This is a genomic window from Sinomonas atrocyanea (assembly GCF_001577305.1).
GTDB lineage: Bacteria > Actinomycetota > Actinomycetes > Actinomycetales > Micrococcaceae > Sinomonas > Sinomonas atrocyanea.
Genome location: NZ_CP014518.1, coordinates 2548935 through 2776543 on the forward strand (window position 1 = coordinate 2548935; position 227609 = coordinate 2776543).

The 227609-nt window shown below is 72.3% G+C and carries 207 protein-coding genes, 7 tRNA genes, 1 other RNA gene, 4 pseudogenes and 1 riboswitch (1 of these 220 only partly in view); of the genes and pseudogenes, 71 read left to right on the top strand and 148 right to left on the bottom strand.

Annotated features, from left to right (window positions below):
• Window positions 1-42: 42 nt before the first annotated feature.
• From SA2016_RS11710 to rnpB, 3 genes are all read right to left on the bottom strand, one after another.
• Window positions 43-243, bottom strand: coding sequence for a hypothetical protein (locus tag SA2016_RS11710; RefSeq protein WP_066498219.1), 201 nt, complete (start codon window positions 241-243; stop codon window positions 43-45).
• A gap of 51 nt (window positions 244-294) precedes the next feature.
• The gene (locus SA2016_RS11715) at window positions 295-1776 is read right to left on the bottom strand and encodes a glyceraldehyde-3-phosphate dehydrogenase (RefSeq protein WP_066498222.1); all 1482 of its coding nucleotides are present in this window, start codon (window positions 1774-1776) and stop codon (window positions 295-297) included.
• Window positions 1777-2001: 225 nt separating this feature from the next.
• An RNA gene (gene rnpB, locus SA2016_RS11720) (RNase P RNA component class A) lies at window positions 2002-2400 on the bottom strand.
• Window positions 2401-2473: 73 nt separating this feature from the next.
• Between rnpB and SA2016_RS11725 the strand changes: the two genes are divergently transcribed.
• Complete coding sequence (locus SA2016_RS11725) at window positions 2474-3238, top strand: YaaA family protein (protein ID WP_066502411.1); 765 nt, start codon at window positions 2474-2476, stop codon at window positions 3236-3238.
• Window positions 3239-3254: 16 nt separating this feature from the next.
• On the opposite strand, the gene SA2016_RS11730 is transcribed toward SA2016_RS11725, so the two are convergent.
• Together SA2016_RS11730 and SA2016_RS11735 are read right to left on the bottom strand one after the other, a co-directional pair.
• The gene (locus SA2016_RS11730; protein WP_066498224.1) at window positions 3255-3989 is read right to left on the bottom strand and encodes a zinc ribbon domain-containing protein; all 735 of its coding nucleotides are present in this window, start codon (window positions 3987-3989) and stop codon (window positions 3255-3257) included.
• A gap of 61 nt (window positions 3990-4050) precedes the next feature.
• Window positions 4051-4968 (bottom strand): Nif3-like dinuclear metal center hexameric protein, encoded by a 918-nt coding sequence (locus SA2016_RS11735; RefSeq protein WP_066502412.1) that lies wholly within the window; start codon window positions 4966-4968, stop codon window positions 4051-4053.
• An 81-nt stretch (window positions 4969-5049) separates the two neighbouring features.
• Between SA2016_RS11735 and msrA the strand changes: the two genes are divergently transcribed.
• From msrA to SA2016_RS11755, 4 genes are all read left to right on the top strand, one after another.
• Window positions 5050-5574, top strand: a complete 525-nt coding sequence (msrA, locus tag SA2016_RS11740) for a peptide-methionine (S)-S-oxide reductase MsrA (RefSeq protein ID WP_066498225.1) — start codon at window positions 5050-5052, stop codon at window positions 5572-5574.
• 86 nt (window positions 5575-5660) lie between these two features.
• Window positions 5661-6596, top strand: coding sequence for a cysteine synthase A (gene cysK / locus SA2016_RS11745; protein ID WP_066498226.1), 936 nt, complete (start codon window positions 5661-5663; stop codon window positions 6594-6596).
• 43 nt (window positions 6597-6639) lie between these two features.
• Window positions 6640-7218, top strand: coding sequence for a serine O-acetyltransferase EpsC (epsC, locus tag SA2016_RS11750; protein ID WP_229710818.1), 579 nt, complete (start codon window positions 6640-6642; stop codon window positions 7216-7218).
• Window positions 7219-7358: 140 nt separating this feature from the next.
• Window positions 7359-8981, top strand: a complete 1623-nt coding sequence (locus SA2016_RS11755) for a purple acid phosphatase family protein (protein WP_066498228.1) — start codon at window positions 7359-7361, stop codon at window positions 8979-8981.
• A 182-nt stretch (window positions 8982-9163) separates the two neighbouring features.
• Here SA2016_RS11755 and gnd read toward each other — a convergent pair whose 3' ends face one another.
• The 4 genes from gnd to SA2016_RS11775 all read right to left on the bottom strand — a co-directional run bounded on the left by gnd (window position 9164) and on the right by SA2016_RS11775 (window position 12065).
• Entirely contained in the window at window positions 9164-10603 is a 1440-nt protein-coding gene (gnd, locus tag SA2016_RS11760; protein WP_066498229.1) for an NADP-dependent phosphogluconate dehydrogenase, read from the bottom strand.
• A 405-nt stretch (window positions 10604-11008) separates the two neighbouring features.
• A tRNA-Val gene (locus tag SA2016_RS11765) sits at window positions 11009-11081 on the bottom strand.
• A 79-nt stretch (window positions 11082-11160) separates the two neighbouring features.
• Window positions 11161-11652, bottom strand: a complete 492-nt coding sequence (locus SA2016_RS11770; protein WP_229710814.1) for a peroxiredoxin — start codon at window positions 11650-11652, stop codon at window positions 11161-11163.
• On the bottom strand, window positions 11649-12065 hold the full coding sequence (locus tag SA2016_RS11775) for a DUF3052 domain-containing protein (protein WP_066498237.1): 417 nt from the start codon (window positions 12063-12065) through the stop codon (window positions 11649-11651). The genes SA2016_RS11770 and SA2016_RS11775 overlap by 4 nt, the downstream gene beginning before the upstream one ends.
• Before the next feature lie 508 nt (window positions 12066-12573).
• On the opposite strand from SA2016_RS11775, the gene aceE reads away from it, so the two are divergent.
• From aceE to fabF, 6 genes are all read left to right on the top strand, one after another.
• Window positions 12574-15315 (top strand): pyruvate dehydrogenase (acetyl-transferring), homodimeric type, encoded by a 2742-nt coding sequence (gene aceE, locus SA2016_RS11780; RefSeq protein WP_066498239.1) that lies wholly within the window; start codon window positions 12574-12576, stop codon window positions 15313-15315.
• Between the two features lie 215 nt (window positions 15316-15530).
• A complete protein-coding gene (locus SA2016_RS11785) occupies window positions 15531-16769 on the top strand; it encodes a PucR family transcriptional regulator (RefSeq protein WP_066498241.1) in 1239 nt (412 codons plus the stop codon).
• 109 nt (window positions 16770-16878) lie between these two features.
• A complete protein-coding gene (locus tag SA2016_RS11790) occupies window positions 16879-17823 on the top strand; it encodes an ACP S-malonyltransferase (RefSeq protein WP_066498242.1) in 945 nt (314 codons plus the stop codon).
• Window positions 17820-18881 carry a beta-ketoacyl-ACP synthase III gene (locus SA2016_RS11795; RefSeq protein ID WP_066498243.1) on the top strand — a complete coding sequence of 354 codons (1062 nt, stop codon included), beginning with the start codon at window positions 17820-17822 and terminating at the stop codon, window positions 18879-18881. Before SA2016_RS11790 ends, SA2016_RS11795 begins: the two co-directional genes overlap by 4 nt.
• 99 nt (window positions 18882-18980) lie before the next feature.
• Complete coding sequence (locus SA2016_RS11800) at window positions 18981-19226, top strand: acyl carrier protein (RefSeq protein WP_066498244.1); 246 nt, start codon at window positions 18981-18983, stop codon at window positions 19224-19226.
• Between the two features lie 100 nt (window positions 19227-19326).
• Entirely contained in the window at window positions 19327-20562 is a 1236-nt protein-coding gene (gene fabF / locus SA2016_RS11805) for a beta-ketoacyl-ACP synthase II (RefSeq protein ID WP_066498245.1), read from the top strand.
• A 114-nt stretch (window positions 20563-20676) separates the two neighbouring features.
• On the opposite strand, the gene SA2016_RS11810 is transcribed toward fabF, so the two are convergent.
• The 17 genes from SA2016_RS11810 to SA2016_RS11890 form a co-directional block, all read right to left on the bottom strand.
• Window positions 20677-21180: a DUF3145 domain-containing protein gene (locus SA2016_RS11810; protein ID WP_066498250.1), complete on the bottom strand. Its 504-nt coding sequence runs from the start codon at window positions 21178-21180 to the stop codon at window positions 20677-20679.
• Between the two features lie 201 nt (window positions 21181-21381).
• A complete protein-coding gene (locus tag SA2016_RS11815) occupies window positions 21382-22305 on the bottom strand; it encodes a tyrosine recombinase XerC (RefSeq protein ID WP_066498251.1) in 924 nt (307 codons plus the stop codon).
• A 108-nt stretch (window positions 22306-22413) separates the two neighbouring features.
• Entirely contained in the window at window positions 22414-23676 is a 1263-nt protein-coding gene (dprA, locus tag SA2016_RS11820) for a DNA-processing protein DprA (RefSeq protein ID WP_066498252.1), read from the bottom strand.
• Window positions 23673-25223 carry a YifB family Mg chelatase-like AAA ATPase gene (locus tag SA2016_RS11825; RefSeq protein WP_066498253.1) on the bottom strand — a complete coding sequence of 517 codons (1551 nt, stop codon included), beginning with the start codon at window positions 25221-25223 and terminating at the stop codon, window positions 23673-23675. Before SA2016_RS11825 ends, dprA begins: the two co-directional genes overlap by 4 nt.
• The gene (locus tag SA2016_RS11830; RefSeq protein ID WP_066498255.1) at window positions 25223-25579 is read right to left on the bottom strand and encodes a YraN family protein; all 357 of its coding nucleotides are present in this window, start codon (window positions 25577-25579) and stop codon (window positions 25223-25225) included. The genes SA2016_RS11825 and SA2016_RS11830 overlap by 1 nt, the downstream gene beginning before the upstream one ends.
• 101 nt (window positions 25580-25680) lie before the next feature.
• Entirely contained in the window at window positions 25681-26004 is a 324-nt protein-coding gene (locus SA2016_RS11835) for a DUF2469 domain-containing protein (RefSeq protein WP_066498256.1), read from the bottom strand.
• Window positions 26001-26798 (bottom strand): ribonuclease HII, encoded by a 798-nt coding sequence (rnhB, locus tag SA2016_RS11840; RefSeq protein WP_066498257.1) that lies wholly within the window; start codon window positions 26796-26798, stop codon window positions 26001-26003. Before rnhB ends, SA2016_RS11835 begins: the two co-directional genes overlap by 4 nt.
• Complete coding sequence (lepB, locus tag SA2016_RS11845; protein WP_084249475.1) at window positions 26795-27544, bottom strand: signal peptidase I; 750 nt, start codon at window positions 27542-27544, stop codon at window positions 26795-26797. The genes rnhB and lepB (SA2016_RS11845) overlap by 4 nt, the downstream gene beginning before the upstream one ends.
• Window positions 27544-28212 (bottom strand): signal peptidase I, encoded by a 669-nt coding sequence (gene lepB, locus SA2016_RS11850; RefSeq protein WP_066502413.1) that lies wholly within the window; start codon window positions 28210-28212, stop codon window positions 27544-27546. Before lepB (SA2016_RS11850) ends, lepB (SA2016_RS11845) begins: the two co-directional genes overlap by 1 nt.
• Before the next feature lie 36 nt (window positions 28213-28248).
• Window positions 28249-28608 (bottom strand): 50S ribosomal protein L19, encoded by a 360-nt coding sequence (gene rplS / locus SA2016_RS11855; RefSeq protein ID WP_066498262.1) that lies wholly within the window; start codon window positions 28606-28608, stop codon window positions 28249-28251.
• Window positions 28609-28830: 222 nt separating this feature from the next.
• On the bottom strand, window positions 28831-29664 hold the full coding sequence (gene trmD, locus SA2016_RS11860; RefSeq protein ID WP_066498264.1) for a tRNA (guanosine(37)-N1)-methyltransferase TrmD: 834 nt from the start codon (window positions 29662-29664) through the stop codon (window positions 28831-28833).
• Entirely contained in the window at window positions 29665-30228 is a 564-nt protein-coding gene (rimM, locus tag SA2016_RS11865; protein ID WP_066498266.1) for a ribosome maturation factor RimM, read from the bottom strand. It lies immediately after the preceding gene.
• Window positions 30229-30366: 138 nt separating this feature from the next.
• Window positions 30367-30609, bottom strand: coding sequence for an RNA-binding protein (locus tag SA2016_RS11870; RefSeq protein WP_066498269.1), 243 nt, complete (start codon window positions 30607-30609; stop codon window positions 30367-30369).
• Between the two features lies 1 nt (window position 30610).
• Window positions 30611-31018 (bottom strand): 30S ribosomal protein S16, encoded by a 408-nt coding sequence (rpsP, locus tag SA2016_RS11875; protein ID WP_066498272.1) that lies wholly within the window; start codon window positions 31016-31018, stop codon window positions 30611-30613.
• Window positions 31019-31204: 186 nt separating this feature from the next.
• The gene (locus SA2016_RS11880) at window positions 31205-31660 is read right to left on the bottom strand and encodes a hypothetical protein (RefSeq protein ID WP_066498274.1); all 456 of its coding nucleotides are present in this window, start codon (window positions 31658-31660) and stop codon (window positions 31205-31207) included.
• 89 nt (window positions 31661-31749) lie between these two features.
• Entirely contained in the window at window positions 31750-32583 is an 834-nt protein-coding gene (locus tag SA2016_RS11885) for a VOC family protein (RefSeq protein WP_066502417.1), read from the bottom strand.
• Window positions 32584-32722: 139 nt separating this feature from the next.
• Window positions 32723-33826 (bottom strand): amidohydrolase family protein, encoded by a 1104-nt coding sequence (locus SA2016_RS11890; RefSeq protein ID WP_066498277.1) that lies wholly within the window; start codon window positions 33824-33826, stop codon window positions 32723-32725.
• 31 nt (window positions 33827-33857) lie between these two features.
• Window positions 33858-33965, top strand: a riboswitch (TPP riboswitch).
• Between SA2016_RS11890 and thiC the strand changes: the two genes are divergently transcribed.
• Window positions 33964-35715, top strand: a complete 1752-nt coding sequence (gene thiC / locus SA2016_RS11895) for a phosphomethylpyrimidine synthase ThiC (RefSeq protein WP_066498278.1) — start codon at window positions 33964-33966, stop codon at window positions 35713-35715. (Overlaps the previous riboswitch by 2 nt.)
• 307 nt (window positions 35716-36022) lie before the next feature.
• Here thiC and ffh read toward each other — a convergent pair whose 3' ends face one another.
• Window positions 36023-37609 (bottom strand): signal recognition particle protein, encoded by a 1587-nt coding sequence (gene ffh / locus SA2016_RS11900; protein ID WP_066498280.1) that lies wholly within the window; start codon window positions 37607-37609, stop codon window positions 36023-36025.
• A gap of 117 nt (window positions 37610-37726) precedes the next feature.
• Between ffh and SA2016_RS11905 the strand changes: the two genes are divergently transcribed.
• Window positions 37727-39172, top strand: a complete 1446-nt coding sequence (locus SA2016_RS11905) for a glucose-6-phosphate dehydrogenase (protein ID WP_066498281.1) — start codon at window positions 37727-37729, stop codon at window positions 39170-39172.
• A gap of 28 nt (window positions 39173-39200) precedes the next feature.
• On the opposite strand, the gene SA2016_RS11910 is transcribed toward SA2016_RS11905, so the two are convergent.
• The 4 genes from SA2016_RS11910 to SA2016_RS11925 all read right to left on the bottom strand — a co-directional run bounded on the left by SA2016_RS11910 (window position 39201) and on the right by SA2016_RS11925 (window position 43000).
• Window positions 39201-39539 (bottom strand): P-II family nitrogen regulator, encoded by a 339-nt coding sequence (locus SA2016_RS11910; RefSeq protein ID WP_066498285.1) that lies wholly within the window; start codon window positions 39537-39539, stop codon window positions 39201-39203.
• Window positions 39536-40963, bottom strand: coding sequence for an ammonium transporter (locus SA2016_RS11915; protein WP_084249477.1), 1428 nt, complete (start codon window positions 40961-40963; stop codon window positions 39536-39538). The genes SA2016_RS11910 and SA2016_RS11915 overlap by 4 nt, the downstream gene beginning before the upstream one ends.
• Window positions 40964-41273: 310 nt before the next feature.
• Window positions 41274-41612: a P-II family nitrogen regulator gene (locus SA2016_RS11920; protein ID WP_066498288.1), complete on the bottom strand. Its 339-nt coding sequence runs from the start codon at window positions 41610-41612 to the stop codon at window positions 41274-41276.
• A complete protein-coding gene (locus tag SA2016_RS11925; RefSeq protein WP_066498289.1) occupies window positions 41609-43000 on the bottom strand; it encodes an ammonium transporter in 1392 nt (463 codons plus the stop codon). The genes SA2016_RS11920 and SA2016_RS11925 overlap by 4 nt, the downstream gene beginning before the upstream one ends.
• Window positions 43001-43247: 247 nt before the next feature.
• Here SA2016_RS11925 and SA2016_RS11930 point away from each other — a divergent pair, with 247 nt between their 5' ends.
• Window positions 43248-44522: an MFS transporter gene (locus SA2016_RS11930; protein ID WP_084249478.1), complete on the top strand. Its 1275-nt coding sequence runs from the start codon at window positions 43248-43250 to the stop codon at window positions 44520-44522.
• 156 nt (window positions 44523-44678) lie between these two features.
• On the opposite strand, the gene ftsY is transcribed toward SA2016_RS11930, so the two are convergent.
• The 7 genes from ftsY to coaD form a co-directional block, all read right to left on the bottom strand.
• A complete protein-coding gene (gene ftsY, locus SA2016_RS11935) occupies window positions 44679-45899 on the bottom strand; it encodes a signal recognition particle-docking protein FtsY (protein WP_066498290.1) in 1221 nt (406 codons plus the stop codon).
• 74 nt (window positions 45900-45973) lie between these two features.
• Window positions 45974-49585, bottom strand: a complete 3612-nt coding sequence (gene smc, locus SA2016_RS11940) for a chromosome segregation protein SMC (protein WP_174835417.1) — start codon at window positions 49583-49585, stop codon at window positions 45974-45976.
• Between the two features lie 83 nt (window positions 49586-49668).
• A complete protein-coding gene (gene mutM, locus SA2016_RS11945) occupies window positions 49669-50607 on the bottom strand; it encodes a bifunctional DNA-formamidopyrimidine glycosylase/DNA-(apurinic or apyrimidinic site) lyase (protein ID WP_066498292.1) in 939 nt (312 codons plus the stop codon).
• 6 nt (window positions 50608-50613) lie between these two features.
• The gene (gene rnc / locus SA2016_RS11950) at window positions 50614-51315 is read right to left on the bottom strand and encodes a ribonuclease III (RefSeq protein ID WP_066498294.1); all 702 of its coding nucleotides are present in this window, start codon (window positions 51313-51315) and stop codon (window positions 50614-50616) included.
• An 18-nt stretch (window positions 51316-51333) separates the two neighbouring features.
• Window positions 51334-51537, bottom strand: coding sequence for a 50S ribosomal protein L32 (gene rpmF / locus SA2016_RS11955; RefSeq protein WP_066498296.1), 204 nt, complete (start codon window positions 51535-51537; stop codon window positions 51334-51336).
• 31 nt (window positions 51538-51568) lie between these two features.
• Window positions 51569-52099, bottom strand: a complete 531-nt coding sequence (locus tag SA2016_RS11960) for a YceD family protein (RefSeq protein ID WP_066498297.1) — start codon at window positions 52097-52099, stop codon at window positions 51569-51571.
• Window positions 52100-52261: 162 nt separating this feature from the next.
• Window positions 52262-52744 carry a pantetheine-phosphate adenylyltransferase gene (coaD, locus tag SA2016_RS11965; RefSeq protein WP_066498299.1) on the bottom strand — a complete coding sequence of 161 codons (483 nt, stop codon included), beginning with the start codon at window positions 52742-52744 and terminating at the stop codon, window positions 52262-52264.
• 81 nt (window positions 52745-52825) lie between these two features.
• On the opposite strand from coaD, the gene SA2016_RS11970 reads away from it, so the two are divergent.
• Together SA2016_RS11970 and SA2016_RS11975 are read left to right on the top strand one after the other, a co-directional pair.
• Entirely contained in the window at window positions 52826-54055 is a 1230-nt protein-coding gene (locus tag SA2016_RS11970; RefSeq protein ID WP_066498301.1) for an aminotransferase class I/II-fold pyridoxal phosphate-dependent enzyme, read from the top strand.
• Complete coding sequence (locus tag SA2016_RS11975; RefSeq protein WP_066498308.1) at window positions 54052-54837, top strand: spermidine synthase; 786 nt, start codon at window positions 54052-54054, stop codon at window positions 54835-54837. The genes SA2016_RS11970 and SA2016_RS11975 overlap by 4 nt, the downstream gene beginning before the upstream one ends.
• Before the next feature lie 3 nt (window positions 54838-54840).
• Here the strand turns inward: SA2016_RS11975 and SA2016_RS11980 are convergent, their stop codons facing one another.
• The 6 genes from SA2016_RS11980 to SA2016_RS12005 all read right to left on the bottom strand — a co-directional run bounded on the left by SA2016_RS11980 (window position 54841) and on the right by SA2016_RS12005 (window position 60545).
• On the bottom strand, window positions 54841-55038 hold the full coding sequence (locus tag SA2016_RS11980; RefSeq protein WP_066498309.1) for a hypothetical protein: 198 nt from the start codon (window positions 55036-55038) through the stop codon (window positions 54841-54843).
• A 178-nt stretch (window positions 55039-55216) separates the two neighbouring features.
• On the bottom strand, window positions 55217-55663 hold the full coding sequence (locus tag SA2016_RS11985) for a hypothetical protein (RefSeq protein ID WP_066498310.1): 447 nt from the start codon (window positions 55661-55663) through the stop codon (window positions 55217-55219).
• Window positions 55660-56277 (bottom strand): 16S rRNA (guanine(966)-N(2))-methyltransferase RsmD, encoded by a 618-nt coding sequence (rsmD, locus tag SA2016_RS11990; RefSeq protein WP_066498311.1) that lies wholly within the window; start codon window positions 56275-56277, stop codon window positions 55660-55662. Before rsmD ends, SA2016_RS11985 begins: the two co-directional genes overlap by 4 nt.
• 18 nt (window positions 56278-56295) lie before the next feature.
• A complete protein-coding gene (locus SA2016_RS11995) occupies window positions 56296-58521 on the bottom strand; it encodes an ATP-dependent DNA helicase RecG (RefSeq protein WP_066498313.1) in 2226 nt (741 codons plus the stop codon).
• A complete protein-coding gene (locus SA2016_RS12000) occupies window positions 58511-59503 on the bottom strand; it encodes a DAK2 domain-containing protein (RefSeq protein ID WP_066502421.1) in 993 nt (330 codons plus the stop codon). The genes SA2016_RS11995 and SA2016_RS12000 overlap by 11 nt, the downstream gene beginning before the upstream one ends.
• A gap of 22 nt (window positions 59504-59525) precedes the next feature.
• The gene (locus SA2016_RS12005; RefSeq protein WP_066498314.1) at window positions 59526-60545 is read right to left on the bottom strand and encodes a thiamine-phosphate kinase; all 1020 of its coding nucleotides are present in this window, start codon (window positions 60543-60545) and stop codon (window positions 59526-59528) included.
• 69 nt (window positions 60546-60614) lie between these two features.
• On the opposite strand from SA2016_RS12005, the gene SA2016_RS12010 reads away from it, so the two are divergent.
• Window positions 60615-61211, top strand: coding sequence for a DUF3515 family protein (locus tag SA2016_RS12010; protein ID WP_084249479.1), 597 nt, complete (start codon window positions 60615-60617; stop codon window positions 61209-61211).
• A gap of 22 nt (window positions 61212-61233) precedes the next feature.
• Here the strand turns inward: SA2016_RS12010 and SA2016_RS12015 are convergent, their stop codons facing one another.
• From SA2016_RS12015 to leuC, 6 genes are all read right to left on the bottom strand, one after another.
• Entirely contained in the window at window positions 61234-62370 is a 1137-nt protein-coding gene (locus SA2016_RS12015; protein ID WP_066502426.1) for a D-alanine--D-alanine ligase family protein, read from the bottom strand.
• Window positions 62355-63353, bottom strand: coding sequence for an NAD(P)H-dependent glycerol-3-phosphate dehydrogenase (locus tag SA2016_RS12020; protein WP_066502432.1), 999 nt, complete (start codon window positions 63351-63353; stop codon window positions 62355-62357). Before SA2016_RS12020 ends, SA2016_RS12015 begins: the two co-directional genes overlap by 16 nt.
• A gap of 50 nt (window positions 63354-63403) precedes the next feature.
• Window positions 63404-64162, bottom strand: coding sequence for a lysophospholipid acyltransferase family protein (locus tag SA2016_RS12025; protein WP_066502435.1), 759 nt, complete (start codon window positions 64160-64162; stop codon window positions 63404-63406).
• A 20-nt stretch (window positions 64163-64182) separates the two neighbouring features.
• Window positions 64183-65508, bottom strand: coding sequence for a UDP-N-acetylglucosamine 1-carboxyvinyltransferase (gene murA / locus SA2016_RS12030; RefSeq protein ID WP_066498315.1), 1326 nt, complete (start codon window positions 65506-65508; stop codon window positions 64183-64185).
• A gap of 129 nt (window positions 65509-65637) precedes the next feature.
• The gene (leuD, locus tag SA2016_RS12035) at window positions 65638-66237 is read right to left on the bottom strand and encodes a 3-isopropylmalate dehydratase small subunit (RefSeq protein ID WP_066498322.1); all 600 of its coding nucleotides are present in this window, start codon (window positions 66235-66237) and stop codon (window positions 65638-65640) included.
• Window positions 66238-66250: 13 nt separating this feature from the next.
• Complete coding sequence (gene leuC / locus SA2016_RS12040; protein ID WP_066498333.1) at window positions 66251-67690, bottom strand: 3-isopropylmalate dehydratase large subunit; 1440 nt, start codon at window positions 67688-67690, stop codon at window positions 66251-66253.
• Window positions 67691-67856: 166 nt separating this feature from the next.
• Between leuC and SA2016_RS12045 the strand changes: the two genes are divergently transcribed.
• Together SA2016_RS12045 and SA2016_RS12050 are read left to right on the top strand one after the other, a co-directional pair.
• Window positions 67857-68576 (top strand): IclR family transcriptional regulator, encoded by a 720-nt coding sequence (locus SA2016_RS12045; RefSeq protein ID WP_066498336.1) that lies wholly within the window; start codon window positions 67857-67859, stop codon window positions 68574-68576.
• Between the two features lie 37 nt (window positions 68577-68613).
• Complete coding sequence (locus SA2016_RS12050) at window positions 68614-69162, top strand: DUF1697 domain-containing protein (protein ID WP_084249480.1); 549 nt, start codon at window positions 68614-68616, stop codon at window positions 69160-69162.
• Window positions 69163-69261: 99 nt separating this feature from the next.
• On the opposite strand, the gene SA2016_RS12055 is transcribed toward SA2016_RS12050, so the two are convergent.
• The 6 genes from SA2016_RS12055 to SA2016_RS12080 all read right to left on the bottom strand — a co-directional run bounded on the left by SA2016_RS12055 (window position 69262) and on the right by SA2016_RS12080 (window position 73116).
• Window positions 69262-69334, bottom strand: a tRNA-Glu gene (locus tag SA2016_RS12055).
• Between the two features lie 86 nt (window positions 69335-69420).
• Window positions 69421-69493, bottom strand: a tRNA-Glu gene (locus SA2016_RS12060).
• Window positions 69494-69556: 63 nt separating this feature from the next.
• A tRNA-Gln gene (locus SA2016_RS12065) sits at window positions 69557-69628 on the bottom strand.
• Window positions 69629-69763: 135 nt separating this feature from the next.
• Entirely contained in the window at window positions 69764-70507 is a 744-nt protein-coding gene (locus SA2016_RS12070) for an HAD family hydrolase (protein WP_066502439.1), read from the bottom strand.
• A 64-nt stretch (window positions 70508-70571) separates the two neighbouring features.
• Window positions 70572-72095, bottom strand: coding sequence for a glutamate--tRNA ligase (gene gltX, locus SA2016_RS12075; RefSeq protein WP_066498340.1), 1524 nt, complete (start codon window positions 72093-72095; stop codon window positions 70572-70574).
• Window positions 72096-72327: 232 nt separating this feature from the next.
• Entirely contained in the window at window positions 72328-73116 is a 789-nt protein-coding gene (locus tag SA2016_RS12080) for a fumarylacetoacetate hydrolase family protein (RefSeq protein WP_066498342.1), read from the bottom strand.
• A 79-nt stretch (window positions 73117-73195) separates the two neighbouring features.
• Here SA2016_RS12080 and SA2016_RS12085 point away from each other — a divergent pair, with 79 nt between their 5' ends.
• Window positions 73196-73444: an ATP-binding cassette domain-containing protein gene (locus tag SA2016_RS12085; protein ID WP_066498344.1), complete on the top strand. Its 249-nt coding sequence runs from the start codon at window positions 73196-73198 to the stop codon at window positions 73442-73444.
• 127 nt (window positions 73445-73571) lie between these two features.
• On the opposite strand, the gene SA2016_RS12090 is transcribed toward SA2016_RS12085, so the two are convergent.
• From SA2016_RS12090 to SA2016_RS12155, 13 genes and pseudogenes are all read right to left on the bottom strand, one after another.
• Window positions 73572-74684, bottom strand: coding sequence for a branched-chain amino acid aminotransferase (locus tag SA2016_RS12090; protein WP_066498345.1), 1113 nt, complete (start codon window positions 74682-74684; stop codon window positions 73572-73574).
• A gap of 174 nt (window positions 74685-74858) precedes the next feature.
• The gene (locus SA2016_RS12095) at window positions 74859-75911 is read right to left on the bottom strand and encodes a 3-isopropylmalate dehydrogenase (protein ID WP_066498347.1); all 1053 of its coding nucleotides are present in this window, start codon (window positions 75909-75911) and stop codon (window positions 74859-74861) included.
• 79 nt (window positions 75912-75990) lie between these two features.
• Complete coding sequence (locus SA2016_RS12100) at window positions 75991-76698, bottom strand: glycosyltransferase family 2 protein (protein WP_066498351.1); 708 nt, start codon at window positions 76696-76698, stop codon at window positions 75991-75993.
• On the bottom strand, window positions 76695-77153 hold the full coding sequence (locus SA2016_RS22495; RefSeq protein ID WP_066498352.1) for a class I SAM-dependent methyltransferase: 459 nt from the start codon (window positions 77151-77153) through the stop codon (window positions 76695-76697). The genes SA2016_RS12100 and SA2016_RS22495 overlap by 4 nt, the downstream gene beginning before the upstream one ends.
• Before the next feature lie 467 nt (window positions 77154-77620).
• A pseudogene (locus SA2016_RS22500) lies at window positions 77621-78076 on the bottom strand (PIG-L family deacetylase); the annotation flags it as partial.
• Window positions 78070-79119 (bottom strand): acyl-CoA dehydrogenase family protein, encoded by a 1050-nt coding sequence (locus SA2016_RS12115; RefSeq protein WP_084249481.1) that lies wholly within the window; start codon window positions 79117-79119, stop codon window positions 78070-78072. The gene SA2016_RS12115 and the pseudogene SA2016_RS22500, both read right to left, overlap by 7 nt.
• Window positions 79120-79177: 58 nt before the next feature.
• Complete coding sequence (gene metG, locus SA2016_RS12120) at window positions 79178-80737, bottom strand: methionine--tRNA ligase (protein WP_066498354.1); 1560 nt, start codon at window positions 80735-80737, stop codon at window positions 79178-79180.
• 130 nt (window positions 80738-80867) lie between these two features.
• Window positions 80868-82460 (bottom strand): phosphoglycerate dehydrogenase, encoded by a 1593-nt coding sequence (serA, locus tag SA2016_RS12125; protein WP_066498357.1) that lies wholly within the window; start codon window positions 82458-82460, stop codon window positions 80868-80870.
• Window positions 82461-82593: 133 nt separating this feature from the next.
• On the bottom strand, window positions 82594-83619 hold the full coding sequence (ilvC, locus tag SA2016_RS12130; RefSeq protein ID WP_066498360.1) for a ketol-acid reductoisomerase: 1026 nt from the start codon (window positions 83617-83619) through the stop codon (window positions 82594-82596).
• Window positions 83620-83684: 65 nt separating this feature from the next.
• The gene (ilvN, locus tag SA2016_RS12135) at window positions 83685-84197 is read right to left on the bottom strand and encodes an acetolactate synthase small subunit (protein ID WP_066498363.1); all 513 of its coding nucleotides are present in this window, start codon (window positions 84195-84197) and stop codon (window positions 83685-83687) included.
• 2 nt (window positions 84198-84199) lie between these two features.
• On the bottom strand, window positions 84200-86074 hold the full coding sequence (locus SA2016_RS12140; protein WP_066498370.1) for an acetolactate synthase large subunit: 1875 nt from the start codon (window positions 86072-86074) through the stop codon (window positions 84200-84202).
• A gap of 293 nt (window positions 86075-86367) precedes the next feature.
• Window positions 86368-88107: a dihydroxy-acid dehydratase gene (gene ilvD / locus SA2016_RS12150; RefSeq protein ID WP_066498377.1), complete on the bottom strand. Its 1740-nt coding sequence runs from the start codon at window positions 88105-88107 to the stop codon at window positions 86368-86370.
• A gap of 33 nt (window positions 88108-88140) precedes the next feature.
• Window positions 88141-89064 (bottom strand): LysR family transcriptional regulator, encoded by a 924-nt coding sequence (locus SA2016_RS12155; protein WP_066498378.1) that lies wholly within the window; start codon window positions 89062-89064, stop codon window positions 88141-88143.
• A gap of 73 nt (window positions 89065-89137) precedes the next feature.
• Here SA2016_RS12155 and SA2016_RS12160 point away from each other — a divergent pair, with 73 nt between their 5' ends.
• The 5 genes from SA2016_RS12160 to SA2016_RS21465 all read left to right on the top strand — a co-directional run bounded on the left by SA2016_RS12160 (window position 89138) and on the right by SA2016_RS21465 (window position 92029).
• Window positions 89138-89599, top strand: coding sequence for a hypothetical protein (locus SA2016_RS12160; RefSeq protein ID WP_066498379.1), 462 nt, complete (start codon window positions 89138-89140; stop codon window positions 89597-89599).
• A gap of 162 nt (window positions 89600-89761) precedes the next feature.
• Window positions 89762-89944: a hypothetical protein gene (locus tag SA2016_RS12165; RefSeq protein WP_066498381.1), complete on the top strand. Its 183-nt coding sequence runs from the start codon at window positions 89762-89764 to the stop codon at window positions 89942-89944.
• 4 nt (window positions 89945-89948) lie between these two features.
• Complete coding sequence (locus SA2016_RS12170; RefSeq protein ID WP_066498383.1) at window positions 89949-90611, top strand: hypothetical protein; 663 nt, start codon at window positions 89949-89951, stop codon at window positions 90609-90611.
• A 212-nt stretch (window positions 90612-90823) separates the two neighbouring features.
• The gene (locus tag SA2016_RS22715; RefSeq protein ID WP_503413204.1) at window positions 90824-91573 is read left to right on the top strand and encodes a hypothetical protein; all 750 of its coding nucleotides are present in this window, start codon (window positions 90824-90826) and stop codon (window positions 91571-91573) included.
• A gap of 252 nt (window positions 91574-91825) precedes the next feature.
• Entirely contained in the window at window positions 91826-92029 is a 204-nt protein-coding gene (locus SA2016_RS21465; protein WP_141305672.1) for a hypothetical protein, read from the top strand.
• 315 nt (window positions 92030-92344) lie between these two features.
• Here the strand turns inward: SA2016_RS21465 and trxA are convergent, their stop codons facing one another.
• A complete protein-coding gene (gene trxA / locus SA2016_RS12180; protein ID WP_066498385.1) occupies window positions 92345-92797 on the bottom strand; it encodes a thioredoxin in 453 nt (150 codons plus the stop codon).
• Window positions 92798-93080: 283 nt separating this feature from the next.
• Window positions 93081-93156, bottom strand: a tRNA-Lys gene (locus tag SA2016_RS12185).
• A gap of 188 nt (window positions 93157-93344) precedes the next feature.
• Here SA2016_RS12185 and bcp point away from each other — a divergent pair.
• From bcp to SA2016_RS12220, 7 genes are all read left to right on the top strand, one after another.
• The gene (gene bcp, locus SA2016_RS12190) at window positions 93345-93839 is read left to right on the top strand and encodes a thioredoxin-dependent thiol peroxidase (protein ID WP_066498388.1); all 495 of its coding nucleotides are present in this window, start codon (window positions 93345-93347) and stop codon (window positions 93837-93839) included.
• A 29-nt stretch (window positions 93840-93868) separates the two neighbouring features.
• Window positions 93869-93950 (top strand) — tRNA-Leu (locus SA2016_RS12195).
• Window positions 93951-94080: 130 nt separating this feature from the next.
• Entirely contained in the window at window positions 94081-95730 is a 1650-nt protein-coding gene (locus SA2016_RS12200) for an ABC transporter substrate-binding protein (protein ID WP_174835440.1), read from the top strand.
• A gap of 112 nt (window positions 95731-95842) precedes the next feature.
• A complete protein-coding gene (locus SA2016_RS12205) occupies window positions 95843-97333 on the top strand; it encodes a malate:quinone oxidoreductase (RefSeq protein ID WP_066498390.1) in 1491 nt (496 codons plus the stop codon).
• 120 nt (window positions 97334-97453) lie between these two features.
• Window positions 97454-100642 (top strand): efflux RND transporter permease subunit, encoded by a 3189-nt coding sequence (locus SA2016_RS12210; protein WP_066498391.1) that lies wholly within the window; start codon window positions 97454-97456, stop codon window positions 100640-100642.
• Window positions 100643-100746: 104 nt separating this feature from the next.
• Window positions 100747-101865, top strand: coding sequence for a CE1758 family FMN-dependent luciferase-like monooxygenase (locus tag SA2016_RS12215; RefSeq protein WP_066498392.1), 1119 nt, complete (start codon window positions 100747-100749; stop codon window positions 101863-101865).
• The gene (locus SA2016_RS12220) at window positions 101862-102344 is read left to right on the top strand and encodes a MarR family winged helix-turn-helix transcriptional regulator (protein ID WP_066498394.1); all 483 of its coding nucleotides are present in this window, start codon (window positions 101862-101864) and stop codon (window positions 102342-102344) included. Before SA2016_RS12215 ends, SA2016_RS12220 begins: the two co-directional genes overlap by 4 nt.
• A 24-nt stretch (window positions 102345-102368) precedes the next feature.
• Here SA2016_RS12220 and SA2016_RS12225 read toward each other — a convergent pair whose 3' ends face one another.
• Both SA2016_RS12225 and SA2016_RS12230 read right to left on the bottom strand, forming a co-directional pair.
• On the bottom strand, window positions 102369-103172 hold the full coding sequence (locus SA2016_RS12225; protein WP_066498396.1) for a transglutaminase-like domain-containing protein: 804 nt from the start codon (window positions 103170-103172) through the stop codon (window positions 102369-102371).
• 15 nt (window positions 103173-103187) lie between these two features.
• Window positions 103188-104048 (bottom strand): hypothetical protein, encoded by an 861-nt coding sequence (locus SA2016_RS12230; protein ID WP_084249482.1) that lies wholly within the window; start codon window positions 104046-104048, stop codon window positions 103188-103190.
• 41 nt (window positions 104049-104089) lie between these two features.
• On the opposite strand from SA2016_RS12230, the gene SA2016_RS12235 reads away from it, so the two are divergent.
• From SA2016_RS12235 to SA2016_RS12265, 7 genes are all read left to right on the top strand, one after another.
• Window positions 104090-104812 carry a DUF1684 domain-containing protein gene (locus tag SA2016_RS12235; RefSeq protein WP_084249483.1) on the top strand — a complete coding sequence of 241 codons (723 nt, stop codon included), beginning with the start codon at window positions 104090-104092 and terminating at the stop codon, window positions 104810-104812.
• A gap of 141 nt (window positions 104813-104953) precedes the next feature.
• A complete protein-coding gene (locus SA2016_RS12240) occupies window positions 104954-105673 on the top strand; it encodes a FadR/GntR family transcriptional regulator (RefSeq protein ID WP_066498399.1) in 720 nt (239 codons plus the stop codon).
• Between the two features lie 75 nt (window positions 105674-105748).
• Window positions 105749-106801 carry an asparaginase gene (locus SA2016_RS12245; RefSeq protein WP_066498400.1) on the top strand — a complete coding sequence of 351 codons (1053 nt, stop codon included), beginning with the start codon at window positions 105749-105751 and terminating at the stop codon, window positions 106799-106801.
• Between the two features lie 70 nt (window positions 106802-106871).
• Window positions 106872-108359, top strand: coding sequence for an aspartate ammonia-lyase (gene aspA, locus SA2016_RS12250; RefSeq protein ID WP_084249484.1), 1488 nt, complete (start codon window positions 106872-106874; stop codon window positions 108357-108359).
• A 93-nt stretch (window positions 108360-108452) separates the two neighbouring features.
• Window positions 108453-109979 carry an amino acid permease gene (locus SA2016_RS12255; protein ID WP_084249485.1) on the top strand — a complete coding sequence of 509 codons (1527 nt, stop codon included), beginning with the start codon at window positions 108453-108455 and terminating at the stop codon, window positions 109977-109979.
• 173 nt (window positions 109980-110152) lie between these two features.
• On the top strand, window positions 110153-110674 hold the full coding sequence (locus SA2016_RS12260; RefSeq protein ID WP_084249486.1) for a GtrA family protein: 522 nt from the start codon (window positions 110153-110155) through the stop codon (window positions 110672-110674).
• Between the two features lie 66 nt (window positions 110675-110740).
• Window positions 110741-112219, top strand: a complete 1479-nt coding sequence (locus SA2016_RS12265) for an HNH endonuclease signature motif containing protein (protein ID WP_066498403.1) — start codon at window positions 110741-110743, stop codon at window positions 112217-112219.
• Here the strand turns inward: SA2016_RS12265 and SA2016_RS12270 are convergent.
• The 6 genes and pseudogenes from SA2016_RS12270 to SA2016_RS12295 all read right to left on the bottom strand — a co-directional run bounded on the left by SA2016_RS12270 (window position 112122) and on the right by SA2016_RS12295 (window position 118694).
• Complete coding sequence (locus SA2016_RS12270; RefSeq protein WP_066498407.1) at window positions 112122-113279, bottom strand: cysteine desulfurase family protein; 1158 nt, start codon at window positions 113277-113279, stop codon at window positions 112122-112124. The two genes, SA2016_RS12265 and SA2016_RS12270, sit on opposite strands and share 98 nt — an antisense overlap.
• A pseudogene (nadC, locus tag SA2016_RS12275) lies at window positions 113276-114207 on the bottom strand (carboxylating nicotinate-nucleotide diphosphorylase). The gene SA2016_RS12270 and the pseudogene nadC overlap by 4 nt, the downstream one beginning before the upstream one ends.
• Before the next feature lies 1 nt (window position 114208).
• Window positions 114209-115906 (bottom strand): L-aspartate oxidase, encoded by a 1698-nt coding sequence (nadB, locus tag SA2016_RS12280; protein ID WP_244932800.1) that lies wholly within the window; start codon window positions 115904-115906, stop codon window positions 114209-114211.
• On the bottom strand, window positions 115903-117195 hold the full coding sequence (gene nadA / locus SA2016_RS12285) for a quinolinate synthase NadA (protein WP_066498409.1): 1293 nt from the start codon (window positions 117193-117195) through the stop codon (window positions 115903-115905). Before nadA ends, nadB begins: the two co-directional genes overlap by 4 nt.
• On the bottom strand, window positions 117192-118055 hold the full coding sequence (locus SA2016_RS12290) for an NUDIX hydrolase (protein ID WP_066502458.1): 864 nt from the start codon (window positions 118053-118055) through the stop codon (window positions 117192-117194). The genes nadA and SA2016_RS12290 overlap by 4 nt, the downstream gene beginning before the upstream one ends.
• A 168-nt stretch (window positions 118056-118223) precedes the next feature.
• Window positions 118224-118694 carry an Lrp/AsnC family transcriptional regulator gene (locus SA2016_RS12295; protein ID WP_066498411.1) on the bottom strand — a complete coding sequence of 157 codons (471 nt, stop codon included), beginning with the start codon at window positions 118692-118694 and terminating at the stop codon, window positions 118224-118226.
• Between the two features lie 249 nt (window positions 118695-118943).
• On the opposite strand from SA2016_RS12295, the gene SA2016_RS12300 reads away from it, so the two are divergent.
• The 11 genes from SA2016_RS12300 (at window position 118944) to SA2016_RS12350 (ending at window position 131080) form a co-directional block, all read left to right on the top strand.
• Entirely contained in the window at window positions 118944-120365 is a 1422-nt protein-coding gene (locus SA2016_RS12300) for an amino acid permease (protein ID WP_066498413.1), read from the top strand.
• 335 nt (window positions 120366-120700) lie between these two features.
• A complete protein-coding gene (locus SA2016_RS12305; protein ID WP_229710950.1) occupies window positions 120701-121693 on the top strand; it encodes a thiamine pyrophosphate-dependent enzyme in 993 nt (330 codons plus the stop codon).
• Window positions 121694-121814: 121 nt separating this feature from the next.
• The gene (locus SA2016_RS12310; RefSeq protein WP_229710949.1) at window positions 121815-122828 is read left to right on the top strand and encodes an alpha-ketoacid dehydrogenase subunit beta; all 1014 of its coding nucleotides are present in this window, start codon (window positions 121815-121817) and stop codon (window positions 122826-122828) included.
• A complete protein-coding gene (locus tag SA2016_RS12315; RefSeq protein ID WP_066498414.1) occupies window positions 122821-123150 on the top strand; it encodes a biotin/lipoyl-containing protein in 330 nt (109 codons plus the stop codon). The genes SA2016_RS12310 and SA2016_RS12315 overlap by 8 nt, the downstream gene beginning before the upstream one ends.
• A gap of 74 nt (window positions 123151-123224) precedes the next feature.
• Window positions 123225-124043, top strand: coding sequence for an alpha/beta fold hydrolase (locus SA2016_RS12320; protein ID WP_066502466.1), 819 nt, complete (start codon window positions 123225-123227; stop codon window positions 124041-124043).
• A 294-nt stretch (window positions 124044-124337) separates the two neighbouring features.
• Window positions 124338-125930 (top strand): fumarylacetoacetate hydrolase family protein, encoded by a 1593-nt coding sequence (locus SA2016_RS12325; RefSeq protein WP_066498415.1) that lies wholly within the window; start codon window positions 124338-124340, stop codon window positions 125928-125930.
• Complete coding sequence (locus SA2016_RS12330; RefSeq protein WP_066498417.1) at window positions 125927-126646, top strand: GntR family transcriptional regulator; 720 nt, start codon at window positions 125927-125929, stop codon at window positions 126644-126646. The genes SA2016_RS12325 and SA2016_RS12330 overlap by 4 nt, the downstream gene beginning before the upstream one ends.
• A 55-nt stretch (window positions 126647-126701) precedes the next feature.
• Complete coding sequence (gene hpaE, locus SA2016_RS12335) at window positions 126702-128252, top strand: 5-carboxymethyl-2-hydroxymuconate semialdehyde dehydrogenase (RefSeq protein WP_066498420.1); 1551 nt, start codon at window positions 126702-126704, stop codon at window positions 128250-128252.
• 51 nt (window positions 128253-128303) lie between these two features.
• Window positions 128304-129470: a 3,4-dihydroxyphenylacetate 2,3-dioxygenase gene (gene hpaD, locus SA2016_RS12340; RefSeq protein ID WP_066498424.1), complete on the top strand. Its 1167-nt coding sequence runs from the start codon at window positions 128304-128306 to the stop codon at window positions 129468-129470.
• Window positions 129471-129473: 3 nt separating this feature from the next.
• Window positions 129474-130259, top strand: coding sequence for a 2-oxo-hept-4-ene-1,7-dioate hydratase (gene hpaH / locus SA2016_RS12345; RefSeq protein WP_066498426.1), 786 nt, complete (start codon window positions 129474-129476; stop codon window positions 130257-130259).
• Window positions 130244-131080 (top strand): HpcH/HpaI aldolase family protein, encoded by an 837-nt coding sequence (locus SA2016_RS12350; RefSeq protein ID WP_084249492.1) that lies wholly within the window; start codon window positions 130244-130246, stop codon window positions 131078-131080. The genes hpaH and SA2016_RS12350 overlap by 16 nt, the downstream gene beginning before the upstream one ends.
• Window positions 131081-131249: 169 nt before the next feature.
• Here the strand turns inward: SA2016_RS12350 and SA2016_RS12355 are convergent, their stop codons facing one another.
• The 3 genes from SA2016_RS12355 to SA2016_RS12365 form a co-directional block, all read right to left on the bottom strand.
• Window positions 131250-131861 (bottom strand): DnaJ family domain-containing protein, encoded by a 612-nt coding sequence (locus tag SA2016_RS12355; protein ID WP_066498431.1) that lies wholly within the window; start codon window positions 131859-131861, stop codon window positions 131250-131252.
• A gap of 115 nt (window positions 131862-131976) precedes the next feature.
• A complete protein-coding gene (locus tag SA2016_RS12360) occupies window positions 131977-133503 on the bottom strand; it encodes an APC family permease (protein WP_066498434.1) in 1527 nt (508 codons plus the stop codon).
• Between the two features lie 142 nt (window positions 133504-133645).
• Complete coding sequence (locus SA2016_RS12365) at window positions 133646-135673, bottom strand: primary-amine oxidase (protein ID WP_084249493.1); 2028 nt, start codon at window positions 135671-135673, stop codon at window positions 133646-133648.
• Between the two features lie 131 nt (window positions 135674-135804).
• Here SA2016_RS12365 and SA2016_RS12370 point away from each other — a divergent pair, with 131 nt between their 5' ends.
• Both SA2016_RS12370 and SA2016_RS12375 read left to right on the top strand, forming a co-directional pair.
• Window positions 135805-136398: a TetR/AcrR family transcriptional regulator gene (locus tag SA2016_RS12370; RefSeq protein WP_066498437.1), complete on the top strand. Its 594-nt coding sequence runs from the start codon at window positions 135805-135807 to the stop codon at window positions 136396-136398.
• A gap of 17 nt (window positions 136399-136415) precedes the next feature.
• Window positions 136416-137378 carry an AraC-like ligand-binding domain-containing protein gene (locus SA2016_RS12375; RefSeq protein WP_066502472.1) on the top strand — a complete coding sequence of 321 codons (963 nt, stop codon included), beginning with the start codon at window positions 136416-136418 and terminating at the stop codon, window positions 137376-137378.
• A gap of 27 nt (window positions 137379-137405) precedes the next feature.
• Here SA2016_RS12375 and SA2016_RS12380 read toward each other — a convergent pair whose 3' ends face one another.
• The 3 genes from SA2016_RS12380 to SA2016_RS12390 form a co-directional block, all read right to left on the bottom strand.
• The gene (locus SA2016_RS12380; RefSeq protein WP_066498441.1) at window positions 137406-138191 is read right to left on the bottom strand and encodes an alpha/beta fold hydrolase; all 786 of its coding nucleotides are present in this window, start codon (window positions 138189-138191) and stop codon (window positions 137406-137408) included.
• Window positions 138192-138244: 53 nt separating this feature from the next.
• The gene (locus SA2016_RS12385; RefSeq protein ID WP_141305475.1) at window positions 138245-138658 is read right to left on the bottom strand and encodes a hypothetical protein; all 414 of its coding nucleotides are present in this window, start codon (window positions 138656-138658) and stop codon (window positions 138245-138247) included.
• A 162-nt stretch (window positions 138659-138820) separates the two neighbouring features.
• Entirely contained in the window at window positions 138821-140146 is a 1326-nt protein-coding gene (locus tag SA2016_RS12390; protein ID WP_066498445.1) for an MFS transporter, read from the bottom strand.
• A gap of 372 nt (window positions 140147-140518) precedes the next feature.
• Here SA2016_RS12390 and SA2016_RS12395 point away from each other — a divergent pair, with 372 nt between their 5' ends.
• Window positions 140519-141229, top strand: coding sequence for an IclR family transcriptional regulator (locus tag SA2016_RS12395; protein ID WP_066498447.1), 711 nt, complete (start codon window positions 140519-140521; stop codon window positions 141227-141229).
• Window positions 141230-141299: 70 nt separating this feature from the next.
• Here SA2016_RS12395 and SA2016_RS22270 read toward each other — a convergent pair whose 3' ends face one another.
• The 5 genes from SA2016_RS22270 to SA2016_RS12415 are packed head-to-tail and all read right to left on the bottom strand — an operon-like array spanning window position 141300 to window position 148145.
• Entirely contained in the window at window positions 141300-141851 is a 552-nt protein-coding gene (locus SA2016_RS22270) for a hypothetical protein (RefSeq protein ID WP_257125756.1), read from the bottom strand.
• Window positions 141788-142582: an MFS transporter gene (locus tag SA2016_RS22275; protein ID WP_257125757.1), complete on the bottom strand. Its 795-nt coding sequence runs from the start codon at window positions 142580-142582 to the stop codon at window positions 141788-141790. Before SA2016_RS22275 ends, SA2016_RS22270 begins: the two co-directional genes overlap by 64 nt.
• Before the next feature lie 49 nt (window positions 142583-142631).
• A complete protein-coding gene (locus SA2016_RS12405; RefSeq protein WP_066498448.1) occupies window positions 142632-145907 on the bottom strand; it encodes an AAA family ATPase in 3276 nt (1091 codons plus the stop codon).
• Window positions 145904-147067, bottom strand: coding sequence for an exonuclease SbcCD subunit D (locus SA2016_RS12410; RefSeq protein WP_066498449.1), 1164 nt, complete (start codon window positions 147065-147067; stop codon window positions 145904-145906). Before SA2016_RS12410 ends, SA2016_RS12405 begins: the two co-directional genes overlap by 4 nt.
• A gap of 55 nt (window positions 147068-147122) precedes the next feature.
• Window positions 147123-148145, bottom strand: coding sequence for an aquaporin (locus tag SA2016_RS12415; protein WP_066498459.1), 1023 nt, complete (start codon window positions 148143-148145; stop codon window positions 147123-147125).
• A 170-nt stretch (window positions 148146-148315) separates the two neighbouring features.
• On the opposite strand from SA2016_RS12415, the gene SA2016_RS12420 reads away from it, so the two are divergent.
• A complete protein-coding gene (locus SA2016_RS12420) occupies window positions 148316-148786 on the top strand; it encodes a MarR family winged helix-turn-helix transcriptional regulator (protein ID WP_066498462.1) in 471 nt (156 codons plus the stop codon).
• An 18-nt stretch (window positions 148787-148804) separates the two neighbouring features.
• Here SA2016_RS12420 and SA2016_RS12425 read toward each other — a convergent pair whose 3' ends face one another.
• Window positions 148805-150058, bottom strand: a complete 1254-nt coding sequence (locus tag SA2016_RS12425; protein ID WP_066498464.1) for a chloride channel protein — start codon at window positions 150056-150058, stop codon at window positions 148805-148807.
• A gap of 125 nt (window positions 150059-150183) precedes the next feature.
• On the opposite strand from SA2016_RS12425, the gene SA2016_RS12430 reads away from it, so the two are divergent.
• The gene (locus tag SA2016_RS12430) at window positions 150184-151185 is read left to right on the top strand and encodes an ADP-ribosylglycohydrolase family protein (RefSeq protein ID WP_066498471.1); all 1002 of its coding nucleotides are present in this window, start codon (window positions 150184-150186) and stop codon (window positions 151183-151185) included.
• Window positions 151186-151224: 39 nt separating this feature from the next.
• On the opposite strand, the gene SA2016_RS12435 is transcribed toward SA2016_RS12430, so the two are convergent.
• Both SA2016_RS12435 and SA2016_RS12440 read right to left on the bottom strand, forming a co-directional pair.
• A complete protein-coding gene (locus SA2016_RS12435; RefSeq protein WP_084249496.1) occupies window positions 151225-151815 on the bottom strand; it encodes a DUF4395 domain-containing protein in 591 nt (196 codons plus the stop codon).
• Between the two features lie 109 nt (window positions 151816-151924).
• A complete protein-coding gene (locus tag SA2016_RS12440) occupies window positions 151925-152953 on the bottom strand; it encodes an exonuclease domain-containing protein (protein WP_066498474.1) in 1029 nt (342 codons plus the stop codon).
• Between the two features lie 121 nt (window positions 152954-153074).
• Here SA2016_RS12440 and SA2016_RS12445 point away from each other — a divergent pair, with 121 nt between their 5' ends.
• The gene (locus SA2016_RS12445; protein WP_371326627.1) at window positions 153075-153854 is read left to right on the top strand and encodes a VTT domain-containing protein; all 780 of its coding nucleotides are present in this window, start codon (window positions 153075-153077) and stop codon (window positions 153852-153854) included.
• A gap of 25 nt (window positions 153855-153879) precedes the next feature.
• Here the strand turns inward: SA2016_RS12445 and rdgB are convergent, their stop codons facing one another.
• Together rdgB and rph are read right to left on the bottom strand one after the other, a co-directional pair.
• Window positions 153880-154566, bottom strand: a complete 687-nt coding sequence (rdgB, locus tag SA2016_RS12450) for an RdgB/HAM1 family non-canonical purine NTP pyrophosphatase (RefSeq protein WP_066498475.1) — start codon at window positions 154564-154566, stop codon at window positions 153880-153882.
• Complete coding sequence (rph, locus tag SA2016_RS12455; protein ID WP_066498477.1) at window positions 154563-155327, bottom strand: ribonuclease PH; 765 nt, start codon at window positions 155325-155327, stop codon at window positions 154563-154565. Before rph ends, rdgB begins: the two co-directional genes overlap by 4 nt.
• A gap of 24 nt (window positions 155328-155351) precedes the next feature.
• Here rph and SA2016_RS12460 point away from each other — a divergent pair, with 24 nt between their 5' ends.
• Complete coding sequence (locus tag SA2016_RS12460; RefSeq protein WP_066498478.1) at window positions 155352-156206, top strand: aldo/keto reductase; 855 nt, start codon at window positions 155352-155354, stop codon at window positions 156204-156206.
• A gap of 79 nt (window positions 156207-156285) precedes the next feature.
• Here the strand turns inward: SA2016_RS12460 and SA2016_RS12465 are convergent, their stop codons facing one another.
• The 4 genes from SA2016_RS12465 to clpS are packed head-to-tail and all read right to left on the bottom strand — an operon-like array spanning window position 156286 to window position 158959.
• Window positions 156286-157083: an MBL fold metallo-hydrolase gene (locus tag SA2016_RS12465; protein ID WP_066498479.1), complete on the bottom strand. Its 798-nt coding sequence runs from the start codon at window positions 157081-157083 to the stop codon at window positions 156286-156288.
• On the bottom strand, window positions 157080-158075 hold the full coding sequence (gene murI / locus SA2016_RS12470) for a glutamate racemase (protein ID WP_066498481.1): 996 nt from the start codon (window positions 158073-158075) through the stop codon (window positions 157080-157082). The genes SA2016_RS12465 and murI overlap by 4 nt, the downstream gene beginning before the upstream one ends.
• Entirely contained in the window at window positions 158068-158649 is a 582-nt protein-coding gene (locus SA2016_RS12475) for a DUF2017 domain-containing protein (RefSeq protein WP_066498483.1), read from the bottom strand. The genes murI and SA2016_RS12475 overlap by 8 nt, the downstream gene beginning before the upstream one ends.
• Window positions 158642-158959 carry an ATP-dependent Clp protease adapter ClpS gene (gene clpS / locus SA2016_RS12480; protein WP_084249497.1) on the bottom strand — a complete coding sequence of 106 codons (318 nt, stop codon included), beginning with the start codon at window positions 158957-158959 and terminating at the stop codon, window positions 158642-158644. Before clpS ends, SA2016_RS12475 begins: the two co-directional genes overlap by 8 nt.
• 124 nt (window positions 158960-159083) lie before the next feature.
• Here clpS and SA2016_RS12485 point away from each other — a divergent pair, with 124 nt between their 5' ends.
• Window positions 159084-160382, top strand: coding sequence for a nicotinate phosphoribosyltransferase (locus tag SA2016_RS12485; protein ID WP_066502483.1), 1299 nt, complete (start codon window positions 159084-159086; stop codon window positions 160380-160382).
• Between the two features lie 143 nt (window positions 160383-160525).
• Here SA2016_RS12485 and SA2016_RS12490 read toward each other — a convergent pair whose 3' ends face one another.
• From SA2016_RS12490 to SA2016_RS22505, 11 genes are all read right to left on the bottom strand, one after another.
• Window positions 160526-161266: an endonuclease domain-containing protein gene (locus SA2016_RS12490; RefSeq protein ID WP_229710988.1), complete on the bottom strand. Its 741-nt coding sequence runs from the start codon at window positions 161264-161266 to the stop codon at window positions 160526-160528.
• Window positions 161267-161564: 298 nt separating this feature from the next.
• A complete protein-coding gene (locus SA2016_RS12495; RefSeq protein WP_371326628.1) occupies window positions 161565-162086 on the bottom strand; it encodes an isochorismatase family protein in 522 nt (173 codons plus the stop codon).
• Window positions 162087-162365: 279 nt separating this feature from the next.
• A complete protein-coding gene (locus SA2016_RS12500) occupies window positions 162366-164291 on the bottom strand; it encodes a DEAD/DEAH box helicase (RefSeq protein WP_229710987.1) in 1926 nt (641 codons plus the stop codon).
• On the bottom strand, window positions 164288-165754 hold the full coding sequence (locus SA2016_RS12505) for an MFS transporter (protein ID WP_141305479.1): 1467 nt from the start codon (window positions 165752-165754) through the stop codon (window positions 164288-164290). Before SA2016_RS12505 ends, SA2016_RS12500 begins: the two co-directional genes overlap by 4 nt.
• Window positions 165755-165758: 4 nt before the next feature.
• Window positions 165759-166070 carry a DUF3039 domain-containing protein gene (locus SA2016_RS12510; RefSeq protein WP_066498494.1) on the bottom strand — a complete coding sequence of 104 codons (312 nt, stop codon included), beginning with the start codon at window positions 166068-166070 and terminating at the stop codon, window positions 165759-165761.
• Window positions 166071-166099: 29 nt separating this feature from the next.
• Window positions 166100-166882: a glucosamine-6-phosphate deaminase gene (gene nagB, locus SA2016_RS12515; RefSeq protein ID WP_066502485.1), complete on the bottom strand. Its 783-nt coding sequence runs from the start codon at window positions 166880-166882 to the stop codon at window positions 166100-166102.
• Between the two features lie 142 nt (window positions 166883-167024).
• A complete protein-coding gene (locus tag SA2016_RS12520) occupies window positions 167025-168623 on the bottom strand; it encodes a transporter (protein ID WP_066498499.1) in 1599 nt (532 codons plus the stop codon).
• On the bottom strand, window positions 168608-169381 hold the full coding sequence (locus SA2016_RS12525; RefSeq protein WP_066498500.1) for an ABC transporter ATP-binding protein: 774 nt from the start codon (window positions 169379-169381) through the stop codon (window positions 168608-168610). Before SA2016_RS12525 ends, SA2016_RS12520 begins: the two co-directional genes overlap by 16 nt.
• A 107-nt stretch (window positions 169382-169488) precedes the next feature.
• A complete protein-coding gene (locus tag SA2016_RS12530; protein ID WP_066498501.1) occupies window positions 169489-170478 on the bottom strand; it encodes a co-chaperone YbbN in 990 nt (329 codons plus the stop codon).
• A gap of 87 nt (window positions 170479-170565) precedes the next feature.
• Entirely contained in the window at window positions 170566-172128 is a 1563-nt protein-coding gene (locus SA2016_RS12535; protein WP_066498502.1) for a hypothetical protein, read from the bottom strand.
• Between the two features lie 23 nt (window positions 172129-172151).
• A complete protein-coding gene (locus SA2016_RS22505; RefSeq protein WP_306505402.1) occupies window positions 172152-172340 on the bottom strand; it encodes a hypothetical protein in 189 nt (62 codons plus the stop codon).
• Between the two features lie 181 nt (window positions 172341-172521).
• Here SA2016_RS22505 and SA2016_RS12545 point away from each other — a divergent pair, with 181 nt between their 5' ends.
• Complete coding sequence (locus tag SA2016_RS12545; RefSeq protein WP_371326629.1) at window positions 172522-173838, top strand: AI-2E family transporter; 1317 nt, start codon at window positions 172522-172524, stop codon at window positions 173836-173838.
• Window positions 173839-173865: 27 nt separating this feature from the next.
• On the opposite strand, the gene SA2016_RS12550 is transcribed toward SA2016_RS12545, so the two are convergent.
• Together SA2016_RS12550 and SA2016_RS12555 are read right to left on the bottom strand one after the other, a co-directional pair.
• Window positions 173866-174654, bottom strand: a complete 789-nt coding sequence (locus tag SA2016_RS12550) for an alpha/beta hydrolase (RefSeq protein ID WP_066498505.1) — start codon at window positions 174652-174654, stop codon at window positions 173866-173868.
• A 23-nt stretch (window positions 174655-174677) separates the two neighbouring features.
• A complete protein-coding gene (locus tag SA2016_RS12555) occupies window positions 174678-175025 on the bottom strand; it encodes an Rv1322 family protein (RefSeq protein WP_066498523.1) in 348 nt (115 codons plus the stop codon).
• A gap of 84 nt (window positions 175026-175109) precedes the next feature.
• On the opposite strand from SA2016_RS12555, the gene nucS reads away from it, so the two are divergent.
• The 3 genes from nucS (at window position 175110) to SA2016_RS12570 (ending at window position 177585) form a co-directional block, all read left to right on the top strand.
• Window positions 175110-175805, top strand: a complete 696-nt coding sequence (gene nucS / locus SA2016_RS12560) for an endonuclease NucS (protein ID WP_066498526.1) — start codon at window positions 175110-175112, stop codon at window positions 175803-175805.
• 29 nt (window positions 175806-175834) lie between these two features.
• Entirely contained in the window at window positions 175835-177079 is a 1245-nt protein-coding gene (locus SA2016_RS12565) for an N-acetylglucosamine-6-phosphate deacetylase (protein WP_066498528.1), read from the top strand.
• 302 nt (window positions 177080-177381) lie between these two features.
• Window positions 177382-177585, top strand: coding sequence for a cold-shock protein (locus SA2016_RS12570; protein ID WP_066498529.1), 204 nt, complete (start codon window positions 177382-177384; stop codon window positions 177583-177585).
• A gap of 112 nt (window positions 177586-177697) precedes the next feature.
• On the opposite strand, the gene SA2016_RS12575 is transcribed toward SA2016_RS12570, so the two are convergent.
• The 14 genes and pseudogenes from SA2016_RS12575 to SA2016_RS22285 form a co-directional block, all read right to left on the bottom strand.
• Window positions 177698-180205 carry a bifunctional lysylphosphatidylglycerol flippase/synthetase MprF gene (locus SA2016_RS12575; protein WP_066498531.1) on the bottom strand — a complete coding sequence of 836 codons (2508 nt, stop codon included), beginning with the start codon at window positions 180203-180205 and terminating at the stop codon, window positions 177698-177700.
• Window positions 180206-180287: 82 nt separating this feature from the next.
• Complete coding sequence (locus tag SA2016_RS12580; RefSeq protein WP_066498535.1) at window positions 180288-180719, bottom strand: DUF2550 domain-containing protein; 432 nt, start codon at window positions 180717-180719, stop codon at window positions 180288-180290.
• A gap of 10 nt (window positions 180720-180729) precedes the next feature.
• Window positions 180730-181011: a F0F1 ATP synthase subunit epsilon gene (locus SA2016_RS12585; protein WP_066498545.1), complete on the bottom strand. Its 282-nt coding sequence runs from the start codon at window positions 181009-181011 to the stop codon at window positions 180730-180732.
• A 1-nt stretch (window position 181012) separates the two neighbouring features.
• Window positions 181013-182464, bottom strand: a complete 1452-nt coding sequence (gene atpD / locus SA2016_RS12590) for a F0F1 ATP synthase subunit beta (RefSeq protein ID WP_066498546.1) — start codon at window positions 182462-182464, stop codon at window positions 181013-181015.
• 65 nt (window positions 182465-182529) lie between these two features.
• The gene (locus tag SA2016_RS12595) at window positions 182530-183420 is read right to left on the bottom strand and encodes a F0F1 ATP synthase subunit gamma (protein ID WP_066498548.1); all 891 of its coding nucleotides are present in this window, start codon (window positions 183418-183420) and stop codon (window positions 182530-182532) included.
• A gap of 77 nt (window positions 183421-183497) precedes the next feature.
• A complete protein-coding gene (atpA, locus tag SA2016_RS12600) occupies window positions 183498-185135 on the bottom strand; it encodes a F0F1 ATP synthase subunit alpha (protein ID WP_066498553.1) in 1638 nt (545 codons plus the stop codon).
• Window positions 185136-185222: 87 nt separating this feature from the next.
• The gene (locus tag SA2016_RS12605; protein WP_066498560.1) at window positions 185223-186056 is read right to left on the bottom strand and encodes a F0F1 ATP synthase subunit delta; all 834 of its coding nucleotides are present in this window, start codon (window positions 186054-186056) and stop codon (window positions 185223-185225) included.
• On the bottom strand, window positions 186056-186607 hold the full coding sequence (locus SA2016_RS12610; RefSeq protein WP_066498562.1) for a F0F1 ATP synthase subunit B: 552 nt from the start codon (window positions 186605-186607) through the stop codon (window positions 186056-186058). The genes SA2016_RS12605 and SA2016_RS12610 overlap by 1 nt, the downstream gene beginning before the upstream one ends.
• A gap of 53 nt (window positions 186608-186660) precedes the next feature.
• Window positions 186661-186864, bottom strand: coding sequence for an ATP synthase F0 subunit C (atpE, locus tag SA2016_RS12615; RefSeq protein ID WP_066498570.1), 204 nt, complete (start codon window positions 186862-186864; stop codon window positions 186661-186663).
• A gap of 68 nt (window positions 186865-186932) precedes the next feature.
• Entirely contained in the window at window positions 186933-187733 is an 801-nt protein-coding gene (atpB, locus tag SA2016_RS12620; protein WP_066498577.1) for a F0F1 ATP synthase subunit A, read from the bottom strand.
• Window positions 187734-187821: 88 nt separating this feature from the next.
• Window positions 187822-188112 carry an AtpZ/AtpI family protein gene (locus tag SA2016_RS12625; protein WP_066498580.1) on the bottom strand — a complete coding sequence of 97 codons (291 nt, stop codon included), beginning with the start codon at window positions 188110-188112 and terminating at the stop codon, window positions 187822-187824.
• Complete coding sequence (locus SA2016_RS12630) at window positions 188105-188617, bottom strand: hypothetical protein (RefSeq protein ID WP_174835359.1); 513 nt, start codon at window positions 188615-188617, stop codon at window positions 188105-188107. Before SA2016_RS12630 ends, SA2016_RS12625 begins: the two co-directional genes overlap by 8 nt.
• 120 nt (window positions 188618-188737) lie before the next feature.
• Entirely contained in the window at window positions 188738-189130 is a 393-nt protein-coding gene (locus tag SA2016_RS22280) for an MraY family glycosyltransferase (RefSeq protein ID WP_257125884.1), read from the bottom strand.
• A gap of 50 nt (window positions 189131-189180) precedes the next feature.
• Window positions 189181-189477 (bottom strand): annotated as a pseudogene (locus SA2016_RS22285) (MraY family glycosyltransferase); the annotation flags it as partial.
• Here SA2016_RS22285 and SA2016_RS22290 point away from each other — a divergent pair.
• The gene (locus tag SA2016_RS22290) at window positions 189377-189760 is read left to right on the top strand and encodes a hypothetical protein (RefSeq protein WP_257125885.1); all 384 of its coding nucleotides are present in this window, start codon (window positions 189377-189379) and stop codon (window positions 189758-189760) included. The pseudogene SA2016_RS22285 and the gene SA2016_RS22290 overlap by 101 nt on opposite strands.
• On the opposite strand, the gene SA2016_RS12640 is transcribed toward SA2016_RS22290, so the two are convergent.
• From SA2016_RS12640 to SA2016_RS12695, 12 genes and pseudogenes are all read right to left on the bottom strand, one after another.
• Window positions 189735-191594, bottom strand: a complete 1860-nt coding sequence (locus SA2016_RS12640) for a polysaccharide biosynthesis protein (protein WP_066498582.1) — start codon at window positions 191592-191594, stop codon at window positions 189735-189737. The two genes, SA2016_RS22290 and SA2016_RS12640, sit on opposite strands and share 26 nt — an antisense overlap.
• A gap of 93 nt (window positions 191595-191687) precedes the next feature.
• A complete protein-coding gene (locus tag SA2016_RS12645) occupies window positions 191688-193532 on the bottom strand; it encodes a glycosyltransferase (RefSeq protein WP_066498584.1) in 1845 nt (614 codons plus the stop codon).
• The gene (locus SA2016_RS12650) at window positions 193529-194362 is read right to left on the bottom strand and encodes an L-threonylcarbamoyladenylate synthase (RefSeq protein WP_306505403.1); all 834 of its coding nucleotides are present in this window, start codon (window positions 194360-194362) and stop codon (window positions 193529-193531) included. Before SA2016_RS12650 ends, SA2016_RS12645 begins: the two co-directional genes overlap by 4 nt.
• Before the next feature lie 43 nt (window positions 194363-194405).
• Window positions 194406-195296: a N5-glutamine methyltransferase family protein gene (locus tag SA2016_RS12655; RefSeq protein WP_371326630.1), complete on the bottom strand. Its 891-nt coding sequence runs from the start codon at window positions 195294-195296 to the stop codon at window positions 194406-194408.
• A gap of 103 nt (window positions 195297-195399) precedes the next feature.
• On the bottom strand, window positions 195400-196473 hold the full coding sequence (gene prfA, locus SA2016_RS12660) for a peptide chain release factor 1 (RefSeq protein WP_066498592.1): 1074 nt from the start codon (window positions 196471-196473) through the stop codon (window positions 195400-195402).
• Between the two features lie 117 nt (window positions 196474-196590).
• Complete coding sequence (rho, locus tag SA2016_RS12665) at window positions 196591-198738, bottom strand: transcription termination factor Rho (protein ID WP_066498594.1); 2148 nt, start codon at window positions 198736-198738, stop codon at window positions 196591-196593.
• A gap of 321 nt (window positions 198739-199059) precedes the next feature.
• The gene (gene thrB / locus SA2016_RS12670; protein WP_066498597.1) at window positions 199060-200058 is read right to left on the bottom strand and encodes a homoserine kinase; all 999 of its coding nucleotides are present in this window, start codon (window positions 200056-200058) and stop codon (window positions 199060-199062) included.
• Window positions 200059-200066: 8 nt separating this feature from the next.
• Window positions 200067-201179, bottom strand: a complete 1113-nt coding sequence (gene thrC / locus SA2016_RS12675; RefSeq protein ID WP_066498600.1) for a threonine synthase — start codon at window positions 201177-201179, stop codon at window positions 200067-200069.
• Window positions 201179-202612 (bottom strand): homoserine dehydrogenase, encoded by a 1434-nt coding sequence (locus tag SA2016_RS12680; RefSeq protein ID WP_084249498.1) that lies wholly within the window; start codon window positions 202610-202612, stop codon window positions 201179-201181. Before SA2016_RS12680 ends, thrC begins: the two co-directional genes overlap by 1 nt.
• Before the next feature lie 59 nt (window positions 202613-202671).
• Window positions 202672-204179 (bottom strand): annotated as a pseudogene (gene lysA / locus SA2016_RS12685) (diaminopimelate decarboxylase).
• Window positions 204180-204192: 13 nt separating this feature from the next.
• Window positions 204193-205851, bottom strand: a complete 1659-nt coding sequence (gene argS / locus SA2016_RS12690) for an arginine--tRNA ligase (RefSeq protein ID WP_066498603.1) — start codon at window positions 205849-205851, stop codon at window positions 204193-204195.
• A 9-nt stretch (window positions 205852-205860) separates the two neighbouring features.
• Window positions 205861-207225, bottom strand: coding sequence for an MFS transporter (locus tag SA2016_RS12695; RefSeq protein WP_066498606.1), 1365 nt, complete (start codon window positions 207223-207225; stop codon window positions 205861-205863).
• 23 nt (window positions 207226-207248) lie between these two features.
• Here SA2016_RS12695 and SA2016_RS12700 point away from each other — a divergent pair, with 23 nt between their 5' ends.
• The 3 genes from SA2016_RS12700 to hrpA all read left to right on the top strand — a co-directional run bounded on the left by SA2016_RS12700 (window position 207249) and on the right by hrpA (window position 212003).
• Window positions 207249-207485 (top strand): DUF2630 family protein, encoded by a 237-nt coding sequence (locus SA2016_RS12700; RefSeq protein ID WP_066502497.1) that lies wholly within the window; start codon window positions 207249-207251, stop codon window positions 207483-207485.
• 77 nt (window positions 207486-207562) lie between these two features.
• A tRNA-Arg gene (locus tag SA2016_RS12705) sits at window positions 207563-207638 on the top strand.
• A 180-nt stretch (window positions 207639-207818) separates the two neighbouring features.
• Window positions 207819-212003, top strand: a complete 4185-nt coding sequence (gene hrpA / locus SA2016_RS12710) for an ATP-dependent RNA helicase HrpA (RefSeq protein WP_066498609.1) — start codon at window positions 207819-207821, stop codon at window positions 212001-212003.
• 2 nt (window positions 212004-212005) lie between these two features.
• Here the strand turns inward: hrpA and SA2016_RS12715 are convergent, their stop codons facing one another.
• From SA2016_RS12715 to SA2016_RS12725, 3 genes are read right to left on the bottom strand one after another with little or no spacing between them, the layout of a single operon-like run.
• Window positions 212006-212434, bottom strand: a complete 429-nt coding sequence (locus SA2016_RS12715; RefSeq protein ID WP_066498612.1) for an HIT family protein — start codon at window positions 212432-212434, stop codon at window positions 212006-212008.
• Window positions 212431-213606: an NAD(P)-dependent alcohol dehydrogenase gene (locus SA2016_RS12720; RefSeq protein ID WP_066498614.1), complete on the bottom strand. Its 1176-nt coding sequence runs from the start codon at window positions 213604-213606 to the stop codon at window positions 212431-212433. Before SA2016_RS12720 ends, SA2016_RS12715 begins: the two co-directional genes overlap by 4 nt.
• Before the next feature lie 28 nt (window positions 213607-213634).
• Window positions 213635-214570 (bottom strand): sulfurtransferase, encoded by a 936-nt coding sequence (locus SA2016_RS12725; RefSeq protein ID WP_066498615.1) that lies wholly within the window; start codon window positions 214568-214570, stop codon window positions 213635-213637.
• A 32-nt stretch (window positions 214571-214602) separates the two neighbouring features.
• Here SA2016_RS12725 and SA2016_RS12730 point away from each other — a divergent pair, with 32 nt between their 5' ends.
• Window positions 214603-215703 (top strand): PLP-dependent cysteine synthase family protein, encoded by a 1101-nt coding sequence (locus SA2016_RS12730; RefSeq protein WP_066498616.1) that lies wholly within the window; start codon window positions 214603-214605, stop codon window positions 215701-215703.
• 4 nt (window positions 215704-215707) lie between these two features.
• On the opposite strand, the gene SA2016_RS12735 is transcribed toward SA2016_RS12730, so the two are convergent.
• Window positions 215708-216382, bottom strand: a complete 675-nt coding sequence (locus tag SA2016_RS12735; RefSeq protein WP_066498617.1) for an MBL fold metallo-hydrolase — start codon at window positions 216380-216382, stop codon at window positions 215708-215710.
• Between the two features lie 64 nt (window positions 216383-216446).
• On the opposite strand from SA2016_RS12735, the gene SA2016_RS12740 reads away from it, so the two are divergent.
• Window positions 216447-216893 carry a Fur family transcriptional regulator gene (locus SA2016_RS12740; protein ID WP_174835433.1) on the top strand — a complete coding sequence of 149 codons (447 nt, stop codon included), beginning with the start codon at window positions 216447-216449 and terminating at the stop codon, window positions 216891-216893.
• 25 nt (window positions 216894-216918) lie between these two features.
• On the opposite strand, the gene SA2016_RS12745 is transcribed toward SA2016_RS12740, so the two are convergent.
• The 5 genes from SA2016_RS12745 to SA2016_RS12765 form a co-directional block, all read right to left on the bottom strand.
• Window positions 216919-217833, bottom strand: coding sequence for a metal ABC transporter permease (locus tag SA2016_RS12745; protein ID WP_066498624.1), 915 nt, complete (start codon window positions 217831-217833; stop codon window positions 216919-216921).
• Window positions 217830-218675 carry a metal ABC transporter ATP-binding protein gene (locus tag SA2016_RS12750; RefSeq protein WP_174835431.1) on the bottom strand — a complete coding sequence of 282 codons (846 nt, stop codon included), beginning with the start codon at window positions 218673-218675 and terminating at the stop codon, window positions 217830-217832. The genes SA2016_RS12745 and SA2016_RS12750 overlap by 4 nt, the downstream gene beginning before the upstream one ends.
• Window positions 218672-219622, bottom strand: a complete 951-nt coding sequence (locus tag SA2016_RS12755; RefSeq protein ID WP_084249499.1) for a metal ABC transporter solute-binding protein, Zn/Mn family — start codon at window positions 219620-219622, stop codon at window positions 218672-218674. The genes SA2016_RS12750 and SA2016_RS12755 overlap by 4 nt, the downstream gene beginning before the upstream one ends.
• Before the next feature lie 133 nt (window positions 219623-219755).
• Window positions 219756-220829 carry a hemolysin family protein gene (locus tag SA2016_RS12760; RefSeq protein ID WP_066498626.1) on the bottom strand — a complete coding sequence of 358 codons (1074 nt, stop codon included), beginning with the start codon at window positions 220827-220829 and terminating at the stop codon, window positions 219756-219758.
• Window positions 220829-222187 carry a hemolysin family protein gene (locus SA2016_RS12765; RefSeq protein ID WP_066498628.1) on the bottom strand — a complete coding sequence of 453 codons (1359 nt, stop codon included), beginning with the start codon at window positions 222185-222187 and terminating at the stop codon, window positions 220829-220831. The genes SA2016_RS12760 and SA2016_RS12765 overlap by 1 nt, the downstream gene beginning before the upstream one ends.
• Before the next feature lie 404 nt (window positions 222188-222591).
• Here SA2016_RS12765 and SA2016_RS12770 point away from each other — a divergent pair, with 404 nt between their 5' ends.
• From SA2016_RS12770 to SA2016_RS22655, 3 genes are all read left to right on the top strand, one after another.
• Window positions 222592-226431: a multifunctional oxoglutarate decarboxylase/oxoglutarate dehydrogenase thiamine pyrophosphate-binding subunit/dihydrolipoyllysine-residue succinyltransferase subunit gene (locus tag SA2016_RS12770; RefSeq protein WP_066498630.1), complete on the top strand. Its 3840-nt coding sequence runs from the start codon at window positions 222592-222594 to the stop codon at window positions 226429-226431.
• Between the two features lie 227 nt (window positions 226432-226658).
• Window positions 226659-227261, top strand: a complete 603-nt coding sequence (locus SA2016_RS12775; RefSeq protein ID WP_174835353.1) for a GDSL-type esterase/lipase family protein — start codon at window positions 226659-226661, stop codon at window positions 227259-227261.
• Between the two features lie 146 nt (window positions 227262-227407).
• Entirely contained in the window at window positions 227408-227482 is a 75-nt protein-coding gene (locus tag SA2016_RS22655) for a 50S ribosomal protein bL37 (protein ID WP_369299106.1), read from the top strand.
• Between the two features lie 117 nt (window positions 227483-227599).
• Here SA2016_RS22655 and rsrA read toward each other — a convergent pair whose 3' ends face one another.
• A protein-coding gene (rsrA, locus tag SA2016_RS12780; RefSeq protein ID WP_066498633.1) for a mycothiol system anti-sigma-R factor crosses the window boundary here: on the bottom strand, window positions 227600-227609 show its end. It continues 248 nt past the right edge of the window; 10 of the gene's 258 nt are visible here — the last part of the coding sequence; the start codon falls outside the window, past its right edge — the gene reads right to left on this strand; its stop codon occupies window positions 227600-227602.

Below are 227609 nucleotides of genomic sequence, written 5' to 3' on the forward strand. Positions count from 1 at the left end.
CCAGATGGTGCGGCGCCCTTCGCGCATCGTGTCGGGACGGTCCTACTGCTCGCGGATGACCCGCTGGAGATCCTCGTCCGCCGCCCGCTGGAGCTCCTCCAGCTGGGCGACGCGCTCGGGACTCACGTCCCCGCGCGCGAGGGCCGCCTTCGCGTGGTCGACGAGCAGCTTTGCCTGCTTGGCGTTGGCCTTGGCGACGTCGAGCGCGTGCTCGAGCGTGCTCTCATGCTCTGTTGCTTCCATAGGTGCATCTTGCCCCTGGGCCATCGCCGAATCCAGCTTCCCCGCCGATTGCTACCGAGATGTCGCCAGCGTGTACTCGTCGGCGGCGGTCTGCACGGGGAACGACGGCGCGTGGTCGCCGGCCATGTCCTCGAGGACACGCACCACCTGCGAGCTGTAGCCGAACTCGTTGTCGTACCAGACGTACAGCACGAGGTTCTTGCCGGTCGAGATCGTCGCGAGGCCGTCGACGATCCCGGCGCGGCGCGAGCCGACGAAGTCGCTCGAGACGACCTCGGGCGAGTCGATGTAGTCGATCTGCTTGCGCAGGTCCGAGTGCAGCGACATCTCGCGCAGGTACGCGTTGACCTCGTCCTTGGTGGTCTCGTTGTCCAGGCTGAGGTTCAGCACGGCCATCGACACATCCGGGGTGGGGACGCGGATCGCGTTGCCGGTGAGCTTGCCGGCCAGCTCGGGCAGGGCCTTGGCCACCGCCTTGGCCGCGCCGGTCTCGGTCAGGACCATGTTGAGCCCGGCAGCGCGGCCGCGGCGGTCGCCCTTGTGGAAGTTGTCGATCAGGTTCTGGTCGTTCGTGAAGGAGTGCACGGTCTCGACGTGGCCGTGGACCACCCCGTACTTGTCGTTGATGGCCTTCAGGACCGGCGTGATCGCGTTGGTCGTGCACGAGGCAGCCGTGACGATCCTGTCGGCGGCCGAGATCGAGGTGTGGTTGATCCCGTGCACGATGTTCGGCAGGTCGCCCTTGCCCGGGGCGGTCAGGAGCACGCGGGCCACGCCCTTGCTCTGAAGGTGCTGGGCCAGGCCCTCCGCGTCGCGCCACTTGCCGGTGTTGTCGACGACGATCGCGTCCTCGATGCCGTACTGCGTGTAGTCGACGGTGGCCGGGCTGTCCGAGTAGATGACCCGGATGAGCGTGCCGTTGGCGAGGATCGTGCTGTTCTCCTCGTCGACCGTGATGGTGCCCTCGAAGGCGCCGTGCACGGAGTCGCGGCGCAGAAGGCTCGCGCGCTTGATGAGGTCCTTCTCGGAGCCCTTGCGGACCACGATGGCGCGCAGGCGCAGGCCCGCGCCGCCGCCGGCGTGCTCGATGAGGATCCGCGCGACGAGGCGGCCGATCCGGCCGAAGCCGTAGAGCACCACGTCGGTGCCCTTGCGCGGGTCGGCGCCGTGCTTGCCTACGACCTCGGCGAGCTCGGCGCGCAGGAAGTCCTCGAGGGAGAGGGTCTGCCCCTCGGCCCGGAACGCCTCGTTCAGGCGCGCGATGTCGATCGAGGCGGCCCCGAGCTCGAGCGTGTCGAGGGCCTTGAGGATCGGGAGGGTCTCCTCGAGCGCGAGCTCCTCGCTGTCGATCTGGCGGGCCCAGCGGTGGGCCTTGAGCAGTCCGACCACGGACTGGTTGATGAGGCTGCGGCCGTGGACCGAGGTGACCACGTTGTTCTGGCGGTAGAGCCGGCCGATGACCGGGATCATCTCCTCCGCGGCGGCCTCGCGTCCGATCCACGTGCCGAGTGCGGTTTCCGTCGTTGTGCTCACACAGGTGCCTTTCTCTGCTTCTCGCACGCCGTCGTGCGTATACCCGCCGTGGGTGTCCAGGGGTTGGTCAGCGGGCATGAAAAGAGCCGGTCCTGCGATCGCAGAGCCCGGCCCGTGGAGAACTTCTACGTTCTCTTCCAGTGTACTGAGGCTGCCGCACGGCCGCCGCCCCAGGCCCTGTGAACCTACTCACAGCGCCCGCTGGGGGCACGCGGCAGGGGTGTGAGGACAGGCCGGCCTGTGAGCCGGGTTCTGTCTCCGCGCCGGGTTGCCCCGGCGCGGGAGGCGACCATCCATCTAGGACCGCCGTTGCCGGCGGCCTCGAGCGGCCTACCCGGGCGCTCGGGCGGGCAGCCCTCGATCGCGCCCTGTCTGGCCTTGCTCCGGGTGGGGTTTACCGAGCCTCCCCGGTCGCCCGGGGAGCTGGTGGTCTCTTACACCGCCGTTTCACCCTTACCGCGGACGCGGCGCCAGGCGCCTGTCCGCGGCGGTCTGTTCTCTGTGGCACTGGCCTGCGGGTTTCCCCGAGTGGGCGTTACCCACCACCCTGCCCTGCGGAGCCCGGACTTTCCTCGCGGCGCCCTGGCTTACGCCAGACCGCCCCGCGGTCGCCCGGCCGACCTGTCCTCTCGTTCCCAGTCTATAGGGCCGCTCTCGGCCTTCAGGTGTCCGGCCGGCTGCCGGGTACGATGCCGTGGTGCTCATCCTGCTTCCGCCCTCTGAGGGCAAGACGCCCGCGCCCTCCGGTCCCGCCGTCGACCTCGGTTCGCTGAGCTTCCCGCAGCTCGAGGTGGCCCGGAAGGAGGCACTGGAGGCCCTCGCCGAGGTGAGCGGGCGCGAGGACGCCCTCGAGGTGCTCGGCGTCGGGCCGTCGCTGGCGCACGACGTCGAGCGGAACCGGCGGCTCGCGACGGAGCCGGCGGCTCCGGCCCACGCCGTCTATTCGGGGGTGCTGTACGAGGCCCTCGGCTACGCGGGCCTGACCCCTGCGCAGCGCCGCAGGGCCGACGACTGGGTCGTCGTGGTCTCGGCGCTGTGGGGCGCGGTGGGGTTCGCGGACAGGGTTCCGGCGTACCGGCTCTCGATGTCGGCGGCCCTGCCCGGGCTCGGGCGGCTCGCCTCGTACTGGAAGCCCCTCCTCGCCGAGGCACTGGCAAAGCGCGCAGCCGGGGAACTCGTCGTCGACTGCCGCTCGAGCACGTACGCCGCTGCCTACGCTCCCCCGCCGGCCGCGACCGTCACCGTCGACGTGTTCAGGGAGCGGAATGGGAAGCGCAGCGTCGTGAGCCACTTCGCCAAGCACCACCGAGGCGACCTCGTCAGGCACCTGCTCACGCGTCGCGGCAAGGCGCCTGCCACGCCGGAGGCCCTGCTCGCCGCCGCGGCAGAGAAGTGGGAGGCGGAGCTCGTCCCTGGCACGGCGCGCCGCCCGCACTCCCTCGCGCTCGTGCTCAGGGACTGAGGGCAGGGACGCCCGCTCAGGCCCACTCGGCCGAGCGGACCAGGATGCACCCGGAGTCCGGGCAGAAGACCACGTCGTCCTCGGCGGCGCCCCGGATCGCTGCCAGGTCCCCGGGGCTCAGCGCCATGCCGGAGCCCTCGGACGTGCCGTGGAAGAGTCGCGCAGCGCCCACTCCCCGCTTGGCCAGCGTCTTCTCGTAGATCCCCACGAGGCCCGGCTCGATGCCCCGGGCATACTCGGCGCGCTCCTCGGCCACCGTGGCCCGCTCAGCGGCGATCGATGCGAGCTGCGCATCGATCTCCGCGCGGAGATCCTCGCTCGCGCCGCGCGCGTCCCCGAGCGCCTCGGCCGCGGACCCCTGTGCCGCCCGCAGGCCGTCGAGCCGCTCGAGGACCTCGAGCTCGGCGTCCTCGAGGTCGCTCTGGCGCGCACGCAGCCCCGCGATGTCCTTCTGGAGGGCCTCGAGGTCCTTCGACAGGCCCCCCGCGTAGAGGCGGTCCTCGTCCCGCGCGATCCGGGTGGAGGCCTCGGAGACCTTCGACTCGATCCCGGCAAGCTCTGCCTCGGTCTCCGCCACCGCCCGGTCGGCCTCGCCCGCCGCCGCCGAGGCCTGCTCGAGGGCGGCCTTCGCCGGGGCGAGCCGGGGGTCCGTCTCGAGGCTCCGGCGGCGCACCTCGAGCGAGCGCAGCCGGGCGTCCAGGGCCTGCAGCCCGAGGAGCTTGAGCTGTTCGGCGGCCGGGGCCTTGGGCATCGTTCCTCCTTAGGGGCCGCTGCCCTGGGTGGCTGGGCGGAGGCGGCCGGTGGCTGCGACTCTATCCCTCGCCCGGGGTGAGGATGAAGTCCCAGGGATCGGTGTTGATCGTCGAGACCCTGATGTCGAGGCTGTGGCCCTGGTCGGTGAGGACGTTGTCGAGCGCGGAGGCTGCGGCGGGGAGCCAGAGCCACTCGCTCGCGAAGTGGCTCACGTCGATGAGGTAGGGGCGCCCGTCCGGGGACGCCTCGCGCGCCTCCGAGGCGGGGTGGTGCCGCAGGTCCGCGGTGATGTAGACGTCCGCCTCGGCCGCGCGGACGGCGTCGAACAGGCTGTCACCCGCGCCACCGCACACGGCGACGCGGCGCACGAGCCCGTCGCGGTCGCCGGAGACGCGGACGCCGCCGGCCACCGCCGGCAGGATGCCGAAGAGCCGCCCGGCGAGATCTCCGAGGCTCGTGATCTCGCCGAGGTCGCCCACGCGCCCGATCCCCTCTTCGGGCAGGCCGGCGGCGGCCTTCGTCAGCGGCGCGACGTCGTCGAGCCCCAGCGCGTCGGCGAGCACATCGGAGACGCCGCCGACGGCGGAGTCCCCGTTCGTGTGGACGCTCACGAGGGCGGTGCCCGACTCGATGAGGCGGTGCACGGCGCGACCCTTGGGGGTGTTCGCGGCGACGCTCGTGACCCCCCGCAGCAGCAGCGGATGGTGGGCCACGATCAGGTCCGCCTCCCATGCCGCGGCCTCCTCGATGACCTCAAGGACCGGGTCGACGCAGAACAGGATCCTGCGCACGGGCTGGGACGGGCGTCCCGTCACAAGGCCGACGGCGTCCCAGCCCTCGGCGAGGGACTCGGGCCACAGCTCCTCGACGGCCAGGAGCACGTCGGCGAGCGTCACGCCCTCTGCGGCGCCGGGGGTGCCCTCCGGGGCTCCCTCCTCGCCGGGCTCGGCGCTGGGGCCGGTGGACTCGTCCTCCAGCGGGGCGGGGCCGTTCTGCTCTGTCACGAGGCGAGGTCCTCTCTCGGGAATCTTCCGCGGGCTGCGGACATTGTAGGCAGCATGAAGACTTTCATTCTGGGCGGCGGCTGCTTCTGGTGCCTCGACGCGGTCTACCAGAAGACCCGCGGCGTCTCCTCGGTGGTCTCGGGCTACACCGGCGGCCACTTCCCTGACCCTGACTACTACAGCGTGTGCTCCGGGATGACGGGGCACGCCGAGGTCGTCGCAGTCACCTTCGACGAGGAGGTCATTCCCCAGGAGACCGTCCTGGACATGTTCTTCGCCCTGCACGATCCGACCACGCCCAACCGGCAGGGCTACGACGTCGGCACCCAGTACCGCTCGTCCATGTTCTACCTGACGGATGAGGAGAAGGAGCTGTTCGAGCGGGCGATCGAGCGCAACCAGTCGCTCTGGAACACCCCGATCGTGACCGAGGTGAGCCGGGCTGGCACCTTCTACCCTGCGGAAGACTTCCATCAGGACTACTACGCGAAGAACCCGGACGCGGGCTACTGCAGCGTGATCATCAACCCCAAGCTCGCCAAGGCCAGAAAATATTACTCTCAGTGGCTGATTTCCTAGCCGCCCTCCGGCGCGCTGGCTAGGCTGAAGCCGCAGCCGGCCCCTACGGTCAGACTGTCACGCCTACTGCAGAAAGCTAAGGACTCATGGCACGCATCTACGACGACGTCACGCAGCTGGTCGGCAACACCCCGCTGGTCCGGCTCAACCGGCTCACGGAAGGCCTGGAGGCCCAGGTCGCGGTCAAGCTCGAGTTCTACAATCCCGCCAACAGCGTCAAGGACCGCATCGGCGTGGCCATCATCGATGCTGCCGAGAAGGCGGGCGCGCTCAAGCCGGGCGGGACGATCGTGGAGGGCACCTCCGGCAACACGGGCATCGCCCTGGCCATGGTGGGCGCCGCCCGCGGCTACAAGGTGATCCTGACGATGCCCGAGACGATGTCGACCGAGCGCCGCGTGCTGCTGCGCGCGTACGGTGCCGAGATCGTCCTCACCCCCGGCTCGGACGGCATGCGTGGCGCCGTGGAGAAGGCCCAGGAGATCGTCGCCAACACCGAGAACTCGATCTGGGCCCAGCAGTTCGCGAACCCGGCCAACCCTGAGGTCCACCGGGCCACCACGGCCGAAGAGGTCTGGAACGACACTGACGGCGGCGTCGACATCTTCGTCAGCGGGATCGGCACCGGCGGCACCATCACCGGTGTCGGCCAGGTCCTGAAGGAGCGCAAGCCGGGCGTGCAGGTCGTGGCCGTCGAGCCGAAGGACTCGCCCATCCTCAACGGCGGCCCCGCCGGCCCCCACAAGATCCAGGGCCTCGGCGCGAACTTCGTGCCCGAGATCCTCGACACGAATGTGTACGATGAGGTGCTCGACGCGACCCTCGAGGACTCCGTCGCAGTGGCGCGGGACCTCGCCGCCCAGGAGGGCATCCTCGGCGGCATCTCCTCCGGCGCCATCGTCTGGGGCGCCCTCGAGCTGGCCAAGCGTCCCGAGAACAAGGGCAAGCTGATCGTCGCCATCGTGTGCGACTTCGGCGAGCGCTACATCTCCACTGTCCTCTACGACGACATCCGCGGCTAGGGGCACGGGCTCCGGCTCGGCGGAAGGAAACCTGTTGTCTCTGATCAAACGCACGGTGGCGCGGCTGAGGGAAGACCTCGAGGCCGCGGCCGCGCACGACCCGGCTGCCCGCGGCAACGTCGAGAACTTCCTCGCTTACTCCGGGCTGCATGCCATCTGGATCCACCGCCTCACCCATGCCATGTGGCAGCGCGAGGAACTCCGCCTCCCGGCCCGGCTGATCTCGCAGGCCGGCCGCTTCCTCACCGGCATCGAGATCCATCCCGGTGCGACGATCGGGCGCAGATTCTTCATCGACCACGGGATGGGCGTGGTGATCGGGGAGACGGCCGAGATCGGCAACGACGTGTTCCTCTACCACGGGGTCACCCTCGGCGGCCGCTCGCTCGCGAAGGTCAAGCGGCACCCCACCATCGGCGACGGCGTGACCATCGGCGCGGGCGCGAAGGTCCTCGGACCCATCACGATCGGGGCGGGCAGCGCTGTGGGCGCCAACGCCGTGGTGGTCAAGGATGCCCCGCCCAACTCGATCGTCACGGGCGTGCCCGCGACCTGGCGCCACCGGGACGCGGCGAAGGAGACGAAGCCGGCCGTCGACCCGGCGGAGTACTACTACATCTAGCCCCGACGGAACCACGCACGACGGCGCCGCTCCCCGCGCGGGGTGCGGCGCCGCCGTCGTCCGCGGATGTCTTCGGAACGTCCACCCTCCGTTAAGGCGCGGTTGGCCTCGGGCGCACCCGCGCGCGGCATGCTCTGCCCATGACGAACCCCCCTGAGAACTCCCCCGTCACCCGCCGGCGCCTCCTCCTGGGCGCCGGCCTCGCCGCAGCCGCCGGGACCGTGGGCTTCGCGGCCCCGGCGCAGGCGTCCCCGGCGGCCGGAGCATCCGGCAAGGACCTGCCCGGCTCGCTCTCGGCGACGGACCCCACGGCCGTCCCGACGGTCGACGGACTCCACCTCCAGTTCGGCTCGGACGCCTCGAGCGAGATGGTGGTCTCGTGGCACACGCTCCAGCCGGTGCGCGGGGCCCGGGTGGTCCTGGGCGATGGCCACGGTACCTTCGACAAGGCGGTCGAGGCGACGACCCGCAGCTACGTGGACGCCAAGTCCGGCCAGAAGGTGTACGCGCACCATGCGGTCCTGTCCGGCCTCGCCGCGGAGACGGGCTACCTGTACGCAGCGGTCCACGCCGGAGCTGCGCCGCAGTTCGGGACCTTCACCACCGCACCGCGCGGCCGCGGCCGCGTGACCTTCACGAGCTTCGGCGACCAGGGCACCCCCACGCTCGGCAAGAAGCTGGGCACCTCGTGGGCCAACGACAACCTCGGCTCCCCCGCCGCCGGCGACACGACAGGCGGCGTCGAGCGGGTGCAGCCCATGTTCCACCTCTTCAACGGGGACCTCTGCTACGCGAACCTCGCGACGGACCGGATCCGCACGTGGTGGGACTTCTGGGCCAACAACTCCCGCAGCGCCCGGAACCGGCCGTGGATGCCCTCGGCCGGGAACCACGAGAACGAGCTCGGCAACGGTCCCATCGGCTACGCGGCGTACCAGACGTACTTCCAGGTCCCCGAGGCCTCCGGACAGACCGACGTGACGCGGGGGCTGTGGTACAGCTTCACCGTGGGCGCGGTGCGGGTCATCTCGCTCGCGAACGACGACGTGTGCTACCAGGACGGCGGCAACTCGTACGTGCGCGGCTACTCGGGCGGTGCGCAGAAGGCCTGGCTCGAGAAGGAGCTCGCCGCGGCCCGCTCGGACCGTGACGTCGACTGGATCGTCGTGTGCATGCACCAGGTGGCGATCAGCACGGCCAACAACTTCAACGGCGCCGACCTCGGCGTCCGGCAGGAGTGGGTGCCGCTGTTCGACAAGTACGGCGTCGACCTCGTGGTGTGCGGGCACGAGCACCACTACGAGCGCTCGCACCCGATCCGCGGGCACGAGGCGAACCAGACGATGACGCCGGTGCCGGCCGGCACCGACACGCGGACCATCGACACGACCAAGGGCACGGTGCACATGGTCCTGGGCGGCGGCGGGACCTCAGCTCCGTCGAACCAGCTCCTGTTCACCCCGCCCGAGTGCCGGGTGATCGTCTCGGTCTCGGACCAGCCGGATCCGACGACGCACCACCGGGTGCCCGTCTACGTGCACGAGCCGGCTCCCTGGTCCGCCGTCCGCGATGCCGCGAACTCCTACGGCTTCGGCGCGTTCGAGGTCGACCCGGGGACACCCGGCGGGGACACCACGATGAAGGTCACCTACTACAACGTCACCGGCGTGGGCGGGGGCCTGGAGGCCTTCGAATCCTTCACGCTGCGACGTCCGCGCTCGGACGCCGGCCGGTCGGCCGGCGCGCCCGGGCAGCAGGGCTGACGCCGCCCGTCGGCACCGGCGACCCACGCACGACGGCGCCGCCCACCTCGCGAGGTGGGCGGCGCCGTCGTGGTTCGGGACGCGGCTCCCGGAGGGCGACCCCCACGAGGTGACCTCCAGAAGGTGACTCCCAGGAGGTGACCTCCAGAAGGTGAGTTCCAGATGCGGCCCCGGGCGTCCCGTCAGTGCGTGTCGACGGCCGAGATCTCGGAGCGGTCCTCGCCCCAGAGCGTGTGGAAGGTGCCCTCGGTGTCGACGCGGCGGTACGTGTGCGCCCCGAAGAGGTCGCGCTGGCCCTGGATCACGGCGGCGGGGAGCCGCTCGGCCCGCAGGGCGTCGTAGTAGGCCAGCGAGGACGAGAACACCGGCACCGGGATGCCGAGCTGGACGGCCGTGGCCACGACGCGGCGCCAGGCCGGGACGGCCTTCCCCACGGACTCGACGAAGGCCGGGGCGAACAGGAGGTTCGCCGGAGCCTGATCGCCCTTGTAGGCCTCCATGATGACCTTGAGCAGGTCGGCGCGGATGATGCACCCGGCGCGCCACAGCGACGCGATCTCGTCGAGCTTGAGGTCCCAGCCGTACTCCTTGGCGGCGCTGGTGAGCATGTCGAGCCCCTGCGCATAGGAGACGAGCTTGGAGGCGTAGAGGGCCTGGCGCACGTCCTCGACGAAGTCCTCCGGCAGGGCCACCTCGGCCTCGTGGCCGGCGAGGGTCCTCTGGGCGATCTCCCTCTGGGCCGCCTGCGAGGAGATCCCGCGGGCGAACACGGACTCGGCGATGCCGGACACGGGGGAACCGAGGTCGAGGGCGGACTGGACGGTCCAGCGGCCCGTCCCCTTCTGGCCGGCGGCGTCCACGACGACGTCGACGAACGGCTTGCCGGTCTTGGCGTCGACGTGCCCGAGCACCTGCGCCGTGATCTCGATGAGGAAGGAGGACAGGTCGCCCTTGTTCCACTCCTCGAAGATGGCCGCCTGCTCGGCGGGCTCGATCCCGGCGGCGCCGCGGAGGAGGCTGTACGCCTCGCCGATGACCTGCATGTCGGCGTACTCGATGCCGTTGTGCACCATCTTCACGAAGTGGCCCGCGCCGTCGGTGCCGATCCACGCGCAGCAGGGGGCGCCGTCGTCGGCCTTCGCGGAGATCTTCTCGAGGAGGGGGCCGAGCGCGTCGTAGGACTCCTTGGAGCCGCCGGGCATGATGGACGGCCCGTTGAGGGCGCCCTCCTCGCCGCCGGAGACGCCGACGCCCACGAAGTGGAGCCCCTTCTCGGCGAGGGCGGCCTCCCGGCGCCTCGTGTCCTGGTAGTGCGAGTTGCCGCCGTCGATGACGATGTCGCCCTCTTCGAGGAGCGGGACGAGCTGGTCGACGACCGCGTCCACGGGCGCGCCGGCCTTGACCATGATGAGCACCCGACGGGGCTTCTCGAGGGCGTCCACGAGTTCCTGGAGCGTCTCGGTGCGCACGAACTCGCCCTCGTCGCCGTGCTTGGCCAGGAGGGTGTCCGTCTTCTCGACCGACCGGTTGTGCAGCGCGACGGTGAAGCCGTTGCGGGCAAGGTTGCGGGCGAGGTTCGCGCCCATCACCGCAAGGCCGGTGACGCCGATCTGTGCAGACATGTACTCTCCGTCTCTTCGGGGGATCTCAAGCACCAAGGCTAGTTGAGGCACGGAACCCTGGCCTCCGTTTGACATCGTATTTCGGCGCGCCTCACTTTTGGCAATCGATTGCCAAAGATGCCATCACGCAGGCTGCGGGCCAGCGGCACGCGGGGTCTCCGGCCGCTCTCCGCGACATACTGCTCATCTGTTTTGAAATGGGCGGCGTTTCGCCTTATATTCATCTGCAGAGCCTCCCGTCGCGGCAACCCCCCCAATGGCCGCGGCGGGAGGCTCGTTCCATGCTCGGTCACCTCCGGGCAGACGCGGGAATCCGCCGGGCACACGGTGGCAGCACGATCACGATCGCGGCGCGAAGCCGGCAGCGGGAGCCGGAGGGCACGGCGGCGTGCGCCGTGCGAACGGTGGGTCCTACCGGGATCGAACCGATGACATCCACGGTGTAAGCGTGGCGCTCTACCAGCTGAGCTAAAGACCCTCGAGGCCGGCCGCAGAGGCGGTCCGACGGGGTTCAACACTACCGCAGACCCCGGGTGGCCGCTAACAGCGCGGCCGCCCTAGGCGACGGGGGTCCCGGTGATCTGGGCGAGGGCCCGGCGGTACTCGGCGATGTCGCGGGCCTGCCCCCGGGGATTGACGACGCGGTAGCGCACCACACCTTCGGCATCGAGGATGAAGGTGCCGCGCAGGGCCATGCCGTCCCGGTCGTCGAAGACGCCGTAGCGCTGCGCCACCTCGCCGTGCGGCCAGAAGTCGGCCAGGAGCGAGAACTCGTAGCCCTCGGACGCCGCGTAGGCCCGCTGGGCGAACTTGCTGTCCACCGAGATCGCGAGGACCTCGCAGTCAACCTTGGCGAAGGCGTCCCAGCCGTCCCGCACCTCGCAGAGCTCGCCCGTGCAGATCCCCGAGAACGCAAAGGGGAAGAAGATCACTACGACGGGCCTGCCGCGGAACGACGAGAGCCGCACGGGCTCGCCGTACTGGTTGGGCAGCTCGAAATCGGGGGCAGTCTCCCCCACCGCGGGCGCGGCGCCCGCCGCGGCGCTCACTGCTTCTTCCGCACGAGGCGCGTCGCGCTCCAGTCCTTCGAGACCCCCACCGAGGAGGTGGAGTGAAGGCCCGCCGTCGGGGCCGACTCCTGGACCTCGACCGGGCGCACGTGCCCGTCACGGCCCTGCTTGGGCGTCAGGAGCCAGACGACGCCCGCCTCGTTGAGGGTGGTCTGCGCGTCCATGAGCATGTCGACGAGGTCGCCGTCGCCCTCGCGCCACCACACGATCACACCGTCGACGACGTCGTGGTCCTCCTCGTCGAGGAGGTCGGAGCCGACCTGCTCCTCGATCGCCTCGCGCAGACCGAAGTCCACGTCCTCGTCGTAGCCGAACTCCTGGATCAGGTCACCGTCCTTGAAACCCAATCGCGCCGCCACATTGCTGCCCGCGGCGGTGTCGGTCTCGCCCACGTCGTCTCCTCCTCGTCTCTGCTGTGCCCTGAGGCACTGTCCCGGCAGGCCGCGAGTGCCGCATCCGCCGGATGCGGCGCAGCACACAGCCTGCCGTAGCTATAAGCCAACTACGTTTGGCCCGCAGCTTCAAGCACGTGCCGCGTGGAGGCGCGCCCCGCCGGGCTCCGTTGCCGCCGTTCAGCGCGGTATTCTCCTCCGATCGCCCTCGCGCGGCCCCCGCGGGAGGAGCGCCCCGGGGCCCTCGCCCCGGTGGAGAGGCGCCGCCGCCGTTGGCCGGGGCACCACGCTGGCGGCGCGAACATGACCGGGTACCGCCGCCTCCGGCTAACAGTCCCTTCCCGCGCGCGGCTAGAGTGGCATCTGAGTGCCCGGCGCCCGGCAGACCCCTCCGGCCGCGCGGCGCTCAGAGTACCAACGGCCCTGCACGCACAGGGCACCGCGACGAGACTGCCCGCATCCGGCTGCCACCAGCTCCGGCCCTACGGGCTCGAAGAGAGGTTTGGACGTGTCTGTAGGAGAGGAAACCTCGCACATCCTCAGCGGCCTGACGAATCAGCTGCCGGACCGCGATCCCGAAGAGACCGCCGAATGGGTTGAGTCCCTCGACTCCCTGATCGAGGAACACGGCACCGAGCGCGCGCAGTACATCATGCGCAGCCTCCTGCAGCGGGCCGGTTCGCGCAGTGTCGGAGTCCCGATGGTCACCACCACGGACTTCGTGAACACCATCCCGGCCGACCAGGAGCCCGAGTACCCGGGCAACGAGGAGTTCGAGCGCCGCTACCGCGCGTACATGCGCTGGAACGCCGCGATCATGGTCCACCGGGCCCAGCGCCCCGGCATCGGCGTCGGCGGCCACATCTCCACCTACGCCGGTGCGGCCACGCTCTACGAGGTGGGCTTCAACCACTTCTTCCGCGGCAAGGACCACCCCGGCGGCGGCGACCAGGTCTTCTTCCAGGGCCACGCCTCCCCGGGCATGTACGCCCGCGCGTTTATGGAGGGCCGCCTCACCGAGGAGGACCTCGACGGGTTCCGCCAGGAGAAGTCGAAGGAGGGCCACGCGCTCTCCTCCTATCCGCACCCGCGCATGATGCCGGAGTTCTGGGAGTTCCCCACGGTCTCCATGGGCATCGGCCCGATGAACGCGATCTACCAGGCGCAGACCAACCGCTACCTCCACAACCGCGGGATCAAGGACACCTCGGACCAGCACGTCTGGGCGTTCCTCGGCGACGGGGAGATGGACGAGCCGGAGTCCCGCGGCCTGCTCCAGCTCGCGGCGAACGAGAACCTGGACAACCTCACGTTCGTGGTCAACTGCAACCTCCAGCGCCTCGACGGGCCGGTGCGCGGTAACGGCAAGATCATCCAGGAGCTCGAGGCGTTCTTCCGCGGCGCCGGCTGGAACGTCATCAAGGTCATCTGGGGCCGCGAGTGGGACTCCCTGCTCGCCCGCGACGACAACAACCAGCTCGTCAAGATCATGAACGAGACGCTCGACGGCGACTACCAGACGTACAAGGCGGAGTCCGGCGGATTCGTCCGGGACCACTTCTTCGGCAAGACCCCGGAGACCAAGGAGCTCGTCGCTGACTACACGGACGAGCAGATCTGGAACCTCAAGCGCGGCGGCCACGACTACTGGAAGGTCTACGCGGCCTACAAGGCGGCCACCGAGTTCAAGGGCAAGCCGACGGTGGTGCTCGCCATGACGGTCAAGGGCTACGGCCTGGGCCCGCACTTCGAGGGCCGCAACGCGACCCACCAGATGAAGAAGATGACGCTGGGCGACCTCAAGGACTTCCGCGACCACCTGCGCATCCCGATCACCGACGAGCAGCTCGAGGCCAACCCCTACGAGCCCCCGTACTACCACCCCGGGCAGGACTCGCCCGAGATCCAGTACATGATGGAGCGGCGCAAGGCGCTCGGCGGCTTCCTGCCCGAGCGGCGCGACCCCCATGAGGGCATCGCGCTGCCGGCCGAGAAGTCGTTCGAGGTCGCCAAGCGCGGCTCGGGCAAGCAGCAGGCCGCCACGACCATGGCGTTCGTGCGCCTGCTCAAGGACCTCATGCGGGACAAGGAGTTCGGCAAGCGGATCGTGCCGATCGTCCCGGACGAGGCGCGCACGTTCGGCATGGACGCGTTCTTCCCCACGGCGAAGATCTACAACCCCAAGGGCCAGAACTACCTCTCGGTGGACCGCGACCTCGTCCTGGCCTACAAGGAGGCGCCCGAGGGCCAGATCCTGCACGCCGGGATCAACGAGGCCGGCTCGATCGCGGCCTTCACCGCCGCGGGCACGTCCTACGCGACGCACGGCGAGACGCTCGTGCCGGTCTACGTCTTCTACTCGATGTTCGGCTTCCAGCGCACCGGCGACGGGATCTGGGCTGCGGCGGACCAGATGGCGCGCGGGTTCATCATCGGCGCCACCGCGGGCCGGACCACGCTCACGGGCGAGGGGACGCAGCACGCCGACGGGCACTCGCCCCTGCTCGCCTCGACCAACCCCGCGGTCGTCACGTACGACCCCGCCTACGGGTATGAGATCGGGCACATCGTCAAGGCCGGGCTCGAGCGCATGTACGGCGGCAAGCACCCGCAGCCGAACGTCATGTACTACCTCACCGTCTACAACGAGCCGATCGTCCAGCCGGCCGAGCCCGACGAGCTCGACGTCGAAGGCCTGCTCAAGGGCATCTACCTGCTGGCCCCGGCCAAGATCGACGGGCCGCGCACGCAGCTGCTGGCCTCGGGCGTCTCCGTGCCGTGGGCCCTCGAGGCCCAGAAGATCCTCGCCGACGAGTGGGGCGTCTCGGCCGACGTGTGGAGCGTGACCTCCTGGAGCGAGCTGCGCCGCGACGGCCTCGCCGCCGAGGAGGAGGCCTTCCTCCACCCGGAGAAGGAGGCTCGCGTGCCGTTCGTCACGCAGCAGCTCGCCGGGGCGACCGGCCCGATCGTGGCCGTCACGGACTACATGAAGGCCGTGCCGGACCAGATCCGCCAGTTCCTCCCGAACGAGTTCGCGACCCTCGGCGCCGATGACTTCGGCTTCGCCGACACGCGCGCCGCCGCACGGCGGTACTTCCACATCGACGCGCACTCCGTGGTGGTGCGGGCGCTGCAGATGCTCGCCCGCCGCGGCGAGGTCGACGCCGACGCGCCCCGCCAGGCCTTCGAGCGGTACCGCCTCCTCGATGTGAACGCCGGCACCACCGGCAACGCGGGCGGCGAGAGCTAGCCCGCGGCGCTCGCGGCGCACATCGGCCGCCTGCAGGCGACCATCCGACGACGGCGGCCCTCCCCACTCCGGGGAGGGCCGCCGTCGTGCGTAGCGGAGGGCGCCCCGGAACCGTGCGGCCGCCCGAGTCCGCAGCCGCGTGTGGCATGGCACACCGGCGCTTGTAGCCTTCACACAAAACTGGTTCCCACCTGAGCGCTCGCTATGCTCTTCCCATGGCCCAGCCGCAGCATTCCCCCGCAACCCCGCCGAACGGGAAGCTGACCATCTCGCCGGCGAAGGCCGAGACGGTCAAGAAGCTGCGGGCCAACGTCGGGCAGCTCTCCACGAGCACCATGCGGGAGCTCGAGCGGTCCCTGCCGTGGTACTCCCGGCTGAGCGCGGACGAGCGCTCCGCCCTCGGGCTCGTGGCCCAGAACGGGATCGCGGCGTTCGTCACCTGGTACGAGCGTCCCACCCTGCCCACCTGGATCCTCTCCGACGTATTCGGCACCGCCCCGACGGAGCTCACGCGCTCCATCAGCCTGCAGAAGGCGCTCCAGCTGATCCGCATCGTGGTCGAGACCGTCGAGGACCAGGTGCCGCACCTCGCCCCCGAAGAGGACCAGCCGGCGCTGCGGGAGGCCGTGCTGCGCTACTCCCGCGAGGTGGCCTTCGCCGCGGCGGACGTCTACGCGCGCGCCGCCGAGACCCGGGGATCGTGGGACACCCGCCTCGAAGCCCTCATCGTCGATGCGATCCTGCGCGGGGAGAACACGGACGCCCTGAGGTCCCGCATCGCGGCGCTCGGATGGAAGGCCCAGGAGCGCTTCACGGTCATGGTGGGCTCCTCCCCGCTCGAGCCCAGCCCGACCTATGTGGGCGAGCTGCGGCGGATCGCGGGCCGGCACGCCCAGGACGCCCTGGTCGGCATCCAGGGCGACCGCCTGATCCTCATCCTCGGCGGCCTGCAGGAGCCGGCGACGGCCATGGCGCGCCTGGCCGAGCTCTTCGCCCCCGGCCCGGTGGTGTACGGGCCGGAGGCCGCGACCCTGACCGAGGCGAGCACCTCCGCCCAGGCGGCCTTCGCGGGCCTGTCCGCCGCCCGGGCCTGGCCCAACGCCCCGCGCCCCGTCGCGGCGGACGACCTGCTTCCGGAGCGGGTGGCGGCCGGCGACGACGCCGCCCGCCGCGCCCTCGTCCAGAAGATCTACCGCCCCCTGGTGGCAGCCTCCAATGGGCTGGTCGAGACCCTTAGTGCCTACTTCGAACTGGGCCACTCGCTCGAGGCGACGGCGCGGGAGCTGTTCGTCCACGCCAACACCGTCCGCTACCGGCTGCGCCGCGTCTGCGACGTCACCGGGTGGGACCCGCTCCTGCCCCGCGAGGCGTTCGTCCTGCAGACCGCGCTCGTCGTGGGACGTCTCGCCGCGGCCCCGAAACCGCCCCCCGAACGGCATCCGCAGCGGTCCTGAGTCGGGGTTGCCGCCGCGAGCACGTTGTAGACTTCCCACAAACCGCATGGAGGAGCTTCGTGCGCGCTCTCCCCACTCAGAGCACCCCCGATTTGGAAAGCTTGGTGACGTGCTAGCAATTGTCTGCCCTGGACAGGGCTCCCAGACGCCCGGATTCCTGGCCCCCTGGCTCGAGCTGCCCTCCGTCGCCGACCGCCTCGGGGCCCTCGGCGAGGTGGTTGGCCTCGATCTCGTGGCGCACGGGACGACCTCGGACGAGGAGACGATCAAGGACACCGCGGTGGCCCAGCCGCTCATCGTGGCCGCTGGCATTGTCGCTGCCGAGGCGATGTTCGACGCCGAGCTCTCCGACCTGCCCGTCGTGCTCGCCGGACACTCGGTCGGTGAGATCACCGCGTCCGCCCTCGCCGGCGTGCTCAGCGCCGAGGACGCCATGCGCTTCGTCGGCGTCCGTGCCCGGGGCATGGCCAAGGCCGCCGCAGTCACCCCCACCGGGATGAGCGCGGTCGTGGGCGGAGACCGCGACGAGGTCCTCGCCGCGATCGCCGCCGCGGGCGCCGAGCCGGCCAATGTCAACGGCGGCGGCCAGATCGTCGCCGCCGGCACGTTCGAGGCCCTCAAGCAGCTCGCGGACAATCCGCCGGCCAAGGCCCGCGTCATCCCCCTCAAGGTGGCCGGTGCCTTCCACACGCAGCACATGGCCTCGGCCGTGGCGGACCTCGAGGCCCTCCGGCCCGAGCTGGCCGTCAGCGATCCGGCCGTTCCCCTGCTCTCGAACTTCGACGGTGCGGAGGTCGCCTCGGGCGAGGCCGCGCTCGAGAGCCTCATCGCCCAGGTCTCCCGCCCGGTGCGCTGGGACCTGTGCATGGAGACGCTCGCTGCGCGCGGCGTCACCGGCGTGATCGAGCTCGCCCCCGCAGGCACGCTCGTCGGCCTCGCGAAGCGGGGCATGCCCGGCATCAAGACCGTGGCGGTCAAGGGACCCTCCGACGTCGACGCGGCCCTCGAGCTCTTCGCCGCCGATGACGCCAGCAGCGACAAGGAGACCGTGTGAGCACCCCGACACTCAAGCAGGCCGAGACGCACGCGTACGCGCGCATCCTCGGCATCGGCGCCTACCGCCCGTCGGTCGTCGTCACCAATGACGACGTCTGCCAGTGGATCGACTCCTCGGACGAATGGATCCGCCAGCGCACCGGCATCGTGACCCGCCGCCGCGCCCCCGAGGACGTGAGCGTCCTCGACATGGCAGAGGGCGCCTCCCGCGATGCCCTCGCCTCGGCAGGCATCGAGGCGAACCAGCTCGGCGCCGTCATCGTCTCGACCGTGTCCCACCCCTACGCGACCCCGTCCGCGGCCGCCGCCCTGGCGGACCGCCTCGGGGCCACGCCGGCACCCGCCTACGACATCTCCGCCGCGTGCGCCGGATACTGCTACGGCATCGCCCAGGGCGACGCGCTGGTCCGCTCCGGCGCGGCCGACTACGTGCTCGTGGTCGGCGCCGAGAAGCTCAGCGACTTCATCGACAACACCGAGCGAAGCATCTCCTTCCTGCTCGGCGACGGCGCGGGCGCCGTCGTGATCGGCCCCTCCGAGACGCCCGGCATCGGTCCCTCGGTGTGGGGCTCGGACGGCAGCAAGTGGAATGTCATCGGCATGACGCACTCGCTCCTGGACGTCCGCGACCTCTCGGACGAGGCCGAGCACAACGGCGCGAGCAACGCGGCCGCGGTGCTGGGCACGGAGGCGAAGATCTGGCCGACCCTGCGCCAGGACGGACAGAGCGTCTTCCGCTGGGCCGTCTGGGAGATGGCCAAGGTGGCCCGGAGGGCGCTCGACGCCGCGGGCATCGAGCCTGAGGACCTCGCCGCGTTCATCCCGCACCAGGCGAACATGCGCATCATCGACGAGATGGTCAAGCAGCTCAAGCTGCCCGAGACGGTCATCGTCGGCCGGGACATCGCCGAGTCGGGGAACACCTCCGCGGCCTCGATCCCCCTCGCGACGGTGCGGCTGCTCGACGAGCACCCCGACCTCCACGGCAAGCTGGCACTGCAGATCGGCTTCGGCGCGGGCCTCGTCTTCGGCGCCCAGGTCGTCGTCCTCCCCTGAGACCGCGGCACGGCCCCCGGGCCGTGCTGAGACCACGCCGCGCACAGCGGCTGGAACCCTGATCCGGCGGACCGCCGGGAACCGAGAAAAGGAGCCGACATGGCAACCAACGAAGAGATCCTCGCCGGTCTGGCCGAGATCGTCAACGAGGAGACGGGGCTCGCCACCGACGCCGTCCAGCTCGACAAGTCGTTCACCGACGACCTCGACATCGACTCGATCTCGATGATGACCATCGTGGTCAACGCCGAGGAGAAGTTCGGCGTCCGCATCCCGGACGAGGAGGTCAAGAACCTCACCACGGTTGGCGACGCCGTCGACTTCATCGCCAAGGCCCAGGCCTAAGGGCCTCGCGCCCCGGCGGCCGGCGCCCCTGCGCCGGCCGCCCCCTGTTGACGAGGCCAGGGCCTTCTGGCCTCATCCCGCACCACGAAAGTAGCGAAGCATGGCGCGCAAAGTTGTTGTGACCGGCCTTGGTGCCACGACGCCCATCGGCGGCGACGTCCCCACCCTGTGGCAGAACGCCCTCAAGGGCGTCTCGGGCGTCCGCAGGCTCACCGATGACTGGGTCGAGCAGTACGAGCTGCCGGTCAAGATTGCCGCCAAGCTCTCCACCCCTGCCGACCAGGTGCTCAGCCGGGTCGAGATGAAGCGCATGGACCCGTCCACCCAGTACGGCGTGATCGCGGCCCGCGAGGCCTGGCGGGACTCCGGCATCGAAGAGATCGACCACGACCGCCTCGCGGTCGCCTTCGCCACCGGGATCGGCGGCGTCTGGACCCTGCTCAACGGGTGGGACACGCTCAAGGAGAAGGGCCCGCGCCGGGTCCTTCCGATGACCGTGCCGATGCTGATGCCCAACGGCGTGGCCGCGGCGGTCAGCCTCGACCTCGGCGCGCGGGCCGGCGCCCACACCCCCGTGTCTGCGTGTGCATCCGGCACCGAGGCCATGGCCGTGGGCCAGGAGCTCATCCGCGCCGGCAAGGCCGACGTCGTGATGGTCGGGGGCGCGGAGGCCGCGATCCACCCGATGCCGCTCGCCTCCTTCGCGGCGATGCAGGCGCTCTCCAAGCGCAACGACGACCCCGAGCACGCCTCCCGCCCCTACGACCTCGACCGCGACGGCTTCGTCATGGGCGAAGGGGCGGGCGCGCTCGTGCTCGAGGCGGAGGAGCACGCCCTCGCGCGCGGCGCCCGCATCTACGCTGAGCTCGCCGGCACGTCGGTCACGGCCGACGCGTACCACATCACCGCGCCGGATCCGGAGGGCCTGGGCGCCACCCGTGCGCTCAAGGCCGCGATGTTCGACGCTCGCGTCCAGCCGGAGGACGTGGTGCACGTCAACGCTCACGCGACCTCGACGCCGGTCGGCGACAAGCCCGAGTACACCGCGCTCAGGGCCGCGCTCGGCACCCACGTGGACAATGTGGCGGTCTCTGCGACGAAGTCGCAGATGGGCCACCTCCTCGGCGCCTCCGGTGCCGTCGAGGCCGTCCTCACCGTCCTCGCCGTGCAGGAGCGACGCGCTCCCGCCACGATCAACCTCGACCACCAGGACCCGGAGATCCCGCTCGATGTGGTCACCACAGCACGGGACCTCCCGCAGGGGGACATCGTCGCCCTCAGCAACTCCTTCGGCTTCGGCGGCCACAACGCGGTCGTGGTGATCCGCAACCACTGACGCGGACACGCCGAGAACGCGCCAACGGGGAGGGGGCCAGTCGGATGACTGGCCCCCTCCCCGTTGGTGTCACACAGACGCAGACAGGTGGGACAGGTGAGGCTGGGGCGGTGGTCAGCCGACCTGGTGGAGCCAGCGGACCGGTGCGCCCTCGGCGGCGTGGCGGAACGGCTCGAGCTCCTCGTCCCAGGCCTCGCCGAGGGCGAGGGAGAGCTCGTGGTAGACGGCCGCCGCGTCCCCGCCTGCAGACTCGTAGGCGTACCGGATGCGGTCTTCGGAGATGACGATGTTGCCGTGGACGTCGGTCATGGCGTGGAAGATGCCGAGCTCGGGGGTGTGCGACCACCGGCCGCCGTCCACGCTGGGGCTCGGCTCCTCCGTGACCTCGTAGCGCAGGTGGGCCCAGCCGCGCAGGGCCGAGGCGAGCTGGGCGCCGGTCCCGGGCTTGCCGATCCACGACAGCTCGGCACGGAACATTCCCGGAGCGGCAGGCTGCGCCGTCCAGTCGAGATCCGTCCGCTTGTCCACCACCGAGCTGATGGCCCACTCGACGTGCGGGCACAGCGCGCTCGGTGCCGAGTGCACGAACAGCAGACCACGGGTCATCACTGCAGACATTCCATCCTCCATCGCTGTCGGTACGTCTTCCCCTACGACCGTCAGCTGGCGGATCCAGCGATGCGTGGCTATTGAGTTGTCCCTCCGGGAGGAGGTGCCCCACGTCCGTAAGGCGCGGGACCCGCTCCGACCGGGGCTTCGCGACCATTCTGCCGGACGAATCTGCCAGATGCCAGTAGGCCCCGCCAGTGTGGCAGCAGGCTATGCGCGCGGATGGGACGCCAAGTAGCTCGCCCGCAGCCGTTCGACGGACACGTGGGTGTACAGCTGGGTGGTGGCCAGGCTGGCGTGCCCGAGGAGCTCCTGGACGCTGCGGAGGTCGGCGCCCCCGTCGAGGAGGTGGGTCGCGGCGGTGTGGCGGAGGGCGTGCGGACCGCTGGCCGAGGTGTCGCCGAGCCCCCTCAGGGCGCGGTCGACGACGGTCCGTGCCTGACGCTGCCCGAGCCGGCCGCCGCGGGCGCCGAGGAAGAGGGCAGCGCCGCTGGCACTGGTCGTGAGCGCCGTCCGCGCGCCGAGCCAGCGGGTGAGGGCGTCCGCGGCAGGGACCCCGAAGGGTACCGTCCTCTCCTTGTTGCCCTTGCCGAGCACCCGGATGGTGCGACGGCCGAAGTCCGCGTCGTCGACGTCGAGGGCCACGAGTTCGCCGATCCGCACCCCCGTCGCGTACAGGAGCTCGACCAGGGCCAGGTCCCTCACGGCCACCGGGTCGCCCTCGGCGGCGGCCGCAGCGGCGCCATCCAGCAACCGTTCGGCCTGATCCCGTTGCAGGACCTCGGGCAGGTGCGCCTGCCGCTTGGGGGCCGCGAGCCGGATCGATGGGTCCGCGTCCAGGTGGCCTTCCCTGGCGGCCCACGCAAGGAACGAGCGCGCAGCGGCCGACCGCCGCGCCAGGGTCGACCTCGCGAGCCCCGCCTCGCTCTGGCGGCCGAGCCAGCGGCGGAGCATGGCCAGGTCGAGTGCCCGCAGGTCCACGGCGCCGTCCTCGGCGGCGGAGGCGAGCATCGAGGTGAGGTCCGACTCGTAGGCGCGCACCGTGTGGGCTGAGCGGCCGCGTTCCAGGGCGAGATGGCGCAGGTACGACCGCAGGGGGCCATCCAGCCCCTCGGGCACTGCACCGGCGTCCATGGAGCCTCCTCGTCGTGGCCTTCGGGCCTCCTCCATCCTTCGCGGCCGCCGCTGCAGCGGCAAGCCCGACACGCACAGCGCGGGACAGGTCCGGCCGGAGCATGGCTCTCACGCCTGCCTGCTGCGCCTCCAGCCGCCCTCGGACCGCTCGCACAGGCCCACGAGGGACAGCCGTCCCAGTCCTGCCCGGATCTCGGCCTCGCTCAGGCCCGCGACCACCGCGAGGCTCTCCACCGCCGCGCCCCGCCGCACGGGCAGCGCCTCGAGCACCATGAGGTCGACGAGCGAGAGCCCGTCATGGGCGCGAGCGGGTGCTGACGGGTCCTCCGCGAGGCCCTCCCCCGACGGTGCCACCAGTTCGTAGGCCTCCTTGGCGTCGGTGACGCAGGCGGCGCCGTCCCGGATGAGCCGGTGGCATCCGGCCGAGTTCGCGCTGTAGACCGAGCCCGGGACAGCGGCGACGTGCCGGCCGAGGTCCACAGCCCTGCGGGCCGTGCTGAGAGCCCCGGAGCGCCATCTCGCCTCCACCACCACGGTCAGGGCGGACATCGCCGCAATGAGGCGGTTCCGTTTGAGGAAACGGTGCTTGGAGGGCGAGGCACCGGGGGGCAGCTCGGAGACGAGATGGCCCCGCCGGGCAACCTCCCGGAGCAGCTCCTCGTTGCCCGTGGGGTAGTAGCGATCCACGCCCCCAGCCATGACGGCGACCGTGGGGACGCCGGCCGCGGAGGAAGACAGTGCGGCCCGGTGCGCCTGTCCGTCGATGCCGTAGGCGCCTCCGCTGACCACCGTCAGCCCGAGGTCCGCCACGCCGCGGGCCAGCTCCCCTGCGACCGAGATCCCATAGCCTGTGGCGTCGCGTGATCCGACGACGGCCACGCTGCGCTCGGCCGCCGGGAGCGGTTCGTCACCGCGGACCCACAGGCACAGCGGGCCCTCGGCGCCGAGTCCGAGGAGCCCGGCCGGCCATTCGGCGTCCTCGGGGATCACGAGCCGGCCGCCGAGCCGTGCCGTCGCCTCCAGGTCCCGTTCGGGAGCGAGGTGCTGCACCCGCGGGGCCCACCGCTCGAGGGCGCCGGCCAGGGCGCCGGGCCGGGCCGCGGCCGCCCGCGGCCCAGACGCTCTCCCGGGATCAGGGCCGGCCGCGTCCTCGAGGGCCGTCCCGAGGGCGGCCAGATCCGCGGCTGGTGCGCGCCCCGAGGCGATCCGGAGGGCTTCCTCGGGGCCGAACGCCGCCACGAGCAGCACGCCCACGGGATCGAGGGGCTCGAAGAGCCGTGACAGGGCTGCCCTGGCGATCCGTACCTGATCCGTCCCGTTCCCCTCCCCGGCCACGGCCCAGCCGCCGCGCCCCTGGTGTCCCGGAGTCATGCCGCCACCGCCTGCCGGAGGAGGAGCGCCTGCCCCACCTCATCGCCCCCTGGCCGGTCGAGCCCTGCCAGGTCCGCGATGGACCAGGCGAGTCGGAGGACCCGGTCGAAGCCCCGGGCGGTGAGGGTGTTCGCCACCATCGCCCGGTCCAGCAGCGCGGTGGCCGCCGGATCGAGGCGGAGCTGGCCGCGCAGAAGGCGTCCGGGCACCTGGGCATTGGTCTCGAGCCCGTACTGCTGGAGCCGCTCAGCCTGCCGGCGACGGGCGGCGAGGATGCGGGGAGCGACGTCCGCCGTGGCCTCGCCCGCCGGCGCCTGCCCGAAGTCGATGGCCGAGACCTTGTTCACGCGCAGCTGGATGTCCACTCTGTCCAGCAGCGGTCCGGAGAGGCGCCCGAAGTAGCGCCGCTTGGCCTGCGCGGTGCAGGTGCACTCGAGTGCCTTGCCCGTCCCCTTCCCGCACGGGCAGGGGTTCGCGGCGACCACGAGCTGGAAGCGCGCAGGGTAGGCCGCGGCGCCCGCGGCGCGGTGGATCACGAGCTCGCCGCTCTCGAGCGGCTGCCGGAGGGAGTCGAGCACCCGACGCTCGTACTCGGGAGCCTCGTCGAGGAAGAGGACGCCACGGTGCGCGCGGGAGGCCGCCCCGGGCCGCGGGATGCCCGTGCCTCCCCCGATGATGGCGGGGGCGCTCGCGGTGTGGTGCGGGCTCTCGAAGGGCGGACGGCGGATGAGGGCACTCGTTCCGGGCTCGCCCGAGAGGGAGTGGATCGCGGTGACCTCCATGGCCGCCTCGTCGTCGAGGTCGGGGAGGATCCCGGGGAGCCGCTCGGCGAGCATCGTCTTGCCGGCCCCGGGCGGTCCCACGAGCATGATGTGGTGGCCGCCGGCCGCCGCCACCTCGACGGCGGCGCGGGCCTCTGACTGGCCCGCGACGTCCCTCAGGTCGGGGACGGCGAGCGGGCGGGGCGCGGGCCGTCCGCTGTCCTCGTCCGGACCCGTACCGCCGTCCTCGCAGGAGGGCACCGCGACCGCCTCGGGATCGGCTCCGAGGTCGAGGGCGAGCTGCCCGAGGGACTCGTAGGCGTGCACCCGGGCCCCGGGGACGAGCGAGGCCTCGCGGGCGTTGGCGCCGGCAACCACGACGTCGGGGCGTCCGCCCCGTACGGCCGCCATGACCGCCGGGAGCACGCCGCGCACGGGCCGGAGCCTGCCGTCGAGGCCCAGCTCGGCGAGGAACACGACGCCGGCTGGCGGCCGCAGGTCTCCCGCGGCCGCGAGCGACGCCACCGCGATCGCCAGGTCGAAGCCCGTGCCACGCTTGGGCAGGGAGGCCGGGATCAGGTTGACGGTGAGCTTGCGCCGGCTCAGGGGCAGGCCGCTGTTCTTGGCGGCGCTGCGGATCCGCTCGCGGGCCTCGCTCAGCGCCGAGTCCGGCAGGCCGAGGAGGACGAAGCTGGGCAGCGTCTGGCCGATGTCTGCCTCGACCTCGACGAGGTAGCCGTTCAGGCCTACGAGGGCCACACCGAGCGCGCGCCCGACGCCCGCCATCAGGCCACGCCCCGCAGGTGCTCGATCCTGGCCGCCTCGCCGTCCCGCCCGGTGACGGCGATGACGTCCACGCGCCTGGCCCTCGCCCGGAGCCCGTGCCCCTCAGCCCACGCCGCGAGCAGACGCACGAGCCGGCCGAGCTTGGCGGCGTCGACGGCCTCGAACGGGTGCCCGTAGTCCCAGGAGCGGCGGGCCTTCACCTCGACCGCGACGAGGGTCCCGCCCTCCGAGGCGACAATGTCCAGCTCGCCGTCCCGGCACCGCCAATTGCGGTCCAGGATGGCGGCGCCGGCCGTCCGCAGGTACTCTTCCGCGAGGCGTTCCCCGCGCTGACCGAGTCTGTCCTTGGCTCTCATGGGACCAGACTCGCGCCGGAGAGGACCGCTCGGCCGGCGGCGGGAGGCCCATGTGGGCAACTCGCCCACGGGGTCGGCTGTGGAGGAGAAGTGGCGCCCCGCTAGGCCCCCAGGCCGCCCTTGGGCAGGCCCAGGTCCTCGACCTTGGGCAGCTCCTCGACGTTGACGTCTTTGAAGGTGATGACGCGGACGCTCTTGACGAAGCGCGCACTGCGGTACACGTCCCAGACCCAGGCGTCCTGGAGGGTCAGGTCGAAGTAGACCTCGCCGTCGGCCGAGCGGGCCTGCAGGTCCACGTGGTTGGCGAGGTAGAACCGCCGCTCCGTCTCCACCACGTAGCTGAACAGCGAGATGACATCCCGGTATTCGCGGTAGAGCTGGAGCTCCATGTCCGTCTCGTAGTTCTCAAGGTCTTCGGCGCTCATAGTCCTATCTTCCTCCCGTCGAGATCCTCCGCCGCCGCAGCGCGCTCCTGCGCGGCGGCCTCGATCTCGTCTTCGGTGTCGGCGTCCGCCGTCCCCAGGCGCCACGAGCGGCGGTGGAGCACGGTGGGGCCGTGCTCCAGGAGCGCCGCCCTGTGCTCGGGCGTGGCGTAGCCCTTGTTGACGGCCCAGCCGAAGCGCGGATCCTCGGTCCCGTACTGGACCATGAGCCCGTCCCGGGCCACCTTGGCGAGGATGCTCGCCGCGGCCACGGCCTGGCAGGCGAGGTCGGCCTTGATCGTAGTCTGGACCGGCAGCAGGGGGCCGGCGTCGGGCTCGTCGAAGAGCGAGCCCTGGCCGCCGCGGGAGAGCCAGTCGTAGTTGCCGTCGAGGTGCACCGCGTCCGGCACGACACCGGCGGCGGCGACCTCGGCCAGCGCACGGTGCCCGGCCCGGCGCAGCGCCTCCATGAGGCCCACCTCGTCGATCTCCTCCGCGCCCGCGTGCCCCACGGCCGCCCCGACCGCCCAGGCCTGGATCATCGGGACCAGCTCCACGCGCCGCTCGGGGGTGAGGAGCTTGCTGTCACGCAGTACCGTGCGCGTCACGACGCGGCGCGCGTCGACGACGACGATCCCTACCGAGACGGGGCCCGCCAGAGCGCCTCGGCCCACCTCGTCGCAGCCGGCGATGAGGGGGCCGTAGGCCTGGGCGAGCCGGTTGACGAACCGCAGGGTGGGCGCCGTGGCGCGGCGCGGACGCGGAGCCCGCGCGCCGGCGGCGATGCGGGTGCTCATTTCGGTGCGGGCACGTCCTTGAACGTGTCCGGGTAGCTGTCGAGGGACCGGATGCGGTTCAGCGGCCAGGCGATGACGGCGGCCTGGCCTTCGACGTCGCTGAGCGAGACAAAGCCCGAGCCCGGCTGGACCGAGTTGTGGTAGCGCGAGTCCGAGGAATGGTTCCTGTTGTCGCCCATCACCCAGATGCTGTTGGCCGGAACCGTCACGTCGAACGGCACGACCCGCGGCGTCTCCGCATGGTTGACGTACGGCTCGTTGAGGGCGGCGCCGTTGACGGTGATGTGCTGCGACGCGTCGCAGCACACGACGTGGTCGCCCGGCAGTCCGATGACGCGCTTGATGAGGTGCTGCTGGGACGTGTCCGGCAGCAGGCCGACGAACTCGAGCACTTCCTGCACGGGGTTGGCCGCCGTCTGGGGCGCCTCCGGAAGCCATCCCTTGGTGTCCCTGAACACGACGACCTCGCCGCGCTGCAGCGGGAAGTTCCGCGGCACGAACAGGTTCACGAAGATCCGGTCGTTCTCCTCGAGCGTGGGCACCATCGACTCGGACGGGATGTAGAACGCCTTGAACAGGAAGGTCTTGATGAGGAAGGACAGCACGATCGCCACCCCGAGGATGATCGCGATCTCGCGGATCCAGGCCATGAGGCCTCCGCGCCGCGGGGCCGCTCCCCCGTCGCCGGCACCCTGCGCTTCCGGCCCCGCTCCTGCGGCGTCGGCCCCGGCATCTCGGCTGCGCATCACTGGGTGTCCTTCTTTGCTGTCGGGGAGGCGGTGAACCCGCCCAATCTATCAAGTGGCCACAGGATCGCCACCGGCCGGCCGATCACCTTGTCCGCCCGGACCAGGCCGCCCCCGGGGGCGCCCAGCAGTGCCCGGGAATCGGAGGACACCGAGCGGTGGTCGCCCAGGAGCCACAGCCGCCCGGCCGGCACGACGACGTCGAACCGCTGTTCGCTGGGCGCATCGCCCGGGAACAGGTACGGCTCATCGAGGGGCTGGCCGTTCACCTCGATCTTCCCACTCGCGGTGCAGCAGCGGACATGGTCGCCGCCCACGCCGATGACCCGCTTGACGTAGACGGTCTCGGTGGGCACGATCCCGAGCCATTCGGCCGCACCCTGGACGAGGTCCCCCGCCCATCCGCGGCCCGAGGTCAGGGGCGCGAAGGAACCCCGGCCGTCGAAGACGACGACGTCTCCGCGGCGGATGGGCGCCGGGTCGACGTCGGCGCGGACGACGCCGATCCGGTCCCCCGGGTCCAGCAGCGGCTGCATCGACTCGGAGGGGATGTAGAAGACGTCGACCACGAACGAGCGGATGACCGCCCAGACGACGACGGCCAGAACGACGGCCAGAACGACCGAACGCCAGCCCCGCAGCCGGGACTGGCGTTCGGATCGTGCCATGGAGGTGGCGTTCAGCACGCTTCGAGCAGCTCGGGGCTACTTGGTGCGGTTGAAGTCGCGCTTCTCCTTGATCTTGGCGGCCTTGCCGCGCAGCTCGCGCATGTAGTAGAGCTTGGCGCGGCGCACATCACCACGGGTCACGACCTCGATCTTGTCGATGATCGGGGAGTGCACGGGGAACGTGCGCTCAACGCCGACACCGAAGGAGACCTTGCGGACCGTGAAGGTCTCGCGCACGCCGTGGCCCTGGCGGCCGACGACGAAGCCCTGGAAGACCTGGACGCGGGAGTTCTTGCCCTCGATGATGTTCACGTGCACCTTGAGGGTGTCACCGGGCGCGAACGCCGGGATGTCGGAGCGCAGCGAGGCGGCATCGACGGAGTCGAGGATGTTCATTCTCATATCTCCTGGCAGATGCCACAGGTCACCTGCTTTGGTGTGCGGCCCGCACCGCGCTGGGGCGATCGAGCCGGAAGCCATGACCGCCCGCCGAAGGGCCCGGCAGGGCGGCGTGTCCATCACCGTTGGCTCAGGCCCCCTGTGGCAGGTCCAATGCCCGGCAGACACAACGCTCCATTGTGCCATATCGCGGACGGAGCCGTCACTTCCGCCCCGGCGTCAGTCCGCCTGCGGAGCCCGGCGCAGCCGTCCTTCCGCCACCTCGTAGCCGAGTTCGCGCAGCACGGCGCGCTCGGCCTTGCCGAAGGGTGCGGCGTCCGCCCCGTCGAGGAGCTCGGGCCGCCGCGCCGCGGTCCGGCGCAGCTGCTGCTCGAGACGCCAGGAGGCGATCTTGCCGTGGTTCCCGGAGAGCAGGACCTCGGGAACGTCGTGCCCGCGCCACGACGAGGGCTTGGTGTAGACGGGGTACTCGAGCAGCCCGTCGGCGTGGGACTCCTCCACGAGGGACTCGGGGTTGCCCACGACGCCGGGGAGGAGACGGCCGATCGCCTCCACCATGGCCATGACGGCCACCTCTCCCCCGTTGAGCACGTAGTCCCCGAGGCTCACGGGTCGCACCTCGAAGCGCTGCTCCGCCCATTCCAGGACGCGCTCGTCGATGCCCTCGTAGCGGCCGCATGCGAAGGCGAGGGTGGGTTCCTCGGCGAGCTCGTAGGCCATGGCCTGGGTGAAGACCGCCCCGGCCGGGGACGGAACGATGAGCACCGGCCGGCGCGCGGCGACCGGGCCGGCGTCGTGCCCGGCATTGCCCGCGACGGCGCCCTGTGCCACGAGGACCTGCTCGAGAGCCAGCGCCCACGGCTCGGCCTTCATGACCATGCCGGCCCCGCCGCCGTAGGGCGTGTCGTCCACCGTGCGGTGGCGGTCGAAGGTGAAGTCGCGGAGGTCGTGGACCGCGAGGTCCAGCAGCCCGTCCTCCTGGGCGCGGCCCAGGAGGGACAGCCGCAGCGGTGCGAGGTAGTCGGGGAAGATGCTGACGACGTCGATGCGCACCTACGCCTCCGACCCCGGCCCGCGCTCCGGCTCGCCGCCGGGGGCACCGGCGTCGCCGGTGTCGCGGTTGAGCTCGAGGAGGCCGGGCGGGGGGACGAGGACGATGAAGCCGCCCTCCACGTCCACCTCCGGCACGATCTCCTCGACGAACGGGACGAGGACCTCCCCCGTCGGCGTGTCGAGGACCAGGAGATCCTGCACGGGCATCGTCTGGAGCGCGGCGACGGTGCCGACGTCGCGGCCGTCCACGCGGACGGCCAGGCCGACGAGCTCGTGCTCGTACCAGCCCTCATCGTCGTCCTCGAGGTCCTCCGACTCGAGGTAGAGCTTGACCCCGCGGAGCTGCTCGGCGCGGGTGCGGTCGGGCACCTCGGCGAAGGAGAGCAGGAGGATGTCCTTGTTCCAGCGCGCGCCCTCGAGCGTCAGGGGACCGCTCGAGGAGGGCTCGACGATGAACTCGGTGCCGGGGACGAAGCGGTCCTCGGGGGCATCGGTGAGGACCTGGACGGTGACCTCGCCGCGGATGCCGTGCGGCTTGCCGATCCGTGCGACCTGGACCTGCATGGGATGGGCCTCCTGCGTGGTGGGGCCGGGGGCCCCGTCGGGGTGCGGTGCGCGGCTGCCGGCCGCGAAGGGTGGAGACAGCTCCGGCCCCTCCACCCTGGTGGGAGGAGGGGCCGGAACGGTGGTGGTGAGGCAGCGTCAGCGACGGCGGTCGGTGTCGACGACGTCGACGCGGACCGGTTCGCCGTCGGCGAGGGCCGCAACCACGGTGCGCAGTGCGCGGGCGGTGCGTCCCTGGCGGCCGATGACGCGTCCGAGGTCGTCCTCGTGGACGCGCACCTCGAGGACGTCGCCGCGGCGGCCGCTCTTGGCCTGGACCGCAACGTCATCCGGGTTGTCCACGATGCCGCGGACCAGGTGCTCGAGTGCCTCGGCCAGCAAGTTACTCAGCCTCGGCCTCGGCGGGGGCCTCGGCGGACTCCTCGGCCTCCTTGGAAGCCTTCGGGGCCTCGGGGAGGATCACGGAACCCTTCTCGGGAGCCACGAACGGCTCCTTGCCCTTCGGGAACTTGAGGGTGCCCTCGGCGCCCGGAAGGCCCTTGAACTTCTGCCAGTCACCGGTGATCTTGAGGAGCACCTCGACCTGCTCGGTCGGCTGGGCGCCGACGCCGAGCCAGTACTGGGCGCGCTCGGAGTTGACCTCGATGAACGAGGGATCCTCGGTGGGGTGGTACTTGCCGATCTCCTCGATCGCACGGCCATCGCGCTTGGTGCGCGAGTCGGCGACGACGATGCGGTAGTACGGGGCGCGCATCTTGCCGAAGCGCTTGAGTCGAATCTTAACGGCCACGGTTGTGGTCACTCCTGTTTCTGCACATGAGGCGAGCCCGGACTTTTCCGCTCCCGTGGGGCGGGCCGTACTTCGCCAGGGCTCCGATGGACACAACCGCGCGCGGAGAGAGGGGGCCGCGCGGATTGGTACCTGATCATTGTGCCAGATCCGGTGGCGTTTCGCATGCCGCCGGACCGCGGCGCGTCAGGAACTCGCCCAGACGAAGAGTTCCTGGCGGTTCGAGTCGTCGACGTCGGCGGCCAGCTTGGCGAGCTGCTCGACGTAGTCGTAGGCCTCGCGCGCGTCGAACGGGAGGTCCTCCTGGTCCACCCAGGCCGCGGCAACCCGCTCCACGGCGTTGCCCTCCCCCTCCTCGGACTCGTAGACGAGGAGGTCGGCGAGGGCCCGGACCATCGTGGAGGGCACCGCGAGGAGGCTATCCGAGGAGACGTCCACCATGGTGAGCTCGTAGTCGGCTCCGGGGGCATGCACGGCGGTTCCGACCAGCGAGCCGAGCTGCTCGATCTCGTAGTCCGAGACGCCGGGGATCCTGAGGCCCCCGGTGTCCTCGGCGTCGCCGCTGTCGAGCTGGGAAGCCCGGCTGAGCGCGTCGGCATGCGTGGAGACGAAGATCTCGGCGAAGGGACTGGGAGCGGTCACGTCTTCCCCCTCTGTGGGCGCTGGACTGCGGTTCGGCCTGCGTGTCGCCCGCGGCGACCGCGGACTGTCCGAGCGTAGCGCAGGGAGCGTCAGGCGTGCACGGACGCCATGCGGATCTGGTTGCGCCACGGATCCTCGAAGCGCAGCTCGGCCCCGGTGTGGCGGGTCGCGATGCCGGCCACCTTGAGACGGTCGGCGGCCGCGAGGACGTCGTCCTCCGAACCGACCGTGATGAGGACCTCGCCGAGGCCGAGCGTGTCCTTGCGCGGGCCGGCGCCGCGGGAGTTCCACACGTTCATGGCCATGTGGTGGTGGTAGCGGCCGGCGGAGACGAACAGGGCCTGGCCGTGCCAGCCCGCAGTCCTGGCGAACCCGAGCGTGTCCACATAGAACTTCTGCGCCGTCTCCACGTCGCCGACCTGCAGGTGGACATGGCCGACGCCGGCCTCCGCCTCCCGCTGCCCCTCGACGGACGCTTCGGTCAGGTTCTGGTTCAGGAACGCCTGCGGTGCCAGCGGAAGCGAGTCCATGACCACCTCGCCGCCATTCCACTGCCAGCTCTCACGCGGCTTGTCGAAGTAGAGCTCCACGCCGTTGCCCTCGGGGTCGGTGAAGTAGAACGCCTCCGAGACGAGGTGGTCGGCGCTGCCGGCGAAGAGCCTGGGGTCATACTGCGCCGCGGTGGCGACGGTGGCGGCTAGGTCGGCGCGGCGCTCGAACAGGATGGCGGTGTGGAAGAGGCCGGCCTCGCCGCGGCCGGGGATCTGCAGCCCGGCGGCCGGGCTCAGGTGAATGACCGGCCGGCCCTGCCGGCCCAGGTACACCCCGCCGAGGGACTCGCTGACCGGCACGAGCCCCAGGGCGCGCTCGTAGTAGTCGAGCATGAGCTTCATGTCCCCGACCTTGAGCATCACGGTGCCCATCGTCAGGTCGGCGGGAAGCAGGTCGCCGCTGGCGGGGCGGGCGGGGGTGGCGGATGTGCTCACGGTGGGCTCCTTGGCTGTCGAGGTCTGCATCAAGCGTACAATTACTTGAAGCTTCAATCAAGCCCGGATATTCCCCCTACACCGCGGCAGGCTCCGCCGCGCCGGCGACCCGCTGCCCGTCCCGCACCACGTGCAGCGGCGCCGCGAGGGTCCGCACGTCGCGCCGGGGATCCGCCCCCACGACCACGAGGTCCGCAGGGTCGCCCTCGGCGAGGCCGGCGGCGCCCAGCCATCCGCGCGCGGCCCAGCACGCGGCGTCGACCGCTTCCGCGGGCCCGATCGCGGCGGCCAGTTCGGCGACCTCGTCCGCGATCCTGCCGTGCGCGATCACGGTTCCGGCGTCGGTACCCGCGAAGATCCGCACCCCGGCGGCGTGGGCAGCGGCGATCCGCTCGTGCCGGCGTTCCCACAGGGCGCGCATGTGCGCGGCGTAGCGAGGGAACTTCGCCTGGCCCTGGGCGGCGATGTCGGGGAAGGTCGCGATGTTGACGAGCGTCGGGACGATCGGGATGCCGGCCTCGGCGAGGCGCGGCAGATGCTGCTCCTGCAGGCCCGTTGCGTGCTCGAGGCAGTCGATCCCCGCATCGATGAGGTGGTCGATGGTCCCTTCGGCGAAGGTGTGCGCGGTGACGCGGGCACCCTCCGCATGCGCGGCGGCGACTGCCTCGCGGATCACGGCCGGCGGGAACGTGGGCGCCAGGTCGCCGGCGCCGCGGTCGATCCAGTCGGCGACGAGCTTGACCCAGCCGTCACCGGCCCGCGCCTGGGCCACGACCGCCTCCACGAGGTCCTCCGGCTCCACCTCGTGCGCGAGGCCGCGGAGGTAGCGGCGGGACCGGGCAAGGTGGCGGCCCGCGCGCACGAGGCGCGGGACGTCGTCGCGCGCCTGCAGCCAGCGGGTGTCGGTGGGGCTGCCGCAGTCGCGGACCAGGAGCACGCCGGCCGCCGCCTCGGCGCGCGCGTGGGCGAGGGCCGCGGCGTCGTCCGGCGCGCCGCCGGGCACCAGCCCCACGTGGCAGTGCGCGTCCACGAGGCCGGGGAGCACCCACCCGCGCAGGCTCGTGGCCGCCGGCGCCTCGGGGCGGCGGTAGGTGATCCGGCCGTCGGCGATCCACGCCTCCGGCCGCTCGTCGGTGGGGCCGGCGAGGACGGGGCCGCTGAGGTGGACAACGTCATGCATGACGCCAGCCTAGCTGCCGTGCTAGGGTCCAACGCGTCCACACGGGTGCCCTCGCAAGGGCTGAGATCAGGCTGACGCGGCCTGCGACCGTCGAACCTGTCCGGGTCATGCCGGCGTAGGAAGTGAGGGCTCAGCATATGAGCACATCTGAAATGGAACAGCACCCCGCCCACTCGCTCGCGTTCCTCACCGACGACGAGCACGGCATCCGTGTGCCCGTCACCGAGATCGCACTCGACGATTCCCCGGGCGGCGAGGCGAACGGGCCGCTGCGGGTCTACCGGACGTCGGGCCCGGGCAGCGACCCCGTCGTGGGCCTTCCGGCGTACCGGGCCGAGTGGGTCGCCGAGCGGGGTGACGTCGAGCCGTACGCAGGCCGCGAGCGGAACCTGCTCGACGACGGCCGCTCCGCGGTGCGGCGCGGCGAGGCCTCGGCCGAGTGGAAGGGCGCCAGGCCCGTGCCGCTGCGGGCCAAGCCCGGCCGGCGCGTCACGCAGATGCACTACGCGCGGGCCGGCGTCGTGACCGAAGAGATGCGCTTCGTGGCGCTGCGGGAGAACTGCGACGTCGAGCTGGTGCGCTCCGAGGTCGCGGCGGGCCGCGCGATCATCCCGAGCAACATCAACCACCCCGAGTCGGAGCCGATGATCATCGGCAAGGCGTTCCTCGTCAAGATCAACGCCAACATCGGCAACTCGGCGGTCACGTCCTCGATCGCCGAGGAGGTCGACAAGCTCCAGTGGGCCACCAAGTGGGGCGCCGACACGGTCATGGACCTCTCCACCGGCGACGACATCCACACCACCCGCGAGTGGATCATCCGCAACTCCCCCGTGCCGATCGGCACGGTGCCGATCTACCAGGCCCTCGAGAAGGTCAACGGCGACGCGTCCAAGCTCACGTGGGAGATCTTCCGCGACACCGTGATCGAGCAGTGCGAGCAGGGCGTGGACTACATGACCATCCACGCCGGCGTGCTCCTGCGCTACGTCCCGCTCACCGCCGAGCGGGTCACGGGCATCGTCTCCCGCGGCGGATCGATCATGGCCGGCTGGTGCCTCGCCCACCACGAGGAGAACTTCCTCTACACGCACTTCGACGAGCTCTGCGAGATCTTCGCGCAGTACGACGTCGCGTTCTCGCTCGGCGACGGCCTGCGCCCGGGCTCGACGGCGGACGCGAACGACGCCGCGCAGTTCGCCGAGCTGGATACGCTCGCCGAGCTGACCAAGCGCGCGTGGGAGTACGACGTGCAGGTCATGGTCGAGGGGCCGGGGCACATCCCGTTCCACCTCGTGCGCGAGAACATCGAGCGGCAGCAGGAGCTGTGCGACGGCGCGCCGTTCTACACGCTCGGCCCGCTCGTGACCGACATCGCGCCGGGCTACGACCACATCACCTCGGCGATCGGCGCCACCGAGATCGCCCGGTACGGCACGGCGATGCTGTGCTACGTGACGCCCAAGGAGCACCTCGGGCTGCCGAACAAGGACGATGTGAAGACCGGCGTGATCACCTACAAGATCGCCGCCCACGCGGCCGACCTCGCGAAGGGCCACCCCGGCGCGCACGAGCGCGACGACGCCCTGTCCAAGGCACGGTTCGAGTTCCGCTGGAAGGACCAGTTCTCGCTCTCGCTCGACCCCGCCACGGCCGAGGCCTTCCACGACGAGACGCTCCCGGCCGAGCCCGCGAAGACCGCGCACTTCTGCTCGATGTGCGGGCCGAAGTTCTGCTCGATGCGCATCTCCCAGGACATCCGCAACGAGTTCGGCTCGAAGGAGGCCCAGGAGGCCATCGCGGGCATGCGGGAGAAGAGCCAGGAGTTCCTCGCCGCTGGCGGAAAGGTCTACCTGCCGGAAACGATCGCGGTGGGCTCGCCGGAGTAGCGCCCACGGCCCGGAGGCCTGCCGCCTGGCGCCTGCCACCGGGCCGTTCCGTTCTCGCCCTGGAGTCCACGAGTCGTGGACTCCAGGGCGAGACGCGAACTGCGGCCCACTCCGATGGCGGGAAGTGCACTTCTCGTCCGAATCCGCAGGCGCCCCTCGGGGCGACCTCGCGCGCCCGCCGGGCGAGCTCACGCACCCACGGGGCGACCTCGGCGGACGACGCCGAAGGGGCGCCTCCCTCGGGAGGCGCCCCTTCGGCGTCGTGCGTCTGCGTGGCCGGACCGGCCCCGGACGTGGGGCCCCCGGACTACTTGCCGAGGTACTTCTCGAAGCCCTTGGGCAGGTTGAGGGCGGACGGGTCGAACTCGTCGCCCTGCTGGGCGCCAAACGCCGAGCCCTGGCCGCTGAACGCCTTCGAGGCGCCGGCGGCCCGGCGGGCCTCCGCCTCGCGGCGCTCCTGCGCGGCCTTGGCCGGGTTGCCCGACTTCGCCTTCTTCTTGCCCTTGGCGGGCCCCTTCTTGGAGCCGCCGAAGCCGCCCGGGCCGGGCATGCCCGGCATCCCGGGGATGCCGCCGCCGGCAGCCATCTTGCGCATCATCTTCTGGGCCTGGCCGAAGCGCTCCAGCAGGCCGTTGACCTCGGAGACGTGCACGCCCGAGCCGCGGGCGATGCGGGCGCGGCGGGAGCCGTTGATGATCTTGGGCGCGAGGCGCTCGTGCGGGGTCATCGAGCGGACGATCGCCTCGACGCGGTCGATCTCGCGCTCGTCGAACTGCTCGAGCTGCTGCCGGAACTGGGCGGCACCCGGCATCATCATGAGCATCTTCTTCATCGAGCCCATCTTGCGGATCTGCTGCATCTGGGCGAGGAAGTCCTCGAGGGTGAAGTCCTCCTGGTCGGCGAACTTCTTCGCCATCCGGGCGGCCTCGTCCTTGTCCCAGCTCTTCTCGGCCTGCTCGATGAGCGTCAGGACGTCGCCCATGTCGAGGATGCGGGAGGCCATGCGGTCCGGGTGGAACAGCTCGAAGTCGTCCAGGCCCTCGCCGGTGGAGGCGAACATGACGGGGCGGCCGGTCACGGACGCGACGGACAGGGCCGCGCCGCCGCGCGCATCGCCGTCGAGCTTCGAGAGCACAACGCCGGTGAAGTCGACGCCCTCCTCGAAGGCCTTGGCGGTGTTGACCGCGTCCTGGCCGATCATCGCGTCGATGACGAACAGGACCTCGTCCGGGTTGACCGCGGCGCGGATGTCCGCGGCCTGGCGCATGAGCTCGGCATCCAGGCCGAGCCGGCCGGCGGTGTCCACGATCACCACGTCGTGCAGCTTGGCGCGGGCCTCGGCCACGCCGTCACGGGCGACGGCGACCGGGTCGCCCGTGGGTGCCTCGAACTCGGACTGGATGCCCGGGTGCGGGGCGTAGACGGCCACACCGGCGCGCTGGGCCACCACCTCGAGCTGGGTGACGGCGTTGGGGCGCTGGAGGTCGGCGGCGACGAGGATCGGCGAGTGGCCCTGGCCCTTGAGCCACTTGCCGAGCTTGCCGGCCAGCGTGGTCTTGCCCGCGCCCTGCAGGCCCGCGAGCATGATCACGGTCGGCGGGTTCTTCGCCAGGCGCAGGCGGCGCGTCTCGCCGCCGAGGATCGCCTGGAGCTCCTCGTTGACGATCTTGACGACCTGCTGGCTCGGGTTGAGGGCACCCGAGACCTCGGCGCCGAGCGCGCGCTCGCGGATCCGCGCCGCGAAGTCGCGCACCACCGGGACGGCGACGTCCGCGTCGAGGAGGGCGCGGCGGATCTCGCGGACGGTGGCGTCGACGTCCGCCTCGCTCAGGCGGCCCTTGCCGCGGAGATTCTTGAACGTCGCAGTGAGACGGTCCGAGAGGGAGTTGAACACGTGCCCGAGTCGCTTTCAGTCGTGGTCCAGGGATCTGACGATGGGTCAGGAGGTCGCGCAGACCCGCCGGAAGCGGATCTGGCCACCCTTAAGGGTACCAACGGACCGGGCAGTGGCATGCTAGGCCTCGTGACGTCGACTCGTGAGACCGCCCCGTCCGTGCGCAGCCTGCTCATCCTCGGCGCCTCCGGGGACCTGACCGGCCGCCTCCTCTTCCCCGGCCTCGCCCGGCTCCTCGCGACCGGGCGGCACGCCGGGCTCACCGTGGTGGGCGCCGGTGCCGAGGACTGGGGCGCCGAGCAGTGGAGCCAGCGCGTGCACGACGCCACCGAGGCGGCCCTGGCGGACGCCACCGACGCCGGCCGCGCCGAGCTCGAACGGATCCGCCGCGACTCCGTCTACGTCCAGCTCGACGTCACGGCGCCCGGGGAGCTCGCGCGCGAGATCGCCGCGCTCCCGGGGCCCGTCGCCGTCTACTTCGCGCTGCCCCCGGCCGTGAGCCAGAAGGCCTGCGGCCTGCTCGGGCCTGCCGACCTGCCCGAGGGCACCCGGCTCGTGCTCGAGAAGCCGTTCGGCTCCTCCGAGGCCTCGGCGGCCGCCCTGAACGAGACCCTGGGCCGGCTGGTCCCGGAGAGCCAGATCCACCGCGTGGACCACTTCCTCGGCAAGGGCACCGTCCTGAACATCCTCGGCCTGCGCTTCGCCAACAACTTCCTCGAGCCCGTGTGGAACCGCGACCACATCGAGAAGGTGGAGATCTTCTTCGACGAGGACCTCGCGCTCGAGGGACGGGCCGGGTACTACGACCGCGCCGGCGCCCTGCGGGACATGATCCAGAGCCATCTCCTGCAGGTCCTGGCCGTGCTCGCGATGGACGCGCCGGCCCGCCTCGACGAGCGCGACGTGCGGGACCGCATCAGCACCGTGCTCCGCTCCGCCCGGGTCCCCGAGCCGTTCACCGAGTCGACGCGCCGGGCCCGGTACACGGCCGGGAGCATCGGGGACCGCCACGTCCCCGACTACACGGCCGAGCCGGGGGTGGACCCGTCCCGCGGCACCGAGACGCTGGCCGAGATCACGGTCATGCTGGCGAGCTGGCGGTGGGCCGGCGTGCCGTTCATCCTCCGCTCCGGCAAGGCCCTCGGCGCCCGGCGCAAGGAAGCCGTGGTGACCTTCCGCCCGGTCCCGCACCTGCCCGAGGGCTTCCGCGGCGTGGACGAGCCGAACCGGCTCCGGATCGGCTTCGGCCCCGATGTGCTCCAGCTCGACGTCGACGTCAACGGTCCCGGGGACGTGCTCACCCTGAACCGCGTGACGCTGGACGCCGACCTCGGCGAGGCGGACCTGCTCCCCTACGGCGAGGTGCTGGAGGGCGTGCTCGACGGCGACCCGCTCCTGTCGGTGCGCGCCGACACGGCCGAGAGCTGCTGGCGGATCGTCGAGCCCGTGCTGGAGGCGTGGGCCGCCGGCGAGGTCCCCCTCCAGACCTACGCCGCGGGCAGCAGGGGCCCGGCGGACTGGGCCACCTCGGCCGCCGGAGAGGACGGCGCCGGGCCGTCCTGAGCCGGCCGGCCGGGGCGTCCGCCCCGGCTCAGATCGCGGAGTCCCCGCGCTCCCCCGTCCGCACCCGCACCGCATCCTGGACCTCGACGACCCAGACCTTGCCGTCGCCCTGGGAGCCCGTCGAGGCGGCGACGACAATCGTCTCGAGGATCTCGTCCGCGTGCTTGTCGGTCGCGAGCACCTCGACGCGGACCTTGGGAATGAGGTCCACGCTGTACTCGGCACCCCGGTACACCTGGACGTAGCCGCGCTGGCGGCCGTAGCCGCTTGCGGCGCTGACGGTCAGGCCCTGGACTCCCTCGGCCTCGAGGTGCTCGCGGATGGAATCGAGCTTCTCGGGCCGGACGATGGCGGTGATGAGCTTCACGAGCCCACAGTACCGGTTGGCGATGCCCCGGCCAGCACCTCCTCGCGCTGGCCGTGCGCGCCGTCCGCAGCGGCCTGGCCGAGGCGCCGCTCGAGGTGCTGCTCGAGCAGGGTCTCGACGGTGTGCCGGACGCCGAGCGGGTGGAACCCGCCGCCCGTGGCGGACGGCGACGAGTAGGCGGTCTCGGCGTGGATGACGAGGTCCACGCCGGTCTCCTCGACGTCCCTCGCAACCCGGAAGCCCATCACGGCCTTGATCGCGAGGCCCAGCCCGAGGGCCACGATGAAGGAGTAGCCCAGTACGGCGCCGGTGCCGAGGGCCTGGGTGCCCAGCAGGGCGAGGCCGCCGCCGTAGAACAGGCCCCGGCCGGGCACAGGGGCGGCCGGGTCGGCGGCGAGGCCGATGAAGAGGGTGCCGATGATGCCGCCGACGAGGTGGACGCCCACCACATCGAGCGAGTCGTCGTAGCCGAAGCGGTACTTCAGGCCCACGGCCAGGGCGCACACGGCGCCGGCGAGGATGCCGAGGACGATCGCCCAGGCCGGGTCGATGGTGGCGCAGGACGGCGTGATGGCCACGAGCCCGGCGACCGCGCCGGAGGCGGCACCGAACGAGGTCGCGTGGCCGTCGCGGACCTTCTCGACCACGAGCCAGGAGAGGATGGCGGCGCACGGGGCGACGAGCGTGTTGATCCAGGCGAAGCCGGCCTCGCCGTTGGCAGCCAGCGCGGAGCCGGCGTTGAAGCCGAACCAGCCGAACCAGAGCAGGCCGCAGCCGAGCATCACGAGCGGGAGGTTGTGGGGGCGGTGCTCGGGGTCCTTGCCGAACCCGACGCGCTTGCCGAGCACGAGGGCGAGGGCCAGGCCCGCGGCGCCGGCGAGGACCTCGACGGCGGTGCCGCCGGCGAAGTCGATGAGGCCGAGGTGGTTGAGCCAGCCGCCGATGAAGGTCCCGTGCGCGTCCTTCTTCGAGTCGAAGACCCAGTGCGCCACGGGGAAGTACACGAGCACGGCGAACGCGCCGGCGAAGACCATCCAGGAGCCGAACTTGGCCCGGTCGGCGATCGCGCCGGAGACGAGGGCCACGGTCACGGTGGCGATGACGCCCTGGAATCCCACGAAGACGATCTCGGGGATCGTGCCGACGAGCGGCATCGAGGAACCGGTGGCGAGCAGGTTGTGGAGGCCGAAGTCCTCGAGGGGGTTGCCGAACAGGCCGTCCCCCGCGTCGGTCCCGAAGGCGATCGAGTAGCCGAACAGCACCCAGAGGACACCGACCAGGGCGAGGGCCCCGAAGCTCATCATCATCATGTTGAGCATGGACTTCACGCGGGTCATGCCCCCGTAGAAGATGGCCAGGCCGGGTGACATGAGGAGGACGAGGGCTGCCGAGACGAGGACCCAGGCGGTGTCGCCAGCGTTCATGGGTGAGGCCTTTCGAGGGACGTTCACGGTTCTCGGCCCCCGTCCGCCGTCCCCGGCGGCGGTCTGCGGGACCACCTGAACAAGAATCCCGTGGCGGTGTTTCCGCTCCGCTCCGTCCGTGTTGCCCTCGTGTTACAGGAATCCCCCCGGCGTTAAGGGTTGGTCACGGCCGTGTTAACGGCATGTTTCGCGCCCGTCCCCGCCCGCCCCGCCTCTGCTCTTTCCGGCGGTGCCGGCCCTCCCGCCGACGTGGGCGGACGACGGCGGGGGGTCCCCGCCGTCGTCCGCCCTCCCGGAGCGACCGGTGCGGCTAGATCGCCGCCGCCCCGCGCTCCCCCGTCCGGACGCGGATCGCCTCGTGCACGTCCACCGTCCACACCTTGCCGTCCCCTGCACGGCCGGTGTTCGAGGTGGTGATCAGCACGTCGAGGATGTCGTCCGTCTGGTCGTCGGTGGCGAGCACCTCGATCCTGACCTTCGGGACCAGGTCCACGCTGTACTCGGCGCCGCGGTACACCTCCGTGTACCCGCGCTGGCGGCCGTAGCCACTGGCCGCGCTGACCGTGAGGCCCTGGACCCCGTAGGCCTCGAGCCCCTCACGGATGGAGTCGAGCTTCTCGGGGCGGACGATCGCGGTGATGAGCTTCACGCCTGGACCTTCTTCCGTGCTGCCTCAGTGAGCAGGTCGTCCGCGTTGAACGCCGCGACCTCTGCCTCGCCCTTGGACCCGAGCGGGTGGAACGCCGAACCCGACGAGCCGCCCATGCTGTTGCCGGAGTACGCCGTCTCGGCGTGCAGGGCGATGTCGACGCCGGCCTCCTCGGCCTCGCTCGAGACCCGGAAGCCCATGGTCTTGCTGATGATCCAGCCGATGGCGAGCGAGAGGGCGAACGAGTACACGAGGACCGTGCCGGCGCCGAGGGCCTGCTTGCCCAGGAGCTCGAAGCCGCCGCCGTAGAAGAGGCCCTGGCCGCCCGAGGGCGCGCCGGGGTTGGCCGCGAGGCCGATGAAGAGGGTGCCGATGATGCCGCCGACGAGGTGGACGCCCACCACGTCGAGCGAGTCGTCGTAGCCGAAGCGGTACTTCAGGCCCACGGCCAGGGCGCAGACCGCACCGGCGAGGACGCCGAGGACGATCGCCCACAGCGGCGAGACCGCGGCACAGGCCGGGGTGATAGCGACGAGCCCGGCCACGGCACCCGAGGCGGCGCCGAGCGAGGTCGCGTGGCCGTCGCGCAGCTTCTCGACCACGAGCCAGCCGAGGACCGCGGCGCACGGGGCGACGAGGGTGTTGATCCAGGCGAACGCGGCCACGCCGTTGGCGCCGAGGGCCGAGCCAGCGTTGAAGCCGAACCAGCCGAACCACAGCAGGCCCGCGCCGAGCATGACGAACGGCAGGTTGTGGGGGCGGTGGTTGGGGTCCTTGCCGAATCCGTTGCGGCGGCCGAGGATGAGCGCGAGGGCCAGGCCCGCGGCGCCGGCGTTGATGTGGACCGCGGTGCCGCCGGCGAAGTCGATCACGCCGAGGCCGTTGAGCCAGCCGCCGATGAAGTTGCCGTTGGCGTCCTTGTTCGCGTCGAAGACCCAGTGGGCGACCGGGAAGTAGACGAGGATCGAGAAGAAGAACGCGAAGACCATCCAGGCGCCGAACTTGGCGCGGTCGGCGATCGAGCCGGAGATGAGCGCGACCGTGATGATCGCGAACACGCCCTGGAAGCCGACGAAGGCGAGCTCGGGGATGGTTCCGGCGAGCTGCATGCCGTTGCCCGTGGCGAGGATGCCGTGGAGGGCGAACTTGTCGAAGTTGCCGACGAGGCCACCGAACCAGTCGGTGCCGAAGGACATCGAGTAGCCGATGAGGGTCCAGAGCACGCCCACGAGGGCGATCGCGCCGAAGCTCATCATCATCATGTTCAGGACCGACTTGGCGCGAGTCATGCCGCCGTAGAAGAACGCGAGCCCGGGCGTCATGAGCAGCACGAGCGCTGCCGAGGCGAGCACCCAGGCGGTGTCTCCCGCGCTGAGGGTGGGGGTCATGGTGTGCCTTTCAGGGATGGAACGGGACCTGCCCGGCCCTGCGCCGTTGCCGGCGCCCGTGGGCCGCTGGAAATAGATTCCTCCCGCGGTGTTTCCACCGGAGGCGGCCCACATTGCACGCCCGTTACATCTTGCTCCTGCGCGTTAAGGCGCCGTCACATGCGCGTTTCCAGCATGTTTCGCCTCCATCCCGGCGGCCGGGCGGCGCCATCGTGCCGCGCTGGTGCACCGTCGCTAAGGTGGTCCCATGCCCCGCACTTCCCCGCGGACGCCGGTGCCCCGCGACGTCTGGGTCCTCGTCGCCGCCGCGTTCGTCATCGCCGTCGGCTTCGGGCTGGTGGCCCCCGTCCTGCCGCAGCTGGCCACGAGCTTCGGCGTCGGGGCGACGGCGGCCTCCGTGATCGTGAGCGCCTTCGCGCTCGCGCGGCTCGTCCTCGCGCCCACCGCGGGCGCCCTCGTCGACAGGCTCGGCGAGCGGCCCGTCTACGTCACGGGCCTGCTCCTCGTCGCGGCCTCGAGCGCGGCGTGCGCGTTCGCCCCCGACTACTGGACCCTGCTGGCCGTGCGCGGGCTGGGCGGCATCGGCTCGACGATGTTCACGATCTCCGCCTCGGGGCTGATCGTGCGCCTCGCGCCGCCCGACGCCCGGGGCAGGGTCTCGGGCCTGTACGCGGCGTCCTTCCTCCTGGGCAACATCGCCGGACCGGTGATTGGCGGACTCCTGGCGTCCTTCGGGCTGCGCGTGCCGTTCCTCGTCTACGCGGGGGCCCTCGTGGTTGCGGCGGCCGTGGTGCACTCGTTCCTCGGGCGCCGCTCTGCCGCGCCCGCGCACACGGGGGCGGCAGCCCGGCCGCAGCTCCTGCTGGCCGACGCGCTCGCGCATGCGCCCTACCGGGCGGCCGTGGGCTCGAACTTCGCCAACGGGTGGGCTGCCCTCGGGATCAGGATGGCCCTCGTGCCCCTCTTCGCCACGGCAGCCCTCGGCGCGGGCCCCCAGGCGGCCGGGCTCGCGCTGGCCCTCTACGCCGGTGGCACCGCGGCGGCGCTCACCTTCTCGGGGCGCCTCGTGGACCGGTGGGGCCGACGTCCCGTGGCCGTGGTCGGACTCGTGGGCACAGCGCTGCCGACGGCGTTCCTCGGCATGAGCGGTTCAGAGCCGGTGTTCCTCGCGCTCTCTGTCGCCGCCGGCTTCGGCGCGGGGTTCCTGGGCCCGTCGCTGCAGGCAACGGTGGCGGACACCATCGGCTCAGGCCGCAGCGGCGGACGCCCGCTGGCCGTGTTCCAGATGGCCTCCGATGTGGGCAGCATCCTCGGCCCGCTGGCCGCCGGCGCGCTGGCGGACGGCATCGGGTACGGGTGGGCGTTCGCCGTCTCGGGTGCGTGCCTGCTCGCCGCGGTGCCGCTGTGGGCCACGCGCACGCCGGCCAGCGCCCCTGCGGCCGGGCCAGTGGAGGGCGGCGTGGAATGTGGTGTGGAAGGCGGCTCCGAGGACGTGGCGGCGGAGCGTCCCGAAGCCCCCTGATGGTGCCCCGGACGCGAGGCGCCCGCCCCCCGGAGAGGAGGCGGGCGCCGTCGTGCCCTGGTGTACCCGGAACGGGAGAAACGCGACGAGATGAGTACCCGGAACGGGAAATACGCGACGAGATGAGTACCCGAAACCGAGGGGGGGGTGGGGCTGTCAGGCGAGGATGGCGTCCACGAAGCCCTCGGCGTCGAACGGCGCGAGGTCGTCCGGGCCCTCGCCGAGGCCCACGAGCTTGACCGGCACGCCGAGCTGCTTCTGGATCGCGACGACGATGCCGCCCTTCGCGGTGCCGTCGAGCTTGGTCAGCACGATGCCCGTGATGTCGACGACCTCGCCGAAGACCTTGGCCTGGTTCAGCCCGTTCTGCCCCGTGGTCGCATCGAGCACGAGGAGGACCTCGTCAACCTCGGCCTGCTTCTCGATGACGCGCTTGACCTTGCCGAGCTCGTCCATGAGCCCGACCTTGTTCTGCAGGCGCCCGGCGGTGTCGACCATCACGACGTCGACCTCCTGCTCGATGCCGGCCTTGACCGCTTCGAAGGCCACCGAGGCAGGGTCGGCGCCGTCGACGTCCGACTTGACGGTCGGCACGCCCACGCGGGCGCCCCACGTGGCCAGCTGTTGGGCCGCGGCGGCGCGGAAGGTGTCCGCGGCGCCGAGCAGGACGTCCTTGTCCTCGGCCACGAGGACGCGGGCGAGCTTGCCCACCGTGGTGGTCTTGCCCACCCCGTTGACGCCGACCACGAGCACCACAGCGGGCTTGCCGTCGGCCCGGGAGACCTTGAGCGAGCGGTCCATGGAGGGATCGACGAGCTTGACGAGCTCCTCCCGGAGCATGGCCTTGACGTCGTCTGGGCTGCGGGTGCCCATGACCTTCACGCGGTCGCGGAGCGTGTCGACGAGTTCGAGGCTGGGCTCCGTGCCGATGTCCGCGAGCAGGAGGGTCTCCTCGACCTCGTCCCACACGTTCTCGTCGATGCTGTCGCTCGAGAGCAGGGCCAGCAGCCCCTTGCCGAAGAGGCTGTTGCTCTTGACGAGCCGCTCGCGCAGGCGCTGGAGCCGGCCCGCGACCGGAGCGGGCGTCTCGGTCGGGACGCGCTCGATGACGGCCTCGTCGAGGACGTCCTCGGTGGGCGCCTCGCCCTCGGGTTCGGCCGGTGGCGGCAGCGTGCCGGTGCCTCCCGGCGGGGCTTCCTCGGTCGTGGAGGCGCCGGGCCGGGTCGGGGCGATGACCTGATCGTTGGCGTCTCGCGGACCGGTGTAGGTGATCTTCTTCCGGCGGCCGCTCACGAGGCCGATGACGACCCCGGCGACGACGAGGATCACGATCGCGACGATGATGATGACGGGCAGCAGGGCGGAAAGGTCTGTCACGGTTCCTAGCTTCTCACAGGGCGGCCGTCCCACCGGGGCGGCCGCCGCACCGCCGCTCCCTGGGCCCCGCGGCCCTAGGCCTGGACGCGGTCGAGCTTCTGGCTGATCACGGTCGAGACGCCGTCGCCGCGCATCGAGACGCCATACAGGGCGTCGGCGACCTCCATGGTGCGCTTCTGGTGCGTGATGACGATGAGCTGGCTCGACTCGCGCAGCTCCTCGAAGATCGTGATGAGGCGGCCGAGGTTCGTGTCGTCGAGCGCGGCCTCGACCTCGTCCATGACGTAGAACGGCGAGGGCCGCGCCTTGAAGATCGCCACGAGGAGGGCCACGGCCGTGAGCGAGCGCTCCCCGCCGGAGAGGAGCGAGAGCCGCTTGATCTTCTTGCCCGCGGGACGTGCCTCGACCTCGATCCCGGTGGTGAGGAGGTCCTCGGGGTCGGTCAGGACCAGCCGGCCCTCACCGCCGGGGAAGAGCCGGCCGAAGACCCGCTCGAACTGGACCGCGGTGTCGGAGAAGGCCTCGGCGAAGACCCGCTGCACGCGCTCGTCCACCTCCGCGATGATCTGCAGGAGGTCCTTGCGGCTCTTCTGCAGGTCATCGAGCTGAGCCGCGAGGAAGCGGTGGCGCTCCTCGAGGGCCGCGAACTCCTCGAGGGCCAGCGGGTTGACCTTGCCGAGGGCGGCGAGGTCCCGCTCGGCCTTCTTCAGCCGCTTCTCCTGCTCGGCCCGGACGAACGGGACGCCGTCCTGGACCGCGTTGCCCTCGTCGTCCACCTCGATGCGGAGCGCGGCCCACTTGTCCCCGCCCTCGTCGCGCGGCACGGGGACGGGGCGGTGCGGGCCGAAGTCGCGCACGAGCTCCTCGGCGGCCATGCCCAGCTCGTCCACGACGCGCTCCTCGAGCGCCTCGAGCCGGAGGCGCTGCTCGGCGCGCGCGAGCTCGTCGCGGTGCGCGGCGTCGTTGAGGTCGGCGAGCTCGCGGGCGAGCTCGTCGTTGCGGCGACGCAGGGCACCGAGGCGCTCGTCCAGCTCAGCGCGGTGCGCCTCGGCCGCGTCACGCTCGGCCGCGGCCGCCTCGACCGCGCGGTCCAGCCGGGACAGGCCCTCCCGTGCGGCGGCGGCGACTGCGCCGGCACGGGCGGCCTCGCGGGCGCGGCGCTCGGCCCGGCGGCGTGCCTCCTCGGCGGCCCGCCGCTCCGACTCCGCGGCGCGCTCGAGCGACTGGGCGCGGGCTTCGAGGGTGCGGTGCTGCTCCTCCGCGGCGCGCAGCGCGAGCCTGGCCTCGAGCTCGCGGGCCCGGGCGGCGGCGGCCTCGGCCTGGAGCCGGTCCCGGTCGGAGGAGTCCGGCTCCTCGGCGTCCGGCGCCTCCTCCGCGAGCTCGAGCCGTTCGGCGGCCGCCTCGAGCGCGACCTGCTCGGACTCGAGCTGGGTGAGCGCGGTCCCGAGGGCGGTGCGCTGGCGCTGTTCCTCGGCCTCTGCGCCGCGCAGCTGGGTCCCCAGGGCGGCGAGCTTCTCGGCCACCGCCGCGAAGCGGGCGTCCGAGTCGTGCAGCGCCGCGAGGGCGGCCTCCGCCTGCTCACGGGCCGCGCGCTCGCGCTCCTGCGCTCCGGCCAGGGCGAAGCCGCACCGCTCGTGCTCCGCCTGGGCGGCAGCGAGACGGTCCCGGGCGGCGTCGAGGAGCCCCTGCAGCTCGATGGTCGAGGGCGCCCCGGCTGAACCGCCGAGCAGGCCCGCGGCGGTGACCAGGTCGCCGTCGTGCGTCGCGGCGGCGAGCCCCGGGTGGTCGGCGATGAGCGCGACCGCGGCCTCGAGGGTCGGGACGGCTGCGGCGTCCCGCAGCAGGCTGGACACCGCGGCGGCCACGGCAGGCTCGGGGTCGACGACGTCCTCCAGCCAGCGGGCACCCGCCGGCAGCGCCGGTGTGCCCCCGGCCGCCTCCCCGGCCGCCCCGACCGCCCCGGGCGAGCCGGCCGCCCCGGGCGAGCCGACCAGCAGGGCCGCCTGCCCGGCGTCGTCCGCCTTGAGCCCTGCCAGGGCCTCGGCTGCCTCAGGGGCGCCCGCCATCGCCAGGCCCTCGGCGAAGGGCCCGAGTACTGCCGCGACGGCGGCCTCGAACCCCGGCTCGACGCGGACCAGGTCTGCGACCCGTCCGAGCACCCCGGCCGCGGACGCGGCGACGGAGGCCGTGGCGTCCCGGTCCTTGAACGCCGTCAGGAGTGCCTCGATGCGGGCCTCCTGCGCCTGCCGGTCCGAGGCGGCGCGCCTGCGGCGCTCGAGGAGGGACTCGCGCTCCGCCTCGGCCGCCTCGAGCTCGGCGGCGGCCTCCTCGTAGGCCGTGTCGAGGTCCTCCTCGCCGGCCTCGACCCCGGCAATCTGCGACTCGAGGGCCGTGTACTCGGCCGCGGCGGCGCGCTGCCGCTCGGCGGCGCCGGCCAGGGTCTCGCGGAGCCGCCCGACCTCGCCCTCAGCCGACTCGACGCGGCTGCGGGCTGCCGCCACTTGGCCCGCGAGGCGGGCGAGGCCCTCGCGCCGATCGGCCTGGGCGCGCAGGAGGGCGGTGTGGCGGCGGTCCTCGGCAGAGGCCGCCTCCTCGGCCGACGCCCGCGCGTCCTCGGCCTCGGCAAGGCCCTCCACCCGGACCTCGACGACGTCCGTCACGGCCTCGAGCTCGGCGCGCAGCTGGCGCGCCTGACGTTCGAGCGCCTCCGGGTCGCGGCCGCGCGCCGGAGGCTCCGAGGATCCGAGCAGGCGCCGGCGCTCGTCGGCGAGCGAGGCAAGGGCCCTGAGCCTCTCCCGGCTCTGCGAGAGCCGGTACCACGCGTCGCGGGCGGCATTGACGCGCGGGGCCGCCGCGGCCGCGGACCGCTCGACCTCCCCCTGGGTGCGGCGGCCGGCGTCGAGCCCGCTCTCCACGGCGGCCCGGCGGGCATCGAGCGCTCCCTGGTCCGCCTCCTCCTGCTCCATGGCCGCGCGCAGGGTGGCGATGTCGTCCGCGAGGAGCCGGGCGCGGGCGTCCCGGACATCGGCCTGGATGGTCTGCGCGCGGCGCGCGACCTGCGCCTGCCGGCCCAGCGGCCCGAGCTGCCGGCGCAGCTCCGCGGTGAGGTCGCCGAGCCGGGAGAGGTTCGCCTGCATCGCCTCGAGCTTGCGGACGGTGCGCTCCTTGCGCCGGCGGTGCTTGAGGATGCCGGCGGCCTCCTCGATGAATCCGCGCCGGTCCTCGGGGGTCGCGTGCAGGACGCGGTCGAGCTGGCCCTGCCCGACGATCACGTGCATCTCGCGCCCGAGCCCCGAGTCGGAGAGGAGCTCCTGGATGTCGAGCAGCCGGCACTGGCTGCCGTTGATCGCGTACTCGGACCCGCCCGAGCGGAAGAGCGTCCGCGAGATCGTGACCTCGGCGTACTCGATGGGGAGCGCGCCGTCGGCGTTGTCGATCGTGAGCGAGACGTGGGCGCGGCCGAGGGGCGGCCGCCCGGCCGTGCCGGCGAAGATGACGTCCTCCATCTTGCCGCCGCGCAGGGTCTTGGCGCCCTGCTCCCCCATGACCCACGCGAGGGCGTCGACGACGTTCGACTTGCCCGAGCCGTTGGGCCCGACCACCGCCGTCACGCCGGGCTCGAACTCGAAGGTCGTGGCCGAGGCGAACGACTTGAAGCCTCGGATCGTCAGGGTCTTGAGGTGCAAGGGACTGCGGGTCTCCTCTGGGCTGGCCGGGGCGGAAGGGGCGGTTGTCCGTCATTGTGCCACCGGACACCGACGGAACCGGCCTACCAGCGGGCGTTGCGCGGAACCGGCTGGCAGCGGGTGCAGCGGTAGGAGGAGCGGTTCATGAACGGCTCCCGGACGATCATGCTGGCCTCGCCCGCCGCCGCGCACCGCCGGCACGCCCGCCCGGCGCGGCCGTAGGCGTCCAGGGAGCGGGAGAAGTACCCGGACGCGCCGTTGACGTTGACGTAGAGCGAGTCGAAGCTCGTGCCGCCGGCCACGAGGGCCCGGCCCATGACGTCCCGCACGGCATGCACGAGCCGGTCCGTCTCGGGGCGGCGGAGCGTGTCGGTCGGCCTCGCGTAGTGCAGGCGCGCGCCCCAGAGCGCCTCGTCGGCGTAGATGTTCCCGATCCCGGACACGAGGCGCTGGTCCAGGAGGGCGCGCTTGATGCCCGTGCGCCGCGCCCGCAGGCGACGGTGGAACGCCTCCGGGTCGAAGAGCGGATCGAGCGGGTCGCGCCCGATGTGGGCCGCCTCCCCCGGGATGAGCGCGAGGGCGGAGTCGCCGCGGCCGCCGGGGCCGCCGTCGTCCGTGGGGACCAGCGGCACGACGGCGAGGCCGCCGAAGATGCGCTGGTCCACGAAGCGCAGCTCGCGGGGCATGCCGGGGGCGTCGCTGAGGGTCAGCCGGACCTTGAGGTGCTTCTCGTCGGGCGCCTCGGGCTCTTCGACGAGGAGCTGGCCGCTCATGCCCAGGTGCGCGAGGAGCGCCGTGTGCGGGCTGGCCCCGGGGTCTGACAGCGGCAGCCAGAGGTACTTGCCGCGGCGCACGGCGTCGAGCACGCGGGCGCCCTTGAGCTGGCCGCGGAAGTCCTCGGGCCCGAGGGTGTGGCGCCGCACGGAGCGGGCGTCCACCACGTCCACCGCCTCGACGGTCCGCCCCGCGACCCAGGAGGCGAGGCCGCGGCGGACCACCTCGACTTCGGGCAGTTCCGGCATCGCCGCTCAGGCCTGCGCGGAAGCGGCGCTGTCGGTCCCGAGGACCTTCCAGGCGTTGGCGGCCGACTGCTGCTCGGCTTCCTTCTTGGAGTTCCCGGTGCCGGTCCCGTACTCGGTGCCGCCGATGAGGAGGGTGGCCGTGTACGTGCGCGCATGGTCCGGGCCGTCCCCGATCACCGCGTAGTGGATCGGGCCGAGCTGCCGGCTCGCGGCGAGCTCCTGGATGTGCGTCTTCCAGTCCGTGCCCGCCCCGAGCACCGCGGCGTCCGCGAGGAGGGGCTCGATGAGGCCGACGACGAACTGGCGCGCCGGCTCGAGCCCGTTGGAGATGTAGGTCGCCCCGATGAGCGCCTCCATCGTGTCCGCGAGGATCGAGGACTTGTTCTTCCCGCCAGTGACCTTCTCGCCCTGGCCGAGGTAGATGAACTCGCCCACGCCGAGGCGCCGGGCAATCGAGGCGAGGGCGCGGGTGCTCACGACGGCGGCACGCCGCTTCGCGAGGTCGCCCTCGCTCAGATCGGGGTACTCCCGGTACAGGTGCTCCGTGACGGAGAAGCCGAGGACCGAGTCGCCGAGGAACTCTAGGCGCTCGTTCGTCGGAATGCCGCCGTTCTCGTAGGCGAAGGAACGGTGGGTGAGGGCAAGACGAAGCGTCTCGGCGTCGATGTCGACGCCGAGACGCTTCAAAAGCTCGTCATGAGGGCTCATGCGCGAGATTCCGCCGGATCAGACGTCGGCGACCTTGCGGCCCTTGTACTCGAGGAACAGCTCGGTCCCGGCCGAGTCGGTGACCACCTTGGCCTGGTGGGGAAGGCTGTACGTCACGCGGCCGTTCTCAACGGTCTTGACCAGCGTGGGAACGGAGGCCTTCCACTGCGAGCGGCGGGCGCGGGTATTCGAGCGAGACATCTTCCGCTTGGGAACAGCCACGGCTAACTCATTTCTCTCTTAGTGCCAACACTTACTCATCGTCGTGCCGGTCTGGCTTCGCCAGATCTGCCAAGGCAGCCCACCGGGGGTCGACGACCTCATGGTGGTGCCCCGGCTCGTCCGCAAGACGCACTCCGCATTCGGAGCACAGGCCCTCGCAGTCTTCCCGGCACACCGGCTGGAACGGCAGCAGCGGTACCACTGCGTCCCGCAACACCGGCTCAAGATCGATGGAATCGTGCTCGACTCGACGTTGCTCTTCATCGTCTTCTCCGTCCGAGAGCCCCGGGCCCTCGAAGAAGAAAAGCTCTTGCACCTCGGCGTCGAGTCCGTACTCGATGGGATCCAGGCAGCGGCCGCACTCGCCCGTTACCGTGACGTGCGCAGTCCCCGAGACCAAGATCCCCTCGTGCACTGACTCGAAGGTCAAGTCCAGGTCCACGGGGGACCCTTCCTTGACGCCGATGAGCGCCACGCCGAGTTCACCCGGCGCGGGTACATGCTCCTCAAGGGTCCGCATACTCCCCGGGCTGCGCCCGAGGTCCTTGACGTCGAACATCAAAGGCGAACGTGCTTCGCGCTTAATGAGAACTCCTGTAGAACATAGACCGACACACTATCCTAGCCGCTGCGGCATCGAGGCCCAAAACGAGCAGTGCCGCGGCGCACCGGGACCGTGTCCAGCGTGCGGTGCCCATTCATTCTAGCGGCTCCGGCGGCGTCCTCAGTGCTGCGGACGGGTTTCGGCGAGCCGCGCGAGGACCGACCGGGGCACATAGTCCGCGACGTCCCCGCCGAGATCGTGGACCTCCTTGACGAGCGTCGAGGAGAGGTGGACGTAGTGGGCCTCAGCGGGGAGGAACACGGTCTCGACCCCGGTGAGCTGCCGGTTCATGATGGCCATCGGCAGCTCGTAATCGAAGTCGGACGACGAACGGAGCCCCTTCACGATCGCGCTCGCGCCCCGTTCCCGGCAGAACTCGGCGAGGAGGCCCTCCCCCATCGGCTCGACGAGGATGCCGCTGATCGCCCCGAGGGTCCGACGGGCCAGGGTGAGCCGCTCCTCGAGGCCGAACCGGTACTTCTTCGCGTAGTTGGTCGACACCGCGACGATGACCTCGTCGAAGAGGTTCGCGGCCCTGGCGATGACCTCGAGATGCCCGTTGTGGATGGGGTCGAAGGAGCCAGGGCACACCGCGCGTCGCATACGGCCAACATACTGCATGGCCCCTCGCCGGCCGCGGGCGCGTGGGGCCACCGGCGTGGCCCGCGCCGATAGCATGGACGGGTGACTTCCGCAGGGCAGGGACCAGCAGGACAGCACGCCTCGGCGTGGCAGCGCACGGCAGCGGGGGCGAACGTCCTCGGCGCCGACGGCAGGCTCGGCGTGACCATCTTCGAGGAGATGACGGGCCTCGCGGTCCGGCACGGCGCGATCAACCTCGGCCAGGGCTTCCCCGACGAGGACGGACCGGCCGAGATGGCAGAGGCCGCCCGGTCCGCGATCCTCTCCGGCGCCAACCAGTACGCCCCCGGGCAGGGCATCCCGCGGCTGCGGGAGGCGGTCGCGGCGCACCAGGAGCGCTTCTACGGGATCGCGCTCGACCCGTGGCGCGAGGTCATCGTCACCACCGGCGCGACGGAGGGCATCGCCGCAGCCATCCTCGCCCTCGCGGGCCCGGGCGACGAGGTCCTCACCTTCGAGCCGTTCTACGACTCCTACGGAGCCATGATCGGCCTCGCCGGCGCCGAGCACGTCACCGTGCCGCTGCGCGCTCCCTCGTTCCAGCCCGACCTGGCCGAGCTCGAGGCAGCGTTCGGCTCGCGCACGCGCGTCGTCGTCGTGAACAACCCCCACAACCCGACGGGGGCCGTGTTCGGCCGCGACGTGCTCGCCCGGATCGTCGCGCTGGCCGCGGAGCACGACGCCGTGATCGTCACCGACGAGGTCTACGAGCACCTCGTGTTCGGCCCCCGCCACGTTCCCGTCGCGTCGCTCCCGGGGGCGGCCGAGCGCACCCTGACGATCTCCTCGGCGGGGAAGACGTTCTCCTTCACCGGCTGGAAGGTCGGCTGGGTCACCGGCCCGGAGGAGCTGGTGGGGCGCGTCCGCACGATCAAGCAGTTCCTCACCTACAGCTCCGGGACCCCGTTCCAGGAGGCGGTCGCGCTCGGCCTGGGCTACCCGGACAGCTTCTTCGAGGGCATCGCCGCGGCGCTGAAGGCCAAGCGGGACATCCTCGCCCAGGGCCTGGAGGCGGCCGGCCTGGACGTCTACCGGCCCGAGGGCACCTACTTCATCACGGCGGACACCGCGGGCCTCGGGTTCGACAGCGCCGTGGACCTCGCCCGGCGCCTGCCCGAGCTCGTGGGCGTCGCCGCCATCCCGGTCTCCGTCTTCTGCCATCCCGAGGGCGCCGGCCGGACGCGGTCGCTCCTGCGCTTCGCCTTCTGCAAGAAGGAGCCGCTCCTGCACGAGGCTGCCACCCGGCTCTCGCGGCTCGCGGAGCTCGTGTGACGCCGGCCGGGGCCGGCCCGGGCCGGTATCTCCGCGGCATCGGCGCGCACGCTTCCGTGGAACCGGACCCGCTCGTCCCCGGTGCGTACGTGCTGTCGATCGGGGGCGCCGAGCAGTCCCACGTGGACCTCGCCCGCCCGGGCCACGTCTTCTACGCCTACCTGCGCCGGATCGCGAACGTCGTCGACGCCATGGCCCCCGCCGGGGCCCCGCTCCGGGCGCTCCACCTCGGTGCCGGCGCGCTCACCCTCGCCAGGTACGTCGCGGCGACCCGGCCGGGGTCGGTCCAGGCGGCGGTCGAGCTCGAGCGCGAGCTGCTCGACTTCGTGCTCGAGCGCCTCCCCCTGGCTCCGGGGACCGATCTGAGCATCCACCTCGGCGATGCCCGGTGGCAGCTTCCGGAGGCCGCCGCGCGGGGGCCGTTCGACGTGATCGTGCTGGACATCTTCTCAGGGCCCGAGGCACCGGCCCACCTCGCGGAGCCTGCCTTCTACGCCGAGGCCGCGGAGCTCCTGGCCCCGGGCGGCGTGCTGCTGGTGAACATCGGCGACGACCCGCCGCTGACGCTCGTTCGGTCCCAGCTGGGCGCCATGCGGACGGTCTTCCGGGAAGTCGCGGCGCTGTCCGAACCGGAGATGTTCACGGCGAGGTTCCCGGGGAACATCGTGGCGATCGGGCTCACGGGCGCATGGCCCGAGTCCTGGAGCGCGGGCCTCCCGGCGGCCGGCCCGCAGCCCACGCGCCTGGTCCGCGGGGTCGATCTCGACCCGCTCGCGGGGTGACTTTCAGCTCGCGAGCTTCTGCTCGGCGAGCCGCTTGACCCACTCGGGGGTCGGGCGGTTGAGCCGTTCATCGAGGACGACGCGCAGCTTCGCCGCGGCGATCTGGACCCGGCGGTCCGAGGCACCCGGACGCCGCTCTCCGGCCTTCTCGCCGGTGTGCCGCCCCGTATCCTCGCCGGGGAGCGCCTCGTGCTTGCTCACGGCTCCTCCTTCTCGTGCCTGACCGTCCTGACCGCGAAGGGCCCGCGGATCAGGGCCTGTGCCGCAGGCTCCCTTCCAGTATCGCCTCAGCCGCCCCCGGCCGTCCACGGCCCTCGCCGCCGGCGGCGCGGCCGGTCCGCCGCGCGGACCGTCGAGAACGCGGCGGGGCCGCTGGGGCCTACGTCCGCTCGGGGCCGGGCGCGTCCCCGGAGCCGTCCTCCTCGCCGTCGCCGAGCTCCTCGTCGAGGCCGGCCTCCTCGGCCTCCGCGATGGGGTCGATCCACACGGCATCGAGCAGCTGCAGCTCCTCGTCGCTGGCAATGAGGTCGCTCTTGGCGAGGCTGGCCAGGACCATGGTGCCCATGGCCGCGAGCTGGGGGTCCTGGGATGTCGAGGCCTCGAGGGCCCACTCGGTCCGCCGCCAGAACTCCGCGCGGCGGTCCGAGTAGGAGCGCTGGCGGATGGTCCCGAGTCCGACGATGGCCGCAACCAGCGCGGCGGCGAGCGTGCCCACGGGCGCGAGAGCGGCGACGAGCTCCCACCACTGCGGGGCGGCGGCGAGGTCCGCGGCGGGGACGAGCACCGGCAGGCCGGCCGAGAGCGGGGTCGTCATGAGGGTCGTCATGGCGCCACGGTCTCCGCGGAGCCGGACGGCGCGGGCGCGGCGTCCGGATCCGCGGGCTCCGCGAACCAGAGGCGCGTCTCCCCGTACTTGCGCTCGCCGAAGTGCTGCAGGCCCTGGGGCCAGCCCGGCTCGGGCGAGCGGGCCGAGCGTTCGACGACGATGAGGGCGTCCTCGGCCACGTGGGGCGCGAGCGCCTCGAGGACACGGGAGAGCTGGTCCTCCCCGAGCGGATACGGGGGATCCATGAACACGAGGTCCCAGTGCCGGCCGGCCCCGGTCGTGTCCAGGAACGATCCCACCTTGCCCCGGTGCACGGTGACGGCACGGCGGCCCACGGCGTCGTTGACGAGCCGGGCGTTGCGCTGGCACACGCCCACCGCCTTCGCGTCCGCTTCGACGAGCTCAGCGGTGGAGGCCCCTCGGCTCACGGCCTCCACTCCGAGGGCGCCGGAGCCCGCATAGAGGTCGAGGACCCGGGCCCGCGCGAGGACGCCCAGCGCGTCGAGGCGCGAGAAGAGGGCCTCCTTGACGCGGTCCGTGGTGGGCCGCGTCGCCGATCCGGGCACCGAGGCCAGGGGGGTGCCGCCGATGATGCCCGCGATGATCCTGCTCATCGGGCGGCCCGAGTCGTCTCAGCCACGCTCGAGGAACACCTCCTTCTCCGGTTCCAGGTATGCGTCGATCGCCGTCTTCAGCGCGGGGTGCGCTTCGAGGCCCGGGTCCTCGGCCACGATGCCGAGGGCGTCGGCGCGGGCGCGCTCGATGACGTCGGCGTCCCGCAGGACGCGCAGGAGCCGCAGGGTCGAGCGCCTCCCGGACTGGGACGCGCCGAGGATGTCGCCCTCCCGCCGGTGCTCGAGGTCCTTCTGGGCCAGGACGAACCCGTCGGTGCTCGCGGCCACGGCGTCGAGGCGTTCCCTGCTCGGGTGCCCGGGTTCGAGCGAGGTGACGAGCAGGCACGTGCCCGCGTGGCCGCCGCGGCCCACGCGCCCCCGCAGCTGGTGCAGCTGGGCGATGCCGAAGCGGTCCGCGTCGAGGATCACCATGAGGGTCGCGTTCGGGACGTCGACTCCGACCTCGATGACGGTGGTCGCGACGAGCAGGTCCGTGGTCCCCGCGGCGAAGCCCTCCATCGCCGAGGCCTTCTGGGCGCCGTCGAGCCGGCCATGGAGGGCCGCGATCCGGGTGCCCGCGAGGGCGCTCTCGCCGGCCAGCTGCTCCAGGGTGGCCGCGACCGAGGCGGCGGGGCTGGGCTCGTCGGACGGACCGAGCGCGGTCCCGCCCCAGCTCGCCTCGTCGAGCGCCTCGAGGTCGCCCTCGTCGTCGCCCGACTCTCCGATGGTCGGGCAGACGATGTAGACCTGGCGTCCGGCGTCGATCTCCTCGCGGGCGCGGGCCCAGATGCGCCGCTCCCACGAGGGGTTCTCGGCCAGGCCCACCACGTGGGTCGCGATCGGGGCGCGGCCTGCGGGCAGTTCGCGCAGCATCGAGGTCTCGAGGTCTCCGAACACGGTCATGGCCACGGTCCGCGGGATGGGCGTCGCGGTCATGACGAGCAGGTGCGGGGTGGCGAGGCTCTTGGCGCGCAGGGCGTCGCGCTGCTCGACGCCGAAGCGGTGCTGCTCGTCCACCACGACGAGGCCGAGGTCGGCGAACTGCACCTGCTCCGAGAGCAGGGCGTGGGTTCCCACCACGATCCCCGCCTCCCCGCTCGCCGCCGCGAGGAGGGACCTCTTGCGCTCGGCCCCGCTCTGGCTGCCGGTGAGCAGGACCACCTCGACGCCGTCGGCCGCTCCCAGGATGCCGTCCCGGGCGAGCGGGCCGAGCGTGCGCCGGATCGACTCGTAGTGCTGGGCGGCGAGGACCTCGGTCGGGGCCAGGAGCGCGGCCTGGCCGCCGTCGTCGACCACCTGCAGCATGGCGCGGAGGGCCACGACGGTCTTGCCCGAACCGACCTCGCCCTGCAGGAGCCGGTTCATCGGGTGCCCGGCGGCGAGCTCGTGCGCGAGCACCTCGCCGACCTCCCGCTGGCCCTCGGTGAGGGTGAACGGCAGCCCAGCGTCGAACGCGTCGAGCAGGCCGCCCCGCCGCGCGGGGCTCGGCCGGGACGGGAGCTGGGCGTGCTGGGCCTTGCGCCGCGCGAGGGCGGTCTGCAGGACGAGGGCCTCCTCGTACTGGAACCGCCGCCGGGCGGCGGCCCACTCCTCGGCCGTGGCCGGGACGTGGATCATGCGGTAGGCGTCTGCGATGCCGGGCAGGCGGTACTCGGCGCGCAGCCGCTGCGGGATCGGGTCCTCGAGGCCCTCGAGGTCGACCTGCCCGAGCACCGTCGCGACAGCCTGGGCGATGCGCCAGCTCGGCAGCTTCGCCGTGGCGGGGTACACCGGGATGGGCTTGCCGGCCAGTTCCTCGGCGCTCGCGCCGTCCTCGGCCTCGGCGTCGAGGAGGACGTAGTCGGGGTTGGTCAGCTGGAGGCGTCCCCGGTAGGAGCCCACGCGGCCGGAGAACATCGCCACCGTCCCCGGACGCAGCTGCCGCGAGGCCGCGAAGCTGTTGAAGAAGGTCAGGCTGATCGTGTCGAGGGCGCCCTCGGCGCCGTCGGTCACCACGACGTCGGTGATGGTGCCCTTGCGCGTGGCCATCTTCCTGCTCGTGGCCTTCACCACGCGCGCCAGCAGGGTCACGTCCGAGTCGAGCGGCAGCCCGGCGATGCTGGTCAGCTCCCCGCGTTCGGCGTACCGCCGTGGGAAGTAGTCAAGCAGGTCGCCCGCGGTCACCAGGCCGAGGTGGTCCTTGAGCTTCTTCGCGGAGGCGCCTCCCACGAGCCGGGTGAGGTCCCGATCGCGTTCAGTGGCCACGCCGGCTGCCCTCGGTGATCTGCCCGGCGGAGTCCTCCGTGCTGGTGCCCGGGCCCTGCGAGCGCAGCTCGGTGAACGCGACGCGCTCCGGTTCGCCGATCTGCCGGATGAGGCTGACGGCGGCATCCGGGTCCACGACGTGGACGTGCACGCGCCAGCGGCACAGGCCCGCCTCGTCGTCGAACGCGCCGACCGGGCTCATGATGACCGACTCGCCGATCTCGTCGAGCCGCTGGCGCAGCACCGCGGCGTCGAGCGGGCTGAGCTGGATCGTGCACATGATCTCGACGCCGAGCGCCTCGGGCTGGGCAGCGTGGATGTGGGGGTCCTGGACCCTGAAGCCGTGGAGCGTCTCGAGGGTGTCCTCCGGGATGCCCTCGCCGAGGACCGTGGTGCGCAGCGCGGCGAGGACGAGGAGCAGGCCCACGCCGCCGGCGTCGACCACGCGCGCGCTCGTCAGGACGCCCAGCTGGGCCTCGGTCTCGACGACGGCGCCGAGGGCGGCCTCGACCGCGCCGTCCAGCGCCGCCGCGAGCGCGAGGTTGCTGTCCTCGTGGGCCTCGGCGCTGACGGCCGCGGCAGCGCCCTCGGCGGCGGCCTCGAGGACGCTGAGCATCGTTCCGCCCACGGGCTCGCTGAGCGCGGACCATGCGCGGATCTGGGCACGGTGGAGGGCGCGGGCCAGCAGCGGGGCGCTGAGCCTCGTGTGGCCGGCCAGCGACGCCGCGAAGGCGTCGAGGAAGACGGCGAAGAGGGTGCCGGAGTTGCCCCAGGCCTCCTCCATGGCGGCCTGGCCGGCGGCGCCGAGGAGCAGACCGAGATCGGTGCCCTCGGTCGAGGCCGCGGCAGTGGAGGCCGCACGGACGGTGTGGTACAGGTTCGTGCCGGTGTCGCCGTCGGCCACGGGGAAGATGTTGATCGCGTTGAGCCGGTCGCTGTGGTTGGCGAGCGCGGTCTCCGCGTCGGCGAGCCACCGCCGCATCGCAGCGGCGTTCGAGGCGATCTTAGCGTGCAAAGTGGTCCCATCCGCTCGGTTCCGCGGGGCGCCCGCCGATGGCCACCCCACCCGGCCCGCCGGCCGGAGGCACCACCGAGCCTATCGCAGTGAATCCTTCAGGCAGGTGTGAAGAGGGCGGGAACGCCGCGAGCAGGCCGTGGTCCTCTCCCCCGCCCAGCACCCACCGCAGGGGCTCCGCTCCCACGGCCGCGGCCGGGCCGGCCAGGAGCGCCGCGTGGGCCGCGAGCACGGCCGGGTCGAGGTCGAGCACGACGCCGCTCGCCCGTCCCAGGCGGTCCCCATCCTTGAGCAGGCCGTCGGAGAGGTCCATGAGCGCGGTGGCGCCGGCGCGTGCGGCGGCGGGGCCTGCGGCAAGCGGCGGCCGCGGGCGGCAGAAGGCGCGGATGACGCCGCGGGCCTCCTCGCCGAGGCCGGCGTACCGCGGCCCGTGCTCGAGCAGGGCGAGCCCGGCGGCCGCTGTGCCGAGCTTCCCGGCGACGGCCACGACATCCCCGGGCCGGGCGCCGGAGCGCAGCACGGGGGCGCGCCCCTCGAGGCTTCCGAGGACTGTGACGGTCACCGAGAGCTCGCCGCCGAGGCCGAGGTCGCCGCCGGCGACGGTGCAGCCAGGGGCTCCGAGCCCCACGATGGCCTCGACGAGCCCGTCGGCGAGGCCCTCGACCCAGGCCACCTCGGTCTCCGCCGGCAGGGTCAGGCTCACCACCATGCCGGTCGCGACCGCGCCCATGGCATTGATGTCGCTGAGGTTCTGGGCCGCGGCCTTCCAGCCCACGTCCGCGCCCGCGGTCCGGTACCCGTTGGGCCAGGTGAGCCGGAAGTCCTGTCCCTCGGTCTGCGTGTCCGTGCTGACCACCACCCGGCCGTCCGGGGCCGCGAGCACGGCGGCGTCGTCCCCCGGGCCGAGGATCGGCGATCCGAGGACCGCCAGCCGGGGGAAGATCCGCTCGAGCAGCTCCCGCTCGCTCACCTCGTTCACGCGCGCCGCCAGGCGCTGGGAATCGGTCACGGACCCAGCCTATCGGCGCGGGCGGCGGTAGTCTGGAGGAACCCCCTAGCCCCGCCCGGATGGAGAAGCATGTCCGCACGAAGCCACGCCCGCGCAGCCCGGTACGGCATCCCGGCGGCGCTCGTCGGCCTCGTCGCCGCGCTGGCCGGGTGCTCCGCCCCGGTCTCCGTGCAGCCGGCCGCGGACGCGGCCAACCCTGCGTGCGCCCCGCTCATGCTGGCCCTCCCGGACACGATCGGCGATGCCCAGCTGCGCACCACGACGAGCCAGGCGACAGCGGCGTGGGGCGACCCGGCCGCCGTCGTGCTCCGCTGCGGCGTGCCCTCGCCGGGTCCCACGACGGACCGGTGCGTGAGCGTCAACGGCGTCGACTGGGTGATCAGGCAGGACTCCCCCGCGACGCCGGGCGCGTCCTCGCCGGGAGCGTCCTCGCCGGGCGCGTCCTCGCCCGGCGCGGCGGCGGGCGGCGCGGCCGGGGCCGGCGACGGTGGCACCTACACGCTCACCACGTTCGGCCGGGAGCCGGCCACGGAACTGCTGCTGGATGCGAGCCGGGCGAGCTCCGCGACCGTCCTGGCGAGCCTGTCCCCTGCCGTGGCGAAGATCCCGGCCACCCGCCACTGCGTGGGCCAGGAGGACCTGGCCACGCTGCCGGCGAAGGGCTGAGCCGCGCCCGCTGGCCCGGCCGCTACCGCAGGCCGGTGGGACGGTCGAGGGCGAGCTGGATGAGCTCGTCGATCAGCTCCCGGTAGCCCAGCCCCGTCGCCGCCCACATCGCCGGGTACATGCTGATCGGGGTGAACCCGGGCATGGTGTTGATCTCGTTGATGACGAACTCGCCCTCGGGCGTGTAGAAGAAGTCCACGCGGCTGAGGCCCTCGGCGGAGACGGCGTCGAACGCGGTCGCGGCGAGCTCGCGGACCTTCTCGATCGCCTCCGGCGGCAGGTCCGCCGGACATGAGAGCGAGGCCGCGTCGTTCTCGACGTACTTCGCCGCGAAGTCATAGAAGGTGTGCGCACCGCCCTGGACCACGATCTCGCCCGGCAGGGACGTCCGGGGCGCATCGCAGCCGCGGCCCTCGAGCACGCCGCACTCGATCTCCCGGCCCGCGATCGCGGCCTCGATGACGAGGCGGAGGTCGTGCCGGCGCGCCTCGGCGATCGCGGCGTCGAGGTCCTCCGGGCGGTCCACCTTGGAGATGCCCACCGACGAGCCAGCGCGGCAGGGCTTGACGAACACGGGGTAGCCGAGGCGGTCGACGGCGTCGCGCACCTCCTGCGGGTCGCGGCGCCACTGCTTGTCGGTCACCGTCGTGTACGGGCCGACGGCGAGGCCGGCCGCCTCGAAGGCGACCTTCATGAAGTGCTTGTCCATCCCCACGGCGGAGGCGAGGACGCCGGCGCCCACGTACCGCACGTCGGCGAGCTCGAGGAGGCCCTGGATCGTGCCGTCCTCGCCGAAGGCGCCGTGCAGGAGCGGGAAGACGACGTCGACGTCGCCGAGCTCGCGGGGCACCTGGTTGGGCTCGGCGACGATGAGGCGCGCGGAGCCATCGGCCTCGGCGAGCCGGACCGTGGCCGCGCTGGCCTCCACCTCCGGCGGCTGCCCCGCATTGAGCGCCCACTGGTGCCAGTCGCCCTGGGAAAGGACCCACTGCCCCGCCCGGGTGATGCCGACCGGCACCACCTCGTACTTGTCCGTGTCGATCGCACCCATGACGCCCGCCGCGGTCACGCAGCTCACGGCGTGCTCGCTCGAGCGGCCGCCGAAGAGGAGGGCAACGCGGGTCTTCCTGGTCTCTGTCACGCTTAGTCGCCTTCTGATTTGAGCTGCCGCGCGAGCAGCAGCGGTTCGAGCTTCCCCACCGGCAGCTCGCCGCGCAGGACGGCCACGACTCCGGCCGTGATGGGCATGTCCACCCCGAGGCGCTGGGCGAGCTCGAGCACGGCGGGGGCGGACTTGATGCCTTCCGCCACCTGGGTCATGCGGGCGCCGACGGCCTCGGCGTCGAGCCCCTGCCCCAGCAGCCGCCCGGCGGTGTGGTTCCTGGAGAGCTTGGACGAGCAGGTGGCCACGAGGTCGCCCAGGCCGGCGAGCCCGGACATGGTGGTGAGGTCTGCGCCGAGCGCCACGGCGAGCCGGGTGGTCTCGGCCAGGCCCCGGGTGATGACGGTGGCCTTCGTGTTGTCGCCCATCTCCTTGCCCTCGCAGATTCCGACGGCGAGGGCGATCACGTTCTTGACGATGCCGCCAATCTCGACCCCGGTCACGTCCGTGCTCATGTAGGGGCGGAAGTACGGCGCGGTGCAGGCCTCGGCGATCCACTGCGCGGTCCCGTGGTCCGTGCACGCCACGACGGCGCCCGTGGGCTGGGAGCGCGCGATCTCCATGGCGAGGTTGGGCCCGGAGAGCACGGCGATCTGCTCGGCCGGCAGGGACGTGACCTCGGCGATGACCTCGCTCATCCGCTTGTCGGTGCCGAGCTCGAGCCCCTTCATGAGGGACAGGACGACGGCGCCGCGCGGCACGTGCGCGCTCCAGGCGGTGAGCTGGGCGCGCAGGGACTGCGCGGGCACGGCGAGGACCACGAGCTGTGCCCCCTCGAGCGCCTCGGCCGGGTCCAGGGTCGCGGTGATGGCCGCGGGCAGGGCGATGTCCCCGAGGTACCGGGTGTTCCGGTGCCTGGCAACGTCGGCGACCACCTCTGGGCTGCGGCCCCACAGCCGGATCGAGCGCCGGCTGCCGTGGTGTTCCGCGGCGTCGCCGAGGACCTTGGCGAAGGTGGTCCCCCAGCTGCCGGCGCCCATGACCGCGATGCGTTCGAGCGGCTCGCGGCCCTGATGCTCTGCGGCCACCCTCAGGCCCCGCCGCGCTCGACGTCGCGCCCGTGGAGGCTCTGCTGGTGCTGGGCCGGGTCCCACCGCTGGGCCGGGGGCTGCTCGCCGCGGAGCTCCGCGAGCAGTCCAGTGATCGCGTCCATGATGCGCTCGGTGGCCTCGAGGAGGGTGGTCTTGTCCAGCGGTCGCCCGATGAGGTCGGACAGGTCCACCGGATCCCCGACGAGGACCACGGCCTTCTTGCGCGGGAAGGGATAGAGCCGCTTGGCGTAGCGCGGGAACAGCTCGTGGTCCCCCCAGTGGGCGATCGGGATCACCGGGGCGCCGGTCTTGAGGGCGAGCCGGGCGGCCCCTGTGTGGCCCTTCATGGGCCACAGCGCGGGATCGCGGGTGAGGGTGCCCTCGGGGTAGACGATGATCGCCCCGCCCTCGTCGATGACCTCGCGGGCGACCTCGAGGGAGGTGCCCGCCCCGGTGCCCCCGCGGTCCACGGGGATCTGCTTGGTGCCCCTCATGATCTGGCCTAGCACCGGCGGCTTGAACAGGCCGGCCTTGGCGAGGAAGTGCGGCGGGCGCCCCTGGTTGTAGAGCATGTGGCCCACGGTGAGCGGATCGATCTCCGTGCAGTGGTTCACGCAGGCGATGAACCCGCCGCGGCCGGGGAGCCCGACGAGCTTCTCGGTGCCGCGCCACTCCTTGCGCATCAGCAGGTTCAGGAGGGGCCGGACCACGGCGCCGGCGATCGCGAACGCGATGCGCTCGCCAGCACTCTCCCTCAGGGCCGTCTTCGGGGCGCGGCTCACTGGCCCTCCTCGAGGTCGAAGTCGGCGCCCAGTGCGCCGAGCTTCTCGGTGAAGTACTCGTACCCGCGGCGGATGACGCCCACCCCGGTGGCGCGGGAGACGCCGTCGGCCGCGAGCGCCGCGATGAGGTGGCTGAAGCCGCCGCGGAGGTCGGGGACGTCGAAGTCGGCGCCGTGCAGCGGCGTGGCGCCCGAGATGACCGCCGAATGCAGGAAGTTCCGCTGGCCGAAGCGGCAGGGCACGCTCCCGAGGCACTCGCGGTGCAGCTGGATGGTCGCACCCATGCGGCCCAGGGCCTCGGTGAAGCCGAAGCGGTTCTCGTACACGGTCTCGTGCACGATCGACACGCCCTCGGCCTGGGTCAGGGCGACGACGAGCGGCTGCTGCCAGTCGGTCATGAAGCCGGGGTGGACATCCGTCTCGAGCACGAGCGGCGAGAGCTTGCCGCCCGGGTGGAAGAACCGGATGCCCTCGTCCTCGATCGAGAGGCCCCCGCCGAGCTTGCGGTAGACGTTGAGGAAGGTCATCATGTCGCGCTGGCTCGCGCCCTCGACGAAGATGTCGCCGTGGGTCGCCAGGGCGGCCGAGGCCCACGACGCTGCCTCGTTGCGGTCGGAGAGCGCGCGGTGGGTGTAGCCGCCGAGCTCGGGCACGCCCTCGATGCGGATAGTGCGGTCGTTGAGGACGGCGATGATCGCGCCCATCTTCTGCAGCACCGCGACGAGGTCCATGATCTCGGGCTCGATGGCCGCGCCCTTGAGCTCGGTGACGCCCTCGGCGCGCGTCGCGGTGAGGAGCACCTGCTCGGTGGCCCCCACGCTCGGGTACGGGAGCGTGATCTTGGCGCCCCTGAGACCGCGCGGCGCCGAGATGCTGATGCCGCCGGGGCGCTTGTCGACGACGGCGCCGAACTGGCGCAGGACGTCGAGGTGGTAGTCGATGGGGCGGTCGCCGATCCGGCAGCCGCCGAGGTCGGGGATGAACGCCTCTCCGATCGAGTGGATGAGCGGCCCGCAGAGCAGGATCGGGATGCGGGAGTCGCCGGCGTGGGCGTCGATGTCGGCGACCCTGGCGGTCTTGGCATTGGTGGGATCCAGAGTGAGGTCCCCCGTCGTGGCATCCCGCTCGACCGCGACACCGTGCAGCTGGAGGAGGCTCGTGACGATGTCGACGTCCTGGATCTCCGGCACATTGCGGAGCCTGGACGGCTCGTTGCCCAGCAGCGCCGCCACCATGGCCTTGGGGACGAGGTTCTTCGCGCCCCGGACCGTCACCTTGCCCGTAAGGGGGATGCCGCCCCGGATGGTCAGAACACTGCTCATGCGCACCTTTTCCTCACTGGCCCCCATAGCCCTCCTGCAGCCCCGCCCGTGCGGAGACCCTGCTAAGCATAGAAGCTCGCGCCCGGGGCAGCGAAAACCCCGGGGCGAGCTTCGTGGCGCGTCGGCCCCTCAGGCCTTGGCTGGGAGGGTGGTGGGCTTGAAGGAGGGCCGCTCTGCCTCGTAGGCGGTGATGGCGTCCTCGTGCTGGAGGGTCAGGCCGATGTCGTCGAGGCCCTCGAGCAGCCGCCAGCGCGTGTAGTCGTCGATCTCGAACGGCGCGACGATGGTGGCGCACGTGACGGTCTTGGAGGTGAGGTCGACCGTGATCTGGGTGCCGGGGTGGTTCTCGAGCTCCTTCCAGATGAGCTCGATGTCGTCCTGGGCCACGACGGCGGCCAGGAGGCCCTGCTTGCCCGAGTTGCCGCGGAAGATGTCCGCGAACCGCGAGGAGAGGACCACCTTGAAGCCGTAGTCCTTCAGCGCCCAGACGGCGTGCTCGCGGGAGGAGCCGGTGCCGAAGTCCGGGCCGGCCACGAGCACCGAGCCGGCATCGAAGGGGGCCTGGTTGAGGATGAAGGACTCGTCCTTGCGCCAGGAGGCGAAGAGGGCGTCCTCGAAGCCCGTGCGGGTGATGCGCTTGAGGAACACCGCCGGGATGATCTGGTCGGTGTCGACGTTGGACTGGCGCAGCGGCACGCCGATGCCGGTGTGGGTGGTGAACTTCTCCATGGCTGGTCCTTCCTTAGGCGGCCGCGCCGGCGGCGGTGTCCGCGGGGACGGGGTCGAGGTCCGACGGGGACGAGAGGGTCCCGCGGACCGCGGTGGCGGCCGCGACGACGGGCGAGACGAGGTGGGTGCGCCCGCCCTTGCCCTGGCGGCCCTCGAAGTTGCGGTTCGAGGTGGACGCGCACCGCTCCCCCGGCTGGAGCTGGTCAGGGTTCATGCCCAGGCACATCGAGCAGCCGGCGAAGCGCCACTCGGCCCCGAACTCGGTGAAGACCTTGTCCAGGCCCTCGGCCTCGGCCTCGAGGCGCACCCGGGCAGAGCCGGGGACCACCATCATCCGCACGTTCGGGTCCTTCGTGCGGCCGCGGACGATCTCGGCGGCGGCGCGCAGGTCCTCCAGGCGCGAGTTGGTGCAGGAGCCGAGGAAGACGGTGTCGACCCGGATGTCCTTCATCGGCGTGCCCGCGGCGAGGCCCATGTACTCCAGGGCGCGGCGGGCGTTGGCCTTGGCGTTCTCGTCCGCCATCTTCTCCGGGTCCGGCACGGACTCGGAGAGGGACACGCCCTGGCCGGGATTGGTGCCCCACGTGACGAACGGCTCGAGCTCGTCGGCGTCGAGGAAGACCTCGGCGTCGAACACGGCGTCGTCATCGGTGCGGAGGGTGTCCCAGTACTCGACCGCCGTGTCCCAGTCTGCGCCCTGAGGGGCGTGGGGGCGGCCCTTCATGAAGGCGTAGGTGGTCTCGTCCGGGGCGACCATCCCGGCACGGGCGCCGGCCTCGATCGACATGTTGCAGATCGTCATGCGGGCTTCCATCGACAGCGCGCGGATCGCTGATCCCCGGTATTCGAGGACGTACCCCTGGCCCCCGCCGGTGCCGATCTTGGCGATGACGGCGAGGATGATGTCCTTGCTGCTCACGCCGGGCTTGAGCGTGCCCTCCACCGTGACGGCCATCGTCTTGAACGGCTTCAGCGGCAGCGTCTGGGTCGCCATGACGTGCTCGACCTCGGACGTGCCGATGCCCATCGCGAGCGCGCCGAAAGCGCCGTGGGTGGAGGTGTGCGAGTCGCCGCACACGATGGTCAGGCCCGGCTGCGTGAGCCCGAGCTGGGGCCCGACGACGTGCACGATGCCCTGCTCCTTGTCGCCGAGCGAGTGCAGGCGCACCCCGAACTCGGCGCAGTTGGTCCGCAGGGTCTCGATCTGGGTGCGGCTCGTCGGATCAGCGATCGGCTTGTCGATGTCGATCGTGGGCGTGTTGTGGTCCTCGGTGGCGATCGTCAGGTCCGGGCGGCGCAGACGCCGCCCGGCGAGGCGGAGGCCCTCGAACGCCTGCGGGGACGTGACCTCGTGCACGAGGTGGAGGTCGATGTAGAGCAGATCAGGCTGCCCTTCCTCGCCCTTGCGCACCACGTGCGCGTCCCAGACCTTCTCGGCCAGTGTGCGTCCCACGGCCTGCTCCCTCCGACTCGTGCCAGTGTTGATGACCGGGCACTGGTCCGGCCAGCGCCCGCCTGGCCACCATCCCGGCTGCCTTGTACCCAGTGGACCAGCGGTCGGGCCGCGCTGGCCACCCCGCCGACTTGCATCTCAGATATTGAGACGCCAATATCAACCTATGGACAATACTAGTGGCGTCGGTGTGATCGACAAGGCCGCCCTCGTACTCGATGCGCTCGAGGCGGGCCCCACCACGCTCGCCCAGCTCGTGGCGGCCACGGGCCTGGCCCGTCCGACGGTGCACCGCCTGGCCCTTGCCCTCGTGCACCACCGCCTCGTGGCCCGGGACATGCAGGGCCGGTTCGTGCTCGGGTCCCGCCTCGTCGAGCTCGCCTCGGCCGCCGGGGAGGACCGGCTCATCGCGGCAGCGGGCCCCATCCTGATGCAGCTGCGCGACGCGACGGGCGAGAGCGCGCAGATCTTCCGCCGCCAAGGTGACTGGCGCGTGTGCGTGGCGTCCGCGGAGCGCCCCGTGGGCCTGCGCGACACGATCCCCGTGGGCACGCAGCTGAGCATGAAGGCCGGCTCCGCGGCCCAGATCCTCGTCGCCTGGGAGGACCACGACCGGCTCCTCGAGGGGCTCCACAACGCCCGGTTCACCCCCACCGTGCTCGCCGGCGTCCGACGCCGGGGCTGGGCCCAGTCGCTCGGCGAACGCGAGCCGGGGGTCGCCTCAGTCTCCGCCCCGGTGCGCGGGCCTTCCGGCAGGGTGATCGCCGCGGTGTCCATCTCAGGCCCGATCGAGCGCTTGACCCGCCAGCCGGGCCGCCAGCATGCTGAGGTCATCTGCAACGCCGGACGGCTGCTGACCGAGGCCCTGCGCAAGGGCAACGACTAGCCGACCCGGATCCACCACCTGAGCGGGCGGAGGGCCTGTGGCCGAATTCGCGGTGTTCCTGCGCGGTGTGAACGTCGGCGGCATCACCATCAGGATGGCCGAGCTGCGCGACGCCCTCAGCGCCCTGCCGGTGAGCGGCGTGAAGACGCTGCTCGCCAGCGGGAACGCCGTGCTGTCCACCGACCTGGATGGGGCCACGCTCAAAGAGCGTATCGAGGAGACCCTGCGCGCGGCCTTCGGGTACGACGCCTGGGTGATCGTGCTCGCGCGGCAGGACGTCGAGGCGCTCGTCCGCTCTTGCCCCTACCCCTCCGACGATCCGGACGTGCACGCGTACGTCACGCTCTCCTCGGATCCGGCCGCGCTCGACAGGCTCGTGGCGCTCCTCGATGCCGAGGGCTCCGGCGGAGCGGCCGAGGACGGCACCCACGTCCGCCTGGGACCGGTGGCCCTCGCGTGGCGCTGCCCCAAAGGTTCGACCCTCGACGCGCCGCTGTCGAAGGCGACGGCCAAGCCCGTCTTCAAGGCCACCACGACCACGCGCAACCTCCGCACCCTCCAGAAGGTCGAGGCCGCGTTCGGCTGACGCCCTTCCGGGGCCTGCAGCATTCCGGCCTGCAGATTCGGGAATGCAGTTTCAGGAATGCAGAAAGGGCCCGGTCCGAAGACCGAGCCCTCCTTGAGGTGACCCCAGCGGGATTCGAACCCGCGTTACCGCCGTGAGAGGGCGGCGTACTAGGCCGCTATACGATGGGGCCTCGCACTGCGCCCGCCGAGATGGCGTGCGCTCCGGCCATCCGCAGTGGATGGCATTGTCGAAGGCCCGGCACTGCCGGACCTTCAGTGACCCCAGCGGGATTCGAACCCGCGTTACCGCCGTGAGAGGGCGGCGTACTAGGCCGCTATACGATGGGGCCGTGGTACTTTACCGTGCTCAGAGATGAGCGATCCTTCCGTCCTGCCGAGCAGGACTTCCAGAGCTGGGATACCAGGACTCGAACCTAGAATGACGGTACCAGAAACCGTAGTGTTGCCAATTACACCATATCCCACCGTGTCTTCCGGGCCGTGCTCACCGGATCTCTCCGATTCGCTCCGTGCCCCTCAGCACGAGTAATTACTTTACCCGAAGCTCCCGCACGCCACAAATCGGCGAGCGGCTGGGCCGATGGCCCGTGCCGGCGGGGTCAGCCGAGGCCCAGGAGCGCCGGAACCTGCCCGAGTCCGGTGACCTGATCCGGCACGGACGGCGCCATGGCCGGGTCCAGGACGGCGGACCGGCGATTGAGCCAGATCCCCCGCAGGCCCGCCGCGGCAGCACCGATGACGTCATGCGCAGGGTTGTCTCCGATGTACACGGTCTCGTGCGCGCCGGTCCCCAGCAGGCGCAGTCCCTCGTGGAAGATCGCGGGATCCGGCTTGGCCACCCCGACGGCGTCGATGCCCACGAGGATGCCGATGCGCTGGAGGCCGGCCGTGTCGAGCTTGGCGCGCTGGTAGTCGTGCACGTTGTTGCTCACGGCCCCGTAGGCGATCCCTGCCGCCTCGAGGGCGTCGAGGAGGGGCTCCACGTCGTCGAACGCGCGGACGTAGGTGGGCTGGGCGGTCTCGTAGGCCTCGAGCCACGCCGCGGATTCGGCATCCGAGGCGAAGGCGCGCCCGAACTGGGCGAGGCAGCGCTCGGCGCGCAGCACGCGCTGCTGGGCGAAGGTGATCTCGCGTGCCACGTACCGCTCGTAGATGTCGTCCGAGCCGCGGGTGAAGATCCGGCAGAACGTGGTCCATCCCGCCTCGTCCAGTCCCGGCAGCAGCGCGGCGCTCACCTCGCGCAGCGCACGGTCCATGGCGCCCTCGAGGTCCACGAGCGTCTCGTCGATGTCGAGCAGGACCCCCTTCACGAGGGCGGTGCCCGCCGCGGGAGCCGCACGCACGACGGCGGGTGCGGACCCGCCGTCGTGCGTCGCGGCTGCCTCGTCAGAGGCAGTGACGGTGAGCTCAGCCACGGAAGGCCTTGAGGCGCGCGAGCGAGGAGTCCTTGCCGAGGATGACCATCGACTCGAAGAGCGGCGGGGAGATCCGGCGGCCGGAGATGGCCGTGCGGACCGGACCGAAGGCCAGGCGGGGCTTGATGCCCAGTCCGTCGACGAGGGCGGCGCGGAGGGCGTCCTGGATGGCCTCCGCCGTCCAGTCGGCGAGCGGCTCGAGCGCGGCGAGGGCGGCGTCGAGCACCTCGGGGAGGTTCGCCGGCATGCCCTTGAGCGCGTCGTCGGCGACCGTGATGTCGGAATCTCCGGTGAAGAGGAAGCCGAGCATCTCCGGCGCCTCGCCGAGGAGGGCGATGCGCTCCTGGACCAGGGGGGCGGCCTCGGTGAGGATCTCCTCCTGGCGCGGGGTGAGGGTCTCCCCCACGAGTCCGGCGGCGCGGAGGTAGGGCACGAGGCGGTCGCGGAAGTCGGCGGGCTCGAGCATGCGCACGTGCGTGCCGTTGATGGCCTCGGCCTTCTTCTGGTCGAACCGCGCCGGGTTGGGCAGCACGTCCGCGATGTCGAAGTGCTGCACGAGCTGGTCCACGGTGAAGATGTCCTCGTCGGCGGACAGCGACCAGCCCAGCAGCGCCAGGTAGTTCAGCAGGCCCTCGGGGATGAAGCCGCGGTCACGGTGGTGGAACAGGTTCGACTGCGGGTCGCGCTTGGAGAGCTTCTTGTTGCCCTCCCCCATGACGTAGGGCAGGTGGCCGAAGAGCGGCATGTAGCTCGCCACGCCGACCGCGTGCAGCGCGTGGTAGAGGGCGACCTGGCGGGGGGTCGAGGAGAGGAGGTCCTCCCCGCGCAGCACATGAGTGATGCCCATGAGCGCGTCGTCGACCGGGTTCACGAGCGTGTAGAGCGGGGAGCCGTCCGCGCGGACCACCACGAAGTCCGGGACCGAGCCGGCCTTGAAGCGGATCTCCCCGCGGATGAGGTCGTTGAAGACCACGTCCTCGTCCGGCATGCGGAACCGCAGGACGGGCTCGCGGCCGTCGGCGCGGAAGGCCGCCTTCTGCTCGTCGGTGAGGTCGCGGTCCGAGTTGTCGTAGCCGAGCTTGGGGTCGCGGCCGGCGGCCCGGTGGCGGGCCTCGATCTCGTCCGGGGTCGAGAACGACTCGTAGAGGAAGCCGGCGTCCTTGAGCTTGGTCGCCACGTCCGTGTAGAGGTCGAGGCGGTGGGACTGGCGGTACGGCTCGTGCGGGCCACCCACGTCGATGCCCTCGTCCCACGTGAGGCCCAGCCAGCGCAGCGCCTCGACGATCTGCTGGTAGCTCTCCTCGGTGTCGCGCTGCGCGTCGGTGTCCTCGATGCGGAACACGAACGTGCCGCCCGTGTGGCGGGCATAGGCCCAGTTGAACAGGGCGGTGCGGACCATGCCGACGTGCGGGGTCCCCGTCGGGGACGGGCAGAAGCGCACCCGCACGGGGGTGTCGGGCAGGACGGACGGGATCGAGGCGGGATCGAGCAGGGGCTCAGCGGGCGAGGAAGTCATAGTGCTCCCCATTCTAGGGGCGTCCCGCCGGGGCCTCCTGAGAGGCACCTTCTGAAGGGCACCTTCTGAAGGTCAGGTCCTGAAGGGCACCTCCTGAAGGTCAGATCCTGAGGGTCAGCTTCTGAAGGTCAGGTCCCGCGAGTGGCAGCCCGCAGGAGGTGACCTTCAGAAGGTGACTCCCAGAAGGTGACTCCCAGAAGGTGACCTTCAGAAGCGCTCCGGTCCGGGGCGGCTACCGGCGGACGACGGGGTTGGCGAGCGTGCCCAGGCCCTCGATCTCGACCTCGACGCGGTCGCCGTCGCGCACGAGGCCGACGCCGGCGGGCGTCCCGGTCATGATGACGTCGCCGGGAAGGAGGGTGAACGCGGCGGAGACAGCGGCGACGAGCTCGTTGACCCCGAACACCATGTCGGCGGTGGTGCCGTCCTGCTTGGTCACCCCGTTGAGGGCCGTGGTGAGGCGGAGGTCCTCGACGTCGAGGTCCGTCTCGATCCACGGCCCGAGCGGCTTGGAGGTGTCGAAGGACTTGGCGCGCGCCCACTGGAGGTCCGTGCGCTGCTTGTCCCGGGCCGTGAAGTCGTTGCCCACCGTGTACCCGAAGATGACGTCCGCGGCCTTCTCGGCGGGCACGTCCTTGCAGATCCGGCCGATCACCACGCACAGCTCGCCCTCGTAGGAGACCTCCTCGCTCCACTCGGGCAGCACCACCGGATCGCCGGGGCCCACCACGGCCGTGTTCGCGACGAGGAACATGGACGGCTCGGTGGGCAGGTCGCTGCCCATCTCCTTCGCATGGTCCGCGTAGTTGCGCCCGATCCCGACCACCTTGCTGCGGGGAATGATCGGCGCCAGGAGGCGGACGTCCTCGAGCGGGTGCGTCTCCCCCGTGGGCTCGACGCCGTTGAAGAAGGGGTCACCCTTGATGGCGGCGACCGTCTCGTGGCCGGGCTCTCCCTGGACCACGCCGTAGAAGGGGGCCGCGTCCGCGGCCGAGATGCTGACACAACGGGCAATGCGCATGGGCCTTACCCTATCGCGGCGCCCCGGGCGGGAGGCCGCGGCTTGGGCCGCCCGCCGCCGCTCCCCTACAGTCTCAGGAGTGGCATCCCCGACTGACGTACCCTTCCTGACCGCCGACTCCCTCGGGAAGGAGATCGCGGGCGAGCCGCTCCTGGAGCCGGTGAGCTTCACGGTCGGGGCCGGCGAGTGCGTCGCCGTGGAGGGCCCGACCGGCTCGGGGAAGACCACCCTCCTGCGCCTGTCCGGCACCGCGATCGTCATGGCCTCGCACGACGCCGGCCTGGTCGCCGCGACCGCGGGCGCCACCTTGACACTCGCCGACGGCTGACAGGCCCCGCCGGCCGCTGCCGCCCCCCACGAGGAGGAGGGGCGCCCCCATCAAGAGCGGCGCGCCCCCGCCTGGGCGGGGACGCGCCGTCGTGCGCCGCGCGGAGCCCGGGACGGGCCCCGCAGGCTCAGGCGAGCTGCGTCAGCCAGCCGTGCAGGTCCTCGACCGCGCCCGTCTGGATGCCGAGCAGCTGCTCGCGGATGCCCATGGCCACCGAGTCCGGGCCCAGCTCTGGGGTGACCAGCGAGCCCTGGGCCGTCTTGAGCTCCCCGATCGGCGTGATGACCGCGGCGGTCCCGCACGCGAAGACCTCGGCGAGGGTCCCGTCGGCGACGGCCTGGCGCCACTCGTCGATGGTGATCTTGCGCTCCTCGACGGTGAGGCCGCGGTCGGCGGCGAGCTGGAGCACGGAGTCGCGGGTCACGCCGTGGAGGATGTTGCCGTTGAGCGCGGGGGTGACGAGGGTGCCGTCCTTGAAGACGAAGAAGATGTTCATCCCGCCGAGCTCTTCCACCGCGAAGTCGTCGGTCGGGTCGAGGAAGAGCACCTGCTTGCAGCCGTTCGCCTCGGCCTCGAGCTGGGCCGCGAGCGAGGCCGCGTAGTTGCCGCCGCACTTGGCCTCGCCGGTGCCGCCGTGGCCCGCGCGGGCGTAGTTCTCGGACAGCCAGATGGAGACGGGCTTGAGCTCGCCGCCGAAGTAGTTGCCGGCCGGCGAGGCGATGACGCGGTAGGACACCTCGCGGGCCGGGCGGACGCCGAGGAACGCCTCGGTGGCGATCATGAACGGACGCAGGTAGAGGGACTCGCCGTCACCGGAGGGAACCCACTCGCGGTCCGCGGAGACCAACTGGCGCAGGGACTCGATGAAGACCTCGGCCGGGAGCTCGGGCAGGGCCAGGCGGCGGGCCGACTTGTTGAAGCGGCGCGCGTTGGCCTCCGGGCGGAAGGTCCAGACCGTGCCGTCGGCGTGCCGGTAGGCCTTGAGGCCCTCGAAGATCTCCTGGCCGTAGTGCAGCACGGCGGCAGCGGGGTCCATGGCGATCGGGCCGTAGGGCTCGATGCGCGCGTTCTGCCAGCCGCCGTTGCCCTCGGCATCGACCTTCCAGTCGATGACTGCCGTGTGGTCGGTGAAGTGGTCGCCGAAGCCCGGGTTCGCCAGGACAGCCGCGCGCTCCTCGGCGCTCTTCGGGGTCTCCGAGAGCCGCCGTTCGAATTCAACGCCCAGGGCGTTCTGAGTCATGATTCCTCCACATCAGTCGGGCAGATGGCGTCGCTGCCGGGGCCCGGGGCCTGTCAGTCCCACCAGCTTACGCCTGCGCAGTAGGCGCCACGGTGGGCGGACGACGGCGGGTGGGCCCCCGCAGTCGTCCGCCCCGGTGGGCGCCCGGTCGGCGCCCGGTTCGGCAGTCGTTGTTCAGAGGCGCGTGGCGATCGCGTCGCCGATCTGGGCCGTGGTGCGGGTCCCGGCCTGGGCGCGGGACTCGACGTCGGAGCGGACCGCGGACTGGATGCGCGCGGCCGCCTCGGCCTGGCCGATGTTCTCGAGCAGGAGCGCGGCCGAAAGGATCGCGGCTGTGGGGTCCGCCTTCTGCTGGCCCGCGATGTCCGGGGCCGAGCCGTGGACGGGCTCGAACATGCTCGGCGCCGTGCCGTCGAGGTTGATGTTGCCCGAGGCGGCGAGCCCGATGCCGCCGGTGACGGCGCCCGCGAGGTCGGTGAGGATGTCGCCGAAGAGGTTGTCCGTGACGATGACGTCGAAGCGGGACGGGTCCGTGACCAGGAAGATCGTCGCGGCATCGACGTGCAGGTAGTCGTGCTCGACGCCGGGGAACTCGGCCGCGACGGCCTCGACCGTGCGCTTCCAGAGGTGGCCCGCGTGGACCAGGACGTTGTGCTTGTGGACGAGGGTGACCTTGTTGCGGCGCGTGGTCGCGCGGCGGAAGGCGTCGCGGACGACCCGCTCGACCCCGTAGGCGGTATTGACGGACACCTCGGTGGCGATCTCGTGCGGGGTGCCGACGCGCAGGGCGCCGCCGTTGCCGGTGTACGGGCCCTCCGTGCCCTCGCGGACCACGACGAAGTCGATCGTCCCCGGCGCCGCGAGCGGGCTGGGCACCCCGGCGTACAGGGTGGAGGGGCGGAGGTTGACACAGTGGTCCAGGCTGAAGCGCAGCTTGAGCAGGACCTCGCGCTCGAGGATGCCCGAGGGGATGCGGGCGTCGCCGGGGGCCGCGCCGACGGCGCCGAACAGGATCGCGTCGCGGCCGCGGATGTCGGCGAGCGTGCCGTCGGAGAGGGTCTCGCCGGTCTCGAGCCAGTGCTGCGCGCCGAGGCTGTAGTGCGTCTCCTTGACCTCGAGCCCGCTGCCCTCGAGGGCGCGGTGGAGGACCTTGAGCGCCTCGGCCGTCACTTCGGGGCCGATGCCGTCTCCGGGGATCACTGCGAGGTCGAGCTGCGTCTGCGTCATGGGGCCAGCCTAGCGAAACCATCCACATGCTGGGCATGCGGTCTCGCAATTCGGACACGCGGCGACCTCGCGCACCGGGCTAGCTGGGAAGGGCTGCCGCCAGGTAGTCGGCGAAGCCGCCGGGGGCCCTCCCGCGCAGTCGGCCCGAGGTGACCACCCTGCAGGCGTCGGTGGCGCGCCACCGCACGCCCAGTGCCTTCGCGGCCAGGACGAGCGCCTCATCCTCGCCGGAGTTCCGGGCGGGGAACCCCCCGGCCGCACCGTAGACGTCGGCCCGCACGCCGAGGTTGGCCCCGAACACGTGCCCGTGGCCGTCGGCGAGCCGGTGGGCGCCGTACCAGGCCGCGAGTCGCTCCGGATCGAGGTCCGCCGGGTCGGGCACGACGGTGCCGAGCACGAGCCCGAGCCCGGACTCCGCGAAGGCCAGGTGCTCCACGAGCCAGTCCCGCGGGACCCTGCTGTCCGCATCGGTCGAGGCGATCCAGATCCGTTCCCTGTGCGCCGCCGCCCGTGCGAGGGCATGCCGCACCCCGAGGCGCCGCGCCGCGCCGGCGCTCCCGGCCTGGCCCACCACCGTGTGCACCTGCGGCCACCGGGCCACGACGTCCGCGGATCCGTCGCGGCAGCCGTCCAGGACCACTGTCACCCCCACGCGGACCCGCGGGGCCGCCGCGGCGAGCTCGCGCACAGCGGCCTCGACCGAACGGAGGCACCCCGGAAGGAGCTCCTCCTCGTCCTTGGCAGGAATGACCACGACGACATCCGAGATCGCGTGCCTGCCGCTCATGCAAGGCCCTCGCGCTGGGCAACGGAGAGGGCGGGCGGCTTCGCGAACACCTCGAGCAGGAAGTCCCGCTCGCGGTGCTGCACCACGGTCTCGAGCCCGCGCTCGGCCCGCAGCCGCGCGTGCACGTCGTCGCCCGTGAGCTGCCACCCCTCGATGGTGCCGAGCCAGTGGCAGGCGAGGAGCGCGCCGTCGTCGGTGAGGCTGCCGAGGCACCGCCGCATGAACTCGTCCAGCTCCGCGGGGCCGAAGTAGTAGCCGACCTCCGAGACGACGATGAGATCGAAGGCGCCCTCGGGCCATTCCTGCGGCAGCCGGCGGTGCTCCCAGCTGATGGCGGAGGCATCGGGCAGCCGTTCAGCCGCCCGCTCGAGGGCGAGCGGGCTGACATCGGTGGCCACGACCTGGTCGGCGCGCTCGGCGAGCTCGCCGGTGAGGACGCCGATCGAGCAGCCCACCTCGAGCGCGCGCCGGTACCGGGGGCCGGGAGCGCCGAGAGGGTGACGGCCCGTTTGCGCCGCTCGTACCAGCTCGTCGTGAAGTTCCAGGGGTCCGGGCTCGCGGCGTGCACCGCGTCGAAGGTCGCCCGGGCGTCGCGCGGCGGCGAGGCGAAGTAGAGCTCGAAGCCGCGCTCGAAGTGCTCCTGCATCCCGGGGCTGAGCAGCGCCTCGTCGCCGGGGTGGGCGGACAGCGGCGCGGTCTGGGTGAGGTGGAGCGCGAGGGCGCGCTCCTTGGCGCCCTTCGCGGCGGGGGCGAGCTCGAGCCTGCGCGCCTCGGCCCACGGGACCCGCGGGTCCCCGGGCGCGGCCCAGTGCCACATCCACACGGGGTACTCGAGCAGCGCCACACCGGCGCCGGCCGCCACCCGCGCGGCCGCGGCGCCGGCGGCGTCGTGGTCGGTGTGCGCGTCGTGCCGCCAGGGTGCCGCGAGCACGACGCCGGCGGCGGCACCTCCGTCCTCGGCCTCGCCGAGGGCGTCGCGGACGGCCTCCACCAGCGTCCGCTCGAGAGCCGGTCCCCGGTCTGCGAGGGCGCCGTCGGGGAGACCGAGGCGCCGGAAGGTGGCCGAGGGGGCCAACGCGGCGACCGCTGCCCCGACCTCGCGCCGCCGCACCTCGGCGAGCCGGGCGCGGGTGAGCGTTGGCGAGTCGGGGTGGGAGGCCTCCCCGTCCGTCGCGACGATCACGTGCACCGCGGCGCCGGCACGGGCGGCGTGGGCGATGAGGCCGCCCGCGCCGAGCGTCTCGTCGTCGGGATGGGCGGCAAGGACGATGAGGGCGCGGAGCCCGGCGAGGTCCAGCGGGGGCGCTGCCGCCAGGGCCGCGTCGCGGCGCCAGAGGTCCTCGGGGGTGCCCTCGTCGAGGTGGCTGAAGGTCACCACGGCCGCTCCCCCGCCTCGAGCAGGGACCGGCCCAGGGCTGCGGTGTCGCGTTCGGCGTGGTGCTGGCGGAGGTAGAGCCGCAGGTCCGCGACCCGCTGGGCGTGCTCGGCCTCGAAGGCGAGCGGGGCAGGCCCGAGGGCGTGGTCGACGACTGCCAGGACCGTCTCGGCGGCGGCCGCGACGGTCCCCCTTGCACGCAGCGCCAGGAGCGCGCCCGCGGCTCCTTCGGCCTGGCCCGCGTCCACGGCCGCCGCGGCGCCGGCCAGCGCCGCCCGGGCGGTGCCGAGCGCGAGGTCGGCCGAGCCGAGGTGCGCGAGGGCGATCTGGTCCGGGGTCCGCTCGGTGGCCGCGGCCCACAGCCGCCGGGCCACCCCGAGGGCGCCGCCGTGCCAGACGGCCGCGACGCCGATCCCGCCCCAGGCGAAGCCGGGCCGCTCGAGGTACCAGCCGTCCGGGCCCACGGGCTCGGCCGGCACGGCGTCGAACTCGACCGGGCCGCTGGGGATGCCGGGGAGGCCGAGGGCCTGCCAGCCGCCGTCGCGGACGGCCACCCCGGGGTGCCTGAGCCGGACGGCGAACGCACGCCTCGTCTCCGGCCCGGTGTGCGCCGTCACGACCGCGTGGCTCAGGCCCCCGGCGAGCGAGCACCAGGGCTTGGTGCCGTGCAGGCGCCAGCCTTCCGGGTCCCGGCGGGCCTCGAGCCTCGCCCCGGGCCCCTCGGCAGCGAAGACTCCCCAGACGCTCCCAGCCTCCGGCTGGCCGAGGCCGGCCTGCCGGAGGATGGCGAGGGCATCGAGGTGGGGCTCGACCACCCGGGCCACGGACAGGTCGGCGGCGCCGAGGCGGGTCAGCAGCTCCCACAGCTCGGCCGTGCGGCCCTCCCCGGGGAACGGGGCGGCCGTGCCCAGCCGGCGGGCGAGCCCGAGCGCCCGGTCCGGCCACTCCCCCGACGCGCTGCGGGCGGCCTCCGCGAGGTCATCCCCTGCCGCGGGTTCCGCGGCCGCGTCCGCTGACAGTCCCCTGGCGGGCCCGATTGACACCATGTCAGGACCGTACCCGGCCGGGACTGGTGTGAATCGGCGGTACGGGACCGCCCGCGTGTCAGGCGCCGGCGGGCTCCTCGTAGCGCGGGAAGACGGGTGCCGGGGCGGGCAGCGCGGTGCCCGGGGCGATCGGCGTTCCGAGCGCGGCGAACAGGCGCGCCTCGCCCTCGGGCTGGCCGAGGACGTCGAGCAGCCGGGCCGCGGAGGCCGGCATGACGGGCTGGACGAGGATGCCGACCTGGCGCACCACCTCGAGCGTGACGTAGAGGACCGTGGCCATCCGCGCCGGGTCCGTCTTGCGCAGCACCCAGGGGGCCTGCTCGGCGAAGTAGGCGTTCGTGTCGCCCAGGACCGCCCAGATCGCCTCGAGGGCGCGGGAGAACTCCTGCCGGTCGAAGGCCGCGCGGACCGCCGGGAGCAGGGCGGCCGCGGCGTCGAGGACCTCGCGGTCCGCGGCGGTGAACTCCCCGGGCTCGGGCACCACGCCGTCGAGGTTCTTCGCCACCATGGACAGGGAGCGCTGGGCGAGGTTGCCGAGGTTGTTGGCGAGGTCCGCGTTCATGCGCCCCACGATCGCCTCGTGGCTGTAGCTGCCGTCGGCCCCGTAGGGCACCTCGCGCAGGAAGAAGTAGCGGACCGCGTCGAGGCCGTACTGGGCGATCATATCCGCGGGCGCCACGACGTTGCCGAGCGACTTGGACATCTTCACGCCGTTGTTCTGCAGGAAGCCGTGGATCATCACGCGCCGGGGCAGCTCAAGGCCCGCGCTCATGAGGAACGCCGGCCAGTAGATCGCGTGGAAGCGCGAGATGTCCTTGCCGATGATGTGCACGTCCGCAGGCCAGAACTTCTCGAACTGCTCGGAGGCGACGTCCGGGTAGCCCACGCCCGTGAGGTAGTTGGTGAGCGCATCGACCCACACGTACATGACGTGGCCCGGCGCATCGGGGACGGGGACGCCCCAGTCGAACGAGGTCCGCGAGATGGAGAGGTCCTCGAGCCCGTGCTTGACGAAGGAGATGACCTCGTTGAACCGGTACTGCGGCGCCCCGAACTCGGGGTGCGACTCGTAGTACGCGAGCAGCCGGTCCTGGTAGGCGGAGAGCCGGAAGAAGTAGCTCTCCTCGGCCGTCCAGGTGACCTCGGTGTCCGTCTCCTTCGAGTACCGGACGCCGTCGCGCACCTCGGTCTCGTCCTCGGTGTAGAACGCCTCGTCGCGCACCGAGTACCAGCCCTCGTACTTGTCGAGGTAGATGTCCCCGGCGTCCGCCATGCGCTTCCAGATGGACTGGGCGGCACCGTAGTGGTCCGGGTCGGTGGTGCGGATCAGGCGGTCGTAGCTCGTGCCGAGGAGCTCGTGGACCTCGCGGTACACCTCGGCCTGGCGGTCCACGAACTCCTGCGGGGTGAGGCCCTCCCGCTCGGCGGTCTGGGCGATCTTGAGCCCGTGCTCGTCCGTGCCGGTGAGGAAGAAGACGTCGAAGCCGTCGAGCCGCTTGAAGCGGGCCATGGCGTCCGCCGAGATGTACTCGTAGGCGTGCCCGATGTGCGGGGCGCCGTTCGGGTACGTGATGGCGGTGGTGATGTAGAAGGGTGTCTTCGAAGATGCGGGGCTCACCCTAAGAAATTACCGGATCGGCTTCACAGGAGGCGAAACGGGCCGAAAGTGACCACCGACGACGGCGACCCCCACCGCGGGCGGTGAGGGTCGCCGTCGTGCGCCCGGCCGGACGAGCCGGCGGGCGGGGTCAGTCCTCGAGGTCGACCTCGCGCAGGACGGTCGCGCCGATCTCGCCCTTGACCGTCTCGAGGACGGTGGCGGGGATCGCCGAGTCGACGGTGAGCAGGGCCATGGCCTGGCCCGCCACGTCGGCGCGGGCGACCTGCATGCCGGCGATGTTGATCTGGTTCATGCCGAGGATGTGGCCGATCGTGCCGATGACGCCCGGGCGGTCCGAGTAGAACATGACCACGAGGTGCTCGGAGATCGGGATTTCGACGTCGTAGCCGTTGATGCCCACGAGCTTCTGGACCTGCTTCGGGCCGGTGAGCGTGCCCGCCACCGAGACCTGGGTGCCGTCCTGGAGGAGGCCGCGGATGGTGAGGACGTTGCGGTAGTCCTCCGCCTCGGTGGTGGTGAGCAGGCGCACGGCCACGCCGCGCTGCTCGGCGAGCACCGGGGCGTTGACGTAGGAGACCTTCTCGGAGACGACGTCCGTGAAGACGCCCTTGAGTGCCGCGAGCTCGAGGGACTTGACGTCCAGGTTGGCGATCTCGCCGGCCACCTCGACGTCGATCTGGGTGACCGAGTCGTGCGCGAGGGCGGTGAAGATGCGGCCGAGCTTCTCGATGAGGGGGATGCCCGGGCGGACGTCGGGGGCGATGACACCGCCCGCGACGTTCACGGCGTCCGGCACGAGCTCGCCGGCGAGGGCGAGGCGGACACTCTTGGCGACCGAGATGCCGGCCTTCTCCTGGGCCTCGTCGGTGGAGGCGCCGAGGTGGGGGGTGACGACGACGTTCTCGTGGCCGAAGAACGGCAGGTCGGTGCTGGGCTCCTTGGCGAACACGTCGATGCCCGCGCCGCCGATCTGGCCGTCCTCGAGCGCCTGGGCGAGGGCCTCCTCGTCGACGAGGCCGCCGCGGGCGACGTTGACGACGTACGCGGTGCTCTTCATCTTCGCGAACGCGTCCTTGCCGAGCATGCCGACCGTCTCGGGGGTCTTGGGCATGTGGATGGTGATGAAGTCGCTCTGGGCGAGGAGCTCGTCCAGGGTCACGAGCTTGACGCCGAGCTGGGCGGCCCGCGCGGCCGTGACATACGGGTCGTAGGCCAGGACGTCCATCTCGAACGCCTGCATGCGCGCGGCCACGAGGGCGCCGATGCGGCCGAGGCCGATCACGCCGAGCTTCTTGTCCAGCAGCTCGGTGCCGGCGTACTTTGAGCGCTTCCACGCACCGCCCTTGAGGGACGTGTTCGCCGCCGGGATGTTGCGCGCGAGCGAGAGGATGTGCCCGCACGTGAGCTCGGCGGCCGAGACGATGTTCGACGTCGGGGCGTTCACGACCATGACGCCGGCCTGGGTGGCGGCCTTGATGTCCACGTTGTCGAGGCCGACGCCCGCGCGGGCGATGACCTTGAGCTTCTTCGCGGCGGCGATCGCCTCGGCGTCCACCTGGGTGGCGGAGCGGACGAGGATCGCATCGACATCGGCGATCGCGGGCAGGAGCTGGGCGCGGTCGGCACCGTCGGTGTAGCGGATCTCGAAGTCCGGTCCGAGGGCGGCGACGGTGGCGGGAGAGAGTTCTTCGGCAAGGAGGACGACAGGCTTGGTGGTCACGGGGCGGGGGCCTCTCCAGATCAGGCAGGGGTGGGGCAGTTCGGGCGGAGCGGGTGGAGTCTCTGGGGCCGGGTGCCACGCCCAGAGAGGAGCAGCGGCGGGCGAGGGCTCGCCCGCCGCTGCGGTGCGGGGGTCAGCGCGCGGCCGAGCCCTCGGTGTAGTCGGCGTCCTGCTGCTGCCACGAGAAGTGGGCGCGCAGGGCCTTGCCGGTCGCCTCGATCGGGTGACCGGCCTCCTTCTCGCGCAGGGCCTTGAACTCGACGGCGCCGTTGTCCTGGTCGTCGATGAAGCGCTTGGCGAAGGCGCCGGACTGGATGTCCGCGAGGACCTCCTTCATGGACTCCTTCACGGCCGGGGAGATCACGCGCGGGCCCGAGACGTAGTCGCCGTACTCGGCGGTGTCGGAGATGCTCCACCGCTGCTTGGCGATGCCGCCCTCCCACATGAGGTCCACGATGAGCTTGAGCTCGTGGAGCACCTCGAAGTAGGCGATCTCCGGCTGGTAGCCGGCCTCGGTCAGGGTCTCGAAGCCGGCCTGGACGAGGTGCGAGACGCCGCCGCAGAGCACGGCCTGCTCGCCGAAGAGGTCCGTCTCGGTCTCCTCGGTGAACGTGGTCTTGATGACGCCGGCGCGGGTGCCGCCGATGCCCTTGGCGTAGGACTTCGCGAGGTCCCAGGCCTTGCCCGTGGCGTCCTGCTCGACCGCGATGATGTCCGGGATGCCCCGGCCCGCGACGAACTCGCGGCGCACGGTGTGGCCCGGCGCCTTCGGCGCGACGAGGATGACGTCGACGCCGGCCGGCGGCTGGATGTAGCCGAAGCGGATGTTGAAGCCGTGGCCGAAGACGAGGGCGTCGCCCTCCTTCAGCGCCGGGGCGATGTCCTCGGCGTAGAGGTGGCGCTGCACCTGATCGGGAGCGAGGATGACGACGACGTCGGCCTCCTCCGCGGCCTCGCGCGGGGTCAGGACGCGCAGGCCCTGCTCCTCGGCCTTGGCGCGGCTCTTGCTGCCCTCCTTGAGGCCGACGCGGACGTCGACGCCGGAGTCACGGAGGTTGAGGGCGTGCGCGTGGCCCTGGCTGCCGTAGCCGATCACGGCGACCTTGCGGCCCTGGATGATCGAGAGGTCTGCGTCGTCGTCGTAGTACAGCTCTGTCACTTGGTTCTCCTTGATTGCGTTTGTGAGGTGTGGGGCGGCCGCGGGCCCGGAGCCCGCGGCGCGGGTCAGCTCGCGCGGAGTGCGCGGTCGCTCATGGACCGGGAGCCGCGGCCGACCGCAAGCGTGCCGGACTGGACGATCTCGCGGATCCCGAAGGGCTCGAGGACGGCGAGGAGGGCCTGGATCTTCTCCGAGGTGCCCGTGGCCTCGACGACGAGGGAATCGGTCGAGACGTCCACGATCGAGGCCCGGAACAGGTCCACGGCCTGGGTCACCTGCAGGCGCGTGACGGCGTCTGCCCGCACCTTGACCAGCAGGTGGTCGCGCTGGACCGAGTTCTCCGGCAGCAGTTCGACGATCTTGATGACGTTCACGAGCTTGTTCAGCTGCTTGGTGACCTGCTCGAGCAGATCGCCCTCGGCGTCGACGACCACCGTCACGCGCGAGACGCCGTCGACCTCCGTGGGTCCCACGGCGAGCGAGTGGATGTTGAACGCCCGGCGTGCGAAGAGGCCGGCGACGCGGGTCAGCACGCCGGGCTTGTCCTCGACCAGAACAGACAGGGTGTGGCGCGACATGCTCAGTCCTCCTCTTCCCAATCGGGGGTGGAATTGCGGGCCACCTGGATCAGGTCATTGCTGACCCCAGAGGGCACCATGGGCCAGACCATCGCGTTCGGGCTCACCACGAAGTCGATGACCACGGGGCGGTCGTTGATCTCGAGCGCCTGGGCGATGACCGAGTCGATGTCCTCCTCGCGCTCCACGCGGAAGGAGGCGCACCCGTAGGCCTCGCCGAGCTTGACGAAGTCCGGGATGCGCACGGTCTCCGCGCCGGTGTGAAGGTCGGTGTTGGAGTAGCGCCCGTCGTAGAAGAGGGTCTGCCACTGGCGCACCATGCCCAGGGAGGAGTTGTTGATGACCGCGACCTTGATCGGGATGTTGTTCAGCGCGCAGGTCGCGAGCTCCTGGTTGGTCATCTGGAAGCAGCCGTCGCCGTCGATCGCCCACACGACCCGGTCCGGGTTGCCCACCTTGGCGCCCATCGCGGCGGGCACCGAATAGCCCATAGTGCCGAGTCCGGCGGAGTTGAGCCACGCGTGCGGGCGCTCGTACTTGATGAACTGCGCCGCCCACATCTGGTGCTGTCCGACGCCCGCCACGTAGACGCCCTCCGGGCCCGTGAGCTCGCCGATGCGCGAGATGACGCGCTCCGGGGAGAGGAGGCCGTCCTCGGGCTCGGTCCACCCGAGCGGGTAGTCCTCGCGGAGCCGGTCCAGGAAGGACCACCAGGCGGTGATGTCCGGGGCACCGTCCTTGGCGTAGAGCCCGGAGACGGCCTCGGTGAGCTCGGGCAGGATCTCCTTGACCGAGCCGACGATGGGGACGTCCGCCGTGCGGTTCTTGGAGATCTCGGCCGGGTCGATGTCGGCGTGGATGACCTTCGCGTTCGGCGCGAAGGTGCTGAGGACGCCCGTGACGCGGTCGTCGAAGCGCGCACCGAGCGTGATCAGCAGGTCCGCCTGCTGCAGGGCGGTGACCGCGGCGACCGAACCGTGCATGCCGGGCATCCCGAGGTGCTGGCGGTGCGAGTCCGGGAAGGCCCCGCGGGCCGTGAGCGTCGTGACCACGGGAGCGCCGGTGGCCTCGGCGAGGGCGAGGAGCTCGGCCGAGGCATGGGCCTTGATGACGCCGCCGCCGACGTAGAGGACGGGCTTGGAAGCGCCGGCGATGAGACGGGCGGCCTCCCGCACCTGCTTGCTGTGTCCGCGGGTCACGGGGCGGTAGCCCGGCAGGTCGATCCGGGGCGGCCAGCTGAACGTGGTCTTGGACTGCTGGGCGTCCTTCGTCACGTCCACGAGGACGGGGCCGGGACGCCCGGTCGAGGCGAGGTGGAACGCCTCGGCGAGGGTGCGCGGGATGTCCTCGGCCTTCGTCACCAGGAAGGAGTGCTTCGTGATCGGCATGGTGATGCCCACGATGTCGGCTTCCTGGAACGCGTCCGAGCCGATGACCGAGCTCGAGACCTGCCCGGTGATGGCGACGAGGGGAACGGAGTCCATGTGCGCATCGGCGATCGCGGTCACCAGATTGGTGGCTCCCGGACCCGACGTCGCGATGCAGACTCCCACACGGCCGGTGACCATCGCATACCCCTGGGCAGCGTGGCCGGCGCCCTGCTCATGGCGCACCAGCACGTGGTTGATCTTCGAAGCCATCAGAGGGTCGTAGGTCGGCAGGATCGCGCCGCCCGGGAGACCAAAGACATCGTCCACGCCCAGTTCCTCGAGCGAGCGGACGATTGCTTCAGATCCAGTCATCTCTGTGGGCTCAACTACACGGTTGGGCCCCAGGACGGCAGAGGCAGAGTCGACGGTGTCGACAGGATCCGCGGCCTTGGCAGCGGACGGCTTCGAAGCCATCAGCGATGGGCTGATCGGCGTTCCTTTGCTCATCAGTCTCTTCCTTAGGATCTTCGTGGCGAAGGTGTGCTCCAACGAAAACAACCCCTCGGGCGCCTGGCGTTTCGAGGGGTTGCGCGTGACAGATCGTGCCAGACGGACTCAGTGAGCCACGCGCTGGTCAAGGACGACGACATCGAGCACCATGCTCGCCGAGACGATCTGCATGCCCACAGTCTCCCGAATTGGGCTTTTGAGTGTCAATTTGGTCAAAGGCCGTCTCACGATGCGGACTTCCATCCACAGCGTGAGACGGCGGATCCACGGGTGCCGGGTGCCGGTGGGGCTCACCCGAGGACGGCTCCCTCGCTCGCGGAGTGCACGAGCTTGGCGTACTTGGCCAGCACGCCGCGCGTGAACTTCGCCGGGATCGGCGCCCAGCCTTCGCGCCGCGCGTCGAGCTCGGCCTCGTCCACGAGCAGGTCGAGGCGGCGGTGGGGGATGTCCACGCGGATCCGGTCGCCGTCGCGCACGAAGGCGACCGGGCCGGCGTCGACCGCCTCCGGCGCCACGTGGCCGATGCACAGCCCGGTGGTGCCCCCCGAGAAGCGCCCGTCGGTGAGCAGGAGCACCTCCTTGCCGAGCCCGGCCCCCTTGATCGCGCCGGTGATCGCCAGCATCTCGCGCATGCCGGGGCCGCCCTTGGGCCCCTCGTAGCGGATGACGACGACGTCCCCGGGCGCGATCTGGCCACGGTCGAGCGCCTCGAGCGCTGCCTGCTCGCGCTCGAACACGCGGGCGGTGCCCTCGAAGACTTCCGCGTCGAACCCGGCCGTCTTGACCACGGCGCCCTGGGGCGCGAGCGATCCGTGCAGGATCGACAGGCCGCCGGTGGCGTGGATCGGGTTGTCCATGGCGCGCACGATCTTCCCGTCCAGGTCCGGCGGGGAGATCTCGGCGAGGTTCTCCGCGACCGTCCTGCCGGTGACGGTCAGCGCGTCGCCGTGCAGCAGCCCGGCATCGAGGAGCGCGCGCATGACGACGGGCACTCCCCCGACGCGGTCGAGGTCGTACATGACGTAGCGGCCGAACGGCTTGAGGTCTCCCAGGTGCGGGACCCGGTCCCCGATCCGGTTGAAGTCCTCGAGCTCGAGCCGCACCTCGGCCTCGCGCGCGATCGCGAGCAGGTGGAGCACGGAGTTGGTCGAGCCGCCGAAGGCCATGACCACCGCAATCGCGTTCTCGAACGCCTCGCGGGTGAGGATGTCCCGCGCCGTGATGCCGCGCCGGAGCAGGTTGACCACGGCCTCCCCGGAGCGGTGGGCGAACATGTCGCGGCGCCGGTCCGCGGACGGCGGCGCCGCGGAACCGGGCAGCGACATGCCCAGGGCCTCGGCCGCAGACGCCATGGTGTTGGCCGTGTACATCCCGCCGCAGGCGCCCTCGCCCGGGCAGATGGCCCGCTCGATCCGGTCCAGGTCGCCGTGGGACATCTTCCCGGCGGCGCAGGCCCCCACGGCCTCGAAGGCGTCGATGAGCGTGACGTCCTTCTCGGTGCCGTCCTCGAGCTTGACCCACCCCGGCATGATCGAGCCGGCGTAGAGGAACACGCTCGCGACGTCGAGGCGGGCCGCGGCCATGAGCATCCCGGGCAGCGACTTGTCGCAGCCCGCGAGGAGGACCTGGCCGTCCATCCGCTCGGCCTGCATGACGGTCTCGACCGAGTCGGCGATGATCTCGCGGGAGACGAGCGAGAAGTGCATGCCCTCGTGGCCCATGGAGATCCCGTCGGAGACCGAGATGGTGCCGAACTGCATCGGGAAGCCGCCGGCCGCATGGACCCCTTCCTTGGCCGCCTTCGCGAGGCGGTCCAGCGAGAGGTTGCACGGGGTGATCTCGTTCCACGAGCTCGCGATGCCGACCTGCGGCTTGGCGAAGTCCTCGTCGCCGAATCCGACCGCGCGGAGCATTCCGCGGGCGGGGGCCGCATGGATGCCGTCCGTCACGACCCGGCTGCGGGGCTTGGCGTCCGCGCCCGTGTGCGCCGCGCCGGTGTGGACCTGCTGAGGGAGGCTCTGCTCAGTCATGGGCCACAGTCTAGGGCGCAGGTGTGGTCGGGATCACGCCTCCCCACCGTCATCGCGGACGATCCTGGCGGCCTCCGCGTGGACCATATCCATGACGTCGCGGACCGTGGGCCGGGCCGCGACGTCGGCGCGGGCGAGCAGCACCACGCTCCGGCACGCCTGCACGCCGGCGAGCGGGCGCAGGACCAGGCCGCTGCGGAGGGCCCCCCGCGCGGTGAAGCGCGGCAGGAGGCTCAGTCCGTGGCCGCCGCGGACGAGTGCCTCCATGGCCCGCAGGTCCGGCATGAGCTGGACCCGTTCGACCACGCGGCCGGCCTGCAGCTCGATCTGGCGCAGGACCGTGTCGAAGGGGAAGCCGGCCGGGACGCCGATCCACGGCCACGGCGCCACGTCGTCGGGCTCGAGGACCTCCCTCGCGGCCAGCGGGTGGTCGCCCGGCAGCACGACGTCGAGCGGCTCCTCGAGCAGGGGCTCGACCACGAGCCCGGAGCGGAGGAACTCCTCCGGACCGTTGACGGAGTGGCCCAGGACGAGGTCGGCGTCCGCCGCGAGATCCACGAATCCCTGCGCGTTCGGGTCCTCGAGGCGCGCTTCGAGGCGCAGTCCCTTGCGCTCGGCCACGCGGTCGAGCAGGCCGGGGAGGAACATCTCGGCCGCGCTGGGGAAGAACACCGCGCGGACCCGCGCCTGCTCGCCCCGGCGGTAGCCGTCCGCGGTGGCTTCGGCGCGGGCCATCGCCACGGCGACGCCGGCGGCCGCCGCCGCCATCGCCTCGCCGGCCTCGGTGAGGCGCACGCCCCTCCCCTGCCGCTCGATGAGGACGACGCCGATCTCCTCCTGCAGGAGCTTGAGCTGCTGGGAGACGGCCGAGGCGGTGATGCCGAGCGCCTCGGCTGTTGCACCGACTGTGCGACGATCGGCAAGCTCCCTCAGGAGCAGCAGTCGGCGGAAGTCCATGCGCACAGGGTACTGGCGCTCCGGCTCCGGCGGCTCCCGAGTACGTAGACTGGCCTTCGGCGAGAGGAGAACCGTGAGCAGCACTGCCCCGACGGGGCGGGCCCCCGAGCCCGACGACGCGCTGAAGGCCGCGCTCCATTACGTCTTCGACAGCCAGATCCCCAACTACGGCGACTACAATCTGGTGTGCGTCACCGAGTGCGGCGGCTCGGTCTCCGGGCCCCGGCCCGGCACCCCGGCCCCCACCGGCATGGTCCTCGGCTACCGGCGTCGGCCGGTCGAGCTCGTCCTGGCGCCGTTCGACCGCCGGACCCTCGAGGGAACCGCGCAGCCGATGACGATCGACCTCACCAACCTCGCCTATGTCTCCGAGCCGGCCTCCGGCGCCTTCGACGTCGCGACGAGCACCGGCCGCGTGGTCACGTTCACGCTCCGCCCGGAGTGCACCCTGGGGACGGGCTCCGCTGTCACGCTCGCCCAGGAGGACGACGCCGCAGACCTCACGGCCTTCCTGCGCGATCTGGTCGGCCTATAGATCTGGTCGGCCTGTAGATCTGGTCGGTCAGCCTGTAGGGGTCACCGGGCCCGCAGCGTGGAGCGGGCGCGAAGACGCGTCGGGGGACTCTGGACGGGCGGGGTGCCGCGGGGTACTAATGGCCTCAGCGTCGTCGTCGACGTCTCATGCAGGGAGGCTGCCGTGGACTGGGTGATCATCGTCATCTCCGGCGCGATCATGCTCGCACTCGCCGTCTGGACCGTCCTCCGTGAGGACCGTTCGACGGCCCGCCGCGGACGCCACCGCGGCCGCTCCGTCATGGTCCGTGTGGAGCCGGGACCCGGCGCCACCGCAGGACCGCCGCGCCCGGCCGCGGGCGCCTGACCGCATGCGGTCGCTGCAGCGGAGGCTGGCCGGGGCCGCGGCGGCCGCGGTGCTGCTCGCTGGGACCAGCTGCTCCGGTTCCCCCGGGCCCGGTCCCACCCCTGAGTCCGGATCCCCCTCCCCACCTCCGGCGAGCGCAGCGCCGCCGCCCCAGGAATCCGGCAAGGTCATCGCCACCGCGTACACGACCGGGTACGGCTACTGGGACAACACCCCGCCCGGCTCCACGGTCATCTCCAACCCAGTCCTGCACCAGAGCGCGGGCGGGACCGGGACGTGGGCCGACCCCGTCACCGTCGCCGTCGGCCATTCGATCAGCAACGGTGCGGACACCCTCGATTTCCCGGCCGGCACGCGCATGTACATCCCCAACCTCCAGAAGTACTTCATCGTCGAGGACGCGTGCGGCGACGGGGCCACTCCGCAGGACATCCCGTGCCACAACATCTCGCGGGGCGCCGCCCGCGGCACTACCGTGTGGTTCGACATCTGGATCGGCGGCTCCTCCAGCAGCAACAGTGACTCGCGACGCTGTGAGGCCACCTTGACGGCCCTGCACACCGTCATCCTGGAGCCCAGCGTCCGTGACTACCGGGTGACGCCCGGGGACGTCCTCTCGGGCCAGGCGTGCCATGCCAATTACGGGGAGACCCCCCTCCTGCGATGACCGCCGGGGGCGCGCTCTCGGTTTCGCCCAGCGGAGCTGTCCGACTACGCTCGTTGACTTGGCGCACCGGGGGGCTGCGCCGACGTCGAGTACAAGAGCCAGAAAGAACCCCTGTATGAAGCACGCCAGAACACTGTCCACCGCCGCGGCCGCCCTGCTGCTCACCCTGACCGGGTGCGCTGGTGCCGCCCAGCACGGGACCGCCGCGCCGAGTGCCGCCGGAGCGACTGCCACCCCTGACGCGACCCCGACGGCGACCAAGTCCCCGCCGCTGCGCACGCTGCCCCCGCCACGCCGTCCCCGAGCGCCACCGCGTCCAAGCCCGCCGCGCCAGCAGCCCAGGCGGCCCCCAGCGCCGTGAACCGCCCGGTGGCCCCGCCTCCCGCGGCCGTCCCGGCGGCCCAGATCCCGCCCCCCAGGCCCCGAAGGCTCCGGCCGCCGTCCAGGAGACGGGGACGCTCGTCACCACCGCGTACACGACCGGCTACGGGTACTGGGACAACACCCCTGCGGGCTCCGCGACGGTGTCCCACCCCATCCTGCACCAGCAGGCGGGCGGCACCGGCACCTGGGCGGACCCGGTCACGGTCGCCGTCGGCCACTCCATCACGGGCGGCGTCGACACGCTCGACTACCCCGCCGGGACGCGCCTCTATGTCCCCAATCTGCAGAAGTACCTCATCGTCGAGGACACCTGTGGCGATGGGAGCACTCCCCAAGATGGCCCCTGCCACACCGGTGCGCCCGCAGGCAGCACCGTCTGGTTCGATGTGTGGATCGGGGGTTCCTCGGGGTCCCAGGCCGCCGCCGACGCCTGCGGTTCGACGCTGACCGATGCCAACGGCGCCGCGCACACCGTCATCGTCAACCCGTCGGTGCGCACGTACAAGGTCACCCCGGGAGACATCGTCTCGGGCGGTGCGTGCCACGCCAACTACGGCAACACGCCGCTGACCCAGTAGCCCCGCCGGCGGCCTCGGCCACCGCGCGAGAGAAGGGCCCCCGCCCAGCGCTTCCGCTGGCCGGGGGCCCTCGCGCGAAGTGCCCGCGGCCGCGAGGTGTTCCCGGTGCAAGAGAGCGGCACGACACGGTGGCGGCAGCGTCCCTCCCCGCCCGGGCCACCCTAGAGTGTGATCCATGCCATGCACCCCTGTGGCATCACCGCGCGCCCTCACCAGGGGCCCCGTGGACGACCAGACGGAATGGACACCACCGTGACGGAATCACCGACGATCCCGGAGACCCAGCGCTGCAGCTACCAGGCGGAGCTGAATCTGCACCAGACCAGCTTCATGTCGAGGTGCGAGCTCGGCGCAGGACATCGGGGAGGCCATCTGGCAGAGCTGCCCACGGTGCCGGGCCTCGCCGTTCCCGCGCTGAAACCTTCCGGCCCGTCGTCCGTCCCGTCTCCGCGCTGAACGAGCCCGGGTCGGCTGCAGCCGAGCGGCGCAGGAGCGCGCCCCGCTCTGTGCCGGGCCCACGAGAGGAAAGAAACCGTTGATGACCATCGTCAAGGCCATCGCCGGTGCTGCCGCCGGTGCGATCCTGGTGGGCGCCACGCTCGCGTGGCCGCTTCTCATCGTCGCCTATCACCTCTGGAGGGGGCAGTGAGATCCGGCGGCAGGTTCCCCTCGGGGATCCTCGCCGAATCGCCCACCGGGGGCGAGGCGACAGCGCGGGCCTGAACACCCCCGGGCACGCGACGGAAAGACCCCGACCCGTAGGCCCTCGCGTCATGCGGTCTGGTCGGCTGCGCGGCTGCGGGCCAGGGCGCCGTCGAGCCACGAGCGGAGCGCTGCTGCCGGTGCCGCCCCGGCCCGCTCTGCGACGACCTTGCCCCCCACTATCACCAACAGCGTCGGCACGGCCTGGATCCCGAACCGCCGTGCGAGGCCGGGGGCATGGTCGATGTCGACTTTGACGAGCTTCACCTTCCCCGCCCGTTCGCGGGCCAACTGGTCCAGAACCGGGCTGACCATCCGGCAGGGCCCGCACCACGGGGCCCAGAAGTCCACGATGACCGGAACGGTCGCTTCCTCGGCCACCACAGAGAAGTCACTGTCCCCCGCATCCACGGCCCAGGGGAGCTCACGCCGGCAGCTGCCGCAGCGGGGCGTTCCCTGCGCGCTGTCGGGGACCCTGTTGGGCTTGCCACAGTGCGGGCACACCGTGATGACCTTCTTCATCTGCGGCCGCCCCTTTCACGAACCGATTGGTCAGCCGGGCCCCGTGCGGGCAGCCATCTGGCCGTCGCCGTTCGCTTCGGGGGCCCAGGCACACCCCGCACGGGGATCCATCGTGCTCCCCGCCCGAACGCTCTGGCAATGGGCCAAAATGCCCGTGTCGACGGCCCGAGGCCTTACCGGCGCCGCTGCTCCCCCCTGCGGGCGTGCCTACGGGTCGCGGAGCTGTCGGGGCACAAAGAAAACCCCTCTCTGATCTGCGTTTCCGCAATTCAGAGAGGGGTTGTGGTGCGCCCCCCGGGACTCGAACCCGGAACCCATTGATTAAGAGTCAATTGCTCTGCCAGTTGAGCTAGAGGCGCATCTTTGCTGCGGTTCGACCGACCGTTTCCGGCCCGTCTCCGTGCCCCGCAACGACATGAAACTCTACAGGACGTCTTTCGAAAAGCGAAATCGGCCAGCACCCCGTCCGAGTGAGGTGCCCCACACTCCCTCCGCGGCCCGCGGAGGGGCAGTACGGGGGTGCGCGCACTGGCGCTAGGCTCGGTCCGTGACCACGACTGGACCCTCCCACCGCCTCTCGGCGGGCGACGCCGCCCCCGCCTTCTCGCTGCCCGATTCTGAGGGCGGGACCACGTCCCTCGCTGACTTCGCCGGCCAGCGGACCGTCCTCTACTTCTATCCCCAGGCCGGCACGCCGGCGTGCACGCAGCAGGCGTGCGACTTCCGCGACAGCCTGGCGGCGATCTCGGGGGCCGGCCTCGCCGTGGTGGGCGTCTCTCCGGATCCGGCCGACGCCGTGCGCCGGTTCGCCGCGGAGCAGCACCTCGGATTCCGGCTCGTGGCCGACGAGGACCACAGCGTCGCCGAGGCGTACGGCGCGTGGGGCGAGAAGGTCAACCACGGGCGGACCTACCAGGGCCTCATCCGGTCCACCTTCGTCATCGGCGCCGACGGGCGGATCGAGCTCGCGCAGTACAACGTGAGGGCCAAGGGCCACGTGGCCAAGCTCCAGCGGGACCTGAAGATCGTCCCGGTACACTGATCGAGTTGCCCCGCCAGCGGCGGGGTGCCGCGCGAGTGGTGGAATTGGCAGACACGCAGGATTTAGGTTCCTGTGTCTTCGGACGTGAGGGTTCAAGTCCCTCCTCGCGCACCGCCTCCGGCTCCAGTACGCCCTCCTCAGGGCCGACCCGGCCGAGCAGGTCGACACCCAGGGACACAAGGGCGCCGGGCATGCGGCGGGAGCGAAAGGCGTGAGACAGGTCGTGAGTGGCGCGCGGACCATGAGGCGGAGGGAGCTCCTCCAGGCAGCGGCGGCGGCGGTCCTCCTGACCGGGTGCACGGCGTCGCCCATTCCCCGGCCGTCTCCGACCCCGAGCGGATCGACCGCGCCCAGCGCCTCGTTCACCTTCGCCACCCCCGCCCCACCGATCGCGCTGGATCCCGCCGTCACCGCCGACATCGAGTCCTGGCGCGTCACACGCCAGGTCCTCGAATGCCTCGTGACGAGCGATCCCGACACGGGGGCGCCCGCGCCGGCCCTCGCCACCGCATGGACGCAGAGCGCGGACCTCCTCTCGTGGACCTTCACCCTCCGCGAGGGAATCACCTTCCATGACGGGACCCCGTTCAACGCCGCCGCCGTGAAGGCCAACTTCGACCGCTGGTACGCGTTCTCACCGCAGTTCCGCTCGAACCACACCGGGCTCGCCTTCACCGCGGTGTTCAAGGCCCACGCCGACCAGGCGTCCCTCTCGCTCTACAAGCGGTGCACGGTCCTCGGCGAGCACGAGGTGCGCATCGAGCTCACGCAGCCGCTCACGAGCTTCCTCGCGGCGATGACCACCCCCGCCTTCGCGATCTCCTCCCCCGCGGCCCTCAAGGCCGGCACCGCTGACGTCGAGGACCAGCCCTCGTCGGGGACGAAGATCTCCCGCTACGCGCAGCACCCGGTGGGCACCGGCCCGTTCCGGTTCCGCGAGTGGACCAAGGACTCGGTGGTCCTGGAGTCCTCGCCCACCTACTGGGGACCCCGGGGGCAGATCTCGAAGCTCACCCTCGTCGTGTACGACACGCCGCAGTCCCGGCTCCAGGCGCTCCTCGCCGGGACGATCGACGGCTACGACGCGGTGACCGTCGAGAACATCGAGACCCTCGTGCGCAAGGGCCTGCAGGTGGTGCGGCGCGACCCGTTCTCGGTCATGTACCTCGGGATGAACCAGGCCGTGCCGCTCCTGCAGAACGACAAGGTGCGCCAGGCGATCGCGATGGGCATCAACAAGGACGCGGTCATCAAGCCGTTCTTCCTCGAGGACACGAAGGCCGCCTCGCAGTTCGTCCCGCCGAAGCTCAGCGGCTTCAATGCCGCCGGCGGCTTCCCCTCCTACGACCCCGAGAAGGCCAAGCGGCTGCTGAGCGAGGCCGGCTACAAGGGCGAGGAACTCCCCTTCTACTATCCGCTCAATGTCACACGGCTCTACCTGCCGGACCCCCAGAAGGTCTACGCGGAGCTCTCCGCCCAGCTGACGCTGCTGGGCCTGAACATCAAGCCCGTCCCGGTGGACTGGGAGGACGGGTACCTGCAGAAGGTCACCACGGCCGGGGACCACGCCTTCCATCTGCTGGGCCGCTACGGGAGCTACAGCGACCCCGACGACTTCCTGGCGCCCCTCTTCGGCGCCAAGAACGGGGAGTTCGGCTTCTTCGACGCCCAGATCTTCAGCAAGATCGAACGCGCCCGCGGGCTGCCGGACGGCAACGACCGCACCCAGGCCTACCAGAACATCAACGGCCAGATCGGCTCGACGGCCCCCGCGGTGCCCATTGCCTACCCGATCTCCGCGGTGGCGGTCTCCTCGCGGGTGGCGACCTACCCGGCGTCGCCCGTCCTCAACGAGACGTTCAACCATGTGACGCTCGCCGCAGGCGCTTAGGCAGACCGAAAAAATCCTGCGGAAGGGGCTTGACTGCAACCCTTCGAGGATTTAGCGATCCGGCCGGGCGGGGGATATTCTGCCACTGGTCCATTTGTGCAGGGAGACTTCAGTGACCTTCATTTCCACCACCCGATCTGCCGACGTCGTTCTGGTCGGCGGGGGCATCATGAGCGCCACACTCGGCGCTTTCCTCAAGAAGCTCGAGCCGAGCTGGAGCATCGTGCTCTTCGAGCGCCTCGACGAAGCGGGGCTCGAGAGCTCGGACCCCTGGAACAACGCCGGGACGGGCCACGCCGCGTACTGCGAGCTCAACTACACCCCGCAGGCCAAGGACGGTTCGGTGAACCCGGCGAAGGCGCTGGGGATCAACGAGGGCTTCCAGCTCTCGCGCCAGTTCTGGGCCCACCTCGTGGGCGACGGCAGCATCTCGGACCCGTCCGGGTTCATCCACAACGTTCCGCACATGAGCTTCGTCATCGGCGACGCCCACGCGGACTTCCTCCGTACGCGCTACGAGGCGCTCCACCCCAACCCCCTCTTCTCCACGATGGAGTACAGCGAGGACCCGGCGCAGATCGCCGCGTGGGCCCCGCTCGTCATGGAGGGCCGCGGCGCCGGGCGCGTGGCGGCGACCCGGGTGGCCGAGGGCACGGATGTGGACTTCGGCCAGCTCACCCGTGAACTCGTCGGCTACCTCGCGGGCAACGGCGTCGAGGTGAACTACGACACCGATGTGAGCGGGCTCGAGCGTGCGCGGGGCGGCTGGAACGTCTCGACGCGGCACAAGTCCTCGGGCGAGCGCGGCAGCATCCACGCCAAGTTCGTCTTCGTCGGCGCCGGCGGCGGAGCGCTGCACCTCCTCCAGGACTCCGGCATCGCCGAGAGCAAGGGCTACGGCGGCTTCCCCGTCTCCGGCCAGTTCCTGCGCAGCACGGACGAGTTGGTCGCGCTGCGGCACAATGCCAAGGTCTACGGCCAGGCCTCCGTCGGGGCGCCGCCGATGTCGGTCCCGCATCTGGACACGCGCTACGTCAACGGCAAGCGCTCGCTGCTGTTCGGCCCGTACGCGGGCTTCTCCACGAACTTCCTCAAGAACGGCTCCCTCTGGGACCTCCCGCTCTCCATCCGGCCCGGCAACATCATCCCGATGCTCGCGGTCGCGAAGGACAACATGGACCTCACGGCCTACCTCGTCAAGGAGGTCGCCAAGGGCCACGAGAAGAAGATCGAGGCGCTGCGGGAGTACTACCCCGACGCCTCGGGCGGAGGCTGGGAGCTCATCACGGCCGGCCAGCGCGTGCAGATCATCAAGAAGGACCAGGCCAAGGGCGGCGTCCTCCAGTTCGGCACCGAGGTCATCACCTCGCGTGACGGCTCGATCGGCGCCCTCCTCGGCGCCTCGCCCGGCGCGTCCACGGCCGTGCCGATCATGCTCGAGCTCATGCAGCGGGCGTTCCCGAAGAACTTCAAGGGCTGGGAGCCGAAGCTGAGCGAGATGATGCCCGGATACGGCATCAAGCTCAACGACCATCCGGACCTTGCCGCCGAGATCGCCGCGAACACCTCCGCCGTGCTCGGACTCGCGGCCGCGGCCCACTAGGCCAGCGTCCGTTTCCGGCCCGCGTCCTCCTGCCCGAGGACGCGGGCCATTTCGCTACCAGTCCACGACTCCCGGCCACACCTTCCCCGGAACGGCCGGCCTCACGTGAAAGGGCCACCGATGTTCCGGCTCGCCCGCCTGTCCATGGCGAACAGGGCGCTCATCGCGCTCATCATGGTCTTCGCCTCGGTCTTCGGGGTCATCACGGCGACGAGCCTGAAACAGGAGCTCATCCCGTCCATCGAGTTCCCCCAGCTCACCGTGGTCACCTCGATGCCCGGCGCGTCGCCGGACGTCGTGGACAAGCAGATCGGCCAGCCGCTGGAGAAGTCGCTCCAGGCCGTCGAGGGGCTCGAGAGCAGCGCCTCGACCTCCCGCACCGGGGTCTCGACGATCCGGCTCTCGTTCCAGTACGGCACCAATCTGGACCGGGCCCGGAACCAGATCGACCGCGCGGTCTCCAACGTCAAGTCCCAGCTGCCCGCCGATGCCTCCCCCAACACGCTCGCCGGGAGCATCAGCGACTTCCCGATCGTCTTCATCGCCGCCTCCTCGGACAAGCCGCTCAGCCAGCTCGACACCCAGCTCATCCAGCAGGCCGTTCCGAAGCTCACAAAGATCGACGGCGTGCGCAGCGTGGACGTGACCGGAGGCGCGACGCAGCACCTCCAGATTCAGCCGGACCCCGCCGCGATGGCGGGCCGCGGCGTCGACGTCGGCTCGATCCGCACGGCCCTGCAGAACAACGGCGCGCTCGTGCCGATCGGGACGGTCACGGACCAGGGGAAGTCGCTCTCGCTCCAGGCCGGCAGCCCGGTGGACTCCACCGAGGCGGTCAAGGCGCTGCCGCTCACGGGAGCCAAGCAGCCGACGACGATCGGCGACGTCGCCACCGTGACGATCGAGGACGATGCCGCGACGTCGATCACCCGGACCGACGGCAAGCCGACCCTCGCCCTGTCCGTGACGAAGAAGCCCGAGGGCGACACGGTCGCGATCTCGCACGCCGTCCGGGACGCGCTCCCCCAGCTGGCCTCGGACCTCGGCTCGAACGCGAAGCTCACCACGGTGTTCGACCAGGCGCCGTTCATCGAGAGGTCCATCCGGGACCTCACCACCGAGGGAGCGCTCGGCCTCGGCTTCGCGGTCCTGACGATCCTCGTGTTCCTGCTCTCGGTCCGCTCGACCCTCGTCACGGCGGTCTCGATCCCGCTCTCGCTCCTCATCACGTTCATCGGGCTGTTCGCCGCGGGCTACTCGCTGAACATCCTCACCCTCGGCGCGCTCACGATCGCGATCGGCCGCGTCGTGGACGACTCGATCGTGGTCATCGAGAACATCAAGAGGCACCTGAGCTACGGCGAGGAGAAGACGACGGCGATCCTCAACGCGGTGCGCGAGGTCGCCGCCGCGGTGACGGCCTCCACGCTCACGACCGTCGCAGTGTTCCTGCCGATCGCCTTCGTGGGGAACCTCGCCGGCGAGCTGTTCCGGCCGTTCGCGCTCACCGTCACGATGGCGCTGCTCGCCTCGCTCGTCGTCGCCCTCACGATCGTGCCCGTGCTCGCGTACTGGTTCCTCGGCCACCGGTCGCCGGGTGCGGCGAACCGGGCCGAGGTCGAGGCCGAGGCGCACGAGAAGGAGCGCCGCAGCCCGCTGCAGCGAGGCTACCTGCCGATCCTGAAGAGCACCCAGAAGCACCCGGCGATCACGCTCGTCGCCGGAGCGATCATCCTCGTCGGCACGTTCGCCCTCGCGCCGCTCCTGCCCACCAACCTGCTCGGGAACACGGGCCAGAACAACTTCACCGTCACCCAGAAGCTCCCCCCGGGCACGAGCCTGGACGCGACGAGCACGGCGGCGGCCAAGGTCGAGGGCGTGCTCAAGGGCGTGAACGGCGTCCAGACCGTCCAGGTGACGATCGGAAACTCGACCACAGGCTTCAGCGCCTTCCTGTCCTCGGGCGCCTCGAACGCCACGTTCACCGTCATCACGGACGAGTCGAAGGACCAGGCGGCGCTCCAGCAGCAGGTGCGCGACGCCGTCGGCCGCCTCTCCGGGGTGGGGACCGTCTCCGTGGGGAGCCAGCAGAGCGGGTTCGGCACGGCCTCGACCGTGGACGTGACCGTCAAGGCACCCGACTCGGCCTCGCTCGCGAAGGCCAACGACGCGGTCGTCGCGGCGCTCAAGGACGTCCCCGGCGCGACGGACGTCACGAGCAATCTCGCTGCCGCCCAGCCTGTGGTCCAGGTCAAGGTGGACCGCGCGAAGGCCGCCGCCGCGGGGCTGAACGAGCAGCAGATCAGCAACGCGCTGGCCGCGACGGTGAGCCCGATCCCGGCCGGGACCGTCCGCATCGACACGACCGACTACCCGGTGCGGATCGGCAAGGGCACGCAGTTCCAGAGCATCGGAGCCGTCCGGGCCATCCCGATCCCCGGCGCTCCGGGCGGGCTCACGCTCGGGCAGATCGCCTCCGTGGAGGCCGTGGACGTCCCGGTGACCGTCACCAGCACCGCGGGGCAGCGCACCGCGACCGTCTCGGTGACACCGGGGGATGCGAACCTCGGCTCGGTGAGCGGCGAGGTCAGCAAGCGGGTGGCCGCGCTGGCGCTCGACGGCGGTGCGACGGCGTCGGTGGGCGGCGCGGCGAGCCAGCAGGCGCAGTCGTTCCAGCAGCTCGGCCTCGCGCTGCTCGCCGCGATCGCGATCGTGTACGTGATCATGGTCGCCGCGTTCAAGAGCCTGCTCCAGCCGCTCGTGCTCCTGGTGTCGGTGCCGTTCGCCGCGACCGGGGCGATCCTGCTGCTGCTCGCGACCCGGATCCCCCTCGGCCTGCCCTCCCTCATCGGCCTGCTCATGCTCGTGGGCATCGTGGTGACGAACGCCATCGTGCTCATCGACCTCATCAACCAGTACCGCCGCCCGCACGGGGGGCGCCCGGCCCTGCCGCTCGCGGAGGCGATCGAGCAGGGCGCGCGCCAGCGGCTGCGCCCGATCCTCATGACGGCCCTCGCGACCATCTTCGCCCTCACGCCCATGGCGCTGGGCCTCACGGGCGGCGGCGGGTTCATCGCCCAGCCGCTCGCCGTCGTCGTGATCGGCGGACTCGTCTCCTCCACGGCGCTCACCCTCGTGCTGGTCCCGGTCCTCTACCGGCTCGTCGAGGGCGGACTCGAGCGCCGGAGGCTGCTGCGCGACCTCAAGCGCACCCCCGTGGCCGAGGCGGCCGACGAGGGGGACGCCGAGGGCGACTGGACCACCGGCGCCGTTCCCCGGGTGAGCGGGCGCCGCGCCGCGAAGGACTGACGCGCGCCGGCGGGAATGTCCGGCGGCGGTCCCCCGTTGAGATAGATGCAAATGCATTTATCTCGCCGGGCGACCGCCGCCCGGGCCCGATGAAAGGTCGTTTCATGCAGTTCGGCATCTTCAGCGTCGGCGACGTCACCCTCGACCCCACGACGGGCCACCTGCCCACCGAGGGCGAGCGGATCCAGGCGATCGTCACGATCGCCAAGCACGCAGAGGAGGTGGGCCTCGACGTCTTCGCGACCGGCGAGCACCACAACCCGCCGTTCTACCCGAGCTCCCCCACCACGCTGCTGGCCTACATCGGCGCGCAGACCGAGAAGCTCATCCTCTCGACCACGACGACGCTCATCACCACCAATGACCCGGTGAAGATCGCCGAGGACTTCGGCATGCTCCAGCACCTCGTGGGCGGCCGGACCGACCTCGTGCTGGGCCGCGGCAACACCGCCCCGGTCTACCCCTGGTTCGGCAAGAACCCCCAGGACTCCCTCGAGCTCACGGTCGAGAACTACGCGCTCCTTCGCCGCCTCTGGGACGAGGAGGTGGTGACGTGGAGCGGGAAGTTCCGCACCCCGCTGCACGGCTTCACGGTCACCCCTCGCCCTCTGGACGGCGTCGCGCCCTTCGTGTGGCACGGCTCCATCCGCACCCCGCAGATCGCCGAGCTCGCCGCGTACTACGGGGACGGGTTCTTCGCGAACAACATCTTCTGGCCGAAGGAGCACTACATCCGGCTCATCAACCTGTACCGGGAGCGGTTCGAGCACTACGGGCACGGCAAGGCGCACCAGGCGATGGTGGGCCTGGGCGGGCAGTTCTTCATCCGGCCGAACTCCCAGGACGCCAAGCGCGAGTTCCGGCCCTACTTCGACAACGCCCCGGTGTACGGCCACGGCCCCTCCATGGAGGACTTCACCGCCCAGACACCGCTGACCGTGGGCAGCCCGGCCGAGTTCGTCGAGAAGACCCTGGCCTTCCGCGACTACTTCGGGGACTACCAGCGCCAGCTGTTCCTGGTGGACCACGCCGGCCTGCCGCTCAAGACCGTCCTCGAGCAGCTCGACCTGCTCGGCGAGGTGCTCCCTGAGCTCCGGGCCGGCTTCGCCGAGGGTCGCCCCGCGGACGTCCCGGAGGCTCCGACCCACGCGGCGCGGGTCGCCGCGCGGCGCGCCGCGGAGGGGGCAGCGGAGGAGGCCGTGGCCGAGGAGGCGGCCCAATGACGGAGACGACGCCGGCGCCCCACGCGGGCCCGTCCGTCCGGGAGGTGTCCGAGGCGTGGGAGTCCCTCTTCCGCGCGCAGGTCGCCGTGATGCGCCGGCTGCAGCGCGACCCGGCCTTCCGCACCCTCGGCATCAACAGCTATGACGTGCTCTTCACCCTGAGCCGGTGCGAGGGGCGGGGGCTGCGGCTCAACGAGCTCAACGACCACGTCCTGCTCGCCCAGTCGAGCCTGTCCCGGCTCGTGGAGCGGCTCGAGCGGCAGGGACTGGTGGCCCGGGAGAGCGCCCCCGCGGACGGCCGCGGCGTCGTCGTCCGCCTCACCGAGGAGGGCGCGCGCGTCCAGCGGGAGGTGGGCCGCGCCCACGTGCGCGAGATCAACCGGATTATGGGCGGGGCGCTCGACGCCGGTGACCTCGCCGCGCTGCGCGACCTCACCACGCGCCTGCGCGAGCACGTGGTGGCGGACCACCCGCTCTGAGCGCGCCTGGGGCGGCCGGCCCGATCAGCCGAGGGCCACGAGCGCGGCCGGGTCCTCGGCGGGAAGATCGGCGGCCTCGGCCGTCACGGTGAGCCGCTTGAGCGTGAGCCGTCCTCCGACGGTCGAGAGGAAGGCCGTGTCCGAGGAGTCCCGCCCGGCCGTGATCCGCAGCATCGAGGCCCGCGGGGCGAGCCCCGTGGGGTCCAGCACGTGCCACGCACCGTCCACGAACGCCTCCGCGACGGCATGGAAGTCCATGGGCCGCAGGCCCGGCGCGTAGACGGCGGCCAGCCGGGCGGGGACGTCCTTGGCCCGCAGGAGCGCGATGGCCAGGTGCGCGAAGTCGCGGCAGACGCCGCGGCGGTGCAGCAGGGTCTCGACGGCCCCGTCCGTCCCGCGCGAGGATCCGCTGACGTAGGCGAGCTGGGCGCTGACCCAGTCCCGGACGGCCTGGACGAGCTCGAGCCCGGCAAGCGAGCCGAAGTGGGCGTACGAGGTGGGGAGCAGGCGGTCGCTCTCCGCGTAGCGGCTGGGCCGGACGTAGCGGATGAGCTCCATCTCGTCGACGGGCTCCGGCTCGCCGGTCCCCTCGACGACCGCCCGGTAGGCGACCTCGACCTCGGTGGGCTCCGCAAGCTCGAGGACGTGGAAGCGGCCGCCGTGCCCGTCGAGGAGCTCGCGCGGTGCCACCGTCCTGTCGCCGGCGGTCACCACGAGCTCCTCCTCGAACGAGGTGTACCCGGGGACGCGGGCCACGGCGATGGCCATGGCCAGCTTGGTGTGCGGCGCGGTCGTGAACTTCAGGTGGGCACCGACGGTGCGCTGCATGGGGCTCCAGGAGGACTAGTTCTGCGTGAAGGCCAGCGACATGATCATGCGCTGCGCGTCGGCGAAGTCGCCCGAGTCGCGGACATAGGCCGATGCCTGAGCAAGGGTATCGAATGAGGACAGCGGCGCAACCTGGGCCTGGGGGGAGGGCGGGACGACCTCGACGGAGTCCGCGAACGAGTACCCCCCGATCCCGGCCGGACCTGGGACGATGTTGAGGAGCCTGCACGCCTTGCCGTCCTGGGCGGAGGTGGCCAGCGCCGTGAGCCCGAACGATCCGAAGTACTTGTAGCCCTGGATCACCCGGAACACGAAGCGCGGGGTGATGACCGACGGGCCGTCCGCGAACGGCACGGTGACCGGGACACTGTTGAGCACCGAGTAGGGCCTGGCCTGCGCAGGGTCGCAGGGCGCGGACGTCGGGACCGGCAGGCCGGTCTGGAGTGCTGCGACGAACGTCCCGTCCGCCTTCTTGACCTCGATGTGCAGCGAACCGGGCGCGGCACCGGCAGCCGGGTCGGTGCTCTGGACGATCCAGTCCGCGGGCAGGTCGAACCTGACCTTCTTCGCCGGATCGGTGTAGGTCTTCCAGGTGGCGCTCGTGGCCCCCGGCGACGGCGTGCCTCCGCTGGCCGAGCCGCTCGCGGTCGGTGCGCCCGAGCTCGAGGCGCCCGCGCTCGGACCGCCGGGCGCGGCGGATGCAGTCCCTGCGCTCGGCACCGGCGTCCAGGTGGGTGCGGCCGAGCCGGCCCCGCAGCCGGCGACGGCCAGGGCGAGGGCGAGGGCTGCGGCCGCTCGGACGGCACTGCGCCCGCGTGCTGCGCGGGCGTGGTGCTGGGGAGTGCGCGGCGGCTCGGTGCTGCTGGCGGCGACCATGGTCCAACCCTAGCGAAGCAGCCCTCCCGTAGGCTGTTGCCATGCCCGACGAGCAGCATCCCGCCGAGTCGCAGGACCCCGCGGACGCCTGGCCTGGGGACGCCCGGCCTGCCGCCGCGCCGCTCGCCACCGCCCCGCTGCCCCACGAGGTGGCCGACTGGCGGCTGCGCGTCTTCTCCCTCTACGAGCGCGTGCGGGCGGCGCCGACGCCCCGGGAGGGCCACGAGCTGTGGCGGCGCGGGCGGGACGCCCTCTTCGCCGCGCACCCCGCCTCTCCCCTGCCGCCCCGCGACCGCGCACGCTTCCGCGGGCTGCCCGTCGCCCCGTACGACCCCGCCTACCGCTTCGACGTCCCGCTCACTGACGAGGGCGCCGGCCAGGAGCGGCGTGTCGCCACCGGGACCGACGGGGTCGTGGTCTTCGTCCGGCTCGGCACCTTCGAACTGCCCGGCCTCGGCCGCCTCGCAGCGTGGGAGCACGCCGGCTACGGAGGCGGGATCTTCGTGCCCTTCCGCGACGGCACGGCGGGGCGCCCGGGACCGGGCGGCTCCTACGGGGCCGGCCGGTACCTCCTCGACTCCATCAAGGGCGCCTTCCTCGGCACCCGTTCCGACGCCGCGGGGGTGCGGTACATCCTGGACTTCAACTTCGCCTACAACCCGAGCTGCGCCTACGACGAGGCCTGGGCGTGCCCCCTCCCGGGCCCCGAGAACCGGCTCTCGGTGGACGTCTCGGCAGGAGAGCTCGCACCGCCGGGCGCCTGAGGGCGCGGCGGATTCTCGGGCACGCAAGCCCGTGGGAGCGGGGCCCCGAGCGGACCGGCGCAGGGCGGCGGGACCTTAGCACCACCCGCGGACGCTGCCGTTGTTTGACACCCGGCTGTGACGCCTGCCATAGTGTGTGGCGTGAACCTGTCAGACAGCCCTACACGTGGACAGCAGGACAGCGCAACGCCGCGCCGCCCCCTCGTCCGCGTGAGTGCGGCGGAGGCCGTCCTGGCGGACCTCCGCGCCGACATCGAGGCAGGGTCGGTCCCCGTCGGCGGGAAGCTGCCCTCTGAGGCAGCGCTCGCCGCGCGCTACGGTGTGAGCCGGTCGGTGGTCCGCGAGGCGCTTCGCTCGTGCGCGGCCCTCGGGCTCACCCAGACGCAGACCGGCAAGGGAACGTTCGTCGTCTCCGCCCGCGCCACCGGGGACCTCGTGCTGGGCCGCTACTCGGCCCGGGACCTCACGGAGGCGCGCCCGCACGTCGAGGTGCCCGCCGCCGGCCTGGCCGCGCTCCGGCGCACCGAGGAGGACCTCGCCACGCTCAAGGGCATCGTCGCCGAGACCGCCGCCGAGGACGACCCGGCCGCCCGGGTGGCCCTCGAGGCGGTCTTCCACGGGACCATCGCCAAGGCGAGCGGGAACCGCGTGTTCGAGGATGTGCTCTCCGACCTGCGGGAGGCCCTGGCCCACCAGTCCGAGACGCTCAACCTCCTCGCGGACCGCCAGGCGGCCTCCGACCGCGAACACGAGGAGATCCTCGAGGCCATCGAGGCCGGCTCGGCCGAACGGGCCGAGGCCGCGATGGCCAGACACCTCGCAGCCGTCGACGAGGCCGTCGAACGGCTCGGCCAGCGGTGACGGGCACGCCCGCCGCCGGCCGTACCGGCGCCGACCGCCCCTGACAGTCCCATCCACCCCGAACCCAAGCGAGCCATGACCTCTTCTGCCGCCTCGTCCACGCACAGCCCTGCCGCCTCTGGGAGCGCCGCGCCCGCGCTTCCCGCCCACGTTCCGCTCGCCGTCCAGATCCGTGGCGGAGCGATCGAGGGCGTGCACTACGGCACCGTCGCCGCCACGGATGCCGACGGCGCGCTGCTGTGGGGCGCGGGCAGCCCCGAGGCCCTGTTCTTCCCCCGCTCCGCCCTCAAGCCGCTCCAGGCCGTGGCGCTGGTCCGCGCCGGGCTCTCCCTGCCCGCCGAGCTGCTGGCGCTCGCCGCCGCGAGCCACTCCGGCGGCCCCGCGCACCGCGAGGGCACGCGCCGGATTCTCTCGCTCCACGGCCTCGACGAGGCGGTGCTCGCGAACACCACCGACCTGCCCTACGGGGTCCGAGAGCGCCGTGAGTGGATCGCCGCAGGAGGCCGCGCGGACCGCGTGTGCCAGAACTGCTCGGGCAAGCACGCGGCCATGGCCGCCGTCTGCACCCTCAATGACTGGCCGACCGCCGGTTACCTCGCGCCCACCCACCCGCTCCAGCGGCTCGTCGCCGCCACGGTGGCGGAGCTGACGGGCGAAGAGCCCGCGAGCTGGACCACCGACGGCTGCGGCACCCCGCTGCCCGCACTCAGCCCGGTCGGCATGGCTCGCGCCTACGGCAGGATCGCCCGCGCCGCGGCAGAAGGGAGCGGGAGCCCGGAGGCCGCCGTCGGCCGCGCCATGGGCCTCTACCCCGACATGGTCGCCGGCGAGGGCAGGGATGTCACCGCCCTCATGCGCGCCGTCCCGGGGGCCGTCGCCAAGGACGGCTTCGAGGGCGTCCAGCTCGTGGGCCTGCCCGATGGGAGAGCTGTCGCCGTCAAGGTCTCCGACGGCGGGGACCGGGCCCGCATGCCGGTCACTGTGCGCGCGCTCGCCGCACTCGGGCTCCCGGAGGCGGCCGAGGACGGCCCCCTCGCGGCCCTCGCGGCGCAGCCCGTGCTCGGCGGCGGCCGTCCGGTCGGCCTGCTCACCGCGCTCGACGACGCCTTCCCGCCCGCCGCGGCCTAGTCACCGCGGCGCGCCGCGCCGCAGCCGCCCCACGCCTCCCCCGACACCGCTCCGCCAGAAAGGCACCACCATGGCCTCCACCACCACCGCCGCAGAAGACGCCGCCGTCGCACGCGACGACCAGTCGGGCCCCACCGGCGCCGAGCTCGGCGCCGACGTCCCCGAAGGCTACCGCTCCGAGCACGACCTGCTCGGCGACCGGCTCGTCCCGGACCGGGCGTACTGGGGTGTGCATACCCTCCGCGCCGTGGAGAACTTCCCCATCACGGGGCGCCGCCTCTCCACCAACCCGCACCTCGTGCGGGGGCTGGCCGCGGTCAAGCTCGCCGCCGCCCGGGCCAACCGCGAACTCGGCCTGCTCGACGGCGAGCGGTCCGACGCGATCGAGGCCGCATGCCAGGAGATCCTCGCGGGCGGCCTCCTCGACGAGTTCGTCGTCGACGTCATCCAGGGCGGCGCCGGCACGTCGTCGAACATGAACGCCAACGAGGTCATCGCCAACCGCGCCCTCGAGGTCCTCGGACGGCGCAAGGGCGACTACGCGGCGCTGCATCCCAACGACCACGTCAACCTCAGCCAGTCGACCAACGACGTCTACCCCACCGCGGTGCGCGTCGCGACCGTGTTCGGCATCGAGGACCTCCTCGCCGCACTCGTTGCGCTCGAGGACGCGTTCGCCGCGAAGGCGAGCGAGTTCCGCACGGTGGTGAAGATGGGGCGCACGCAGCTCCAGGACGCGGTGCCCATGACCCTGGGCCAGGAGTTCGGGACCTACGCCGTCACGATCGGCGAGGACCGGGAGCGCCTCCGCGAGGCCTCCGGCCTCATCCACGAGATCAACCTCGGCGCCACCGCCATCGGCACCGGCCTCAACGCCCCCGCCGGCTACGCCGAGACCGCCTGCCGGCACCTCGGCGAGGTCACGGGCCTTCCGCTCGTGACCGCAGCCGACCTCATCGAGGCCACCCAGGACATGGGCGCGTTCGTCCACCTCTCCGGCGTGCTCAAGCGCGTGGCGGTCAAGCTCTCCAAGATCTGCAACGATCTGAGGCTGCTCTCCTCGGGACCGCGCGCCGGGCTCGCGGAGATCACCCTGCCGGCGGTCCAGTCGGGGTCCTCGATCATGCCGGGCAAGATCAACCCGGTGATCCCCGAGGTCGTCAACCAGGTCGCCTTCGAGGTGATCGGCAACGACGTCACGATCACGATGGCCGCAGAGGGCGGCCAGCTGCAGCTGAATGCCTTCGAGCCGATCATCGTGCACAGCCTGCACGAGAGCATCACGCACCTCACCGCCGCCTGCCACACGCTCGCCGAGCGCTGCGTGAGCGGGATCACGGCGAACGTGGAGCGCCTGCGCAGCACCGTCGAGCAGTCGATCGGCCTCGTCACGGCACTCAACCCGTATCTCGGGTACGCCCAGGCGACCGCGATCGCCCAGGAGGCTCTGGCGAGCGGGCGCGGCGTCGCCGAGCTCGTCCTGGAGCGCGGGCTCCTTACAGGGGACCGCCTCGATGAGCTCCTCCGTCCGGAGCGGCTCGCCAACCTCGGCGCCTGACCACGTCCACCGTCTGCCCAACCACCCCAGACTCCCCTCGCACCCCTCCCACCCTCCCATCACGGAACGTCCCCCTGACACCGAAAGGGACCCATGTCCTCCTCACAGCCCCAGTCTCAGAGCACCACGGAAGTCGCCGATCATCTTGAGGACCACGGTCATGCCCATGCGGCCGACCATGTGATCCATGCCGAGGACGCCGGCTACCACAAGGGCCTGAAGGCCCGGCAGATCCAGATGATCGCGATCGGCGGCGCGATCGGCACCGGCCTGTTCCTGGGCGCCGGCGGGCGCCTGGCCGCGGCCGGGCCCTCGCTCGTGTTCGCCTACGCGATCTGCGGCGCGTTCGTCTTCCTCATCCTCCGCGCCCTCGGCGAGCTCGTCCTCCACCGGCCCTCCTCCGGCTCCTTCGTCTCCTACGCCCGGGAGTTCTTCGGCGAGAAGGCCGCCTACATCTCCGGCTGGTTCTACTGGATCAACTGGGCCATGACCACCATCGTGGACACCACCGCCGCCGCCCTCTACATGCACTTCTTCGGCAAGTACGTCCCCTGGATCGCCGCCGTGCCCCAGTGGGCCTGGGCCCTGATCGCCCTCGTGCTCGTCCTGGCCCTGAACCTGGTCTCCGTGAAGGTCTTCGGCGAGATGGAATTCTGGTTCGCCCTGATCAAGGTCGCCGCCCTGCTGGCCTTCCTCGCCCTGGGCATCTACTTCGTCCTCTTCGGCACCCCCACCGGCGCCACCACCGGCCTGACCCTCATCTCCGACCACGGCGGCCTCTTCCCCATGGGCCTGGCCCCCATGGTCATGCTCATGCAGGGCGTCGTCTTCGCCTACGCCTCCGTCGAGCTCGTCGGCACCGCCGCCGGCGAGACCGAGAACCCCGAGAAGATCATGCCCCGCGCCATCAACTCCGTCGTGGCCCGCATCGCCGTCTTCTACGTCGGCTCCGTCATCCTCCTCTCCCTCCTGCTGCCCTACACCGCCTACCAGAAGGGCGTCAGCCCCTTCGTGACCTTCTTCGGCTCCATCGGCGTCGGCGGCGTGGACGTGATCATGAACCTCGTCGTCCTCACCGCCGCCCTGTCCTCCCTCAACGCCGGCCTCTACTCCACCGGACGCATCCTGCGCTCCATGGCCGCCGCCGGCTCCGCCCCCACGTTCGCCCTGCGCATGAACAAGGCCGGCGTCCCCTACGGCGGCATCGCCATCACCGCCGTCGTCTCCCTCCTGGGCGTGCCGCTGAACTACCTCGTCCCCGCCGACGCCTTCGAGATCGTCCTCAACGTCGCCTCCGTCGGCATCATCTCCACCTGGGCCACCATCGTCATCTGCCAGATCCAGCTGCACCGCTGGGCCAAGAAGGGCTGGACCACCCGCCCCGCCTTCCGCATGCCCGGCGCCCCCTACACCGGCTACATCACCCTGGCCTTCCTCGTCGCCGTCTTCATCATGGTCCTCATCGACTCCCCCTGGACCCTCCTGGCCACCGCCGTCGCCTGCATCCTCATGGTCATCGGCTGGTACGCCTCCCGCGAACGCATCCACGAGATCGCCGCCGCCCGCGACGGCTACACCGGCGCAGCCCCCGTCGTCGCCAACCGCACCCGACACGACTGACCCCACCCCGCCCCACGAGGGGACGGCCGACGACGGCGCCGCACCGCGCCGTCGTCGGCCCACCCTTGTGAGCCGGCCTACTCTTGTGAGTCGGGCTCGCGCCGACGGCAGGACGCATCTGGTCACACATACGGCACAGCACAGCCACAGCGCAGCGTGAGAGGGTGAAGCGCATGGAGAACCCGCAGACCCCGCCCGAGGCCACTGCGGACCGCTCCGCCGACCCCGCCCCGCGCCTCCGTGGGGCGCTGGGCGTCCTGCTGTCCGCGCGGCGGCTCCGGAAGAGCTGGCGCGTGCCCGTGGTCCGCCAGCTCACGCGCTTCACCGGGGTCGGTGTGGTCTGCACCGTCAGCTCGCTCGCCCTCTACGCGCTGTGCCGCCCATGGCTCGGGGCCCAGACCGCCAACGCGGTGGCCCTCATCATCACCTCGGTGATGAACACATCCCTCAACCGCCGCTTCACCTTCAGGGTGCGCGGCACCGCGAAGCTCGCCCAGGACCATCTGAACGGCCTCGTGGCCCTCGCCGTCGCCCTGGTGCTGACGGCCGGGAGCCTCGCGGGCCTGCACTGGGTGCAGCCCTCGGCCAGCGTCGCGGCGGAGCTCTGGACGACGACGATCGCCGGCTGGGTCGCCACCGCCGTCCGGTTCAGCCTCCTGAGGCACTGGATCTTCCGCCGCGCCCGCAACGCCTGAGCCGGGTCGAGCAGCGGGCTGGCCCGCCTCGCGAGAACTGTCGGAGACCTCTTCTAGAGTGTTCTCATGGGGCGGGAAGACATCTTCGACTGGATCGGCGATCCGCCGGTGGGTGAGCCGCCCGCGCCTCCTCCCTGGCTTCTGGCTGCATGGGCCGAACACGACCGTCTCGAGCCGGCTCTGTCGCCGCCGGCGCGGGCCGCGGCCCGGCTCGAGCAGGCCGACCGGCTGGTGGAGGCCCTCAGGGAGCTCGATGCCGAGGAAGCCCGGCTGGCCGGCGAACGGGAACGGGTCCTCGGGGCCCTGACGGCGGCGGTGGGCGGCGCATCGACGGATCCTCTCCTCCGGGCCGATGCCGCGGGGATCGCCGCCTCGGAGGTCGCGGCCGCGCTGAAGGTCTCGCAGCGGACGGCGCGGGCGCAGGTTGCCGAGGCTCTCGAGCTGACGGCGGATGAGTGGAGCCCCGTCCTCGAGGCCATGGAAGCCGGGCGCCTGCCGCGCCGGCGAGCCCTGGCGATCGTGGCGGCGGCGCTTCCCGTCCCTGCCAGGAGGCTTGCCGCCTTCGCTGCCGAGGCCCTCGCGCAGGCGTGCCCGGAGGACCCGGACCGGATCCCGTCGCAGGGCGCGCTGGGCCGCAGGCTGCGGCGGCTCGTGGAGGAGTACGCAGCCGAACCCCTGCAGATCCGCAAGCGTGAGGCCGTGGCGCGGCGGCGGGTCGACCTCGAACCGGCAGCTGATGGCATGTGCTGGCTCACGGCCTATCTCCCACTCGAGGTCGGCGCGGCGATCGACACCCGGCTTGAGGCGCTCGCGCGCTCCCTCCAGACGCCGAACGAGTCCCGAGGCATCGGCCAGCTCCGCCTGGACGTCTTCGCGGATCTGCTCAGGGGCCCCGGACTGAGCCCGGGCGCGTCGGCCATTCGGTGCGCGCCGGGGATCTCGAGCGGACCGGCTGCCCCGGAGGAGGTTCCGCACCGAGAGCTCGGCGGGGCGCGCACCGAACTCCTCGTCACGGTCCCGGCCCGGACTCTGCGAGGCGATTCCGACGACCCCGGAGAGATCCTCGGGTACGGACCGGTCGACGCGGACGCTGTGCGGCTTCTGGCTGCCGACGCTGCAACGTGGAGCCGGATGTGGGTCGATCCCGAGGACGGCACGCCGGTCGCGCTGGGCCGGCGGCGCTACACGCCGACGCTGGCCATGCGCCGGCAGCTCGGAGCACGCGACGCCACCTGCCGCTTCCCCGGCTGCGACGTCCCTGCGGCCGCCACCGAGGCGGACCACACGGCCGAATGGGCCGACGGCGGCACGACAGACCTGGCCAACCTCGCCCTGCTGTGCCGCGAGCACCACCGCCTCAAGTCTCTGGGCCGCTGGAAGCTCCGGCAGCTCACCCGTGCCGACGACAGACCGCCCGGCCCCGCGGCCGGCACTCCCCCTGGCCCGGCTACCGGTGGGCGATGCCCGTCACGGCCGCATACGCCTCTGCCACGGCCGCGGCAGCCTGCTCGAGTGCGGCGGCGTCGATCGAGCCCGGGAGGGTGAAGCGGACTGCCGTGAGGGCGACCTCGGGATCTAGTCCCATGGCGAGCAGCACGTGCGAGGGGTCGCTGGAACCGGCGGCGCAGGCCGACCCGGACGAGCACACCACGCCGCGCCGTTCGAGTTCGAGCAGGACTGACTCTCCGCTGACCCGCGGGAAGCAGAACGAGGCGCTGCCCGGCAGCCGCTCCGTGGGATGGCCGGTCACGATCGCCTCCGGGACGAGTTCCAGGATGCGGGCGGTGAACGCGTCGCGGAGGGACGCGAGGCGGCCCGCCGCCGTCGTGCGCTCGGCCTCGGCGAGCCGCAGCGCTGTGGCGAGGGCCACCGCGCCGGCCACGTTCTCGGTGCCGGAGCGCCGGCCGCGCTCCTGGCCGCCGCCGTCGAGGACGGGCTCGAGCGTGAGCCGCCCGGCCGCGTACAGCACGCCGACGCCCTTCGGGGCGCCGAGCTTGTGCCCGGAGATGCTCAGTGCGTCCACGCCGAGCGCCCGCACGTCGAGCGGCAGCCAGCCGGCGGCCTGGACCGCGTCGGTGTGGAACGGGACCCCGGCCTCGTGCGCCACGCGCGCGAGCTCTGCGACCGGCTGCACCGTGCCCAACTCGTTGTTGGCGTACATGACCGAGACCACCGCCGTCTGCGGCCCCACGACGGCGGCGAGCGACTCCGGCGCGACCTGCCCCGCGGCGTCGACCGCCAGCACGTCGACGGAGAAGCCGTGCAGCCGGGCGAGCGCCCGCGCCGACTCGAGGACCGCCGGGTGCTCGATGGCGCTGACCGCGACGTGCGACCGCCGCGGATCGGCGCCGCGCCGGGCGAGGGCGATGCCCTTGACGGCCAGGTTGTCCGCCTCGGTGCCGCCCGAGGTGAAGGTGACCTCCGCCGCCCGGCACCCCAACAGCCCGGCCACCTCGTCGCGCGCAGCCTCGAGCGCCTCGCGTGCGCGGGCGCCGAGGTCGTGGTGGCTCGAGGCGTTGCCGAAGTCTCCGGTGAGGAAGGGCCACATGGCCTCGAGGACTTCGCGGCGCACGGGGGTGGTCGCGGCGGCGTCCAGGTAGATCATGGCGTGCCGATCACCACGTCGAGCCCGAGGTCGAGGTTGACCACCGAGTGGGTGAGGGCCCCGACCGAGATGACGTCGACCCCCGTGGCGGCGATGGCGGCGACCGTCTCGAGGGTGACGCCTCCGCTCGCCTCGACGATGGCCCGGCCACCGATGAGCTCGACGCCGGCGCGCAGGTCGTCGAGGGTGAAGTTGTCGAGCATGATCGTGTCCACCCCGCGGCGAGGACGGGCTCGATCTGCTCGAGGCGGTCCACCTCGACCTCGACGTGCGTGGTGTGTCCGAGCCGGGCGCGGACGCCGCGCAGGGCCTCGGTGAGCCTGGCCGGGTCGCCGCCGGTGAGGACGGCCAGGTGGTTGTCCTTGGCCATCACGGCATCGGAGAGGCTGAACCGGTGGTTGCGGCCGCCGCCGCAGCGCACGGCGTACCGCTCGAGTTCCCGCAGTCCCGGGGTGGTCTTGCGGGTGTCGACGATCCGGGCACCCGTCCCCGCCGTGAGGGCCACGTACTGGGCCGTGAGGGCCGCGATGGCGCTCATCCGCTGCACGAGGTTGAGGACCACCCGCTCGGCGGTGAGGATCGACTGCGCCCGGCCGGTGACCCTGGCGAGGACGGCCCCGGCGGCGAACTCCTCGCCCTCGGCGGCCAGCAGCTCGACGGCGGCGTCCGGGTCGTGGAAGCGGAAGCCCGCCTCGATGATGGGGCCGCCCGAGAAGACCCCCGGCACACGGGCGCGCAGCTCAGCCGTCGCCGCCGCCTCGGCGGGGATCAGCAGCAGCGACGTGAGGTCCCCGCTCGGGGCGTCCTCGGCGTACGCCGCCTCGAGGACCCGGCGCACCGCCACTGTAGGAAGCGGGATGGGCGCCCACTGGATCGTCGTCTGGCCGTGCGCCGCGGGGACGCCCGCGGCCTCTGCGGTGTGGGTCATGTCAGGCGGTCCTTCCGAGGAGTGCGGGCTGGGCGGGAGCGACGTCGTCGGCGCGGCCGGCCGGGCGGCGCACGACGCCGGGACGCGGCTGGGCGTCCTGCGCGCCACCGAGCGGGGCGGGCAGGACGCGGTCCGGGAAGTCGAGCCGGAAGTGGGCCCCGACGGACTCCTCCCGGACTGCCGCGGCGGCCGCGAGCAGGCGCCCGAGGAGGAGGAGGTGGGCGGTCTCCGGGTCGTCGGAGGTCCATCCGCGCAGCGTGCTGGACAGGCGCGCGAGGCCGCTGCCGTCCCTGATGACCCCGCCGTCCGCCTGCATCGCGTCGGCGACGCGCGTCCGCCCGGGCCGCCCCGAGAGAGCCCGGGCGTCGGCGGCCGCGGAGGCGTCCACCTCGTGCGCCTCGGCAGCGTCCGGGCCGTTCCAGCGGCCGGAGCGGCCCTCGGCGAGCGCGTGCCGCACGGCACGGCCGGCGAACACGACGCCCTCGAGGAGCGAGTTGGAGGCGAGCCGGTTGGCCCCGTGCACGCCGGTGCAGGCGGCCTCCCCGACGGCGTAGAGCCCCGGGACGCTCGTTGACCCGTGCAGGTCGGTCGCGATCCCGCCCATCCAGTAGTGGGCGGCGGGGCCGATGGGCAGGGGCTCCCGGCGCCAGTCGAAGCCTGCGGCGCGCGTCATCGCTTCGAGTCCCGGGAAGCGCCGCGCGAGGAAGCCGTCGCCGTGGACGTCCTCGAGCCCGGTGGCGTCCAGGTACGCCTGGCCGCCCCCGGAGCGCGCGTGCAGGGCGAGGGCCCGGGAGACCACATCCCGCGGGGCGAGCTCGCCGAGGGGGTGGTAGTCGGTCACGAAGCGGCGTCCGGAGGCGTCGCGGATCACGGCACCCTCGCCGCGCACCGCTTCCGAGATGAGCGAGGACCGCAGGGTCCCATCGGCGCCCATGACCTGCAGCGCGGTGGGGTGGAACTGGTAGAACTCGAGGTCGCGCAGCGCGGCGCCGGCCAGGAAGGCGAGGGCGACGCCGTCGCCGGTCGCGACCGCCGGGTTGGTGGTCTGGGCGAACAGCTGGCCCGCTCCCCCGGTCGCGAGCACCACGGCGTCGGCCCGGACGTGCTCGACGGTCCGGCCTCCGGCGCGTGAGACGGCGATTCCGGCGACGGCACCGCCGTCGAGCAGGATCTCGGTGGCCATCGCCCGCTCGAGCACGGCGATGCGCCCCTCGGCCTCGAGCGCGCGCACGCGGCGGATGAGGGCCCGGGTGATGCCGGCGCCGCTCGCATCGCCGCCGGCGTGGAGGATCCGGGGGAACGAATGGGCGGCCTCGAGGCCGAGCAGCGGCCGGCCGCCGGGGCCGAGGTCGAACGCGACGCCCCGGCCCACGAGGTCCGAGACGGAGTCCGCGGCGGACCGGCACATGAGTTCGACGGCCGTGCGCGAGCCGATCCCGCCGCCGGCGGCCATGGTGTCGGCCACGTGGCTGGCGACCGTGTCGCCCGGCGCACGCTGCCCCTCTGGCAGCACGGCGGCGTACCCGCCCTGCGCGAGCATGCTGTTGCTGTCGGCGAGGTGCGCCTTGGTGAGGAGCACGACGTCGGCCCCGGCCTCCGCGGCCGAGACCGCCGCCGTCAGCCCTGCGACGCCGCTGCCGACGACGACGAGCTGCTCGAGCCGGCCGCGCGCGGCCGGCCCCACGCCGCGCGGTGTCACGGCCGCGCCGCCAGCATCCGCTCGAGGGCCACGCGCGCGGTCGAGGCGACGCCGGCGGGGACCTCGATGCGGTTGCGCACCTCGCCCTCGACGAGGCCCTCGAGGACCCAGGCGAGGTAGCCGGGGTGGATCCGGTACATGGTCGAGCACGGGCAGATCACCGGGTCGAGGCAGAAGACCGTGTGCTGGGGGTACTCTGCAGCAAGCCGGTTCACGAGGTTGACCTCGGTGCCGATGGCGAAGACGGTGGGCTCCGTCGCCGCGGCGATCGCCTTGCGGATGTAGTCGGTCGAGCCGTACTCGTCGGCCGCGTCGACGACCTCCATCGGGCACTCGGGGTGCACGATCACCCGCACGCCCGGGTACTCCGCGCGCGCCTTCTCGATCTGGGCGACGGAGAAGCGCTTGTGGACGGAGCAGAAGCCGTGCCACAGGATCACGCGGGAGTCCCGGAGGGTGGCCGCGTCGTTGCCGCCCAGGGGCTTGCGCGGGCTCCACATGGGCATCTGCTCCAGCGGGACCCCCATGGCCTTCGCGGTGTTGCGGCCCAGGTGTTGGTCGGGGAAGAAGAGCACCCGCTGCCCGCGCTCGAACGCCCACTCGAGCACCGTCGCGGCGTTGGAGGACGTGCACACGATCCCGCCGTGCTCGCCGCAGAAGCCCTTCAGGGCGGCGGACGAGTTCATGTAGGTGACGGGGATGACCGGCACGCGGCCCTCGGCGTCCGGCTCGGTGCCGAAGAGCTCCTCGAGCTGCGCCCAGGCCTGCTCGACCGAGTCGATGTCCGCCATGTCTGCCATCGAGCAGCCCGCGGCGAGGTTCGGGAGGATGACCGCCTGATCCTGCCGGGAGAGGATGTCCGCGGTCTCGGCCATGAAGTGGACGCCGCAGAACACGATCGCCTCGGCGTCGGGCCGGGTGAGGGCGGCGTTGGCGAGCTGGAACGAGTCGCCCACGAAGTCGGCGTGCTCGACGACCTCGTCGCGCTGGTAGAAGTGGCCGAGGACGACCACGCGCTCGCCGAGCTTCTCCTTCGCGGCAGTGATCCGGGCGCGCAGCTCCGTCTCCGTCGCGTGCTTGTACTCCTCGGGGAGCTGGCCCTGGCGAGGCGTCGACGCGGGGGCGCGGTCCGCGACGGACGCACCCGGCCCGTAGGCGGGCATGCCACGCAGGGCCTCCGCGGCGTCGAACTCCCACGGCCCCTTCGCGAGGTCGGCGCTGCACGTGCCCGTGGCGGCCTCGGCCTCGGCGCGGGTGACGAGGCTGATGGCGGTGGCAACAGATGTCATGGCGTGCTCCTGGTGGATGCGGCTGGGGCTGTGGGGCTGGCGGGAGAGGTACTGGAGGGGGCCGGCGGAGGAGGGTCCGCCTCGCCAGCTGCCTGCCGGGGAGGCGGGGCGGTCGTGGCGTCGATCCGCCCCCGCGCCCCCGTGTAGCGGTAGAGCCTCGGCGGCCGGTGGCGGCCTCCTTCGAGGACCTCGTCGGTGGGCTCGATCTGTGCCATGCCCTTGAGCTGACGGCGGAAGTTGGCCGGGTCGAGCGGGCGGCCGAGCACGGCCTCGTAGACCTCGCGCAGCTGGGCGAGCGTGAACTTCTCGCCCAGGAAGTGGTAGGCGATCTGGGCGTACTCGAGCTTGCTGCGCAGGCGCCAGAGCGCGTAGTCGACGATCTCGCGGTGGTCGAAGGCGAGGCCGCCGTCCTGCTCGCCCGCGGTGTCGGCCCGGTGCCAGGCGACGTTCTCGTCCTCCTCGCCGAGGAGCTCGGCCTCCGTGGGGCGGACGAGCGCCCAGTAGACGATGGAGACGACCCGCTGGCTGCCGCGCTCGGGCCGGCTGGACCGGTTGAGGCCGCCGAAGGCATAGAGCTGTTCGAGGTACTCGGGCTCGAGCCCCGTGGTCTGGCGGAGGTTGCGCCGCGCCGCATCCTCCAGGGACTCCGTGGGTGCCAGGGGTCCCCCGGGGAGCGCCCAACGGCCCCTGAACGGCTCCTTGACCCGCCTCACGAGCGGGATCCACAGGGTGGGCCCTCCCCCGGACTCTCCGCGGGCCGACTCGGGGGTCAGGGCGAAGATCACGGTGGAGATCGCGAGCGACGGCGGCAGCTGGGCCCGCTCCGAGACGTTCGCTCCCACGACGGAGTGCGCCCCCAGGGCGACCGACGCGCCGGAAGACGGGAAGATCCCGCTCATGCGTACCTCCAGCCGTCAAGGTCCGGGACCGGGCTCGACCCCGGCACGAGTTAAAGTCATGATGACTTTTACTGATGATACGCCCCTCCGCCGCGGGCACCAAAAGGTGACGCCCCGGCGCGGGACGACTCAGCCCCTGGCAGCGGCCTCGAGCAGGGGCAGCGTCCGGCCCTCGAAGTGGGTATTGAGCACGATCACCGAGGACGAGCGGACCACGGCACGCGTGGCCGTGACGGCATCGAGCACGCGCTGGAGGTCGGAGTTGGAGCGGGCCGCGACCCGGGCCATCAGGTCGCTGTCCCCCGAGACGGTGTGGACCTCGAGCACCTCCGGGATCTCGGCGAGGGCCGCCGCGACCGCGTCATGCCCGGAGTCCTGGTTGATCGTCAGCGAGCAGAAGGCCACGACGGGGAACCCGAACGCCCGCGGCTCCGGATGCGGAGCCCACTGCCCGATGACCCCGCTCGCCACCATCCGGTCGAGCCGGGCCTGAACCGTGGCGCGGGCCACCTTGAGGATCCGGGAGGCCTCGAGCACGTTCATGCGCTGCTCGTCGGTGAACAGCCGGACAATCCTGGCGTCGAGCTCGTCGACCTTCATGCGGGCCTCCAGATCGTGGTCTGCGGAACAGCTTCGAATGCTACAGATTGATGATCCGGCGCGCATGCACTGCGCATTCTGTCAACTTCCGCGGCGCGCTCTCCCCTCTTCCTGCACATCCTGCGTAGGACCGTGAAGTGCACCACACAGCCCCGCGGCAAAGGCGCTATGGTCAGGGGGTCCTCTGGCCGGCGGCGCCCATCCTCGCGACCTCGGCCACCGATCCTCCGAAAGACGGAAATGACAGCTATGCACACGTCAGACGGCCTCGGAACCGCGTCGACGACGACGCTGGAGCCGAGGCTCGGGCCCTCGATGTCCCCGCGGCAGCTCACGATGATGGGCCTCGGCAGTGCCATCGGCGCCGGCCTGTTCATCGGCTCGGGAGCGGGCATCCAGGCCGCAGGCCCCGCGGTCCTCATCTCCTACCTCGTGGCCGGGACCCTCATCATCATCGTCATGTGGGCCCTGGGCGAGATGGCGGCGGCCAACCCCACCAGCGGGGCGTTCTCGGTCTACACGGGCAAGGCACTCGGCGGCGTTGCCGGGGCCACGGTCGGGTGGCTGTGGTGGTGCCAGCTCGTGGTCGTGATCGCCGCGGAGGCCCTCGGCGCCGCCGGCCTCCTCGCCACGGTCTTCCCCGCACTCCCCGTGTGGCTCATGGCGCTGGTCTTCATGGGCGCGTTCACCGCGGTGAACCTCACCGGCGTCCGCAACTTCGGCGAGTTCGAGTTCTGGTTCGCGCTGCTCAAGGTCGCCGCGATCGTCGCCTTCCTCCTCGTCGGCGCAGCCCTCCTTCTCGGCTGGCTTCCGCACGCGGCCTCCCCGGGCCTGTCCCATTTCACCGCCGACGGCGGATTCGCGCCCCACGGCATGGGCGGCATCGCGACCGGACTGTTCGTCGTCGCGTTCGCCTTCGGCGGCACCGAGATCGTCTCCGTGGCCGCGGCCGAGACGCGCGACCCCGCGCGCAGCGTCGGCCGCGCCGTCCGCACGGTCGTGTGGCGCATCCTCGTGTTCTACATCGGGTCGATCTTCGTCATCGCCGCGGTGATCCCGTGGAACTCCCCCGAGCTCAAGAGCCCGTTCGCCGGCGTCCTGGACCTCGCGGGACTTCCCGGCGCCGCCACCGTCATCACGCTCGTGGCCGTCGTCGCGCTCCTGTCCGCGCTCAACGCCAACCTCTACGGCGCGTCGCGGATGATCTTCTCCCTGGCCGAGCGCCAGGAGGCGCCCCGCGCCCTCAAGTCGCTGACCAAGGCCAGGGTCCCCGCGGTCGCGGTCGCGGCATCGGTGGCCTTCGGCTTCATCGCCACGGTGCTCGAGCTCCTGTTCCCGGACCATGTCCTGCCGCTCCTGCTCAACTTCGTCGGGTCCACATGCCTGATCGTGTGGGGCTCGGCGCTGGTCTCGCAGATCGTGCTGCGCCGCCGTGCCGATGCCGAGGGCACGGTGCTGCCGCTGCGCATGGCCGGGTTCCCGTGGCTGTCCGCCTTCGGCGTGGTGCTGCTCGCCGCGATCTTCGCCGTGGGGCTCATCGGCGCGGACAGCCGCGCCCAGCTGCTGAGCACGTTCGTGCTCGTCGCCGCCATCGCGGCGGGCGCCTGGCTGCGCCGCCGCAGCGTGGCGGCCCGGCCGGCGATGGCCGGCCCGGGAGAGCCGGAGCGCTGACCCGGACCTGCTGAGGGCACGGGCCCGGACCGCGCAGGCCAGCGCGGTCCGGGCCCGCTGCCGTCCAGGGCGTCGCAGGCGAGTCGCTCCCGTCCTGCACATTGTGTGCAGTGATCCAGGACACAACAGCGCGGTACTAGACATCTTGCCTGATCAATCGATGATCGATTGCACAGACTGTTCGCCCGCCCTACGGTTCTGCTATGCAGACTTCACCGACAGCACAGGCCTCTCCCGGCCGTGCGGGACTCGCCGGAGCGGACCGGGCCCCGCTGCCCGAGCTTCCCGCGGCCGCCCCCGCGACGGACGCAGACCTGCGTGAGCTCTACCGCCTCATGACGGCGGTCCGGCAGCTCGACCTCGCCGCCGTCGCGTGGCAGCGGCAGGGCATCCTCCCCGCCTACGCGCCCGAGCTCGGGCAGGAGGCCGCCCAGGTCGCCTCGGCGCTCGCCCTGGACCTCTCGAGGGACTTCGCCTTCCCGACCTACCGCGAACTCGGCGTCGCCCGCGCAGCCGGCGTCGACATGGTCGAGTACATGTCCACCCACCTGGCCACGTGGCACGGCGGCTTCTGGGACGCCGCCGCCACGCACGTCGCCCCGATCCAGGCCGTCGTCGCCGGCTCGGTGCTGCACGCGGTCGGCTGGGCCCACGGCCAGACCCTCCAGGCCCGCGCCGCCTCGGCGCAGTCCTCCCCCGAGGCGTCCGCTCTGGGTGTGGCGATCACGTACCTCGGGGACGGCGCCTCGAGCCAGGGCGACGTGCACGAGGCCATGAACTTCGCCGGGGTCTTCAGGGCACCGGTCGTGTTCTTCGTACAGAACAACGGCTGGGCCATCTCGGTGCCCACGGAACGGCAGGTTGCGGGCGGCAGCGTCGCCGCGCGCGGCGCCGGCTACAGCATCCCGGCCCTCCAGGTCGACGGGAACGACGCCGCCGCCGTGCTCGAGGCGACCCGCCGCGCCGTCGCCCACGCCCGTGCGGGCCACGGGCCCGTCATCGTCGAGGCGATGACGTACCGGCGCGGCCCGCACGCCACCAGCGACGACCCCGGCCGCTACCGCACCCTCGACGAGGAGCGCACCGACGGGGGCGCCGACCCCCTTCTCCGCCTGCGCGAGCGCCTGCTCGGCGAGGGCATCGCGGACGAGGCCGAGCTCGAGGCCGCCGACGCGGCGGGAGCCGCCGAGGCCGAGGCCGTCCGCGAGGGCGTCCTCGCCCTGGGCCCGCGCCCGGGGGCCGAGATGTTCGACCTCGTCTTCACCGAACCCACCGACGAGCTGCTGCGGCAGAAGGCTGCCTGGCGCGAGGAGTCCGAGCATGCCTGAGACCCTGACCAGCCCGACCCCGGGCCCGACCCCCGGCGCCGATTCCGCCGCCGCAGCGGCCACCGCCGCAGCCACCGCCTCCGCTTCCGCCTCCGCCTCGGTCTCCGGACGGGAGCCGCGCATGCTCTCGCTGCAGGGCGCCCTCAACCTCGCCCTCGACGAGCTGCTCGCCGAGGATCCGAAGGTCCTCATCCTCGGCGAGGACGTCGGGACGCTGGGCGGCGTCTTCCGCGTCACGAGCGGCCTCGCGGCCAGCCACGGTGCCGAGCGGGTCTTCGACACCCCGCTGGCCGAGTCGGGCATCCTGGGCATGTCGATCGGCCTGGCGATGGCGGGCTTCCGTCCCGTGCCCGAGGTCCAGTTCGACGGCTTCGCCTACCCGGCCATGAACCAGATCGTCACCCAGCTGGGCCGCATCCACTACCGCTCCCGCGGCGCCCTGCGCGTGCCGGTCACGCTGCGTGTGCCGAGCTTCGGCGGCATCCGCGCCCCCGAGCACCACGGCGAGAGCCTCGAGGCCGTGTTCGCGCACGTCCCGGGCCTCAAGGTGGTCTCCCCCGCGGACCCGCAGCAGGGGTACACGCTGCTCAAGGCGGCCGTGCGCATGGACGACCCGGTGATCTTCATGGAGCCCAAGTCCCGCTACTGGCAGAAGGGCGAGGTGGTCACCGAGGGCGCGGGCTCGCCGACGCACGACGGCGCGTCCTCGCCGTCGCCGCAGGACGTCACCGGGGCGCGGGTCGCCCGGGAGGGCCGGCACCTCACGCTCGTCGCGTGGGGCGCGATGGTGGCCCGGTGCCTGCAGGTCGCCGAGCTCGCCGCGGAGGACGGGATCGACGTCGAGGTCGTCGACCTCCGCTGGCTCAAGCCGATCGACACCGAGACCCTGGCGAGGTCCGTGGCCAAGACGCGGCGCGCCGTCGTCGTCCACGAGGCCCCGCTCACCGCAGGCCTCGGCGCGGAGGTGGCCCAGCGGATCACGGAGCGCTGCTTCGGAACCCTCAAGGCACCCGTTGAGCGCGTCACAGGCTTCGACGTACCGTATCCGTCGGGAGACCTGGAGGACGAGTACATCCCGAATATCGACCGCATCCTGTTCGGCATCCAGCGAGTATTGGAGTACAAGCGTGGCTGAGATCTCCTTCCCCCTTCCCGACCTCGGCGAGGGCCTCATCGAGGCCACCGTCCTCGAGTGGCTCGTCTCCGAGGGCGAGCAGGTCGAGCGCAACCAGCCGATGGTCGAGGTCGAGACCACGAAGTCGGCCCTCGAGCTGCCGAGCCCGCAGGCCGGCGTCGTCAAGAAGGTCCACGGCGCCCCCGGCGAGGTCATCAAGGTCGGCGAGCCGCTCATCGTCTTCGAGGTCGCGGACGATACCGCGGGCATCGTCGGCACGGTGCCGTCTGAGGGCGCGCCGAAGCGCCGCGTGCGGCTCAGCGCGAACCTCGACGAGGATTGAGCACAGGAGCGGCGCCGGCAGCCTCGAGGGGGACAGCCGCCGCGGTCGCGGACAAGGAGAGGATGGCGCACATGATGGCAGGCCAGCACGCCGGACAGGCGGCGCACCACACGGTCGAGGGCACGGACCCCGGCCTGCACGTGGTCGTCGCCGAGCCCGAGGACCCCGCGGCGCTGCCGCCCGTCCTGCTCATCCACGGCTTCGCTTCCTCGGTGGCCCTCAACTGGGAGCAGAGCGGATGGGTGGGGGCGCTGACCGGCGCGGGGCGGCGCGTCATCGCCGTCGACCTCCCCGGCCACGGCGCGAGCGAGGCGCCCGAGGACGTCGATTCCTACACCCCGGGGCGCATCCGGGCCGACCTGCTGCAGATCGTCACCGACTCCGGCGCCCGGCCCCTCGCCGCCGGCCATCCCGAGAGCGGCCTCGACGTGGTCGGGTACTCGCTCGGGTCCCGGCTCGCGTGGGAGTTCGGGGCGACCCAGCCCGCGCTCGTGCGGCGGATGGTGCTCGGCGGCCCGAACAGCCGCGACCCGCTCGCGGAGTTCGACCTCGCCGGCGCCCAGCGGTTCCTCGCCGACGGCACGCCGATCGAGGACGCCTCGACCGCGCGGCTGGTCACGATGGCCCTCGCCTCGCCGGGGTCGGACATGTACGCCCTGCTCTCCCTCGTGGAGGGGATCAAGGAGGAGCCCTTCGACGCCGCCGAGGCCGTGCCCCAGCAGCCCCTCCTGCTGGTCTCGGGCGAGAAAGACGAGCGCGTCGGCGCGCTCGAGGTCCTCGCAGAGCTCGCCCCGTCCGCCAGGACTGTGGTGGTCCCCGGGCGGAACCACGTCAACGTCGTGACGGCGCGCGCGTTCAAGCAGGCGGCCCTCGAGTTCCTCGCCGAGGCCTAGCACACCCGCCCCTGCCCTCCCTCCCCCTCCCCCCGTCTGGAAGTCACCTCCTGGAAGTCACCTTCTGAGGGTCAGCTCCTGAGAGTCACCTTCTGAAGGTCAGCTCCTGAGGGCCAACCCACGGGAGGTGACCTTCAGGAGCTGACCTTCAGATGAGCGGGGGCGGGGCGGGGCGGCGACGCCAGCGCCGGGGGTTGACGGCCCGCGTGTTCCGCGGCACACTGGATCGTATACGATGATCGTATACGATCCAGCTCCGGTTAAGTGGGCTGCCGACTCAAGGGAGAGGGACACGTGGAGCGAGCAGAACAGCGCGAACAGCTTCGCCAGGACACCATCACGGGCGCCGGCAAGGTGATCGCCGTCCACCTCAACTACCCCAGCCGCGCCGCCCAGCGCGGCCGCACCCCCTCTGTGCCCTCGTACTTCCTCAAGCCCGCGACCTCGCTGGCCCTCGACGGCGCCGAGCTGGCCCGGCCGCGCGGCGTCGAGCTCCTCACGGTCGAGGGCGAGGTGGCCCTCGTGATCGGGGCCCGCACCCGCAACGTCTCCCCCGCGGACGCCTGGGCGCACGTCGAATCCGTCACGGCCGCGAACGACGCCGGCCTCGCGGACCTGCGCTGGCCGGACAAGGGCTCGAACCTCCGCTCGAAGGGCGCCGACGGGATCGCCCCGATCGGTCCGGCCCTCCTGCCGGCCCAGGAACTCGACCCGGCCGGCCTGCGCGTGCGGATGTGGATCAACGGCAACCTCGTCCAGGACGACGCGACCGCGACCCTGCTGTTCCCGTTCGCACAGCTCATCGCCGACCTCTCGCGCCTCATGACCCTCGAGCCCGGCGACATCATCCTCACCGGCACCCCGGCCGGCGCCACGGTGGCCCGGCCCGGCGACGTGGTCGAGGTCGAGGTCGACGGCGTGGCGTCCGACGGCGCCACCCTCACCACCGGGCGGCTCACCAACACGGTGGTCGACTCGGGCCTCGTCCTCGAGCCGTACGGCGCCCTCCCGAAGCTCACCGACGCCGACCGCATCGACGCCTGGGGCTCGGCCGAGGCCGCCGGGCTCGCAGCGGCGCACGGCGAGGGGCACGACGGCGGGCCGACGGCGGGCGCCGGCCACGCGGCGTCGTCCGCTCCCTCGCCCGAGGCGGACACCCGGCCTGCGAGCGTCCTGACGCCCGAGCTCACCGAGAAGCTGCGCTCGGTCGGGACCGCGACGCTGAGCGTGCAACTGCGCAAGCGCGGAATGCAGAACTGCCACATCGAGGGCCTCACCCCGACGCACCCCGGCGCCAAGGTCGTGGGGACGGCCCGCACCCTGCGCTACATCCCGGCCCGCGAGGACCTCTTCAAGGAGTTCGGCGGCGGGTACAACGCGCAGAAGCGCGCCGTGGACTCGCTGCGGCCCGGGGACATCCTCGTGATGGACGCGCGCGGCGAGAAGGGCACGGGCACGCTCGGGGACGTCCTCGCGCTGCGCGCCCAGGTCCTCGGCGCCGAGGCCGTCATCACCGACGGCGGCATCCGCGACTTCGGTCCCGTCTCGGCGATGGAGATCCCCGCGTGGGGCGCGAACGCGCACCCGGCCGTCCTCGGGCGCCGGCACGTGCCGTGGAGCGTCGACGACACGGTCGCGTGCGGCGGCGCCGCCGTGGTCCCGGGCGACGTGATCGTGGGCGACGAGGACGGCCTCGTGGTCATCCCGCCCGCGCTCGTGGCCGAGGTCGCCGAGGACGCCGTGGTCCAGGAGCGCATGGAGGCCTGGGTGGCGGACCGCGTCGCCGAGGGCCACCCGGTCGACGGGCTGTTCCCGATGAACGCCGAATGGAAGGCCAAGTACGAGGCCTACCTCGCCGAGCAGCAGGGCAGCGGAGACAAGCCGTGAGCGCATCCGTCGACGGCGCCCCGGCCCCGGCCGGCGAGCGCGGCGCGAGCAAGTCGCAGCTCGCGTACGAGTGGCTGCACGAGCAGATCGTCAGCGGCGGCCTCGCCCCCGGCGCCCGGCTCGTCCTGTCCCAGGTCGCCGAGAAGCTCGACGTCTCGGTGGTCCCCGTCCGGGAGGCGGTGCGCCGGCTCGAGGCCGAGGGGCTCGTGACGTTCGAGCGGAACGTCGGCGCCACGGTGGCGGGGATCGACCCGACCGAGTACCTGTACACGATGCAGACGCTCAGCCTCGTCGAGGGCGCCGCCACCGCGCTCTCGGCGCCGGCGGTAACCGCGGAGGACCTCGCGGCGGCGCGGGCGGTCAACGAGCGCATGCGCGAGTTCCTCGCCCCGGACCCGCTGCACTTCGACTCGGTGGCGTTCACGGCGCTCAACCGCGAGTTCCACTCCGTCCTGTTCGAGCGCTGCCCGAACCCGCACATCCTGGACCTCGTCCACCGCGGCTGGAACAGGCTCAAGGCCCTGCGCGGCTCGACCTTCAGCTACGTGCCCGAGCGGGCGAGCCAGTCCATCGAGGAGCACGAGGCGCTCCTCGCCCTCATCGAGCGCAAGGCGCCGACCGGCGAGATCGAGCTCGCCGCACGCCGGCACCGCTCGGCCACCTTGGACGCCTATCTCGCCCACACGGGCGAGAACCCCGGCTTCCCGACCCTCTAGTCCCCTCGTCCCGGACGCAGCGCGTCCACACGTTCACCGATCGAAGGATCCATTGATGACCAGCCATTCCGTTCCGGAGAACCTGCCCGAGCGCATCCAGCACTACATCGACGGCGAGTTCGTCGACTCGGTCGACGGCGACACGTTCGACGTGCTCGAGCCCGTCACCAACGAGGTCTACGTCAAGGCCGCCGCCGGCAAGAAGGCGGACATCGAGCGCGCCGTGGCTGCGGCGAAGCGCGCGTTCGAGGAGGGCCCCTGGCCCAAGATGCTCCCCCGCGAGCGCTCGCGGGTCCTGCACCGCATCGCCGACATCGTCGAGTCCCGTGACGCCCGCCTGGCCGAGCTCGAGTCCTTCGACTCGGGCCTGCCCATCACCCAGGCCCTCGGCCAGGCACGCCGCGCGGCGGAGAACTTCCGCTTCTTCGCGGACCTGATCGTTGCCCAGGCCGATGACACGTTCAAGGTCCCCGGCCGCCAGATCAACTACGTCAACCGCAAGCCGATCGGCGTCGCGGGCCTCATCACCCCGTGGAACACGCCGTTCATGCTCGAGTCCTGGAAGCTCGGGCCGGCCCTGGCCACGGGCAACACGGTGGTGCTCAAGCCTGCCGAGTTCACCCCGCTCTCGGCCTCCCTGTGGGCCGGGATCTTCGAGGAGGCGGGCCTGCCGAAGGGCGTGTTCAACCTCGTCAACGGCCTCGGCGAGGACGCGGGCGACGCGCTCGTGAAGCACCCGGACGTGCCGCTCATCTCCTTCACGGGCGAGAGCCGCACGGGACAGATCATCTTCGCCAACGCCGCCCCGTACCTCAAGGGCCTCTCCATGGAGCTCGGCGGCAAGAGCCCGGCGGTCGTCTTCGCCGACGCCGACCTCGACGCGGCGGTGGACGCCACGATCTTCGGCGTCTTCTCCCTCAACGGCGAGCGCTGCACCGCCGGCTCGCGGATCCTCGTCCAGCGCGGCATCTACGACGAGTTCGTGGAGCGCTACGCCGCCCAGGCCAAGCGCGTCAAGGTCGGCTACCCGCACGACCCTTCCACCGAGGTCGGCTCCCTCGTGCACCCGGAGCACTTCGCGAAGGTCATGGGCTACGTGGAGCTCGGCAAGGAGGAGGGCCGCCTCGTCGCCGGCGGCGGCCAGCCCGAGGGCTTCGAGTTCGGCAACTTCGTGGCCCCCACGGTGTTCGCCGACGTCAAGCCGGACGCCCGGATCTTCCAGGAGGAGATCTTCGGCCCGGTCGTCGCCATCACGCCGTTCGACACCGACGAGGAGGCCCTCGAGCTCGCCAACAACACCAAGTACGGTCTGGCCGCCTACGTGTGGACCAACGACCTCAAGCGGGCGCACAACTTCGCGCAGTCCGTCGAGGCCGGCATGGTGTGGCTCAACTCCAACAATGTGCGCGACCTGCGCACCCCATTCGGCGGTGTCAAGGCCTCCGGCCTCGGGCACGAGGGCGGCTACCGCTCGATCGACTTCTACACCGACCAGCAGGCGGTCCACATCACCCTCGGCAAGGTGCACAACCCGACCTTCGGCAAGCAGGAGGCGCCCGCGGAGGAGCACGCCGCCACCGATCTCGACGACCCGGATCCCCGCTGAGCCGGCGGCCCCGCAACCACACCCAATCTCACTGAAAGCAAGGACGCTGCCATGACCCACCGCGACGACATGACCCTGACCTCCTCGGGCTTCTACGTCTCCCAGGAGGCCCCGATCTCCTGCGCCAACCCGGTCCCGACCCCGTCGGTGCCCGCCCCGGACATCCTGCGCTGCGCGTACATGGAGCTCGTGGTCACCGACCTGGAGCGCTCGCGCAACTTCTACGTCGACGTCCTCGGGCTCACGGTCACCGAGGAGGACGAGAACGCCGTCTACCTCCGCTCGCTCGAGGAGTTCATCCACCACAACCTCGTGCTGCGCAAGGGCCCCGTCGCGGCCGTGGCAGCCTTCTCCTACCGCGTCCGCACCCCGGAGGACCTCGACAAGGCGGTCGCCTTCTACACCGAGCTCGGCTGCCGGGTGGAGCGCCGCGCGGAGGGCTTCACCAAGGGCATCGGCGACTCGGTGCGCGTGGAGGACCCGCTCGGGTTCCCGTACGAGTTCTTCCACGACGTCGAGCATGTCGAGCGCCTCGCGTGGCGCTACGACCTGCACACGCCGGGCTCGCTCGTCCGCCTCGACCACTTCAACCAGGTCACCCCGGACGTCCCGCGCGCCACCAAGTTCATGCAGGACCTCGGCTTCCGCGTCACGGAGGACATCCAGGACGAGGAGGGCACGGTGTACGCCGCGTGGATGCGCCGCAAGCCCACCGTCCACGACACCGCGATGACCGGCGGCAACGGCCCCCGCATGCACCACGTCGCGTTCGCGACGCACGAGAAGCACAACATCTTGGCCATCTGCGACAAGCTCGGGGCCCTCCGCATGTCGGACCACATCGAGCGCGGCCCGGGGCGCCACGGCGTCTCGAACGCGTTCTACCTCTACATCCTCGATCCGGACGGCCACCGCGTGGAGATCTACACGCAGGACTACTACACCGGCGACCCGGACAACCCCGTGGTCACGTGGGACGTCCACGACAACCAGCGCCGCGACTGGTGGGGCAACCCGGTCGTGCCGAGCTGGTACACCGACGCCTCGCTCGTGCTCGACCTCGACGGCAACCCGCAGCCGGTCATCGAGCGTACCGACTCCTCCGAGATGGAGGTGACCATCGGCGCCGACGGGTTCTCCTACACCCGCGCCAACGACGAGTCCGGCTCGTACCACGGCCAGGCCTCGAAGGGCTTCAAGATCGGCAACCAGCTCTAAGCCATGCTGAACGAAGAGACCATTGCGGCAATCGCCGACGAGCTCGTGGAGGCGGGGCGCACGCGCACGCCGGTGCCCCTCCTCCACACCCGCTACGAGGGCATGGACGTCGAGGACTCGTACGCCGTGCAGAAGCTGTGGGCCAGCCGCCTCGAGGCGGAGGGACGGAGGGTGGCCGGCCGCAAGATCGGCCTGACGTCCAAGGCCATGCAGGCGGCCACGGGCATCACCGAGCCGGACTACGGCGTCATCTTCGACGACCAGGTCCTCGAGAACGGCGCGGTGGTGGAGTGGAACCGTTACACCCACCCGCGCATCGAGGTCGAGCTGGCCTTCCGCCTGGGCCGGGACCTCAAGGGCCCGGGGGTGACCCTGTTCGACGTCCTCGACGCGACGGACTACGTGGTCCCCGCCCTCGAGATCCTCGATTCGCGGATCGAGATGGAGGGCCGCACCATCGTCGACACCATCTCGGACAACGCGGCGCTGGGCGCGATGGTGGTCGGCGGCCGCCCGGTGCGGCCCCACGACGTGGACCTGCGCTGGGTGTCCTCCCTGCTCTACCGCAACCAGGAGATCGTGGAGACGGGCGTCGCGGCCGGCGTCCTGAACCACCCGGCCAACGGCGTCGCGTGGCTCGCGGACAAGCTCGCCCACCACGGGCAGGACCTGCGCGCGGGAGACATCATCCTCGCGGGCTCGTTCACCCGCCCCATGTGGGTCTACGAGGGCGACACGGTCTACGCGGACTACGGGCCCCTGGGGACGGTGACATGCCGTTTCGTCTAGAGCCCGAGAGGACGTTCCGGCATGCCCTGGCCCAGGCCGAGACGGCCGGCAGCGGCGCCCAGATCGGCCTGTGGGTCTGCTCCGGCAGCCCCCTGGTCGCCGAGATCATGGCCGGCTCCGGCGCCCAGTGGCTGCTGATCGACACCGAGCACAGCCCCAACTCGCTCGAGTCCGTCCTCGCCCAGCTGCACGCGGTCCACGGCTACGACGTGCTGCCCATGGTGCGCCTGCCGTGGAACGACGTGGTGCTCATCAAGCAGTACCTCGACCTCGGCGCCCAGAACCTGCTGATCCCGATGGTCAACGACGCCGACCAGGCCAGGGCCGCCGTGGCCGCGGTGCGCTATCCGCCGCACGGCGTCCGGGGCGTCGGCTCGGCCCTCGCCCGCGCGGCCCGGTGGAACCGCATCCCGGACTATCTGGCCCGCGCGGACGAGACCATCTCGCTCACGGTGCAGATCGAGACGGGCGAGGCCGTGGCGAACGTCGAGGAGATCCTGGCGGTGGACGGCGTCGACGGGATCTTCATCGGCCCCTCCGACCTGGCCGCGTCGATGGGACTGCTCGGCCAGCAGGAGCACCCCGACGTGCGCGCCGCGGTCGAGCACTGCCTCGACGCCGCCCGGCAGGCAGGCAAGCCGGCCGGCGTCAACGCATTCGTGGAGGCGACGGCGCGGCACTACATCGACCGCGGTGCGCGGTTCGTGCTCGTGGGCGCCGATGTGGCAATCCTGGCCCGCTCGAGCGAGGAACTCGCCGCGCGCTTCGCGCCCCGGGCCGGGGAGCAGACGGACGACGGCGGGCGGCCGGCGAGCTACTGAGGCTCGCCGCGCGCGCTGGCTGGGGGCCAGAGAACGGAAGCGGAGCCGGAACCTGAGGGTTCCGGCTCCGTTCCGCGCGTCGTGCGGGCATTTCGACACAACTCGCCCGGGATTCGGGGCGCTTTCACCCCGAACCTGACCCGAGTTGTGGCGATATGCCCGGCTGCGCTCAGCTTCCGGTGCCGCGGCCGAACCAGCGGCGCCAGAACGGCGGCGGCCGATCGTCGGCGTCCTCCGCCTCCTCCGCGGCACGGGCGGCCGCCGCGGCGGCACGGCGCTCGTGCCAGAGTGCGACCTCGCGCTCCACGTCGCGGGTCTTGGTGATGACGGGCGGGCCGCCCAGGAGCTGGCGGCGGGCCTCGATGATGCGGCGGTTGAACGCCGCGAGGCTGTCCCTGACCTGCTGTTCGGTGTAGAGGGCGTCGAGGGTGGACTCGAGCCGGGCGTCCTCGACGCGCAGGACGAGCGCCTCGGGGCCCAGGCCTGTCAGCTGCTCGCGCTGGATGAGGCCCTTGAGCCACCAGTCGGGGTCGTTGACGTTGTCCAGGTTGGGGATCGGCTTCCCGGCGTACTGGAGGTGGTCGAACTCGCCCCGCGCCATCGCGTCGCGGATGAGGTAGTCGGCCCGGCGCGCCGCGTCGACCTCCCGGCGTCTGCGGTTGAGCTCGTCCTCCCGCTCGATCTCCTCGGCTTCCTCGGGCGAATGGGCGAGCCTGCCCGCCCGGAGCTCGGCCGCGCGCTCCATCCTGCGCCGCAGCTCCTCGTCGCCTCGGCCTCTCATGCCACCTCCCGCATCGCCCCGTCGCGGCACTGCAGCCACAGCACAGTGCCGCCACGTCCACGGTAGGACGTGACGGCACTGCAGTCACGGCAGCTCCCCGGCCCGGGGAGGCGGATCAGTCCTCCTCGTCGCCGAGGTGGTGCGCCCGCCCTTCCTCGCCGTGCCCGATCCGCGCGTACAGCGCCGCGTCAGTGCGGCGGAGCCGGAGGGCCCAGAGGATGCCGAGCAGGCCCGGGACGACCACGATGGCGGGGAGCACCCAGCTCAGGGCGCTCGGCTCGGTGAGGCCGAGCAGGACGTCGAAGTTCGCCACGATGAGGCAGAACACGACCGCGAGGGCCACGGCGCCGAGGGCGGGGGCGATGACGGCGGTCCAGGCACTCGCGCGGAGGGCCGGGCGGCGCCGGAAGAAGCCGATCACGGCCACGGAGACGATGGCCATCAGCAGCACGAGGCCCATCGCTCCGGCGTTGGTGAGCCAGGTGAACATGGTCAGGACCGGGTACAGGGGGCCCAGCTCGGAGCCATTGCCGGCGATCGCGAAGCCGGCCGTCACGAGCACCGCGATGCCGGTCTGCACGAGCGAGCCCGCCTTGGGGGCGCCGTGGTGGCTCGTCGCCTCGAGCCAGCCGGGCAGGACCCGCTCGCGGCCGAGGGAGAAGAAGTACCGCGCCACGGCGTTGTGGAAGCTCACGAGCGCGGCGAAGAGGCTCGTGATGAACAGGACCTGCGCGACATCCGCGGCGATCTGGCCCACGTGGGCGCCGAGGAAGGAGAAGACCAGGTCCGGGCCCTGCTTGCCCGCAGCGTCGAAGAGCTGGGACGGCCCCGTGCCCACGGCCATGGCCCAGGACGAGACGGCGTAGAAGACCGCGATGATGCCGACGGCGGTGTAGGTGGCGCGCGGGATGGTGCGGTGGGGCTCCTTGGCCTCTTCGCCATAGATCGCGGCGGACTCGAACCCCATGAAGGCCGCGACGCCGAACGAGAGCACGGCGCCGATGCCGGGCACGAAGAGGCTCGACGGCGCGAGCGGGGCGGCGGTGAGGCCCTCGGGGGCCACGGCGAAGGAGGCGACGTCGTACACGATCACCACCAGGAACTCGAGCGCCACGAGGGCGCCGAGCACCTTCGCCGAGAGGTCCACCCGGTTGACGCCGAGCGCCGCGACGACCGCGATGCAGACCAGGATCGGGGCCCACCACGGCACGTCCACGCCGAAGCGCTCCGAGATGAAGGAAGAGACGGTGAAGCCGAAGATCCCATAGATGCCCACCTGCATGAGGTTGTAGGACATCAGCGCGGTGAGGGAGGCGCCCACCCCGGCGGGGCGCGAGATGCCCTGCGAGACGTAGGCGTAGAAGGCGCCGGCGTTGGTCACGTGGCGGCTCATGGCCGCGTAGCCGACTGCGAAGACCGTGAGGATGGCGCCGAGGATGAGGAAGGACAGCGGGACGCCCAGCAGGCCGGTCACGGCGAACGTCGTCGTCACGCCGCCGGCCAGGACCGTCAGCGGCGCGGAGGCCGCGATGATCATGAGGGTCACGGAGGCGACGCCGAGGCGGCGCCGGCGCGGTGAGGCTGCGGCCTGCGCCACGGTGGCCTCCTTGGTCCGACGCGGGGAGCTCGTCGGGATGCTCATGGGTCCTCCAAAGTCGATGAGGTGGGGCGGCCGGTGCGGCCGCCCCACCATCGTGCGATGGGCGCCCTCTGCGTGACTTGTCCCACAGTGAACGCCTCTTGTCTGCCTGAGCGCTACCTGCCGGTACCGCCCGTGGCGGGGGCTACCGGTGGCAGTGGCCGCCGCCGGCCGCGGGGGCCGGGACGTCGAGGACGGGGCTGCGGTCGAAGAAGCCCTCGGGGCGGATCTTGAAGCCCACGTGGTCCACCGGCATGATGGGCCAGTCCTCCGGGCGCGGGAAGTGGGTCAGGCCGAACGTGTGCCACACGACGAGGTCGGTCCCGTCGAGGTCGCGGTCCTGGGTCTGGTAGGCCGGCAGGCCGGCTCCCCCGGGGTGCTGGTTCACGAAGTCGCCGGTGGGGTACCGCTCCGCCTCGTCGTAGCGGGTCACCCAGAGGGCCTTGGTCGCGAACGCGGCGCGGCCGGCGACCGACGACGCCGGGTCGGCCAGGAGCGTCGGCTGGCCCTGGGGGTGGATCTTGTAGGCCACGGGCTCGCCGAGGCGGTTGAGCGAGCCGGGGTTGGAGACGACCCACGAGCGCCCGGCCGCCATGTCGTTCTCCCGCGCCGCCTGGGACTCGCGGGCCAGGAGCGTGCGCCTGCGGGTGAACGCGTTGCCGCGCTCGTTCCCCGGCCCCAGCGGCACGCGGACGGCGTCCTCCTCCTCGACGCGGTTCGGCCCGCTGTCGAGCGCGAAGTCGAGCCGCGCGCTGAAGAGGTGCTGGTGGAACGGGGCGCCCAGGCCCGGCGCCATCTCGGACGAGTACGGGTAGTCCGCGGAGGGCTGGGCGGAGGTGAACACGACGCCGGTGGCCTTGGCCTCGAACTCGATCGTGCCGTCGAGGTAGAGGTACCAGTAGAAGCCGTAGTCGTAGTTGCCGATCGTGGTGAAGAAACTGATGACGAGGCGGCGGTTGCGGCGCACGTAGCTGACCCCGCTCCACAGGTCGGAGTGCTTGGAGAGGATCGAGGCGTCCTCCTCGTGCATGCAGATGCCGTTCGCGATGGTGCGCGGGGTGCCGAACCCGTCGGCCACCACGGGGCTGAGGTAGGTGATCTCGCCCAGGCAGTCGCAGCCGAGCTCGAGCGAGTTCGCGAACTGGCCCACGAGGTACTCGCCGGTGTCGAAGTAGTTCTGCCACGACCGCACCGGGGACGGGTCGCCGTAGGGAACGACCATCTCGGCGATCGAGGCGCGGTCGAGGATGCGGCGGCGGCGGGTCGGCTTCCGGTCGCCCGGGTTGCCCGCCGCGGCGTCGTCGAAGGCGATGTTGTGCAGCACGAGGCCCTCGCGCACGTCGAAGCCGACGTCGAGGCTCCACCGCTCCCATTCGACGTGGTTGCCGCCGGTGACCGTGAAGCTCGGGCCGTCGGGCTGGGTGATCTCGATCGGCTTCTGGGTGCCGCGGACCGGCCCGGTCAGCTCCGGATCGGTGAAGTTGCCGTGCTCCGCGGGCACCGGGACCGGGCCGAAGTCGAGGACCTGGTCCACGGTGCGGTTCACGACGTCGACGTAGGCCACGAGCCCGTCCACGGGGTGCGCCCACGGGCTGTCGGATGCGTGCTCCTGGACGAAGGCCAGGCCGCGCAGGATCCTGCGGCCCTTTTCCTCGGGGTACTCGAAGACGCCCGCGGAGAGCGGGGCGACGCGGACCGTCGCCGGGTCGAGGCCGCGTGCTGCGAGGGCCTCGAGCCAGCGGGCATCGCCGCCCAGGATCTCCTCGACCGCCTCGAACTCCTCCTCGAGCACGGGCAGCTCGCCGGCCGCCGACGTGTCGAGCTCGGTGTCGTCGTCGACCTCGCCCCGCGTCACCGAGAGCGTGACGTCGTGCGGGCGGGCCCCCGCGACGTCGTGCAGGAAGACGCGGAACCGGCGGTCGACGGCGGCACCCGGCTCCCCGGCGCCGCTACCCCGCGGCGGGTCGACGAGGCCGAGGTAGGCGATCCGGGTCGTCTCGTGCCACAGGCCTGCTCGCTCGAGGATGCCGCGGGCCGCCTCGATCTCGCTCGCGGTGGCCAGCGCGTACTGGCCGGCAGCGCCCTCCGCCGGGGACCCCGGCCCGTGGCACGCGTGCTCGCCGGCCGCGTGCTCGGGGACTGGATTCTTGTGGGCCGTCGTGTCGATGCTCATCGGGACCTCCGGGGGTTGGCGGGGAGATTTTTTTCTATGGACGTAGAGAATAACCGCCTGTAAGCTGAATCACAACGGTTGTAGAAAAAAGACGGCGGCCAGGGCCGCGAGGCACAGACTGCGAGGTGGAGATGCCCAAGATCGTCGACCACGACCAGCGTCGGCTCGAACTCGTCGATGCGACGTGGCGGGTCATCGCGGAGCGGGGCCTCGACGCCGCGACGATGCGAGAGATCGCCTCGGCCGCGGGGTTCGCCAACGGGGCGCTCAAGCCCTACTTCACGTCGAAGGACGGGCTGCTCGACTTCGCGTTCGAGCACGTCTTCGCCCGCACCAACCGCCGGATGGAGGCCGCGACCGCGGGCCTGTCGGGGCGTGCCGCCCTGCGGGCCTACTGCCACGAGATCCTCCCCCTGGACGACGACCGGCTCGCCGAGGCGCGGGTCGCGATCGCGTTCTGGAGCAAGGCGGTCAGGGACCCGGAGAAGGCGGCCCTCCACGAGCGCTCCATGGACCAGTGGCGCTCGGCCCTCGCCGACCTGCTCCGCGGGGCAGGCTTCTCCGGCGGCGCGGCGGAGCTCGACTCCGCCGTCGGCGCCGTCATGGACCTCGTGCTCGGCGCCCAGATCACGGCCACCCTCTCCCCCGCCCGGCACGGCGCCGGCCAGCTCGTCGCCCAGCTCGACCTCCTGCTCGACGCGTTCCTGCGCGAGGAGCAGTCGTGAGCGCGGCGCCCTCCTCCGTGGACGCTGCCCGGCAGGCAGGCGGGCTCGAGGTCACGGTGGCCCGAGACTTCGACACCTGGCGCCGTGCCGTCTCGGCGTCGTTCGTGCCGCTGGCCGTCGAGGCGGACCGGCGCTCCGCCTTCACGGGCAGCATGCGGGGGCGCCATCTCGCCGCCCAGCAGACGAGCATGATCGAGATCGCCGCGAGCAGCCACGCCGTCATGCGCACCCCCGAGCTCATCGCCGCGGCGGACCGGAAGTACTTCAAGCTGGGCATCCAGCTCGCGGGCACCGGCCTGCTCCTGCAGGACGGCCGGGAGGCGGTGCTCACCCCCGGCACCCTGGCGATCTACTCGACGGACCGCCCGTACACGCTCGCGTTCGACGGCGACTTCCGCTCGCTCGTGCTGATGTTCCCGCACGCCGCGCTGGACCTGCCGGCGGACGCGATGGCGCAGGTGACCGCGTCCGCCATCAGCGGCTCCGAGGGGCTCGGCGCCCTCGTGGCGCCGTTCCTCGTCCGGCTGTCGGAGAATCTGGACGCGGTGGCCGGGCCCAACGGCGCGCGCCTCGTGGGGAACGCGCTGGACCTCGTCACGACGCTGTTCAACGGCGAGCTCGACGCCCGCTCGGCGGCCTCACGCGACCCCCACCAGATGCTCCTCGCGAGGATCCACGACTACATCGAGGCGAACCTGCCCGACCCGGACCTCTCCCCCGGGTCGATCGCGGCCGCGCACTTCATCTCCACGCGCCACCTCCACGACCTCTTCCGCGAGCTCGGCACCACCGTGTCCGCGTCGATCCGCGAGCGCCGCCTCGCCAGGTGCCGCCGCGACCTGCGGGACCCGGTCCTCGCCGACCGGCCCGTGACCGCGATCGCCTCCCGCTGGGGATTCACGGACTCGGCCCACTTCTCCCGCATCTTCCGGGCCGCCTATGGCCTGCCGCCCACTGCCTACCGCGCGGGCGAGGGCTAGCCGGCAGTCCAGGGCCCGCGCTCCAGGCTACGAGGCCGCGTGCAGGAACGGGACGAGTTCGTCCAGGATCGGGTCCGCCGGGGCCAGCGTGGAGGCATGCGTCCGCCCGGGCAGCTCGACGAACCGCGCGTCCGTCATGATCGCGGCCGCGCGCCGTGAGTCCTCGAGCCGCTGCGGGTCGCGGGTGCCCGCCATGAGGAGGGTGGGCAGCGCCAGTTGGGCGACGACGGCCTCCGGCAGCCCCGGGTCCTCTTCCGTTCCGGTGAAGCAGGCGGCGAGCGCCCCGGCGTCGTTCGCGAGGAAGGCCTGGCGTGTGGCGGCGTCCACGGGCTTCCCTGCCGCCTCGAGTCCCTCGACGAACGCCTCCATGCGGCCGGAGCGCAGGGCTTCGAGGTAGCCGGGGAAGAAGACCTTGGCCACCTCGCCGCGCTGCGGCCGGTAGGTGCCGCCGAGCGCGGTCAGCGACGCGGCGCGCCCGGAGGCCGTGGCGGCGAGGGAGAACGCGACCCGCGCTCCGAGCGAGTAGCCAACGAGGTGGGCTCGCCCGATCCCCTCCGCGTCGAGGACGGCGAGGACGTCGGCAGTGTGGAGCCCCATGCGGTACGCCGGGGACGCATCCGGCTTTCCGCTGCGCCCGTGGCCGCGGAGGTCGACCCGCACCACGGTGAATCCCTCGAGCGCCTTCACGTATCCGAGCCCGCGCCAGATTGCCTTCGACAGGGCGGAGCCGTGGAGGAGGACGACGGCGGGGCCGTCCCCGGAGGCGTCGTAGGAGATCTCGGTGCCGTCGGCGGGGTTCGCGGTCGTGCTCACCGGCACACCCTATCGCCGCGCGGCCCCGGTGCGGCCGCGATGTGGCGCACCCCTCAGCGGGGCACGACGGCGAGGCGCCCCGCCCGCTGCCGCCGCACCCAGGCGGCGGCGAGGAGGGCGGTGCCGAGCTCGACCGCGATGATGGCGAGCATGGCCCCCGCATGCGCGTCGGCCGCTCCCCCGGCCGGCTGGTGGCCGTGCGCGTGCCCGCCGCCGTGGCCGCCGGAGAGCACGAGCGCGCCGTGGACGAGCACCATGGCCAGGGACATCGCGACCACGGCGTGGGCGGCACGCAGGCTCGGCCGGCGCCAGAGATGCCAGGCGCAGGGCAGGCAGGCCGCCGCCATGGCGGACCCGAGGACCGCCATCCATCCGCCGCCGGGGACCACGGCGAGGTGGGCAGCCCCGCCCACGGCGGCCGCCGCCGCGGCCCATCGGCCGGAGGTCCGGCCGGGCATCGTGCTCATGTCCATGTCCCCAGCATCGCCGGGCTGCGGCGCTGCCGCTTCGGCCAGAGTGCACCGTCCTTGACCACGCGCGCACAGCGCGACGGCGGGCCGTCCCGCGTGGGAGGGCCCGCCGTCGTGCGCCAGCGTCAGCAGGCGACCGGGGTCAGCAGGCGGCCAGCGTCAGCGGGCGGCCCCGGGGTGCTCTCGGACGTACTCCTCGTGCGCCTCGGCGACGTGGAGGTCGACCCCCTTGGTCTCCTTCACGAGCGAGACGCCCACGAGGGAGATCACGGCGGCGATGGCGATGTAGGCGCCGATGGTCCAGGACATCCTGAACTGGTTCATGAGCATCTCGGCGATCATCGGGGCGAACGCGCCGCCCAGGATGGCACCGAGGGCGTAGCCGATCGACACGCCCGAGTACCGCACCTTCGCGGGGAACATCTCGGCGTAGAGCGCCGACTGGGGACCGTAGGAGAGGCCGAGGCCGAACGTCATGACGAAGAGGGCCACGAAGTACCAGACGATGTTCCTGGTGTCGATGAGGAACCACATCGGCACCGCCCACAGGGCGAGGAAGGCGTAGCCGATCTGGAAGGTGCGGATGCGCCCGAGCCGGTCGGAGACCACGCCGCCCCAGAGGGTGAAGATGAGCCAGCCGAACGAGGCGAGGGTCGTGGCCAGCAGCACGGTGGGCTGGTCCATCTTGAGGTTCTTCACCGCGTAGGTGGCGAAGTAGGCGATCAGGAGGTAGCCGGCGGCGTTGTTCGCGATGAAGATGACCGCCGTGAGGACGACTTCCTTCCAGTTGTGGCGGAAGAGCTGCCCGAGCGGCGCCGAGGACTCCTTGCGGCGCTCCTGGAGCGCCAGGAAGACCGGGCTCTCCTCGACGGCGCGGCGGATCAGGTAGCCGACGGCGATGAGGACGATCGAGAACAGGAACGGCAGGCGCCAGCCCCACTGGACGAACGCGGGCCCCATCACGGTGGTGAGGATCCAGAGCGTGAACGTCGCGAGGATCATCCCGATCGGCACGCCGATGTGCGGGTAGGCGCCGAAGTAGCCGCGGCGCGCCTTGGGCGCGTGCTCGACCGACATCAGGGCCGCGCCGCCCCACTCGCCGCCGGCGGAGAAGCCCTGCAGCACGCGCAGGAGGATGAGCAGGAGCGGTGCGAGCGCGCCGACCTGGGCGTACGTGGGCAGCACGCCGATGAGCGAGGTGGACAGGCCCATCATGATGAGGGTGAACACGAGCATCTTCTTGCGGCCGAGCCGGTCACCGAGGTGGCCCGCCACGATCGCGCCGAGGGGACGGAAGAGGAACGAGATGCCGATCGTCGCGAAGGCGATCACCTGGGACAGACCCGGGTTCTCCTTCGCGACGGGGGCGAGGAAGAGCGGACCGAGCACGACGCCGGCCGCCTGGGCGTAGATGAAGAAGTCGTACCACTCGATGGTGGTGCCGACGAGGGTGCCAGCCAGGACCCGACGCTCCTCGCGCGACATCGCGGAGGTGGGCTGGGGCGTTGACTGCCTGGGTCATTGGGACTCCGTGGTTCTAGGGTGCGAGTGCCCCGCGGGGGGCGAACCATTGACGTGGGCCGCACGGGCGGCCCGACCGTTCGAATTACTTACCGATTGGTCGGTCAACAAAATGGAGGATACATGGATGTGAGGTGGCCCACATGCAGTGGGCGGCCGCCGCGTGCTGCGATGCGACGAGCGGCACCTGCGGCGCGCCGAACGGCGCATCGCGTTGCCCCACCGGCCGCCGTGCCCGATACTGGGACGGATACGTTCGATAATGGAACAGATGGTGCTGATATCGGACAGCACCGTGCGCGGGACGCCGCGACAGAGCCAGCTGCAGAGGATCCCATGCCACGCACCGCCGAGACCGGCCCCCACTCCCAGACGCTCTCCCGGGGCATCCGCGCCCTCGAGGTCCTCGCGGAGGCGCGCACTCCCCTGACCATCGCCGAGCTCTCGTCGGCGCTGGACGTGCACCGCTCGATCGCCTACCGGATCGTGCGCACGCTCGAGGACCACGCGCTGGTGACCCGCGACGACTCGGGCCGGCTCCAGCCCGGAGCGGGCCTCGCGGTGCTGGCCCGGTCGGTCTCGCGGGACCTCCAGGCGGCCGCGCTGCCCGAGCTCGGCCGGCTCGCGGCGGAGCTGCACATGACCGCCTTCGTGGCGGTCTGGGACCGTTCCGACTGCATCACCCTCGCCACGGTCGAGCCCCAGCACAACGGCGCGACCCTCGCCCAGCACCCGGGGACCCGGCACCCGCTGGACCGCGGCGGCCCCGGCATCGCCATCCAGTCCGCCCTCGGGCGCGACGAGTGGCAGCAGCGGGTGCCCGAGGTGCCCTACCGCGCGGAGTCGGACCAGTCCCGGGAACGGGGCTACGCCCTCAGCCACGACGAGGTGATCCCCGGCCTGTCCTCCGTGGCCGTCCCCCTCATCCTGCCGCACCACCGGCCCGCGGCCCTCGCCGTGGTCTACCTCGGCACGGCCGTCGACCCGGCGCCCATCGGGGCGGCACTCATCGCGGCGGCCGACCGGATCGCCCGCGCCGTCGGCTGAGCCCGCTGCCGGCTGCCAGCGCGGGCGGCCGTCCCGGCCGAGGCTGCGATGGCTGGACATTCCCGGTCGTTCAGGCGGCGGGGCGGGCGTGCCCGCGCGGCAGGAGCAGGGACGTGGCGCCCAGGAGCGCCAGGGCGGCGGCGCACACGAGCGGCGCGGCCAACGCGGCGGGCGACCCACCGCCCTCTGCCAGGACCCCGGCGGTGCCCGCACCCAGCGCCACGCCCGCCACGAGGCCGCTCGCGAGCGCGGTCATGGCCGTGCCCATGCGTCCAGCGGGCGCCAGTCGGCCACCGAGGCCGTAGACCGTGACCATGATCGGGCCGACCGGCACGCCGACCAGCAGCATCATGGCCGCCATCGCACCGAGGCTGTGGGGCACGAGCATGAGGAAGGCGAGCGCGGTCAGGGCGCCCGCGCACGCCGTCCAGCGTGCCGCGAGGGTGAACTTCGCCGGCCAGGCGGCGACGCTGAGCGCTGCGACGGCGGAGGTCAGGCCCAGCGCCGCGTAGAGGAGTCCGGCGGTCTCCGCGGCGCCGAGCTCTCCCGCGAAGGCGGTCAGGGCGGCCTGGGTGCTGCCGAAGAAGGCGCCCATCGCGAGCATGCCCGCGGCCGGGAGCACGACCGGCGTCCAGCTTCCGGCGGCTGCCGGTGCGGCGTCCGCCCCGTCGGGGCGGGGCGGCCAGTCCTGGCGGCGGTGTGCACTGCTGCCGCGGTGGGGTGCACGGCGAAGGCGGTCACGAACACGGCGGTGAGGACGGCGGCCAGCGCGAGCGGCAGCCAGGGCGCGATGGCCGCGCCGAGGGCGCCGACCAGGGCGGGGCCGAGGACGAACGTCAGCTCGTCCGCCGTGCTCTCGTAGGAGAACGCCGCGTCGCGCTCGAGCTCGCGCAGTGGGCGCCGCTCGGTGAGGGCCATCCACCGCGCCCGGGCCAGGGGGCCGACCTGCGGGAGGGTCAGTCCGGCCGCGAGCGAGACCGCGATGAGCGGCAGCGGCGCCGACTCGTGGAGGCCGCCGGGCGCGTAGCTCACGGCGATGACCCCGGCAGTCGTGGCGGTGTTGAGGAGGCCGGCGACGAGGACGGTGCGGCGCTGTCCGTACCGGTCGGCCAGCCAGCCGAGCGCGGGCGCGCCCACGGCGGAGCCGATGCCGACGGCGCCGGCAGCAAGGCCGCCGAGCGCGTACGAGCCGGACGCCACCGAGACGAGGGCCAGCGTCCCGATGGTCAGCATGGCCAGTGGAAGCCTGGCGACAAGGGCGATAGGGATGAAGTCCGGCCCGGCCAGGGACGGCAGCGCGGAGTAGCGGGCAAGAAGCGAGACGCGGACGGCCACGGGGTACCTCGAGGACATGCACGGCGTCCCTGCCACCCGCCGTGCAGGACCCGGTAGCGTTCACATCCTACTGTGCTGCCGCTTCGGCCTCGGCTGTCGGCTGGGCCAGCTGGGGCGCGAGCCCCACCGAGGCGATGCGGGATCCGTCGCGGCCCTTGCTCACCCGGATCTGGGCCGGGATGCGCTGTTTGAGCTCCGAGACGTGGCTCACGAGGCCGACGACCCGGCCGCCGGCCCGCAGGCCCTCGATGGCGTCCATCACCTGTTCGAGGGCCTGTTCGTCGAGGCTGCCGAACCCCTCGTCGACGAAGAGGGTCTCGATGTCGATGCCCCCGCTCTCGTGCTGCACCACGTCCGCCAGGCCGAGCGCGAGGGCGAGGGACGCCATGAACGTCTCCCCGCCGGAGAGGGTGGAAGGATCGCGCCGCTGGCCGGTCCAGCCGTCGACGACGTCGAGTCCGAGGCCCGAGGCAGCTCCGCGGGCCGCGAGGGCGTCGGTGTGCTCGAGGCTGAAGCGGCCGTCGCTCATCGCGAGCAGCCGCTCGGAGGCCGCGAGGGCCACCTGCTCGAGGCGGGCGGCGAGGACGTAGCTGTGCAGCGACATCCGCCGCTCGTTCTCCCCCTGGCCCCGAGCGGTCCGGGCCAGCGCCGCGAGCGAGTCGGACCGGGCCCGCGTCCGCTCGAGCAGGGGCCGAGCGGCCTCGAACGCCGCGCCCAGCGCGGTCAGGCGGCCGCAGGCGGCGGCCGCCCGCTGGGCGGCGAACTCGGCGGTCCGCGCCCGGTCCTCGGCTGCGGCCTCGCCGGCCCGCAGCCCGTCGAGGACCGTCTGGGTCGGTGCTGCGCCGCGGTGCTCGGCTTCGAGGGCCCGCTCGACGGCCGCCGAGGCAAAGAGGCCGCTCAGCTGCTGTCCTTCGGCCTCGTGCGCGGCAGCCTCGGCCTCGAGCCGTGCCGCCTCGGCCGGACCCAGGAGCGCCGCCCGCGCGGCGGGCGCGTCGGCGAAAGGCGAGGCCGAGAGGGCCGCGGCGAGGACGTCCGCGGCCGCCGAGCGCGCCTCCTCGGCCGCGCTGCTCGCGGCGAGCGAGTCAGCGAGGGCGGCGAGCGTGCGGGCCCGTGCCGCCACGTCCGCCTGCCGGGCGGCGACGCTGGGGAAGCCGCCGCGCCAGAGGACGATCTCGGCGTGCCGGCGGTCCCGTTCCTCGCCCCGGCTGCGGAGGGTCTCCTCGGCGCGGATCCTCAGGGCGGTGGCGTCCTGGCGTGCCGCGAGGGGGGCCTCACGTCGACGGGACAGGGCGCGTGTCCGCTCGAGCACGGACGTGAGCAGGGCCTCGGCCTGACGGGCACGGCCGAGCGCTGCGAGCTTCTCCTCGCGCACCCGCACGGCCTTGTCGGGGTCGGTCGCTCCGCCGCGTGCCTCCACGGCGGCCAGCCGGGCGCGCGCCGACGCCACGGCCTCGTGCGCGTCGCGCTCGCGCGCTGCCGCCGCCTCAGAGGACCGGGCGGCGGCGCGCTCCGCGTCGACGAGCAGGAGCGGGTCCTCGGTGCCCCGGGCGGGGGCGGGGTGCTCGGCGGAGCCGCACACGGGGCACGGCGCTCCCTCGTCGAGGTGTGCGGCGAGCTCGGCGGCGGCCTGGCCCAGCCGGAGCTCGCGCAGGCCCAGCCACGATTCCTTGGCGTTGAGCGCCTCCGCACGCCGTTCCCCGTGCTCGGATGTGGCGTCGGTGAGCGCGCGCAGCGCCCGCGCGTGGTCCTCGACGGCCTTGACGATGTCCTCGGCCGCGTCCGCCTCGAGCGTGGCGGAGCCGAGGGCTGCGGCCTCGACGGCGAGCCGGGAGCGCTCTGCCTCGAGCTCGTCGAGTTCCCGGCCGAGCCGCTCGGCGTCCGCCTCCGCGCGGGCCGCGGCGCTGCGGTGCGCCTCGAGGGCCGCGGCGGCGTCCGCGAGCTGGCGCTCGAGGTCCGCGAGGTTGCGCTCGGCCGCGATGCGCTCGGCGAGGACGGCAGCTTCCGCTTCCTCGGCGGAGGCCGCGCCCCGCACGTCCGCGGCCTCGGGCAGTCCGCTGCCCGGCGCCGTGCGCGGCGGGGTCCACCCCGTCGCGGCGGCGGCCTCCGCTGCGGCCGAGGCATCGGCGCGGGCGCGTGCCGATGCCTGTGCCGTGCGCTCTGCCTCGGCGAGCGGCCCGCTGAGGACGGTCGCCGCGCGGTGGGAGGCGAGGGCGTCCAGCCGTCTGGACTGGTCGGCGGCCGCCGATTCCCAGGCAGCCTGGCGGGCCCTGGCAGCCGAGAGTTCCTGGGCGTCCTCGAACCCACGGGCGGCCTCGGCCACCATGCGGCGCGCTTGAGCGAGGGCCGCCCGGGCGGCCTCGCACTCGGCTGCGGCGCGATCCCTGAGCGCGCCGAGCGCCGCGCCCGCCCACCCGAACAGGGCCGCCGCCCGCTCGGGGTCCAGAGGCTCGTCGGGGTCCACGACCGGCCGATGGTCGCCGATCGGCTGCTGGTCGCGGACCGGCCCGTGCGCGCCGTCCGGGTGCTCCCGGCCGTCCGCGGCGGTGTCGGTTCCGGTGCCGGTGCCGCAGTCCTCGGCCCGGCCCTCGGCCGGGTCCCCGGACGGGTCCCCGGGTCCGGAGCCGCGCTCGGCAACCAGACGGGCGAGGCCGTCCGGCAGCTCCTCGACGAGGGCGGCGAGGTCCGACTCGAGGCTGGCGACCGGCTGGGCGGCGGCGCGTTCAGCGGCTTCTGCCTCCGCCCTGGCCGCCTGCGCGAGGGAGGCGAGCTGGGCCTCGACGTCGGCGAAGCGGCGGGTGCCGAAGAGCTTCTCGAGGAGCTCGGTGCGCTCCGAGGCCTTGGCTCTGAGGAAGGAGGCGAACTCGCCCTGCGGCAGGAGCACGACCCTGGTGAACTGCTCGCGGGCCATCCCGAGCACCTCGCCCAGGAGCGCACCCGCCTCGTCGTTGCGCGAGGTGAGGGGGCGCCACGCGCCGTCCACGAGCTCGCGGACGTGGGTGGCGGCCTTCTGCTGGACCCAGCCGGACGCCGACCGCGCGCTCGGACGCGTCCACTCCGGGGTCCGGCGGACCTCGAAGCGGCGGCCCTGGGCGGTGAACTCGAGCACGACCGCCGGTTCCGCGTCTGCGGCGGCGTGGTGGCTCTTGAGCGAACGCGTGCCCTGGCGGGCCCCGGGGAGGCTGCCGTAGAGCGCGAAGCAGACCGCGTCGAGGATGCTGGTCTTCCCCGCGCCGGTGGGCCCGTTGAGGAGGAAGAGCCCGTGCTCGGCCAGGGAGCCGAAGTCAATGGCCTCGTGGCCGGCGAACGGTCCGAACGCACTGATCTGAAGCTGGTGCAGCCTCACGAGGCCACCTCCGCGAGCCGCACCGATTCGAGGGCGTGCTCCAGGGCCTCCCGTTCGGTCGCGTCCGCGCCGCGGCCGCGGACGTGCTCGAGGAACCCGCAGCACAGGTCCACATCGCTGCGGGCGGCGGCGAGCCGCTCGCTGTAGGTCGCGGCGGCCGTCCCGTCCCGGCCCTCGGGCTCGAAGGCGAGCGCGACCGTGAGGGGGAAGCGGGCGCGCAGCCGTTCCATCGCGGCCCTCGGGCGCTCCGCGTCGGTCAGGGTGACGTGGCAGTAGGCCGACTCGGCTGCGGTGTGGGCCACATCGGACAGGAGGTCCTCGAGCGGCCCTCGGAGGACCGCGAGCCGGTGCCGGCTCGCCCAGTCGACGGTCTCGACCGACGCGATCCCGTCCGGGCCGACGTCGAGCATCCATGCCCCCTTCGCCTGCCGCCACTCGGAGAACGAGTAGGCGAGCGGCGACCCCGAGTAGCGGATCGAGGGGGTCAGCTCCTGCCGCCCGTGCAGATGGCCCAGGGCGGCGTAGTCGAAGCCCTCGAAGACCGACAGCGGCACGACGTCGAGGCCTCCCACCGACAGCGCGCGCTCGCTCTCGCTCGACACCCCGCCGCCGGCGAAGGTGTGGGCCATGACGATCGAGTGCACGGTGCCGGCGGCCTTCCGGACCCCGAGGTCCGCCCTGGCCTTGCCGAGCGCCGCCGCGGTGACGGAGGCGTGGCCGGGCGCGGAGGCCCCGAGGGCTTCGGCGACGAGGCGCGGCTCGAGGTACGGGAGCCCGTAGACGGCGAGCTGGGCGCCGTCGCCGAGCGGAAGCAGGACCGGATCCCCGATCTGGTCCACGCGGGTGCGCAGGTGCACACCTCCGCGCTCGAGGAGCCTGGAGCCGAAGCCGAGCCTGACCGCCGAGTCGTGGTTCCCGCTCGTGATGATGACCTGTGCACCCGCGGCGGTGAGCCGCACGAGGGTCTCGTCGAGGAGCTCGACGACGTCGACGGCGGGCAGTGCCCGGTCATAGACGTCCCCCGCGACGAGCACCGCGGCGACGTGCTCCGCTTCCACGTGGGCCACGAGGGCATCGAGCCACTCGCGCTGCGCGTCGAGCATCCCGACGCCGTGGAAGGACCGGCCCAGGTGCCAGTCCGAGGTGTGGAGGATCTTCATGGTCACAACGCTAGAGGGCGGCACCGACAGTTCTCGCGATGCCGCCGCCGTCACCTCAGCGGTCCTTGTCGAAGAACTCTCGTGCGTCGTCGTCGTCCGAGCGCTCCGGTGCCGGCGCCGCCTCGGCGCTGGCGGCCTCCTCGCTCACGGCCTCCTCGCCGCGGGCCGCTTCGGACGCGCCGCTGGACTCGCGGGCTGCGGCGGCGTGGGCACCCTCTGCGGTCCCCGCCTCCACTGCCGTCAGGACGGCCTCGGAGACGCGGGCTCCGTCGTCACGGGTGGCCTCCGCCGTCAGGTCACCGACGCCGCCCGCCGTCGCGCCGTGCAGCTCGTCGGACGAGCCGAAGCCGCGGAAGATGAGGCCCGTGATGACCGCTCCGAGGACCGGCGCCACCCAGAAGAGCCACAGCTGGCCGAGCGCGCTGCCCTCGGCGAACACGGCGGTCGCGGTCGAGCGGGCGGGGTTGAGCGAGGCGTTGGTGATGGGGGCGATCGCCTGGACCAGCACCGACAGGCCGAGGCCGATCGCCCACGGCGCCATGCCCTTGACCGCGCGCCTGCTGGTGACGAAGAGGATGATGGCCACGAACGCGGCGGTGGCGACCACCTCGGCCAGGAGGCCGGCGGACATCGGGAACTTGCTCGGCGACAGGCTGTCGAACCCGTTCGAGAGCTGGGTGAAGATCGTCTGGGAGCTGTTCCCGCTGCCCAGGCTCGGCAGCGTCCGGATGGTCACCCAGAGGAGGAGGGTGCCGACCAGGCCGCCCACGAGCTGGGAGGCGATGTAGCCGGGGACGAGCCGCCAGTTCGTGCGCCCGGCCACGGCGAGCCCGAGCGTCACGGCCGGGTTGAAGTGGCCGCCGGAGATGTGCCCCACCGCCGCGATCCCCACGGCGATGCTGAGGCCGACCGCGAAGGGCGTCGGAATCGGTGCCGAGGAGGGCGTGCTGAACAGCGCGACACCGAGCCCCGCGTACGCGAGCAGGAACGTGCCGAATGCCTCGGCGACGAGCTTCGCGACGACGCTGAACTCGGCCGGCGCCTTCACGCGCGTGGACGCAGCCACGTCTGTGGTCATGAGGTCCTCTTTCATGGAGTGTCGAAGTGCTCACGAGGGTGCCTGAGCGGGGCCGCCAGCGCGGGGCAGGCCTCCAGCAGACTATCGCTTCCCACGGGGTGCCCCGAAAACCGGCCGAAGCCCGGCCGCAGGGCGAGCGAGCTGGGCCGTGGCGATCTTAGGCTGGTCCCATGGACTCCCCAGACACCGGCCCGGGCGAGGCATGGGGCCTCACCGACGTGATCACGCGGCTGCGCCGCACGCTCCGCGCCGGCGTGCGCGACGAGCTGCCCTGGGAGGCCCTCCCGATGGCGCAGGTGGAGCTCCTCCAGCGCCTGGCCGACGAGCCGGGGCTCGGGGTGAGCGAGCTCGCGCAGCGGCAGAACCTCGCGAAGAACACGGTGAGCAACCTCGTGGCGCAGATGGCCGCCTCCGGCCTCCTCGCGCGCCGCGCCAGCGAGGCCGACCGGAGGGCCGTGGTGCTGAGCCTCACGGCGGACGGGCACAGCCGGCTGGAGCACTGGCAGCAGGCCAACGAGAAGCGCATCCGGCGCGCGCTCGCCTCACTCGCCGCCGAGGACCAGGACTCGATCAACCGCGCGCTCCCGGCGCTGCGCGCCCTCGCGTCCCGCATGGAGGCGGACGCCGCCGGCGACGCCTAGCTCCGGCGCCGCGCCCGCTCAGGCGATGTCGGAGAGCCGGGTGCGCTCGAGGAAGTACACCACCGCAAGCGCCCCGGCCGTCGCCAGCATGGCGGGGACGAGCATCTCCGGACTCATGCCGGTGAACTCGGAGGCGAGGATCAGCCCGGTCATCGGTGCCTTCATGGTGCTGGCGAGGAACGCCGCGGCGCCGACGAACGCGAACGCGGCCACGGAGGTCCCGGGGGCGAACGCGTTCACGATGCTCCCCAGCACGATCCCGAGCATGGCGCCGACCGCGACCGAGGGCGTGAGCGTGCCGCCCGCCGCTCCGGCCCTGATGGTGGCGAGCGTCGTGGCCGTCTTGGCCACGAGCAGGATCCCGACGAGCGCGAGCGGCGCCGCCGCGGAGAACGCCGTCTGCGCCGCCGCCTTCCCGTTCCCCACCACCTCGGGCAGCACCATCGCGACGGCTCCCACGGCGGCGAAGAGCAGGGGCATCGTCCAGAGGATGGAGCGGCCGCGGGGCCGGGTGCCCGACGAGTAGCGGGTGAGCCAGGTGAAGCCCGCCGCGCCGAGGCCGATCAGGGGCCCCGCGGCGAACGACCAGCCGACGAGCGCAGGGGTGAGCTCCACGGGCGGCAGGGCGTACATCGGATCGGTGGGGACCACCAGCCGGGCCACGGTTGCCGCGATCGCGGAGGTCGCGAACGCGGGCAGCAGGACCGCGAAGCTCACCTCGGCGAGCAGCACCTCCACGGCGAAGAGTGCCCCGCCGAAGGGAACGTTGTAGACCGCGGCGAGCCCGGCCCCGGCGCCGCAGGCAACGAGGATGCGCACCTCGCGGGGCGAGAGGCCGGCGCCACGGGAGACCTTGTCCGCGAGCAGCGCCCCGAGCTCGCGCGGCGCCGCCTCGCGGCCGATCGATGCTCCGAGCCCCACGATGACCACCTGCAGCGCCGCGTTGGCCACGGTCGTGAACCACGGCATCGAGGTGCCCTTCGTGGCGTCCTCGACGGCGACGACCCGCTTCGCCCACGTCCGCAGCGCCCACCAGCCCAGGGCTCCGATCGCCCCGGCGACGACGAGGGCTGCGAGCCGCCGCCACGGCGGCGCCTGGGTGGCGCCGTCCAGGAGGGTCCCGTGCGAATAGCCGAAGGCGAGGTGCTCGAGGCCCTGCAGGGCGACGTCGACGGCGATGCCGATCAGGCCAGCGCCGAGGCCCACGGCGACGATGACCGCGGCCAGGCGCAACAGCCGGCGGCCCTCCTGGCGCACTCCGTCGACGCTCATGGCCGCCCCATCAACGACGGCCATGGGACCAAAGAAGTTCTGACATAGAACTATTCTAGCGCGGACCCCGGCCCGCGCACCCCGGGCGCGCTGCAGGCGGCATCGGCGCCCACTACGCTGTCTGCATGGACGTCCCCTCCCCCGCCTCCCGCATCCTCGGCTGCCTCGCCGGCACGGCCGCGGCCGAGGCCGCAGCCATCGCCGGATTCGGGCCCGAGGGAGCCACCGCACCGGCCGATCAGGACCCCGGCCGGCGCGCCGCGCTGCCGCTGGGGCCGGCGGGCCAGCTGACCCTCTTCACCGCCGATGCGCTCCTCGAGGCGATCGAGTGGGCCAACGACGGGGTGGCCGCGGACGAGGCGGCCTGTGTGTGGCTCGCCTCCCTGCGCTGGGCCGCCGCGCAGGGCGTCCCCCTCGCCCCCACCGCGCCCCTCGCCCAGCCCCGCTGGCTCGACGGGCAGGACGGCGTCCAGGTCCCCGCCGCCGTACGGCCGGAGTGGATCAGTTCGCTCGCCGGCGGCCAGATGGGCTCCCCGTCCCGTCCGGTGGGCCTCGCGTTCGACGACGCCGGCGCCGCCGCGCACGCGGCCCCGTTCGGCCTCGTCCCCCACATCCCGGCCGCCGCCGTGGTGAAGATGAGCACGGAGGGCGCCTCCCTGACGCACGGGACGCCCGGGGCGGTCCAGGCCGCCGTCGCGGTGGCGTCCATGGCGCACTTCCTCTCCCTCGGCGCGGACGCCACGACCGCGGCGGGGTCGGCGCGGGCGCAGATCGCCTCGCTGCCCACCCCCGAGGGCGCCATCCTGGACGCGTTCGACGCCGATGCTTCCGCCGCCGGGGGCGGCCGGCCGGACGCCGCCGCGGCCCTGGCGGCAGCGCTGGGTGCAGTGCGTGCGGCCGAGAGCGCCGCGGAGGCCGGGGACGCCGAGCAGGCCGCCTTCGCCGCCGCCATCGAGCTCGCGTCCGTCAGGGGCCACGACGCGGCTGCGATCGCGGGGGCCCTGCTGGGCACGCGCTGGGGCGCCGACGCGGTCCCGGCCCCGTGGGTCTCGCGCACCGCGGGCATGGGCGCGGCCGAGGGCCTCGCGGCCCGTCTGGCGAAGGCCACCGGGGCCCTGGCGGACTGACAGGCTGACCGGAGGATCCGGGTCAGGACCTGCGGTGCCTCAGGGCTTGCGGCGCCGCAGGGCGATGTCGCTGCAGGCCTCGCACGCCGAGGCGGGGACGAGCCCCGCCAGCTGCAGGCGGCCGAAGAGCCAGCAGCCGAGGCAGAATCCGGCGAAGGCCTCGAGGGAGGCCGCCACGATGAGGATGCCGAGGGCCACCCCGGCGGCGCCCGCCAGCCCACACGCGAACAGCACGGCCGCGGCGGTCGAGACCACGGCCCCGATGCCCTGGGCGAAGCGCTTGGGGGGCCCGGCGACCAGCCGTGCGGGGCCGAGGCGCGGTGCGATGACGTGCACGGCGAGCCTGCCGGCCGGCGAGTAGCGCGGGCCGCCGGCCACCCTGAGCCAGAAGCCTGCGGCGATGACCCAGAGTCCCCATCCGGCCCCGGTGGCGAGCCCGGCGGCGAGCACTGCCGTGCTGAGCACCACGATGATGCCCGCGGTGGACCTCGCGGCGTACTCGTTGACCGGGTTCGGGAAGGCGAACGCGCGCGCCAGGAGGGAAGGACGGGCCTCCACGGGCGCAATGAACTGGCCGCCCTGCGGCGCGTCGAACACTGACCGAGCGGCGGAGGAGGTGGGTGCAGCCATGCGGATCATGGTAGGAGCGCCGGCGCCAGCCCACGAAGGAATGTTGCCCCGCATGACGAAACGGGGCCGGATGGCGAAAGGGGCCCGGCCGGCGAAGGGGGGCAGGGACTCAGGCGCCGGCGGCGGGCCAGCGGCCGCCGAGCATCTGGAGGAACTCGCCCTCGGAGAGCACCTCGACCCGCTGTCCCTTCTCCTGCAGCTGCAGGGCCCGCCGTGCCTTGGTGGTCACGCGCCCGGAGGCGAGGTCGGAGGCGACGAATCCGTCGCCCACCACGAGCAGGGTGGTCGCGCGGGTCACCGAGCTGGCCGGCTGCGCCCCGAGCTCGGCGGCGCGGGACTTCGCCTCGCTGCGCGGCATCCCGAGCGACCCGGTGAATACGATCCGGTGCCCGAAGAGCGGATGGTGTGGGTCGGCCGCCGCGTTCGCGGACGGGTTCGCCCCCTCCTGGGGCCACGGCGCCCAGGTGCGGCCCGAGCGGGAGCCGTCCGGCGCCGTCGTCCGACCGGCGCCCGAGGAGAGGCCCTCGAGGGCGCGGACCGTGGCCGGGGAGTAGGGGTCTCCCGGGACGTACCCGGCTTGGCGCGGAAGGGAGAGCCCGACGGCGCCGTAGACGTCCGCCACGCTGTCGGCGCCGTGCCGGCCGGCGATGTCGATGAGGATTCCGGCGCAGGCCGCGGCGTCCTCGGTGGCATCGTGGTGGTGCTCGAGGGGCACCCCGGCCTCCCGCGCGGCGAACGGCAGCGAATGGGAGACGAGGCGATAGGTCTTGCGGGAGAGGACCACGGTGCAGGCGTAGTCGTAGGCCGGGGCCTCGAGGCCGCTGACCTCGAGGGCCGAGCGGATCACGCCGAGGTCGAAGGCCGCGTTGTGGGCCACGAGGACGTCACCGCCGATGAACCCGCCGATCTCGGCGAAGAGGTCCCCGAACCGCGGCGCCCCGGCCACCATCTCGGGCGTGATGCCGTGGATGGCCACGTTGCGCGGGTCGAAGGTGTCGTGGCCCGCCGGGGGGCGCATGAGCCACGAGGCACGCTCGGCCACCCGTCCGCCGCGGACCCGGATGAGGCCCACGGAGCAGGGGGAGCCTCGGAAACCATTGGCCGTCTCGAAGTCGATCGCGGTGAAGTCCAGGGCCACGCAGCGAGCTTAGCCGGAGTGCGCCCGCAGGCCCGCCAGCGCCACGCGCCGGCGGCCGCACGCCGCTGTGGGCTGCCCCACTCCCCCGCCCCGCCGCGCCCCCGGCCGGTACCCTTGGAGGGTGATCCCTGCTGCCCTGGCCGATGCCGCCTCTGTCCTGACGCTCGCCGTCCAGCCCAAGACCTCGTTCCTGCCCGACTGGCTCAACCCGGACGTGTTCCTGCGCGATTCGCCGCTGGGGCCCTGGGTGGTGCTCGTGGTGTGCGGGATCATCTTCGCCGAGACCGGCCTGCTCGTCGGGTTCTTCCTCCCCGGCGACTCCATGCTGTTCACGGCCGGCCTGCTCGTGGCCACCGGCGCGATCCGGTTCAACCTCTGGCTCCTGGCCCTGCTCGTGGTCGTCGCCGCGATCCTCGGCAACCAGTGCGGCTACCTCATCGGTGCCAAGGCCGGCCCGGCCCTCTTCAACCGGCCCGATTCGCGGCTCTTCAAGAGGGAGAACGTCGAGAAGGCCCACGCGTTCTTCGCCAAGCACGGCGGCAAGGCACTCATCCTCGCCCGGTTCGTGCCGATCATCCGCACGTTCGTGCCCGTGATCGTGGGCGTGGCGGGCATGAGCCGGGCCCGGTTCTTCCTCTACAACGTGATCGGCGCCGTGCTCTGGGGCGGCGGCGTCACCCTCCTGGGCGCCTGGCTCGGCCAGTACGCGTGGGTGGGCAAGAACATCGACCTCATCTTCGTGGCGATCGTGCTGGTCTCGGTCCTGCCGATCATCGTCGAGTTCATCCGCGGCCGCTCCGCCCGCCGCCAGGCCGAGGCCTTCGGCACGGACCCGGTGGACGAGTTCATCGAGGAGCACGAGCCGGTCGAGGAGCGCAAGACCAACCCCGACTGGAAGTAGCCCTTCCCCCGAGGTGCTGTGCGGCTCAGCCGCGCAGCACCTCGACGATGGCCGGCAGCAGCGCGCGGAACGCGTGCCCGCGGTGGCTGATCTCGTTCTTCTGCTCGCGGCTCAGCTCGGCGACGCTGACGCTGAGGCCCTCGGGCAGCAGGATGGGGTCGTAGCCGAAGCCGCCCTCCCCGCGCGGCTCGCGCAGCAGGGTGCCGGGCATCTCGCCCAGCTCGACCGTCTCGTAGCGCGTGCCGCCTTCGCCCGGCACCGCGAGCGCGGCGGCGCACACGAAGGCCGCCTGCCGGTGCTCGTCCCGCACGTCGCCGAGCTGGGCCAGGAGCAGCTCGAGGTTCGCGCGGTCGTCGCCGTGGCGGCCGGCCCAGCGGGCCGAGAAGATGCCGGGCGCGCCGCCGAGCACCTCGACCGCCAGCCCCGAGTCGTCCGCGATCGCCGGCAGGCCCGTGGCCTCGGCCACCGCGCGCGCCTTCTTCAGCGCATTCTCGGCGAACGTCACGCCGTCCTCGACGACGTCCGGGCCGCCGACCGCGCCCGCGTCGACCACCTGCGTGTCGACGTCGAGGCTCGGCACCTTGCCGCGCAGGAGGTCGCGCAGCTCCTTGAGCTTGCCCTGGTTGTGGGTGGCGAGCACGAGCCGCGGGGCGGGGACGGACGACGCCGGGCGGTCGCCGTCGTGCGCGGCGCCGGCGCCGGCAGTGCTCACCGCAGTGCCTCGGCCAGAGTCTCCCGCTGGATGTCCGCCAGCTGGGCCGTTCCCAGGAGCGCCAGGTCCAGGAGGCTGTTGAGATCGTCGCGGTCGAACGGCGCGCCCTCGGCGGTGCCCTGGACCTCGACGAACTTGCCCGAGCCGGTGACCACGACGTTCATGTCCGTCTCGGCCCGCACGTCCTCGACGTAGGGCAGGTCCAGCATCGGCGTACCGTCGATGATCCCCACCGACACGGCGGAGACGGTGTCCACGAGCGGCTCGGCGCCGCGCTCCACGAGGCCCTGCTCCTTCGCCCAGCGGACCGCCTCGGCGAGCGCCACGAAGGCGCCGGTGATCGCCGCGGTGCGGGTGCCGCCGTCGGCCTGGAGGACGTCGCAGTCGAGGACGATCGTGTTCTCCCCGAGCGCCTTCGTGTCGATGATCGAGCGCAGCGAGCGTCCGATCAGCCGGGAGATCTCGTGCGTGCGGCCGCCGATGCGGCCCTTGACCGACTCGCGGTCCGAGCGGGTGTTCGTGGCCCGCGGGAGCATCGCGTACTCGGCCGTGACCCAGCCCCGGCCCTCGCCCTTGAGCCAGCGCGGCACTCCCTCGGTGAACGAGGCGGTGCACAGCACGCGCGTGTTGCCGAACTCGATGAGCGCCGAGCCCTCGGCCTGCTTCGACCAGCCGCGGGTGATGGAGATGGGCCGGAGCTGGTCGGGCGTGCGGCCGTCGGCGCGCGCGACGAGGGGACTTCCAGGGGTGCTTGGGGTCATGGGACCAGCTTATAGACTCGCCGCATGGTCACCGAAGTCCCCACCGTCGCCCTGCCCAACGGGACCGAGGTACCCGTGCTCGGACAGGGCACGTGGTACCTCGGGGACACCCCCTCGGCCAGGGCAGAGGAGGTCCGCGCCCTCCGCACCGGGATCGACGCCGGGCTGACGCTCATCGACACGGCGGAGATGTACGGCGACGGGCGGTCCGAGGATCTCGTCGGGGAGGCCATCGCCGGGCGGCGCGACGAGGTGTTCCTCGTGAGCAAGGTGCTGCCGTGGAACGCGACCGCCCGCGGCACGGCCGCCGCGCTCGAGGGCAGCCTCCGCCGCCTCGGCACCGACCGGCTCGACCTGTACCTCTACCACTGGCGCGGGAGCACGCCGCTGGCCGAGAGCATCGCCGCCCTCCAGCGCCTCCAGGACGAGGGCAAGATCCTCGCGTGGGGCGTGAGCAACCTCGACCCGGACGACCTCGACGAGCTCGCCGGACTCCCCGGCGCCGGCGGCCCGAAGGGGGTCCAGACCGACCAGGTGCTGTACAACCTCGGCCGGCGCGGCATCGAGGCCGACCTGCTGCCACGCCTGCGCGGGCAGGGCGTGCCGGTCATGGCCTACTCCCCCATGGAGCAGGCCCGCCTGCTCGGCCACCCGGCGCTCGCTGCCGTCGCGGCCCGCCACGGCGTGGACGAGGCTGCCGTCGCGCTGGCCTGGGTGCTGCGCGGCCCGGGGGTCATCGCGATCCCCAAGGCGGGCACAGCCGAGCATGTCCTCGCGAACCGGGCGGCCCTCGAGGTGCGGCTCGACGATGCGGACCTCGCCGCGCTCGACGCCGCGTTCCCGCCGCCGCGCGGGCCCGTCCCGCTCGAGATGCTCTAGGCCGCCGGCGCCGGCAGTGCCGCCGGGCTCAGGCAGTGCCGCCGGGCACAGGCAGTGCCGGGCTCGTGCGGTGCCGGGCTCAGACGGTGTAGTGCACGCCCGCGACGGCGACGGCGATGGGGCCGCCGTAGGCCTCCTGGGCCTCGGCGACGGAGCGGTTCGCGTCGTTCCACACCGGAAGGTGGGTCAGCAGCAGGCGCTTTGCGTCGGCGTCGTGCGCGGCCTGCCCGGCCCGCAGGCCGGTGAGGTGGACGCCGTCGATCGCGTCGTCGCGGCCCTCGTGGTAGGCGGCCTCGCAGAGGAAGAGGTCGCATTCCCGCGCCGCCTCGACGAGCCCGGCGCACGAGTCGGTGTCCCCCGAGTAGGTCAGGACGCGCCGCATGACGCCGCCCGCGCCGTCGGGCTCGGTGCACTCGACACGCAGCGCGTAGGCCTCGGCGATCGGGTGCCGGGCGCGGTAGGCGGTGAACCGGAACGGGCCGAGCTCGACCGGCTCCTCGGCCGCCCACTCGTGGAACTCGAAGTCCTCGCCGAGGTCCGTCGGGGGCTCCATGTCGAGGGCGATGGTGATGCGCTTCTTCGTCGCGGCGGGCCCCCACACCGGGATCCGCCCGGCGGTCCAGCCGTTCGGGTCCCAGTGCACCGCGATGTGCAGGCCGGTGAGGTCCATGCAGTGGTCGGGGTGGAGGTGGCTGAGGAGGACGCCGTCGATGTCGCTGAGGTCCACGTAGCGCTGGAGCACGCCGAGCGCGCCCGAGCCGAGGTCGAGCAGGATCCGCCAGTCCCGCTCGCCGTCGTTGGCCGTGACGAGGTAGCACGAGGCGGGCGAACTCGGGCCGGGGAACGAGCCCGAGCAGCCGACGATGGTGAGCTTCACGGTGCCATCCTGCCCGCGTCGCGCAGGGCGAAGTGGGAGATCCGGGCCGACCCGCCGCGCGCCCGCGCCTCCTCGAGCATCTCCGGGGTGATCGTGGCCAGGCTCGCCGTGGGATAGCGGGCGGCGACGTGGTCGGCGTGCTCCACGCCCTGGACCTCGGGGCCCAGGAACCGGCGCGCGAGCGTCTCGAACTGGGCAGGGTCTCCGGTGGCGATGAACCGGTGCACGGGCGCGGTGGTGCCCGAGCGGACGAGGTTGTGCCGCATGAGCGCCCGGTAGACGTCCTTGGCGGTCTCCTCCGCGCTCGAGACGAGCGTGACGCCCTCCCCCATCACGTAGGAGATCACGCCGGTCAGGAGCGGGTAGTGGGTGCAGCCGAGCACGAGCGTGTCGACCCCGGCGGCCTTGAGCGGCGCGAGGTAGCCCTCGGCGGCCTCGAGGAGCTCCGGGCCGGTGGTGACGCCCGCCTCGACGAACGGGACAAAGTCCGGGCACGCCGCGGAGGTGATCGCCAGGTCCGGGGCGGCGGCGAACGTATCCTCGTAGGCGCGGGAGCCCACGGTGGCACTCGTGCCGATCACGCCGACCCGGCCGTTCCGGGTGGCCGTGACGGCGGCCCGGACCGCGGGCTGGATCACCTCGATGACGGGGATCCCGTAGCGGGCGGTGTAGCGCTCCCGTGCGTCCCGCAGCACCGCGGCGGTGGCCGAGTTGCAGGCGATGGTCAGCGCCTTGACGCCCGAGTCGACGAGCTCGTCCATGACCCCGAGCGCGAAGGCCCGGACCTCCGCGATCGGCAGCGGGCCGTAGGGGCCGTGGGCGGTGTCGCCCACGTAGACGATCGATTCCTGGGGCAGCTGGTCGATGACGGCGCGGGCCACGGTCAGGCCGCCCACGCCGGAGTCGAAGATGCCGATGGGGCGCTCCGAGCGCGGCAGGTCGCCCGTGGAGCCGAGCTCGGCCAGGGCGGCCGGGGCGGTCGGCTCACTCATGGCCGCTCCCCTGGGAGCGCACCCGGCGGGCGTCGAGCATCGCCTCGATGAGCGTCGTCTGGAGCCACGTCACGAAGTTGTACACGAGAGCAAGGTACGCCTCCACGTCCTCCGCGGCGGACCAGTCGGTGATCGCGTGGACCTTCTCGGCGTCCTCCTCGCTGCGGATCCCGAGGCGGGAGGCGAGGACGAGGCGGACGTCGTTGAGCGCCGTCGACCAGTGCTGGGCGGCGGCGTCGTCGAGCACGAGGTGGCGGGACTCGAGGGAGAGGGCGGCGGCGCGGAGGGCGCCGGCCTTGCCCTCGCGCAGGGACCGCTCGGTCAGGCGCCGGAAGTCGAGCGCGGCCTCGGGGTCGTCCTTGAAGGCGTTGGGCAGCAGCCGGGCGAGCGCGGGGTCCTCCGGCTCCTTCGCGTGCGGGGACAGCCCCACGAGGGCCTCGAGGGGATCCTGGTCGCCGGTCCCGGGATCGAGCATGCCGATGACGTCGTTGAAGAGCCCCCGCAGGAGCTCCCGCTCCGGCTCCTCGAGCCTGCCGGTGATGCCCCGGCGGCCATAGGTGAAGGGCTCAGCCATGCTCGCCGGACCTCTCGACCGTGGCCCAGAGGCCGTAGGTGTGCATCGCGACGGCATGCTGCTCGACCGTCTCCTTCGATCCGTGGCTCACGATCGAGCGCCCCTCGGTATGGACCTGCATCATGAGGGCATCGGCCTTGGCCTCCGAGTAGCCGAAGTAGGACTGGAACACGTAGCTGACGTAGCTCATGAGGTTGACCGGATCATTCCAGACCACGAGGTTCCACGGGGTCAGCCGTGCGGCATCCTCCCGCGCCTCGATCTGCCCGGCGACCTCCTGGGAGGGCTCGGTGGCGACGCTGATGCTCATGCGCTCCATTCTAGGCAGGCCCTCGGACGCCCCGGCCGCCGCCGGCGCCCGGCCGGGCGTGGGGGCCGCCATATAGAGTGGCACCGTGACTGACCCGAGTCCCTGGGCCCCGCCCCGCACCTCCCTGTTCACGGACCACTACGAGCTCACGATGCTCCAGGCCTCCCTCCACTCCGGCGCCGCCCACCGGCGCTGCGTCTTCGAGGCCTTCGCCCGCCGCCTTCCGGACGGGAGGCGCTACGGCGTGGTCGGGGGAACCGGGCGCCTGCTCGAGGGCATCATGGCGTTCCGCTTCACCGACGAGGAGCTCGGCTTCCTCGAGCGCGCCAAGGTGGTGAACGCCGAGACGCTCGACTACCTCGCCGGCTACCGGTTCTCGGGCGACGTCTACGGCTACGCCGAGGGCGAGGCCTACTTCCCCAACTCCCCGGTCCTCATCGTCGAGTCGACGTTCGCCGAGGCCTGCATCCTGGAGACGTACGTGCTCTCGGTGCTCAACCACGACTCCGCGATCGCCTCCGCGGCCTCGCGGATGACGACGGCGGCCGGCGGCCGCCCCTGCATCGAGATGGGCTCGCGGCGCACGCACGAGGAATCCGCCGTGGCCGCGGCCCGGGCCGCCGTGATCGCCGGGTTCGCGAGCACGTCCAACCTCGAGGCAGGGCTGCGCTACGGCATCCCGACCGTGGGCACCGCCGCCCACTCGTTCACCCTGCTGCACGACTCGGAGCGGGACGCGTTCGAGGCCCAGATCGCCTCGATGGGCCCGGGCACCTCGCTGCTCGTGGACACCTACGACGTCGAGCGGGCCGTGCGCACGGCGGTCGAGATCGCCGGCGAGAAGCTCGGCGCCGTCCGCCTCGACTCGGGGGACCTGATCGAGCAGGCGCACTGGGTGCGCCGCCTCCTCGACGAGCTGGGCAACGTCGACACCAGGATCATGGTCACGTCCGACCTGGACGAGTACGCGATCGCCGCGCTCCAGTCCGCGCCCGTCGACGCCTACGGCGTCGGGACCTCGCTCGTCACGGGGTCCGGGGCGCCCACCGCCTCCATGGTCTACAAGCTCGTCAGCCACGTCGACGACGCGGGGCACGAGGTCTCGGTCGCCAAGTCCTCCAAGAACAAGGCGACCGTGGGAGGCCGGAAGTACGCCCTCCGCCGGCTCGACGAGCGGGGCCGGGCGACCCAGGAGATCATCGGCGTGGGCCGCCGGCCGCACGACGACGGCAACGACCGGCCGCTGCTCGAGCACTTCATCGTCGGCGGCGAGCTCAAGCCGGGGTGGACGGGCCACGAGGGTGTTTCCCGGGCCAGGGAGCGGCACGCGGCGTCCCTCGCCGAGCTGCCGTCGTCCGTCCAGCGCATGCACCGCGGCGAGGCGGCGATCCCCACGGTCTACGAGGAGTCCAGACCCGTCTGAAAGTCACCTCCTGAAAGTCACCTCCTGAAAGTCACCTCCTGAAAGTCACCTCCTGGGAGTCACCTTCTGGGAGTCACCTTCTGGGAGTCGCCTTCTGAAGGTCACCTTCTGAAAGTCACCTTCTGAAAGTCACCTTCCGGGAGTTAGGCCGCGGCCGAGGCGAGGTGGGCTCGTATCCTGCGGAGGACGGCCCGGAAGTCATCCCTGAGGTCCTCGACGCGGACGAGGATGATCGTCCATCCTGCTTCGCGGAAGGCGCGGTCGCGCAGAGCATCGCGAAGCCGCTGGGCCTCATCGTTGTGGTGGGCGCCTTCATACTGGATGACCAGCTTGAGATGCCGGTAGCCCATGTCTCCGGACGGCGCGTAGGGGTCGAGGGGCCAGAGGGAAATCTGCAGCTCGGGCTCCGGCAGGCCAGCGGCGATGATCGCCTGGCGGAGCAGCGACTCCGGCACAGAGTCAGCGCCCACGCGAAGGTGCTCGAGTGCTGACCGCGCAAGGCCCACGCCCTTCATCCAGACATGGGCGTCCAGCAGCTCCCTGAGGTCCGCCATCGAGGCCAGGGGCTGGTCGCGCCCATTCTCGAGCTCGGGTCTGGGACGGCGGATGAGCTGGTCACCCAGCGCAATGCGGAACTCCTCCCCCAGCTCGACGGCGAGGTCCAGCCAGGTCCGTGCCGGTGTGGTCATGAGGAGGCCCTCAACGTGGTGGAGCTCCCCGGGCCGGATCCGGGTGTGGTGGCCGACAACGCCCGCGCGGCGAACCCGCGCGAGATGTGCGGGCCTGCTCAGGTGGATCCTGTCGTGGTCATCGACCCACGGCGGCAGGAACATCCCCTGCAGCGACGCAGCGGTGCGGTGGGAGATCCAAGCGTCTTCCGTCACCGCAAGATGGACCTCGGCGCGTTCCGGCAGTGTCGATGCGCATCCGGTCGGAACGTAGATGCCGCGGCTCCAGCGCTCGAGATCCTGGGCACGAAGCCTGCTGACGCTGACGCCAGCTTCCCGGGCGTCTCGATAGGTGAAGGCCCGATCCCGAAAGTCTTCTGGAAGCTCTCCGCGTGTGCTCACCCGGCCAGTCTGCTGGACATCCCCTCGGGCCCGACCAGGTTATCCACAGCAACCCGCAGGACGTGACCTTCAGAAGCTGACCTTCAGAAGGTGCCTTTCAGAAGATCGGGGGTCAAGCCAGGGCAATGCCCGATCCCTTGAGTTCCTCGTACGTCGGCCCGAGGTCGTCGGCGATGCCGGCACACAGCCCGGTGAGCACGCGGGTCGCGTAGCCGGACCGCGCGGCGTCGAGCGCCGTGGCCCGCACGCAGTAGTCCGTCGCGATGCCCGCGACATCGACGGCGCCGATGCGGTGCTCGCGCAGCCAGTCGTCCAGGGTCGCCGAGTCGCCCGTGTCCCCGGCGGCGTCCCCGTACTGGGCGAGATGTCCCTCGAAACCGGAATAGGCGGCGGTGTACTGGCCCTTGCGGAACATCGCATCGACTTCTGCGACGTCCAGATTCCTGTGGAACTCGGCCCCGGGGCTCCCCGCCACGCAGTGCGGCGGCCACGAGTCGACGAAGTCCGGGTGGTCGGAGAAATGGTGGCCGGGGTCGACGTGCCAGTCCTGGGTCGTCACCACGGCGTCGTAGTCGGAAGCATGCTCAGCGAGGAACGCGGTGATCCGCGAGGCGGCGGCCGCTCCGCCGTCCACCGCAAGGGATCCCCTTCGCAGAAGTCGTTCTGGACATCGACGATCACGAGTGCTCGAGGTGTGGCCATGGCACCATTGTGGCCCTTCAGCGCGCTCGGAGACCCGCAGGACGTGGCCTACAGAAGCTTCTCCAGGAGGTGACACCCAGAAGCTGACGTTCAGGAGGTGACCTTCAGGAGGTGACCTTCAGGAGGTGACCTTCAGGAGGTGACCTTCAGGAGGTGACCTTCAGGAGCTGACACTCAGAGGGTGAGCTGGCGGGCCGGCGGGCGGCGGGAATCAGGCGCGGCCCACGAACCAGTCGGCCAGCTTGGACAGCCGCGCCCTGAGCTGAGCCTCGTCCGCCTGGGCCACGGCCGGGCCGCCGCACAGCTCGCGCAGCTTGTTGTGCACCACGCCGTGCGGGGTGCCGGTCCGCGCGCTCCACGCGGAGACGTTCTTGGCGAGCTCGTTGCGCAGGTCCATGAGGCGGCGGTGGTCCGGCACGCCGGCCAGGGAGGACGTGGGGCGGGAGCCGCGCCGGGACACCTGCTCCTGCTGCCGCTGGCGCAGGAGCGTGGCGACCTGGTCGGCGTCGAGCAGTCCCGGGATGCCGAGGAAGTCGAGCTCGTCGTCGGAGCCGACGTCTCCGCCCATCCCGAACTCGCCGCCGTCGAAGAGCACCTTGTCGAACGCGGCCTGGGACTCGAGCGCCTCGTACTTGCCCTTCACGAGGGTGTCCGAGGCCTTCTCCTCCCGGTTGGCCTCGTCCATGAGGGACTCTTCGAGGTCCATCAGCCCGTCCTCGCCGCTCGAGGGGCGGTCGAGGGCGTGGTCCCGCTCGGCCTCCATCGAGTTGGCGAGCGCCATGAGCTGCGGCACGGAGGGCAGGAAGACCGACGCCGTCTCCCCCCGCCGCCTGGCGCGGACGAAGCGTCCCACGGCCTGCGCGAAGAAGAGCGGGGTGGAGGTCGAGGTCGCGTAGACGCCGACGGCGAGGCGCGGCACGTCCACGCCCTCGGACACCATGCGCACCGCGACCATCCAGCGCTGCGTGCCGGCGGAGAACTCCTCGATTTTCCCGGAGGCCTTCGCATCGTCGGAGAGGATGACCGAGGGCGACTCGCCGGTGATCTTCTTCAGGAGGCCCGCGTAGGCCCGGGCGTCCTCGTGGTCCGTGGCGATGACGAGGCCGCCGGCGTCGGGGACGGTGCGGCGCACCTCGGTGAGCCGGCGGTCGGCGCCGGCGAGGACGGCGGGGATCCACTCCCCCTGCGGGTTGAGCGCGGTCCGCCACGCCTGGGCCGTGACGTCCTTCGTCACCGCTGCCTCGCCGAGGGAGGCCGCCATCTCCTCGCCCGCGCTCGTGCGCCAGCGCATCTGGCCCGAGTACGCCATGAAGATGACCGGACGCACCACGTGGTCCCGCAGGGCCTGCCCGTAGCCGTACGTGTAGTCCGCCTTCGAGCGGCGGATGCCGTCCTTGTCCTCGGCGTACTCGACGAACGGGATGGGCGACGTGTCGGAGCGGAACGGCGTTCCGGTCAGGGCCAGGCGCCGTACCGCTGGGTCGAAGGCCTCGCGGAGCCCGTCGCCCCACGAGAGCGACTCGCCGCCGTGGTGGATCTCGTCGAGGATCACGAGGGTGCGCGCGGCCTCGGTCTTCGCCCGGTGCAGGAGCGGCTTGCTGGCGACCTGGGCGTAGGTGACGGCGACGCCCATGAACCCGCGCCCGTGCTGGCCGTCGGCGTTCTTGAAGTTGGGGTCGATCGCGATCCCGATCCGGGCCGCCGCGTCCGCCCACTGCCGCTTGAGGTGGTCGGTGGGGGCGACGATCGTCACGCGGTTGATGAGTCCGCGCTCGATCAGCGTGGAGGCGACCCGCAGCGCGAAGGTGGTCTTTCCGGCGCCGGGGGTGGCCACGGCGAGGTAGTCGCGCGGGGCGAGCTCGAGGTACTTCTCCAGCGCCTCCTGCTGCCAGGCGCGCAGCTTGGGGGCGGTGCCCCAGGCGGCCCGCTCGGGGTATGCAGGGGGGAGGGCGGGAGAGGCCTGCGGGAGGGCGGGAGAGGCCTGCGGGAGGGCGGGAGAGGCCTGCGGGAGGGCGGGAGAGGCCTGCGGAAGCGCGGGCACACCGTGGGCGGCGGAAGCGGAGGCCGCGGGGCCGCCGTCGGACGTGGAGGATCCGGCGTTCGACGACGAGGGGTCACCGAAGAGCGTTTCCCTCACGCGAGGTCCTCGCCCGCCGCAGCGGCGGTCACGGCCGACGGCGCGGCGGACCGCACGCCGGCGAAGGCGGACAGGAAGGCGGACATCGTCAGCGCGGCGGCCAGCAGGGCGAAGACGCCGGGCCCGGGAACCGCCTCCGGGGTCAGCAGCAGCGAGTACAGCGTTCCAGCTCCGGCGGTTCCCATCACTCCACCGAGCATATCGGCCATCTGCAGCGAGGCCGAATTCCGCCCCCGGTCCGCGGCCTCGCTCAGGTCGAGGACGAGCACGGATGTCGTGGTCGTGGCGAGCCCCATCCCGCACCCCGCGAGGAGCCAGCCGAGGGCCAGGAGCCACGGCGCCGCGGCCACGGACACCACGCCCGCGATGGACCCGAGGCCCGCGGTGAGGACCACGGAGCCGAGCACGAGGAACGTCGGCTTGGCGAGCCAGCCGCGCGCCTGGACGAACGAGCCGATGGTCCATCCGAGGGCCCCGCCGGTGAGGGCGAGGCCCGCAACGGAGGGCTCGAGACCGTACGCGTCGACCAGCATGAGCGGAATGAACGCCTCGGCGCCGAAGAACGCGAGCGTCAGCAGGCCGCGCACCACCATGACGGCGGGCAGCCCCCTGGCCACGCGGGCCACCCCGCGCGGCATGAGCCGCGGCGCGGTCGCGAGGACCGCGGCGATGCCGCAGAGCACGACGGCCCCGAGCACCGGCGCCGGGACGGCGGCCCGCGCGGCGGGGTCGGCCCAGGACTGGGCGGCCCACTGCGCCGCCGCGACGCCCGCGGCGAGGAGGACGCCCAGGAGGGCACGCCGTCGGCCCTCGCCCGGCGCGAGCGAGGTCTCCTCCGGCGCCCCGAGGCCGCGGACCCGCGGCCAGATGAGCACGACCGCCACGATGACGATCGGGGCCACCCCGAAGAACACCCACCGCCAGCTCGCGTGCTGGGCGAGCAGGCCCGAGATGTAGGGCCCCACGAGGGACGGCAGGACCCACGCGGCAGAGAACCAGCTGAACAGCACGGGCTGGAGGGCGGAGGGCAGGGCCTGGCCGATGATGACGTAGAGCGGGACGATCATGAAGCCGGTCCCCGCCCCGGAGACCATCCGGCCGACCGTGAACACGCCGAAGTCCCATGCCCCTCCGGCCAGCAGGAGGCCGCCCGTCATGAGGACGAGGCCGACCAGCAGCGAGGGCCGCGGACCTGCGCGGTCGCACCAGGGGCCGGCGGCCGCGGTGGCGGCGAGGGACGCGGTGAGGAACAGCGAGAACGCAAGGCCGTAGGCCCGCTCGCCGCCGAGGTCTGCGGCGACGACGGGCATGGCGGTCGTCACGGCCATCGCCTCGAAGGCGCTGCACGTGACGATCGCGAGGAGGCCGACGACGAGCCCCCGGTAGGCGGGGGACATGAGCCCGCGCGGGCGCGACGCAGCGCCGCCTGCCCCGTGGGGCCCCTCCCCCACAGGCGCCGTCACGGGGTCATGACTGGTCGTCGTCGTTGCTCGGGCGCAGGCCCTCGTAGATCTCCTTGCACGTGGGGCACACGGGGAACTTCTTGGGGTCGCGGCCGGGGGTCCAGACCTTGCCGCACAGGGCGATCACGGGCTCGCCGGTGAGGGCGGACTCCATGATCTTCTCCTTGCGCACGTAGTGGGAGAAGCGTTCGCGGTCGCCGGGCTCGAGCTCCTCGCGCAGCTCCTCGCGCTCGATCGTGGCGGTGGAGCCGCCGAGGCCGGGGTCGCGGGGGTCGTCGGCGAACGGGTCCGGGGGCATGGTGCTCATGGGATCCATGCTAGCCCCGGCCGGCAGGGGCGCCCCAGTCACAGGCCCTGCCATGAGGGCTTGTTGTCGTAGATGTGCCGGTAGTAGTCGGCGAGGTCCAGGGCCGAGGCCGCGGCCTCGTCCACGATCACCGTCGCGTGCGGGTGGAACTGCAGGACCGAGGCGACGCACATCGCGGTGACGGGTCCCTCGACCAGCCCGTGCACGGCCCCGGCCTTGACGGCGCCGGTCGCCACGAGCACCACGTGCCGCGCGGCCATGATGGTCCCGACGCCCTGGGTGACCACGTGGTGCGGGACCTCGTCGATCGAGGAGAAGAAGCGCGCGTTGTCGCGCCGGGTCTGCTCGGTGAGGGTCTTGATGCGGGTGCGGGAGGCGAGCGAGGACCCGGGCTCGTTGAAGCCGATGTGCCCGTCCGTGCCGATGCCGAGGATCTGGAGGTCCACTCCCCCGGCGTCGAGGATCGCCTGCTCGTACCGGGCGCATGCGTCCTCGAGGTCGGCGGCGGCGCCGTCCGGGCTGTGGACGCGCACGGGGTCGATGTTGACCCGCTCGGCGAAGTCGCGGCGGATCACGGACCGGTAGGACTCGGGGTGGTCCCCGGGCAGGCCGACGTACTCGTCGAGGGCGAACCCCGAGGCGCGGGAGAAGTCGAGCCCGTCCTCGGCGTGGAGGCGGGCCAGCTCGTCGTAGACGGGCAGGGGCGAGGACCCGGTGGCGAGCCCGAGCACCGCGTCGGGCCGGCGGGCCAGCAGCGCGGCGACGGCGGACGCGGCGGTCCTGCCGACCTCGTGCGCGTCCCTGAGGATGACGATTTCCATGCTGGCCACTCCCGTCGGTCTCCGGCACCTCGCGCCGGGCGGTGCGCATCCGGCGCGGACTTCCTGCTGTCCTATCTTCCGCCGCGGCGGCCCGGCGCACGACGGCGGCCGCCCGCCGTCGTGCCTCGGCCCGCCGTGCGCTTCAGCGCACCCGGACGAGGCTCGAGTACAGCTCGGGGCCGCGCGCGTCCATGAGGCGGCCGCCGAGGAGGACGCCGGCGGCGAGCAGCGCGCCTCCGAGCAGCACCCCCACGCCGAGGGTCGCCCACGCGAAGCCGGCAGCGCCCGTCGCGGCAGCGAGCACCGTGAGGACGATCTCGGGTGCGGCGAGGATCCCGAGCGCCACGACGCCCCCGAACTGGACGAGGAGCGTCTGGGCGCTGTTGCCGGCAGGCTTCTTGAACGGGCTCTCCCCGGGCAGCGGGACCGCCACGGTGTACCGCGCCGAGACCACGGAGGACAGCCCTACCCCGCTGAGCAGCACCCCGAGCGCGAGCCCGAGGAGGGCCGGGAACAGGGCCCAGTCGCCTGCCAGGGCAAACGGGAGCGCGGTGATGAGCGCCACTGCGGGCAGGGCGAAGAGCAGCAGGGCCGCAGCCCGCCCCAGCCGGTCGGCCCAGCCGCGCACGCCCGCGGCCAGGTGCATCGAGAAGGCCGTCGAGTCGTAGGAGACGTCGGCCGAGATCGACCAGGCCAGGACGAAGGCGGAGATCGCCCCGGCGAGCGGGAACGGTCCCTCGAGCACCGATCCGGAGCTGTGCCGGCCGGCGCGCGAGGCGACGAAGAGCACCACGGGCAGCAGCGGCACCACGATGAGCCCTGTGGTGTACCGGGGATCGCGGATCCAGTAGGTGAGGGCACGGGCCGCGACGGCGCCCGCCGGCGTGGCGGGCATCCAGCCGAAGGCGCCGAGCCCCCGCCGCGGGGCCGGCGAGCGCCCGGATCCCCTGCTGCCGGGATTCTCGAGGGCCCGCGCGAGCGCCCAGGACCATCCCCAGGCAGCGAGGACGAGCGCCGCGGCGGTGATCAGCAGCTTCGCGGCCGCCTCGCCCACCCGGCCCTCGGCCACCGCCGCGGGCGCCGAGAAGGCCGCGCCCAGCGGCGTCCAGCCCAGCACGGCCGCGGCCTGGGAGACGGCCGTGGTGCCGCCCTCGCCGATGCCGCGGGCGAGCAGCGAGATGCCGGGGCCAAGGAACATGATCGGCACGATGAACAGGATCCGGGTCACGTCGCGGAACCGGCGCGAGGAGGCCAGCTCCGCCACGATGCTCGCCACGAGGCGGCTCGTGACCACGCACAGCGCGAGCGCGAGCAGCGCGCCCAGCACGGCCGCGGCGACGACCAGGCCTCCGCGCGCCCACGTCACCGTGGTCCCGGCGAGCGCGAGCGCGGTGCACACCCCCGGCACGCCGATGAGCCCCGCGGCGGCCTGCCCGAGGAGCAGCTGGCGCAGCGGGATGGGGTAGAGCGCGAACCGGGCAGGGTCCAGCGTGAGGTCGATCCCCGAGAGCACGATCGGGGTCAGGGCCCAGCCCAGCACGAGCAGGGAGCCCGCGAGCACCAGCACGGTCTCGGCAATGGGAACCGGGACGGCCCTGAGGGCCACGAGCCCCACCAGGGCGAGCGCGAGGATCCAGAGCCCGTACAGGGCCCCGATGATCACGCCCACCAGCTGCCAGGGGCTGCGGCGCAGGCCGTTGCGCAGGAGGGTGAGCTTGAGCCGGATCAGGTGTGCAACCACGACAGTCCCCCCGTGCGCCCCGGCCCGCCCACGAGCTGGACGAACCGGTCCTCGAGCGAGGCCCCGGCGCGGACCTCGTCCACGGTGCCGGCCGCGAGGATCTGTCCCTGCGCCACGACCGCGACGTGGTCGCACATGCGCTGCACGAGGTCCATGACATGGCTCGAGACGACGACGGTGCCGCCCGATCGGACGAACTCGGCGAGGATGGCCCGGATCCCGGAGGCCGAGATCGGGTCCACCGACTCGAACGGCTCGTCCAGCACGAGCACCCTGGGCGCGTGGACGAGCGCCGCGGCGAGCGCGATCTTCTTCGTCATGCCGGCCGAGTAGTCCACCACGAGCGTGCGGCCCGCATCGGCGAGGTCGAACGCCTCGAGCAGGTCCCGGACGCGCGCCGCGACGGTCACACGGTCCATGCCCCGCAGGAGTCCCGCGTAGGTCAGCAGCTGCTCCCCGCTGAGCCGGTCGAAGAGGCGCACCCCGTCGGGGAGCACTCCGAGGAGCCGCTTCGCACCGACCGGGTCGGCCCAGACGTCGACGCCCAGCACGGCGGCCGTGCCGGCGTCGGGGCGGAGGAGGCCGGTGGCCATCGAGAGGGTGGTGGTCTTCCCTGCCCCGTTCGGCCCGACCAGCCCGTAGAACGAGCCGGCGGGCACGTCGAGGCTGATCCCTGCCACGGCCGGCTTGCCGCCGAAGGTCTTCACAAGGCCCCGGAGGGAGAGCGCGACGGGAACGGCCGGGCTGGGAGCATCCATGCCACCACGCTAGCAAGCGCCGTCCCGCCGCGGATGAGCCCCGAGGATGACTAGCGGCTCAGTCTTGAGGATGACCGGCGCGCAGTGGCCCCAGAAGAGGGCCGGCCTCAGAAGAGGGCGCGGGCGAGCTGCTGCCGGGCCGCGGCCACCCGCGGATCGGCGGCGCCGACCACCTCGAAGAGCTCGAGCAGCCGGACGCGTGCCGCCTCCCGGTCCTCGCCCCCGGTGCGGGAGATGAATCCGACGAGGCGCGAGAACGCATCCTCCACGTGCCCGCCCGCCACGTCGAGGTCCGCGACCCGGAGCTGGGCGGCGAGGTCGTCGGGGGACGCCGCGGCGGCGGCCCGGGCGGCCTCGGCCGCGGGCTGGTCCACCTCGGCCACGCGGGCCATGAGCTGGACCTGGACGAGCCCCGCCTTGGCCTCGCGGTCCGCGGGCTGCTCGGCGAGCGCCCTGCGGTACGCGGCCTCGGCCGCGGCGAAGTCGCCACGGTCGATCGCGTCGAAGGCCTCCTGGTGCAGCGGGGGCAGCTCCGGCTCCGCCTCGGCGGCGGGGACGCCGTCGGCGGTGCCGGTGACGCCGTTGGCCGCGGCGACCCGCAGCAGCTCGTCGAGGAGCTGGCGCGTCTGCGGCTCGGACGCCGCGCCCTGGAAGAGCGGGATCGGCTGGCCCTTGAGGATGGCGACGGCGGTCGGCACGGCCTGGGCCTGGAAGGCCTGGGCGAGCTGCGGGAAGGCCTCGACGTCCGCGGCGGTGTAGAGCAGCCGCCCGGCGTAGGAGGAGACGATCGTGCCGAGGTCGTCGCGCAGCCGCTGGGACTCGGGCGAATAGGAGGCCCACAGGAGCACGACGACGGGCACGGTCGCCGAGCGCTGGACGACCTCGCCGAAGGTCCGCTCGTCGAGGTCGATCCGGCCCGGTGCCGGGGCGCCCTGCGCGGGCGCCGCGTGGTCGGCGGGCTGCCCGGCGCCCGCGGGCGCCGGGTGGGCGGCCGAGGCGGGCGGGGCCGCCGTCGCCCGCGCCTTGAGGGCCGAGAGGTCGACGGCGCCGCGGAAGTTCAGCTGCGGCTGGGGCTGGCGGGAACCGGGAACACTCATGGCCCCAGCTTAGCGAAGGGCCGGGACGGGCGAGGGCGGGGCCGCACCGCGTCGGTGCAGCCCCGCCCTCACTCCGGACGGACCTCGTCAGCTCACGCTGGCCCCGGAGAGGTTCCGGGTGGCCCCGATGAGGGTGACCTGCTGCGGGCCGCCGTCCTTGGGGATGTAGAGCATGACCGACTCGCGGAACGTGAGGGTCGCCTTCGTGCTGGCCTCCTTGCCGCCGGCGAGCGCCGCGGCGTCGTCCTGGAGGGTGACCTTGTCGCCCGAGGCCTTCGGCGTGCCCTCGACCGTGAAGTCGAGCGGTGCGACCACGATCGCGCCGCCGTCGGCCGCGCGGAAGGCGGCCGCCTCGTTGCCGACGGGCGTGTGCTTGAAGGTGAACGTCGCGTCCGCGGCCTTGGCGATGTCGGACTGGTAGCCGAACGTGTCCTTGATGTAGGCGTTGTCCGGGATCCTGCCCTTCCAGGCGCTGTTGGCGTTGGAGAGCCGATCGGCCACCCCCGCAATCGCGTCCTTCGGGCTCACCGTGAGGCCCGCCTTGTCGTCGAGGGCGATCTGGTCGGTACCGGACTTGGGCGTCCCGGGGAAGGTCGCACCCGGCAGGAGCGGCGCGGCCTCGATGAGCTTGTAGTTCTCGCGGGCGGATGCCTGGCGCAGCGTCAGCAGCTGCGGGGTGGTGTTGCCCTGCCCCTGGGTGACCGCCACGATCGTGCGCGGCCAGGACCGCTGGGTCGTCACGACGGTGGTGAGCAGCTTCGACGAGCGCACGGGGGCGATCGCCGGGGCGCTCGAGACGGCCGCGCGCACCTTGTAGTTCTGCTGGCGGGCGAGCAGCGCCGAGCCGTCGACCCGGGCGCCGAGCTTGCCGGCGTCCTTCGCGTCGTCGCCGGCCTGCACCGCGTTGGCGGTCTGGTCGAGGATGCGCGTGAGCTGGTCCTCGACCACCACGCGCGTCCCCGACTCGGCGGGGCTGGGTGCGGGCGCGGTCGCGGCCTGCGCGGGGACGGCTGCGAGGCCGCCCACGCCGAGCAGGACGGAGAGCACCGCAGCGACGCGGGCCGCCGGCGTGCGCCGCACGGCCGGCAGGGACGCCGCGCGGCGGTCCGCTGTGCGCTCGGCGGTGCCGGGTGCCTGGCCGGGCACCGGGGGGATGGCCGCGGTCGCCGGACCGGACGCGCCGGCCTCGGGCGCACGACGCCGGTCCTCGCCGTCGGTGCCCGGGCCGCCCGCGTCGGGGCCGCCGATGCGGGGGGCACCGGGGCCGCCCCGGAGGCGCCGCAGCAGCATCAGGGCGGCGGCCGCGAGGATGAGGAGGGCGCCGATGACGATGAGCGGGACAGCCCACGGCATGGTCGCGTGGCTCGGCCAGGTGATCGTCACGTCCTGGGGTGCCGGGGCCTTCCCGTCGGTCGCGAGGAGGAGCTGCCAGTCGCCCGAGTCCGGGAGGTCCCAGTGGTACTGGAGGGTGCCGTTCGCGTTCTGGCTGGTGGCGAACAGGTCGGCGCCGGCGGGGTTCGGCGAGGTGGCCTCGCCGTCCGTGTGGGTGGCCTTGAGGACCTTGCCGTCATCGGAGGCGCCGTCGATGGTCGTGTGCGCGGCCTTGCCGACCCAGGCGGCCATGTCGTCGGGGCGCGCAGCGGCCAGCACGTAGTTGCCGTTGCCGTGGACGGTCAGGGTCGCCTCTCCCCACGGAGGTCCTTGAGCTTCGCATCGATCACCGTCAGCGGGGTGGCCGGGGTGCCGGCCGGAACCGTTGCCGTCACTTGGTCGGCTGGCGCCCACCAGGTGAGCTGGCCGATGCCGGCCACGAGGGCTACAAGGCCGAGCAGCAGGAGCGCGGCTGCGGTCTTCAATCGCACAGGAATACCTCACGTCGGGGGAAGGGAACCTGTCCATGGTAACCAAATCGTGACCATCGGGTCAGATCGGGCCGGCTGGTAGGGTGTGCGCAGTGGGCCCGGGGGCCTGCGGCCCACCCGCAGCCGAGCCCTCGGTGCCCGTCGTCCTCCGGCCTGTCCGGACCTAGCAGAAGGCAGAGGCGTGGGAGAGAACCACCAGCCCGAACCAGTCGAGCCGGAGTCTCCCTCCGCCGCGGGGACGAACCCGCCCGTCAAGCATCCGGTGATCGGGACCGGGCACACGGCCGAGCACCATGGCGGCAGGGAGTTCATGCGCACGGTCGCCCAGCGCCTGCGGACGCCGCTGCCGGGGGCGCAGCCGCGGGTGCGCTTCGAGATGCCGCCCATCGCCGAGGCGGAGGAGGGCAGCCCCCTCGCCCCGCTGTCGAAGGACAGGGGCCTCGGCGAGCCCGGGCCGCGGGTCTCGAACAGGAACCCCGTCTACGTGGGGTTCATGGGGACCGTCGGCGTGGGGATCGCACTCGCGCTGTACTACATCGCAGCGCACACCACCCAGCTGCTGCTGTGGATCCTCGCGGCCCTGTTCATCTCCCTCGGGCTGGACCCCGTGGTGCGGTGGCTCGAGTCGCGCCGCATCCCCCGTGCGCTCGGCATCGCCGTGACGATCCTCGCGCTCCTGGGCGTGCTGGGCGCGTTCTTCGGCACGCTCATCCCGACGATGGTCGACCAGATCACCCAGCTCGTGAACAACGTCCCGACCTGGATCAACGACTTCCTCGCCTCCGACTTCTACAAGAGCATCGACGAGCAGTTCGGCATCAAGACGCGGGTGACCGAGGAGCTGCAGAAGTTCGGCCAGGACTCGACCGCCGTCACGAACCTGTTCGGCGGGGTCCTCGGCTTCGGGACCACGGTGGCGAACTCCCTGTTCGGGGTGCTCATCGTCGTCGTCCTCAGCCTCTACTTCCTCTCCGCCATGCCGGCGATGAAGCGGTGGGCCTACCGGCTCGCACCCCGCTCCCGCAGGGTGCGGGTGCAGGCGCTCAGCGAGGAGATCACCCGGTCGGTGGGCAACTACGTCATCGGGCAGGTCTGCGTCGCCGCCCTGAACGCGGCCTTCGCCTTCATCGTCATGACGATCCTCAAGGTGCCCTTCGCCGCGCTCCTGGCGTTCATGGTCGGCTTCCTCGCGTTCATCCCGCTCGTGGGCGGCGTCGTCGCGGGCACGGTCATCTCGCTCGTGGCGCTCACCGGCGGCTGGCAGACCGCCGTCATCCTCGCCGCCGCGTACTTCGCCTACCTCCAGTTCGAGGCGTACTTCATCTCGCCGCGCATCATGCAGCGCGCCGTGGCGGTGCCCGGCCCGGTCGCGGTGATCTCGGTGATCGCGGGCGGCAGCCTCCTCGGCGTGCTCGGGGCGCTCATCGCGATCCCGACCGCGGCCTCGGTGATGCTGCTCATGCGGGAGGTCTTCATCACGAGACAGGACCAGCACTAGCCCGAGCGGCCGGCGCGCCGGCCGCCGTCAGGAGGCGGTCGCCGTCGGCCCATCCCACACGGCAGGGAGCTCCGGGGACTCACCGAGCACGTCGTCGACGACCTCGCCCAGCACCCGCTGCACGAACTTCTCGCCCACCCAGAGGTGCTTCGCGCCCTCGACGCCGACGACGCGCGCCTGCGGCACCCGCGCGAACCGCTGCACGGCCTCGGCAGGGCGCAGGTAGTCGTCGAGCTCCGGCACGAGCACCGTCAGGGGCCGCCCGCACGCGGCCCACGCATCGAGGTCGGCGTCGCCCGCGCGGTGCAGCGGCGGCGAGAGCAGGACCGCCCCATCGATCTCGTCCACGACCGGGGGCACGGCCCCGTACTTCAGCGCGAGTTCGGTGCCGAAGGACCACCCCACGAGCCACCGGCGCGGAAGCCCGCGCTCGGCGGCGAAGCGCACCGCGGCCTCGACGTCCGCCCGCTCGCCGACGCCTTCCTCGAACTGGCCCTCGCTCGTTCCGCGCGCGCTCGAGGTCCCGCGCGTGTTGAACCTCAGGACGGCCATGCCCGCGAGCGCGGGGAGCCGGAAGGAGGCCTTGCGGTAGACGTGCGAATCCATGAAGCCGCCGTGGGTCGGCAGCGGGTGGAGCGTGATGAGGGTCGCCACCGGCTCCGTGTCCTGCGGCAGGGCCAGCTCCCCGACGAGCGTGAGCCCGTCCTCGGTGCGCAGCTCGATGTTCTCGCGGCGCGCGGGCAGGACGGTGTTGGCGCGGATCGCCGCGGGCCCGTCGGGCTCGGTGAACACGTAGGAGGCGGGGTCGAAGCTCATGGTCCCCACAGTATCGAAGGGGGCTACCGGTAGCGGTACGTGCGGGTGCGCCAGCAGTGCGTGTGCCAGTGCCGCCGCTCGGCGATCCCGGCCTCCTCGCCGAACAGGTGGTCGTCGGCCCAGACCACCAGGTGGGCCGTCCCCGGCGGGATGGTGCGCGAGCACCCAGGGCACGTGTACACCTTCGCCGCGCTGCGGGTCGTCACCTGCCGGACGCGCCAGTCGCCGTCCGGCGCGGACTCGAGCCGGGCGAACCCGGCGAGCACGCGTTCGGGATTGAAGTCGTCCCGCCCGTCGCGCGCGTCCGCGGCGTCCCTGTCGCTGCGGGGGGCGGCGGCAGGGCGGCGTCGTGGGCGGTTCGAGCGGGGCATGGCTCCATTCTGCCGTGCCCACTGCCTCGTGCCCGTCCCACCGGGGGCCCGCGCCGTCCGTGGGCGCCACGGTAGAGTTCTCGGGTGCGACTCGTCATTGCCCGGTGCTCCGTCGACTACGTGGGGCGCCTGAAGGCCCATCTGCCCCTCGCGACCCGCCTGCTCGTCGTCAAGGCGGACGGTTCGGTGCTCGTCCACTCGGACGGCGGGTCGTACAAGCCGCTGAACTGGATGAGCCCGCCGGCCACCCTCCGCGTCGTCTCCCCCGAGGAGTCCGAGCTGGAGGACGGCGTCCTCGAGCAGTGGACGGTGCAGTCGGCCAAGACGGACGACCGGCTGATCGTCAACGTCCACGAGGTCGTGCACGACTCCTCCCATGAGCTCGGCGTGGACCCCGGCCTCATCAAGGACGGGGTGGAGTCCGACCTCCAGCGGCTCCTCGCGGAGCAGATCGAGACCCTCGGGCCGGGCTACAGCCTGATCCGCCGCGAGTACTTCACCGCCATCGGCCCGGTCGACATCCTCGCGCGAGACGCGACCGGCGCGACCGTCGCGGTCGAGCTCAAGCGGCGCGGCGACATCGCCGGCGTCGAGCAGCTCACGCGCTACCTCGAGCTCCTCAACCGCGACCCGCTGCTCGCGCCCGTGCGGGGCATCTTCGCCGCCCAGCAGATCAAGCCGCAGGCGCGGGTTCTTGCGGCCGACCGCGGGATCGACTGCGTGACGCTCGACTACGACGCGATGCGCGGCGTGGACGACGTGGAGTCCCGCCTGTTCTGAGCCCGACCGGGCTCGCCTAAGGTAGTGGCATGACGACCGCCGCCGCTGCCCCGGATTCCACCGCCCAGACCCGGCTCACCCTCCGCGGCCGGATCGTGAGCGACGGCGCCGTCGAGGAGGACGGCCTCGTCGCCGTCGAGGACGACCGCATCGAGTACGCGGGGCCCGCCGCGGACTTCGATGCCGCGGCCTTCGGCGGCCAGTCGGTGTCCGTCCCGGACGGCGCGCTGCTGCTCCCCGGGCTGGTCGACCTGCACTGCCACGGCGCGGCCGGCGTCGACTTCCCGACGGCGGACGAGGAGCAGGCGCGGCGGGGCATCGCCTTCCTCCACGGGCGCGGGACGACCACGTTCCTCGCGAGCCTCGTCACCGCCTCGCGCGAGGACCTGCTCCGCGGCGTCGCGCTCTTCTCGCAGCTCGACGACGAGGGCCTCGTGGCGGGTGTCCACGCCGAGGGGCCCTTCCTCTCGCACGCGCGCTGCGGGGCACAGAACCCGGACTTCCTGCTCGAGCCGGACGTCGACTTCGCGATGGAGCTCATCGAGGTCTCGGACGGCTCGCTCGCGACGGTGACGTACGCGCCGGAGCTGCCCGGCGCGTCCGACCTCGTCGACCTCCTGACGGCCCACGGCGTCACGCCCTCGCTCGGACACACCGCCTGCGACGACGCCACGGCGGAGGCCTCGCTCGAGCAGGCGCGGGACGGGCTCACGGCCGCGGGGTTCGACGGTGCCGAGGGCGTGCCCACGGTGACGCACCTCTTCAACGGCATGCCGCCGCTGCACCACCGCTCCCCCGGTCCCGTGGCGGCCTGCCTCCGCGCTGCCGCCGCCGGGGCGGCCGTCGTGGAGCTCGTGGCCGACGGCGTGCACCTCGCCCCCGCGACCGTCCGCACCGTCTTCGAGCTCGTCGGCTCGGCCAACATCGCCCTCGTCACCGACTCGATGGCCGCGGCCGGGCTCAGCGACGGCCACTACATGCTCGGCCCCTCCCCCGTGACCGTGGCCGGCGGCGTCGCAACCCTCGATGCGAACGGCTCGATTGCCGGAGGGACGGCCACCCTGCTCGAGGTCGTGGCCCGCACGGCGGCCGCCGGGGTGCCGCTCGCCGACGCCGTACTCTCCGCCACCGCTGTCCCCGCCGCCGTCCTGGGCCGCTCCGACGAATTCGGCAGCCTGCGCCGCGGGCTGCGGGCCGACATCGTGGCCACGGATCCGGACCTCGGCCTGGCCGCGGTCGTCCGCGCTGGCCGGGTGCTCCCCTCGGCACGCTGACGCCGGCTGGGCGAATTTGCCATTCATAGCCCGTCAGAGGTCCATGCCGGAACGTTTTCCGTGCGTTCTCCTGAATTTCTCCCCGCCGTCGCGCATGAAACGGCGTATGCCGTTGACCGTGAATGCGCGGCATGATTGGCTAGAGCCAGTCTTGATGTAGGTAGCAGTGTTTTCCATGCAATGCAGGCTCGCAAGACCGTTGCGAGCGTGGAGTTCCCGGCCAACACCGGCCTCCTCGCGGAGTAACCCGGCCGGCACACAAGTGCCGGCGTCTCGTTGCAATCCACAGGAGAACGCAGGACATGGCACAGGGGACCGTCAAGTGGTTCAACGCCGAGAAGGGGTTCGGCTTCATTACCCCGGATAACGCCGAATCGGACGTCTTCGTCCACTATTCGGAGATCAAGGCGAACGGCTTCCGCACACTGGAGGAGAACCAGCGCGTCGAGTTCGAGATCGGCCAGGGGGCCAAGGGCCCGCAGGCCACCGGAGTCAGCGCCATCTGAGCAGCTGCACGCCGGCGCATGACGCGCAGGAGGGGTTCCGAATCTCGGGACCCCTCCTTTTTTCATGACCGATTACTGACCGGCGCTGTAAACATTCATGGGTGATGCCGAATTAGCTGACCATCTGGCGCAGGAGGCGCATCCGGTGCCGCATCGTGAGGCCGGGGAGATAGGCCTGGGCGAGGGCCTGGCCGATGGCCGGGAGCTGCAGCGGGTCCTGGTAGTACATATAGAGCGCGTGGTATTCGGGCTGGAAGCGCGACTTGAACTTCGCGAGGGAGCGGAAGCCGTAGACCGGCTCGAGGGCCTGGCCCACGGCGTTGAGCAGCCTCGAGAGCAGCTCGTCCCCGGCGTCCACCTCGGCCCGCTCCCCCGCGGGATCGGCAGCCAGCGGGGAGCCCGACAGCGAGATCCATTCGACGCTGCCCTTCAGCTCCGTCACGGCCGAGGCGATGAGGAACTCCATGACCCCGGGGAAGGCACCGGGCCCGCGGCGCATGAAGTCGAGCGTCCATCCGACGATCCGCGACTCCTGGTACACGGGCAGCCAGCTCGTCACGCCGTGGATCCGCCCCTCGGCGTCGACTGCGAGGCACAGGAGCACTTCCGGGTCGTCGAGTTCGTCGAGGCCCCCGAGGGTGAACCCCATCGCGGGAAGGGCCTTCTGGGCGGACCATTCCTCGGAGAGCGCGCTGAGCTGCTGGCGCTGTGACGGGCTGAGGTGGTGGTACCTGGTCCACACGGCGCTGACCCCCAGCTTCGCCGCCCGGTTGACGGCGGTCCTGACGTTCTGCCACTCCTTGCCGACGAATTCGAGCTCGCGGACCTTCAGGCGGGTCTCCTGGGCGACCTCGACGCGGTGGAATCCGCGCGCCCGCAGCACGGGCCACAGGTCGGCGGGCAGGGAGTAGAAGCACGGCACGAGCGCCGTGCGGGCGCAGTGGGCGATGAACTCGGTGACGACCGCCGAGGCGCGCTCCGGCTCCCCGATGGGCCCTGCCACCGAGAGCGCAACCCTCCCGTGCAGCTGGAAGGCAAGCCCGGCGGTCCCGTGCTCGTCGAACCAGAACCGGTTGGGCGGCCAGAGCGTCATCCAGGACAGGGATCCGCCGCCGCGCCGCACGAGGCTGCGGGCGAGCTGGAGGCTGCCGTCCCTCGCCCCCACAGACTGCCGCCCGCGGAGCACGACGACGGCCGCCAGGACGAGCGCGACGAGCCACAGGATCAGGCCGCTGTGGACGAAGAGCCAGAGCTCCGCGCCGCTCCGGTTCCGGAAGAGGGCGCCGTAGCTGCTCGGGATGGGCGAGGGCAGGTACTGGCGGACGAGCTCGGCGAGCAGCCCCCACGCGGACTCGCGCCGGCCCAGTCCCCCGCCCTGCCACCACAGGAGCGTGTAGGCGACGACGAGGCCTCCCGCGACGGCCCCGCCGACGGCGCCGAGGCGCCGGCGCATGCCGCGCTCGGTCTCCACGGGGAACAGGCCGCGGTTGGCCCACAGGATCGCCACGAGGGCCACCGCCGTCAGGGCGATGGGCAGCAAGTGCAGGAAGCCCGAGGCCAGCACGGTGAACCGCGGCCCGCGCGGCGCAGGCGGCATCCTGACGAACAGCGCAAGGTAGCCCACCGCGAGGGCGCCGACCGCGAGCTGGACGGCGATCGCGAGGCGCAGCGCAACCTTCCGCCCGCGCCGCAGTCCTTCCGCGCAGATCAGGAGGATGGCCATCGGCACGAGGGAGGTCACGTAGCCCTCGGGCGAGAGGAAGGCCGGCTGCGCCGCCTGGAGGCACGCGGTGTCGACCACTCCGCCGCAGTCCTGCTCGAGCTGGGCGAAGACGGGCATCGGGTTGAGCACCATGTCGCGGACGAGGGCGAGGGGCCCGGACGGGCTCCGTGTCAGCGCCGTGAGGACCGGGCCCACCGCCGCGAGGGTGACGACGACGACCACGATGTTGCGCCGCTCGCGCACGGACGGCAGGGCCAGATGCGAGTCGTGCCGCCAGCCGGCGGACCACCACGAGGCGGCGATGCCGAGCAGGGCGCCGATGAGGCCGAGCACGGTCTCGGAGTGGCCCACGTAGAGCGTGAGCATCGCGGCGATGCCCACCACGGCGGTGCGCAGCCGGCGCCGCCAGAGGACGCCGAGCGCGGGGGCGGCCGCCATTGCGGTGAACAGGGCGGCGGGATAGGGTCCGAGCACGGGGTCGTCGACCATCGAGCCGAGCCACCCGTCGCCCCCGATCCGGGCCAGCTGGGTGACCGCGAAGAACGCGGTGACGGAGGCGAAGTCGCCGAGGAAGAACAGGGCGGCGGCCTTGAGGGAACCGTAGGCCGTCTCGGCCACGGCGACGAGCACACCCACCACCACGGTCGCGGCGAGGTAGGCGACCGGGTTCGTGACGAAGAAGATCGAGGTCACGGCGCCCCACCACTGGCCGGAGCGCAGAGATCCGAGGTCGCCGCCCACCACGTCGAGCACCGCCGGCGGCGGGCCGGAGAGTATGCTCCCGGTGGCGATGCCGGCGATCCACATCACGGCGATGACTGCGAGGGTGAAGGGGATGCGACGGCCGCCGCGGGCGGCGGCCCGCGCGGCCTGGGCGAGCCTCCTGGCGCCGTTCACGGGTGTCCCGCCCCGGAGGCGGCGGCGCGGCGGCCGGGGAAACTCGACGGGGCTGCCATCACGCGGGAGGATGCCCCGGAGCTCAGCGCCACGTCCCGATGCCGATGACAGGTCCGGCCTCGAGCCACGAGGCGAGGCCAGCGTAGGCGTTGAAGTCCATGGCGAAGCGCACGCTCGCGCCCTGGTAGGCCAGCTCGACGATCACGACGTCGGCCTGCACCCTGGTGCGCTCGGCCTCGGTGGGCGATCGGCGCCCCAAGAGCTCCAGCGAGCTGCGCGTGAAGCGGTGCCGCGCGCGCGGGCTGAGGGAGAGGAGGTTGAACCATTCGAGCTCGGTGTCCTGATAACGGCATACCCCCATCCGCCACGGCCCGGAGGCCATGGAGATGGAGGCATCGACCGTGCCCAGGGTGCGCCGCAGGACTACGCGGCGCACCCCGAGGGCACAGAGCAGGGCTGCGAGGAGAACGAAGACCACTGCCAGGACGATGAACGGAATGGCGGAGTCGTCCATCGAGGTCTGGCTAACGGGTCCCCGCGGCCGATTCGCCGATCTGGGCGTTGTCGGCGACGATCACGACCCGGTCGGAATCGACGGAGAAGAAGCCGCCGTCCACCGTCGCCGTGATCCGCGAGCCGGAGACCGGCTCGATCACAATGTCGCCCGCATGCATGATCGCCAGGACGGGGGTGTGGCCGGGAAGGATCCCGATCTCACCGTCCGCCGTGCGGGCCTTGACCATCTTCGCCGGGCCGGACCACACGAAGTGGTCCGCCGCGACGATCTCGACCTCGAGCTCAGCCATGCTACTTGGTCTGGTCCTGGATCTTCGCCCAGTTGCGCTCGACGTCGTCGAGGCCGCCGACGTTGAAGAACGCCTGCTCGGCGATGTGGTCCAGCTCGCCGTCGCAGATGGCCTTGAAGCCCTCGATGGTGTCCTTGATGGACACGGTCGAGCCCTCGACACCGGTGAACTGCTTCGCGGTGTAGGTGTTCTGCGAGAGGAACTGCTGGATGCGGCGCGCACGGGCCACCACGATCTTGTCCTCTTCGGACAGCTCGTCGACACCGAGGATCGCGATGATGTCCTGCAGCTCCTTGTTCTTCTGGAGGATCTGCTTGACCCGCACGGCGGTGTCGTAGTGGTCCTGACCGATGTACTGCGGGTCGAGGATGCGCGAGGTCGACGTCAGCGGGTCGACGGCCGGGTACAGGCCGCGCGAGGCGATCTCACGCGAGAGCTCGGTCGTCGCGTCGAGGTGCGCGAACGTCGTCGCCGGAGCCGGGTCGGTGTAGTCGTCGGCCGGGACGTAGATGGCCTGCATCGACGTGATCGAGTGGCCGCGCGTCGACGTGATGCGCTCCTGGAGGAGGCCCATCTCGTCGGCGAGGTTCGGCTGGTAGCCCACGGCGGAGGGCATGCGGCCGAGCAGCGTCGACACCTCGGAGCCCGCCTGGGTGAAGCGGAAGATGTTGTCGATGAAGAGCAGCACGTCCTGGTTCTGGACATCGCGGAAGTACTCCGCCATGGTCAGGGCCGAGAGCGCGACGCGCAGGCGCGTGCCCGGGGGCTCGTCCATCTGGCCGAACACGAGGGCGGTGTCCTTGAGCACCCCTGCCTCGTCCATCTCGACCCAGAGGTCGTTGCCCTCGCGGGTGCGCTCGCCCACGCCGGCGAACACGGACGTGCCGCCGAAGTTGCGGGCCACACGGGTGATCATCTCCTGGATGAGCACGGTCTTGCCGACGCCGGCGCCGCCGAACAGGCCGATCTTGCCACCCTTGATGTACGGGGTGAGCAGGTCGATGACCTTGATGCCGGTCTCCAGCATCTCGGTGGAGCCCTCGAGCTGGGCGAAGGAGGGGGCCTTGCGGTGGATCGGCCAGTGGTCGGCGGCCTGGATCTCCGACTCGGCGACGTCGAGCGGCTTCCCGAGGACGTTGAAGATGTGGCCCTTGACGCCGTCGCCGACGGGGACCGAGATCGGGGCGCCGGTGTCGACGACCTTGGTGCCGCGGACGAGGCCGTCGGTGGCCTGCAGGGAGATCGCGCGCACGAGGTTGTCGCCGAGGTGCTGGGCGGTCTCGAACGTGATCTCGCGCGTGTGGTCGCCGAGGGTGATCGTGGTCGTCAGCGCGTTGTAGATCTCCGGGATCGCGTCGGCCGGGAACTCGACGTCGACAACCGGCCCGATCACGCGGGCAATGCGGCCCGTCGCGCCAGCGGTCGCAACCGCTTCAGAGGCAGTGGCAGTCATCTCTCTCACTTCTTCAGTAGATGCGTTGATTCAGTCTAGGTGGTGTGTACGAGCGCGTCCGTGGCTCAGGCGCTGAGCGCGTCGGCGCCGGCGATGATCTCCGTCAGCTCCTGCGTGATCTCCGCCTGGCGGGCGGTGTTGCGCAGCCGCGTGTACTTCTTGATGAGCTCGGTCGCGTTGTCGCCGGCGTTCTTCATGGCGCGCTGGCGGGAGGCGAGCTCGCTCGCCGCGGCCTGGAGCATCGCCGCGAAGATCCGCGATTCGATGTACCGCGGCAGCAGCGCGTCGAGCACCTGCTCGGGCTCGGGCTCGTACTCGTAGAGGGGCAGGATCTCCTTCGCGTCCTTCGCCTCCTCCTCGACGACCTCGAGGGGAAGCAGCCGGATCACGGTGGGCACCTGCACCACCATCGACTTGAACTGGGTGTAGACGACGTGGATCTCGTCGACCCCGCCGTCCTCGTATGCGGTCGCGAAGGCGTCGAGCAGCACGCGGCTGATCTCCTTGGCCGTCGCGAACTCGGGGTTGTCCGTGTTGCCGGTCCACACCCGCTCGTAGGGGCGGTTGCGGAAGTCGAAGTAGGCCTGGCCCTTGCGGCCCACCAGGTAGGTGGCGATCTCCTTGCCCTCAGAGCGGAGGAGCTCGGCCAGGGACTCGGCCTGCTTCATGATGCTGGCCGAGTAGGCGCCGGCCTGGCCTCGGTCTGCCGTGAGGACCAGCACCGCCGCGCGCCGCACCTGGGTGGGCTCGGTGGTCAGCGGGTGGTCGATCTCGGACGAAGAGGAGACAGCAGAAACGGCGCGGGTAATGGCATTCGCGTACGGCAGGGAGGCGGCCACGCGGGCGCGCGCCTTGCCGATGCGGGAGGTAGCAATCAGCTCCATCGCCTTGAACATCTTGCGCATCGACGACGTCGAGGCAATCTTCTGGCGGTAGACCCGGATCTGGGCTCCCATTCTTGTCCTTTCCTCACCCTCGCCGACCGGCCGGGCCGGAGCCGTGGGCCCCGGCCCGGCCGATCAGCTGCAGGGAATCAGCGCTTCTGCTTGACGATCTTTTCCTGGTTGACGTCGCCTTCGGCAAGAGCATCGTGCTCCTCGTGCCCGGCGCCGACCAGCAGGCTGTCGCCCTGGCCGAAGAAGCCCTTCTTGAACTCCGTGACGGCGGTCTTGAGGGCCTCGACGGTGTCGTCCTCGAGCTTGCCCGTCTGGGCCAGCGTCGTCAGGATCGACGTCTTGCGCTTGAGGTAGTCCAAGAAGTCAGCCTCGAAGCGGCGCACGTCCTCGACGGGGACGTCGTCGAGGTAGCCGCGCGTACCGGCCCAGATGGACACGACCTGCTCCTCGACCGGGAACGGCGAGTACTGGCCCTGCTTGAGCAGCTCCATGAGGCGGGCGCCACGGGTGAGCTGCTGGCGGGACGCCGCGTCGAGGTCGGACGCGAACATCGCGAACGCCTGCATGTCGCGGTACTGGGCGAGGTCCAGCTTCAGCGTGCCGGAGACCGACTTCATCGACTTCACCTGCGCGGCGCCGCCGACGCGGGAGACCGAGATGCCGACGTCGACCGCGGGACGCTGGTTGGCGTTGAACAGGTCGGACTGCAGGAAGATCTGCCCGTCGGTGATGGAGATGACGTTGGTCGGGATGTACGCCGAGACGTCGTTCGCCTTCGTCTCGATGATCGGCAGGCCGGTCATCGAGCCTGCACCGAGCTCGTCCGAGAGCTTCGCGCAGCGCTCGAGGAGGCGGGAGTGCAGGTAGAACACGTCGCCCGGGTACGCCTCGCGGCCCGGCGGGCGGCGGAGGAGCAGCGAAACCGCGCGGTACGCCTCGGCCTGCTTCGAGAGGTCATCGAAGATGATGAGGACGTGCTTGCCGCCGTACATCCAGTGCTGGCCGATGGCCGAGCCGGCGTAGGGGGCAAGGTACTTGAAGCCGGCGGGATCGGACGCCGGGGAGGCGACGATCGTCGTGTACTCGAGGGCACCGTGGTCCTCGAGGGTCTGGCGCACGGCGGCGATCGTCGAGGCCTTCTGGCCGATCGCGACGTAGATGCAGCGGACCTGCTTGGTGACATCGCCCGAGGCCCAGTTCGCCTTCTGGTTGATGATCGTGTCCACCGCGATGGCGGTCTTGCCCGTCTGACGGTCGCCGATGATGAGCTGGCGCTGGCCGCGCCCGATCGGGATCATCGCGTCGATGGCCTTGAGGCCGGTCTGCATCGGCTCGTGGACCGACTTGCGCTGGGTCACGCCCGGCGCCTGGAGCTCGAGCGCGCGGGTAGCCTCCGCCGCGATCGGGCCCAGATCGTCGATGGGGGCGCCGAGCGGGTCCACGACGCGTCCGAGGAAGGCGTCGCCGACGGGCACGGAGAGGATCTGGCCGGTGCGGTGCACCTCCTGGCCCTCCTCGATGCCGCCGAAGTCACCGAGGACGATGACGCCGATCTCGCGGACGTCGAGGTTCTGGGCCAGGCCCAGGGTGCCGTCCTCGAACCGGAGGAGTTCGTTCGCCATGACCGAGGGAAGCCCCTCGACACGGGCGATGCCGTCTCCGGCGGAGGTGACGCGGCCGACCTCGACGCGCTCAGCCGTGCCGGGCTGGTAGGAAGCCGCGAAGTCGTTCAGCGCGCTGCGGACGTCGTCGGCATTGATGGTCAATTCGGCCATCTTCAGTCCTGCTCTCTTGATCTCGTGGTCATCGAAAGCGGAACTGCTGCGATGACCGGATTGTCTTGTACGGAGTGTGCTGATGCCTCAGCGTGCCTGGGCGGCCAGCTGACGTCGCAGGTCGCCGAGCCGCGTCACCGTCGAGGCATCGAGCACCTCGTCGCCGACCGTCACGCGGAGGCCGCCGACGAGCGAGGGTTCCACGGTCGTGTTGATCTTCAGCTCGCGCCCGTAGAGGGTGTTGAGCCCATCCTGGAGCCGCTTCAGCTGCCCCTCGCCCAGAGGACGCGCGACGGCGACGTCGGCGATCCAGCGCTTCTGGCGGCCAGCGGCGAGGGACGCGAACTTCTCCACGAGGGCCGTCGGCTTGGCGCCGCGCGGGGCGGACACCGCCTGGCCGATGAGCAGCCGGGCCTCCTCGGACGCCTCCGGCACGAGCCGCAGGGCGAGGGTGCGCCGGGCCTCCGGGGAGGCCTGCTGCTCGGTCAGGGCGGCCTGGAGCTCGTGGTTACCCTCGACGGTGTTGTTGAACGCGAACAGGTCGTTCTGGAGCTTCTCCAGCCCGCTGAGTCCGCTCGCGGTCCCCGCGCCCTGCTCGGCCACGGCGCATGCCACGGTCGAGGCGATGGTCTCGAGCGCATCGCTGATGTCGCGCGCGCCGGCCCACCGCGAGGCGGCGAGCTTGGCCGTGATCTCCACGGCCTCGCCCGAGGCCTTGCCGTCCAGCAGGCTGTGCACGAGGGCCGACTTCTCCGCGCCCTCACGGGACGGGTCGGTCAGCGCGCGCCGAAGCCCGGCGGAGCCGTCGAGGACGGCGAGGATGCCGAAGAGCTCCCGCGCCAGCGACAGCGAGGCCGTGGGCAGCGTAGTCTCCAGGTCCGCCAGCGCGGCGGCCAGCGATTCGCTCGATGCTCCTGCCATTACTTCGCCGCACCTGCGTTCTGGGACTCCAGCTCGTCGAGGAAGCGGTCCACCACACGGGCGGCACGCGCATCGTCGTCGAGGGACTCACCGACGATCCGGCCGGCCAGGGTCGTGGCCAGGGTGCCCACCTCGGAGCGCAGCGACGCAACAGCCTGCTGGCGCTCGGCCTCGATCTGGACGTGCGCCTGCTCGGTGATGCGGGCGGCCTCGGCGGCAGCCTTCTCCTTGAGCTCGGCGAGGATCTGGGCGCCCTCGGCGCGGGCCTCTTCGCGGATGCGGTTGGCCTCGGTGCGGGCGTCGGTGAGCTGCTGCTTGTACTCCTCGAGGGCTGCGGACGCCTCCGCCTGGGCCTTCTCTGCCTTGGCGATGCCCCCCTCGATGGCCTCGGCGCGCTCCGCGAACGTCTTCTCGAACGCGGGAACGACGAACTTGACCACGATGAAGAGCAGGACGGCGAAGCCGACAGCAACGACCAGGATTTCCCACCAGCTCGGCATGAGCGGGCTCTGGGCGCCCTCGGTGGCGGCGCTAACAATGAACTGATGCATGTGTTGCACCCCTCCTATCTACTCGGTTCTGGCTGTGTGTGCCGTGTTCTGGGTCAGAGAACGAAGGCGAACACGAGGCCGAGGATCGCGAGCGCCTCGGTGAGCGCAAGGCCGAGGAAGGCGATCGGCTGGAGCACGCGCTGCGCCTCCGGCTGGCGGGCCACGCCATTGATGTAGGCCGCAAAGACGAGACCCACGCCGATGGCACCGCCGATGGCGGAGAGACCGTAGCCGACGAGGTTGAGGTTGCCGGTCATTGTGTTCCTTTCAGGCTGCCCTGGAGGGCGGGTTGAGTGATCGGTTCATCCCCCGTGAAGGGGAAGTCTCAGTGGGCGTCCGCGTGGAGCGCGCCCTGGATGTAGATGGCAGTCAGAAGCGTGAAGACGTACGCCTGCAGCACCATGATCAGCGCCTCGAGCATGTACATCGCGGTCGCGCCGACGAGCACGAGCAGCGACGTCCCCTTGAGGACCACGCTCTCCTGCGCGATGAGGAACGCGATGCCGGACCCCGCCAGCGCGACCACGAGGTGGCCGGCGAGCATGGTCGCGAAGAGACGGAGGCTGTGCGTCATCGGGCGGACGATGAAGTTCGAGATGATCTCGATCGGGACGACGATCGGCAGGATGTACCACGGCACCCCCGCGGGGACCACGGTGAGCTTGAGGAACCGCGCGCCGAACTTCTTCAGGCCGACGCCGATCCACGTCACGTAGACGAGCGCCGCGAGGAAGTACGCGCCGCCGACGTGGGACATCGTGGGCAGCTGGAAGAACGGGATCGCGCCGTAGATGTTGTTCACGAGGATGAAGAAGAACAGCGCGAAGAGCAGGGGCACGAACTTCATGAAGTCCTTGCCGCCGATGATGTCCTTGCCGATCGAGTTGCGCACGAACCCGTAGAGGTACTCCCCGGCGAACTGGAGCTTGCCGGGGACCAGCTGGCCCTTGCGGGAGGCCGCGATGAAGAACCAGGCGATGAAGACGACGGAGAGCAGGACCATGAGCATCTGCTTCGAGAAGCCCTCGTGCGCGCCCCAGGGGAAGATGGCCGGGAGGTGCATGTCCTCGAGGGTGGGCGGGGTGAAGGCGCCGGAGTCTTCGGCCGGAAGCGTGAGCGGGGTCAACGCGATTCCTCTCTGCAGTGTCCATCGTCGGGCAGATGCTGGGGCGAGTGGCTTCGACCCCCACATGTGAAATTTTTCGGGTGCTCCATCAGCGACGGTCCGCCTCGGCGTCATCGCCTGGGCCCTGATGCTCAGCGGGGCCCGTTCGGTGCGTGAAGAGCCCATGCTTCATGGTCAGGTAGATGCCGCCGGCAATCCCCACCAGAGCGCCAGCGAGCACAAGCCAGCGCGTTTTCAGGAGATTGTCCAGCCCCCACCCTATCAAACTCCAGACAACGATCCCGCCAATCACATAGCTGAAGACGGCCATTCCGGAGTTGTAGCCGCCGTCGCCGGAAGGCTCGACGGGGCCCTGCTGGGGCGTGGTGTCCTCAGGCACGGGGACCCTCCTTCCCGGACGACGGCGCGGCGTCGCCACCGGTGCCATCGGCCGCCGGAGCGTCGTCGAAGATCTGCAGGCGGAGCCTGCTGAAGCGGTAGAGCTCGGCCGCCTGCCAGACGACGACGCTCACGATCCCGGCGGCGCCGAACCACGGGCGGTCGATCCAGGCCGGGGTGCCGATCCAGAGCAGGATCGCGGCGAAGCCGACGATCTTGAGCACGTAGACCACGGCGAAGACGCCGATGGCCCCCGACGGGTTCCGCCGCCCCACGAGATGCCCTGCGATGAGGCTCAGGGCGAAGAACGCGATCACGATCACGGCCGCGAAGGCCACGCTCGCCGCGGCCGCGGGGCCGGTGGACACCAGGGCCGCCGCCGCGAGCAGGACCGCTGCCGCGGCGGACGCCGCCGTACAGGTGCCGGCGAGGCCGAGCCACGGGGTGCGTCCGGGGTCGGAGCGGCCGACGCGGGGACGGCCGAAGAAGCCGTGCCGGTGCGTCATGGGGTCCATTTCATGCCAATTCGTCGGCGGCCTGCTGCCAGGAGGCCGGCGGGGGTGGGTGCCCTCCTATTCTACACAGGATAGAAGAGGTTCCCGTCGCCTGGTGGGGCCGGGGCGCCGTCAGGAGGCGGGGCGTGCCCGGCGGGCGCGCAGCCAGGCCGGGGACGTCAGGTAGGCCACGAGGACGGCGGCGGTCACCACCTGGGCGGCGAACACCCCGCCCGACGGCGCGGTCGCCGCGTAGAAGCCCGCGAGTCCGGTCAGGACGGAGGCCGCGGTGACCAGGAGCGCGACCTCGAGGTGCCGCAGGCCGTTGTCCGTGAGCCGCTGGTACACGTGCTCCCGGTGCGAGGCGTACCAGCGCTTGCCCTGCAGGGTGCGCCGCACGAGCGTCGCGAAGGTGTCCGCCAGGTAGACGAGCACGGGCGAGAAGACGTACTCGAGCGGGAGCTGGGCGAGGAATGCGGCGACCGCGGTGAGCGAGATCCCCGCCCCGAGCAGGTAGCTGCCCACGTCCCCATGAACATCGACCCGCGCAGGACGTTCCACGGGAGGAATCCCGCGAAGGAGGCCGCGAGCAGCACGCCCGCGGCGACGAGCCAGCCGTGTCCGGTGGCGGCGCCTGCGGCGGCGTAGAGGATGCCCACGGCGACGGCGTGCAGCCCCGAGATGCCGTTGATCCCGTCCATGAAGTTGGCGACGTTGATGTAGGCGGCCACGGCCACCATGCCGAGCGGGAGCCACCACAGGCCCTTGCCCGTGACGAGGATGATCGCGAGGGTGCCCGCGAAGCCGACCGCGAGCTGCAGGGCGGCCCGGCTCTTGATCCGCAGGCCCCGCAGGTCCTCTGCCCACCCCACGGCGGCGGCCGCGACGGTGCCCGCGACGACGCACGCGGCCAGCCCGGCGCCGTCGTCCGCGAGGCCCGCCGCGAAGGCGACGGCCCAGCCCGCGAGCAGGCCCATCCCGATGGTCAGCCCGAGCCCCCGCACGGTGGGACGGGTGTGGGAGGAGCGCTCGCCCGGGACGTCGATGACCCCGAGGCGCGTCAGCACGGGCCGGGCAAGGACGGGCAGCGCGGCGCTGACCGCGAAGGCCAGCGCCGCGGCGAGGACGATCACGCTGCCCCCGACCCCGGAATGACCTCGTGCGAGAGCTCAGTCTCCTCCTGCACCTGGGCCTCGATCATCGCCTCCTCCGTGCGCGCGCACTCGGCGAGCCAGCGGTCGTAATCGAGGCGGTCCGGGGCGATGCCGGACGAGGTCGCGTGGGAGATCTTGGGGTGGAGGGGCCGCACGTCGGCGACGTCGGGGTCCACGAGGTCCTCGTGCAGCTTCTCCGCTGGCCGCAGCCCGGTGAAGACGACGTCGATGTCCTTGCCGGACATCGCGATCATCCGCTCCGCCACATCGAGGATGCGGACCGGTTCCCCCATGTCGAGGATGAGCACCTCTCCCCCGCTGCCGATCGCACCGGCCTGGATGACGAGCTGGCATGCCTCGGGGATGGTCATGAAGAAGCGCGTGACCTCGGGATGGGTGACCGTCACCGGGCCACCGGTGCGGATCTGCTCGGAGAAGAGCGGCAGCATCGAGCCGCGCGAACCCATGACGTTGCCGAAGCGGACCGAGACGTAGCGCCGTCCGGTGCGCCCCGCCATCCACGCGGTGAGGCGCTCGGCCATCCGCTTGGAGTGCCCCAGGACGGTGGTGGGGGCCGCGGCCTTGTCGGTGGAGACGTTCACGAACGCCTCGACCCCGACCGCCTCGGCTGCCCGCAGGACGTTGAGCGTTCCGACGACGTTGGTCTTCCACGCCTCGGCGGGGTACTGCTGGAGCAGCGGCGCGTGCTTGAGCGCGGCGGCGTGGAAGACCACCTCGGGACGCCGGTCGCGGAAGACGCGGGTGAGCCCCTCGGCGTCGCGGATGCTCACGAGCACCGTGTCCCGGCCGTCGAGCAGGCCGCGGCCCGTCAGGGAAATCTGGGTGGCCTGGAGGGCGGTCTCGTCGTGGTCGACCATGATGAGCTCGGCCGGGGCGAAGGGGTGGATCTGGCGGCACAGCTCGGAGCCGATCGAGCCGCCAGCGCCCGTGACGAGGACGCGCTTGCCGGTGATGTAGCCGGCGATCTCCTCGACCTTGATGTCCACCGGCCGCCGGCCGATGAGGTCCTCGACCGCGACCTCGCGGAAGTCGGTGACGCTGTGCGCGCCGCCGCCGAGCATGTCCTTCAGCGGGGGGAGCACGAGCACCTTCACTCCGAGCCCTGCCACGCGGTCCGAAACCCCGCGGATGAACGCGGCGTCGGCCGCGGCGAAGGCGAGGATGAGCGCCGTCGACCGCGTCCGGCGGATGAGCTCGGGGAGGTCCTCGCCGGTGCCGAGGACCTGGACCGAGGAGACCCGCAGGTGCTTCTTGGCGGGGTCGTCGTCGATGAAGCCGGCCGGGTAGTACGGCGACTTCGGGTCCTGCATCATCCGGGTGACGAGGTTCGAGCCGAGGAAGCCGGCGCCGTAGACGAGCGCCTGCTGGGCGTTCTCCCCCGGCTTCTGCCGGCTCTCGACCCACATGCGCTTCGCGTACCGGCTCGCCGCCATGAACAGCGCGGCGAACGGGAACGCGATGACGCCCGTGCTGCGCGGGATCTGCAGGCTGAAGCCGAGGAAGGTGCTCAGGAGCACGAGGATCGTGGCCACGATGAGCGTGACCGAGACCAGGAGCCTGGCCTCCTCGAACGAGCCGAAGCTGTACCGGCCCTGGTAGAGGGCCATGCTGAAGCCGACGACTGCCTGGCACAGGATGGCGAGCAGGCTGAACGCCGCGACGCCGTTGGGCGTGAGGGTCTGCTCGGTGAGCTCGTAGCGGAGGACGACGGCGACGAGGATGGCCAGCGTCCATGCTCCGGCATCCAGGACGAACTGGATCCAGCGCCACAGCACCGGCCTCGGGGCCTCCGGCGTTGTTGCGGAGAAGCTCATGCGCGTTTCATTGACTCTCTTCCGTGGGGGCCCCGGCGTGTGCCCCGCGTGCGTGTCCAAGATACTCTGCCGTGCCGGACGGCGCGTCCAGCCTCAGCTCCGCGGCGCGACCATGCGCCGGTACCGCCCGGCGCGCACCGAGGTGGGCAGGAAGCGGTACACGGCGCGGATGCCCACGTTGCGCAGCCAGTCGGCGCGCGTGATGAAGCCGCCGGCCAGGAGCTGGTCCTGGGTGGCGACATCGTTCGCGAGCACCCGCAGGCCGCCGCGCCGTTCGTAGGCGCCTCCGGAGACCCGGTAGCGCACGAGCGGTTCGGCGAGGTTCCGCACGGCGGCGCCCGCGGCGATCATCCGCACCCACAGCCAGTAGTCCTCGGCCGCCGGCACCGACTGGTACCCGCCCACCGCCTCGGCGGCGGCGCGGCGGAAGACGACCGTGGGGTGCGAGATCGGGTTGCGGGCCCGGGCGGCGGCGACGATCTGCGGCGGCGAGGTGGGGACCGAGCGCGTCGCGAGGACCGCCGCCTCGTCGTCGCCGATCTCCTCCATCGCGCTGCCGACGAGGTCGGCGCCGGCCTCGATGACGGGCAGCTGGGCCGCGAACCGGCGCGGCAGCGAGATGTCGTCCGCGTCGGCGCGGGCGACCACCGCGTGGCGGCACGCCGCCAGGCCGAGGTCCAGCGCCGCGGTGATGCCGACGTTGGACGGCAGGGCCAGCACGGTCACCGACGTGGCCGGGCCCGTGATGGCCTGCGCGTCGTCGAGGGCGGCCTGGAGCTCGGCGTGCACCGGCCCGTCGCGCACGATCACGGCCTCCGCCGGCGGCCGCTCCTGCTCGGCGGTGCTCGAGGCGAGGGCGCGCCGGAAGCGGTGGGCGGTGTCGCCGTCGTACACCGGCAGCAGGAGGCTGAACGGCTCCCCCGCCGGAAGCGGCGCCGCGGGCGGCAGGGCCGGCACGGGCCGCAGCGGGTAGATGCCCGCGAGGACCTCGGCGTTGCTGCGCGGCGCGCGGAGGGCGTCGCGCAGGCCGCGCGCGAGGCACCCCGCGAGGAGGCGCCGGTCGGCGGACTTGGCGAAGGTCCGGGCCCAGATCCGGGCCGTCGCGTACGCGTACGCGAGCCGCTCCCACGGGGCGAGGGAATGCGTGCGTCCGTAGAGCCAGAACCGGTTGCGGACCTCGTAGTAGAACCGCGGGCCCGGGTCCACGTCGGTCGTGCCGAACTTCTTGGTGTGATGCGTCACCACGGAGGCCGGGACCTGGATCGCGTCGTGGAAGCGGGCCAGCCGCGTCGTGTACTCGAAGTCGTCGCCCCACAGGAAGTAGTCCGCGACCGGCAGGCCGAGCGCCCGCACCGCGTCTCCGGAGAGGAAGCACGAGACGAACGACGCGCTGCGGATGGGGCGGGCGCCGACTGCCGCGGCGCGGCGGCGCTGCGCGGCGGTGACGCCGAGCCGCTCCCGCATGGAGTTCATGGGGTGCTCGCGCCCGTCGGACCAGACCACGTGGCTGGCGAGCACGGTGGGCCGGTGCTCGGGGGCCTGCGCGTACCGGGTCCACGCGTCGACGGCCGCGGCGAGGGTGTCGGCGTGCGGCTCGGTGTCGTCGTCCATGACCCACACGAGGTCGGCATCGTGGTCGAGCACGGCCCGCTCGATCCCCACGGTGAAGCCGCCGGCGCCGCCCACGTTGGTGCCGAGCTCCACGAGGTCGATCGCCAGCGGGGTCTGCAGCGTGCGGACGAACTCGGCCGAGCCGTCCGTCGAGGCGTTGTCCACGACCACCACGGCCGCGGGCAGCATGGTCCCCGACGCGAGTCCCGCGAGGGTGCGCGCGAGCAGCTCTCGGCGGTTGAAGCTCACGACGACGGCGACGACGCGCGGGGGCGCCTCCGCGGTCCCGGCTGGAAGGTGCTGGGGTGCGGTTCCCGTGGTGCTCATGCGGGCGGGAGGTCTGCCTGCTCGCCGGCGGCCGCGGCGGGCTGCTCGGCTGCGGCGTCACCAGCCGCTCCGGCCGGCTGCTCGGCTGCGGGCTCTGCTGCCACGGGCTCTGCGTCCGCCGGCTCTGCGTCCGCCGGCTCGTGGGCCGCCGGCTCCTCGCCCAGGCCGAGCACGTCCGGTGCGACCTCGCGGATCGCCTCGAGGCTGAGCGCGCCCTGGCGCACGACGCGCAGGTGCTCCCCCGTGCAGTCGATGATGGTGGAGGGCAGCCCCGCTGCCCCGCCGTCGTCCCCGTCGGCCGGGCGGAAGCCCTCCTCGAGGTAGACCTCCACGCTCTCGGCGAGCTGCTCGCGGGCCTCCGCTGCGGTCTGGGCCGCGGGATGGCCGGTGCGGTTGGCACTCGAGACGGCGAGCGGGCCCGTGATGGTCAGGAGCGCCTGGGCGAGCTCGTCGTCGGGGATGCGCAGGGCCACGGTCCCCTTGGTCTCCCCCAGGTCCCAGGTCAGCGAGGGCTGGGCGTGGAAGATGAGCGTGAGCGGACCCGGCCAGAACTTCTCGGCGAGGGCGCGGCCGGCGGCCGGCACCTCCGTCGCGAGGCCGTCCATGGTCTGCAGGCGCGGGATGAGCACGGGCGGGGGCATGGAACGGCCGCGGCCCTTGGCGGCCAGGAGCGTGGCGACAGCCTGTGCGGAGAAGGCGTCGGCGGCGATGCCGTAGACCGTGTCGGTCGGCATCACGATGCACTGCTTCTGGGCGATCGCGCGCTGGGCGTGGGCGAGGCCCTCGGCGCGCTGCTGGGGATCGGTGCAGTTGTAGGTCGCGGTCGTCACGGCGACCATTCTTCCACGCACTCTGCCGTGCCCCGTCCGGGCATCAGGCGCGCACCGCGCTCGTGGCGCGCGGGAGGCCGTTGAGGTCGGCGTGGGAGCGCACGGCAGTCCAGTCCGGGCTCGCCGCGAGCCGCTCGGCGATGCGCCGCGCCTGCACCTCCGCGTGCTCCATGACCAGGAATCCGCCCGGGACGAGGAGCCGCGCGGCCGTGGCCGCGGCGGCGAGCGGGAGCTCGAGGCCACCGTCGGCGCCCCCGTAGAGCGCCATCTCGGGGTCGTGGAGGGCCGCCTCCAGGTCCCGGGGGACCATGTCCGGGGGGATGTACGGCGGGTTCGTCACGACGACGTCCACGGTGCCGTCCAGCTCGCCGAGCGCGGTGCGCAGGTCGCCGCGCACCAGCCGGACTCGTCCGCCCACCTCGGGCAGCGCGAGGTTCCGCGCGGCCCACGCGTGGGCGAGCTCGGACAGCTCCACGGCGTGCACGACGGCGCCGGGCACCTCGTGCGCGACCGAGGCGGCGATGGCCCCGGACCCCGTGCCGAGGTCGACGACGACCGGGCGGCCGCCCGCGCGGGCCGGCCCGGCGGCGTCGGGCGCCTCCCCCGGGGCCGGGGCGACGGCACCGGGGAAGTGCTCCGCGATCCAGTCGAGCGCGACCTGGACGACGCCCTCGGTCTCGGGACGGGGGACGAAGACTCCGGGGCCGACGGCGAGGGTCAGGTGACGGAAGTGGGCCGCCCCGGTGAGGTGCTGCAGCGGCACGCGCCGGGCGCGCTCCGCGACGAGGTCCCAGAAGCCGTCCGGGACGGGATGGCCGGCGATGGCGAGCGCCCGCAGGCGGCCGAGGCCGCCCCCGCCCAGCGCATCGCCCGTGGGGCCGTGGGCGAGCAGGTGCTCGGCGAGGAGCTCCGCGTCCACCCGCGGGCTCGGCACGCCCGCCTCGGCGAGGAGGGCGGCCGCCCGCCGCAGGGCGGCGCCGAGGTCCTCCTCCGCCCCGGCCGCGCTCCCCCGCCTGCCCCGCTCCCGGCGGCCTCGGTCATTCGCCGAGCGCCTCGAGCCGGTGCTGCTCGTCCATGTCGATGCAGGACTGGATGACGGGGCCGAGGTCGCCGTCCATGACCGCGTCGAGGTTGTACGCCTTGTACCCGGTGCGGTGGTCCGCGATGCGGTTCTCGGGGTAGTTGTAGGTGCGGATGCGCTCGGAGCGGTCCATGGTGCGCACCTGGGACTTGCGCGCCTCGGCGTTCTCGGCGTCGATCTGCTCCTGCTGGTGCGCGAGGAGGCGGGAGCGGAGCACGCGCATCGCGGCCTCGCGGTTCTGCAGCTGGGACTTCTCGTTCTGCATCGCCACGACGATGCCCGTGGGCAGGTGGGTGATGCGCACGGCCGAGTCTGTCGTGTTGACGCTCTGGCCGCCGGGGCCCGAGGAGCGGTAGACGTCGATCTTGAGGTCGTTGGCGCTGATCTCGATCTCTTCCGGCTCGTCCACCTCGGGAAAGACGAGGACGCCGGCCGCGGAGGTGTGGATGCGGCCCTGCGACTCGGTGACCGGCACGCGCTGGACGCGGTGCACCCCGCCCTCGTACTTCAGGTGGGCGAACACGCCCTCGGCCGGGTCGCTGGAGCCGCCCTTGACCGCGATCTGGATGTCCTTGTAGCCGCCGAGGTCAGACTCGGTCGAGGAGAGGACCTCGGTCTTCCAGCCCTTCGACTCGGCGTAGCGCGTGTACATGCGCGTAAGGTCGGCGGCGAAGAGCGCTGCCTCGTCGCCGCCTTCGCCGCCCTTGATCTCGAGGATCACGTTGCGGGCGTCGTTGGGGTCGCGCGGGATGAGGAGCCGGCGCAGCTTCTCCTGGGCGCTCTCGTGCCCCTCCTTGAGGACGGGGACCTCGGCCGCGAAGTCGGGATCCTCCTGGGCCATCTCCTCGGCCGCCTCGAGGTCGTCCCCGAGCTGCTTCCAGCGGTTGTAGGCCTCCACGATGCCGTTGAGCTGGGCGGAGCGGCGGCCGAGCTTCCGCGCCAGCGCCTGGTCCTGGTAGACCGCGGGGTCGCTGAGCTGCTTCTGGATCTCGGCGTGCTCGTCCAGCAGTCCTTGCACGGACTCGAACATGTCAGGGGCCTTTCTGGGGACGGTGCTACAGGTAGGAGCGAGCCGGTGCCGGCTCCCGGGGGAACGACGACGGCGGCCGGGCCCGGGGTCTCCCGGGCCCGGCCGCCGTGGAGGGCGCTAGTGCCGGTCGCTCTCGCCCTTGCCGGCGAGGGTCGTCTTCTGCACCTGCAGGAGGAACTCGACGTTCGACCCGGTCTCGCGGATCTTCGTGGTGAGCAGCTCGAGGGCCTGCTGCGTGTCGAGGCCCGAGAGCACGCGGCGCAGGCGCCACATGATCTTGACCTCTTCCGGCGAGAGCAGGTTCTCCTCGCGGCGCGTGCCGGACGCGTTGACGTCCACGGCCGGGAAGATGCGCTTGTCCGCGAGGGCGCGGGACAGGCGCAGCTCCATGTTGCCGGTGCCCTTGAACTCCTCGAAGATGACCTCGTCCATCTTGGAGCCCGTCTCCACGAGGGCGGTGGCGAGGATCGTCAGCGAGCCGCCGTTCTCGATGTTGCGCGCCGCGCCGAAGAACCGCTTCGGCGGGTAGAGCGCGGCGGAGTCGACGCCGCCGGAGAGGATGCGGCCCGAGGCCGGCGCGGCGAGGTTGTAGGCGCGGCCGAGGCGGGTCATCGAGTCGAGGAGCACCACGACGTCCATGCCCATCTCGACGAGGCGCTTGGCGCGCTCGATCGCGAGCTCGGCCACGGTCGTGTGGTCGTCGGCCGGGCGGTCGAACGTCGAGGCGATGACCTCGCCCTTGACCGAGCGCTGCATGTCCGTGACCTCTTCGGGCCGCTCGTCCACGAGCACCATCATGAGGTGGACCTCAGGGTTGTTGATGGTGATCGCGTTCGCGATGGACTGCAGGATGAGCGTCTTGCCGGCCTTGGGCGGGGAGACGATGAGGCCGCGCTGGCCCTTGCCGATCGGCGCCACGAGGTCGATGACGCGGGGGCCGATCTTCTTGGGGTCGGTCTCGAGGCGCAGGCGCTCGGAGGGGTAGAGCGGGACGAGCTTGGTGAACTCGACCCGGTTCTTCATCTCCTCGGGGCTCTTGCCGTTGACGCTCGTGACGCGCACGAGGGCGTTGAACTTCTGGCGGTTGCTGCCGTGCCGGCCGCCGCCCTGGGCGCTGCCGCCCTGGTTCTCCTCGCCCTCGCGGGGGGCGCGGATGGCGCCCACGACAGCGTCGCCCTTGCGCAGGCCGTACTTCTTGACCTGGGTGAGCGGGACGTAGACGTCGTTCGGGCCCGGGAGGTAGCCGGAGGTGCGGATGAAGGCGTAGTTCTCGAGCACGTCGAGGATGCCGGCGACCGGCAGGAGGACGTCGTCCTCGGTCACCTCGGTCTCGTCGACCTCGGGGCCGGCGCTGCGTCCGCGGCGGCGCTCGTTGCGGTCGCGGAAGCGGTCGTTGCGGCCGCCCTGCTGGGCCTCGTCGCGGTCGCGCCCGCGGCGGTTGCGGCGGGAGCGGCGGGAGCCGCCTTCCTCGCCCTCGCCCTCGTCGCGGCGGCGGTCCTGGCGCTCGGCACGGTCCTGCGGGCGCTCGCCCTCGTCCCGGCGGCGCTCCTGGCGCTCCTGGCGCTCGGCACGGTCCTGCTGGCCGCGCTCGCGGCGGCCCCGGCCCTCGCCGGCCTCCTCGTGCCGTCCGGGGGCCTCGGCCGGTGCGGCCTCGGCGCGCTCGGGGGCGGCGGCCTCGGCCGGTGCCTCCTCGCGGGCGGGCTGGGCGGCCTCGGCGGCCCCCTGGCCGGCCTCGGCACGGCGGTTGCGGTTGCGGGTGCGGCTCGGGCGGGTCCCGGCCTCGGGGGCCTCCTGCGCGGGGGCGGCCTCGGGAGCGGCCGGTGCTGCCTCGACAGCGGCGGCCGACGGCGCCGCCTCGGCCTGGGCGGCCGGCTCGCCCGCGGCGGGGGTCACGACGCCGTCGCTGCCCGCGCGGCGGCGGGTGCGCCCACGGCCACGGGCCGGGGCGCCGGCCTCGGCGGGGGCCTCGGCGGCGGGAGCCTCCTGGGCGGGGGCGGCGGCCTGCGTCTCGGGCAGGGGAAGCTCGGCGGTGGCCTCCGCCTTCGCAGCCGGGCGGCGGCGCTCGGCGGGACGGGCCAGCGGCTCGCCCTTCTGGTGGGCGGTGATCGCGGCGACAAGGTCGCCCTTGCGCATGCGGGACCCACCGGTGATGCCCAGCTGGGACGCCAAGGCCTGCAACTGTGCGAGCTTGAGGCCGGCGATCCCCTTGGACTCGGACGCGGAGGAGGCTTCCACTGCTGGGTTCAGCTCAGTGGTCTGTGTCACGGATGGTCCTTCCGGAGTCGAGACGCCGGCTTCGTTCGAGCCGGCGCATCGTGGTCGTGGCCGTCGACGAGAGCGACGGCCAGGCTGTGGCGCCGCGAGGCCAGATGGCCGGGCGGCGTCGTAGTCATTCAGCCCGCCCCGAGCATGAGCTGCCGTCGATGCCGCCGCTGCCGCGCGGGAAGGCGCAGGCAGCCGGGCCGGGGCACAGAGCTGGAGGGGCGGCACCCTTGGCACGAAGCTGGATCACGGAGGCGGCGCGCAGTGCCCGGGCCTAGTTGCCGAGGGCAGATTCACCACTGGAAGTTTCACCGCGGAACAGATTTACCGTGGGTGCACGTCCACTTTAGCACCTTCGCGGTCCACAGCCAGACGCGCGACGCGCCAGCGTGTCACCGACACCGCGCCCTGCTCCGCGTCGAGGACGTCGTGGGCGAAGTGCTCGACCGCGGCCTCCACCGCACGGGCCTCGTCCTCGCCGTCCGCGAGGACCAGCACGGTCGGACCCGCGCCGGAGACGACCGCGGCGTGGCCCTCGGCCCGCAGCGCCGCGATGAGCCGGGCGCTCGGTTCCATCGCGGTGGAGCGGTAGCTCTGGTGGAGGTAGTCCTCGGTGGCGGGAAGGAGCAGCGACGGGTCCTTCGTGAGCGCGTGCACGAGCAGCGCCGCGCGGCCGGCGTTCGCCGCGGCCGCGTGGTGCGGGACCGAAGAGGGCAGGAGCGAGCGGGCCAGCTCGGTCGAGAGCTCGAAGTCCGGGATCGCGACGATGGGCATGACGCTGGGGGCGACCTCGGCGATGGCCGTCCGGAAGGCCTCCCCGTCCTGCCACGACAGCGCGAGGGAGCCGTAGATCGCCGGCGCCACGTTGTCGGGGTGGCCCTCGATCTCGCTGCAGAGCTGCAGGGCCCACGCCCGGTCGGGGCGGTCCTCCGGGGCCACGAGCGCGGCGGCCGCGAGGACCGCGGCCACCGTGGCGGAGGCCGAGGAGCCGAGGCCGCGCCCGTGCGGGCTCACGTTCTCGGCCGTCAGGGCCAGTCCACCGTGCCGGTAGCCGAGGCGTGCGAGCGCGGCGTCGAGCGTGCGGACCACGAGGTGGCTCTCGTCGCGCGGGAGGGTGTCGGCTCCCTCGCCGCGCAACTCGAAGGCGAGCCCGCCGCCGTCGTGCGTCTCGACGGTCACGGTGTCGTACATCGCGAGGGCCAGGCCGAGGCTGTCGTAGCCCGGGCCGAGGTTCGCGCTCGTCGCCGGGACGCGCACGGTGACACGCTGCCCGGCGGCGACGGTGCGCAGCGACTCTGCGGCCGCCATCGTCGGTGCCGTCATCGCCGGCCCTACGCGAGGCCCAGGGCGGCCGCGACGCTCACGACGTCGTTGCCCACCTTGACGGGCTCGACCTCGCCGCCGTCGGCGGTGCGGAGGGCCCACTGCGGATCCTTGAGGCCGTGGCCCGTCACGGTGCACACGATGGTCTTGCCCGTGGGGACCCTGCCGGCCCCGTGCATCTTGAGCAGGCCCGCGACGCTCGCGGCGGACCCGGGCTCGACGAAGACACCCTCGCGGGCCGAGAGCCAGCGGTGCGCTGCGAGGATCTCGTCGTCGGTCACGGCGTCGATGAGGCCGCCGGACTCGTCGCGGGCGGCGACCGCGGTCTCCCACGAGGCCGGGTTGCCGATCCGGATTGCGGTCGCGATCGTCTCGGGGTGCGTGATGGGGTGGCCTGCCACGAAGGGCGCCGCGCCGGCGGCCTGGAAGCCCCACATGGCGGGCAGCCTGGTCGAGACGGCCTCGAGCGTGCGCGCGGGCGCGCCGTCGAAGGCGTACTCCGTAGCCGTGGCGTACTCCTTGTAGCCCTTCCAGTACGCGGAGATGTTGCCCGCGTTGCCCACCGGCAGGACGTGGATGTCGGGGGCATCGCCGAGGGCGTCCACGATCTCGAAGGACGCCGTCTTCTGGCCCTGGATGCGCGCGGGGTTCACGGAGTTCACGAGGAAGACCGGGTACGCGTCGGCGAGCTTGCGGGCGATCTCGAGGCAGTCGTCGAAGTTCCCGTCGACCTGGAGCAGGGTGGCGCCGTGGGCGATCGCCTGGCTGAGCTTGCCCATCGCGATCTTGCCCTCGGGCACGAGGACCGCGCAGGTGAGCCCGGCGGACGTCGCGTACGCCGCGGCGGACGCGGACGTGTTGCCCGTGGACGCGCACACCACGGCCTTGGCCCCGGCCTCGACCGCGGCCGTCATGGCCATGGTCATGCCGCGGTCCTTGAACGAGCCGGTCGGGTTCATGCCCTCGACCTTGAGGTAGACCGTCGATCCGGTCAGCTCGGAGAGCTTCTGGGCGTGCGCCAGCGGGGTGCCGCCCTCCCCGAGCGTGATCACGCGCGTCGAGGCGGTGACGGGCAGGCGGTCTGCATACTCGCGGATGACTCCGCGCCACTGGTGGGCCACTAGACTCCTTCGGCTCTCAGGACGCTCGTCACGGATTCGACGACGTCCAGGTTCTTGATGTCGGCAACGGTCGCCGCGAGTGCGGCCTCCGAGGCACGGTGGGTCACGAAGCGCAGTTCGGCGCGGCGGCCCTGCGGCCGGGCGCCGGCGCCCTCGGAGGCGGGCTCTGCCCCGTCGATCCGCTGGCGCATCGTCTCGATGGAGACGCCGTGCTCGGCGAAGACGGCGGCGACGCGGGCCAGCACGCCCGGCTCGTCGGCGACCTCGAGGCCGATGCTGTAGCTGGTCGTCACGGCCTCGGGGCCGACGAGCGGGAGCGTGCGGGTCGCGGTGCCGGTCCGGCCGGGCGAGCCGGCCAGGAGCCGCCGCGCCGTCGTGACGACGTCGCCCATGATGGCGGACGCGGTCGGGGCGCCGCCGGCGCCGGCCCCGTAGAACATGAGCGAGCCGGCGTTCTCGGCCTCGATGAACACCGCGTTGTAGGCCCCGCGGACCGCGGCGAGCGGGTGGGTGCGCGGCAGCAGCGTCGGGTGGACGCGCACGCTCACGCCCTCGCGGGGGGCGCCGGCCGCGCCGTCGTGCGCTGCCTCGGCACCGTCCGCAGGCTCCAGCGGCACGAGCTCGGCGATCGCGAGCAGCTTGATGGCGAGCCCGGCGTCCTGGGCGGCGGCGATGTCCGCGGCGCTCACGTTCGTGATGCCCTCGCAGCGCACGTCGTCGAGCGAGACGCGGGTGTGGAAGGCGAGCGAGGCGAGGATGGCGGCCTTCGCGGCGGCGTCCAGCCCCTCGACGTCGGCGGTCGGGTCCGCCTCGGCGTAGCCGAGCCGCTGGGCCTCGGCCAGGACGTCGGCGAACTGCGCGCCCGTCGTGTCCATGGCGTCGAGGATGAAGTTCGTGGTGCCGTTGACGATCCCGAGCACCCGGGTGATGCGGTCGCCCGAGAGGCTCTCCCGGATCGGCCGGATGATCGGGATGGCCCCGGCCACGGCGGCCTCGAAGTTGAGCTCGGCCCCGTGCGCGTCGGCCTCGTCGAACAGCGTCGCGCCGTCCTGGGCGAGGAGGGCCTTGTTGCCCGTGACGACCGAGGCGCCGCGGCGCAGGGCCGCGAGGATGTGGGTGCGCGCGGGCTCCAGGCCGCCCATGAGCTCGATCACGAGGTCCGCGGAGCCCACGAGGGCCTCGGCGTCGGTCGTGTAGAGCCCGTGCGGGAGCTCGACGTCGCGGGGGGCGTCCACGTTGCGCACCGCGATGCCGACCAGCTCGAGCCTCGCCCCGGCACGGGCCGCGAGGGCTTCCGCGTCGTCCAGGAGGATGCGCGCCACCTGGGAGCCCACGGTGCCTCCGCCCAGCAGCGCCACCTTCAGCACGCGCCGCGCGTCGCCCTCGGGCTGCGGGCCTGCCTGCGGCTGGGGGGCCTCGCTGGTCTCCGTCATGGTCGCTCCCATCGTTGTCTCTCCCACGGTGTCTCGCCTCGCTTTCCCGCCCGGGGCGGTCATGCTCCCATGTCGCGGGAGAGCAGGTCCTCTTCGGTCTCGCCGCGCACGATCCAGCGGGCCGCGCCGTCGCGGACGGCCAGCACGCCGGGGCGCGCGAGGTAGTTGTAGTTGCTCGACAGCGCCCAGCAGTAGGCCCCCGTCCCGGGGACCGCCAGGAGGTCGCCGGCCCGCACGTCCGCGGGCAGGTAGGCGTCGCGGACCACGATGTCGCCGCTCTCGCAGTGCTTGCCCACCACGCGGGCCAGCTGCGCCGGTGCGCTGGACGTCCGGTTGGCCAGGACCACGGAGTAGTCGGCGTCGTACAGGACGGGGCGCGCGTTGTCGCTCATGCCGCCGTCGACCGAGATGTAGCGGCGCACGGCGGTCCCGCCGTCATCCTGCGCCGCTGCGCCCGGCACGTCCACGACGACGTCCTTGATGGTGCCCACCTCGTAGAGGGTGAAGGTCGTGGACCCCACGATCGCGCGGCCCGGCTCGATCGAGATCCGCGGGGCGGCGATGCCGAGACGGTCGCAGGTGGCGCGCACGACGCCGGCCAGCGCCTCCGCGATCTCGCCCGCGGGCCGCGGCGCGTCCCCCGGAACGTAGGCGATGCCGTAGCCGCCCCGAGGTCGAGCTCGGGCAGCGCGACACCGTACGCGGAGCGCATCGCGGCGACGAATTCGAGCAGCCGCACGGCCGCGGCCTCGAAGCCCTCGGGCTCGAAGATCTGGGAGCCGATGTGGCAGTGGACGCCGAGGAGCTCGATGCTGTCGTGCCCGGCCGCCGCCGCGACGGCCTCCTCGGCCATGCTCGCGGCCGCGTCCGGTCCCGCGCCGGCGAAGGACGCGCTGGCCGTGCCCGGGGCCATGGAGAGGCCGAACTTCTGGTCCTCGTGGGCGGTGGCGATGAACTCGTGCGTGTGCGCGTGGACGCCCGGCGTGAGCCTGAGCATGACCTTGGCCCGGGGCGCCTCCGCGCCGGGGGCATCGGTGCCGCGCGCCGCCGCGATCGCCGCCACGCGCTCGAGCTCGTCGAGGCTGTCGACGATGATGCGGCCCACGCCCAGTTCGAGGGCGCGGGCGATCTCGGCGTCCGACTTGTTGTTCCCGTGCAGGCCGATCAGCTCCCCCGGCACGCCGGCGCGGGCGGCCACGGCGAGCTCGCCGCCCGAGGCGGTGTCGAGCCGCAGGCCCTCCTCACGGACCCACGCGGCCACGGCGGTGCACAGGAAGGACTTGCCCGCGTAGTAGACGTCCACTCCCCCGCAGAGGTCGGCGAAGGCTGCGTCGAACGCGGTCTTGAACGCGCGCGCCCTGGCCCGGAAGTCGTCCTCGCTCAGGACGAACACCGGGGAGCCGTAGGCGGACTTTATCTCCCCCACCGGCAGGCCGGCGACGGTGAGCTGCCCGTCCGGGCCGCGGCCGGCGTCGTGCGCCCAGAGCGAGGGGACGAGCCGGTTGAGGTCGCCGGGGACCTCGAGCCAGGCGGGGGCGAGCGGCGAGGCGGCGCCGGCAGCCGTCATCTCGGCCACGGGCCTACATCCTCTCCGGCGCGGAGACGCCCAGGAGACCCAGCCCGTTGGCGAGGACCTGGCTCGTGGCGTCGTTGAGCCACAGGCGCGTGCGGTTGAGGTCCGTGACCTCCTCGTCGCCCTGGGGCGCGATGCGGCAGTTGTCGTACCACGAGTGGTAGGCGCTCGCGACCGACTCGAGGTGGCGGGCCACGCGGTGCGGCTCGCGGAACTCGGCGGCCTTGGCCACGATCGACGGGTACGCCGCGAGGCGCGCCAGGAGGTCGTTCTCGCTCGGGTGCGTCAGCAGGGCCGCGTCGAACACGTCCGTCCCGTCCACCGTGCGGGCCACGCCGGCGGCCTCGGCGTTGCGCGCCGCCCCGCGGGAGCGGGCATGCGCGTACTGGACGTAGAACACGGGGTTCTCGTTCGAGTTCTTCTTCAGCAGCTCGGGGTCGAGCGTGAGCGGCGAGTCCGCGGGGTAGCGGGCGAGGGAGTAGCGCACGGCGTCCTTGCCGAGCCACTCGATGAGGTCCTTGAGCTCGATGATGTTGCCCGCGCGCTTGGACAGCTTGGCCCCGTTGACGGAGACGAGCTGGCCGATGAGCACCTCGATGGCCGCCTCGGGGTCGTCGCCGGCGCACGCGGCGATGGCCTTGAGGCGGTTGACGTAGCCGTGGTGGTCGGCGCCGAGGAGGTAGACCTTCTCGGCGAAGCCGCGGTCCTTCTTGGACAGGTAGTAGGCGGCATCGGCGGCGAAGTACGTGGGCTCGCCGTTGGCACGGATGAGGACGCGGTCCTTGTCGTCGCCGAAGTCGGTGGTGCGCAGCCACACGGCGCCGTCGGCGTCGAACACGTGGCCCTGCTCGCGCAGGCGCTTGACCGCGGTCTCGATCGCGCCGGACTCGTGCAGCCCCTCCCTCTCGGAGAAGTAGACGTCGAACTCGACGTCGAACTCGGCGAGGGTGGCCCTGATGTCCTTCATCTGGGCGGCGTAGGCGGCCTCGCGCACGATCGGCAGCGCGGCCTCGTCGGTCAGCTCGCGCACGTCCGGGTGGGCGGAGAGCACCTCGTGGCCGAGGTCCACGATGTACTGGCCCGGGTAGCCGCCCTCGGGCACGTCGCGCCCGTGCAGCCGGGAGAGCACAGAGCCGGCGAAGACGTTCATCTGGTTGCCGGCGTCGTTGATGTAGTACTCGCGGGTGACGTCCGCGCCCGAGGCCCGCAGCACCCGCGCGATCGAGTCGCCGAGGGCCGCCCAGCGGGTGTGCCCGATGTGCAGGGGACCCGTGGGGTTGGCGGAGACGAACTCCATGTTGATCACGTGGCCGGCGAGGGCCTCGTTGGTGCCGTAGGCGGCGCCGGCCTCGACGATCGACTTGGCGAGCGCGCCCGCGGCGGCGGCATCGAGGGTGACGTTGAGGAAGCCGGGCCCGGCGATCTCGACCGAGGCGACGCCCTCCACCGTGGCGAGGCGCCCGGCGATGAGCTCGGCGAGCTGCCGCGGCGCCATGCCGGCCCGCTTGCCGAGCTGGAGGGCGATGTTCGTGGCCCAGTCCCCGTGGTCGCGGTTCTTGGGTCGCTCCACGCGGATCTCCTCCGGCACGTCCACAGAGAGCTCGCCGGCGCGCACGGCGTCGGCGAGGCAGGCAGAAATGGCGGAGGAAAGTTCTTCGGGAGTCACCCCCCTAGCCTACCGGCGCCGCCTGTCCGCGCTGAAACTGCGCCCGTCATGGTCCCGCCCGTCCGCGGGCGGCGGAGGGGCCGCGGCGCCGCGCCGGACGACCACCCCGGGGTGGTCGTCGATGAAGTGCGGGCGGCTGATGACCCACCCCGAGACGCCGAGGACTGCCAGCGTGAGCCCCAGGAACACGAACGAGGCAGTCCAGGCCCCCGTGGCGTCGTGGAGGAGGCCGGCGGCGAGCGGTCCCGCGCAGGCCACGACGTAGCCGACCCCCTGGGCGAAGCCCGACACGGCGCCCGCTGCCTGGTGCGACCGGGTCCGCAGGTTGACGAGGACGAGCGCGAGGGGGAAGGTCGCCGGCCCCAGCCCGGCCAGCGTGGACCACAGCCACGTGGCCGTGTCCGGGGCGAGGGCCAGGCCCAGGTAGCCGGCGGCGAACGTCGCCACGCCGAACGCGACCACCGGGAACGGATTGCGGAGCCTCGCCGCGAGGACCGGGACCGCGAGGCTGAGCGGCAGCCCCAGCCCGGCGAACAGCGAGAGCTGGAACCCGGCGGCGGCGGCATCGAGCCCGGCGCCGCCCACGATCGAGGGCAGCCACGCGAACATCGTGTAGGTGTTCAGCGAGGTGCAGCCGAACAGCAGCGCGAGCGCCCAGGCGGCGGGCGAGTGCCACGGTCGGACGACGGCGCGCGGCGGCCGGGCGCCGTCGGCCGCGGCGTAGGCAGGGCTCGCCGCAGCAGCGCCGGCAGCACGGCCGGCACCACGGTCTGAGGCGCGGCCGCGGCGGGCGGGCCAGACGGTCAGCCACGGCAGGACCGCGAGGACGTTGACGGCGGCCCACCAGCCCAGGGAGGCCCGCCACCCGGCCGCGTCGGCCACGGGCACGGCGAGCAGCGGCGGAACGGTGGTGCCGACGTTGATGACCGTCACGTACAGGGCCGTCAGGAGCCCGACCCGGTCGGGGAAGTACTTGCGCACCATGGGCGGCAGGACCACGTTGCCCGCGCCCATGCCCGCGAGCGCGAGCGCGGAGCCCGCGAGGAACACGCCCGTCCCGGGGGCCGCGGACCGGACGGCCTGTCCGGCCGCTGCGGCCGCCATCGCCGCCACCGCGATGGCCTCGACGCTCCAGGCCCGCATGAGCAGCGGCGTGAGCAGCCCGGCGACGCCGAAGAGCGCCGTGGGGAGCATGCCGAGGATGCCCACGAGCCACGACGGCAGGAACATCTCCCCTGCGATGCGGTCGGTGAGCGCCGGCACGCTGGTCACGGCGGTGCGGAGGGTGAAGGCCACCGCCAGCAGGCCGACGAGGACGAGGATGCGGCCGCGCCAGGGCCTGCGCCCCCGGGTCCCCCCATGTTCTTCTGCCACCCCCTGACGCTATCGTGCTGGTCATGGACAAGGACATCCAGGACCGCATCCGCGAGCTCATCGATGAGGAGCACTCCCTCCGCGGCACCCCGGGGGCAGGCAGTGCAGAGAAGGGCACGGGCCGCCTCGGCGAGCTGGAGGCGCAGCTCGACCAGTGCTGGGACCTCCTGCGCCAGCGCCGCGCCAAGCGCGAGTTCGGGGAGGACCCCGACGAGGCCAGCGTGCGCCCCGCCGACGTCGTGGAGAACTACAGGGAGTAGCCCCCGCGGCCCCGGTTTGCGCGGCGCCGGTCAGCACCTGATAAGCTCGGTGAGTTCCCGCGAGGGAAACACGAGTTGCCCTCGTAGCTCAGTGGATAGAGCGTCTGCCTCCGGAGCAGAAGGCCGTAGGTTCGAATCCTATCGAGGGCACCACCGCACCCCCGGTCCGATGGACCGGGGGTGCTTCTCGTTGACGGCGGCCATTCACCTCGGCATACGGACGCCCCTGGCCGGCTCAGGCTGCCCTGGCCCGCAGGAGCGGCCCGGACCCCGGCCGCCCCTGCGGGCCAGGGCAGCAGTCGTCTTGGTACAGCCCACTAGACTGGATCAGCCATGGCCCTGACGATCACGTATCCCGCCGCCCTCCCGGTCTCCGAGCGCCGCGACGAGCTCATGGAGGCCATCGCCGCGAACCAGGTCACGATCATCGCCGGCGAGACCGGCTCGGGGAAGACGACCCAGATCCCCAAGATGTGCCTCGAGCTCGGCCTCGGCAAGAAGGGCCTGATCGGCCACACCCAGCCGCGGCGGCTCGCCGCGCGCACCGTCGCCGAGCGCATCGCCGAGGAGCTGGACGTCGAGCTCGGCGCCGAGGTCGGCTTCCAGGTGCGCTTCACCGGCGAGGTCGGGCCGCAGACCAAGGTCAAGCTCATGACCGACGGCATCCTGCTCGCGGAGATCCAGCGGGACAGGCTCCTGCGGCGCTACTCGACGATCATCATCGACGAGGCCCACGAGCGCAGCCTCAACATCGACTTCATCCTCGGCTACCTCAAGCGCGTGCTCCCCCAGCGGCCGGATTTGAAGGTCATCATCACCTCGGCGACCATCGACCCGGAGCGCTTCGCCCGGCACTTCGCGCGCGAGGTGCCCGGCGCCGAGCCCGAGCCCGCGCCGATCGTCGAGGTCTCGGGCCGGACCTATCCGGTCGAGATCCGCTACCGGCCCCTCGTCGCCGAACCGGCCGGCTCCGAGGACGAGGACGACTCGGTGGCCCGCAGCGACGACGCCCTCGAGGAGGACCGGGACCCGGTCGACGCCGTGTGCGACGCGGTCGACGAGCTCTCCCGCGAGGCGCCCGGGGACATCCTCATCTTCTTCTCGGGCGAGCGGGAGATCCGCGACGCGGCCGAGGCCCTCGCCGCCTCCATCCAGAAGAACCCCCGCATGGCCGGGGCAGAGATCCTGCCGCTCTTCGCCCGGCTCTCGCTCGCCGAGCAGCACCGCGTCTTCACCCCCGGCGGGAAGCGGCGGATCGTGCTGGCCACGAACGTGGCGGAGACCTCTCTGACCGTCCCCGGCATCAAGTACGTCATCGACACCGGCACGGCGCGCATCTCGCGCTACTCGCACCGCACCAAGGTCCAGCGTCTGCCGATCGAGCGCGTCTCGCAGGCCTCGGCGAACCAGCGCGCCGGCCGGTGCGGGCGCGTCTCCGACGGCATCTGCATCCGCCTGTACTCCGAGGAGGACTTCCTCTCCCGGCCCGAGTTCACCGATCCGGAGATCCTGCGGACCAACCTCGCCGCGGTGATCCTGCAGATGACCGCGATGGGGATCGCCCGCGGTCCCAAGGACGTCGCGGCGTTCCCGTTCGTCGAGCCGCCCGAGTCCCGCGCGATCAGCGACGGCGTGACCCTCCTGCGCGAGCTCGGCGCCCTCGTCGAGCCGGGCAAGGAGCAGCCGGGCACGGAGCAGGCAGGCAAGGAGCAGGCGGGCCGCGGGCAGCGGCCTGGCGCGGAGTCCGCCGCGGAGCTCGGCGGGGCGCACGACGGCGGTCGCGGCCGCCGGGGGAAGCGCACCGGTGCCGCGGGTGAGCGGGGCGCGCTGACCGCCGTCGGCCATCAGCTCGCCCAGCTGCCGGTCGACCCGAGGCTCGGCCGCATGATCGTCGAGGCCGCGCGGCGGGACTGCGCGCGCGAGGTCATGGTCCTCGCCGCGGCCCTGACAATCCAGGACCCCCGCGAGCGCCCATCCCAGGAGACCGGCAAGCGGCAGGCCGCGGACGAGAAGCACGCGCGGTTCAGGGACGAGACCTCGGACTTCACGGGCTACCTGAACCTCTGGAACTACCTCCAGGAGCAGCAGCGCGACCTATCCTCCTCCGCGTTCCGGCGCCTGTGCAAGGCCGAGTTCATCAACTACCTGCGGGTGCGCGAGTGGCAGGAGCTGTTCCAGCAGCTGCGCCAGCTCGCCCGGCCGCTGGGGATCTCGCTCGGCCAGGGGCGGGACACGGGCACCCCGCTGGAAGCAGTTGCGAAGCACGACGCCGTCCACCAGTCCCTCCTCGCGGGCCTCCTGAGCCACATCGGGCTCCTCGACGAGCGCAAGCGCGAGTACCTCGGCGCCCGCGGCACCCGGTTCGCGGTCTTCCCCGGATCGGCCCTGTTCAAGAAGAACCCGACCTACGTCATGGCCGCGGAGCTCGTCGAGACGAGCCGCCTGTGGGCCCGGACGGCGGCGAAGATGGATCCGGCGTGGGCCGAGCTCGTCGCGCCGCACCTCGTCAAGCGCACGTACTCGGAGCCCCACTGGTCCAAGCGCTCGGGCTCGGTCATGGCCTACGAGAAGGTGACCCTCTACGGCGTCACGCTCGTCGCCCAGCGCCGCGTCAACTACGCCCGCATCGACCCGGCGCTCGCGCGCGAGCTGTTCATCCGGCATGCCCTCGTCGAGGGCGACTGGCACACGCGGCACCACTTCTTCAAGCGCAACCAGGCCCTCCTGGAGGAGGTCGAGGAGCTCGAGACGCGCATGCGGCGCCCCGGGCTGCGGGCGGACGATGAGGCATTGTTCGAGTTCTACGACGCGCGGGTCCCGGCGTCCGTGGTCTCCGAGCGGCACTTCGACGCGTGGTGGAAGAAGGCCCGGCAAGAGGAGCCGCACCTGCTCGACTTCGACCGCGCCCTGCTCCTGGGCGAGGACGCCGAGGGCTCGGCCGCGGCGGCCGACGCCGCCTACCCGACGGTCTGGCGCCAGGGCGGCTTCGACCTGCCGCTCGCCTACGAGTTCCACCCCGTCGCGCCGGGGGGCACCCCGGACCCGGCCGACGGCGTGACCGCCGAGGTGCCGGTGCTGTTCCTCAACCAGCTCGAGCCCGAGCCGTTCCGCTGGCAGATCCCCGGGCTGCGCACCGAGCTCGTCACCGCCCTCATCAAGTCGCTGCCGAAGCAGGTGCGCAAGGCCTTCGTGCCCGCCCCCGACGTGGCGCGACAGGCCGTCGCGGCCCTCGAGGCCGACTTCGACCCGGCAGCCGATGCCCTCGAGGACTCCCTCGAGCTCGTGCTGCGCCGGCTCAAGGGGCAGATCATCCCGCCCGGCTCATGGAACTGGGGCGCCGTCCCGGCCCACCTGCTCATGTCCTTCAGCGTCGTGGACCCGAAGGGCACCGTGCTTGGCGCCGGCAAGGACCTCGTGGCCCTCAAGGAGCAGCTCGCCCCGGCCACGCGGCGCGCGATCGCCGAGTCCCTCGGCGCCACCCCCGCCACCACCTCGCCGACGTCACCCCGTGGGGGCGCGACGTCACCCCGTGGGGGCGCGACGTCACCCCGGGGCGGCGCGACGTCACCCCGCGGTACGGCCGCCGCCCCCGCCGGAGCGCCGGGTCCGGCCGGAGGGTCCGGGCTGGCCGAGCGCACCGGGCTGACGGAGTGGAGCGTGGGGACGGTCCCGCGGACGGCGAGCACCGTCGTCGGCGGCCACACCGTGACCGGCTATCCCGCCCTCGTCGACGAGGGCCGGACCAAGGCGGCGCCGCGCGGCACGGCCGGCCTGCGGGTGTTCCAGACCGAGGAGGACCAGCTGCGCGCCCACCGCGGCGGAGTCATCCGCCTGCTGGCGCTGCGCGTCCCGCCGCCCGACCGGTACGTGCTCGAGCACCTCAACAACCGCGAGAAGCTCACCTTCAGCCAGAACCCGCACGGCTCGGTCGCGGACCTCATCGCCGACTGCTCGGTGGCCGCGATCGACAGGCTCGTCCCCGCGGAGCTGCCGTGGGACCGCGCGGCCTTCGACGCACTCTACGATCACGTCCGCGCCGAACTCATCGACACGGTCTTCAAGGTGACGGCGATCGTCGAGCAGGTGCTCGCGTCCTCGCTGAGGATCGGCAAGGCGCTCAGGGGTTCCACGAGCCTCGCGCTCGTGAGCGCGCTCAACGACGTCAAGGCGCAGCTCGAGCAGCTCGTCTACTCGGGCTTCGTCGCGAGGACCGGCTACGCCCAGCTCGAGCACCTCCCCCGCTACCTCCGGGCGGTCGAGCGCCGGCTCGAGAAGCTCCCCACCAACGTCCAGCGCGACGCGGTCGCCATGGCCGCCGTCCAGGCGCTCGAGGACGACTACGACGACGCCGTGGCGGCCCTCGCGCCGACCGGCCGCAACGAGGCCAAGCTCGCCGCGGTGCGGTGGATGATCGAGGAACTGCGGGTGAGCCTGTTCGCCGTCGAGCTAGGCACCGCCGGGAAGGTCTCCGAGAAGCGGGTGCGGCAGGCGCTCAACGCGGCCCTCGCCCCCGCCTAGGGTCAGGCGGCCGGGACGTGCTCGCCGTGCCCGGCGGCGCGCAGCGCCTCGCGGATCCGCTCCGCGGCGGAGTCCAGGACGGCCGGGTCCGGGTTCTGCTGCGCGCGCTTGAAGTCATACTCGGCCTCGCTGCGGGAGGGCCAGACGTGCAGGTGCAGGTGGTCGATCTCGAAGCCGGCGATGATCATCCCCGCGCGGGGCGCGCCGAAGGCCTCCATCTGCGCCTGCCCGATCGTCTGGGCCACGAGCGTGAGCTTCGTCATGAGCTCCGGCGAGGCGTCGGTCCACCGGTCCACCTCCTCGCGGGGCACCACCAGCGTGTGGCCCTCGGCGAGGGGACCGATGCTCAGGAAGGCGACGACGTCGGCGTCCTTCCACACGAAGCGGCCGGGCAGCTCGCCCTCGATGATGCGGGTGAACAGCGTGCTCATTGCTCTCTCCTCGATGGGGCCCCCGCGCCGCGCAGGCTCGCGGCATCGAGGACGAACCGGTATTTGACGTCGGAGGCGACCATGCGGTCGTAGGCCTCGTTCAGCGATTCCGCCGTGACCACCTCGATCTGCGGGGCCACCCCGTGCTCGGCGCAGAAGTCCAAGACCTCCTGCGTCTCGGCGATGCCGCCGATGAGCGAGCCGGTGTAGGTCAGGCGCCGACGGATGAGGGCCCCGGCACGCACCGGCGGCATGTCGCCGGAGGGCAGGCTGAGGGCCACGAGGGCACCGTCGAAGCGCAGCACCGAGAGGTAGTCGTTCGGATCGTGCGGCGCGGCGACGGTGTCGAGCACGACGTCGAGCGTGCCCGCCGCTGCCTCGAGCTGGGCCGTGTCGGTGGTCACCACGACCCGGTGGGCGCCGAGCTGGGCGGCATCGGCCACCTTCGCGTCCGTGCGCGTGAAGACGGTGACCTCTGCCCCCATCGCGGCGGCGAGCTTGACGGCCATGTGCCCGAGTCCGCCGAGCCCCACGACGCCCACCCGGCGCCCGGGGCCCACGCCGAAGCGGCGCAGCGGCGAGTAGGTCGTGATGCCCGCGCACAGGATCGGGGCGGCCGCGGCCGGGTCGAGGGCCGCCGGGATCCGCAGCACGTACGCCGCATCGACCACGATCCTCTCCGAGTAGCCGCCCTGCGTGACCTCCCCGCCGTGGCGGGGGTCCGGGGCGCCGTAGGTGGCGACCATGCCGCGTTCGCAGTACTGCTCGAGCCCTGCCCGGCAGCGCGCGCACTCCCGGCACGAGTCGACCATGCACCCGACGCCCACGTGGTCCCCGACGGCGAACCCGCGCACGGCGGACCCGGTGCGGCGCACTCGTCCCACGATCTCGTGGCCCGGGACCAGCGGCCAGGGCCTCTCCCCCCACTCGCCGCGCGTCGCGTGCACGTCGGAATGGCACAGGCCGCAGAACTCGATGTCGATCTCGACGTCGTCCGCCTGCGGCTCCCGCCGCGTGAGGGTCAGGGGCACGAGGCCGCTCGAGGCCGAGGTGGCACCGTACGCGCGCACCTCGGAGCCGTCCCCTGACGGGGTGCCGCGGCCCGGGCGCTCCTCGAGCAGGTTCTCGCGGATGGTGTCCGCGCTGGGCATGACGGGGCGTCCGGGGGTCATGCCACCGACGCTATCGCATGCCGGCCGCTCACGCGCCCGGGCTGTTCTCGGGGCCGCCGGCCCGGCCCGCGCCGGCCGCGGAGGGCTCGGCGCCCACGGCGACGGGGCGGGAGGGGTCGCGGGACCACTGCGAGAACGAGCCCGGGTACAGTGCGGCGTCGATGCCGGCGACGGCAAGGGCGAGGATGTCGTGGGCCGCCGTGACGCCGGACCCGCAGTAGACGGCGACCGGGCGGCGGCCGTCCGCGCCGAGCGCGGCGAAGCGCTCCCGCAGTGCGGCCGGGGGGAGGAAGGTCCCGTCCGCGGCCAGGTTATCGGCGGTGGGTGCGCTGAGGGCGCCGGGGATGTGGCCGGCGCGCGGGTCCACGGGCTCCACCTCGCCGCGGTACCGCTCGGCGGCCCGGGCGTCCAGCAGCACGCCTCCGGCCGGGGCGCCGGGCCGCGGCTGCGCGAACGCGGCTGCCTCGTCCGCGCCGATGCGGGGCAGCCGGCCCTCCCCCAGGGTGACGTTCCCGCGCTCGGGAACACCGGCGCCCTGCTCGAGGGGCAGCCCCGCCGCGGTCCAGGCGCCCAGTCCTCCGTCGAGGACGCGGACCGACTCCAGGCCCGCGTCGCGGAGCATCCACCAGGCCCGGGCCGCGGCCTGCCCGGAGGTCGCGTCGTAGACGACCACGGCGTCGCCGTCGTCGATGCCCCAGGAGCGCGCGGCCTCCTCGAACGCGGCCCGGGACGGGAGCGGGTGCCGCCCGCCCGCGGCCTCTTCGGCGCTGCCGGGGGCGACCGGCACCGCGAGCTCGTTCTCGAGGTCGGCGAACACGGCGCCGGGAAGGTGTCCGGCCGCGTACTCCTGGCGTCCATTCGGGCCGCCGAGGGACCAGCGGACGTCGAGCAGTACGGGGCGCTCGCCGCGGGCGAGGCGCTCGGCGAGCTCCGCCGCCGTGATGAGGACCTGTTCACCGTTCATGGCCACACCCTAGCGCCGCGTACGCTGTCCGGATGGACGCACGCACCACTGGCGCCGCCCCGCGGCCCGGCGTCGGGGCCCGGGCCTGGGCGGACGAGGCCATCCGCCGCCTCGAGTCGGACGCCCGCCGCAGCGCCGACACCCATCTGCACCGCGTTCCCCTCCCCGAGGAGTGGGGCGTCGACGTGTACCTGAAGGACGAGTCAACGCACCGGACCGGCAGCCTCAAGCACCGGCTCGCCCGGTCCCTCTTCCTCTTCGCCCTGGTCAACGGCTGGATCAGCGAGGGAACCCGCGTCGTCGAGGCCTCCAGCGGCAGCACGGCCGTCTCCGAGGCCTACTTCGCACGGCTCATCGGGGTCCCCTTCACCGCCGTGATGACCCGCGGGACGAGCCGGGAGAAGATCGCCCTGATCGAGCAGTACGGCGGCTCGTGCCACTTCGTCGACTCGGCCTCGCAGGTGTACGGCGAGGCGGCACGCCACGCCGAGTCCTGCGGGGGGCACTACCTGGACCAGTTCACGTTCGCCGAGCGCGCCACGGACTGGCGCGGGAACAACAACATCGCCGAGACGATCTTCGACCAGCTCAGGCTCGAGCCGCACCCGGTGCCCCGCTGGATCGTGGTCGGCGCCGGGACCGGGGGCACGAGCACCACGATCGGGCGCTTCGTGCGGTACCGGCGGCTCGCGACCCAGCTCGCCGTCGTCGACCCCGAGAACTCGGCGTTCTACCCGAGCTGGGTCTCGGGCGCCCCCGCCAAGGGCGGCGCGTCGCGGATCGAGGGCATCGGCCGGCCGCGGCTCGAGCCGAGCTTCAATCCCAGGATCGTGGACCGCATGTTCCGCGTGCCCGACGCCGCCTCGGTCGCCGCGATGCGCGACCTCACCGCGCGCTTCGGCTTCGACGCGGGCCCGTCGACGGGCACCAGCCTGTGGGGCGTCTGGCAGCTGGTGTCGCAGATGGCGGCCGCCGGGGAGCGGGGCAGCATCGTCACCCTCATGTGCGACGCCGGCTCGCGCTACCGCGGATCCTACGGCGACGAGGGCTGGCTCGCCGAGCAGGGGCTGGACCCCGCGCCGCACGCGCAGGTGCTCGAGCGGTTCTTCGCGACGGGGCGCTGGGACGGGTGAGGCCTCAGAGGTCCACCGTCTGGCCGGGTTCGAGGTGCTCGTAGCGGGTGCCGTAGAGGTCCCCGATGCGCTGGGCGTGCTTCTCGACGATCCCCGTGCCCCAGTCGTTGAGGAGGGCATTGTGGATCGGGTAGGCGCGCCGGGCCCCGACCGCGATGATGAAGTCGAGGACCTCGCCGACCTTGCTCCAGGGCGCGTGGATCGGCACGAGCAGGGTCGGCACCTCGGCCCCGGGCGGAACGGTGAACGAGTCGCCGGGGTGGAACACCTCGCCGTCGACGAGGTAGCCGATGTTCGCGACCATCGCGACGCTCGGGTGGATCAGCGCGTGCTGGCTCCCGAACGTGCGGACCCGGAATCCTGCGGCGTCGAACTCGCTGTCCGTCTCGGCGGTGTGGATGCGATCGGCGGCCGACGGCGCGGCCTCCTTGAGCGCGACGGCCACTGAGGGGGGTGCCCAGGCCTCGAGCCGCGGGCTGGCCTCGAGGACGGCGGCGGCGCGCGGGAGGTCGATGTGGTCGGCGTGCTCGTGCGTGACGAGGAACGCCTCGGCGCCGTCCAGGGCCTGCTCGACTTCCGAGAAGTTGCCCGGGTCGATCGTCAGGACGCGGTGGCCCGTTCCGGTGTCGGCAGGCTTCTCGAGGCGGACGCAGGCGTGCGTGAACTTGGTCAGGCGCATGGCGCCAGTCTAGGACCGCCTCTTGCTAGGCTAGAAGACCCGATAGGCAGTGCAGGAGGAGTCGTTGGCCGAGAAGCCGCGCGAGCAGCGCGTGACGAAGCAGCGGGTCGCTGTCTCGGCAGCCCTGGACAGCCTCGAGGACTTCGTGAGCACCCAGGAGCTGCACCGTCTCCTCCAGGGCGAGGGGGCGTCCGTCTCGCTCGCGACGACGTACCGCATCCTGCAGTCCATGGCGGAGGACGGGCTCGTGGACGTGCTGCGCAGCGACGACGGCGAGGCCGTGTACCGCCGCTGCGAGGCCACCGGCCACCACCATCATCTCGTGTGCCGCCGGTGCGGCAAGGCGGTGGACATCGAGGCGCCCGCGGTGGAGACCTGGGCCAGCCGGGTGGCCCGCGACCACGGCTACACGGCCGTCGAGCACACCGTCGAGATCTTCGGCCTCTGCCCGGAGTGCACGGCCCGCGGCGCACGCGCCGCGGACCCGGACGGCGGGTCCCCGGCAGCCTGAGCGCTCCCCCGGCGAGGGTCCCGCCTCAGGCGGCGGCCGACGTCATGCGCCGCCCGCCGCCCGCCGGGCCGGACCCGAGCACACGCCCGTTCGCGCCGCGGCGGCGCCGGATCCAGCCGAGGGCCGCGCACACCGCGTAAATGAGGAACGAGAGCGTCGTGATGTAGGGGCTGATCGGCAGCCGCCCCCCGAGCGCGAGCATGATCCCGCCCACCGTGGCGGCCGTCGCGAAGAGCACGCTGAGCAGGAGCACGAGGCGCGGGGCGGAGGTCACCTTCAGGGCGGCGGCGGCCGGCGTGATGAGCAGCGCGAGGACCAGCAGGGCCCCCACCACCTGCAGCGACAGGGCCACGCTCACCCCGAGCACCACCATGAACAGGATCGAGAGCGCGCGGACCGGGACGCCCCGGGCGTGGGCCATCTCCGGGTCGACGCTCGCGAACGTCAGCGGCCGCCACACGGCCAGCAGGACGGCGATGACCGCCGCGGCGGTGACGGCGAGGACCTGGAGCTGGACCGTGTTGACCGCGACGATCTGCCCGGTGAGCAGGCCGAACTTGTTCGCCGCCCGGCCCTGGTAGAGCGCGAGAAACAGGATGCCGAGCCCCAGCCCGAACGGCATGAGGACGCCGATCACCGAGTTCTTCTCGCGCGCCCGCCCGCCCATGAGGCCGATCAGGAGGGCCGCGGCGACCGAGCCGACGAGCGAGCCGGTGACGATGTCGCCGCCAACGAGGAGGGCGAAGGCGGCCCCGGCGAAGGAGAGCTCCGAGATCCCGTGGACCGCGAAGGCGAGGTCCCGCTTCATGACGAAGGTGCCCACGACGCCGCCGAGGAGGCCGAGGACGGCCCCCGCCCACACGGAGTTCTGCACGAGCGCGAGGATCTCCCCGTAGTCCTGGAACGAGAAGACGGTGCCCCAGAAGTCGTCGAAGTTCACGGCGTGTCCTCCTCGTGGTGGTGCGCGCCGCGGTGGGCGTGCGTCGTGGCGTCCGGGAGGCCGACGACGACGATCCGGCCGTGGACCTGGGAGACCTCGACGGGCGAGCCGTACAGCTCGGAGAGCACGGACGTGGTCATGACCTCCTCGGGCGTGCCGACCCGGAAGCGGCCGTCGGCCAGGTAGAGGACCCTGTCGACGTAGTCGAGGATCGGGTTGATCTCGTGGGTGACGAAGACGACCGCGCTCCCCTCCTCGCGCCGCTGGCGGTCGATGAGCCCGCTGACGGCCTGCTGGTGGCCCAGGTCGAGCGAGAGCAGGGGCTCGTCGCACAGCAGGACCTTCGGGTGGCCGGCGATGGCCTGGGCGACACGGAGGCGCTGCTGCTCCCCGCCCGAGAGCTGGCCCACGGGCACCTTGGCGTAGTCGGAGGCGCCCACTCTCGCCAGGAGGTCCTCGACGCGGGCGTCGACCGCCCGCCGGTGCAGGCGCACGCCCCACCGGTGCCCGTCGACGCCGAGCGCGACGAGGTCCCGGGCGCGCAGGGGCGTGTCGGGGGCGAAGGACTTCTGCTGCGGGATGTAGCCGATCTCCTCCCCCGCGCGGCCGGGAGCGCGGCCCGCCACCTCCGCCGTCCCCTCGCTGAGGGGGACGACGCCGAGCAGCGCCTTGAGGAAGGAGGTCTTGCCGCTTCCGTTGGGTCCGAGCACGGCGAAGAACTCGCCCGGGCGGATGTCGAGGTCGAGGCCGGACCAGAGGGTCCGGGCGCCGAACGCCAGTGCCGCGGAGCGGAGCCGCACAGCGGGCTCAGCGGCCTGCGCGGCGCGGCCTCCGGGCCTCATGCGAGGGCCTTCTTCAGCGCGGCCACGTTCTGGCTCATCCAGCCGAGGTAGTCCTCGCCCTCGGGGACCGTCTCGGTGAAGTCGACCACGGGCACCTTCGCCGCCTCGGCGGCCGCCCGCAGCTGCTGGGTCTGCGGGCTCTCGGTCTGCGGGTTGTAGGCCAGGAGGGCGACCGATCGCGAGGAGACGAGGTCAAGGGTCGCCCTGAGCGCCGCGGGCGGCACATCCTGCTCCTCCTCGACGGCGGACGAGTAGGCCGTGGGGGTGGCGTCCCGGAGCCCGGCTGCCTGGAGGAGGTAGAGCGGCACCGCCTCGGTCATGACGGCCGACTTCCCTGCCGCCGAGGACTTGAGCGCCGCAAGGGTGGACTCGAGGCCGGACAGGCGGCCATCGACGTCCCGGGCCCGGCCCGCGTACGCGTCCCTGCCGGCGGGGTCCAGGGCGCCGAGCCGCGCGGCGATGGCGTCGGTGACCTTCTTCATGGCGCTGACGTCGTACCAGACATGCTCGTTGAACGCCGGGCGGCCGGCGGACGCGCCGGCCGCGAGTCCGGCGGTCTCCACCGCCGTGATCACGCTGTCCGGCCCGAGGTCGGCCTCCCGCACGAGCGGATCCATGTACGGGTCGTAGCCGCCGCCGTTCTCGATCACGAGGCTGGCCTTGGACACCGCGAGCCGGTCGTGCGTCGTCGCCTCGTAGGAGTGCGGGTCCTGGCTCGTGGCGGAGACGATCGAGGTGACCGTGACCCGGTCCCCGCCCACGGCCCGGGCGAGGTCACCGTAGACGTTGGTCGAGGCGACGACGCGCACGGTCCCGCCCTGTCCCGGCGACGCCGGTGAGCCCTGGCCGCCCGGCGAGCAGGCGGCCAGGGCGGCCACAGCCGCCACGGCGACGGCGCCCCGGGCGGCGGTGCGCGCCCAGGCGGGGGCGGAGAGGGTCGAGCGCAAGGATGCCTCAGTTCTGCGGGTCGGCGGACAAAAGGTGAGAATCGGTCGCAATAGGATCACTGTACCGCCTCTTGCGAACAATTCACATCTGGCTCTTGCGAACCATCCACCTCTGGCCGCGCGGGCCCTCGCCTCACCGGCCCCGCTCGAGGCCCTTCTGGCGGCGGAAGGCCTGGCTCTGCGTCACATCGCGGATCTCGCCCACCAGCTTCTCGATGACGTCCTCGAGGAACAGCACCCCGCGGGTCGCCCCCTCGGGGCCGATCACCCGGGCCAGATGGAAGCCGGACTTCTGCATCCCCGAGAGGGCGTCCTCGATCTCGTCGTCGAGCCCGAGGTTCGCCAGCGAGCGCACGCGGCTCTCCCCGATCGGCTTCCCCCGCCCCTCCGGACCGATAGCGAGGACGTCCTTGAGGTGGAGATAGCCTACGAGCTCGCCGTCGTCGTCGACCATGGGGAAGCGGGAGAAGCCCGTGTGGGAGACGGCCTTCTCGAAGTCTGCCGGCGTGGCGCTGGTCGGGAGCGAGACGAGGTCGCCGACGGGCACCATGATCGACTCCGCGGTCTGGTCGGAGAACTCGAGCGCCCCAGAGAGCAGGCCCGACTCGTCGTCGAGCAGCCCGCTGCGGGTCGACTCCTCGACGATCGAGGCGACCTCCTCGAGGGTGAAGCTCGAGGTCACCTCGTCCTTCGGCTCGACCCGCAGCAGGTGGAGGACAGCGTTGGCGCTGCCGTTGAGGAAGAAGATCACCGGCCGCACGAGCCGGGCCATGCTCAGCAGGACCGGGGCGAGGAGCACCGCCGCGCGGTCCGCCGTGGAGACGGAGATGTTCTTCGGCACCATCTCGCCGATCGTGACGTGCAGGAAGGTCACCGCGGCGAGCGCCACCGCGAATCCCACGGTGTCCGCGAGCTCGACCGGCAGGCCGAGCGAGTGCAGCGGATCGCCGATGAGGTGGTGGATGGCGGGTTCGGCGACTTGGAGGATCAGCAGCGAGCACACGGTGATGCCCAGCTGGGCGGCGGCGAGCATGAGCGAGACGTTCTCCATCGCGTGGAGCGTGGTCCTCGCCCGCCCGGACCCCGCCTCGGCGAGCGGCTCGATCTGGCTGCGCCGCGCGCTCATGATCGCGAACTCGCTCGCGACGAAGAAGGCATTGCCGAGCAGCAGGGCCGCCAGCCAGAGGATCCCGGCCCAGTCCCCCATCAGGCGGCCCTCCCCGATCCGCGGCCAGAGGCGTTCCGGGGGCCGGCGGCCTCGGCGCCGCCGGGCTCGGGCGGCGGCGGGGTGAACCGGAGGCGGTCGACCCTCCGGCCGTCCATGCGCACCACCGTGAGCGTCCCGCCGCCGACCTCGAGGGAGTCGCCGGTCTGCGCGACGCGGCCCAGGGCGCTCATGACGTAGCCTCCGACCGTCTCATAGGCGGGGCTGTCCACGACCCGGAGGCCGGGCACCTGTTCCGAGACCTCGTCCGGCCGCATGAGGCCGGGGAAGTACCAGTCGCCCGCGGAGCTCTGCAGGACCCCTGGGGCACGGCGGTCGTGCTCGTCGGCGACCTCGCCCACGATCTCCTCCACGAGGTCCTCGAGCGTGACGATCCCCGCGGTGCCGCCGTACTCGTCGAGCACGGCGGCGAGCTGGAGGTTCCCGTCCCGCAGCTGCGAGATGAGGGCATCGAGGTGGATCGTCTCGGGCACCTGGAGGATGTCTGTCATGATGGCGGCCGCCGGGACCCCGCGCCGCTTCCGGGCCGGCACCGCGACGGCCTTCTTCACGTGGACGACGCCGCGCACGTCATCGGGCGAGTCGCCGATCACCGGGAACCGGGAGTGCCCCGTCGCCCGGGCGGCCTCCACGATGGCGTCCACCGGCTCGTCGGCGTCGATGGTCGTGACGCGAATGCGGGGGGTCATGACGTCCGCCGCCGTCCGCTCGGAGAAGCGCAGCGTCCGGGAGACGAACCGTGCCGTGCCCGCATCGAGTGTGCCGAGCTCGGCAGAGCGCCGCACCAGGGAGGAGAGCTCGGCAGGCGAACGTGCACCCGAGATCTCCTCCTTGGCCTCGATGCCCATGAGCCCGAGCACCCGGTTGGCGAAGCCGTTGAAGAGGACCACCGCCGGCTTGAAGGCCGCGGTGAAGACGAGCTGGGGGCGGGCGACGGCGCGCCCCACCACGAGCGCCCGGGCGATCGCGAGGTTCTTGGGCACGAGTTCGCCGATCAGCATCGACAGCAGGGTCGCGAAGACCATCGCGACGGTGAGGGAGACCGCGGTGGCCCCCGGCACCCCGAGCGCGCGCAGCGGCTCCTCGAGGAGCCTGCCCACCGACGGCTCCATCACATAGCCCGTCAGGAGCGTGGTCAGCGTGATGCCGAGCTGGCAGCTGGAGAGCTGGGTGGAGAGGGTCGTGAGGCAGCGCAGGAGGGCCTCTGCGCCGGGCTCGCCGGCGTCGGCACTGCGCTGGACGGTGGCACGGTCGAGCGCCACCAGGGAGAATTCGACGGCCACGAAGAATCCCGTGCCGAGGATGAGGAGCAGGCCGGCGGCCAGCAGGAGCCATTCCACGTCAGTGCTCGAGCTCCTCGCGCCATGACATGGCCGCTCGCGCGGGGACCAGGTGGGCAAGTACACGGTGCATGCCGGCCCTGTGGCGGCGGGCGCCGGTCGGGCCCCCGCGGCCAGGCCGGCATCTAGAGGTGCCGTCCATAGTGGTTCCAGCCTATCAGCGCCCCACGGACCCGAGGTCGGTGCGACCCGGGTGTGACGGCGGACTCACAATCGCCCGATTCGCTCCGGTCTTTACTAGACTGGACCCTTGAGTGTGGGCTCCTGACGGCGCCCACGGCGGTCGGCGGATACGGCCAGCCCCCGAATAGCGCCCGGTGGAGCACGCGGGCGTGCGGTACGGGGCCGAGGCGCGGAGCCGCTGACACGCGGGCCTAAGTATCGATGGAAGAGGCGTATCTCCAGTGCCAGAACTGCCAACCCACCGCCTGCCCGAGGAATTCGGCGGCAACGAGTGGCTTGTGGACGAGCTCTACGAGCAGTACCAGCAGAACAAGAACTCCGTGGACGCCAAGTGGTGGCCGCTGTTCGAGTCCTTCGACTCGGACAGCGGCCACACGTCCAACGGCACGGCGAAGGGGCCGGCCGTTGACACGCTGACCCGGCAGATTCCGGCCGTCAAGGCTCCCGCGGCGCCTGCCCAGCCCCCGGCGGCCCAGCCCGCAGCCCCGGCGGCCCCGTCTCCGGCCCCGGCAGCCCAGCCCGCGCCGGCGGCGCCGAAGCAGGGTGCTGCACCGGCCCCGAAGCAGCCGGAGGCGGCCCCGAAGAAGGGCGCCGCCGCCGTCGTGCGCGACGGTGCCCGTCCCTCCACGACCGGCCTGATCCCCGCCCAGCTGCCCAAGACGGCCAAGGACGAGACGATCGAGGAGGACGTCGTCTCGACGCTGCGCGGCCCCGCCAAGGCCATCGCGACGAACATGGTCCAGAGCCTCGAGGTCCCCACGGCGACGACCGTGCGCGCGGTGCCCGCGAAGCTCCTGATGGACCAGCGCGTCGTCATCAACAACCACCTCACGCGGGTGCGCGGCGGCAAGGTCTCCTTCACGCACCTCATCGGCTACGCCGTGATCCGCGCGCTCAAGCTCATGCCGTCGATGAACGTCTCCTACGACGTGGTGGACGGCAAGCCGGTCGCGATCCAGCACGCGCACGTGAACTTCGGGATCGCGATCGACCTGCCCAAGCCGGACGGCAGCCGCCTGCTCGTGGTGCCGAACATCAAGAAGGCCGAGACCCTCAACTTCTCGGACTTCTGGCACACCTACGAGGACCTCATCAAGCGGGCCCGCGACGGCAAGCTCACGGCCGACGACTACGCCGGCACGACCGTCTCGCTGACCAACCCGGGCGGCATCGGCACGGTCCACTCGGTTCCGCGCCTCTCCAAGGGCCAGGCGGCGATCATCGGCGTCGGCGCGCTCGAGTACCCGGCCGAGTTCCAGGGCGCCTCGGAGAAGATCCTCGCGCTCCAGGCCGTCGGCAAGATCATCACGCTGACCTCCACCTACGACCACCGCGTCATCCAGGGCGCCGGCTCGGGCGAGTTCCTCCGGATCGTGCACCAGCTCCTGCTGGGCGAGCAGGGCTTCTACGACGAGATCTTCGAGTCGCTGCGCATCCCCTACGAGCCGGTGCGCTGGAGCCCCGACCTCCAGGTCAACCCCGAGGACGCCATCAACAAGGTGGCGCGCATCCAGCAGCTCATCCACGCCTTCCGCGTGCGCGGGCACCTCATGGCGGACACCAACCCGCTCGAGTACGTCCAGCGCCGGCACCCGGACCTCGACGTGCTGACCTACGGCCTGACGCTGTGGGACCTCGACCGCGAGTGGCCCACCGGCGGTTTCGGCGGCAAGCCGAAGATGAAGTTCCGCGACATCCTCGGCGTGCTCCGCGACGCGTACTGCCGCACCACGGGCATCGAGTACATGCACCTGCAGGAGCCCGCCGAGCGCAAGTGGTTCCAGGACGAGCTCGAGCACCCGTACAAGAAGCCCAGCCGCGAGGAGCAGCTGCGCATCGTGTCCCGGCTCAACGCGGCCGAGGCCTTCGAGACGTTCCTGCAGACCAAGTTCGTCGGCCAGAAGCGCTTCTCCCTCGAGGGCGGCGAGTCCCTCATCCCGCTGCTCGACGCGACGCTGTCCGAGGCGGCGGAGGACGGCCTCGACGAGGTCGCGATCGGCATGGCCCACCGCGGCCGCCTCAACGTCCTGACGAACATCGCCGGCAAGACCTACGCCCAGGTGTTCCGCGAGTTCGAGGGCACCCAGGACCCCAAGAGCGTCCAGGGCTCCGGCGACGTGAAGTACCACCTCGGCACCGAGGGGACGTTCACCGCGGAGAACGGCAAGCAGACCAAGGTCTACCTCGCCGCCAACCCCTCGCACCTCGAGGCTGTCGACCCCGTCCTCGAGGGCATCGTCCGCGCCAAGCAGGACCGCCTCGACCGGGGCGAGGCGTTCCCGGTGCTGCCGATCCTGGTCCACGGCGACGCCGCGTTCGCCGGCCAGGGCGTCGTGGCGGAGACGCTGAACCTCTCCCAGCTGCGCGGCTACCGCACGGGCGGCACGATCCACATCGTGGTCAACAACCAGGTCGGCTTCACGACCTCGCCCTCGGCCTCCCGCTCGTCGGTGTACTCCACCGACGTGGCGAAGATGGTCCAGGCGCCGGTGTTCCACGTCAACGGCGACGACCCCGAGGCCGTGGTCCGCGTGGCGCAGATGGCCTACCGGTTCCGGCAGCGGTTCCACAAGGACGTCGTCATCGACCTCGTGTGCTACCGCCGCCGCGGCCACAACGAGGGCGACGACCCCTCGATGACCCAGCCGATGATGTACAACCTCATCGAGGCGAAGCGCTCGGTCCGCAAGCTCTACACCGAGAGCCTGATCGGCCGTGGGGACATCACGCAGGAAGAGGCGGAGCAGCTCCTGCGCGACTACCAGGAGCGCCTCGAGCGCGTCTTCGCCGAGACCCACGCGGCCCAGACCTCGCCGATCCCGATCGTCACGGGCGACGCGAAGGCCGTCTCGGACCTCGAGCGTCCCCTCGCCCAGCAGGAGGACGACGCCGCGGGCGCCTCGCAGCGCTCGACCGCGATCAGCGCGGAGACGCTGGCGCGGATCGGCCAGGCCCACGTCGCGATTCCCGAAGACTTCGCCGTCCACCCCAAGCTCAAGCAGCTCCTCGAGCGGCGCGAGCAGATGTCCCGCGAGGGCGGCATCGACTGGGGCTTCGGCGAGATCGCGGCGTTCGGCTCGCTCATCGCCGAGGGCGTCCCCGTCCGGCTCGCCGGGCAGGACTCCCGCCGCGGCACGTTCGTGCAGCGCCACGCGGTGTTCCACGACCGCAGCAACGGCGACGAGTGGACTCCCCTGGCTCACCTGTCCGAGGACCAGGCCAAGCTCGCGATCTACGACTCCTCCCTGTCGGAGTACGCGGCCCTCGGCTTCGAGTACGGGTACTCGGTGGAGCGCCCGGACACGCTCGTGGCCTGGGAGGCCCAGTTCGGCGACTTCGTCAACGGCGCCCAGACGATCATCGACGAGTTCATCTCCTCGGCCGAGCAGAAGTGGGGCCAGCGCAGCTCGCTCGTCATGCTCCTGCCCCACGGCTACGAGGGCCAGGGCCCGGACCACTCCTCTGCGCGCATCGAGCGCTTCCTGCAGCTGTGCGCCGAGCAGAACATGATCGTCGCCCAGCCCAGCACGCCGGCGTCGCACTTCCACCTGCTGCGCCGCCAGGCGTACAGCCGCCCGCGCAAGCCGCTCATCGTCTTCACGCCGAAGCAGCTGCTTCGCCTGAAGGCCGCGGCCTCGACCGTCGAGGACTTCACCTCGGGCACGTTCCGTCCCGTCCTCGGCGAGCACGAGCAGCTGGACGCGAGCGCCGTGGACCGCGTGGTCCTCGTCTCCGGACGCCTGTACTACGACCTGCTGGCCGCCCGCACCAAGGCGAAGGACACGCGGACGGCGATCATCCGGGTCGAGCAGCTCTACCCGCTGCCCGAGGAGGAGATCAAGGCGGAGCTCGAGAAGTACCCGAACGCCGAGCTGATCTGGGCTCAGGACGAGCCGGCCAACCAGGGCCCGTGGATGTACATGGCCGTGCGCCTCATCCCGTCGCTCCGGCGCGAGCTGCGGCTCGTCTCGCGTGCCGCCTCGGCCGCGACGAGCGCGGGCTCGATGAAGCGCCACTCGGCCGAGGGCGACGTCCTCGTCCGCGAGGTGTTCGCGCGCTGAGCTGAGCCCTGAGCGAAGGCGACGACGGCGGCGGCCGGCTCCCCCAGCGGGAGCCGGCCGCCGCCGTCGTCGGTGCCAGCGCGCCTTGGGGTCACCTCACCAGGAGAACAGAGTCCAACACGGCGGAGCCGACCCCTCGGCACAGCGGAGGTGGCTCCTCGGCGGCGGCTAGACTCGGAAGCCGAGGACAGGGGCCGGTCGGTCCCCGACGTGAGATGGGAGTGTGGATGGCCCACGAGAGGAAGCTTCGGATCGCCGCGGTCGGGGACGAGCTCCTGGCCGGCAACGGAGACCCGCGGGCGCTGGGCTGGTTCGGCCGGGTGCTCGCGCGGACGCCCCGCGAGGAGGTGGTCCTCGAGTCGTACGTGCTCGCCGCGCCCGAGGAGGGCACCGAGGGCCTCGCGGCCCGCTGGGAGGGCGAGACCATGAGGCGGTTCGCCGCCGGCTACGAGAACCGCCTCGTGATCGGGCTCTCGGGACGGGACATCGCCTTCGGCGTCTCTCCCGCCCGCAGCCGCCTCAACGTCGCGAACATCCTCGACACGGCCCAGCAGAACAGCGCCGAAGTCTTCGTGGTGGGCCCGCCTCCCACCCTGGACCCCGCCCAGAACCGCCGCCTCGCAGAGCTGAACACGGCCTTCGCCGACGTCACGACGCGGCGCAACTACTACTACGTCGACACCTTCTCGCCGCTGCTGAACCATGAGCAGTGGCGCACCGACCTGGCCGGCAACGCCGGCGCGCCCGGGCAGGCCGGCTACGGCCTCATCGCCTGGCTCGTGCTCCACCGCGGCTGGTTCCCCTGGCTGCGGCTGCCGCAGCCCCAGTAGGACGCCCGGTGGGACGCCCGTGACGACGCGGCCCCCGCTCCGCGCGGCACCGGGGACCTCCATCCGCTAGACTGGACGACGGCCTTCTGGGCCACCGGTGCCGGCGACGGCGCCAACCCCTGTTGTCGAAAGAAGGAGGCCAGCCCATGAGCAAGCGTGCACGCAAGCGCCGTGACCGCAAGCGCGGAGGCGCGAACCACGGCAAGCGCCCCAACACCTGAGCGCAGCTGCGGTCCGCGACGCGGATACGGAGGATGCCCCGGACCATTGGTCCGGGGCATCCTCCGTCTGCAGCTGATCGGGGGCTCAGGAGTCCTCGCCCGGCGCGGCGTCCGGGGTCAGGCCTCC

Excerpts from the sequence above, each read along its gene's own strand:
- SA2016_RS12310 (WP_229710949.1), top strand. The coding sequence starts at position 121,815 with ATGCTCTCGCTGCAGGGCGCCCTCAACCTCGCCCTCGACGAGCTGCTC.
- SA2016_RS12010 (WP_084249479.1), top strand. The coding sequence starts at position 60,615 with ATGTCCGCACGAAGCCACGCCCGCGCAGCCCGGTACGGCATCCCGGCG.
- hpaD (WP_066498424.1), top strand. The coding sequence starts at position 128,304 with ATGACCCACCGCGACGACATGACCCTGACCTCCTCGGGCTTCTACGTC.
- rimM (WP_066498266.1), bottom strand. The coding sequence starts at position 30,228 with ATGCAGGTCCAGGTCGCACGGATCGGCAAGCCGCACGGCATCCGCGGC.
- SA2016_RS12580 (WP_066498535.1), bottom strand. The coding sequence starts at position 180,719 with ATGGACGACTCCGCCATTCCGTTCATCGTCCTGGCAGTGGTCTTCGTT.
- murI (WP_066498481.1), bottom strand. The coding sequence starts at position 158,075 with ATGAGTGAGCCGACCGCCCCGGCCGCCCTGGCCGAGCTCGGCTCCACG.
- SA2016_RS11835 (WP_066498256.1), bottom strand. The coding sequence starts at position 26,004 with ATGAGCGCCGAAGACCTTGAGAACTACGAGACGGACATGGAGCTCCAG.
- SA2016_RS12595 (WP_066498548.1), bottom strand. The coding sequence starts at position 183,420 with ATGGGAGCCCAGATCCGGGTCTACCGCCAGAAGATTGCCTCGACGTCG.
- SA2016_RS12715 (WP_066498612.1), bottom strand. The coding sequence starts at position 212,434 with ATGAGCACGCTGTTCACCCGCATCATCGAGGGCGAGCTGCCCGGCCGC.
- SA2016_RS12350 (WP_084249492.1), top strand. The coding sequence starts at position 130,244 with ATGCCGTTTCGTCTAGAGCCCGAGAGGACGTTCCGGCATGCCCTGGCC.
- SA2016_RS12225 (WP_066498396.1), bottom strand. The coding sequence starts at position 103,172 with ATGCAGCGCACCGTCGGTGCCCACCTGAAGTTCACGACCGCGCCGCAC.
- SA2016_RS12510 (WP_066498494.1), bottom strand. The coding sequence starts at position 166,070 with ATGGATCCCATGAGCACCATGCCCCCGGACCCGTTCGCCGACGACCCC.
- ilvD (WP_066498377.1), bottom strand. The coding sequence starts at position 88,107 with ATGACTGAGCAGAGCCTCCCTCAGCAGGTCCACACCGGCGCGGCGCAC.
- SA2016_RS12720 (WP_066498614.1), bottom strand. The coding sequence starts at position 213,606 with ATGACCCCCGGACGCCCCGTCATGCCCAGCGCGGACACCATCCGCGAG.
- SA2016_RS11710 (WP_066498219.1), bottom strand. The coding sequence starts at position 243 with ATGGAAGCAACAGAGCATGAGAGCACGCTCGAGCACGCGCTCGACGTC.
- atpE (WP_066498570.1), bottom strand. The coding sequence starts at position 186,864 with ATGACCGGCAACCTCAACCTCGTCGGCTACGGTCTCTCCGCCATCGGC.
- rsmD (WP_066498311.1), bottom strand. The coding sequence starts at position 56,277 with ATGAGCAGGATCATCGCGGGCATCATCGGCGGCACCCCCCTGGCCTCG.
- SA2016_RS12645 (WP_066498584.1), bottom strand. The coding sequence starts at position 193,532 with ATGAGCACCACGGGAACCGCACCCCAGCACCTTCCAGCCGGGACCGCG.
- SA2016_RS12255 (WP_084249485.1), top strand. The coding sequence starts at position 108,453 with ATGTCCTCCTCACAGCCCCAGTCTCAGAGCACCACGGAAGTCGCCGAT.
- clpS (WP_084249497.1), bottom strand. The coding sequence starts at position 158,959 with ATGAGCATCAGCGTCGCCACCGAGCCCTCCCAGGAGGTCGCCGGGCAG.
- SA2016_RS12095 (WP_066498347.1), bottom strand. The coding sequence starts at position 75,911 with ATGACGCAGACGCAGCTCGACCTCGCAGTGATCCCCGGAGACGGCATC.
- SA2016_RS11755 (WP_066498228.1), top strand. The coding sequence starts at position 7,359 with ATGACGAACCCCCCTGAGAACTCCCCCGTCACCCGCCGGCGCCTCCTC.
- SA2016_RS12305 (WP_229710950.1), top strand. The coding sequence starts at position 120,701 with ATGACGGCGGTCCGGCAGCTCGACCTCGCCGCCGTCGCGTGGCAGCGG.
- SA2016_RS12215 (WP_066498392.1), top strand. The coding sequence starts at position 100,747 with ATGCAGTTCGGCATCTTCAGCGTCGGCGACGTCACCCTCGACCCCACG.
- SA2016_RS12200 (WP_174835440.1), top strand. The coding sequence starts at position 94,081 with ATGAGGCGGAGGGAGCTCCTCCAGGCAGCGGCGGCGGCGGTCCTCCTG.
- SA2016_RS12045 (WP_066498336.1), top strand. The coding sequence starts at position 67,857 with ATGGACAATACTAGTGGCGTCGGTGTGATCGACAAGGCCGCCCTCGTA.
- SA2016_RS12555 (WP_066498523.1), bottom strand. The coding sequence starts at position 175,025 with ATGCCCCGCTCGAACCGCCCACGACGCCGCCCTGCCGCCGCCCCCCGC.
- SA2016_RS12090 (WP_066498345.1), bottom strand. The coding sequence starts at position 74,684 with ATGACTCAGAACGCCCTGGGCGTTGAATTCGAACGGCGGCTCTCGGAG.
- hpaE (WP_066498420.1), top strand. The coding sequence starts at position 126,702 with ATGACCAGCCATTCCGTTCCGGAGAACCTGCCCGAGCGCATCCAGCAC.
- mutM (WP_066498292.1), bottom strand. The coding sequence starts at position 50,607 with ATGCCGGAACTGCCCGAAGTCGAGGTGGTCCGCCGCGGCCTCGCCTCC.
- gltX (WP_066498340.1), bottom strand. The coding sequence starts at position 72,095 with ATGACTTCCTCGCCCGCTGAGCCCCTGCTCGATCCCGCCTCGATCCCG.
- aspA (WP_084249484.1), top strand. The coding sequence starts at position 106,872 with ATGGCCTCCACCACCACCGCCGCAGAAGACGCCGCCGTCGCACGCGAC.
- SA2016_RS12265 (WP_066498403.1), top strand. The coding sequence starts at position 110,741 with ATGGGGCGGGAAGACATCTTCGACTGGATCGGCGATCCGCCGGTGGGT.
- nadA (WP_066498409.1), bottom strand. The coding sequence starts at position 117,195 with ATGACATCTGTTGCCACCGCCATCAGCCTCGTCACCCGCGCCGAGGCC.
- SA2016_RS12735 (WP_066498617.1), bottom strand. The coding sequence starts at position 216,382 with ATGCGCCTGACCAAGTTCACGCACGCCTGCGTCCGCCTCGAGAAGCCT.
- hrpA (WP_066498609.1), top strand. The coding sequence starts at position 207,819 with ATGGCCCTGACGATCACGTATCCCGCCGCCCTCCCGGTCTCCGAGCGC.
- SA2016_RS12270 (WP_066498407.1), bottom strand. The coding sequence starts at position 113,279 with ATGATCTACCTGGACGCCGCCGCGACCACCCCCGTGCGCCGCGAAGTC.
- SA2016_RS12390 (WP_066498445.1), bottom strand. The coding sequence starts at position 140,146 with ATGTCGCGCGAGGAGCGTCGGGTCCTGGCTGGCACCCTCGTCGGCACC.
- SA2016_RS12235 (WP_084249483.1), top strand. The coding sequence starts at position 104,090 with ATGCCCGACGAGCAGCATCCCGCCGAGTCGCAGGACCCCGCGGACGCC.
- rnc (WP_066498294.1), bottom strand. The coding sequence starts at position 51,315 with ATGAGCCCTCATGACGAGCTTTTGAAGCGTCTCGGCGTCGACATCGAC.
- leuD (WP_066498322.1), bottom strand. The coding sequence starts at position 66,237 with ATGGAGAAGTTCACCACCCACACCGGCATCGGCGTGCCGCTGCGCCAG.
- SA2016_RS12680 (WP_084249498.1), bottom strand. The coding sequence starts at position 202,612 with ATGACGGAGACCAGCGAGGCCCCCCAGCCGCAGGCAGGCCCGCAGCCC.
- lepB (WP_066502413.1), bottom strand. The coding sequence starts at position 28,212 with ATGGCACGATCCGAACGCCAGTCCCGGCTGCGGGGCTGGCGTTCGGTC.
- SA2016_RS12115 (WP_084249481.1), bottom strand. The coding sequence starts at position 79,119 with ATGGTGTCAATCGGGCCCGCCAGGGGACTGTCAGCGGACGCGGCCGCG.
- SA2016_RS12220 (WP_066498394.1), top strand. The coding sequence starts at position 101,862 with ATGACGGAGACGACGCCGGCGCCCCACGCGGGCCCGTCCGTCCGGGAG.
- thiC (WP_066498278.1), top strand. The coding sequence starts at position 33,964 with ATGAGCACATCTGAAATGGAACAGCACCCCGCCCACTCGCTCGCGTTC.
- nagB (WP_066502485.1), bottom strand. The coding sequence starts at position 166,882 with ATGGAAATCGTCATCCTCAGGGACGCGCACGAGGTCGGCAGGACCGCC.
- SA2016_RS12155 (WP_066498378.1), bottom strand. The coding sequence starts at position 89,064 with ATGGACTTCCGCCGACTGCTGCTCCTGAGGGAGCTTGCCGATCGTCGC.
- SA2016_RS12385 (WP_141305475.1), bottom strand. The coding sequence starts at position 138,658 with ATGAGCACGATGCCCGGCCGGACCTCCGGCCGATGGGCCGCGGCGGCG.
- prfA (WP_066498592.1), bottom strand. The coding sequence starts at position 196,473 with ATGTTCGAGTCCGTGCAAGGACTGCTGGACGAGCACGCCGAGATCCAG.
- SA2016_RS12420 (WP_066498462.1), top strand. The coding sequence starts at position 148,316 with ATGGACTCCCCAGACACCGGCCCGGGCGAGGCATGGGGCCTCACCGAC.
- SA2016_RS12245 (WP_066498400.1), top strand. The coding sequence starts at position 105,749 with ATGACCTCTTCTGCCGCCTCGTCCACGCACAGCCCTGCCGCCTCTGGG.
- msrA (WP_066498225.1), top strand. The coding sequence starts at position 5,050 with ATGAAGACTTTCATTCTGGGCGGCGGCTGCTTCTGGTGCCTCGACGCG.
- SA2016_RS12750 (WP_174835431.1), bottom strand. The coding sequence starts at position 218,675 with ATGAGGCCCGGAGGCCGCGCCGCGCAGGCCGCTGAGCCCGCTGTGCGG.
- SA2016_RS12140 (WP_066498370.1), bottom strand. The coding sequence starts at position 86,074 with ATGAGCAAAGGAACGCCGATCAGCCCATCGCTGATGGCTTCGAAGCCG.
- SA2016_RS12365 (WP_084249493.1), bottom strand. The coding sequence starts at position 135,673 with ATGAGCATCGACACGACGGCCCACAAGAATCCAGTCCCCGAGCACGCG.
- SA2016_RS12300 (WP_066498413.1), top strand. The coding sequence starts at position 118,944 with ATGCACACGTCAGACGGCCTCGGAACCGCGTCGACGACGACGCTGGAG.
- gnd (WP_066498229.1), bottom strand. The coding sequence starts at position 10,603 with ATGTCTGCACAGATCGGCGTCACCGGCCTTGCGGTGATGGGCGCGAAC.
- SA2016_RS12435 (WP_084249496.1), bottom strand. The coding sequence starts at position 151,815 with ATGGCTGCACCCACCTCCTCCGCCGCTCGGTCAGTGTTCGACGCGCCG.
- SA2016_RS11730 (WP_066498224.1), bottom strand. The coding sequence starts at position 3,989 with ATGCCCAAGGCCCCGGCCGCCGAACAGCTCAAGCTCCTCGGGCTGCAG.
- SA2016_RS12080 (WP_066498342.1), bottom strand. The coding sequence starts at position 73,116 with ATGCGCATTGCCCGTTGTGTCAGCATCTCGGCCGCGGACGCGGCCCCC.
- SA2016_RS12410 (WP_066498449.1), bottom strand. The coding sequence starts at position 147,067 with ATGAAGATCCTCCACACCTCGGACTGGCACCTGGGCCGGTCCTTCCAC.
- fabF (WP_066498245.1), top strand. The coding sequence starts at position 19,327 with ATGGCGCGCAAAGTTGTTGTGACCGGCCTTGGTGCCACGACGCCCATC.
- SA2016_RS11905 (WP_066498281.1), top strand. The coding sequence starts at position 37,727 with ATGCTAGGCCTCGTGACGTCGACTCGTGAGACCGCCCCGTCCGTGCGC.
- SA2016_RS12425 (WP_066498464.1), bottom strand. The coding sequence starts at position 150,058 with ATGAGCGTCGACGGAGTGCGCCAGGAGGGCCGCCGGCTGTTGCGCCTG.
- trxA (WP_066498385.1), bottom strand. The coding sequence starts at position 92,797 with ATGAAGAAGGTCATCACGGTGTGCCCGCACTGTGGCAAGCCCAACAGG.
- SA2016_RS12565 (WP_066498528.1), top strand. The coding sequence starts at position 175,835 with ATGACGACCGCCGCCGCTGCCCCGGATTCCACCGCCCAGACCCGGCTC.
- atpD (WP_066498546.1), bottom strand. The coding sequence starts at position 182,464 with ATGACTGCCACTGCCTCTGAAGCGGTTGCGACCGCTGGCGCGACGGGC.
- SA2016_RS12605 (WP_066498560.1), bottom strand. The coding sequence starts at position 186,056 with ATGGCAGGAGCATCGAGCGAATCGCTGGCCGCCGCGCTGGCGGACCTG.
- SA2016_RS12730 (WP_066498616.1), top strand. The coding sequence starts at position 214,603 with ATGGACGCACGCACCACTGGCGCCGCCCCGCGGCCCGGCGTCGGGGCC.
- dprA (WP_066498252.1), bottom strand. The coding sequence starts at position 23,676 with ATGACTCCGGGACACCAGGGGCGCGGCGGCTGGGCCGTGGCCGGGGAG.
- SA2016_RS12630 (WP_174835359.1), bottom strand. The coding sequence starts at position 188,617 with ATGACGCACCGGCACGGCTTCTTCGGCCGTCCCCGCGTCGGCCGCTCC.
- SA2016_RS11785 (WP_066498241.1), top strand. The coding sequence starts at position 15,531 with ATGGCCCAGCCGCAGCATTCCCCCGCAACCCCGCCGAACGGGAAGCTG.
- SA2016_RS12395 (WP_066498447.1), top strand. The coding sequence starts at position 140,519 with ATGCCACGCACCGCCGAGACCGGCCCCCACTCCCAGACGCTCTCCCGG.
- SA2016_RS12170 (WP_066498383.1), top strand. The coding sequence starts at position 89,949 with ATGCGGTCGCTGCAGCGGAGGCTGGCCGGGGCCGCGGCGGCCGCGGTG.
- SA2016_RS11925 (WP_066498289.1), bottom strand. The coding sequence starts at position 43,000 with ATGACCCCCACCCTCAGCGCGGGAGACACCGCCTGGGTGCTCGCCTCG.
- SA2016_RS12260 (WP_084249486.1), top strand. The coding sequence starts at position 110,153 with ATGGAGAACCCGCAGACCCCGCCCGAGGCCACTGCGGACCGCTCCGCC.
- SA2016_RS12360 (WP_066498434.1), bottom strand. The coding sequence starts at position 133,503 with ATGAGCATCCCGACGAGCTCCCCGCGTCGGACCAAGGAGGCCACCGTG.
- SA2016_RS12760 (WP_066498626.1), bottom strand. The coding sequence starts at position 220,829 with ATGGGGGACTGGGCCGGGATCCTCTGGCTGGCGGCCCTGCTGCTCGGC.
- SA2016_RS11800 (WP_066498244.1), top strand. The coding sequence starts at position 18,981 with ATGGCAACCAACGAAGAGATCCTCGCCGGTCTGGCCGAGATCGTCAAC.
- SA2016_RS11810 (WP_066498250.1), bottom strand. The coding sequence starts at position 21,180 with ATGTCTGCAGTGATGACCCGTGGTCTGCTGTTCGTGCACTCGGCACCG.
- SA2016_RS12430 (WP_066498471.1), top strand. The coding sequence starts at position 150,184 with ATGGACGTCCCCTCCCCCGCCTCCCGCATCCTCGGCTGCCTCGCCGGC.
- rplS (WP_066498262.1), bottom strand. The coding sequence starts at position 28,608 with ATGAACATCCTCGACTCCGTCGATGCCGCCTCGCTGCGCTCCGACATC.
- SA2016_RS11915 (WP_084249477.1), bottom strand. The coding sequence starts at position 40,963 with ATGAACGCTGGCGACACCGCCTGGGTCCTCGTCTCGGCAGCCCTCGTC.
- SA2016_RS12230 (WP_084249482.1), bottom strand. The coding sequence starts at position 104,048 with ATGGTCGCCGCCAGCAGCACCGAGCCGCCGCGCACTCCCCAGCACCAC.
- rnhB (WP_066498257.1), bottom strand. The coding sequence starts at position 26,798 with ATGAGCACCCGCATCGCCGCCGGCGCGCGGGCTCCGCGTCCGCGCCGC.
- SA2016_RS12570 (WP_066498529.1), top strand. The coding sequence starts at position 177,382 with ATGGCACAGGGGACCGTCAAGTGGTTCAACGCCGAGAAGGGGTTCGGC.
- SA2016_RS12415 (WP_066498459.1), bottom strand. The coding sequence starts at position 148,145 with ATGACCACAGACGTGGCTGCGTCCACGCGCGTGAAGGCGCCGGCCGAG.
- SA2016_RS11815 (WP_066498251.1), bottom strand. The coding sequence starts at position 22,305 with ATGGACGCCGGTGCAGTGCCCGAGGGGCTGGATGGCCCCCTGCGGTCG.
- SA2016_RS12100 (WP_066498351.1), bottom strand. The coding sequence starts at position 76,698 with ATGAGCGGCAGGCACGCGATCTCGGATGTCGTCGTGGTCATTCCTGCC.
- SA2016_RS12530 (WP_066498501.1), bottom strand. The coding sequence starts at position 170,478 with ATGAGTGTTCCCGGTTCCCGCCAGCCCCAGCCGCAGCTGAACTTCCGC.
- SA2016_RS12585 (WP_066498545.1), bottom strand. The coding sequence starts at position 181,011 with ATGGCTGAGCTCGAGGTCGAGATCGTCGCGGCGGACCACTTCGTGTGG.
- cysK (WP_066498226.1), top strand. The coding sequence starts at position 5,661 with ATGGCACGCATCTACGACGACGTCACGCAGCTGGTCGGCAACACCCCG.
- SA2016_RS12355 (WP_066498431.1), bottom strand. The coding sequence starts at position 131,861 with ATGAGAGGCCGAGGCGACGAGGAGCTGCGGCGCAGGATGGAGCGCGCG.
- SA2016_RS11930 (WP_084249478.1), top strand. The coding sequence starts at position 43,248 with ATGCCCCGCACTTCCCCGCGGACGCCGGTGCCCCGCGACGTCTGGGTC.
- ilvN (WP_066498363.1), bottom strand. The coding sequence starts at position 84,197 with ATGTCGCGCCACACCCTGTCTGTTCTGGTCGAGGACAAGCCCGGCGTG.
- murA (WP_066498315.1), bottom strand. The coding sequence starts at position 65,508 with ATGAGCAGTGTTCTGACCATCCGGGGCGGCATCCCCCTTACGGGCAAG.
- SA2016_RS22275 (WP_257125757.1), bottom strand. The coding sequence starts at position 142,582 with ATGTCCTCGAGGTACCCCGTGGCCGTCCGCGTCTCGCTTCTTGCCCGC.
- SA2016_RS12000 (WP_066502421.1), bottom strand. The coding sequence starts at position 59,503 with ATGCGGCGGTGGCTCGCCGACGCGGAGACCGCGCTCGCCAACCACAGC.
- SA2016_RS12460 (WP_066498478.1), top strand. The coding sequence starts at position 155,352 with ATGGTCACCGAAGTCCCCACCGTCGCCCTGCCCAACGGGACCGAGGTA.
- SA2016_RS11885 (WP_066502417.1), bottom strand. The coding sequence starts at position 32,583 with ATGGGCACCGTGATGCTCAAGGTCGGGGACATGAAGCTCATGCTCGAC.
- SA2016_RS12640 (WP_066498582.1), bottom strand. The coding sequence starts at position 191,594 with ATGAGCTTCTCCGCAACAACGCCGGAGGCCCCGAGGCCGGTGCTGTGG.
- SA2016_RS12775 (WP_174835353.1), top strand. The coding sequence starts at position 226,659 with ATGGCCCACGAGAGGAAGCTTCGGATCGCCGCGGTCGGGGACGAGCTC.
- atpA (WP_066498553.1), bottom strand. The coding sequence starts at position 185,135 with ATGGCCGAATTGACCATCAATGCCGACGACGTCCGCAGCGCGCTGAAC.
- coaD (WP_066498299.1), bottom strand. The coding sequence starts at position 52,744 with ATGCGACGCGCGGTGTGCCCTGGCTCCTTCGACCCCATCCACAACGGG.
- SA2016_RS12210 (WP_066498391.1), top strand. The coding sequence starts at position 97,454 with ATGTTCCGGCTCGCCCGCCTGTCCATGGCGAACAGGGCGCTCATCGCG.
- SA2016_RS12725 (WP_066498615.1), bottom strand. The coding sequence starts at position 214,570 with ATGAACGGTGAACAGGTCCTCATCACGGCGGCGGAGCTCGCCGAGCGC.
- thrB (WP_066498597.1), bottom strand. The coding sequence starts at position 200,058 with ATGACGGCACCGACGATGGCGGCCGCAGAGTCGCTGCGCACCGTCGCC.
- hpaH (WP_066498426.1), top strand. The coding sequence starts at position 129,474 with ATGCTGAACGAAGAGACCATTGCGGCAATCGCCGACGAGCTCGTGGAG.
- SA2016_RS12550 (WP_066498505.1), bottom strand. The coding sequence starts at position 174,654 with ATGAGCTTCGACCCCGCCTCCTACGTGTTCACCGAGCCCGACGGGCCC.
- SA2016_RS12370 (WP_066498437.1), top strand. The coding sequence starts at position 135,805 with ATGCCCAAGATCGTCGACCACGACCAGCGTCGGCTCGAACTCGTCGAT.
- SA2016_RS12020 (WP_066502432.1), bottom strand. The coding sequence starts at position 63,353 with ATGGGCGCCGGCAGCTGGGGGACCACCTTCGCCAAGGTCCTCGGCGAC.
- SA2016_RS11890 (WP_066498277.1), bottom strand. The coding sequence starts at position 33,826 with ATGCATGACGTTGTCCACCTCAGCGGCCCCGTCCTCGCCGGCCCCACC.
- lepB (WP_084249475.1), bottom strand. The coding sequence starts at position 27,544 with ATGCGCAGCCGAGATGCCGGGGCCGACGCCGCAGGAGCGGGGCCGGAA.
- SA2016_RS11825 (WP_066498253.1), bottom strand. The coding sequence starts at position 25,223 with ATGGCGGGCGTCGGGCGCGCGCTCGGTGTGGCCCTCGTAGGCCTGAAC.
- SA2016_RS12700 (WP_066502497.1), top strand. The coding sequence starts at position 207,249 with ATGGACAAGGACATCCAGGACCGCATCCGCGAGCTCATCGATGAGGAG.
- SA2016_RS11830 (WP_066498255.1), bottom strand. The coding sequence starts at position 25,579 with ATGAGAGCCAAGGACAGACTCGGTCAGCGCGGGGAACGCCTCGCGGAA.
- SA2016_RS12475 (WP_066498483.1), bottom strand. The coding sequence starts at position 158,649 with ATGGCTGAGCCCTTCACCTATGGCCGCCGGGGCATCACCGGCAGGCTC.
- SA2016_RS11985 (WP_066498310.1), bottom strand. The coding sequence starts at position 55,663 with ATGACGACCCTCATGACGACCCCGCTCTCGGCCGGCCTGCCGGTGCTC.
- SA2016_RS12610 (WP_066498562.1), bottom strand. The coding sequence starts at position 186,607 with ATGCATCAGTTCATTGTTAGCGCCGCCACCGAGGGCGCCCAGAGCCCG.
- rph (WP_066498477.1), bottom strand. The coding sequence starts at position 155,327 with ATGACCCCAAGCACCCCTGGAAGTCCCCTCGTCGCGCGCGCCGACGGC.
- SA2016_RS12295 (WP_066498411.1), bottom strand. The coding sequence starts at position 118,694 with ATGAAGGTCGACGAGCTCGACGCCAGGATTGTCCGGCTGTTCACCGAC.
- SA2016_RS12525 (WP_066498500.1), bottom strand. The coding sequence starts at position 169,381 with ATGGATGCTCCCAGCCCGGCCGTTCCCGTCGCGCTCTCCCTCCGGGGC.
- SA2016_RS12320 (WP_066502466.1), top strand. The coding sequence starts at position 123,225 with ATGGCAGGCCAGCACGCCGGACAGGCGGCGCACCACACGGTCGAGGGC.